This window comes from Kribbella sp. NPDC004875 (assembly GCF_042873375.1).
In the GTDB taxonomy this organism is placed as follows: domain Bacteria; phylum Actinomycetota; class Actinomycetes; order Propionibacteriales; family Kribbellaceae; genus Kribbella.
Window position 1 is genome coordinate 113458 of sequence record NZ_JBIALI010000008.1, and the last position, 226281, is coordinate 339738.

Genomic DNA, 226281 nt, shown 5'->3' on the forward strand with positions numbered 1-226281 from the left:
GGCGGCGACGAGCTTGCCCGCCTCCCGCAAGGACGCGAGGTACTCGCGGTGCGCCGGACGGACCTCCATCCGGCGGTCGGACTGGGTGACGTCGAAGCGCAACTGCACGACATATTGGGCCATGGCCAGAAGCCTACAACGGCCTTGGATACAAGGGGATTTGGTGCGGGAAAGGGAGTCACGAGCCGCCACAGCGGCTGGTTCAGGTCAGACCCGAAAGTCGACGAGTGATCTCCCTTCCCGCCCGGATATTCTCACCAGCTCACGCATCGCTACGCAAGGGGTTGGTTAAGGAAATTCCTACGGACAGTTGATTGAGGTAACGCTTCGTGATGGAACCCCCGGCGGCGTCGATCCGGGCGCCGATACAGTCGTACAGTCCGTCACGCCGGGGCGTTGTCAAGGCCCGATGACCCGAATACGACGACAGAAGTTCGAGGTACTCGGCCGTCGAGTAGTCCGCATCCCAGACGTACCTGCGGCACTCCACCGGCCCGAACACTCCCGCCGTCACGAGCCCGGCCGGATCCTCCGGTACATCGTCCACCGCAGGCAACCCACCCGCTGTGGCGTCGTCGGTAAACCGGTCGTAACAGTCCTGGACCTCGGCGAAGAACTGGTCGGAACCACCGGCCACGTGATGCGTCGACACGACCGCCAGCGCCCCGCCCGGCCGCAGCATCCGGGCGCAACGCTCGATCCGCGTCGCCGGGTCGAGCCAGTGAAAGGCAGTCGCGGACACGACCAGACCGAAGCCCGCCGCCGGCGGCTCCCAGGTGTCGAAGTCCGCGACGACAACCTCGACAGCTGGAAGCCTCCGCTGCAGGACCCGCGCGAGATCCGGACTGAGCTCGACCGCGGTGACCGACCACCCGCGCGCGACCATCGCGGCCGTCGCCTGGCCGGTCCCCGGGCCGATCTCGAGGACCTTCAGATCGTCCCCGACGATCCCGGCCAGGTCGTCGAACAGCTCGTCCGGGTACGTCGGCCGGACGCGGTCGTACAGCTCCGCGTCCTCGCCGAAGGTCTGCCGCAGTCGCTCCCTGGTCACGCCCCGCAGGCTAGCGGACCTGCAGCACTCATCAACGTCGCCGACCGGCCCGAATCCGATGCCGGCTGAGCGTGCGGCGCCTCCCCGACGCGCAGTTGATGAGTGCTGCGGATCCGCACCCGTCCGTCAGTCCAGCGCGGCGCGGCCGGCCTCGAGGCGGGCGACCGGGACCCGGAACGGCGAGCAGGACACGTAGTCGAGTCCGACCTCGTGGAAGAAGTGGATGCTGTCCGGGTCACCACCGTGTTCGCCGCAGACGCCGACCTTGAGGTCCGGCTTGGTCGCCCGCCCGCGCTCCACACCGGTGCGGACAAGCGCGCCGACGCCCTCGCGGTCGATCGACTCGAACGGCGACACCGCGAAGATCCCCTTCTCCAGGTACCGCGAGAAGAACGCGCCCTCGACGTCGTCCCGGCTGAAGCCCCACGTGGTCTGCGTCAGGTCGTTCGTGCCGAACGAGAAGAAGTCGGCCGCCTCGGCGATCTGGTCCGCGATCACCGCGGCCCGCGGCAGTTCGATCATCGTGCCGATCGGGATCTCCTGCTGGACGCCGACCTCCGCGAGCACCCGTTCCACCTCGTCGCGCGCCAGGTGCAGTTCCTGGACGGCGCCGACCAGGGGAATCATGATCTCCGGCCGCGGGTCCTTGCCCTGGGCCCGCAATTCCACGGCCGCCGACGCAATCGCCCGTACCTGCATCGCGAACAGTCCGGGGATCACCAGCCCGAGCCGTACGCCGCGCAGCCCGAGCATCGGGTTCTGCTCGTGCAACCGCTCGACCGCCGCGAGCAGCGCCGCCTCGTGCCCCGGGTCCTCGCCACGTTCGCGCGCGACGGCGACCTTCACCGCGAGCTCCTCCATCGACGGCAGGAACTCGTGCAGCGGCGGGTCGATCAGCCGGATCGTCACCGGCAGCCCGTCCTTCGCGGCCAGCAGTTCGAGGAAGTCACCGCGCTGCAGCGGCTCCAGCTCGGCCAGCGCCGCCTCGCGGTCGGTGTCGTTGTCCGCGAGGATCAACCGCTCGACGGACTCCCGCCGCTCCCCCAGGAACATGTGCTCGGTCCGGCACAGCCCGATCCCCTCGGCCCCGAACCGCCGCGCCCGCGCCGCGTCCTCCGCGGTATCCGCATTGGTCCGTACGCCGAGCCGCCGTACCTCGTCGGCATGCGTGATCAGGCGGTGCACCGACGCGACGAGCTCGTCCCCCGCGTCGGGAGCGAGCGAACCCTCGAAGTACCGCACGACCGGCGACGGGACGACCGGGACCTCGCCGCGGAACACCTCGCCGGTGGTGCCGTCGATCGAGATCAGCTCGCCGGCCTCGAGCACCGTGCCCTTCACCGTGATGGTGCCCTGGGCAACGTTCACGTCGAGTTCCTCGGCGCCGCAGACACAGGTCTTGCCCATGCCGCGCGCGACCACGGCCGCATGCGAGGTCTTGCCGCCGCGGCTGGTCAGGATGCCCTGCGCCGCGATCATGCCGTGCAGGTCGTCCGGGTTCGTCTCCTTGCGGACCAGGATCACCTGCTCGCCCCGCTCGGCCGCCTCGACCGCGGCCGCCGACGTGAACACGACCTTGCCCGACGCCGCCCCCGGCGACGCGCCGATAGCCTTGGTGATCAGGTCCGTCGACGCGTCCGCGTCGAACCGCGGGAACATCAACTGCGCGAGCTGCGCACCCTTCACCCGCTTCAACGCCTCGTCGGTGCCGATCACGCCTTCGTCGATCAGGCTGGTCGCGATCCGGAACGCCGCCGCCGCGGTCCGCTTGCCCACCCGCGTCTGAAGCATCCACAGCTTGCCGCGCTCGACCGTGAACTCGATGTCGCACAGGTCGCGGTAGTGCCCCTCGAGCGTGGCCATGATGTTCATCAGGTCGTCGTACGACGTCTTGTCGATCTGCTCGAGGTCGGCCAGCGGGACCGTGTTGCGGATCCCCGCGACGACGTCCTCGCCCTGCGCGTTCTGCAGGTAGTCGCCGTACACGCCGGGCTGGCCGGTCGACGGGTCGCGGGTGAACGCGACGCCGGTGCCGGAGTCCATGCCGAGGTTGCCGAACACCATCGAGCAGATGTTGACCGCCGTACCGAGGTCGGCCGGGATCCGCTCCTGGCGGCGGTAGAGGACCGCGCGGTCGGCGTTCCAGGACCGGAACACGGCCTCGGTCGCGAGGTCCATCTGGGTCCGCGGATCCTGCGGGAACTCGCGACCGGTGTGGTCGAGAACAGCCTGCTTGAACGTCCTGACAAGACCCTTCAGGTCGTCGGCGTCCAGGTCGAGGTCGTTGCGGGTGCCCTTGGCCTGCTTGGCGTTCTCGATCGCGTCCTCGAAGACGTCACCGTCCATGCCGAGCACGGTCTTGCCGAACATCTGGATCAGCCGGCGGTACGCGTCCCAGGCGAACCGCGGGTTCCCCGACTGGTGCACCAGCCCGTTCACCGAGTCGTCGTTGAGGCCGACGTTCAGCACCGTCTCCATCATCCCGGGCATCGACACGGCCGCGCCCGAACGCACCGAGACGAGCAGCGGATCGTCGGCCTGGCCGAGCTTCTTGCCCATCTTCTGCTGCAACAGCGCGACATGATGATCGATCTCGTCGGCGAGGTCCGTCGGCACCGCCCCGGTCGCCAGGTACGCGCGGCAGGCGTCGGCGGTGATCGTGAAGCCGGGTGGGACCGGCAGGCCGAGGTTGGTCATCTCGGCCAGGTTCGCCCCCTTCCCGCCGAGCAGCTGCTTCATGTCCTTGTTGCCTTCGGCGAAGTCGTAGACGAGTTTCGGCACGGTCACTCCCTGGGTTTCAGGTGGCGGCTGTCTTGCATTTGCACGCGGGACGGTGACCCGCTGGCCCATCGACTTCGGCGGCGGGGGCGTAATTTCAGAGTAAGCCCAGAAACCAGTCCAGTTGAACACTGGTCTCACCATGCCGACGTGACCCTGCCCACAGGTCGAAGGCCGGAAAACCCTTCCCCCATTGACAACGCGAGACAATCGCCACGCTGAACCACAATTCGCAAACCACCCACTCCAAGGCGTTTCCGCCAAGCCTCCTGTCCCCCGAAAACACCCCCTCCACCCCGCACAACAAGCCCCGCCCCGCCCTCCGAACGCCGCGCCACCGACACCGCCGACGAGCCCGCACAGCCCCGCTCGCGGGGCTTCAGACAAGAACTGGTGAGTCCGGACCTGCTATTACCTGTCCAAGGTCCCGACTCCAGGTCCCAGGTCTCAGCCACCGGCGCCCAAGTCGCGTCGAGGACCCGGCGACGAGCGCCCGCGGAGCTGCAACAGGCGAGTGCGGATACCAAACAGCACACGGACAGCTCGCGGACCTTCAGACAAGAACTGGTGAGTGCGGACCTGCTATTACCTGTCCAAGGTCCCGACTCCAGGTCACAGGTCCCAGCCGCCGGCGCCCAAGTCGCGTCGAGGACCCGGCGACGAGCGCCCGCGGAGCTGCAACAGGCGAGTGCGGATACCAAACAGCACACGGACAGCTCGCGGCACTTGAGACAAGAACTGGTGAGTGCGGACCTGTTATTACCTGTCCGAGGTCCCGACTCCAGGTCCCAGGTCCCGGCGACCGGCGACCGGCGACCGGCGACCAAGTCGCGTCGAGGACCCGGCGAGGAGCGCCCGCGGAGCTGCAACAGGCGAGTGCGGACACCCAACGCGCTGTGGCCTGCTCGGTAGCACCCGGTCACCACATGGTCTGCCCAACGCATCCTTCAGGCACACCGGACAGCTCGCGGAGCTTGAGACAGGAAGTGGTGAGTGCGGACCTGTTATTACCTGTCCGAGGTCCTGACTCCAGGTCCCAGGTCCCAGCCACCGGCGACCGGCGACCAAGTCGCGTCGAGGACCCGGCGACGAGTGCCCGCGGAGCTGCGACAGGCGAGTGCGGATACCCAACGCGCTGTGGCCTGCTCGGTGGTACCCGGTCACCACATGGTCTGCCCAACGCATCCTTCAGGCACGCCGGACAGCTCGCGGGACTTGAGACAGGAAGTGGTGAGTGCGGACCTGTTATTACCTGTGGGAGGTCCCCGTTGGGGGTCTCAGCATCCGGTGTGTGGCGGCCAAGGGCGGCGGGCGGTGAGGGTGGGGCTTGCTTGGGCGGGGGCAACCCGCGCCACATGCCCACCCGACCAACCCTCGCCACATGCCCACCCGACCGACCCTCGCCACAACTCGCTGCGCGTGATCACGGGACCGGCCCTCACCACAACCCGCGGCGCGTGATCACGGGACCGGCTCTCGTTGGAGTTTGCGGCGCGTGATCACGGGCCGGCTTGCGTTAGAGCTTGCGGCGGGTTCTTAGGTAGTCGCCGACGACGGCGGCGCCTAGGCCGTCGGCGTCGGGGGCCAGGACTCGGCCGCTGCTGCGGCGGGCCAGGAGGTCGACGAAGGCGTTCAGCCGCGGGTCGTCGCCCAAGCGGAAGACGGTCAGTGAGGCGCCGAGCTTGGCGAGCCGGTCGACCTCGAAGATCGTCTTGCGGAGGGTGGCGGGCTCTGGCGGATAGGAGAACTCGGCGGTTCCGTCGGGCTCCAGGTGCGCGGTCGGTTCGCCGTCCGTGACCATCAGGACGACCGGCTGCGCGTCCGGGTGGCGGCGGAGATGGCGGCCGGCGAGCAGCAGCGCGTGGTGCGCGTTGGTGCCCTGTTCCCAGGTGCCTTCCATGCCGATCAGCTGCGGTAGCTCGACAACTCCGGCGTACCGGCCGAAGGTGATGAGCTGGAGGGCGTCGTTGCGGTAGCGGGTCGAGATGAGTTGGTGCAGTGCGAGCGCCGTCCGCTTCATCGGGAGCCAGCGGCCCTCCTGGACCATCGACCACGACGTGTCGACGAGCAGCGCCACCGCGGCGCGCGCCCGGTGCTCGGTCTCGGCGATCTCCACGTCCGCGACGTCGAGCCGGACTCCGCCACCGCCGCGATGCGCGGTCCGCAGTACGGCGTTCCGCACCGTCCGCGGCACGTCCCACGGCTGGGTGTCGCCGAACTCCCACGGACGCGACGAGCCACTCAACTCACCGGCCGCACCCGCGTTCGCCGCATCCCGCTCACCGGAACCCCGGGCGGTCCGCAGTACGTCGGCCAACGCGGTCTGACCGAGTTGGCGAAGGGCCTTCGGCGACAGCTGCAACGAACCGTCCGGCGCCCGCTCGATCAGCCCCTGATCACGTAGCTGCCGTTCCAGCTCGCTCAACCGCCGCGCATCGACCGTTGCCTCGTCCCCCAATTGCCGGGTGAGCGCATCGAGATCGATGTCCTCCAGTCGGGCACCCGGATACGACTGCGCCAACTGCTCGGCGAGTGCGTCCAACTCGGCCAGATCCGACATCGCCCGCGCACCGTCGGCGAGTCCGAGCGGATCGTCACCACTCATCTGCTCCGACCCGTACCAGTCCTCCCCCGGCCGCAGGCCCTGCAACTGGGCATCCAGCTGTGCCAACTGCTGCGCGAGTTGCGGACTGCCGAACGCCTGCTGCGACAGCTCCATCAACTCGGCCCGCTGCTCGGGTGTCATCGAGTTCAGCATCCGTTGCGCGGCGGCTGCCCGCTGCGCGAGTACGTCGATCAGCTCATCGACGTTCTGTGGATTCTCCGGGAAGAACTCTCCGTGCGCGGCCATGAACTCGTCGAACAGCTGCGGTACGTCGGGACGTCCTTGCGCATGCGCCGCGAGCAACGCGTTGAGGTCCGTGAGCATCTCGTTGATCCGCTCGACGTCCTCCGGCGTGGTCTGCTGCAACGCCTCCTTCATGCCCTCGAACCGGGACCCGAGCAGCTCACGCCCGAGCAGCTCTCGGATCTCCTCGTACTTCGCCCGCGCCTCGGACGACTCCCACTGGTAGTTGGCGAGCTCGCGGACCGCTGCCGCCGTACCGGACGGGAGCGCGTCGAGCTCGGCCTCCTTGAAGCGGGCGTCGTCGGACGGGTTCGGGAAGAGCTCGCGCCGCTCGGCCGCCAGCGCCTCGTCGAGCAGCCGCTGGACGTCCTGCAACGTGCCGTCGAGGTTGTGCCGCCGCTGGATCTCGCGGCGGCGCTCCCACAGCCGGCGGGTCAGGTCGTCCAGGCCCTGGGTGTTCCGGGTCCCGCGCCGGAGCATCTCCTCCAGCGCGGACCGCGGCGACGACCCGTTCATCACGTCCCGGCCGATCTCGTCCAGTGCGTCCCGCAGGTCCACCGGTGGCTGCAACGGATCCGGCCCGTCGTGCCACGGCCCGTACGACCAGCCTTCAGGGATTGACGACATGGTCAGGCTCCGTAGACCGTCGTGTCGTCGTCGGCGTCCTTCGCGACCCGTTTGGACAGGTAGAGCATCTCCAGGGCGAGTTCGACGGCGGCCGCGATCCGGCCCGGCGAGTCGTCGGCGTCGACGCCGGCCCGAGCAGCGACGTCGTGCAGTACCGGCAGCTCGGGCAGCGCCGACAGCACCTCGCGACCGGGTACCCGCTCGCCGGTCGTCACGAGGTTGCCGTCGGCAACAGCGTGGGCCAGCGGGCTGAGGTCCAGACCGGCGAACCGTTCGCGCGCCGTGTCGGCCACCGAGCGACGCAGCAGGTACTCGAGCAGTTCGATCTCACGCCCCTCTTCACCGGGCTCGAACTCGAGCTTGCCGCGCAGTACGGCGGGCACCGCCTCGAGGTCGACCGGCCGCGCCACCGCCGGCTCCTCGCCGGTGATCGCGGACCGGCGCAGCGCGGCGGCGGCGATCGTCTCGGCCGCGGCGACCGCGAACCGGGCGGAGACACCCGACCGCTGGTCGATCGACGTCGACTCGCGCAGGTGCCGGACGAACCGGGCCAGCACCTCCAGCAACGGCTCGCCGACCTCGGCGGTGAACTCGGCCTCCTGCCGGATCACGTCGACCTCGGCGTCGATGTCGAGCGGGTAGTGGGTCCGGACCTCGGCGCCGAAGCGGTCCTTCAGCGGGGTGATGATCCGGCCGCGGTTGGTGTAGTCCTCCGGGTTGGCCGTTGCCACCAGCAACACGTCGAGCGGCAACCGCAGCGTGTAGCCGCGGACCTGGATGTCGCGCTCTTCCATCACGTTCAGCAACGCGACCTGGATGCGCTCGGCGAGGTCCGGCAGTTCGTTGATCGCGACGATGCCGCGGTGCGCCCGCGGGACGAGTCCGAAGTGGATGGTCTCGGGGTCGCCGAGACTGCGGCCCTCGGCGACCTTCACCGGGTCCACGTCGCCGATCAGGTCACCGACCGAGGTGTCGGGGGTCGCGAGCTTCTCGGCGTACCGCAACGAGCGGTGCAGCCAGGCGACCGGAAGCTCGTCCCCGAGCTCGGCGGCGCGGCGGCGCGAGGCCGGCGTGATCGGGTCGAGCGGGTGCTCGGGCAGCTCGGCGCCCTCGATCACCGGGGTCCACTCGTCGAGCAGACCGACCAGGGTGCGCAGCAGCCGGGTCTTGCCCTGGCCACGCTCACCGAGCAGTACGACGTCGTGCCCCGCGAGCAGGGCACGTTCGAGTTGCGGGATCACCGTCCGGGTGAAACCGACGATGCCCGGCCACGGGTCGCGCCCGGCACGGAGCTCTTTCAGCAGGTTGTCGCGAATTTCGGCCTTGATCGACCGGGGGAGGTATCCGGCGGCCCGGAGGTCACCGGCTTGACGAGGAAGATCAGCAGGTGCACTAGTCACCCTGACGACGTTAGCTCGGCCACCCCAACTCGCACCTCTGATATCTCAGATTCACCTCCTCGGAGTGAACCGTCCCGACGTGAACAGGTGCGAAGTCCGGAAGGTCAGCGGCACCCACGGATGCTCCGGGGAATACCGGGTGACGAAATGGTCGCCGTCCGCGGGTTCGGCCGGCCGCAGCTCGGACTCGTGCCCCGGTTCCTCGGCGAAGGCCAGCCGGTCCCCCGTCGCCTGCTCCACCAGGACCAGGCGGTCGTCCCGCCGTACGACGTCGAGGCGCACGCTCGTCCGTTCGTAGCGGCCGACGTGCCGGTCGTCGATCGGTGCGTCGATCGGCTGCGGCGGCGCCGGGTGACCGACGCCCACGTAGTGCTGGAAGACCTCGCTCGCCAGCGGCTCGAACAGACGGGTGCCGTTCCCGGAGTTCGTCAGCAGGCACATGATCAACCGGGCATCGGGATCGACCCGGAGGAACGCGAGCTGCGAGATCGTCGAGCCGTCGTGACCGAAGATCCGGCGGCCGTCCCAGTCGTAGATCCGCCAGGTCAGGCCCAGGTCGACGAACCCGCCGATCCCGCCGGCGGACGGGACCTGCGGCTCCTGCATCGCGGCGTACCGGTCGTCGGTCAGATGCATCCGGGCGAACTCGAGGAGATCGCCCGCACTCGCCGTGATCGTTCCGGCGGGTCCGATACTGCGCGGTAGCTGCCAGGTTTTCACCGGTGCGCCATCCGCCGCGACGTGACCGCGCGCGGCGCGGAACAGGATCGCTTCCTCGGGCAGCGTGACGGTGTGGGTGAGCCCGAGCGGTTCGACCAGGCGGGCTTTCAGGGACTCGTCCCAGGTCCGGCCGTCGAGTACCTCGATCAGCCGGCCGAGCAGCACGAATCCGGCGTTGCAATAGGAGTACGCCGTACCCGGTGCGAACAACTGGTCGACGCCGGTGAGCAGAGCGACGTACCGCTGCAGGCAGTCGTCGCCGCGGCCGGTGTCGGCGAACAGGTCGCCGTCGATCCCGCTGGTGTGCGTGAGCAGCTGACGGACCGTGATCCGGTCGTCGACAGGTGCCTCAGGCAACAGTTTGACCACCGGGTCGTCGAGCCGCAGCCGGCCCTCGGCGGCGAGCTGGACGATCATCGTCGCCGTCCACGGTTTGCTGATCGAGCCGATCTGGAACAGCGAGTCGGCAGTCGTCTCGACGCCAGTCGCGGTGTTCAGGACGCCGTACGGCGTGATCGTCGTCTCGCCGTCGTGCCAGACCCCGAGCACCGCGCCAGGGACCTCGGCCGCCACCGCCAAGTCGTTCAACCGCGCAGACCAGTCAGACCACTCACCCATGCGCCAAACCTACTTCGTGAACTCCTCCAACAGCACCCGGATGTCCTTCCAGGCAGCGGCTTCGTCGAGGCCCTGCTCGAGCAGGATCTTGGTCGCGACCCCGGCCGAGTCGCGGAAGAACGCCAGCAGCAGGTGCTCGGTGCCGACGTAGTTGTGCCCGAGGGTGAGCGCCTCGCCGACCGCACCTTGGAGGACATGCGCGGCACGCCGGGTGTACGGCGGGTTCTCGGCGTCGAGGTCCTTCGGTGCCGCCGCCGGATCGCCGGCCGGACTCTGCTCGTCGACGGCGCGCAGCGCCGACTCCTCGGTGATGCCGTGCTTGACCAGCACCTTCGTGGCGACGCTCTCCGGCTCCTTGTACAGACCGAGCAGGAGATGTTCGGTGCCGACGAAGCCGTGGTGGCGCGCGCGGGCGATGTCGGCCGCGGCCTGTACGACGACGCGAGCACGCCGCGTGTAGCGCTCGAAGGCCGGGCGGGCGGTCCAGGAGTCGGCGAAGCGCTTGTGCGCCGCCTGCTTGCTGACGCCGAGGACGCTGCTGATCTCGACCCACGACTTCCCCGCGCCGCGGGCCCGGTCGACGAAGAACCCGAGGGCGGCGTCGCCAGTGCTGGTCAGTTGACTGATCGTCGCCGCGGCGGTGGCGAGCTGCTCCAGCTCGTCGTCGCTGCCGGCGTCGGCCTTGATGGTGGTGATGAGCTGCTGTAGATCCGGTCCAGGAGTCATGCGTCAACCGTAGGTTGACGACGGGTCATCGTCAACCCTGGGTTGACAGATCGGGGAGATAGCCTGCTGCGCGTGCAGCCGCTCGGAGATGTGATCAAGCCTGGATTGAAGGTGCTGTTCTGCGGGATCAATCCGGGATTGATGTCGGCGGCGACCGGGGCACCACTTCGCCCGGCCCGGCAACCGGTTCTGGCCGGCCTTGCAGCTCAGCGGGTTCACGCCGCGACAGCTGCGGCCGGACGAGCAGCGGGAGTTGCTGGACTACGGACTGGGAATCACGAACGTGGTCGATCGACCGTCGGCGAAGGCGGCCGAATTGACCCGGGCGGAGCTCGTGGCGGGCGGCGAGAACCTGGTGCGGAAGGTCCTCGAATACGAGCCCGAGTGGCTGGCGGTACTCGGCGTCACGGCATACCGGGATGCCTTCACCGAACGTACGGCGGCAGTGGGCAAGCAGGACCGGACGATCGGCACGACCCGGGTGTGGGTGCTGCCGAATCCGAGCGGTCTGAATGCCCACTACACATTGCCGAAGCTCGGTGAGGCGTTCGCGGAGCTCCAGCGGGTCAGTTGAGCGCCTTACGCAGCGCCGAGATCGCGAGTTCGATCGCGGCGTTCGCGGCGTGGGTGTCGCGGAGCGCGTCCAGCATCACGAAGTCGTGGATGATCGCGGCGAACCGCACCGCGGTCGTCGGCACACCGGCCTCGATCAGCTTCGCGGCGTACGCCTCGCCCTCGTCACGCAGTACGTCGGCCTGCCCCGTGATGACCAGCGCCGGCGGCAGACCCTGGAGCTGCTCGGTCGTGGCGCGCAGCGGTGACGCGGTGATCTGGTTCCGCTCGTTCTCGTCGGTGGTGTATTGGTCCCAGAACCACTTCATCCCGTCGAGCTGCAGGAAATACCCCTCGGCGAACTCCCGGTACGACGCCGTGTCGAAGGACGCGTCCGTGACCGGGTAGAACAGCACCTGCTGGACGAACTTCACGTCGCCACGCTCCTTCGCGAGCAGCGTCACGGCGGCCGTCATGTTCCCGCCGACGGAGTCGCCGGCGATCGCGAGCCGCTCCGCGTCCAGACCATGGTCCTTGCCCGAGGCAATGATCCAGCGGGCGACCGCGTAGTTCTGCTCGAGCGCGTGCGGGTACCGCACCTCCGGCGAGAGGTCGTACTCCGGGAACACCACCGCGGCGCCGGCGCCGACCGCCAGCTCACGCACCAGCCGGTCGTGCGTGTGCGCGTTGCCGAACACCCACCCCGCGCCGTGGATGTAGAGGATCACCGGGAGTACGCCGGTGGCGCCCTGCGGCTTCACGATCCGGGCCTTGGTGCCGTCCGCGGCGGTCACCCACTCCTCGTCGACCGGCAGCTTCGGGTAGTCGGTGGTCTGCACCTCGTCGACGGCCTTGCGGCCCTCCTCCGGGGTCAGCTGGAACAGGAACGGCGGCTTGGCGGTCGCGTCGGCGAAGGCCTGCGCGGCGGGTTCGAGCACGGTCATCGGAATCACCTTCCGGGTCGCATCGGATCGGAGAACGGGCGTTCTCCGGATGTCGGGTACTCTAGAGAACGGTGGTTCTCCGCGCAAGCCGGCTGCGGTAGGGTGGCGCGGGTCACTTGGGAGGTGGGAGATGGCGCTGGACACGATGACGGCGCAGCAGCAGGTGCTCGACGCGGCCGACGCGCTGTTCTACGAGCGCGGCGTGCAGGCGGTCGGCATGGACGCGATCCGGGCGGCGTCCGGCGTGTCACTCAAGCGGCTGTACCAGCTCTTCACGTCCAAGGACGAGCTGATCGAGGCGTACCTGGACCGCCGCGAGATCCTCTGGCAGACGATGCTCGGCGACCACGTCGACGCGCAGACCGACCCGCGGCGCCGGATCCTCGCGGTCTTCGACTTCCTCTACTCCTGGTCCAGCCAGCGGGACTACCGGGGCTGCGCGTTCATCAACGCGTTCGGCGAGCTCGGCGCCGTGTCGCCGCGGGTCGCCGAGATGGCATCGCGGCACAAGGAAGGCTTCCGGCAGGTCCTCAGCCGGCTCGCCCGGGAGGCGGGTGCGGAGGACCCTGACCGGCTCGCCGACCACCTGATCCTGCTCAGCGAGGGCGCGATCACCCGCGCCGCGATCTCCGGCTCGGCGGACCCGGCGCTGCGGGCCCGGGAGGCCGCCACGCTGATCCTGGACGCGTCGCTGAAGAACTGACACCGATCGTTCGGCAGGATGGGCGCATGCGTCTGCCCGACCTGCTGCGTTCGATCGACGGCCTCTCGTACGGACAGCGCGTCCGCCTGCTCGCCGACCAGGCGCCAGAGCTCGCCGGACTGCTCGACGAGCTCGGCCGCGGCACCACCTTCGAACGCGTCCTCGGGCTCCAGATCGCCGAGGTCACGCGCGATCCGGCGTACGTCACCCGGATGCTGCGCGACCCCGACGCGGCCGTCCGGTCCCGCGCCCTCGCGGCCGTGGGGCGTGGGGTGCCGGTCACGGACGACGACCTGCGGATCCTGTACGACGACGCGCCGGCGACCCTGCGTTCGCGACTCGTCTCCTTGGTACGCCGGCAGCGGCGCGAGCATCTCGCCGTACGGCTGATCGACGAGCACCGCGCGCGATGGGGTGATGTCGCGGCGACCGGGCTGCTCGACGCGACGGACCACGCGACCGTGGCGCGGCTACTGCCCGAGCTGGCGTACTGCGTGTCGCCGAGCGGCTGGCGCGGACTCGCGAAGCATCACCCAGAGGTGGTGCTGGCGTTCGCGCGGGAGTCGTTGCCGGCCGATGACGAGTGGTGGCAGGGCGTCGGTCATGGGGTCACCGCGATGCTCGGCCACGACCCGGATGCGGTGCTCACGCTGATCAAGCAGGCGGTCCCGGCGCACGATCTGCCGGTCGCCGTACTCGACATCCTGGGGCCGCTGACCGATCGCGACCCGGGCGGCGTACTGGAACTGTTGCTCGCTCCCGACCGGCGCGGCGTGGTGCAGAAGGCGTTGACGCCGGCGCTCCGGCGTCGGCTGCACCGGTACTCCGACGACGAACTGATCGCACTCGGGCGGATCGTCTGGCCGGATCTCGCCGGACTGCTCCACGCGGTGGCGCCGGCGCGGCGGGCACGGATCTTCGCGGGCGTGACGACGGGCGTCGATCTGGGTCAGGCGCGGCTCGGTCACGCGTTGCTCGACGTACTGCCGCATGCTGTGCGCTTCGAGCAGACGCGCCGGATGCTTGCGCTGCCGGCGGTTCGGGAGGACGCGGCGTTGCGGCGCGGCATCGCCGGACACCTGCCGTACGACGAGGCATTCGCGGTGCTCGAACCGGACGCGGGCGACCCGGACGCGAGTGTTCGTACGGCGGTCCATCAGGCGATCGTCCGTTCGGCCGGGTCGGAGCGGCGCCCGGAGCAGGTTGCCCAGGCTGTGCGATGGGCCGCGGAGCGGGTTCGGAACGAGCAGGATCCGGTCCGTCTCAACGTCGTCAACGCGGTCGCGCGGCTGTCACCGACGCTGCTGACGAGTGATCTGGTGGCACCACTCGAGACCTTGCTCGACGATGCGCTGACCGCACGCGACACGTCCTGGTCGACACGGCGTGCTCTGGGCCGGCTCGCCGGACGCGCGGTCGTAGAAGGTGCTCTGAGCAACCGTCCTGGGGTGCTGGAGTGGGGTCTGCAGGCGCACGCGCGGCTCGCGGAGAACGTCGGGAGCCTCACGCTGGACGGACTCGTCGACAACCTCCCGCGGGGACGCGAGGCCGAGGTGTACGACGTCCTGCGGCCGGCGATCGAGGCGGCGGCGAAGCGGAACGAGTTCGGGCTGGCGCTCGCGGTGGCGGAGGCGTTCGGCCGGCGGGCATGGGGATTGGAACCGCTGCACGAAGTGCTCGAGCAGGCGGTCTGGTCGAACCAGGAGCACACCGTCCAGTCGGCCTGCCGGTACTGGCTGGACGCGCCCGCGACGCGCCGCGAACGGGTCGAACAGATCATCACGCGCGATGTCCGGATGGCGCGGTGGCATCCGGTCTGGTGGCTGGTCACCGAGTTGCGCACCGACCTGCTCGATCCGGTGTTCGCCGCGGCCGACCAGATCCGGCGGTTCGACCGGAACAGCCCGTCGTGGGAGGTGCCGAGCTACGCGCTGCGGCTGTGGCTGCCGCGCCAGCAGGCCCGGTATGCCGAGCTGCTGGTCGGCGTGGCCCGCGACGAGGAGATGCCGGACTGGTACCGGGCGTTCGCGGTGAAGACGCTCGGGCGGGTGCCGGGGGCGGGCCGACCCGCGCTGGACGAGTTCCTGGCGAGTGACGACGTACTGCTGCAGGAGGCTGCGCTGGCGGCGCTGGCGTGGACCGAGCGGCCGGATCTGGCGATGCCGTTGCTGCTCGCGCATGCGGGCGACGATCGGGCGCGGGTCGCCGTGTACGCCGCGGCGCGGGCGGCTCGGTTCGTTCGGCCGAGTTTGTTGCCGGGGCTGCTACAGCCGGTGCTCGCTCGTGAGGGCGTGAAGGTCACGTCGCGGAAGCAGGCGGTGCGGATGCTCGGCGAGCTGCGGGCTCCGGGCGCGGGCGCCGTACTGACCGAGACGTGGGCGGGTGCGCATCGGGACGTGCGGGCGGCGATTGCCCGGACGGTGTCGCAGTACCTGTTGTACGACGGCGCGGCGTGGGCTGTGTTGGAGCAGGCGGTGCACGATTCGCCGGCGACCGCGCTGGCGTTGACGGGGCGGCGAGCGTACGACGTACCGCTGGGGTATCGATCGCGGTACGCCGATCTGTTGATCGCGGTGACGACGCGGAGCGAGCCCGAGGTGGTGGGGCCGGCGTTGCTGGCGTTGCCCGGGTGGGCTCGGCACAATCCTGCCGCCGCACAGGTCTGCGCGGACTTCATCAGCGACTTGTCTCTGCGCAGCCGGATTTGGCGGGACGCGATCACCGCACTCGTCACCATTGCCGCGTCCCGTCCGCCGACGACCCCGGCGGGTTGGTCCGAGCTGGTCGAGGCTGTGCGTCTTCTGGTCCGTCTGGAAGCCGACCCGCTCCTTCCGAACGCCACCCCGGACCGCGACCACCCCGCCCGCCAGCGTCTGACCCAGCTGATCTCCGAGGTGACTGCTCAGTTCGGTGGCCGTTCGGCCGAGGACCGTCAGCTGCTGACCGAGGTCGCCGGCGAGCTGACCGCCGCGGAGTTCCTCGACCTCCGCCTGGAACTCCTGGTCCTGGCGTCCGTCGATCCCCTTGACCTGCGGGATTTGGTAGCCGACGACCCACTGGCCGCCACAACAGCAGCTGGTTTGCTGGCCGCCCGTCTCACCGCGACCCACGCCTCGTGGACACCCGACGATCTCTTCCCCGCCGCCGAGTCCCTGGCCAACTCCCCCGACCCGTCCGCAGCCCTCCTGGCCCACACCCTCGTCACCACCGCCGCCCCGCGCACCGGCTGGTCCCCCGAGTGGCGCACCCTACTAATTGCCCTCCGCAACCACCCCCACGCCCACATCCGCCGCTTGTCGCTGAACCTGACAACGGCTCAGGAATAGGCTCAGTCAGCCGATTTCTTCGCTTCCGCCTCGCGGGCGCGTTTGCGGCGTTTGCCTTCGTGCATCGCGGCGACTCGGGCGACCGGAATCGCGCGACCTTCCTCGAGCACGTCCGCGGGGACGGCCTGCGGCGCCGGCAACTGATCCGCCCACGGATCGCCGGAACCGAGGAGTTGAGCAGCATTGCGTACGGTGAAGTCGCGCGGGCTGACGTTCTCCAACTCGTCCCAGCCCACCGGGAACGAGACCGTCGTACCAGGCCGGACCCGCGGACTGTACGCCGCCACGACCGTCGCCCCACCACTGCGCGTGGAGTCGACGAACACCTTCCCGTGCCGGTCCTCCTTGATGTACGCCGTGGTCGCGACCGCCGGATCGATCTTCTCCGCCCGCGCCGCGATCGCCCGCGTCGCGGCCGCCGCGTCCTCGATCGACACCGTGTCGTCGATCGGCACGATCACGTGGACGCCCTTCGCGCCACTCGTCTTCACCGCGCCGGCCAGACCGGAGTCGCTCAGCGCCTGACGCACGAGCAACGCGGCCTGCACCGCCATCGCGAACGTCTGGCCCTCCGGCGGGTCGAGGTCGAGCACGAGATGCGTGACCCGATCCCACCGGTCGGCGCGCATCAGCGTCGGGTGGTACTCGACCGCGCGCTGGTTCGCGAACCACAGCAGCGTCCGCCGGTCGTTGCACAAGGCGTACGAGACCTGCCGCTTGGACGCCTCAGCCCAGACCTGCACGGTCTTCACCCAGTCCGGGGTGTATTTCGGAACGTTCTTCTGCATGAACTTCGGCTGCCCTGGCCGGATCCGCACCACCGAGAGCGGCCGGTCCCGCAATTCGGGAATCATCCGCTCGTGCACGGCGTCCAGGTAGTCGACCAGATCCCGCTTGGTCGCCTCAGCCCCGTCGAACAACGGCTGATCCAGGTTGGTCAGATCAACCCCGTCCCGCGTCTCATCCGGCTTGCTCGCCATCCCCCGAGAGTAGCCGCTGGCGGGTTGTTTGACCGCTGGCGCGATACAACCCGCCAGCGGTCAAACAACCCGCCGGTCCGGATCGGCTAGGACGTTGAGTAGTGCATCGAGGACGAGCTTGTCCTCGCCGGGTTGCAGGGTCTGCGGGTTCAGGGCGATCGCGTCGTCCGGCAGGCCGAAGGTTCCGACCGCGACTCGCGGCTCGCCGTCGAACAGTTGCCGAACCACTTCGTCGCGGTCCCTCGTCAACCGCAGTACGGCGCGGCTGTGCGGCTGGCCGGCCTCGCTCGGGTACCCACGCTCCACCACCACGCCCGGCAGACCTTGGAGCCCCGCGATCCAGCCGTCGACCACCCGCTCGTACCCGGCGAGCACCTCGGCCTCGTCCTGCTGCAGGGTCCACTCGACCGCCGCGAGCAGGCCCATCAGCTCCTCCTTCCCGACCTTCATCCCCCGCCCGATCTCGTGCAGGGGAGAACTGTGGGCCCGCACCCGCTCGATCAACCACGACTTCCCCAACACCAATCCGCTGGCTTGCGGCCCGCGCAACCCCTTCCCACCGCTCACGATCACCGCATCCGCGCCGATGTCCCGCGTGAACCGCCACAAGCTGGCCCTCGGCGGAATCTGCGCAGCCGCATCGACCAGCACGGGTACGCCGACCTCGCGCGCAACCCGCACCACGTCCTCGATCGGCAGCGCATCCTTGGCGTAATGCGCTCCCGCCATCCACAGAACGCAGGCGGGACGGCGAGCGAGCGCCGTACGCAACTCGTCCTCGGACGGGCCGACCTCGACGACCCGGGCGCCGATGAAGCGGGCCGAGTAGTCGTAGCCGTTGCGTTGGCTGGTGAACATGACGATCTCGGCGTCAACGGGAAACGCCTGCGACTCGGTCGTGACGCAGGCGGCAACTGTCAGCGTGATGGCGGCAGCTGCACCCGAGGTCACGTATCCCGCCTCGTTGTGCGTGAGCTCGGCCAACCGCTCACCAACCCGCCCGTTCAGCTCGGGCAGGTCGACGAACTGCGCCGCCGCGTCGGCCATCGCCTTCAGTACCGGCGGCGGCATCAGCGAGCCACCCAACACGGTGACCGTCGCGTTCGCGTTGATGACGGGCCGAACGCCCAGCGGACCAGTCATGCGACGAATTTCGACATTGCCGGTACGCCGGACCGCTCGGCCAGCCACGCGTCGAGGAAGTCGTTGTCGGTGCCATCCAAGTGAGTCACCTGGTAGAGCTCGCGATCCGGCAGCGCCGAGAGCAGGGCCGCGCCCCAGTCCTCGTCGTCCAGCGACACCAGCGTGCGACCCGCGACCGCCGGGGCGTGCCGCACAGGATCGAAGTACGAGAGGGTCGTCGACAGTGCCTCGATCGACGAGCCGGAGCGGAGATGGTCGTTCAGCTCCTCGAGCGGGTAGAGGCATGACTTCAGCCGCGCCTCCATCGCGCGATAGAACAGCAGGTCGGTGACCCGAACCGAGCCGAACCCGGGCCGCCGCGCCGCCGTCAGCACCGCCAGGTCGTCCCCGCTCACCGCGAGCCGTGCCGGATCCACCTCCGCCAGGCCCATCAGGAACTCCGCCGCGCGCAGACAGTCCGCCGCGATCCCGCGGTAGATGTACGTCGACGCGTCGTCGATGCCGATGGTCAACAACCCTGGGTACGCCGCCGAGAACCCTTCGTCCGCCAGCCGCTGACCGCGGTGCATCAGGCTCAGGACGATGTACCGGCTCCGGTCGTTCGGGTGCGGGATGTTGTTGACGCTGCCGTAGCGCGGGGTGATGAGCAGCCCGGGGAACGGGCCGTCCCCCTTCGGGATGCTGAGGTTGCCGTAAACGCGGTACGGGCCCGTGCTCGTCAGGCGGACGGTGTAGAAGGTCGCTTCGTCGGTCGTGCGCGCCGGCACCACGTCGAGGACCGGCCGAGCGGGGATCGCCGCGAGTTCGTCGTCCACCGCGGCCCAGTAGCTGTCGAAGGTCATGGGTTCACCGTCCCGGGGTCAGGTGCTCGGCAAGGAAGTTCTCGACGATCCGCATCACGTCCGGAAGTCCGGCGTGGTGCGCGCAGTGCGGGTACGTGTGCAACGTCGTCTCACACGTCAGCACCCGCTCCAACGCGAACCCCGTCTCGGGCGGGCACACGTCGTCCTCCATACCGAGATACAGCAGCGTCGGCGCCTGCACCTTCGGCGCGAAGTTCAGCCCGTCGTAGTAGGCGACCGTCTCCCGCACCCGATCGACGTCCTTCGGGTGAATCCGCAGGTACTCGTTGATCTCCTCGTACGGGTACGACCGGGTCAGCGTCGGCGCCGTCATGATCCCGCACAGGTACGGCGCTCCCGCCGCGACGCACCGAATCGCGTCTGGCATCAGCGCCGCCGTGGAGATCCCGAGTCCACCGCCTTGGCTCGACCCCTGCAGTCCGATCCGCTGATTGTCGACGTCTGGATGAGCCAGCAACACTTCGACCGCGCGGACCACGTCCAGGTAGAACCCGCGGTACCCGTAGGTGTTCGGGTCGACGATGTTGTGCGTCAGCAGGCCCGGATAGCCCGGGTTGAACACGTCGTTCGACCGCAGCTTGCCGCGCGGCGCGACCGCGAGCGCGACGTACCCGAGTTCCGACCACTCCTTCGGGATCGTCGGCTCGGAGATGTAGCCCGGGATCGTGACCAGCGCGGGGAACGGCGCGGGTCCCGAGCGCGGGACCGTCAACCAGCCGGCGATCCGCAGGCCGCCGTAGCTGGTGTAGCGCAGATCGTAGACAAGCACTGTCTCGGTGGAGAGGTTCGGCATCTCGGTGAGCACGGGGTCGAGCGGGTACGACGCGCAGTCGGCCAGGCCGGCCGCCCAGAAGTCGTCGAAATCGGCCGGGAGGTCGACCTCGACCGTCGCGTTCTCGGGGTCTCTCAAGAGCATTCCTTTCACTGGGCAGCAGGATCAGGCGGGTGCGTGCAGCGCGGTGCCGTCGGACGCCGTGAACAGGTGCAGGCGGTCCGGGTTGAAGCCGACGTACACCGAGCTGTCGTGGCCGAGCCGGAACGGGGTCGGGACGCGGGCCTTGATCAGCTCGCCTTCGATCCGCACCGTGACGAGGACGTCCGGGCCGAGCGGTTCGGAGACGAAGACCTTGCCGGGCCGGTAGCCGTCGACCGGGGTGGCCGACAACCGGATGTCCTCGGGCCGGACCCCGAGTACGACGGCACGGTCGTCCGGCGGTGTGAGGTCCGCCGTCGCCAGAGCGCCGGCCGCGAGGGGCTGGGTGAGGGCGGCGGAGCGGAAGCTGCGGACGCCGTGGACGTCCACGAGTTCGCCGGTCACGAAGTTCATCGGCGGTGAGCCCATGAACGACGCGACGAATCGGTTCGCGGGGCGCTCGTAGATCTCCTCGGGCGTCGCGCACTGCTGCACGACGCCGTCGCGCATCACCGCGATCCGGTCCGACATGGTCATCGCCTCGACCTGGTCGTGCGTGACGTAGATGAACGTCCGCGCCACGTCGACGTGCAGCCGTTTGATCTCGGCCCGCATCAGCACCCGCAGCTGGGCATCGAGGTTCGACAACGGTTCGTCGAGCAGGTAGGCACCGGCGTCCCGGACGATCGCCCGGCCGAGCGCGACCCGCTGCCGCTGCCCGCCGGACAGCTCCCGGGGTTTGCGGTCCAGGAGGTCCTCGATGTCCAGGGTCCGCGCGGCCCGCAGTACCTGCTCGTCGATCGTTGCCTTCGGCACGCGCATCATCTTGAGCGCGAATCCGATGTTCTGCCGGACCGTCTTGTGCGGGTAGAGCGCGTAGCTCTGGAACACCATCGACACGTCCCGCTTGTTCGCCGGCAGCCAGCTGACCGGCTTGCCGTCGAAGAAGATGTGCCCCTCGGTCGCGCGCTCGAGCCCGCAGATCATCCGTAGGGTTGTCGACTTCCCACAGCCGGACGGGCCGACCAGCGTGAGGAACTCCTGATCCTCCACGGTGAGGTTCAGATCGTCGACGGCGACCTTGCCGCCGAACGCCTTGCTGACACCTTCCAAACGCACTTCAGCCATCTCGTCAGCCCTTCACGGATCCGGCGGCCATACCCTGCACCAGCTTGCGCTGGAAGAGCAGGGCGAGCAGCAGCGGTGGGACGACCGCGAGCACACCGGCCGCGGCCATCACGGTGAACTGGGTGTTGAAGTCGGTGGCGAAGTTCGCGGCCACCACCGGGATCGTCTTCGCCGCCTTGGTACTGGTCAGGAACAGCGCGAACATGAACTCGTTCCAGGCCGTCATGAACGCGAACACCGCGGCCGCCACCAGCCCCGGCGCCGCGACCGGCAGGAACACCGTCCACATCGTCCGGAACCAGCCGCACCGGTCGACCCGCGCGGCCTCCTCGAGCTCCCGCGGTACGGACCGGAAGAAGTCCTTCAGGATCCAGATCGTGATCGGCAGCGCGAACGTCGTGTACGACAGGATCAGCGCCAGGTAGGTGTCCAGCAGCCCGAACGACCGCATCAGCAGGTAGAACGGGATGATGATCGCGATCCCGGGCACCATCCGGGTGAGCAGGTACAGCAACAGCAGCAGCTGACTCCCGCGGAACTTCAACCGCGAGAACGAGTACGCCGCGAACGTCGCCAGTACCAGGTTCAGGACGGCGGTCGACGATGCCACGATCAGGCTGTTCCGCAGCGAGTACGGTGTCTCCGACACGGCGCGTCCACCGACCAGCTGCTGCGCATCGTTCGGATCCACGAAGCCGAGGTAGTTCTGCAACGTCGGATGCACCGGCACCCAGTGCGGCGGCACCGAGATCGCGTCCACCTCGTGCATGAAACTCATCGCGACGATCCAGTAGAACGGCAACACCAGATACAACGCGAACGCGACCGCCAGCACGTAGAGGACGATCTTCTTCCAGGGAACCCGATACCTCAGGGGAACTTGTACGGTCATGTCTCGAAGTTCCCCTTCCGGTACAGGAGGCCGATGTAGGCCACCGAGATCAGCAGGGTGATGGCGGTGATCACCCACGCGTAGGCGCTGCCCAGACCGACGTCGGTGAGGGTGAGGACGGTCTGTACGTCGAGCAACGCGATCGTGGTCGTGGCATCACCCGGCCCGCCGCCGGTGAGGACGTAGATCGTGTCGAAGGCGCGGAACGCGTTCATCGTCTCGAGGATCAGGACGATCAGCAGCGGGTGCAGCAGCCAGGGCAGTGTGACCTGGGTGAAGCGGCGCCAGGCGCCGGCCCGGTCCACGGTCGCGGCGTCGTACAACTCCGAAGGGATCGTCGACAATCCGGCGAGCAGAATGATGACCGAGAACGGGAGGGTGTTCCAGACCTGCGCGAGCGCGGTGAAGAGGAACGCGCCGGTGCCGGACGTCAGCCAGGCGTGGTAGTTGTCGATCAGCCCGAGTTGCGAGAGCAGACCGTTCAGCGCACCGGTCTTCGCGTCGAAGATGGTGCGCCACATCAGGCCGTTCACCACGCCGGGCATTGCCCAGGGCAACAAAGCGAGACTGAGCAGCAGGCCGCGACCGCGGAACCGCTCGTTCAGCACCAGCGCCAGGATCAGCGCTAGGACGACGGTCAGCCCGAGCACCACGAGCACGAACAGCGCGGACACCTTCAGCGCGGACAGGAACGCGTGGTCCGTGAGCAGCGCCTTGTAGTTGTCGAAGCCGATGAACCTCTTGGCCCGTGGTCGTTTCAGGTTGTTCTTCTGCAGGCTGACATAGAAGGAGTACCCGATCGGATAGGCGACCAGCAGGGCGATCACGACCATCGCCGGGGCGTTCAGCGCCCAGGCTTTGGCGTTGTCGCCCAGCGGCCGGCGTTCGGCGAGGCTGTTGAGCGTCGCCATGCTCAGGAGTACTTCTTCTTCAGCGTGCCGACCGTCTGAGCGAGCGAGTCGACCGCCGCGCCCGGCTGGGTCTGGTTGCTCAGCACGCCCTGGACGACCTTGTGCATCTCGGTCTCGAACTCGGTGTACCAGGGCACACCGAGCACGTTGCGCGGCTTGGCGATCTCCGCGAGATGCGAGTACACGGCCGGGTCGGCGAACTTCTTCAGCGCCGCGGTGACGGCCGGATCGTCGACCATCGACTTGTAGGCGAAACCGAGCCCACGCTGCAGGAACCAGAACTTCGCGGTGTACGGCTGCTTCTTCGCGTCGTACCCGCCGAGGTACGTGAGCAGCTTGAACGCGTTGTCCTTCACCTCGGTGTCCTTGGCCAGGCCGTACATCCGGGTGTTGCTGACCGTGGCGTGCTCCTTGCCGTCCAGGCTCGGGACCAGCGCCATCCGGACCTTGCCCGCGGCCTTGGACTTCGCCGGGTCGTTGTAGTCCCGGCTCGCGTACCGCGCGCCGATCGTGTACGCGTACCGGTTCGCCTTCATCGCGTTGTCGACAGGCACCGGCAACAGTTGCAGTGACGCCGGATCGATCACCTTGGACTTGTTCGCAGCCTGCTGCAGCCAGGCGAACACGTCCTTCGTGACTGTGTCCGACGTGTTCATGATCGGGTTCTGCTGGTCGTCGAACAGGTTCCCGCCGCTGCCGAAGACGAGCGCCCACACCCAGGACCACCAGGTGTCGGACAGCTGCGCGGGCAGACCGATCGGGTACTCCAGCAGACCGGCGTTCTTGATCTTCAACGCCTGCGCCTCGAGCTCCTCGAGACTGGCCGGCGGTTTGGTGATGCCGGCCTTCGCGAGGATTCCGGAGTTGTACGTCAGGCAGTTCGCGTCGGTGTAGTACGGCAGTCCGTACCGCTTGCCGTCGTACGTCATCGCCTCGGCGTTGCCCGGGTAGATCGCGCTGTAGACCTCGTCGACGCCGGGCAGGCCGTCGAGCGGTTGGAGGTACTCGCCCTCGACCCAGGCGGCGAGCGAGTCGTCGTACACGTAGAGCGCGTCCGGTCCGCCGCCGCCGGTGAACTCGGCAACGACCTTCTGGACGTACTGCGCACTCGTGATCGGGGTGTAGTTGACCTTGATGCTGCTGGTCTTGGTGAAGTTGTCGAGATTCTGCTGAACCAGAGCGGCCTCGTAGTCCCAGCCTTCGAACTTCACACTGCCGTCGCCGGACCCTTGGGCGGAGTCGCCCTTCGAGCAGGCGGAAAGCAGCGCAGGCGGGACCAGTCCGAGACCGGTCAGCTTGAGGATGTGGCGGCGGGTGAGCTCCATGGTTGTGCCTCCAACGCTTGGGCGATGCGTAGTCGGTACAGACGCGTCGGGCGTCCTTTGGGATGGTGCTGGGCGGTGCCCTCGACGCTCACCAGGCCGCCTGCGTCGAGAGTGCGGATCAGCCGGCGTCCGCTCTGATCCGTGATGCCGAGATGACCGGCAAGCTCCCCAGGCGAGAGCGTGCGGCCTTGCAGTTCCTGGTCCAGCGCGGCCAGCCGCGAGACGGTGGTGGCGCTCAGACCGACGTACTTCGCGAGCTGTTCGACGCCGTCGCCGTGCTCGCGATACGAGAACCGGAGCGCCTCACCGGCCGGACCCATCGGGCCGATCACGACGCCGCTGTCCTCGAACAGGTACGCGCACGGTTCGTCGGAGAGCTCGGCCCGGGCCGCGGCCTGCTCCGCGAGCAGCACGCAGTTGCGCGCCGACACCCCGACCCCGAAACCCGCCGAGACCTGGGCACCGAGCGCCGCGGCAGCCTCGGCCAGCGCGGGTACGGCGACCCAGTTGCGGGTGATGCGTTCGAACAACGCCTTGTGGGCGAAGACGACCACACCGCGGCGCCCGCGGTTCTCGATCCAGGCGCCGGCGAACTCGGGGGTGTTCAGCAGGTGGTTCATCAGGCCGATCCGGGCGCGGTCGGAGTCCACGGTCTGCGAGATCAGGAACACGCCGGCGGCGAAGCGTTGCGCACTGGCCCGCTCGGACTCGATCCGGAGCGCGAGCTCGTGCAGCTCGGTGCGGATCGTGGCCGGCACCGGCATCCCGCTGATGATCGGGATCTGCCCGGCGAGCTGGTCCCGTACGGCGGCGCGCACGCTGATCACGTAGCTGCGCTCACCGAACCGCTGGAACGCCGCCCGGTGGAACTCGACGATCTCGTCGACACTCTGGGTCGGTGCGTAGGGCAAGCAGGCGATCTGGTCCTGATCGAGGTCCAGCGCGGTGGCTACCGCCTCGACCGCTTCGGCGGGGAACGTGTCGATGCTGACCGGCGTCCGGCCCCAGCCGCGTTCCTGGGCGCGGTAGAGCGCGAGCGTCAGGTCGAGCGCCGACGAGCGGATCACGCCGACCGGCAGCCCGGGCGGCAGCAGTTCGCGGCTCGCCGTGTACGGCACCGGACCGGCGAGGAAGCCGTCGAGCCGCGTCGTACTCAGGAACTCCGCGACCTTGTCGCGGACCTCGTCCTCGTGGTCGTAACTGACCCACTCGAGATCCACACCGCGGAGCGTCCGCGCGGCGTCGTGGAACAGCTCGTGGTGGGTCACGTGGGTGACGACCCCGATCACGATGTCCACGGGCACTCCTTTGACGAACCATGTTCGGCTGTATGCATTTACGAACTACGTTCGGAAGTGACGCGTAAATCCAATGCCGTCAAAGGTCCCCGAAAACAAGCGTTCGGGTCAAGGGATCGTGCGGGTTTTGTTCAAGAACCCGAGGGCCCGCCGCTCCTAGGGTCTGAGCCATGCCGGACAACGGAGCAGTTCTCGTCACCGGCGGCGTGGGTGCGATCGGCGCCCAGACCGCCAAGGCCCTCGCCGACCTCGGCCGCGCGGTCGTCGTCACCTCGCACCGCCGCGCCGACGTCCCGTCCTTCCTGGCCGGCCGCGTCACCGTCGAACCGCTCGACACCACCGACGCCGCCGCTTTCCTTGCGCTCGGCAATCGTCATCGGATCACCGACCTCGTGCACCTGGCCGGCAGCATCCCGGCCGACGACCCGGTCGCGTTCTTCCGCAACGACCTCGCCGGTCTCCTGAACGCGCTGGACGCCGCCCGAACGTGGGGCGTCCGCCGGTTCGCCGTCGCCAGCAGCATCGGCAACTACATCGGCCGGCCGGAGATCCCGTGGCACGAGGAGCTCGCGATCCCCGCCACCGACGTACCGATGGCGATCATCGCGCTGAATAAGGCTGTCGAACCGCTCACGACGCACAGCCTGCAGGGCACGGGCATCCAGCCGATCCTGCTGCGCATCGGCTCCGTGTGGGGCCCGCTGATGGACCCGGAATCCCCGTTCAACCAGATGCCGCCGTACATCAGCGCGGTACTGCGTGGTGAGACGCCGAAACCCTTGTACGCCGACGACGGTGGCGACTCGTGTTACGCGGCGGACGCAGGTCGCGCGATCGCGCTGCTGACCGTCGCGGAGGATCTCCCGCACACGATCTACAACGTGTCGAGCGGCCGCCCGGTCTACAACCACGAGTTGGTCGAGGCAGTCCGCGCACTCAGGCCCGACGCGCAGCTCGACCTCCTCCCTGGCCGCGCCGACGGCCCCGGCGAGGACCCGTACCTCGACATCACCCGCCTGACGAACGACACCGGCTTCACCCCGCAGTACGACCCGGCCAAGGCCGTCGCCGACTACGTCGCTTGGCGCGCAGACAACGCCCGCTGACGGTGTCGAAATTCGGGCAGCTCGTCCGACGCAGTGATGAGCAACCAACCCGAAGGAGACACACATCATGACCAGCACCGCCGACCGGTCCGGGCGCAAGGTGATCGCGGGGTACTTCGTCTCGCTCGACGGAGTCGCCGAGGCCGCCGACCATTTCATCACCGCGTGGGACGACGCGATGGATGCCGCCGGTGCCCGGCTGATCGCGAACCAGGACACGGTTATCCTCGGTCGCCGGACATACGACGAGTGGGCCGGCTACTGGCCGACGAGCGACGTCGAGCCGTTCGCGTCCTTCGTCAACGCCGCGCCGAAGTACGTCGCGACGTCGAAGCCGCTGGACGGCGCGTGGGCCAACTCGCACGTGATCGAGGGTGATCTCGTCGAGTTCGTCCGCGACCTCAAGGCCCGGCCGGGCGGCGACATCGGCGTCCACGGCAGCATCTCCATCACCCGCGCCCTGCTGACCGCCGGCCTCGTCGACGAACTGCACCTCGTCGTCGCGCCGACGATCGTCGGCAAGGGCAAACAACTCCTCGCCGACCTCCCCGCCATCCACCTCGAGTCCACCGGCGGCACCATCTCCCCCACCGGCCACCTCCTCGCCGCCTACCGCGTCTGTACTAGATAACGCGTCTCCGCTCCGGTTGGATGGTGGGGTGGAGCTTATTGTTCTGTGCGGGACGTCGTTCTCCGGCAAGAGCACGGTGGCGCGGGCACTGGCGCCGCTGGTGCCCGCGAGCATCGTCAGCCTCGATGAGATCAACGAACGCCGCGGTCTGTGGGGCGGCGACGGGATCCCGCTGGAGGAATGGCTGCGGACCCACCAGTTCGCGTCCGACGAGGTGCGCGCGCTGCTAGCCGGTGGTACGTCGGTGATCGTCGACGACACCAGCTCGCCGCGCTTCCTCCGCGATGGGTGGCGAGTGTTGGCTCAGCAGGCTGGGGCTCGGTTCACGCTCGTGTACGTCGACGTGGATCACGCGACTGTCCGTCGCCGACGCGCGGCCAATCAGGCGGATCCGCAGCGACGCGATGTCTCGGATGCCATCCTGAACCAGCATCTCGCCGACTTCGAAGCGCCTGCCCCGGACGAGTACGCCGTACGGATCGGGGCTGCTGACGACGTGCAGGATGCGCTCAGGGGTGCAGGGTGGGGCGGTAGGTGAGCTCTACGGTGTTGCCGTCGAGGATGTGGGACTCGAGGAGTTCCAGGTCGAAATCGGCGGCGTTGTGGAAGATCGGGTCGGCGCCGGTCTTCCCGCTGATCACCGGGAAGACGGTCACCTGGACGAGGTCGACCAGGCCGGCGGCCATCAGTGAGCGGTTGAGTGCGACGCTGCCGTGGGAGCGCAGCGGTACGTCGGACTCTTCCTTGAGCCGGGCAACGACCTCAACGGCGTCGCCGGGGACGAGGGTCGCGTTCTTCCACTGCAGCGGGCCTTCGAGCGTGTTCGACACCACGGTCGTGGGGACGGTGAACATCCGCCGGTTCACCGGATCGTCGACGGTGGACTCGTCCGCGTTCGGCCCGAGGATCTCGACGAACTGCCGGTAGGTGTTGGCGCCGAGCACGACCCGCTGCGCCGCGCTGACCTGCGCGAGCCGACGCTCCAGGAACTCGGGGCCTTGCTTGCCCCAGTACCCACCCCAGTCCCCGTTCTCGTCGTACGACCCGAAGCCGTCGAGCGTGCAGAAGATGTCGAACGTGTACGTCGCGGTCATGATGCTCTCCTCGGTACGTCGTGGTGTCCTAACACCCCTCCTACGAACGAGCCAAGCCCAATCCGACAAAGCCGAGCCGAGTACCCACCAGCTCTCCATCCCGCCACGATCGGCCGAGCGCACGCGCGACGGGTCATCCCCTGGCGTTAGGGGTTCTCTGCTCTCATATCAGCGAAGAACCCCCAACGCCGAGGGATAACCCCACCCGGCAGCCCAGGCAGCGCGACCCGACCCGACCCGACCCGAGCCGAGCCGAGCCGGCCGACCACCCCGGCGACGGAAGCCGGGCGGCGGAAGCGGCGGGGCGGCGACGGCCGGGGTGTGGACAGGTTGTGGTGGGTGGGGACCTGAAATAACAGGTGCCCAGGCACCGGTTGCTGTGCAAGGCCACGTGAACTGCACCGGCGGAGACCATCTGCGGTGCCGCGGCAGCCCGGGCCGGCCGACCACCCCGGCGACAGAAGCGGCGGGTCGATGGAAGCGGCGGGCAACGGAAGCGGCAGGGCGGCGGGGCGGCGGACGCGGCGGACGCGGCGGACGCGGCGGGGCGGGGACGGCCGGGGGCGTGGACAGGTTGTAGTGGGTGGGGACCTGAAATAGCAGGTGCCCGGGCACCGGTTGCTGTGCAAGGCCACGTGAACTGCACCGGCGGAGGCCATCTGCGGTGCCGCGGCAGCCCGGGCCGGCCGACCACCCCGGCGACCGAAGCGAAGGGTCGACGGAAGCGGCGGGCAACGGAAGCGGCGGAGCGGCGGACGCGGCGGGGCGACGGAAGCGGCGGGGCGACGGAAGCGGCGGGAGTGGCGGGAGTGGGGGCGGCGGGGTGGGTTAGCCGCCGGAGACGCCGATTTCGGCGTCGGCGAGGTCTGCGGTTAGGCCGTCGGTGTCGTCGAGCCAGCCGTGCGGCAGCACGATGTGATCGCGCGGGCTGCCCTGCCGGCCTCGCGGCGCGCCCAGCTCGGCGACCGGGAACGGCACCGACGGGTCGAGCTCGGACAGCAGCTCGTCCAAGCGGGCCAGCGAGTCGACCATGCCCAGCGCGGCGCGCAGCTCGCCACCGGCCGGGAAACCTTTCAGGTACCAAGGCACGTGCTTGCGGAAGTCGCGCAGCCCGCGCTGCTCCCCCATCAGGTCCGCGAGCAGCTCGCCGTGCCGCCGCATCACGACCGCGACCTCGCCCAGCGTCGGCAGGTTCAGCGCCTCGCCACCGGCGAACGCGACGGCCAGATCGCGGAACAGCCACGGCCGCCCGAGACACCCGCGGCCGACGATCACGCCCGCGCAGCCCGTCTCGGCGACCATCCGCAGCGCGTCGCCGGCCTCCCAGATGTCGCCGTTGCCGAGCACCGGGATGTTCACGTGCCGCACGAGTTCGGCGATCTTCGTCCAGTCTGCCTGACCCGAGTACGCCTGCGCCGCCGTACGCCCGTGCAAACCGATCGCGGCGGCACCGGACTCCTCCGCGATCCGGCCCGCGTCGAGGTACGTCTGGTGGTCGAGGTCGATCCCGATCCGGGTCTTCATCGTCACCGGGATGCCGTACGGCGTGGCCGCCTGCACCGCCGCGCGCAGGATCGCGCCGAGCAGGTTCCGCTTCCAGGGCAGTGCGGCGCCACCGCCCTTGCGGGTCACCTTCGGGACCGGGCAGCCGAAGTTCAGGTCGATGTGCGCGACGCCGTACTCGTCGCAGAGGATCTGCACCGCGCGCCCGATGTAGAAGGGATCAACGCCGTACAGCTGCACGGACCGCACGGTCTCGCGGGAGTCGAACGTCAGCATGTCGAGCGACTTCTGGTCACGCTCGACGATGCCTCGGGAGGTGATCATCTCGCAGACGTACAGCCCGGCGCCTTGCTCGGCGCAGAGCCGCCGGTACGCCGCGTTCGTGATGCCCGCCATCGGCGCCAGCACCACCGGCGTGTCGATCGTCAGGTTGCCGAGCTTCAGCATCGTCAGGCCTTCGCCACCAGGACCCGGCCGTCGCCGGAAACCTGTGCTTCGTAAGGCTGTACGGCGTTCCCGGTCGTCGTCACGTCACACGCGATCGGCTCGCCGGAATGCTTGACCACGGCAACATCGTCCATCGTGCACGTCACCTTCGCGGCGTCGTTGACGTTCCGCAGCACGGCGTCGACGACCTTCGCCTTCACGATCGCGACCGACTGCGAGGTGAACTTGTACGACGCCGAGTACTGCTTCGCGTCGACCGTCAGCGTGCCCGTGTAGGACTTCCCGGCGTACGTCACGGTGCAGGTCAGCTCGTGCTCGCCGGCAGTCTCGACCTTGTCCATACCCGGGCACTTCACGGTCGTGGTGGCCGCCTTGCCGGCCGCGATCTGCGCCTGCTTGGAGATCGCGAACGTGATCCGTTCGGCGAGCGGCGCGTCGTCGGCCGGCGCACCGGTGACCTTGGGCGTCGGCCACGGCGTGGACGGCGTCGGCAGCGCGGTGAGCGTCGGCGTGGACGCGGTCGGGATCGGCGCGCTCGACGGCGACGTGCTGGACGCCGGCGCCGAGGTGGCCGGCGAGGAACCGGCATCCGGCTTGGTGTCCGAGCAGGAGGACAACGCGAACACGGCCACGGCGGACAGCCCGAACACGACTGCCCCGAACCGGACCCGACCCCGCAGCAGCGTCATCGTCAGCAACCCACCAGGCGCTGGGCGAGATAGCCGGTGACCTCGGTCAGGGCGACCCGCTCCTGCTTCATCGAGTCCCGCTCCCGGATCGTCACGGCCTGGTCGTCGAGGCTGTCGAAGTCGACCGTGATGCAGTACGGCGTCCCGATCTCGTCCTGCCGGCGGTAGCGGCGGCCGATCGCACCGGCGTCGTCGAAGTCGACGTTCCAGCTCTGCCGCAGCTCGGCGGCGAGGTCACGGGCCTTGGGCGACAGGTCCGCGTTCCGCGACAACGGCAGTACGGCGGCCTTCACCGGCGCGAGCCGCGGGTCGAAGCGCAGTACCGTCCGCTTGTCGACACCGCCCTTCGCGTTCGGCGCCTCGTCCTCGGTGTACGCGTCCAACAGGAACGCGAGCACGTTGCGGGTCAGGCCGGCCGCGGGCTCGATGACGTACGGCGTCCAGCGCTCGCCCTTCTCCTGGTCGAAGTACGACAGGTCGGCGCCGGAGTGCTTGGAGTGCGTCGTCAGGTCGAAATCGGTGCGGTTCGCGATGCCCTCGAGCTCGTCGAACTCCTTGCCACCGAAGTTGAACCGGTACTCGATGTCGACGGTGCGCTTCGAATAGTGGCTGAGCTTCTCCTTCGGGTGCTCGTAGAAGCGCATGTTGTCGGGGTTCAGCCCGAGGCCGGTGTACCAGTCCCAGCGGGCCTTCAGCCAGTACTCGTGCCAGTCCTCGTCGGAGCCGGGCTCGACGAAGAACTCCATCTCCATCTGCTCGAACTCGCGGGTCCGGAAGATGAAGTTGCCCGGGGTGATCTCGTTGCGGAAGCTCTTGCCGACCTGGGCGATGCCGAACGGCGGCTTCTTCCGGGCGGTGCCCATCACGTTCGCGAAGTTGATGAAGATCCCCTGCGCGGTCTCCGGGCGGAGGTAGTGCAGACCCTCCTCGGACTCGACCGGGCCGAGGTAGGTCTTCAGCAGGCCGTTGAACATCTTCGGCTCGGTGAAGGTGCCCTTGTTACCGCAGTTCGGGCAGGCGATCTCGGCCAGCTTGACGTCGTCGGCGTCCTTGCCCTTGCGGCGCGCGAAGTCCTCGCGGAGGTGGTCGTCGCGGAACCGCTTGTGACAGGACTGGCACTCGGTCAGCGGGTCGACGAACTCGGCCAGGTGGCCGGAGGCCTCCCAGACCTGGGTCGGCAGGATCACCGAGGAGTCCAGGCCGACGATGTCGTCGCGACCGGTCACCATCGTCCGCCACCACTGGGTACGGACGTTGTTCTTCAGTTCGACACCGAGCGGTCCGTAGTCCCACGCCGACTTGGTACCGCCGTAGATCTCGCCGCACGGGTACACAAAGCCTCTCCGCTTACTGAGGCTGACGACGGCATCCACGGTTTCCACGGGCACTTTCGACTCCAGAACGGGCACAGTTGGCGTACAGAGAGGGTACGGACGGGATACGGACAGGTACGGAAGGGACCAGGCTATCGGTCCGGGGCTGCACCCATCGAATCCGTGCTAAGGAAGCAACTCTTCGTAGGCCGTCGGCTCGTCGAGCGCCTCCGACAGCAGCGGGACCGCCACCATCTTCACCTCGAACGGCGACAGCGCCCGCCGGTAGCTCCCGACGTTCTCGAACTCGAGGTTCAGCGCCAGCAACTCGGGGTCGTCGACGTTCCGGCCGACCCGCGCCGCCACGAACCCCTTCTGCTTCGCCAGTACCTCCACCGCGGCCCGGACCCGCTCCCCGAACTCACCTTGCCCGGCCACCCCGACACGAAACCTGATCACCACGAACACCCGGCTCACCTTACGGGACGCGCACGGCTCCCGATCAGCACTTCCCCCCGGAAGGACCGCCGCCGCACAGTGGCAGTAGGCCCGATCGGGGCGGGGCGTCTGGGGGTGCAGGGAATTCCGGCAAGGAGGGGCGAGATGACCACGACCGACATCGGCAAGGCCGACCCCGCGGCGGCAGAGGAACTGCTCGGACGGTTGTTCGGAGCGGCGCTCGGCGCGGCGGAGCTGTTCACGATCCACCTCGGCGACGCGCACGGGCTCTACCGCGCGATCGCCGAGAGCGGTCCGATCACGGCGAAGGACCTCGCGGAGCGGACCGGCGTCGATCATCGGTACCTCGTCGAATGGCTGCAGTCACAGGCGATCAGCGGCCTGCTGACGATCGACGGTACGGAGGTCTGGACGGACCGGTTCGACCTCGCGCCGGGTGTTCGCGAGGCGCTGCTCGAGCCCACGAGTCCGTTCTACGCGGGCGGTCTGGCGGCGATCGTCCCCGCGGTCGGCCGTGCGTTCCCCCAGATCGTCGACGCGTTCCGGACCGGCGCCGGCGTGGCGTATGCGGCGTACGGCGAGGAGGCGGTCGAGGCGCAGGAGGCCCTGAACCGGCCCGCCTACGTGAACTCGCTGGTGACCGAGTGGATCCCGAACGTGCCCGGACTGCACGAGCTGCTGAGCAAGGGCGCGCGGGTCGCTGACCTCGGTACCGGAGCGGGCTGGTCGGCGATCGAACTCGCCAAGGCGTACCAGGACGTGCGGGTGGACGGGTACGACAACGACGAGGACTCGATCAACAGGGCGCGGCGGAACGCAGCTGAACAAGGCGTCGCGGATCGGGTCGCCTTCGACGTCCGCGACATCACCGACGTCACGGCCGACGGGACGCGGTACGACCTGGTGACGTTCTTCGAGTGTCTGCACGACTTCGCGCACCCGGTCGAGGCACTGGTCGCCGCACGAACCGCACTGGCGCCAGGCGGTTCCGTGGTCGTGATGGACGAGCGCGCGGACGACGTACTCACCGCACCCGGTGACGAGGTGCAGCGGTTCCTCGGCGCGGCCAGTGCGATCTGGTGTACGCCGCAGGGCCGGGTGGACTCCGACTCGGACGTCGTCGGCGCGATCATGCGCCCGGACAAGCTCCGGCACCTGGCCGGTCACGCCGGGTTCGGACAGGTCGACGTACTGCCGATCGAGCATCCGTTCTGGCGCTTCTACCGGCTGGTCCCCTGACACCCCCTTGATCAGGGCGGCGCTGGGGGTTCGTGGCACCTGGAACAATGGGGCCATGAGTTCCCCCAGTGGTCAGCCGGTGAGTCCGTTGCGGCAGCGGATCACCAAGGTGAGTTACCCGTACGTCGCGAAGCTGCACGCCGCGCCGAAGCTGACGCTGCCGGGGATCACGTTGCTGCTGGCGCTGGTCGGGGCGTTCGCTCCGGTGACGGTCGGTGTGGTGGCGCTGGTGCTGCTCGCGCTGCTGCTCGGGTGGCTGGCGTTCCTGTCCTGGCCGGCGGTGACGACCGGTCCGCGGTTCCTGCGGATCTTCTCGATCGTGCTGATCCTGCTGTTCGCGGTGTCCCGGATCGCCAACGGCTGATCACGGCCGGCCGAGACTGTCGTACGCCGCTTCGACGGCGGCCTCGCGGAGTTCGGCGACCGGCTCGTGGTCGATCATCACAGCGCAGTCGGACAGCCCGCCGAGCGCAACCATGCACCGCACCACGTCGGACAGTGACGGCTGCGTGCCGATCAGCAGCGCGGCGAGCGTCCCGCGCCATTCCAGGAACCGGTCCGCGAGGTTCAGCTCGTGCAGCACCGAGAGGTCGCGGATCGCGAGCTGGATCAGCTTGCGGTGCCGGTAGGCGAGGTCGAAGTACGACCCGAGCAGGTCGCGTGCCTCGACCGGTGCGGCTGCCTGCTGCGCAGCGGCGTACGCCTCGAAATCGGTGATCATCGGCTCGACGAGGCTGTTCAGCAGGTCTTCGCGGGAGGCGAAGTGGTAGTACAGCGCGGGCTTCGTGACGCCGAGCCGGTCGGCGATGTCGCGCAGGCTGGTCTGTTGCAGGCCACGCTCCGCGAACAGCTCCAGCGCGGCCTGCTGGATCCGCGCCCGGGTGTCCCCGGTCCGTTGTCTCGGCATGCTCCGAAGATTAACTGACCTTCCGGTAAGTAAGCCATTGACAACGCCGCACCCGTTTACTTACCTTCCGATAAGTAAACAAATCTCAGGGGGTGTCATGAAGGTCCTGATCTCGGGCGCGAGCGTGGCCGGTCCGGTGCTCGCGCACTGGTTGCACCGCTACGGCTTCGAGCCGACCCTCGTCGAGCGCACGCCCGCCCTGCGGCACGGTCTCGGTGGGCATGCCGTCGACCTGTTCAGCTCAGCCGCCGACGTCACCCGCCGGATGGGCTGCTGGGAGGCGATCGCCGCGGCCCGCACGCGGCTCGACACGATGACCATCGAACGCTTCGGCAAGCCACCCGTCGAGGTCGACCTCAGCCGGATGTACGCCGGGATCTCCAGCCGGCACGTGGAGATCCTCCGCGGCGAACTGACCCGGATCCTGTACGACGCCACGCGCGGCACCGCCGAGTACCTGTTCGGCGACTCGATCGCGAGCCTGCACGACGACGGGAGCGGCGTCGACGTCACGTTCGACTCCGGCACCGAGCGGCGGTTCGACCTGGTCATCGGCGCCGACGGCCTGCACTCGAACGTCCGCCGGCTGACCTTCGGGCCGGAAGCTCCATTGCATCGGTCGCTCGGCGGCTACCTCGCGGTGTTCTCGATGCCGGACGTCTTCGACATCGGCAGCCACACGCTCACGCACTTCTCCGTCGACAAGCTGGTCGGGATCTACGGCGTACACCAGACCGGTCAGGTCCGTGGCGGTTTCCTGTTCCGGGCGCCGGAGCTGCAGTACGACTACCGCGACAAGGAGGAGCAAAAGGCCCTGCTGGTGAAGGAGTTCCGCGACTACGGCTGGCGGGTGCCGCAGCTGCTCGAGCACTTGGACGCTGCCGAGGACTTCTACTTCGACTCGATCGCACAGATCACGCTGGACACCTGGCATCGCGGCCGGATCGGCCTGGTCGGCGACGCGGGCTACTGCCCCGGTCCGGCAGTCGGCGGCGGTACGAGCCTCGCTGTCGTGGCGGCGTACATCCTGGCTGGCGAGCTGGCTGCGGCACGCAGCGATCTGCCGTCGGGACTGCGTAACTACGAGCGAATCATCCGTCCGCTGGTCAACCAGAGTCGACGGTTCGGTCCGAAGGTCATGGGCACGATCATCCCTGCCAGCCCACTCGCACTGCGGCTGATGCCGTTGGCCGCGGCGACGTTGCCGAAGCTGCCTACTGCGGTCCAGCGCTTCATCTGGTCGCAGAACGCGGTTGGCAAGGCTCTCAGCTCAGTCCGGCTTCCCGACTACTCCGACCTGACCAGAGTGGCCGTTTAGTGCACCTCGTCCAGCCCGAGGCCGGTCAGCCGATCACGCAGCCACGACAGCTCCTTGGTGAGCCGTTTCGCCAAGCCCTGCTGGCTTTTGGGTGCACGCGGCCACGCGTACACCTCTGACTCGAGGTGATGCGTCAGCGGATGACCGCCACCAACCAGTCTGGTCAAACAGTCGTCCAGTACGCCGATTGTCGCGCTCAGCGGATCTGGTGGCGCAGCGTGGGCCGGTAGATGCGCATGCATCCGCCACGCCGCGTGGCCAGACAGATCGTTGGCCCGGGCAACGTCGTCCACACCAGGCCCGCCCCACTCGCGCACTTGGCGGAGGTACTTCGCTGACCCGAGCTGGCTGAGCAGATAGCGGCCTGCGGCGTCGTACGGGTCCACCAGTGTCGGCGCGACCGACAATTGCGCTTTGACCACGTCCACACCCGCTCGCCACAACAGCTCGAAGGACTCAGCCGGCTCCTCGAACTGAACGGCGAGATGACACGTATCCAGTCCCACTCCGATCCGCGACGCCCCGCCGTACGGGCTGGCATAGCGGTCCAGCCAGCCGGCGGCTTGGCCGACCATCTCCAGCACGCAGCCCGGTTCGGTCTCGACAGCGATCCGGATCTTGCGGCCGGTCCTGGTCTCGGTCCGCGCGATGTGCTGCTCCACGCGGTCGAACGCCTCGCGCGCCGCCCGGTTGCGCACCTTCGACCATGGCACCCGCCAGGCGAGCGGCGTGGTCGAGATCGAGCCGTATGCCGCATCGGACGGCAGCAGGTCCGCGAGTACGTCGATCAGATCGAGGGTGTAGCGGAGCCGCTCAGGCTCGGTCCAGTCCGGGCAGTAGAGCTTGCTGCCGACAACCTTCTCGGTGAAGTACGCATGGGGTGTTCCGTTGAGCGTCACCACCTCCAGGTGATTGCGGTGCAGCGCCCGGCGCAGCTTGCTCAGCGACGCCGGCGAGTTCGCGAGCCGGTCAGCGAGCCGATGCGGGAACCACAGCCCGACCCCCAGCACGGGTACGCCGAGTGCGGACCGCACCGGACCGGCGCAGCGGTCGAGTCCCGCGATCAGCTCGTCCAGATCGGCCGCCGGATGGGCCGTCGCGCAGTACCCCAGATGGACGGTCGAACCATCCTGATGACGAAACCTCATCAGCACTCCTCACCCCGTGTAGCCACCGAAGGTAGTCGTAGGCGGACTCTCGGTGACCTACGAGCACTGTAAGAGGCTGACGGCCGGGGCGGAAGGGCTGATTTTCGCTTATCGGTTGTTACGTGGTCCTACGGGGTCTCCGGTGCGCCGACCAGATCACGGGAGCGGTCGGCGACCGCCATCGCCGCGAGCGCGGTGGTGAGCGGGACCGCGGCGATGATGCCGAGGCTGCCGACCAGGCCGCGGATGATCTCCATCGCGACCGCCTCGGTGGAGATCACCGACCGCACCGGAAGATCCTGGATCGCGAAGACGAGCAGCACCGGCATCGCCGCACCGGCGTACGCCAGCACCAGCGTGTTGACCACCGAGGCCACGTGCGTGCGGCCGATCCGCAGGCCGGCGGCCATGAGCTCGCGCCGGCTGGCCCCGGGATTCGCGGCGGACAGCTCCCAGACCGCGGCCGCCTGGGTGACCGTGACGTCGTCGAGCACTCCGAGCGCGCCGATCACCATGCCCGCGACGAGCAGTCCCGTCAGGTCGAGATCGGGGGCGAACGACTTGGCTGCCGACGCTCCTTCGGCCGCGAGTCCGCTGAGCTGCGAGAGCTTGGTGAAGAACCAGCCGAGCAGCACCGTCAGCCCGAGCGCGGCGATCGTGCCGGACAACGCGATCGACGACTCGGCGTTGATCCCATGGGTCAGGAACACCGCGATCGTCATGATCACCGCACCACCGACCACCGCGACGACCAGCGGGTTCGACCCGCTGAGGATGGCCGGCAGGATGAACCGGGTGAGCATCACCGCGGTCACCGCGAGCGCGATCAGCGCCGCGAACCCGCGCCACCGGGACAACGCCACGACGGCGATCGCGAAGACCACCGCGATGATCAGCAGCGGCTTGGTCCGGTCGTGGTCGACGTACTGGTACTTCTGATCCATCGGCGCCCCGTCCTGCACGCCCAGCATCACCGTCTGACCGGTCTTGACCGGGATCGAGGTCTGGCCGGCCTGCGGCACCTGGACCGGCACCACCGTGCCCTTGTCCGGCCCGTTGCCGAGCTTCACCGACGCGACGTCGCACTTGTCCTTCGGATCCGGGCACGCCTTGATCCCGAGCACCTCACCACGGGCAGTGCTCGTCTGGTACGACGTCACCTTCACGCCGCTCGGCCAGAGCACGATCATCAGCACGACGGCCGCGACGATCAGCGGGGCGAGGACGGCGGCGACCACGATCCGGACCCGGCGGGCGACGACGGCGTCGGAGTTCACCACCGAGGTGTCGACCACGTGGTCACCGTGACCGTGCCCATGACCGTGCCCATGCCCGTGCGGAATATCGAGCTTCCGGAGGCGGTTACCTCGACGGTCGGCACGTCGGCGCCCGACGTTGCGGCTGGCCATCCTGAACTCCCTGTTTTGACAATCAGTTCCATTTAAATGAAAATGATTGTCATGAGATCTGGTCTTCGAGCTGTCCTCGCCGGCGCCACCGCCCTGGCCGCCCTCACCCTGGCCGGGTGCGGCGGTTCCTCCTCGGGAGGCTCCGGGAACGGCAAGCTCGACGTCGTCGCATCGTTCTACCCGCTCGAGTTCATCGCCCGCACAGTGGGGGGCGACGCGGTGAACGTGACCACTCTGACAGCCCCCGGTGTGGAGCCGCACGATCTGGAGCTGACCCCCAAGCAGGTCGGCTCGATCGCCGAGGCGAAACTGGTCGTCTACGAGAAGGACCTGCAGCCGGCCGTCGACGAGGCCGTCGCGCAGAACGCGAAGGACGCCGGCTTCGACGTCGCCCCGGCCGCGCAACTGGAGGCCACCGGCGCCGACTTCGAGGAGCACGAGGACGGTGCCGCCGCGCCGGCCGCGCACAAGGACCAGGCGCTCGACCCGCACTTCTGGCTCGACCCGGTGCGGTATGCGCAGGTCGTCAAGGCCGTCGAGGAGAGGCTCGCGAGCGTCGACAGCGCGAACGCCGACGGGTACCACGCACGGGCCAAGACCCTGCTCGACCAGGTCGGCGCGCTCGACACCGAGTTCAGGACCGGTCTGGCGAACTGCAAGCTGACGACGTTCGTGACCAGCCACGAGGCGTTCGCCTACCTCGCGAAGCGATACGGTCTGACGATGGTCGGGATCGCCGGGTTCACCCCGGACGCCGAGCCGGCCCCGGCCCGGATCAAGGAGGTCCAGGACATCGTGAAGGCCCAGCACGTGACCACGATCTTCTACGAGGAGCTCGTCAGTCCGAAGGTGGCCGAGACGATCGCGAACGACGTCGGCGTCAAGACCGCCGTACTGAGCCCGATCGAGGGCCTGTCCGACGCGAACTCCAAGGAAACGTACCTGACCCTCATGCGGGAGAACCTGCAGGAGCTGAAGAAGGCGAACAGCTGCTCGTGACAGATCGCTCTACCCAGGCCGTCCAGGTCGACGATCTCTCCGTCGACCTGGGCGGTCGTCTCGTGCTTCGGGGGATCGACCTGGGGATCCGCCAGGGCGAGGTGCTGGCCGTGCTCGGCACGAACGGGTCCGGCAAGTCCACGCTGATCAAGACGATCGTCGGGCTGCTCCCCGCGGCCCGCGGCGGCGTCAAGCTGTTCGGCACCCCGGTCCCCCGGTTCCGCCAGTGGCGCCGGGTCGGGTATGTCCCGCAGCGCATCACCGCGGCCGGCGGCGTACCGGCGACCGTGTACGAGGTGGTCTCGTCCGGGCTGCTGTCGAAGCGGCGGCTGTTCACGCCGCTCGGTGCGGCCGGCAAGGAGGCGATCGAGGAGGCGCTCGCGGTCGTCGACATGGCGGACCGGCGCAAGGACGCGGTCGCCGAGCTGTCCGGCGGGCAGCAGCAGCGGGTGCTGATCGCCCGCGCGCTGGTGTCCGATCCGGAGCTGCTGATCCTCGACGAGCCGACGGCCGGGGTCGATCTGGCGAGCCAGCAGATCTTCGCCGACGCGATCCGCGAGCGGGTCGAGCGCGGCACCACGGTGGTGATGGTGAGCCACGACCTCGGTCCGATGGACGCCCTGATCGACCGCTCGGTGGTGCTCCGCCGCGGCCGGATCGTGTACGACGGCCCGCCACACGCCTCGCAGACCCATGCCCACGTCCACCACTCGCACAGCGAAGAAGAAGGCGGGTGGCTGACCTCATGACTGTGCTTTTGGCCGGGCCTTCGGCGCCGGTAGGCCGGGAGGCGCCGTGACCCTGTTCCAACTCGAATTTATGCAGCGGGCGCTGATTGCCGGGCTGCTGACCGGGCTGTCGGCGCCGGCCATCGGGACGTATCTGGTGCAGCGGCGGCTGTCGTTGATGGGTGACGGCATCGGCCACATCGCGATCACCGGTGTTGCGCTCGGTCTGCTCACCGGGAGCGCTCCGGTCCTGACCGCCATCATCGTGTCGATTGCCGGTGCGACCGCGATCGAGCTGGTCCGGGCCCGTGGCAAGGCCACTGGTGACGTAGCGCTCGCACTGCTCTTCTACGGCGGTATAGCGGGCGGCGTACTGCTCATCGGACTGGCAGGTCAGGGCGCAGCCACGCTGAACACCTATCTGTTCGGTTCACTCACCACCGTCTCGCAGAGCGACCTGTACGTCGTCGTCGGTCTGGCTGTCGCTGTCCTGGTCGTCGCGATCGGTCTGGGCCCCCAACTGTTCGCGGTGTGCCAGGACGAGGAGTTCGCCCGTACGACGGGCCTCCGCGTCCAACTGCTCAACCTGATGATCGCCGTGATGGCCGCGGTCACCGTCACAGTGGCGATGCGAACCGTCGGCTTGCTGCTGGTCAGTGCGCTGATGGTCGTCCCGGTGGCGACGGCGCAGCAGATCACCCGGTCGTTCCGCAGTACGTTCGTCACCGCCTGCATCATCGGTGTGGTCGCCTGCCTCGCGGGCATCATCACGTCGTACAACGCGAACGTGGCGCCGGGCGCGACCATCGTCGTCCTGGCGCTGGCCGGGTTCGTCGTGGCGGCAACGGTCGGGACGCTGCTGCGTCGGCGCGCCGGGCGGGCGCGTCCACTCGCGGACGAGGAGCCGGAGGTCGGCGTACCCGCGCCGGAACCGCATGTGGTCAGCGCCGGGCATCCGCATGCGCACAACCAGGCGTGCGGCCACCAGAAGGTCGAACACGGCGATCACGTCGACTACGTCCACGACGGCCACCTGCACGCGGCACACGGGGATCACTGGGATGAACACTGACTTGGAGAGTTCTGCGAGAATTGGGCGCGGTGAAGAAATGACAGGAGGAACGGTGGCTATCGGAACACGCTCGACCCGTCAGCGCGCGGCGGTCGCGCACGCGCTCGACAAGATCGACGACTTCCGGACCGCCCAGGAGATCCACCAGGAGCTCCGGTCCGCCGGAGAGGCCGTCGGCCTCACCACCGTCTACCGCACCCTGCAGGCGCTCGCGGACTCCCGCGAGGTCGACGTCCTGCGCACGGCCGATGGCGAGACGGCGTACCGGCGGTGTTCGCAGGGGCATCACCACCACCTGGTCTGCCGGGTCTGCGGCCGCACCGTCGAGGTCGAGGGCCCGGCCGTGGAGCGCTGGGCCGACAAGGTCGCTGCCGAGCACGGCTTCGCCGACATCAGCCACACGCTGGAGATCTTCGGCACCTGCCAGGAGTGCCAGAACGCCTCATGATTCAGGCAGTAGTTCAGGCCAGTGACCTAAGTCACCTTTGCCTTTGAGCGCGCTCTAAGGCGTACGGTCGGTGACATGAACGCGACCGACCTGCTCACCGCCCCGGACCGCCGCGCGGCCATCGCGGCCCACCACCCGGAGCTGGAGCCGGTCGATCCCGACCTGCTCTGCCTGCTGGAGCTGCCGGACGACCTCCCCGAGCGGCTGTCGATCGCCGAGGCCGCCGAGCTCACCGGCCTCACCGCGCACACTCTGCGGTACTACGAGCGGATCGGGCTGCTCGACGTACGCCGGGACTCCGCCGGGTACCGCAGCTACGACCCGCGGGCGATGGCGCGGATCGTGTTCATCAGCAGGCTGCGTGCCTCCGGGATGCCGATCGGCACGATCAGCCACTATCTGGAGCTGGTCCTCGCGGGCGACCACACCGCACCCGAGCGGCTCGCCCTGATGCAGGAGCACCGCGCGCGGATCCAGCAACAGCTACGCGACCTCCAGCTCGCCCTGGCGGTGACCGACTACAAGATCACCGTGTACGGCGGCACCGCCACTCCATAACGACCCGCCTCTGCTTCCGGCCGTGCACGCGGTCGGTGGGCGGAGCCATGCCTAGAACTGGGAGATTTCTGATGAAACTGGGTACTCAAGGCGCCGAGGTCAGCCGGCTCGGCCTCGGATGTATGGGAATGAGCTTCGCGTACGGCGAGGCCGACGACCACGAGTCGGTCGCGACCCTGCACCGCGCGCTCGACCTCGGTATCACGTTCCTCGACACCGCCGACATGTACGGGTTCGGCGCCAACGAGGAACTGGTCGGCCGGACCATCGCCGACCGCCGCGACGAGGTGTTCCTGGCGACGAAGTTCGGTATCACCGGCGATCCGCGGAAGTCGGAGCAGCGCGGCGTGAACGGTTCGCCGGAGTACGTCCGGTCCGCGATCGACGCGTCCCTCGGGCGGCTCGGCGTCGACCACGTGGACCTGTACTACCAGCACCGGATGGATCCCGACGTACCCGTCGAGGAGACCGTCGGGGCGATGGCGTCGCTGGTCGAGGCCGGGAAGGTGAAGTACCTCGGGCTGTCCGAGGCGTCGGCGGAGACGATCCGGCGGGCGCACGCCGTACACCCGATCACCGCGGTGCAGTCGGAGTGGTCGCTGTTCAGCCGGGACATCGAGGAGTCGGTGCTGCCGACCTGCCGCGAGCTCGGTATCGGGATCGTGCCGTACTCGCCGCTCGGTCGCGGGATGCTCACCGGCGCGCTGCCGACCGACCTCGCGGCCGACGACTTCCGCCGTACCCTGCCGCGCTTCTCCGGTGACAACCTGGACGCCAACCTGGCCCTGGTCGAGGAGATCCGCGCGGTGGCCGGCCGGTACGACGCGACGCCGGGGCAGGTCGCGATCGCCTGGGTGCTTGCACAGGGCAACGACGTGGCGCCGATCCCGGGCACCAAGCGGCGCAAGTACCTGGAGGAGAACTTCGGCGCGCTGTCGCTCGAGCTGTCCGCCGCCGACCTGGCCGGGCTGGCCAAGCTGGCGCCGGTCGGCGACCGCTACCCCGACATGAACTGGGTCGCCGGGCAGACCCCTGAGCAGGGTTGATAAACTGACCGCAGTAAGCCTTCCACCGGACTCTTCCGGCGGGAGGCTTTTCTGCGTTCTGATTCCGTCTGAGGAGACCCATGTCCGATCTCGCAGTACGCCGCGTCCAGCCGTCCGACCGACCGGTGATGGAGCGGTTGTGGTTGCTGTTCCGCCATGACATGTCCGAGTTCCAGGGCCAGCTGCCGCGCCCGGACGGCAGCTACCGCACCGAGTGGCTGGAGAAGGTCCTGACGGAGGACCCGGAGTGGGCCGGGTACCTGGTCTCGGTCGGCGAGAACCCGGTCGGTTTCTGCTTCATGCGCGCGCTGCAGCAGCCGGTCCACGTACTGAACGCGTTCTTCATGGTCCGTCCGGTACGCCGTAGCGGGCTCGGCCTTCGCGCCGTTCAGGAGGTGCTGGCGAACCACCCCGGGCCGTGCGAGGTCGCCTTCCAGGGCAACAACGAGAAGGCTGTCCGGTTCTGGCAGCGGGTCGCGACCGAGATCTCGGGTGACGTGTGGACCCAGGAGGCGCGCCCGGTCAAGGGCAAGCCCGAGGCGACGCCGGACCTGTGGATCTCATTCAAGGTGTAGCGGCAAGCCGAAGTAGCCGAACAGGCTCTGGTCGAAGAACGTGATGTTGTGCGTGATGCCGGTCTTGCCGACGGCGAACACCTGGAGGCTGTGGGCGCGGTACAGCCCGTCGTCGGCGCGTGCGTACGCGCCGACGGCCGGCTGGTCGTTCGCCCCGGTCACGAGCAGCCGCCAAGCAGGCCCGCGCATCGAGTAGACGCGTTCCATGAAGTCGCCGTACGTGTCCCGCCCGACCAGCCACAGCGGCGCCGGCGGCATCTCCAGCACCACCTGCTCGGCCAGCAGCCGCTTGAGCCCGTCGACGTCGGCCGCATCGAAGGCGCGCACGTAGTCGTCGATCAGCTGCCGGATCTCGCGATCGGTCGGCTCGTCGACGTCGTCCTCGGTGATCCCGATCTCGGCCAGCCGCGCCCGTGCCCGCTGCAACGCGCTGTTGACCGAGGCCGGCGTCGTCTCCAACGCCTCGGCGACGTCGGCCGCCGGCCAGTCCAGGACGTCGCGCAACACCAGCACCGCCCGCTGCCTGGCCGGTAGATACTGCATCGCGGCGACCAGCGCGAGCCGGAGACTCCCCCGCTCCGCGAGCGCGACCGCCGGGTCGTCCTTGGTCGGGAACGGTTGCAGCCACGGCACGTCCAGGGCGGGTTCGATCGCCGCGTACGCATCGTCGGCCGCGCCCACCAGCCCCGACGGCAGCGCGCGACGGGCCCGCCCCTTCATCGCGTTCAGGCAGGCGTTGGTGGCGATCCGGTACAGCCAGGTCCGCAGCGAGGCCCGCTCCGCGTCGTACGTGTCGATCGCCCGCCAGGCCCGGAGCAGCGTCTCCTGCACCAGGTCTTCCGCATCGTGCACGGACCCGAGCATCCGATAGCAATGCGCCAGCAGCTCCCGCCGGTACGGCGCCACGCGCTGCTCGAACTCGTCCCGCTCCATCGCGTCAGCCCTCCAACCGTCCACGCAGATACATACCGCGTGGCCCCCCGAGATTCATCGCTCCGGTCAGAAAACGACCACCGAACGCAGTACGTCGCCGTGGTGCATCTTCTCGAACGCGGCCTCGACCTCGTCCAGCGCGATGGTTTCCGAGACGAAGCGGTCCAGCGGCAGGCGGCCCTGGAGGTGCAGGTCGATGAGCATCGGGAAATCCCGGGTCGGCAGGCAGTCGCCGTACCAGCTGGACTTGAGCGAACCGCCGCGGCCGAAGAAGTCGAGGAGTGGCATGTCGAGGCGCATCTCCGGCGTGGGTACGCCGACGAGCACCACGGTCCCGGCCAGGTCGCGAGCATAGAACGCCTGCTTCCACGTCTCCGGCCGGCCGACCGCGTCGATGACGACGTCGGCGCCGAAGCCGCCGGTGAGGTCCTGGACGGCCGTCACCACGCCGTCGTGGTCGAGCGACTTCGAGTTGATCGTGTCCGTCGCCCCGAGCTCCGCCGCCGTGGTCAGCTTGCGCTCGTCGAGGTCGATCGCGATCACCTTCGCCGCACCCGCCAACCGGGCGCCGACGACTGCCGCCGTACCGACGCCGCCGGCTCCGATCACCGCGACGGAGTCCCCGCGGCCGACATTCCCGGTGTTGATCGCGGCGCCGAGACCGGCCATCACGCCGCATCCGAGCAGGCCGGCGACCTCGGGTTTCGCCGCCGGGTCCACCTTCGTGCACTGCCCCGCCGCGACCAGGGTCTTCTCCGCGAACGCACCGATCCCGAGCGCGGGGCTCAGCTCGGTCCCGTCCGCGAGCGTCATCTTCTGCTGCGCGTTGTGGGTGTTGAAGCAGCACCACGGCCGTCCGCGCCGGCAGGCGCGGCAGTTCCCGCAGACCGCCCGCCAGTTCAGTACGACGAAGTCGCCGGGGGCAACGTCCGTGACGCCCTCACCCACCGACTCGACCACGCCGGCCGCCTCGTGACCGAGCAGGAACGGGAACTCGTCGTTGATCCCGCCCTCCCGGTAGTGCAGGTCCGTGTGACAGACCCCGCAGGCCTGCACCTGCACGACCGCTTCACCAGGACCGGGGTCCGGGATCGTGATCTGCTCGATCGTCACCGGCGCACCCTTGCTCGCCGCCACCACACCACGCACCGTCTGAGCCATTCCCCGAACCTAACCGCCGTACCCCGGCCCCCGCCACCACCCGGCGCGCCGCCCCACCCCGCCGCGCCGCCCCGCGCCGCCCGCCGCCCCCTCGCGACTTTGTGCACCCGATCCGTGCCGCGACGCCCCGCCCGTACGGACCCCGTGCACAAAGTCGGCCTCCAGGGGTACGGCGGACTGCGGGTGTCCCCCGGTTGGGGGACAACCGGTCCGCCGAGTGGTGCTCCCGCGCCTCGCCACCCGGACGGGAAGGTTGAGGCATGGAGAACGACAACGCAGTGAGGGTGCGCGGCCTGGTCAAGCGGTACCCGGACAAGGTCGCGGTCGACGGTGTCGACCTGGACATCCATCGGGGCGAGGTCTTCGCCCTGCTCGGCCCGAACGGGGCCGGTAAGACGACGACCACGGAGATTCTGGAGGGGTATCGCCGGGCCGACGAGGGTGAGATCAGCGTGCTGGGCAGTGACCCGGCGCACGGCGACCGGGTCTGGCGGTCCCGGATCGGGATCGTCGCGCAGACGACCCGCGACGAGGCGGTGCTGTCCGTCTCCGAGATCGTGACGCACTTCGCCGGCTACTACCCGAACCCGCGCGACCCTGACCAGGTGATCGCCGCGGTCGGGCTGGAGGAGAAGCGCAAGACCCGGGTCCGCACTCTGTCCGGCGGTCAGCGCCGCCGGCTCGACGTCGCCCTCGGCGTGATCGGCAACCCCGAACTGCTGTTCCTGGACGAGCCGACGACCGGGTTCGACCCGGAGGCGCGCCGGCAGTTCTGGACCCTGATCGAGGAGCTCCGCACCGAGGGCACCACGATCCTGCTCACCACCCACTACCTCGACGAGGCCGAGCACCTGGCCGACCGGGTCGGCGTGATCGCCGACGGCCGGATGGTCGAGGTCGCGACCCCGGACACGCTCGGCGGCCGCGGCGCCCGCACCGCGCGGGTCTCCTGGCTGGCCGCCGACGGCATGCGCGAGCTGCGCACCGACCGGCCGACCGCCGAGGTCACCCGGCTGATGACCGAGTACGGCGGCGAGGTGCCCGAGCTGCAGGTCCGGCGGCCGAGCCTGGAAGACATCTACCTGGAACTCATCGGGTCGGTCACCGCCGCTCCCGAACTGGAAGGAGCCGCGCGATGAGCGCCGTACTGCCCTCGCCGCTGAAGGTCGGCCTGTCCCGGGCCGGGATCGAGGTCAAGGAGTTCTTCCGCGAACGCGAACAGCTGATCTTCACGTTCTTCTTCCCGATCATCTTCCTCGGCATCTTCTCCGCCGTGTTCAGCGGCACCGACTTCTCCGGCGGCGTCACCGCCGCGACCTACTTCACCCCCGGGATGATTGCCTCCGGCATCTTCCTGACCAGCTTCCAGTCACTGGCCATCGCGATCGCCATCGAGCGCGACCAGGACGTGCTGAAGCGGCTCCGCGGTACCCCGATGTCGCCGCAGTCGTACTTCATCGGCAAGATCGGCATGGTCCTGTTCACGTCGGTCCTGCAGTTCGCGCTGCTGCTCGCGATCGCCGGCCTGCTGCTCGGCGTCGCCATCCCGACGTCGCCGGGCAAGTGGCTGAACTTCCTGTGGATCTTCATCCTCGGTACGGCGTCCGGGTCGGTGCTGGGGATCGCCTTCTCGGTCGTCCCGAAGTCCGGCCGCGCCGCATCCGCGGTGGTCACCCCGGTCGTCCTGCTGCTCCAGTTCATCTCCGGCGTGTACTTCGTCTACTCCAGCCTCCCCGCGTGGATGCGGACCGTGGCCGAGTTCTTCCCGCTGAAGTGGCTCGCCCAGGGCATGCGGTCGGTGTTCCTGCCGGACGGGTTCCAGGTGAACGAGCCGGGCGGTTCCTGGCAGCTCGGCACCGGCGCGATCGTGCTCTCGATCTGGCTGATCGTCGGCCTGTTCCTGGCCCAGCGGGTGTTCCGCTGGACCCGCCGGGACGCGGGCTGATGAACGGGCTCCTCAGCCTTCCCGAGCGGCGTGGCGCCGAGGAGCCCGGGACACCCGCCTGGACCGGGCCGCGCTTGTGGATCCTGATGTGGAGGAAGATGGGGTCCGTGCAGAGTTCTCACGGTGCGGCCGGACAACCCGTCTGGACCCGGGCGTTGGTCGGATGGCACATCGTGTTCTGGGTGCTGCTCGGGATGACGCTGGCGTTGTCGTTCCTCGGGCACCTCGGCACGGTCCGGCAATCGGTGTTCGCCGGTACGGTCGTGGTGCTCGCAGCGGCGTACCAGTTCCTCGGGTTGCCCGCGATCCGGTCGCGGCGCGCGCTTCCGTCGTACCTCTATCGGCTGGTGCTGATCGCCAGCCTGATGGTGCTGATCGGGATCTATCCGCAGTCGGTGTTCCTGATGTTCATCGCGTCGGCGCAGATCTGGCTGCTCTGCGAGGACGTCCGCGAAGGGATCGGGCTCAGCCTGCTGCTGGTGCTCGGCGTCGGTACGGCGCAGTTGTGGAGCGCGGGGTGGGGCTGGACGGCGTTCTGGGACATCCTCCCGTGGATGCTGGTCAGCCTCGTGGTCAGTCTGCTGTTCGGGATCTGGATCGAGAAGGTGATCACGCAGAGCCAGCAGCGCGCCGAGCTGATCGAACAGCTCGAGTCCGCGCGGGACGAGCTCGCCGAGGCTCACCACAGCGCCGGCGTGATGGCCGAGCGGGAGCGGATGGCGCGGGAGATCCACGACACGCTCGCGCAGGGGATGACGAGCATCGTGATGCTGGCCCAGGCGGCGTCGGCCGAGCTCTCGCAGGGCGGGTCCTCCGGGGCGGCGGCCCGGCTGTCCGCGATCGAGGACACCGCGCGGGAGAACCTCGCCGAAGCGCGGGCGCTGGTCGCCGCCTTCACCCCGGTGGCGTTGTCGGAGGCAACACTGGCCGAGGTACTGCGTCGGCAGGCGGAACGTTTCGCCGCCGAGACGGGAGTCGACGTACAGGTCGAGCTGGACCTGCCCGACGAGGAGGTCGCGGCGTTGCCGCAGGCGCAGCAGGTGGTGCTGCTACGGTCCGCGCAGGAAGCGTTGGCGAATGTCCGCAAGCACGCCGCGGCGACGCAGGTGCTGATCACGCTCGGGCTGTCCGACGGCGGGGTGTGGATCGAGATCCGCGACGACGGGTCCGGGTTCACGCCGGGCTCGGTGTCCGGCGGGTTCGGGCTGAACGCGATGCGTGGGCGGGTCGAGGAATCCGGTGGCTCGGTCGAGGTCGAGAGCGCGCCGGGACGTGGTACGCGGGTGCAGGTGCTGATCCCGGCTGTGCAGGAGGGCGCGTGATTCGGGTTCTGGTGGTCGACGACCATCCGGTGGTGCGGTCCGGACTGACCGGGATGTTGTCGGTGACCGACGACATCTCCGTGGTCGGTGAGGCCGGCGACGGGGCGGAGGCCCTGGCAGTGGTGGAGTCGACGAGGCCCGACGTCGTACTGATGGATCTGCGGATGCCGCGGATGGACGGGGTGGCGGCGACCGGCGCGATCGTGTCCGGCTATCCGTCGACGCGGGTGCTGGTGCTGACGACGTACGACACCGACACCGACATCCTGCACGCGGTCGAGGCCGGTGCTGCCGGGTATCTGCTGAAGGACACGCCGCATGCCGAGCTGCTGAACGGCATCCGGGCCGCAGCTCGTGGTGAGACCGTTCTCGCTCCGCCGGTCGCGGCGCGGTTGATGTCCCGCCTGCGTACGCCGGCTCCCGCTGCTGCCGCGCAGCCCTCGCCCCGGGAACTCGAAGTACTCGCAGCTGTGGCTCGAGGACTGAGCAACGCCGAGATCGGCCGCGAACTGTTCATCGGCGAGGCCACCGTCAAGACCCACCTCCAGCGCCTGTTCGCCAAGCTAGACGTCGACGACCGCACCCGAGCCGTCACCGTCGCCATCGAACGCGGCCTGCTCCCCTCACCGGGGCGCTGACGCTACAGCTGTACGCCGGGGCTCTGCGACTGCCCGTCCGGGCGGTTGCGTACCTCGGGTTGGGCGCTTCCGGGCGCGTGTTGGGCCGACGTAGGCGTGGGGTTCGTGGCGGCCTCGGCGGTCTTCGCCAGGTCTCGCGCCTCGTTGGCCGTGGTGATCGCGAACTGCACCGAGACCCGAGCGGCGGCCATGCCTGGTCGCAGCCGGTCCCGGGTCTCGCGCAGAGCTGCCGGGTTCGCTGCAACTGCATCGACGCCCCGCTCGGTTTCCTTCGCCAGTCGCTCGACGCTCTCGACGTGGTGCTTCAGCTCGCCGTACGCCGGGATCTCGCGGAGCGCGTCGACGTGTCCGAGCGCGTCGCGGAGCTGCCGCCCGTTGCCCATGAGCCGGTCCCGCACTTCGATCAGCTCCGGGCGAGTCGGCGGCGAGTCCGCATCGAGCAGGCGCTCCGCCCGGCCGAGCTCCAGCCGCGTGTTGTGCATCGCCTGCGCGACCCGGCCGGTGCGGCCGGCGATCTCGCCCACGTCGAGAGTCAACGCTGGGCCCACCGACCGGTCGTCGGCCATTCGGGTTCGCCCGACTGGTCGTCCTGCACGGCCTGTTGATCCTGCGGCCATTCGGGTTTGTCCGACTGACCTGCCTGCGGCGCGGTCGGCGGCCACGCGGGGTTCTCCGACTGCGCTTCCTCGGGAGCGGGCGCCGGCTGTTCGTCGGTCGCCGTACGCTCGTCGGTCGCCGGACGCTCGTCCGCTTCCAGCCGGGCGCGCATCGTCTCGGCCATCTGCTGCACTTCCTCCCGCACAGCGAGCAGCTCCCGCTCGGCAACCTCGCGCGGCGTCTCGTTCATCGCCTGCTCCGGCACGCTTCTACTCCTGTCGTCGGGGTGTTCCTCCAACGACCGTAGACGCGACCAGGTCCTCCCCCGTTCCGCGACAGTTGCCCGCGGCCCGGTCATCCTTCGCTCAACACCTCGTTCGGTACCGCTCCGCCGTACCTCCGGTCACGCTGCGCATACATTTCGATGGCTCGCCACAGATCGCGGCGGTCGAAGTCCGGCCAGAGTGTGTCGAGGAACACCATCTCGGCGTACGCGAGCTGCCAGACCAGGAAGTTGCTCGTCCGCTGCTCACCCGACGACCGGACGAACAGGTCGACCTCGGGGATGTCCGGCGCGTACAGGTGCCGCGCGACCGTCTGCTCGGTGATCCGGTCCGGCCTGATCTTGCCGTCGGCAACGTCCCGCGCGATCGCCCGCATCGCGTCCGCGATCTCCGCGCGGCCGCCGTAGTTCACGCAGAACTGCAGCGTGATGGTGTCGTTGTCCTTGGTCCGCTCCTGCGCGTACTCGAGCTCGTCGATCACGCTCTTCCACAACCGCGGCCGGCGCCCCGACCACACCACCCGCACCCCCATAGCGTCCAGCTCGTCGCGGCGCCGGTGGATCACCTCCCGGTTGAACCCCATCAGGAACCGGACCTCCTCCGGCGACCGCGCCCAGTTCTCGGTCGAGAACGCGTACGCCGAGATGTACTTCACCCCGATCTCGATCCCTCCTTTGATCACGTCCAGCAGCGCCGCTTCCCCCGCCCGATGCCCCTCGGTCCGCGCCAGCCCCCGCTGCTTGGCCCACCGCCCGTTCCCGTCCATCACGATCGCCACATGCCTCGGCACCAGCTCCTTCGGCACCTCCGGCACCCGAGCCCCCGAAGGATGCCCCTCCGGCGCCACCACAACCTTCTTCTCCCCCGGGACCCCAGACCCCCGAATCCCAGCCCCCCGAGACTCCGACCCACGACCCCGACGACGACCAATAGGCGACATACCCGAAGTCTCCCACCCGCCCTTCCCGCGCCCCCGCACACCTACCGTCGAGCGCAGCCCACCCAAGCCGACCCGCTTCTCCTCCCTGCAGCAACCTGCAACCTGTGGATAACCCACCCCACGAACACCCTCCGTATGCAACCCTTACACCAAAAGCACCCAAGATCGGAGCCCCTCCCCATGCGCCGCCGACCCCTAGCAACCGCCGCAGCCACGCTCAGCGCCCTCACCGCCCTGACCGCCTGCAACGGCTCCCCAGAGGCCGGCCAACCCAACACCACCCCCACCACAACCTCAGCGACTCCCAAGTCCTCACCGACTCCGACTGCGCCGTCCACCCCAACCTGGAGCCCAGAGCAACAGACCGCCATCACCGCCGCCAAGGCGCGATACGTCACGGCGCGAGCCGGAGTCGAAGCCGCCCTCAGCCAGCCGACCAAGGCGACAAGCACCACATTGGCCGCCTCTGGAAACGGCGGCGCGTGGGCCAGGTCTGTTGGCGAAGAGATCAACTTTCGCGTCGAGAACGGTTGGTATCAGACAGGGGCCGCCAAGGTCGTGGCAATGACCGTTCGTTCGGTGAATCTCAAACTCGAGCAACCAGAGGTCAGGCTGACATCCTGCATCGACAGCGCAGGGGTCGTGCTGCGGTACCAGACAAACGGCGAGCCTATTCCGGTCGAGGGAGACAACGGCGACCGCCATCAGTTCCAGTCTCGCCTCGTCTTCGCACCTGGCGCGGGCACTGGGGCGAAAACATGGATCCTGGTTGACGAGAAGGATGGCGGTACATGTTGAACCGAATTTTTTCAACATTGGCTGCTGCCACGGCCGCGGCATTGATCGCGTGTTCGCTGTCCGGTACTGCACATGCCGATCCGCCAAAGCCCGTTCAGCCGACCGCGACCAAGACGATACCTCGCCTCGTGCGACATTGCAGTCCATCAGGACACTGTGTGTGGATTCCAGCCACGAAGATTGTTGCCCCGGGAAAGCCTGGAAAGCCCGGCACCAAGGGGACCGGGAAGCCACAGACCAAACAAATCTGCACCTTCAATGACGCACCACAGAAATGCACCAATGCGATGTACGGCAACTGGTCTAACACTGAACAGTGCTATATGCAGAAAGAGATGCCGCAGCCACCTCTAAGCGATCCTCGATGGCAAGGCCATACCGATGGGAGCATCTGGGCGTGCGTTCGAGAGCAAGGGTACGACGAAGGTAAACATCTCGTCACCAAGTGGGTCTGGCTACCCGGCAGGCCCGACACGGTGGTGGTCGATCCGGTGACTCTGGCCTATCAGGCCATCGCGGAAATGCAACTCGCGCCTCCGCTCATCAAGACGGCTCCGGATCAGGGGCAGATCGGACTGGTCAATATGCCGGTTTGGTTGTGGGTGGCCAAGACTGAGAACACTTGGGGTCCGATCGTGCGGAGCGCGAGTGTGCCCGGGTTGTCGGTTACGGCTACGGCGCAGGTTAAGGCGATCAACTGGTCGATGGGTGATGGCAAGACCGTTCGATGTGAGGGTCCGGGGACGCCGTACACCACAGCGATGGGCACGAAGGGCTCACCGACCTGTGGGCATCAGTACGCGAAGACCTCGAGCAAGCTGGCGAAGTGCAAGTACCCGGTGACGGCGACCGCGCAGTGGGACATCACCTGGCAGAGCACCCTTGGTGATACCGGACAGATCTCTATGACCCAGCAAGCGGCGACCCAACTGCGAATCGGTGAGGCTGTGCCGGTGCTGGTGGATCCTGAAGGTGGCGACGCGACGGTTGCACCAGCGGAGGCGGGCTGCTGAGGCCCGTTGAGCCGGATTTGCTGCGGGCGAGGTCGCCGGCATTGGCGGATCGGCAGGCAGTAGCTCGGGTTGCTTTCGAGATACGTCGTGCTGCCGGCCCCAAGCCTTGATGCAAGGAGGCTCGAGGGATCGAACAGGCCGACGCACGCTGCCCCCGCCGTCCGCGATTCTTCTCCGCTGCAGCCGTCGACCTGCTGACTCGCTACGACACCGTCGTACCACCAATTCGCGACGGCGCTGAAGATCGGAGCTCCACCAGATGCCGCGCCAACAACTCGCGACCGTCGCAGCAGCGGCCCTCGGTACCCTCGCCGCGCTGACTGCATGCGGAGGCTCTCCCGAAGCTAGTCAATCCAACTCCGGTCGAACGACCTCCGCAGTCGGCAGTATGCCGAGTCGCAGCACCCCGGCCGCCCCGAGCTGGACGCATGACCAGCAGGCCGCCATTACTGCGGCGAAGGCAAGGTACATAGCTGCGCTTGTGGCGATCGACAAGGCCATGAGCAACCCGACGCTGTCGAGTCGTACCGCGCTTGAAGCGGCAGGGCTGAGCGACAAGCGGATCCTCGACGCCCTTGGCGATGTCCGCGCCCTCCGCGACAGCCGCTGGTACCGGACAGGAGAAACTCGAGTCCGTTCGCTGACACCGACAGCAGTCGAACTCACTGCGACGCAGCCGAGAGTGATACTGCGCTCGTGCGTGGACTTCTCCGCGACCGTTCTGCATTTCCAGAAGGATCACCAAGTGGTCCCGATCGCAGCCAGCGGCAGCAAGCGCGTGGCTTTCTCTGCCGAACTCCGGTACACCGCGCGATCCGCGGATTCCACCAAGATGTGGTTTCTCACTGATGAGAAAGCAAATTCTTCATGCTGACAATGTGCCGAACCGTTTCAGCAAATCTCCCAGGACGGCCGGCGCGCCCAACAACACGTCCAACTCCCCCGCGTCGGTCACCCCCTCAGCCACTGCCACCTCGACCGCGATCGCGTCATCGACGCCAGTCTGGAGCCCCGCGGGAGCAGGTCGCAATCAGCGCAGCGAAAGCGCGCTCTTCAACCGCAAGAGCAGCTGCCAACGCGGCCTTCAAGCAACCTGTCAAGGCGACTATGGCGGATCTAGAGGCCGCCGGCAACGGAGGCTCCTGGGTTATATGGCTCGCAGGGTACCTCCAGTTCCAAGTGGACAACGGTTGGTACCAGACGGGCGATGCGACAATCACCTCGCTCGAAGTGCGGTCGGTGAATCTCAAAGTCGAGCAGCCAGAGGTCAGGCTCACGAGCTGCATCGACAGCTCGAAGGTCGTTTCGCGTTATCGGACAAATGGCAAGCCAGTCCCAGCGGAATCTGACAACGGCCCTCGCCATCGTTTCGAATCGCGCCTCATGTACGCGAAAAAGGAACGACGGGGCGACAGATGTGGATTCTCGTCCACGACAAACCGACGAGACATGCTGACTCGTCTCGCGTCGGGCGGTGAGGCTGGCGAGGTACGCCGTACCCCCTAGGTGCTCCCCAGGGCGACCTGTTGTGGAGGGCGGCGCCTTGTTTGGTGTGAGGGTTATTGGCGTTCGTTTCGGCTGGGGTTGCGGGTGGTGGGGTGGCGGTGTTGGGTGCGGTTGGGCGTTGCGGTGGCTTGGGGCGGGGTGGGGCTTGGTTTGGCGAGGCCTTCGGTGGTTAGGCGGAGGGAGTGTTCGGTGTCCTGCCTGGCCTCGGGGTCGGGGATGCGTTCGATGCACTCGGACAAAGCTTGACGGACAGGTTCGGGCCCGATGCCGAACGCCTCCGCCATCAGCTCGTTCTGGCGGTCGGCGATCCGGCTCCAGTCGATGCGATAACCGGCCGCTTCGGCAACGTGGTCGAGGAAGATCCGTTGCGTGCGGCCGTTTCCCTCGATGAACGGGTGGAGGACGTTCACGCCTGAGTAGGTTCGCGCCAATACGTCCACCACCTCGGACGTCGGGCGGTCGCGGAGCTCGGCCGGGTCGCCGAGTTGGGCGAAGACCATCGTGCCGAGGCGCTCGATGTCCTCCGGTTTGACGAACTCGTTGCCGGGCGCATCGGGGTTCTCGGACGGCCGAACCAGCTCGGTGACACGCAGCTCTCCGGCCCAGTCGTATACGTCCTGGAACAGATGGCGATGAATCGCGCGTAGGTGGTCGAGGTCGAAGGTTCGTGGAACGTCGGCCTCACCCGTGATGAATTCCGCGGCGCGCTCAGCTGACCGAATGCGCTCCTCGTTGTCCAGCCGAGTGGCGTCGTGGATGTTGAGTTTGTTGATCTTGCAGTCGTCGATCTGGCCGGGCCAGAAGTAGTCGCCCCAGTTGTCGAAGGCCGGCATCAGGAGAGTTCGTCCAGCAGGCGGCGGCGTTCGTCCGCGGTGATCTCGCCGTTGACGTAGCGAGCCAGGACGTCGATCTCCGGGGCAGTGAGGGGCATGTTCTCCATTTGCCAGGAGGCGATCAGGTTGTCGAGCTGGCGGCGCTTGTCCGGGCTCAGGCGGTCAATAGCGCGGTTCGACGGCATCAGGAACCCCCGGGGGTCAGGTCGAGGTGTGGGAGGGAGCGGAGTTGGTTTTCTTGGTGGTAGGTGAAGAAGGCGGCGGTTAGGCCGGTGGCTTCTCGGCGGGTTCTGGGGTCGGCTTGGAGGGCGATGGGCCAGTTGCCGGTGAGGAGGGCGGCCAGGTGGGCGACCGTGGCGGGGGACGGCATGGCTGAGGCGGGTGGGCGGCAGGTGGTGCAGACCATGCCGCCGGCGGCGGGGTTGAAGGCTCGGTGGGGACCTGGTTCGCCGCAGCGGGCACAGTCGTCGAAGGACGGGGCGTAGCCGGAGATCGCCAGTGAGCGGAGCAGGAAGGAATCCAGGACCAAGGAAGGTTCGCGTTCGCCGGTGGAGAGGACGCGGAGCGCGCCGGCCAGGAGCAGGTGCTGCTGGGTGGCGGGTTCCTTCTCCTCGACGACGAGGCGGTCGGCGGTCTCCAGCAGGACGGTGCCGGTGGTGTAGCGCGCGTAGTCGCCGACGATGCCCTCGCCGTACGCCGCGATCGACTCGGCCTGCGTGACGACGTCGAGCGTGCGGCCGGTGGCGAGCTGCAGGTCGACGTGGCTGAACGGCTCCAGGCGGGCGCCGAAGCGGGACGACGTACGCCGGACTCCCTTCGCGACCGCGCGGACCTTGCCGTTGGCGCGGGTCAGCAGCGTGGCGATCCGGTCCGCTTCACCCAGCTTCTGGGTGCGCAGCACGATCGCCTGATCCCGGTAGAGCGGCACGGCCTCAGTGTCTCACTCGCGACCGACAGATGCCTCGAGGCTGATCGGCTCGCGACCGGTGAGATCGGCGACGGCCGTGGAGACGTGACTGAGCTCGCCGCTCGCGATGGCGGCGTACGACGTGACCCAGCCGGCCACCTCCCACGCGGGAGCGCCGTAGCTCTCCCGCGAGCGGTACGCCTCGTCGAGCGTCTCCGGCTCGTACCGGATCTTCCGCCCCCACGCGTTGCTCAGCACCGCCGCGGCCTCGGCCAACGTGAACGCGGCGGGCCCGGTCAGGTCATAGGTGGCACCGGAATGATCGCCCGACGTCAGCACCCGCGTGGCGACCGCGGCCACGTCGTCCCGCGAGACCGCGGCGACCCTGCCGTCACCGGCCGGGCCGCGGATCACGCCGTCCTCGCCGACCCCGCCCGACACGAAATCGAGGTACAGGTTGTCGCGTAAGAAGGTGAAGTCGACACCCGACGCACGGATGTGTTCCTCGGTGTGCCAGTGGTCGCGCGCGAACGTGAACGTCGCCCCGGGCGAGGCCCCGACGAAGGACGTGTACACGATCCGCCGTACGCCGGCCGCGACCGCCGCGTCGACGGTTGCCTTGTGCAACTCCACGCGATCCGCCGACTCCGTTGCACTGAGCAACATCAGTACGTCGACCCCGTCCAGCGCGGACAGCAGCGCGGCGTGCTCGCCGTACGCCGCCTGCGCCACCGAGGCACCGGGGAACACGGGCGCCCGTCCCGGGTCGCGGACGATCAACCGCTGCGGTACGCCGTCCGCGGCCAACCGCGACGCGATCCGCGATCCGAGCTGCCCGGTCGACCCGGTGACGCCGATCACTTGCCCACCAGGTCCATTCCGCCCTGGGTGTACCGCTGCCCGGCCACCGCGTCCGCCGGGAACGCCGCGTCCAGCGAGGCGAGTTCCGCGGCCGACAGCGTCACGTCCAGCGCGCCGAGGTTCTCGGCCAGGTACTTGCGCCGCTTCGTGCCCGGGATCGGCGCCACGTCATTGCCCTGCGCAAGCAACCAGGCGAGCGCCAGCTGACCGGGCGTGACGCCCTTCGACGCAGCCATCGCCTGCACCTGCGCGACCAGGTCGAGGTTCCGCTGGAAGTTCTCGCCCTGGAACCGCGGCAGCCCGCGGCGCATGTCGTCCTCGCCGAAGTCGGCCTCGGACTTGATCTGCCCGGTCAGGAACCCGCGGCCGAGCGGGCTGAACGGCACGAACCCGACGCCGAGCTCCCGCAGCGTCGGCAGCACGACGGTCTCCGGGTCGCGGGTCCACAACGACCACTCGCTCTGCACGGCCGTGATCGGGTGTACGGCGTGTGCGGCGCGAACGGTCTCGCCGTTGACCTCGGACAGCCCGAGGTACCGCACCTTGCCGGCCTCGACCATCTCGGCCATCGCGCCGACCGTCTCCTCGATCGGCACCTGCGGGTCGCGACGGTGCAGGTACCACAGGTCGACGTGGTCGACCCCGAGCCGCCGCAGCGACGCGTCGAGCGCCTGCCGCGCGTACTCCGGGGATCCGTCGACGACTGTCGGCACCGCCGTGGCTCCGGCCGGCCGCTTGAAGCCGAACTTGGTCGCGAGCACGACCTGGTCGCGTCGGCCGGTCAGCGCCCGGCCGACGAGTTCCTCGTTCGCGCCGTCGCCGTACACGTCCGCTGTGTCGAGGAAGGTGCAGCCCGCGTCGATGGCCGCGTGCAGGGTTGCGATCGATTCGGTCTCGTCCGTGGTGTCGCCGTACGACTGGGACATGCCCATGCAGCCGAGGCCCAGGCTGGAAACGGTCAGGTCGCCGAGGTGGGATTCACGCATGCCCCGAACCTACCGCCGGGACCCGGTCGGCGGGACGAACGGGGTCCCGGACACCCGCAGGTTCCTGTCTGGACAACATTAATGTGACATTTTTCCGCCGCCCGGCCCGCTGTCCGCAACATTCCGTACATTCAGCGGGCGACACGACACTGGGGGTGGCATGTTCCTTCGACGGGCGCTGAGGTACCGCTGGGCACAGGCCCTGGTGCTGACCGGGATCAGCCTGCTGATCGGTACCTGTGCGGTGTTCGGGCCGTGGTTCGCCCGTGCGGTGGAACAGACCGTGATGACCGAGACACTCTCGGTGCAACAGCTGCCCGCGGCGTGGCGAATCGCGTCGACGGGAGGCGGCGATCTGGAGCCGGAGAAGCTCGACAAGCTTCTGCCGGACGACTTGCGCCCGCTGTTCACCCAGCCCGTGCACGGCATCTACAACGACGTCGCCTGGTCCAGCCCGAGAGCCGAGGCACCGCCGAGCGCGCGCCTGCGCTGGCGGGACGGGTACTGCGCCCAGCTCACCGTGACGGCGGGCCGCTGCCCGCAGGCCGCGAACGAGGTGATCGCGTCGGTCGTCGACCAGACGACGTGGGCCCTCAAACTCGGCACCACCTTCACGGCGACGCCGAGCGACGTCGGGAAAGGTGGCGGCCGCCTGACCGTCGTCGGCTTCTACAAGCCCATCGAGCCCCGCGGCGGCTATTGGTACGGCGACTACCCGACCGGCCACTCACATCAACCCGTCGACAAGGACCCCGGCAGCGCGGACCAGTTCTTCACCGACAGTACGACGTTCGGCGCCGGCGACTGGCAGCAGAAGCTCACGTCGGACGCTCGCCCACTGGCCGGAGTCGCGCGGCTCGACGACCTGCAGCGCCTGCAGGACGCCACCCAGACGGTCAACGGGAACGCCGGCGAGCTCGGCATCCCCGCGCAGAACACCTCGTCACTCGCCACGATCGTCGACCAGATCCAGGCGGAGCGGAAACAGGCCACCACGATCATCCCGCTGGTGATGGTGCAGGTCGCGCTGTTCGCGGTCGTCGTACTGGCGCTTGCGCTGGCGGCCGTGGTGGATCAACGCCGGCCGGAGATCGCACTGTCGCGGCTGCGTGGCGCGTCGGCTCGGCGTACCCATCGGGCACTCGCTGTCGAACTCGGTCTTCCCGTGCTGCTCGGAACGTTGCTCGGCGCAGTGGTGGGCTTCGGGGTGCTGCTCATCGTGCGCGCCACCTGGTTGCGTCACGGTGCGCCGGTCGAGTTCCCGTGGACGGTGCCCGCGGCGCTCGCCGTGGCAGCGGTCGTCGCGTTGGCCGTCGTGGTGCTGCAGGTTCGATCCGCGGTCCGGCAGCCGATCTCGAGCCTGCTGCGGCGGGTCGCGCCACGGCGCGGCGGGTGGCTGATCGGTGTCGCCGATCTCTGCATCATCGTGTTCGCGGTGGCCGGTCTGTTCGCGGCACTCACCGGCGACGGCCGCGGTCCGCTGCCGGTCCTCAGTCCCGCGCTGCTCGCACTCGCGGTTGGACTGACGTTTGCGCACCTGCTCCTGCCGGCCGCCGGCCTGATCAGCCGGCAGGCGCTTCGCCGCGGCCGCCTGGGTCTCGCGCTCGGCGCCCTGCAGATCTCCCGCCGCCCGGCGGTGACGCGGATCGTGGCGGCCGTCGCCGTCGCCGCCGCCCTGCTCACGTTCGCCGGCCAGGCCTCGTCCGTCGCTGCCCACAACCGCGAGACCCGCTCCGGCTACGAGACCGGCGCCGAGGGCGTCCTGCGGATGAATTCGCTGTACCTCGCCGACTTCCTGCGTACCGCCGATCAGATCGACCCGGACCGGCACTGGCTGACTCCCGTGGTGATCTCCCGCCCGGGCTCCCCCGACTCGTTGAAGTCGATGATGATCGAGCCGGACAGCTTCCGGCGGGTGGCGTTCCAGGGCGACCGGCTGACCGACGCCCAGGGCTGGCAGACGTTCCAGGCGCCGAGCGGCGTGGCGCCGATCGAGTTCCGCAGCTCGCAGCTGACCGCGACGGTCTCGGCCGCGGACGTCAAACGATTGATCGGCCACACCACGAACGGCGAGCAGATCGGCACGGATCCGCCGAAGTCCGTCGTACTGCGGGCGAATGTCGTCAGCCACCGGGACGGGTCGCGGTACCTGGTCTCGTTCCCACCGCTGAAGCTGCCGTCGGCCAAGCCTGTCGAGCTCCGTACCGCGGTGGAATGTCTGGGTGGCTGCGACCTGCTGCGGCTCGGCATCGGCCGCGAGACGCTCGATCCGGCCGGTCTGGAAGGCAATCTGGTGATCAGCAAGCTCGCAAGCGACGATCATCCGAGGATCGCGCTCGGGAAGCCGGGCGACTGGAAGCCGCTGGCGCAGAGCGAGTCCGACCAGGGCTCGGTCGCGGTCAAAACGAGCGGGCCGGGCGGCGCGCTGACGATCGCGATGAAGAGCTTCGGCAACGACGAGTTCCTGCAGTACGCGACGGTGCCGCCGGTGGTGCCGTCCTTCGTGACGCCCGATTACCGCTACGCCGACAACACCACGACCAGCCCGGCGGTCGACGGTACGCCGATCACACTGGCCCGGATCGACCGGCTCCGCGCGCCCGTGAACCGGTACGGCGACCGCACGGCCGTCGTCGATCTCGAGACGGTACGCCGGCTCGGCGGGGCCGTCGACGAGGGCGGGACCGATTTCGAGCTGTGGCTGAACAAGGACGGTCTCGCGAACGTCGACGCGATCACCGCGAAGCTGTCGAAGGCCGGATTCAGCGCCGACCTGGTGGACCGTCGCGACGACCGCATCGCGTCGTACGGGCGTTCCGCCAGCGCGCTCGCCCTGCAACTGACGCCGGTGGTCGGGATCGCGGCCTGGGTGCTCGCGATCGTCGTACTGCTGCTCACCGTGGTGACGTCCTGGCGCTCGCGGGCCCAGGACTACGCCAGCCTGAAGATCACCGGCGTACCGGCGAGCACCACCGGTCAGGCGGCGCGCTGGGAGCAGACCGGTCCGGTCGCGTTCGCGGTCCTGCTCGGGACCGTCTGCGGGTTGATCGGCGCCCAGGTCGCGCTGCCGCTGATCCCGCTGTTCGCCACCAACGACGGACCAGTGCCGCTCGACCTCGGCACCAGTTGGCTGGTCGCGATCGTGCTCTGGCTCGCGGGTACGGCGATCCTCGCCGCCGCGACCCTGCTCCTCGGCAGTGGGGTCAACAGACGCTCCAGCTACGGCCGGATCCGGGAGGAGCTGACATGAGCGGCCTCGCGATCAGTACGACGGGACTCGTGCACATCTACCGCGCGCACGGCCACGACGTCGCGGCGTTGTCCGGTATCGGCATCACCGTCCGCCCGGGCGAGCTCGTCGGACTGCTCGGGCCGTCCGGAGCGGGCAAGTCGACGCTGCTCCAGCTGTGCGGCGGTCTGCTCACCCCGAGCGCGGGCCGCCTGCAGATCGGCGAGCACAACGTCGCCACGATGACCGAGACCGAGCTGGACCGGATGCGATCCGGTGACGTCGGCATCGTGCTGCAGGGCGCCGGGCGCAACCTCGTCCCCTACCTGACACCGGCCGACAACATCCGGTACGCGCAACGGGCCGCCGTCCGCGGGCGCGATCTTCCGGCGCCGGCGGACATCCTCGATCTCGTTGGCCTGGGCAACCATTCCGATGCGCCGCTGACGCAGCTCACACCCGGTCAGGTCCAGCTCTGCGCCGTCGCCGTCGGCATCGCGACCATGCCCGGCCTGCTGCTGGCCGACGAACCGACCAGCCAGCTCGATCACCACGCCCGCGACGAGGTCCTCGCCGCGATCCGCACGGTCAATCGCGAGACCGGGATGACCGTGCTGCTGGTCACGCACGACCCCGAGGTCGCCGCGACCCTCCCCCGGACGATCACGATCCGGGACGGCCGGATCGCCTCCGAGGGACGGTCGGGCGAGGAGTACGCCGTGGTCGCGGTGGACGGATCGCTGCCACTGCCGCCGCACGTGGCCGAACTGCTGCCGGCCGGGACGCTCGTGCAGGTCACCACCGACAACGGCGAGATCCGGATCACCCCGGTGGAGCAGGAGACGAACCAGTGATCAACCTCAGCCAGGTGACGGTCCGGTACGGCGACCTGACCGCGGTGTCGGACGTGTCGTTCACGGTGCCGCCGGGATTCGTCCTCGCGGTCAGCGGACCGTCCGGGGCCGGCAAGAGCTCGTTGCTGTGGGCAATCGCCGGGGCGGTTCCGGTCGCCAAGGGGCAGGTCGAGGTCGACGGCCTGGTGATCACCGACCGGCCGGCCGCGGCGGCGCACGGCGTCGTACTGATCCCGCAGGGCAACGGGCTCGCCCGGGTGCTGACCGCGCGCGAGAACCTCTCCGTCCCGTTGCTGGCCACCCGTCACAAGGATGTCGAACGGACCGTCCAGCACGCGCTGGCGGGAGTCGGGCTCGAGGACAGCGGCGACCACCTGGTCGAGGAGCTGTCCGGTGGCGAGCAGCAGCGCGTCGCGGTGGCGCGCGGGATCGCCCAGCAGGGCCGGGTGATCCTCGCCGACGAGTCCACCAGCGAGCTAGACAGCACCAACCGCGAGCGGGTCCTCGGCCTGTTGCACGAGGAGGCCCGTCGCGGTGCCGCCGTCGTCATCGCCACCCACGACCCCAACGTCGCCGACAGCGCCGACGGCCACGCCGTGATGGACGAGGGCCACCTCAGCTGGCTACGGCGCCTCTGATCCCGCTCGTGTACGCCGCCGCAACCCCGTCAGCGTCCGGAACGCGAATCCCGCTCACAAACCCAGCTGAGTTGGTGTGCTTGGCGGGCCGGACTGCAGCGCTGAACGGACCAGCGCGGGTAGGTCGCGGGGGGCGAAGCGGCCGTCGTGGGTCTCCAGTTCGGCCTGCGACCACCAGCGCATGGCGTACACGTTCTCGGCGCGCATCTCTTCCGGGGTGAGGGTTCCGGCCGGCTCGAAGTGGTCAGTGCGGATCAGGAAGAAGTCGTGGAGTACGCCGTCGTAGCCGGTGGCGTGGTCCTCGGCAACGACTTCCTGGTGCCAGAGCTGCGGCGGGTCGGCGAAGTCCTTCAGGCCGACCTCCTCGACGAGTTCGCGGCGCAGGCCTTCGATCACCGTCTCGCCGGGCTCGAGGCCGCCGCCGGGCGTCGCCCACAACGGACCGTCGGCGAACTCGAAGCGGACCAGCAGGATGCGGTCCTCAGGATCGACGATCACCGCGCGGGCCGCGGGACGCAGACGCGGCAACCGCAGTTCGAGTTCGCGGTGCTGCTCGACGGCGCGGAAGCCGAAGCGCGCGTTGACCTTGCGCATCGGGACGTTCGAGAGCGCGGTCCAGGTGTGCAGGAAGCGTTGCGTCGTCCGGTGTTTCGCGAGCTGCTCGAGGTTCGCCAGCTTCAGGTGGGTGCCGACGTTGTGGCCGCGGTGCTCACGCAGTACCAGCGTGTCGTCCTGCTGAGCGTGTTCGGCGTCGGCCCGGGGCAGATAGATGAGCGTGTAGCCGGCCGGTTCGCCGGCGGCGGTGTGCGCCATCGTGACCAGCGCGAGGTAGTTGCGGTCGACCCGCGCCTCACTCGCCTCGAGCTTCTCGACCGTCCACGGCACGACCTCACGGGTCATCCCGCCGGTCGGCACGTCCTGATCCATGGCGGTGTGCAGGTCGGCGTACGCCTGCTGGTGCTCCGGCGGACACAGGCCGGCCCACGACGTCAGCCGGTACCCGTCGAGCCGCCCGGCCGCCTCCCGCAGCTCCTCGAGCCGCAGCTCGTCGTACGGCAGCGGTACGACGAGATGCTCCTCGACGTGCTCCGTCCGGAACCCGAGCCGCTCGGCGAACGCCGCGCCCGCCCAGGGCTCCCCCGGTACGCCGATCTCGGTCTGGACGATCGTCCGTCCGAGCTGCGCCGCCCGTGTCACCGCCCACTGCCACAGCGCCGTACCGATCCCACGCCGCCGGTGCCCCGGCGGTACGTCGATCTCGACCTCGACCGTGTCGAGATTGTCGGTCAGCCGGTACTCGAACAGCATGCCGCCGAGCACCCGGTCGTCCTCGAACGCGCCGACCGCGAGGCGCTGCTTCAACGGCCCCGGGTTCCGCAGCGAGTACCCGAGGGCTTCGCGCCCCACCACCAGCGCGGCCTCCCGGCCGGCCACCGCGCCGGCCCGGAAGGCGTCGTACCACTCGTCGAACAGGGCCAGGTCGGCCGGGTCGATCTCGCGAATGCTGATCACCCGGCCGACCCAACCAAACAAACGGGTCAGTCCGCCAGTTGTTAAACCGGTGCGACCGAGCCCTTGTACATGCCCATGATCACGAAGTTGTCCGCGTACGGAGCGTTCTTCAGGATCGGGTCGTCGTCGGCCGGGAACTTCGCGATCCGCTTGCCCTCGAGCGCCGGGTTGTTCCCGTAGCGCTCCCACAGCGGGATGATCGGCAGCAGTTCGTTGAAGGCCAGCGCCGCGGCGGTGACGTTCTTCTTCTGCTCGTCGAGGTTCAGGCCCTGCGCGGACTTGTCAACGACCGCCTTCAGGTCGATCGGACCGGCCGAGGTGGTCTGCTTGAGCGGGAAGTTCATCCCCTTGCCACCCTGGTTCGCGGCGACCACGTAGTTGAACGTGTACAGGTCCTGGACGAACGCGAAGTACGGGTGCGGGTGGTTCGACGCGCCCCAGGTCTGGATCGCGATGTCGAACTTGCCGGCCAGTACGTCGGGGTTCAGCTGGGTGAAGGTGATACCCCGCTTGGTGATGTTGAAGCCGAACTTGTTCAGCTGGTCGGCGGCGTTGGTGGCGGCCGGGTTCCAGTCCGCGAACTCGGTCGGGAACTTGATGTCGTACGCGGCCGGCTTGCCGTTCGGCAGCATCCACTTGCCCCCGGTCTTCTTCCAGCCGGCAGCCTGGAGGAGCGACGTCGCCTTCGCCTCGTCCTTCTCATACGCCTGCAGCTTCTTCTGGTCGGCGTCGGACACCCAGTCCGGCACCAGGATGTCGGAGAAGCCGGCCATGAACTTGCACGGCTTGCCGGAGTCGCCGAGCGCGACGGTTCCGTTCTCGGACCGGTCCAGAACGTACGCGATCGCCTGCCGGACGCGCGGGTCGGAGAGCTCCGGGTGCGCCGTGTAGTTGAACACCAGCGCGGGGCCCGAGTACACCGGCGGCCGCAGGATCCGGAAGCCGCTGCCGAGCAGGGTCTTCTCGGTGGCCACCGCGAAACCGTGGGTGGCGTAGTCGACGTCCTTGTTCAGCACGACCGGGGTGACATCCGAGGTCTCACCGTTGTAGAGGACGACCTTGTCGAAGCCGATCTTGTCGGCGAACAGGCCCTTGTCGTTCTTGACCAACGTCATCTGCGAGTTGGTCATGCTCTTCACGTCCCACTTGAAGGGACCCGAGACGACGGGGTTCTCCGGACGGAACTTCTGGAAGTCGGCGTTCAGCTGCTTGCCGTCGCCGCTGTCCAGGCTGCCCTTCGCCTTGCGGATCGCCTCGGCCTTGGTCGCCCATTCACCGTAGACCGAGTCCGGCAGGATCGGTGCCCGGAGGATGAAGCGCTCGAGCACAGTGGACGGCGTTGCGATGGCGAACACCACGGTGGTGTCGTCCTTCGCGGTGACGTCGGCCAGGAACGTCCACGGTGGCTGGCGCTGCAGCCACTGCAGGCTGAACGTCGACACGACGTCCTTCGCCGTCACCGGCTTGCCGTCGCTCCAGGTCAGACCGGAGCGGAGCTTCAGCGTGTAGGTCTTCGTCGCCTCGTCCATCGTCCCGGACTCGGCCATCATCCATTCCCACTTCTTGTCGGCCCAGTAGTACAGACCGGCGCTGGGATAGATCAGGTCGTTGTACGGGCTCGTCGCCATCTGGATGCCGTCAAGGACACCCGGGGCCAGGTTGAAGTGACCCTTGGGCGGCAGCTGGTACGGATACGCGCCGTGGAACTCCTTGCTTCCGCCGCCGTTGCTGCCGCCGCCGCTGGCGTTCGGCTTGCTCGGCGAGCACGCCTCCAGTGAGCCGATGCCGGCCACGCCGACACCGGCGATGCCGAAGATCTGGAGCACGTGCCGGCGGGAGATCGCGTTGCTGCGAGCGCTCGCGCCCATCCCGTTGGTGCCGGAATCGCCGGAATCGATGTTGCCGGTGGGACTCATCCTTCGTCCTTTCTGGACTGACCACACGCCCATGTGGGTCAGGTACTACTTACTGGTGGGGACTAACTACCGCCCTCGCGTTTCTCCCGCCGCCGGGTGATGACCACCCCGACGACGACCACCAGGCCCAGTAGCAGGCCCAAACACAAGGTGAACAGGGTGACGACGAACTCCGGGGTGCCCGGTGCCAGCGTGAGCAGCAGCACTCCGCTGGCCAGCACCAGGAACACCGCCCAACCGAGCGCCGCCCGGCCGATCTGGGGCCCCATCAGGCCCCCGGCTCATCCGGCCGTCCTTCGTCGGCGCCGTCGCGGGCCACGACGTGGCACGCGGCGGACTGGCCGGTTCGGATCTCGGTCAGTGCCGGCACCGCGCCGTCGCACAGCCCGTCCTCGAACTGCGGACAGCGCGGGTGGAACGAGCAGCCCGACGGCAGGTGCGCCAGGCTCGGAATCTCCAGGCTGCGCAGGGATTCCCGGCCCTTGGTCTTGGTCAGGTCCGGGTCCGGCTCGGGGATCGCGTCGATCAGCGCCCGGGTGTACGGGTGCGTCGGTGCGTTGATGATCTTCGGGGTCGGACCGAACTCGACGATCCGGCCCAGGTACATCACCGCGGTCTTGCCGTTCCAGCCGAAGTACTTCGCGATCGCCAGGTCGTGGGTGATGAACAGGAAACCGACGCCGAGGTCGTCGCGCAGCCGGCCGAGCATCGCCAGCACGCTGATCCGGATCGACACGTCCAGCATCGAGGTCGACTCGTCCGCGATGATCAGCTTCGGGTCCAGGGTCAGCGCCCGCGCGACCGCGACTCGTTGCCGCTGGCCACCGGACAGCTGGTGCGGATACTTCGGCAGGTAGTTCTCTGCCGGTGTGAGGTCGACCTTGGTGAGCAGCTCGGCGGCCTTCTCCGCGGCTTCCTTCTTGCTCTTCACGATGCCGTGTTTGAGCAGCGGCGCGGTGATCGTCTGCTGGATCGTCCGCGTCGGGTTGAGCGACGCGTAGGGGTCCTGGTGCACGTACTGCACGCTGCGCCGGAAGGTGGCGAAGTCGTTGCGCTTCATCGACCAGATGTCGGTCCCGTCGAACGCGACCTGCCCGCTGCTCGGGCGGGCCAGTCCGGCCGCCATCCGCGCCGCCGTGGTCTTGCCCGACCCGCTCTCGCCGACGAGGCAGAGCACCTCACCGGGGTTGACCGACAGGTCGACCCCGTCGACCGCCCGAATCGGCCCGGCCTTGGTGTCGAACACCTGGCTGACCCCACCGAGCGTGATCAGCGGCGCCGCGCTTGCGTTCGCCGACTCCGGAGCAGTCTCGATCGTGGTCATGCGGCCTCCCGGCCTGAACTGAGGAGCGCGGGGAGCGCAGCGACTGGAGCGACTGGAGCGACGGGGGAAGGCCGGGAGTCACCGCCGCATGACCCCGCCGGCGCCGGAGGCCCGGCCAGAAGCTTTGCGCTCATGATGCGTTCCCCAGGGTCTCGCTCGGCACCTCACGCTCGAGGCGTACGTCCTTCCAGTGGATACACGCCGCCTCGTGTGCGTCGCCTGGCTCGTCGGAGATCGGGACCAGCGGCGGATCGGCGGCGTTGCACTCCTCGGTCGCGTACTTGCAGCGCGGGCTGAACGTACAGCCCGCGGGCAGCGCCGCCAGGCTCGGCGGGCCGCCCGGGATCGACTCCATGTCCGGCAGGTCGCCGACGATCGGCGGTACCGCCTTGATCAGGCCGAGTGTGTACGGGTGCCGCGGCCGGTAGAACAGGTCCCGTACGCCGCCGGTCTCGATGATGCGCCCGGCGTACATGGTGGCGACCCGGTCCGCGAGCTCGGCGGCCAGCGACAGGTCGTGGGAGATGAAGATCATCGAGAACCCGAGCCGCTCGCGCACCTCGTGCAGGACGTCGACCACCGACCGCTGGGTGAGGATGTCGAGCGCGGTGGTCGGCTCGTCGAGGATCAGTACCTCGGGTTCGAGCAGCAGACTCATCGCGATCAGGACCCGCTGCCGCATACCGCCGGACAGTTCGTGTGGGTAGCTGTCCATCACCCGCGACGGCTCCAGCCGAACCAGCCGGAGCAGCTCGCCGGCGCGGTCCTCGATCTCCTGCCGGCTCGCCTTGGTGTGCGCGCGCATGGTGTCGTGCATGTGCGCGCGGATCTTCAGCACCGGGTTGAACGCGTTCATCGCGCCCTGGAAGACCATCGCCGCGTCCCGCCAGCGGAACTCCCGCAGGTCTCGGCCGTCCAGCCCGAGGACGTCGATCTCGGTGCCGTCGCCGCGGTTGAACAGCACCTTGCCGCTGGCGTGACCGAGCCGCGGCAGCAACCGCAGCAGGCCGAGGCCGAACGTCGTCTTGCCGCAGCCGCTCTCGCCGACCAGGGCCAGGCTCTCGCCCGGGTACAGGTCGAGGTCGACGCCGCGCACTGCCTGCACCGTCGCGCCGGCACCGGTCCGGTACTCGACCTTGAAGTCGCGGATCGACAGCAGCGGCTTGCCCTCGCCGCCGCGGGTGGCGCGCGGGCTCGAAGAGGTCGTCGTCGTCATCGCGCTCACCGGTCCCGGAGCCGCGGGTTGAGGATCTCTTCGAGGGTTCTCGTCATCATCACCAATCCGACCAGCAGCAGGACGATCGCGATGATCGGGCTGAGGATCCAGCCGAGGCTCGCGTCGTTGAAGATCGCGCCGGCAATCCAGGCGCGGTTGAGCATGATGCCCCAGTTCGAGCCGGTCAGCGGCGCGAGACCGAGCAGGTACAGGCCGACCAGCTGGTAGATCGCATTGGTCACGCCGATCATGAAGTTCATCAGGATGAAGCTGGCCATGTTCGGCAGGATCTCGACGAACACCACCCGGGCGGTGCCGAGGTCGAGCAGCCGGGCCGCCTCGACGAACTCGCGCTCCTTGAGCGAGAACACCTGGGCGCGGACCGCGCGGGTCAGCACCGGCCAGGACAGGCCGCCGACCAGCAACGCCAGCAGGAGCGGCGAGTCGAGCTTGAAGAACGCGCCGAGCACCGCGAGCAGCACGATCTGCGGCACGGTGAGCACGACGTCCGCGGCCGTCACGACCACCGAGTCGACCCATCCGCCCAGGTACGCGGCCAGCGAACCGAGGATGATCGCGAGGACGGTCGAGATCGCCGCCGCGACGAAGCCGACGAAGATCACCGTGCGGCCGCCGCCGATGATCTGGATCAGAACGTCCTTGCCCTCGTTGTCGGTGCCGAGCAGATGCCCCGGCGAACCCGCCGGGAGCAGGATCTCCTTGACGTTCGGGGACACGTCGGGGAGGAAGAACGGCACGATCGCGGTGATCAGCACCAGCAGCGCGACGATGACGAACCCGACGAACCCGGCGGGGCTGCGGCGCAGCGACTTCAGGATGCCGGCGAACCGGGAGACCCCCGGCGTACCGATCGAAGCGACGGGGATGGAAGCCTCGGTCATCTCGTCACCCCTTGCCCTTGCCCTGGACCCGGATCCGCGGATCCAGCTGGCTGTACAGCAGATCGGCCAGCAGGTTGGCCACCACCACCGAGATCGTCACGACCAGGAAGATGCCCTGCAGGACGGCGTAGTCGCGGCCGTTGACGGCGCCGTACAGGCTGAACCCGATGCCCTGGTAGCCGAAGATCCGCTCGACGAAGATCGAGCCGCCGACCACGAACCCGAGCGACACCGCGAGCTGGCTGAACAGCGGCAGTACGGCGTTCCGCCCGACGTACCCGGACCGGATCCGGTTGTCCGACAGGCCGCGCGCGCGGGCCACCGTCACGTAGTCCTCGCCGAGCGTCTCCACGGTCGACGACTTCATCACCAGCGCCCAGGAGCCGACCGTGGTCAGCGCATACGCCAGGATCGGCAGCGTCGCGTGGTAGAAGATGTCGTTCAGGAAGCTGAGGCTGAACGACGGCGTCACACCGGGCGTGTACGAACCCCGCGCCGCGGTCAGGTCGAACAGCTGCAGCTTCACGCCGAGGAAGACCACGATCAGGATCGCCAGGATGTAGTTCGGGATCGCGTGCAGGATCGAGCCGATCGACGTCAGCAGGTGGTCGATCCAGCTCTCCCGGCGGTAGGCCATCACCATGCCGGCGACGATGCCGATGACGAAGCTGAAGACCGTGGCGACACCGACCGAGAACAGCGTCCACGGCAGGTAGGTCTTGATCACCGAGACGACCGTGGTGCCCGGCGACAGCAGCGAGTTGCCGAAGTCGCCGTGCAGCATGTTGAGCATGTAGTGGAAGTACTGCGCGATCAACGGCTCGTTCGGGTCCAGCGAGAACAGGTTCTTCGCCTGCGCGGCCGCCGCCTCGTACGAGATACCGGTCTGGGCGATCTGCGTCTGGATGTAGGTGTCGACCGGGTTCCCCGGGAGCAGCCGGACCAGGAAAAAGGTCCCGGAGGTCACGATGAAGACCGTCAGGACCGCCTTGAACAGTCTTCGGACCAGCCAGGCGTTGAAAAACCGCCGGACAGCCGAGGGTCTCGGTTCGACAGCCGGTCCTTCGATCAGTTCAGACGCGGATGTCTCGACCGCACCGCTCACTGCTCACCTCCACGCGACTGCAGGGGAAAAGTCGGTGGCACAGACCCTTCAACAACAAGACTTAGTAACGCTGTCTTGCAAGGATCTGCGCATAGTGACGACAGTGTGCGCAACCTCGGTCACTGAGTCAACGACTTGAGGCAACGTTGAGACAACGTTGCAGCCTGTGACCCGACGGTACCGGGGAGTACAGGAATTGCCTGCCCCCGACACCGGGGACAGGCAATTCGACGTTAAGAATGCGGGTCCGTCAACGAGTGGCGCGGTTGACAGCCGAGACCACGGCCTTCAGCGAGGCAGTGAGAATGTTGGCGTCCCTCCCGACGCCCCAGAAGACCTCGTCGCCGACCTCGCACTCGACGTACGCCGCGGCCAGCGCGTCGCCACCGGCGGAGAGCGCGTGCTCGTGATAGTCCAGTACCCGGACGTCGTACTTCAGCGGCTGCAGCGCGTCGACGAAGGCCGACACCGGACCGTTGCCCTCACCAACCAACTCGTGGGGAACGCCATTGGCATAGACCTGTACCCGGAGCTGGTCGCCCTGCCCCTCGCCCGAGGTCGAGTTGACGCTCAGCAGCGACAAGGGGCCGGGGGCAAGGTACTCGCCCGCGAAGATGTCCCACATCACCTGCGGGCCGACCTCGCCGCCCTCGTCGTCGGTGTGCTGCTGGATCACCCGGCTGAACTCGATCTGCAGCCGGCGCGGCAGGTCGAGCCGGTGCTCGGACTTCATGATGTACGCGACGCCGCCCTTGCCGGACTGCGAGTTGACCCGGATCACGGCCTCGTAGCTGCGGCCGACGTCCTTCGGGTCGATCGGCAGGTACGGCGCCTCCCAGGCGATCTCGCCGACCGGCCGGCCCTCGGCCGCGGCCTGCTTGTCGAGCGCCTCCAGGCCCTTCTTGATCGCGTCCTGGTGGGATCCCGAGAAGGCGGTGTAGACCAGGTCACCGGCGTACGGCTGCCGCTCGGGAACGCGCATCTGCGTGCAGTACTCGACCGTGCGGCGGATCTCGTCGATGTCGGAGAAGTCGATCTGCGGGTCGATGCCCTGGCTGAACAGGTTCATCCCGAGCGTCACCAGGTCGACGTTGCCGGTGCGCTCGCCGTGCCCGAACAGGCAGCCCTCGACCCGGTCCGCGCCGGCCATCAGGGCCAGCTCGGTGGCGGCCACCGCCGTACCGCGGTCGTTGTGCGGGTGCAGGCTGATCGCGCTGTGCTCGCGGCGGGTCAGGTTCCGGCCGAACCACTCGATCTGGTCGGCGTACACGTTCGGGGTGCACATCTCGACGGTGGCCGGCAGGTTCAGGATGATCTCGCGGCCCTCGGCGGGCTGCCAGACGTCGCTGACCGCCTCGCACACCTCGAGCGCGAACTCCATCTCGGTGCCGGTGAAGATCTCCGGGCTGTACTGGTAGCCGAACTCGCAGTCGCCCAGCAGCTCGTCGGCGTACTTCATCACGGTCTCGGTGCCGCGGACGGCGATCGTGCGGCATTCGGCCTTGTCGACGTTGAACACGACCCGGCGGAACAGCGGCGCGGTCGCGTTGTACAGGTGGATGGTCGCCTTCGGCGAGCCCTGCAGCGACTGCACGGTGCGCTCGATCAGCTCCTCACGCGCCTGGGTCAGCACCGAGATCGTCACGTCGTCCGGGATCGCGTCGCCCTCGATCAGGCTGCGGACGAAGTCGAAGTCGTACTGGCTGGCGCTCGGGAAACCGACCTCGATCTCCTTGTAGCCCATCTTCACCAGCAGGTCGAACATCCGCCGTTTGCGGGCCGGCGACATCGGCTCGACCAGCGCCTGGTTGCCGTCGCGGAGGTCGGTGGACAGCCAGCGCGGGGTGTGGTCGACGGACTGCGCGGGCCAGGTGCGGTCCGGCAGGTCGATCGGCGGGAACGCGCGGTAGCGGTGGATCGGCATACCGGACGGCTGCTGGACGGGCTTGGGCTGGTTCTTCGGTGCCACGGGGGTTCTCCTCGGGATACGTCTTACTGCACAGGGTCGCTGGACGACCGGCGTACGACGAAACTCCGCGGCGAGGAAACCGGCCTTGTCAGGCCTCGCCGCGGCAGCGAAGGAGGAGAAGCTGGTGCCGCATAGTGCTTGGGAGTCTATGCACAACTCCCCCGGGGCGTCGAACCGGGGGTCTCACCGGGCGAGACACACAGAGTGACGGCGTCCTCGCTGAGGATGTGCTGAAGATTCCGTCCGGCTGTGACGGAGCCGCCTGATCGCGGTGCGAGGATGGCCGGCATGACGGCGCGGGTACTGGTGGTCGAGGACGCGGAACCGATCCGGACCGCCGTCGGGATCGCGCTGACCGAGGCGGGTCACGACGTGCGGACCCGGCCCGACGGCGACGGGTTCGAGCGCGAACTCGCGCAGTACCGGCCGGATCTGGTGCTGCTGGACGTGATGCTGCCGGGGCGGGACGGGTTCGAGCTGCTGACGGTCGCGCAGGAGACGTCGAACGCCGGCGTGATCCTGCTGACCGCGCGCGACGCGGTCGGCGACCGCCTGCACGGGCTACGGACCGGCGCGGACGACTACGTGGTCAAGCCGTTCGTGCTGGCCGAACTGATCGCCCGGGTGGAGGCGGTGCTACGCCGGATGGGCAGGCTCCGGACCGTGCTCGTGATCGGCGACCTCGAGGTGGACGTCGAGGCACGAGCGGTACGCCGGGGCGGTACGGAGATCGAACTGACGGCCACCGAGTTCAAGCTGCTCGCGTTCCTCGCCGGTCGCGCGGAGAAGGTCGTCGGCAAGACGCAGCTGCTGACCGCGGTCTGGGGGTACGACGACTACGCCGACAACCTCGTGGAGGTCTACGTCAGCGGTCTGCGCCGCAAACTCGAGGCCCACGGCCCGCGCCTGCTGCACACGGTGCGCGGCTCGGGATACGTGTTGCGCCCATGACCCGCTTGCGGACCGCGTCACTCCGGGTCCGGGTGACGCTGACTGCCATCGCCGTACTGCTGGTGGTGCTGCCGATCACCGGGCTGACGGTGAAGGCGGTGTTCGACGCGCAGGCCGAGCGCAGCCTCGACTCGCTGCTCACCGGGCGGGCTCAGCTGGCGCAACAGCTCGCGCGACAGAACGTTGCACCCGGCAACTTGGTACGGCGGGTCGACGCGGACGGGGTCCGGGTGACGCTGACGCTGCGGAACGGACGGCAGCTCGGCGCGCCTCCCGTCGACGCCGGTGGGACCGTCCGGCAGGTGCGAGCGACGTTGCAAGCCGGCCAACAGACGAAGGGCGCGACGCTCCTGCTGTCCGCGGACACCGGGTTGCTCGCCGATGCGAGTGCGCGGCTGCGGACCGTACTGCTGGTGTCCGGCGCGGCGGCGATCCTGATCACGGCACTCGCGCTGGTCATCGGTATGCGGTTCGCGCTGGCGCCGTTGGATGCGATGACCGGGCTGGCGCGATCGATCGCGGCCGGACGGCGAGGCGAGCGATTGCAGCCCGAGCGCGCCGACACCGAACTCGGCCGTACGGCGGCCGCGTTCGACGAGATGCTCGACGCGCTCGAGGGCGCGGAGAACGCCGCGCGACGGGCCGAGGGAACGGCACGACAGGCGGAAGGTACGGCGCGCCGCGCCGAGGGCGTAGCGCGGCGGTCCGAGGATCGGATGCGGGAGTTCGTGGCGGACGCGGCGCATGAGTTGCGTACGCCGGTGGCCGGCTTGCAGACCGCCGCGGAAACACTGATCCAGCTCGGGCCCGAGGCAACGGCCGAGCAGCGCGAAGAGCTGGAGTTGTTGCTGGTCCGCGAGTCCCGCCGAGCCGGGACGCTGGTCGGCGATCTGCTCGAACTGAGCCGCATCGACGCCGGCCTCCAGCTCCACCTGACGCAGGTCGATCTTCGCCATCTGGCTGATGCTCAGGTCGCTCGTCTTCGTCTGGTGGCCCCCGACGTGAAGGTCGAGGTCGACGGCACCGCGACTGTCAGCGCCGACCCCGAACGCCTCACCCAGGTCGTCGCCAACCTCGTCGACAACGCCCGCCAGGCGGGGGCCCACAGCATCCACATCACCGTCGCGCAGACCGGCGTACTGGTCGAGGACGACGGTCCTGGGGTCCCGCCCGAGGCCCGCGACCGCATCTTCGACCGCCTCGTCCACGGCCCGCACAGCAAAGGCGCCGGCCTCGGCCTCGCCATCGCCCGCGGCGTAGCTCGAGCCCACGGCGGCGACCTCACCGTAGAAGACCGAGACAACGGCGCCGCCTTCCACCTCCGCCTCCCCACCACCTAGGTTTGGGGAGTTCTGCGCACCGAAATCAGCCAGCAGAACTCCCCACATCGCTTCAGGTGTGGAGGAGGTTCGGGATGGTGGTGGTGTGGTTGGCGAGGATTCGGGCGGGGTCTGCGCCGAGGACGTGGTGGAGGACCGTGGCGTAGACGTCACGGAAGTCGGTGCCTGCCTTGAGATCTCCGTTGGAGAGGTCCGTCAGGCTCGGCTGTTCGCCGAAGAAGCCGCCCGACACCTTCTCGCCCAGCACGAACACCGGTCCGGCTGTTCCGTGGTCGGTACCGTCGCTGCCGTTCGCCTGCACGCGGCGACCGAACTCGGAGTACACCAGGACGACCGCGTTCTTCCCGCGGTCGGTCTTCCGCAGCCGCTGGACGAAAGGCGTCAGCCCACCGTCCAGCTCGGTCAGCAACCGCTGCTGCGTTCCGCGTTCATCGGCGTGGGTATCGAAGCCACCGAGCGAAGCGGAGTATGCGCGTGTCGGCACCCCGGCCTCGATCAGCCCGGCGATCAGCTCCAGTTGCGCGCCGAGCTGCGACGCACCGCCCGCAGACGCGTCCTTGGTCCGCTCCTCGTCATCCGGGTCCTCCTGCTCGTGACCACTCTTCACTGCCTTACCGAGTACGTCGGTCGCGTGCTGAAGATCCAGCACCGACTTCGCGGCCCGCGCCTGCCACGGCCCCTCCCCCGGACTCGGCTTGCCCAGCGCGGCGTACGCCGTACCCAAAGCCCCGCCCGGTAAGGCCAACCCCCGCAACGGCAACGACGCGGCGGCGGTGGTCGCGCCGGCGAGCAGCGGAGGAAGCGTCGGCTCGACCGACACCGCGCGCAGCGGGTCCGAGCCGGTCGAGTCCAGCCAGCGGCCGAGCCATCCAGTCGGGACCGGCGACTTCGGCGAGGCCGTCTGCCAGATCGCCATCGAGCGGAAGTGACTGCGATCCGGCTCCGGGTATCCGACCCCGCGCACGATCGCGAGCCTCTTGTCGTCCCACAGACCTTTGAGGCCCTTCAGCCCAGGGTTCAGCCCGAGGCCCTCGCCGAGATCCAGCACCTCGTCCTGCTGATACGCGAGGTCCGGCCGGGCCTTCTGGTACGCCGGGTCCGCCGCGGGCACGACCGTGTTGAGTCCGTCGTTGCCGCCGTACAAGGTGATGACGACGAGCACCGACTGGTCGCTCGGCAACGGATCGTCGACGGCCGCGGCCATCAGGTCCGACCAGTTCACCTGGGTCGCACCCGCCGCCAGCGCTCCGGCGGCGGTCACCCCGCTGAGCGTCAGGAACCGCCTTCTCGTCAAGTTGTCCATCGGTCCTCCACTCATCCGCTCACGACATATTCGGGGGCGCACGCGGCGACGGCCGTCAGCTGCGCCGGGTTCTTCACACCGGCCAACGCGTTCTTCGTTCGCTCCGACCAGCCATCCACACCAAGCAGGGCGGCGACCGCGGCCACCTTGTCGTGAGCGTCTTCAACCGCTGACAGATCGGCCTTCTTCGCCAACTGCTGCGCGAGCCGCAGCCGCGTCACTCCCGCCGACGTGGTCAGCCAACTCGCACCGGCCGGCCAACCACCCACACTGGGCGGCCGGTACGGCAGTTGCCCCATACCGCGCAGGCCGGCGAGCAACTTGGTCTGCTCCTTCTCCATCAGCTTCGCGGGCCGCAATCCCAGCGCCCGCATCAGGCCAACCGCCCACTCCACCGGCTGCTTCACGAGTCCCGACGCGGGATCCTTGAACCCCGGTTCGGCAACCATTGCCGTTAGCAACGACCGGATGTCGCGATCGGCGCCGTACGCCGCCGTCAGCCGGGCGACCGTGGCGGCATCAGGAGGAGTCGCCGACACCAGCCGGAACCACAACCGCCCGATCACGAATTCGGCCGAGGCGGGTTGCGCCAGCGCGAGCCCGGCGAAGCCCTTCGCGTCGAAGTCACCGGTCTTGCCGAGTACCGTCTTCGAGCCGGAGTCGAACCGCTTGCGCTGGAACGTCGCGGCCTTGCCGTCCTTGCGCAGCACCCACCCGGTCAGGCATCGGGCGCCCTGCGCGACGTCGGCCTCCTGGTAGTGGCCGATGCCGAGCGTGAACAGCTCCATGAACTCGCGGGCCAGGTTCTCGTTCGGCGCGCCCTTACGGTTCCGCTGACCGTCCAGCCAGCGGATCATCGCAGTGTCGACGATCATTGCCGGGGCGAGATCGCCGAACCGGCCGAGCGCGAGCCGGCGCTGGGTCTGGTTCTGCGCCAGCATCCAGGCCGCGTTCCGGACCTTCTGATTGCTGGTCGCGAAGTGGCCGTGCCAGAACCAGGTCAGCCGCTCCCCCGCGGTCCGGCTCACGACCATCCGGTCGAGCCACCAGATCGTCAGCTTGCGCTCCTGCGCGGCGCGCTGCCGGTTCGCGGCCTTCTTCGCGGCCTGGTCGTCCTTCTTCGGCTGCGCGGGCGGTTCGAGTCCGGTCGGCGGTGGTACCGCTGCGGCGGCCGCGTCCGTCGCCGGGCCGAGCAGGCGCCGTACGGTCGCGTCGATGGCGGCCTCCAGGTCACCCGGCGCCGGACCGAACCCCAACCGATCGTTCAGCCGCCGGAGCACGGCTCTCTCGCTGATCTCGGTCATGCTCCCGATGGTTTCCAGTGCGCGGCCGCCGGACCAGGATCCGGCGGCTTTCTTCAGGTGATCCACAGGTGTCGGGTAGACAGCGTCTATCTACATCCGGTAGACACTGTCTACGTGATTGCCCTGGGTCTGCTGATCGCCTCCGCCGGCTGCCACGCGGCATGGAACCTGCTGCTCAAACGAGGCAACTTGGGCGGCCCGGCGTTCGTCTGGCTGTGCGGTCTGCTGACCCTGCCGATCTCCGTCGTCCTGCTGCTCCGCGGATCCCTCGCCGCGACCTGGTGGGCCGCTCTCGTGAGCATGGCCCTGCACACGACGTACGCCGTTACGCTGCAGAAGGCGTACGGCGCGGGCGCGTTCTCGACCGTCTACTCGGTGAGTCGTGGCACCGGGCCGGCGTTGGTGGCGGTGGCGAGCGTGCCGTGGCTGGGCGGATCGGTCACGCGGGTGTTCGGTGGCGCGGCGTTGGTGCTGGCCGGGGTGATGGTCATGGACCGGCCGCACTCGCGAACTCCGGCGCGCGGGGTCGCCCTCGGATTGCTGGTCGGCGCGTGTACGGCGGCGTACACGCTCTGGGACGGGTACGCCGTCAGCTCGCTGCACGTCGACCTGTTGACCTATCTCGCGGTAGCGAACGTGGCGCAGGTTGCCGCATTGTCGGCGATCGTCCGCGATCACCGGGAGACAATGCGGAACTGGCGGCACGCGTTGCCGATCGCCGTACTCATGCCGGCCAGCTACGGGCTCGTGCTGCTCGCGCTGTCGGTCGCGTCCGTCGGAACCGTGGCGATCGGGCGGACGCTGAACGTCGTCCTCGGGGCGTTACTCGGAGCCGTCGTACTGGGTGAACGGCTGGACCGCGCACGAATCGTTGGCCTCGCCATCATCATCGGTGGCGTCCTGGTGGTGAGCGTTTGATGGGAGCGAGAGTGCGGAACCTGATCTGTCTGCATGCCGGTACCAGCGGGCCGTCGACGTGGGACCGCTTCGTGCCCTCGTTCGAGGAGCTCGGCTATCGGGTGTTTTGCCCGGCGCTGCTCGGCCACGGCACCGTGCCGCGCCGGCGTCCGTACCGTCTCGACGACTTCTGCGATCAAATACTGCGCGATCAGGTACTGCGTGAGCTCGACGGGCCGGTCACGTTCGTCGGGAACTCACTCGGGGCGTTCGTCGCGAGCGCGGTCGGCCACCGCATCCACAGCAGCCACCCGGACGAGTGGCTGGCGATTGTCCGGGAGTTCCTTGCCTTCAAGGGCGCTTGAATTCCTAGAGTTGTCGTATGACGGAAACCCTCCTCGACCGGATCGGGACGCACGGGCTCGGCGTCCTGGTCACCATCAAGCGCGACGGTCGCCCCCAGCTGTCGAATGTCACCTACGTCTTCGACGGCACCCGCCTGAACGTGTCGCTGACCGACGACCGGGCCAAGACCAAGAACCTCCGCCGCGACCCGCGCGCCAGCCTGTACGTCGACGGTCCCGGAGGACGCTCGTACGTAGTCCTCGAAGGCAAGGCCGAACTCAGCCCGGTCGCCACCGACCCGCATGACGCCACCGTCGAGAGCCTGGTCGACTACTACCGGACCGCATCCGGCGAGCACCCGGACTGGGACGAATACCGCGCGGTAATGGTGCAGGACAAGCGGTTGATGTTCACGATGACCGTCGACCACGCCTACGGAATGCCTAAGCCGTAGCGTCCACTACCCCGGAGTCCAGCCGCGCTGCCCGGGCCGCCTCGCGGTACCGGCGCGGCGCGACACCGTTCACGCGTTTGAAGGCGTTGCTGAACGCACTGTCCGACCTGTAGCCGAGCGAGCGAGCAAGCACCGACAGCGGCTGATCGTCGTCGCGCAACGCTCGCTCGGCAAGGCGCATCCGCCAGTTCAGCAGATACGTCAACGGCGGTACGCCGGCCGCCGAACGGAACCGTTCCGCGAACGTGGTCCGCGACATCGCGGCCGCCTCAGCCAACTCCTCGAGCTGCCAGACCCGACCGGGCTGGTCATGCATCAGGTGCAGCGCCGGCGCGATGCGGTCGTCGGCGATCGCGCGCAACCAACCGACCGGAAGCGCGTCCGCAGCGTCCAGGCAGGCCCGGAGCGCTTCGAGGAACAGCAGATGCGCGACGTCGTCCGCGGCCAGGCTCGCGCCGGGCTCGGTGCTCGATGCCTCGCGCAACAGCCGGTTGAGCAGCCAGCGGAACGTCGCGGCCCGCTCGTCCGTCGCGCGAAGGTGGATCATCGGCGGCAGGGCGCGGATCAGCAACTCCTCGCCGGTGCGGTTCAGCGAAACATGACCGCCGACGCCGACCACCCGGCGGCCGATCCCGGACCCGGCACCACTGCCGAAGCGCGCGATCGGACCATCAGTCGCACCGAAGGCAGCCACCGCGTCCTCGACCGGCACGGCGTCGGAGTTGCCCTTCACGAACTCGTGCCGCCCGTCGAACAGCACGACGTCCCCTGCCGCCAGCTCGATCCGCTCGCCGGTCAGCTCGTCGTCGAAGTCGATCCAGCACGTGCCCTCGACCGCGGCGGTGAATTTCAGCCGGTTCGTGGCCGGGTACCGCAGCCGCCACTCGCCGATCGCCTCGAACCCCCGCGAGACCTGGCAGTGCGCCTCGGTCAGGGTCAAGGTGTCAGTGAGCGGATCAGCCATACCTCGACTATATCCGTACTATCGCGCAAGTAATCAGCACTTTCACGCATTCAAAGTCCGAGCACGGCAACATACCGTCGAAGTATGCAAACACCAATGGGATCAGGATTCACCGCGGCATCGACGACGGACGACGTCCTCGAAGGGATCGACCTGCACGGGAAGGTCGCGATCGTCACCGGTGGGTACTCCGGCCTGGGCAAGGAGACCGTTCGCGCGTTCCGGTCGGCCGGCGCCGACGTCGTCGTACCTGCTCGTGATGTCGCCCGGGCGACCGCCGAGCTGGCCGATGTCGGCGAAGTCGCCGTGCAGGAGCTGGACCTGCTCGATCCGGCGAGTATCGACGCGTTCGCGGACCGCTTCCTCGCGAGCGGGCGGGCGCTGCACATCCTGGTGAACAGTGCCGGGATCATGGCGAACCCGCTGACCCGGGACGCCCGCGGGTACGAGTCGCAGTTCGCGACGAACCACCTCGGGCACTTCCAGCTCACGACGCGGTTGCTGCCCGCGCTGCGGATGGCCGGTGCGGCGCGGGTGGTGTCGGTGTCGTCGCGCGGGCACCGGTACAGCGACGTCGACTTCGACGACCCGAACTTCGAGCACCGCGAGTACGCGCCGTATGTGGGGTACGGGCAGTCGAAGACGGCGAACATCCTCTTCGCTGTCGAGCTGGACGAACGTGAGCGGGTCAACGGGATCCGGGCCTTCGCCGTCCACCCGGGGAGCATCATCACGAACCTCACGCGCTTCACCGATCGCGAGACGTTGCGGCAGGGCGGCTTCCTGGACGCGAACGACGAGCCGGTGATCGACCCCACCCGCGGCCTGAAGACGGTCGCGCAGGGCGCGGCGACGCAAGTCTGGTGCGCCGTCAGTCCCCAGCTCGAGGGGTACGGCGGGGTGTACTGCGAGGACGTCGACATCGCGAAGGTGCACACGTCGGACGAGCCGGACGCCGGCCTGCTCGCGGTGACTCCGGGCGCGTTCGGCGTACTGCCTTATGCGATCGGCCGGGAGCACGCACGGCGGCTGTGGAAGCTCAGCGGGGAACTTCTCGACCGCGGATAAACCGGTCGCGGTAAACCGGCGCTTCGTGGACGCTGAGGGCGTGGAGATCACGAAACTGTTGCCCGACAACGAAGCCGGGTGCGTCGAAGCCGTCGCGATCAGGAACGCCGCGTGGAAGCTGGACTGCCCGGAGATGGTCGAGACCACGCCCCGTGGGTTCGCGAACATGCTGCGCTACGGCTGGGACCTCGAGCCGCACGACGCCTATCTGGCGCGGGACGACGACGGAGTTGCCGTCGGACTGCTCGGGCTGTCGATGCCGACGTACGACAACACGAACCAGGCGTGGGTCGACGTCGACGTCCACCCGGCCCATCGCGGCCGGGGTGTCGGGTCGGCGCTCGTCGAGTACGCCGAGCAGGTGGCGCGCGACTTCGGCCGGGACACGGTCGGGTACGGCTGCATCGACCTGCCGAAGGCGGACGCGTTCGCCCGGCGGCACGGGTTCGAGCAGAAGGCGATCGAGGTGAACCGCCGGCAGGACCTGACGACGCTCGACTGGGACGCGGTGCGGAAGCTGTACGACGATGCGGTGGCCGTGTCCACGGAGTACGAGCTGACGATGCTGACCGGCGCGCTGCCGGAGGAGTTGCTGCCGGGGATGGTCGAGCTGACCGGCTCGATCAACGATGCGCCGAGGGACGACCTGGACATGGAGGACGACGTCTTCAGTCCGGAGCGGTTGCGCGCGTACGAGGAAGCGCAGGCGAAGAGCGACCACACGCTCTATCGCGTGATCGCCCGGGAGAAGAGCACCGGTGCGCTGGCCGGGCACACGATCATCGCGGTCGAGCGCGAGCGTCCGCACATCGGCGAACAGCACGACACCGCGGTCGACCGCGCCCACCGGGGCCATCGCCTGGGTGCCCTGGTCAAGTCCGCCATGCTTCTGTGGCTCCGCGACGCAGAGCCCGCCCTCACCCAGGTAGACACCTGGAACGCCGAGTCCAACAACCACATGATCGGCATCAACGAGCAACTCGACTACAAGATCGTCGCCAGAATCCTGGCCTACCAGAAGAAGCTCTGAAACGGACCGGGGGCGCCGCAACAGCGACGCCCCCGGCTTCTACTGCGGAAAGCTCACTCGCCCACGAGCTGGTTCCAGTGGCCGGTGATCGAGAAGATCCCGGTGCCCGGAATGGTCCCGCCGGTGACCCGGCCGTAGGACGTGACCGCCGTCGCCGAGCCGTTGAACTTGCTCATCGCGTACTGGTACGCCGAGTCGGTGTCGTTGTCGAAGCCGGTCACCAGCGTGCCACCCCTTTCACCACACTCCCGGGCGGCCAGCGACTCGTACGCCGCGAAGCCCGTGCTCCGGACCAGCTTCAGGATCGGCTTCGTCGAGGCGGCGGCCGGGATCCGGACGGTCCACAGCGCACCGGCCTTCGTGGTCATCAGCAGCGTGTCGTACGTCGGGGTCTCCGAGATCACGGTCATCGCCTTGAAACCCTGGAAACCCGGGAAGTGACCGAGCGCCCGGAAGGTGGCACCCGACGCCGCGTAGCGGTAGAGGCTGCCGTTGGTGCTCAGCCCGTACAGGTACGAGCGGTTCGGCGCGGTGATCGCGTAGTTCGACGTCACGAGCTGGGTGAAGCTGGTCCAGCCGGACCCGATCCGCGCGTACGTCGGCCGCGCGTTCGCCGTGTCGAAGTAGGTGACACCGCGGTACAGCGTGCCGTTCTGCACGAACAGGCTGTGGTAGTAGAAGTGCGCGTCGGTCTGCACGCCGTACCACGTCGTGTTGAGACGCGTGCCGACGTACCGGAACTCGCCGTAGAACTCACCGCGCGGCGGCTTGGCCGGCGTGATCAGGACGTCGTTGATGCCCGGCGTCGGGGTGTTGAAGCCGACATCCTGGAGGCAGCCCCCGGAGGCGAGCTTGGTGGTCGGCGTGGTCTTCAGGTTGCCCTTGGCCGGGCTGGCGATCGCGGGCGTCGGGTCGGACCGGACGGCGGCGGTGGCCGGAACAGCGGCGGCCGTGGCGGCGAGCATGCCGACCCCGGCCAGCGCGAGCGCGAAGCGCTGCAGTTTCATACTGGGACGTCCCCCTCAGGACATGAATGACCTCGATGAGCTCAAGATCGTGCGCGAGCATAACGCGCACGGGGGACGAAAGCTCCACAATTGCATCTTGCTGCAACGACTCCAGCCGCGCCGTCTCGTCGGCCAGCCGATCGGTGAACCCAGTCAGTAGACGTGAGCGAGGCGGTTCGCCTCCGTCATGCCGGCTCGATGAGTGTGACTTTCATGCGGTTGGAGATGGTGAAGCCCAGTGACGTGTAGAGGCTGATCGCGGTGGTGTTCGTGCCGCCGGTGTGCAGGAACGGGACCTTGCCGGACGCGGTGATGTGGGCGGCGACCGCCCGGATCAGGCGGGTCGCCAGGCCCTGGCCGCGCGCCGACTGGTGGGTGCAGACGGCACTGATCTCGGTGTGCCCGGGCAGGTTCATCCGGGTGCCGGCCATCGCGATCAGTTCGCCCTCGCGGCGGATACCCAGGTAGGTGCCGAGCTCGATCGTGCGGGTCCGGAACGGACCGGGATCGGTGAGCGCGACCAGCGCGAGCATGTCCGGTACGTCGTCCACGCCCAGCACCACCGCCTCGGGATCGTCGGTCGCGAGGTCCGCGGGCGCGGTGAACTGCACGAGGTCGAACACGCGGTCGAGCTTGAACCCGTCAGGCACTCCGAACTCGGGCCGCATCAACGCGCCGATCGTCCCCGGACCGAGGAGTTCGGCGGCGTCGGCCCAGTCCGCGGCCGTCGGCTGATCAGGAACACCGAGGAACGGCGCCACCGCCGACGGGTACCGGCGGGCGTTCCCACGGACCTCGGCGAACGATTCGTGCGGGCCGGTCAAGGCGCCGTACACGGGATTCTGCAGGCTCATCAGAAGCCCAGTTTGCGCAGGTGCTTGGCGTCCGTCTGCCAGTTCTTGGCGATCTTGACGTGCAGGTCGAGGTAGACCGGCGTACCGAGCAGGGCCTCGATCTGGCGGCGCGCGGCCGCGCCGACCTCGCGCAGCCGGGCGCCCTTGTGGCCGATCACGATGCCCTTCTGGCTCTCCCGCTCCAGGAAGATGTTCGCGTAGACGTCCAGCAGCGGCTTGTCCTCGGGCCGGTCCTCACGCAGGTTCATCTCGTCGATGGTGACCGCGATCGAGTGCGGCAGCTCGTCGCGCACACCCTCCAGCGCGGCCTCGCGGATCAGCTCCGCGACCAGCGTCTCCTCGGGCTCGTCGGTGATGTCGCCGTCCGGGTACAGCGGGAAGCCGTCCGGCAGCAGCTTCACCAGTTCGTCCGCGACCAGATCCACCTGGAAACCGGATGTCGCGGACACCGGGACGATCGACGCCCACTCGATCCCGGCCGACTCGCCGAGCGCCTGGATCTCGGCCAGGTGCTCGACCATCCGGTCCGGCTCGACCAGGTCGGCCTTCGTCGCCAGCGCGACCTTCGGGGTCTTCGCGACCTTCGCCGCCTCGCTCACCAGGAACCGGTCGCCAGGCCCGATCTTGTCGCTGGCCGGCAGGCAGACCGCGATCACGTCGACCTCGGCCCAGGTGGTCTTGACCAGGTCGTTCAGCCGCTCACCGAGCAGCGTCCGCGGCTTGTGCAGACCAGGGGTGTCGACCAGGATCAGCTGCGCGTCCGGCCGGTGCACGATGCCCCGGACGGCGTGCCGCGTGGTCTGCGGCTTCGACGAGGTGATCACGATCTTCTTCCCCACCAGGGCGTTGGTGAGGGTGGACTTGCCCGCGTTGGGCCGACCCACGAAGCAGGCGAACCCTGCCTTGAAGTTCTCAGGTGTGGACGACATCGCGAACCTCTCCACTTCCTTCGGCCAGCACGACCGGGACGTTCGCCCCGGCGAAGTGGCGTACGACGTTCACGTCGACGGAGTCCCCGTCGGCGACCCCATCAGCGACCACCGCGGCGGCCTCCAGGCCCTTCACGCCCGACGCCAGCGCCATCGCGACGGCCAGCTGCAACGCGGTCAGCTCGACCGTGTCGAGCGCGACGGTGCAGGCGGCGTACGTCCGCCCGTCGGAGTCCCGGACCGCGGCACCCTCGGCAGCGCGGGTCCGGGCCCGGGCAGCGCGGGCGAGCGTGACAAGTTTGGCGTCTTCCGCCGAAAGGTCCGACAACGAGTGCTCCTAGGCGTGCTGATGGTTCTGGTCCTGTGGCGCGGGCGCGGGCTCCTCGCGTCGTACCAGAACCGTACCTACCTGGTTGCGGCGACCGGACGGCCGCTCCGCCGTCAGCGACAGACCCTCGATCGACACCTCGGCACCGGGGATCGGTACCTTGCCGAGCAGCTTCGCCATCAGACCGCCGACCGTGTCGACGTCGTCGTCGTCCAGCGGTACGCCGAACAGCTCGCCCAGCTCGTCGATCGGCAGCCGGCTGGACACCCGGTAGCTCCCGTCCGACAGGTGCTGCACCGAGTCCGGGTCCTCGTCGTACTCGTCGGTGATCTCGCCGACGATCTCCTCGAGGATGTCCTCGATCGCCACCAGTCCCGCCGTACCGCCGTACTCGTCGACGACGATCGCCAGGTGCATCCGGGCCGCCTGCATCTCGCGCAGCAGCTGGTCGACCGGCTTCGAGTCCGGCACGTACATGCACGGGCGCATCACCGACTCGACCCGCTCGGTCGACTCGGCCTGGGCGTTGTCGTAGACGCGGCGCATCACGTCCTTGAGGTAGACGACGCCGAGGATGTCGTCCAGCGACTCGCCGATCACCGGGATCCGCGAGTAGCCCGAGCGCAGCGCCAGCGAGGTGAGCTGGCGGAGCTTCTTGTGCTTCTCGATGTAGACCATGTCGGTCCGCGGCACCATCACCTCGCGGACGATGGTGTCGCCGAGCTCGAACACCGAGTGGATCATCTGCCGCTCGCCGGACTCGATCACCGCGGACTTCTCCGCGTAGTCGACCAGCGCGCGCAACTCGGCCTCGGTCGCGAACGGGCCTTCGGCGAACCCCTTGCCCGGGGTCAGCGCGTTGCCGACCAGGATCAGCAGCTTCGGCACCGGACCGAGGATCCGAGTCACCGCCATCACCGGGCCGGCGGACAGGATCGCGAACCGGTCCGAGTGCTGCCGGCCGAGGGTCCGTGGCGCGACCCCGATGATCACGTACGAGACCAGCACCATCACCACGGCGGTGATCAGGATGTGCTCCCAGGTCACCTCGAAGACGCCGGACAGCGCCTGGGTGACCAGCACGATCGCGGTGATCTCGCAGATCAGCCGGAGCAGCAGCAGCGAGTTCAGGTACCGCGGGGCGTCGGAGAGCAGGTCGCGCAGCCGGACCGCGCGCAGGTTGCCCTGCTCGACCTGCTCGTTCGCCCGCACCTTCGAGTACGACGACAGCGCTGCCTCCGCGCCGGCGAACAACCCGGCCAGCAGCACGAGCACCGCAGCCACAACCAGCAGAACGAGGTCGTGGTAGGTCATGGGAACGTCACTCCTGACCGGTGGAGGAAGCCATCAGGCACCCTCCAGTCTGTTTCCAGGTGCGCGCCATGCTTCCAGCAGGCGGCCCTGGACGTCCCACATCTCCGCCTTCTCGGCGGGTTCCGCATGGTCGTACCCGAGCAGGTGCAGGATGCCGTGCACCGTCAGCAGCTCCAGCTCGGCCCAGGTGCCGTGGCCGGCCTTCGCGCCCTGCGCGGCCGCGACGGTCGGGCAGAGCGCGATGTCACCGAGGTGGCCGAGCGGCAGCTCGCCGTCGTCCTCCTCGGCCGGACCCGGCCGCAGCTCGTCCATCGGCCACGACATCACGTCGGTCGGACCCGGCAGGTCCAGGAACTCGACGTGGTACCGCGCCATGGTGTCCTCGTCGACCAGCTTGATCGACAGCTCACACTCCGGGTGCAGCCGCAGCGACGACATCACGAACCGGCTGAGCCGCATCAGTCCGTGGGCGTCGATCTCTACTCCGGACTCGTTGTTGACCTCGACGTTCATCGCTTGTGATCAACACTGCCTTCGTAGTTCTCGTACGCGGACACGATCCGGCCGACCAGCTTGTGCCGGACGACGTCGTGCGAGGTCAGCCGGCAGAACGCCAGGTCCTGCACACCGTCGAGGATGTTCTGCACGACCCGCAGGCCGGAGTTGGTACCGGTCGGCAGGTCGACCTGGGTGACGTCACCGGTGACCACCATCTTGGAGCCGAACCCGAGCCGGGTGAGGAACATCTTCATCTGCTCCGGCGAGGTGTTCTGCGCCTCGTCCAGGATGATGTAGGCGTCGTTCAGCGTCCGGCCGCGCATGTAGGCCAGCGGCGCGATCTCGATCGTGCCGGCGGTCATCAGCCGCGGGATCGACTCCGGGTCGAGCATGTCGTGCAAGGCGTCGTACAGCGGGCGCAGGTACGGGTCGATCTTCTCCGACAGGGTGCCGGGCAGGAACCCGAGCCGCTCGCCGGCCTCGACGGCCGGCCGGGTCAGGATGATCCGGTTGACCTCCTTGGCCTGCAGCGCCTGGACCGCCTTGGCGACCGCCAGGTAGGTCTTGCCGGTACCGGCCGGGCCGATGCCGAACACGATGGTGTTCTTGTCGATGGCGTCGACGTAGCGCTTCTGGTTCAGCGTCTTCGGCCGGATCGTCCGGCCGCGGCTGGACAGGATGTTCTGGGTGAGCACGTCGGCGGGGCTCTCGGCCGTGGCGGCCTTGATCATCGCGATGCTGCGCTCGACCGAGTCGGCGGTCAGCCCGTGCCCGGTACGGATCACCGCGATCAGCTCGTCGATCAGCCGCTCGGCCAGGGCCAGCTCGGCGGGCTCGCCGATCAGCGTGATCTCGTTGCCGCGGACCATGATGTCGGCGGCGAACTCCTTCTCGACGATGCGGAGGAACTCGTCCCGGGCTCCGAGCAGGGCCACCATGTCGATGCTGTTCGGCACGACGATCTTGTGCGACGCCTGCGTGCTGGTGGCAGCGTCACGAGCGGTGCCGTTCGCGCGCGCCTCCGGTTCGATACTGCGTGGCCTGGACAGGCTCTTCCTCCTGAGTACGGGTGATGTGACTTTCTCCATGCTAGCCGCCCCGTCCGACACCCTCACTCGCAATTCCCCGGGACACGCCTCGCCGGGGCTCCGGCCGGTCGTGACGGCCCGGCCACTCGCCGTCACCACGCTGCCTCATGACTTCGGAAATCGCACCTGACCGGGGCAAGCTTGTTGTCAACCTGGGACGCCATCTTCGCGTCGTCTTTTCGTGGCGCAACCGGCTGTGGTGTACGAAGAGTGCGTGACACCTGAGTCCTCGTGGAATGCCGACGAGGCGCTGACGGCTGTGTACACCGCGCACTACACCTCGCTCGTCCGCCTCGGCGCACTGCTGTTGCGCGACACCGGGTCGGCGGAGGAGATCGTCCAGGACGCGTTCGTCGCGATGCACGGCCGCTGGAACCGGCTCCGCGATCCCCACAAGGCGCTCGCGTACCTGCGAACGGCCGTCGTGAACCGCTGCCGGTCCCGGCAACGCCACCTGGTCGTGGTGGACAAACACACGCCGAAGTCGCTCCCCGACGAGCCCAGCGCCGAACAGGCGGTACTACGGAGCGCGGAGACGGACCGGGTGATCGAGGCGATGCGGACGCTGCCGGAGAAGCAGCGAACCGTGATGGTGCTGCGGTACTACGGTGACCTGTCGGAGGCCGAGATCGCCGACACGATGGGCATCAGCCGGGGGTCAGTGAAAAGCCATGCCGCGCGGGCGACCAAGTCGCTGCGCCAGCTCCTGGAGCAGAACGCATGAACGACCACGAGCGGAACGATCCGTTCGACGACCTGATGCGGCGGGCGTTGCACGACGAGGCCGACCGGATCGAGCCCGCCGACGCCCTGCCGGAGATCCGCGACCGCGCGCACGCCCAGCGCCGGTCCGGCGGCCGGCGGCCCTGGCTCCTGACCACCGGCGTGGCCGCGGTCGGCACCGCGGCGGCGATCGGAGCCTTCACCGTGTTCACCGGCGCCGGCCACACGGCCAACCCCGGCAACGACGGCGACGCGGTCGCCGGTTCCGGTACGACGGCCACCGCGACCGCCGTACCGCAGAGCCGGCCGCCGTCGGTCGCGCAACCCTCACCGGCCCCGTCGGTGGCGTCGACCGACGCGAGTACAGGTGCTACGAAGGCTTCCGGTGCGCCCGAACAGGCCGTCAGCAACGCGGTCGTCCCGGTGTACTGGATGGGTCAGCAGGTCGGCGCGCGGAAGAAGACCGCGACCCGCCTGTACCGCACCTGGGCCAAGGTCAGCGGCCGCCCGGCCGAGGAGGCGGTCCGGATCATGACCACGAAGCAGCCGGAGGACCCGGACTACTTCACGGTCTGGCGCGGCGCCGCGGTGAACACCGTGACCCGGTCGGACGGCGTGGTGACGGTCGACTTCAAGCAGCTGCCGAAGGCCAGGCTGGACGCTGACGTCGCGCAGGTCGCGACGCAGCAGCTGGTCTACACCGTGCAGGGCGCGTTGAAGGACGACCAGACGCCGATCCAGGTCACGCAGGGCGGCCGGTCGGTGCCGAAGCTCTTCGGTCAGGTCGACGCCACGACGCCGCTCGGGCGGGCGCAGGCGGCGGACGTGCAGGCGTTCGTCTGGATCGAGTCGCCCGCCGAGGCGCAGGTGCTCGGCGAGGACAAGGTCACCGTCGCCGGTGTGGCGAACACGTTCGAGGCGACGGTCAACTACCAGGCGACGAACCTGAAGACCCGCGAGACGAAGAAGAGCTTCACCAGCACGCAGGAAGGCATGAAGTTCTCGCCGTACGCGTTCCAGCTCACTCTCAGCCCGGGCCCGTGGCAGATCAGCGTCTACCTGGTGTCTCCCGCGGACGGCACGATCACCGACACGGACACCAAGTCGATCCTGGTGAAATAGCAGGGCGTGTCTCCCAATCCCGCGCAGTAGGCGGGGGATTGGGAGACACGCCCTAGTCCGCGCGGTCGATCGTCGCGGCGAGCAGGCCCGGGAACGCATCGTCGAACTCGGACCGGCGCAGGCGGTTCAGCCGGCGGGCACCCTCATCGCGCTGCTCGATGAGGCCGGCGGAGCGCAGTACGGCGAAGTGGTGGCTGGCGGTCGCCTTCTTCACGGGCAGGTCGAAGGTGCCGCAGGCGCGGGTCCAGTCCTCGTGGACGGCGAGGTCGCGCAGGATCGAGCGCCGCACCGGATCCGCGAGCGCGTCGAGAGCCGCTTGCAACGGCACGTCACCTGGTTCGACGTGCTGCAGGGTCCGCGCTCGTGCTGACTCGACCGCCATAGTGTTCGAAGTCTACCTAACAGCTCAACGCCAGCGGGAACGGGCGAGCAGCGCGGCCGCGGCGGCCACTCCGGCGGTCGAGGTGCGCAGCACGGTGTCGCCGAGGAGGACCGGGTCGACGTCGAACGCCTTCAGCTCGGCCGGGGCGATCCCGCCCTCGGGGCCGATCACGATCACCACGTCACCCGCGGCCGGAACCTCGAGGGACGCCAGCGCGACGGTCGCCTCCTCATGCAGTACGACGGGAAGCGCCGCGCCGGCCAGCAACTCGGCGACCTCGGCCGTCGATGCGAGCGGAGCGACCTCCGCGAACCAGGTACGTCGTGACTGCTTGCTCGCCTCGAACGCCCAGGCCCGCCATTTCGCGAGCATCTTCTCGACCCGCTCCGGGTTCGCCCGGAACTGACTGCGCTCCGCGTTCCACGGCACGATCACGTCGACGCCGACCTCGGTGAGCATCTCGACCGCGAGCTCGGCCCGCTCCCCCTTCGGCACCGCCTGCACCACGACCACCCGCGGCACGCCGGCCGGCACCGTCCCGCGCTCGTCCACGGCGACCGTCACACCGGCCTTCGACGCGGTCACCACAGGACCTTCGGCCCAGGCGCCGCGCCCGTCGGTCAACCGAAGGCGCTCGCCCGGCCCGATCCGCCGTACGACGGCCGCGTGCCGGCCCTCCGGTCCGTCGAGCGTCAGCTCCTCGCCGGCCAGATCGGCGCGGAAGAACACCGCCACACCCATCGTCCCAACACCTCCGCCATCCAAGGGTCACCGTCCGAGCGTCACCGTTTGAGGGGCCGGCCCCTCAACTGGTGGGTTCTCCCCCCGAAGTTCCAGGAGCCCACCCGCCGTTTGAGGAGCCGGCCCCACAAACGACACCGGGCACGGCACCGGGCCACGGCACCGGGCGACGGCACCGGGCGCGGCACCGGGCACGGAGCGGGGGGCGCCGGGGTGGGTGCCCGGGGGTGGGTCTAGTGCGCGCCGAAGGCGTCGCGGAGGCGGCCGAAGACGCCCTTGTGGGTGGCCTGGACCTGACCCTGCGGACGCTCCTCGTCGCGGGCGACGGCGAGCTGCCGGAGCAGCTCGGCCTGGGCGTCGTCGAGCTTGGTCGGCGTCTCCACGATCACCTGCACGATCAGGTCGCCGCGCCCCGCGTGCCGCAGCCGCGGTACGCCGCGGGCGGTCAGCGTGACCGCCATCCCGGACTGCGTACCCGGCCGGATCTCCAGCGGGGTCGTCTCGCCCTCGAGGGTCGGCAGGTCGATCGTCGTACCGAGCGCGGCCGCCGTCATCGGCAGCGTCACCGTGCAGTGCAGGTCGTCACCGTTGCGGGTGAAGATGTCGTGCGGCTCGACCTCGATCTCGACGTACAGGTCGCCGGCCGGACCGCCGCCGGGGCCGACCTCGCCCTGACCGGACAGCTGCACCCGGGTGCCGCTGTCGACGCCGCCGGGGATCTTGACCGTGACGGTACGCCGGGAGCGGACGCGACCGTCGCCGGAGCACTCGACGCACGGGTTCGGGATCGTGGTCCCGTAGCCGCGGCAGTTCGGGCACGGGCGCATCGTCCGGACCTCGCCGAGGAACGACCGCTGCGTATGCGTCACCTCGCCGCGCCCGTGACAGATCTCGCAGGTCACCGGCTCGGAGCCGGCCGCCGCGCCGGACCCGCTACAGGTCGGGCAGAGGACCGCGGTGTCGACCTTGAGCTCGCGGGTCGTCCCGAAGGCCGCCTCGGCGAGATCGATCCGGAGCGGGATCAGCGCGTCCTGGCCGCGCCGGGTCCGCGGCCGCGGCCCGCGGGTGGCCCCGCCGGTCTGGCCGAAGAACGCGTCCATGATGTCGGTGAACGTGAACGCCTGACCGAACCCCGCGCCGCCCGGCCCGCCGGCCCCGGCGGTCGCGAACGGATCGCCGCCGAGGTCGTGCATCTGCCGCTTCTGCGGGTCGCTGAGCACCTGGAAGGCGCGGCCGATCTCCTGGAACTTCTGGTGGGCGTCCTCGGAGTCGTTCACGTCCGGGTGGTACTGGCGTGCCAGTTTGCGGTACGCCTTCTTGATCTCGTCCGGTGAGGCGTCGCGGCTGACACCTAGGACGGCGTAGTAATCGGTGCTCATACTCCAGACCAGGGGTTGTGTTTAGGGGGTGTGTGATGGTCCATCGCCTACTCCCCCTCGATTAGGAGTCGGCCAGGATCTGGCTGACGTAGCGCGCGACGGCGCGCACGGCGCCCATCGTGCTCGGGTAGTCCATATGGGTCGGGCCGACGATGCCGAGGGTGGCCAGCGCCTCCGACTTCGACCCGTACCCGGTCGCGACCACCGAGGTGGTGGCCAGTTCCTCGAACGGGTTCTCGTGCCCGATCCGGACCGTCAGGGTCTGCGGGTTGGTGGCCTCGCCGAGCAGCTTCAGCAGGATGACGTGCTCTTCGAGCGCCTCCAGCACCGGCTTGACGTTCCGGTCGAAGTCGTCGCCGTACCGGGTCAGGTTGGCGGCGCCGCCGACCGCGATCCGCTGCTCGCCGACCTCGTCGGTGAACGCCTCGAGCAGCGTGGTGACGATCGACGCGACCAGCGACCGGTCGGCCGGCGCGAACAGCTCCGGGACACCGGCCAGGGACGTGGCCGCATCGGTCAGGCGCTGGCCGGCCAGCACTGTGTTCAGCCGGGATCGCAGGTCCGCGATCAGCTGTTCCTCGACGTCGTGCGGGTGCTCGACGAGCCGCTGCTCGACCCGGCCGTTGCTGGTGATCAGCACCAGCAGCAACCGGCGCGGGGTCATCGTGACGACCTCGATGTGCCGGACGCTCGACCGGTTCAGCGACGGGTACTGCACGACGGCGACCTGGCGGGTGATCTGCGCGAGCAGCCGGACCGTCCGCCGGACGACGTCGTCGAGGTCCACCGCGCCGGCCAGGAACGACGTGATCGCCCGCTTCTCGGCGGCCGACAGCGTCTTCACCGTACTCAGCTTGTCCACGAACAGCCGGTACCCGGCGTCGGTCGGGATCCGGCCCGCGCTGGTGTGTGGCTGGGTGATGTACCCCTCCTCCTCCAGCGCAGCCATGTCGTTACGCACGGTGGCCGGGGACACCCCGAGGTTGTGGCGATCCACGAGCGTCTTCGACCCGACCGGCTCGTGGGTCGCCACGTAGTCCTCGACGATGGCGCGGAGCACATCAAGCTTGCGTTCGTCCAGCACGCGCGCACACCCTCTCTCGATCGACACTGGCACTCGAAAGTTCCGAGTGCCAGTCTACCGAGCCGTAGGAGCTCGCACTGACGCGTGGCGGCGTGGGGCGGGTCTCAGGCGGTCTCGGGGGACGCTCCCAACGGTACGGCGGCCGGACGCTCGACCGTACTCGCGACGTCCACGGGCTGGTCCTGGACTGCCGCCTCGAGCAGCGACTCGAGGACGTCGAGCACGTGGTACGCCAACGCTCCGTCAGCGCGGTGTGGCTCGCCGCGACGCAGTGCGCGCGCCATGTCCGCGACGCCGACGCCGCGCCCCGCCCCGGCGTACCCACCGGCGACCGGGACCTCGGTCCACTCGCGCTGCGCGGCCGTCGCGATCTCGACGGTGCCGTCGAAGCCGTTCGGGTCCGGCACCGACAGGCTGCCTTCGGTCCCGTGGACCTCGATCCGCGGCAGCCGGGCCGCCCAGACGTCGAAGGACATCAGCACGGTCGTCAGCGCACCGGACTCGTGCTCCAGTACGCCGGTGACGTGCGTCGGCACCTCTACCGGGAACTTGGTACCCGCCCGCGGGCCCGAGTGGATCTCGCGTTCCTGCTTCGACTGGCCGGCGCGTGCGGTGACCCGACGTACCGGACCGAGCAGCGTGACCAGGCTGGTCACGTAGTACGGCCCCATGTCGAGCACCGGGCCACCACCGGGCTGGTAGTAGAACTCCGGCGCCGGGTGCCACAGCTCGTGACCCGGCGTGGTGAAGGCCGCGAAAGCAGCGTGCGGTACGCCGATGTCGCCACGGTCGATGACTGCTCGGGCGGTCTGGGTGCCCGTGCCGAGCACGGTGTCCGGTGCGCAGCCGACCCGGAGGTTGTTCGCGGCGGCGTACTTGAGCAACGGCTCGGCCTCGCTGCGGTCGACGGCGAGCGGCTTCTCGCCGTACACGTGCTTGCCGGCTTCCATCGCTGCCTGGTGCACGGGGGCGTGCGCGGCCGGGATGGTCAGGTTGAGGACGATCTCGACGTCGTCGGCGGCGTACAACTCGGCCGGGGACAACGCGCGGATGCTCGGGTGCTTCTCGGCGATCGCCTGCGCGCGGGAAACGTCCAGGTCGGCGACCGCGACCACGTCGACACCGGGGAGCTTGCCCAGGTGGTCGAGGTACGTGCCGGAGATGACGCCGGTGCCGACGATGCCGATGTTGGTCACTTGCTCGCCCACAGCAGCCCCCGTTCGATGATGGTGCGGACCTCGGGCGTCTCCAGGTCGTCCAGCTTGTGGCCGACGGTGCAGACGAAGACCTTGCCCTCGCCCCAGGTGCGGGTCCAGACGGCCGGCATCACGGCGCCCTCGATCCACGGGTAGTCCGGGTGCGACTCGAACGTCGTGGTGGCCAGCACCGTGTTGGTCGGGTCGTAGTGGATGTAGTACTGCTCGGTGTGCACGTCGAAGTGCTTGATGCCCTCGACGATCGGATGGTCGGCGACGATGTCGACCCGGTAGTCCGTGAAACCGTGCGGGTGCGAGATGAACTGCCCGCCGGTGATGAAGCTGTAGTCCACGTTCTTCCGGAACGAGTCGGCGATCCCGCCGTGCCAGCCCGCGAACCCGGTGCCGCGCCGGATCGCGGCCTCCAGACCCTTGAAATGCTCGGGCTCGATGTCGCTCATCGTCACGCACTGCAGCACCAGGTCGACGCCGTCCAGCTCCAGGTACGCCGCGGTGCTGTCGGAAACGGTCACCTCGTAACCGTTCTCCTTCAGGAAGGGGATGAACAGGTCGGTCGCCTCGACCGGGGAGTGACCTTCCCAGCCACCCCTGACCACCACCGCACGTCGTGTCGTCACACCGGCCACCCTTCGAAAGTTTCGGAATTCCGTTCGGAACACTTGCGACTCTAGGTCCGCCGAAGAGGCCTTGCCAAGAACTACTCTCAAGGGATGGGCTGGAAGTTCTGGAAGCGGTCGAATTCGATGGATCCGCAGGAGATGCTGGCCCGCGGGCACGCGCAGCCTGGGGCGTTCCCGCAGCCGCCGCGGCCGCAGGACACCTTGCCGGTGGGGTCGTTCGGGATGGCGGTCGAGGACGTGTTCTCGATCACCGGGCGCGGCACCGTAGTGACCGGGCGGGTGCAGGCCGGCACCGTGTCGGTCGGCGAGCAGGTGATGATCAGCCGGGCCGGGCAGCCGCTGCTGCAGGTCGAGGTGAGCGGCGTCGAGATGTTGCGCAAGACCGCGCGGACCGCGACGGCCGGCGACAACGTCGGGCTGCTGCTCCGCGGTGTCAAGCGGGACCAGGTCACGAGGGGCGACGTACTCAGCAAGTAGCGCCCAAGTAGTGTCGGGGGCATGAGTACGTGGACCGAGATCGGTGACCGCACGTGGGTCCGCCGGTACGACGAGTGGGACCTGAACATCGGCCTGGTCGCCGGATCCGACGGTGCCGTGGTGATCGACACCCGGGCCACCACCGAGGAGGCCGAGCAGCTCCGCGAGCACATCCGCGAGCTGACCGACGTACCGGTGAAGTGGGTCGTCAACACGCATGCCCATTTCGACCACGTGGCCGGCAACAGCGTGTTCATCGACGCCGAGGTCTACCTGCACGAGAACGCGGCCGCCGAGGAGAACCTCGCGGGTACGACGTTCGCGGCGGCGAAGGTGATCGACCTCGGCGACCGCCGCGTCGAGCTGCTGTACGTCGGTAACGCGCACACCTCCGGCGACGCCGTCGTCGCCGTGCCGGATGTGGACGTGTTCTTCGTCGGCGACCTGCTCGAGGAGTCGGCGCCCCCGTCGTACGGCGCGGACTCGTTCCCGCTGGAATGGCCGGACACCATCCAGGCCGTGGTCGGGATGATGCCGCAGGGCGCGCAGATCGTCCCCGGGCACGGCGCGGTCGTGGATGTCGAGTTCGCCACCGACCAGGCGATCGACCTCGGGAAGGTCGCGAACACGATCTCGACCCTGCACCACGCCGGCACCTCGCTCGACGACGCGCTCAAGCACACCGAGGACTGGCCCTGGCCGGTCGAGAAGCTCCAGGACGCGATCCGTCGCGGCTACCAGGCCCTCGGTACGCCGCAACGCCCGAGCCTCCCGCTCCTCGGCCCGAGCTGAGCCTGCCATTGCCTAGTTGTCCGTTGACACGGACAACTGTCGTCGCGCAACTTGTTCGGAACGGACTTCGCCCAACCGGATGAGGTGGGACCTGTGGTCACGACCGAGCAGACCGTGCACTCCGACGGACGCGTTGAGCTAACCGATCCCGAGGCCCTCGCCGGCAGTCCGTACGCCAACGCCGAGCTCGCGCCGACGCGGTTGCCGGAGCGGACCTGGACGACGTACAACTACGCGGCGCTGTGGATGGGGATGGCGCACAACATCCCCAGCTACCTGCTCGCGTCCGGGCTGGTCGCGCTCGGGATGAACTGGCTGCAGGCGTTCCTGACCATCACGCTCGGGAACCTGATCGTGCTGGTCCCGCTGCTGCTGAACAGTCACGCGGGGACGAAGTACGGCATCCCGTTCCCGGTGTTCGCGCGCGCCTTCTACGGCGTCCGCGGCGCGAACTTCCCGGCGTTGCTGAGGGCATTCATCGCCTGCGGCTGGTTCGGGATCCAGACCTGGATCGGCGGACAGGCGATCTACGTGATCGTCGGCGAGCTGTTCGGCAAGGGCTGGACCGACGCGGCCGCGATCGGCGGTCACCCGTGGACGATGTGGCTCAGCTTCTTGTTCTTCTGGGCGCTGCAGATGGTGCTGATCTTCCGCGGCATCGAGGGTCTGCGCCGGTTCGAGAACTGGGCGGCGCCGCTGGTGACGGTCGCGTTCGTGGCGCTGATGGTCGCGATCCTGGTGAAGGCCGGCGGGTTCGGGCCGATCCTGTCGCAGCCGTCCAAGCTCGGCTGGGACGCCGACTTCTGGAAGATCTTCGCGCCGTCGCTGATGGGCATGATCGCGTTCTGGGCGACGCTGTCGCTGAACATGCCGGACTTCACCCGGTTCGGGAAGGGCCAGCGCGCGCAGGTCTGGGGCCAGGTGATCGGCCTGCCGACCACGATGTCGTTCATCGCGCTGGTCTCGATCATCACCACCTCCGGGACCGTCGTGCTGTACGGCTCGGCGATCTGGGACCCGGTCGAGCTCACCCGCCGGTTCGAGAACCCGGTGGTGGTCACGATCGGGCTGGTGATGGCGATCCTCGCGACGATGTCCTGCAACGTGGCGGCCAACGTCGTGAGTCCGTCGTACGACTTCGCGAACGCGTTGCCGCGCTGGCTGAACTTCAAGACCGCGGGGCTGCTGACCGGCGTGATCGGCATCGTGATCCAGCCCTGGCGGTTGATCTCGGACCCGTCGATCTACATCTTCGTCTGGCTGTCGTTCTACGGCGGTCTGCTCGCGTCCGTGGCCGGCGTGCTGATCGCGGGCTACTGGCTGATCGACCGGACCAACCTGTTCCTGGCCGACCTGTACCAACCGAACGGCCGCTACTGGTACGCCGCCGGCTGGAACTGGCGCGGTGTCGTCGCGACCCTGTTGGGCTCGCTGCTCGCCGTCGGTGGCGCGTACTCGAACCCGGGCGCCGGCCCGTTCCCGCAGGACGGCCTGATCCCGTTCCTCAAGCCGCTGTACGACTACTCGTGGGCGGTCGGCCTGGTCGTCGGTTGCCTGGCGTACCTCGCGCTCACACTCACCGCGCCGAGCCGACAGTCAACGGCCACGCATGCGGCTCCCACTTATTAACATTGCCGGGTGGCTGACAGGTATGGGAACGACGTACTGGCGGGCGACTGGCGGAAGCCGAAGAACGGGCGCACCGTCGAGGTCGAGATCGAGAAGGGCATGGTCATCGAGGAACCCAGCTCCGGGTTCGTCGGCGCGATCGTGCGCTGGGAGCACGGCGTGGTCGATCTCGAGGACCGGCACGGCAAGATCCGCACCTACCCACTCGGACCCGGGTTCTGGCTGGACGGCAAACCGGTCAGCCTGAAGCCGCCGAAGAAGGCCGGTCCGGCGAAGAAGACCCGGACGGCGTCCGGCTCGGTCGCCGTCGACAACGTCCGCGCGAAGGTCGCCCGCGCCAGCCGGATCTACGTCGAGGGCCGGCACGACGCCGAACTGGTCGAGAAGGTCTGGGGCGACGACCTGCGGATCGAGGGCGTCGTGGTCGAGTACCTCGAAGGCGTCGACGACCTGGTCCCGATCGTGAACCGGTTCCAGCCCGGTCCCGGGCGGCGGCTCGGCGTCCTCGTGGACCACCTGGTCGAGGGCTCGAAGGAATCCAAGATCGCGGCACAGGTGAGCAACCCGTACGTGCTGGTGGTCGGCCACCCGTTCATCGACATCTGGGAAGCCGTCAAACCGTCGGCGGTCGGGATCAAGGCCTGGCCGCGGGTGCCGCACGGGCAGGACTGGAAGAAGGGGGTGCTGCAGGCGTTCGGCTGGCCGGCCACCGACCAGGCCGACGTGGCCGCGGCCTGGAAACACATCCTGTCCAAGGTGAACAGCTTCGCCGACCTCGACCCGGCGCTGCTCGGCCGGGTCGAGGAACTCATCGACTTCGTGACTCTGGACTGATCTCCGGCATCCGCGTCTCCAGCCACGCGCGGATCCGCCGGCGCGCCCGCCGTACGTACCAGGTGACCACGCCGAGTACGGCGCTCAGCGCGAGCACGGCCCCGGCGAGTACGGCGGCCAGGACGCGGACCGAGTCGACCAGACCGGACACGATCAGCAGCACCACGCCCACCGCAGCTGTTGCCGCAGGCAACCACGGCTCGAAGATCGGCGGCCGGTGCGCCGGACTCAGCTTCGCGTCGCGCACCAACCGCCCCCACAGCGTCTGCCGGGCCGGCTCGGTGAACCAGCGCGCGGTCCGCAGCAGCCACGACTTCGGCTGCTCCTTGCGGCCCGCGGTCGCCCTCACCCAGTTGCCGACCTGCGGACCGAGACCGCCGGAGACGTCGACCATCCGGTCCGCGATGCCCTTGGTGATCGCCCGGCCTTCCGGCGACGCGTTCAGTTCGTCCCGCATCGTCACCAGCGCGCCCATCCCGGCCTCGATCGGGAAGTCACGGGCCAGCCGTTCGATCCGCTCGGCGACCGCGCGCAGCTCCCAGCCCTCGGCCTGCAGCACGTGTCGCTGCGTGTCACGGATCCAGTCCACGTCCGCGCCGAGCATCGAGCCGAGGTGTGCGACGCAGTGCAGCCGGCCCATCAGCCAGTCCCACCGCCGCCAGTCGGCCGCGCCGAATGCGCCGAAGTGCCCGACCTGGCTGCCGTACAGGATCCGTTCGCTGAGCTGGTTCGCGATCGAGCCTTCCTGCAGTTCGTCGAGGACGGCGAGCGGGATGTCCGGCCCGAGCCGAAGGAACTGGAACGGTGCGCTGCGCTGCTGCGGCGTCCGGGCCGACGTACAGCGGGACACGATCTCCACCTCGAGCGCGATGTCGACGAGCTGCCGATCGATCACCGCGATCAGCTCGGTGAACGCGTCACCGAGGGCGCGCTGGATCTGCAACTGCTCGAAGATGTCGTTCAGTCCGACCGCGACCGCTTCAGCGCCACCGGCCGGCCGCAGATCGAGATGCGCCGCAGCCAGCTGTACGTCGAGAGCGTCGCGGACCGCCTGCACCTTCAGCAGGCAGTCACTCGCCGCGGACAGCTGTTTGTCCAGCTCGGCGCGATCTTCCGACGCGGCCGCGCTGATCCGGAACCGCAGCGAGCGCAGGATCAACCGCACGGTCCGCTCAGCCGCACCGGTCCCCCACAGCCAGCTCGGATTGCCGTCGGCATCATCGCGCACCGCGGCCGTCGAACCGTCCGGGTCCGGCACCCAGGGATGCTCGGTCGCGAGGATCTCGTCGATCTCCGGCTCCGACAACGCGGTCGCCGCGTCCAGCACCGTCGACTGGTCGTGGCTGGCGATGGTCACCGCCTCCCACACTCCACCCACCGCCCGGCCACGCGAGTAGGCCGGCTGCAGCGCCGTCGCAGCGGCCTGCAGCCGGGCCCGCTCATCAGGTTGCTTTAGGCAACGATCGAAGAGCCGCTGGGTGTCCGACCAGGATGCGTCCGCCTCGAGGAGCAACCGCTCCAGTTGCTCGACGTCGGAACGGAAGTCCACCTCGCGCGGGAACTGCACCGCGGACAACGCCGCGACCCGCCAGCTCGGCTCCTTCGCCCCCGCCAGCGCCGTCGACGCGCGACCGATTCCGGCCGACGGGACGACGTACAGCACGTAGCGGCTCGCCTTGCCGTTCACCGGCCGCCGGGCGACCACGTCGAGGACCGGGCCGAACGGCGCGTTGTCGAGCACGCCGCCGTCGACCAGCCAGGAGCCGGACTCCGCCGGACCCGGCTGGATCCGCGGCGGCTGCGCGGCGAGCTCCGGTGTCTCCAGCACCGGCCCGAACGCGGCCGGGAACGACGCCGACGCCCGCGCCGCGCGGGCGAGCAACTCGGTGTCCTTCAACCCGTTCTTGTCCTCGACGGTGAACGTCCGCGCCGCACCGTCGTACGTCGGCGCGTCCTCACTCGTGAAGCCGTACAGATACCGATGGTCGGGTACGACGAACGCCTGGCCCGCCGCGTCCTTCGCCTCGAACTGCTGCACCCCGAGACCGGACGCCGTCACGAACAGCGTCACCGGCTCCTCGGCCTTGCTCTCGCCCGCGTCGGCGACACCTTTGAGCAACTCCTCGAGCTGCCGCAGGAAGTACTTGCCGTCCAGCACCGACGTCGACTTCGCGCCCGCGGACGGCACCAGCTTGCCGACGTCGAGCGAGCCGAGGGCGACCCATTTCCGTCGCAGCCACGGGCCGTCGGCCTCCTCGCTCTTGCCGGCGCCGTCCGGGTCGAGGGTCGAGCCGTTCGCGATCGCGGTGGCCAGGAGCGAGCCGTTCAGACCGCCCGCGCTGGTGCCGGCGATCACGTCGACCACCACGCGCCGGCGCTCGTCACCGCGCCGGCACAATTCCCGCCAGCGGTCCGCGAGAACAGCGTCGTACGGCTGTGGGCCGGGCGCGTCCGAGTCACCGGAAGCCCGGCGGATCAGGTCCAGCTCGTGTGTCACTCCGCCCATCCAGACCGCCAGGCTGACGCCACCGTTCAGAACCAGCGCGATCCGGATCTCGTGGTCGGTCATGAAGCCCCCCTTTCCTTCAGAAATACCACGCGTGTGACCTGAATCGACAGTTGTCGCAGCGGAGCGTGAACAAAAGGTTGTCGCGGTCTGCGCGCGGGGCCATGCTGATCCTGGGGGTGGTCGTCATGCGCGCCTGGGCTGTGACGGTTTCCGTGCTCGTCCTGCTGGTCTCGGGATGCTCCGGCACGTCCGGTGGCTCGTCACCGCCCGACGCGACGAGCGCGCCGGACAGCACCAGCTCGGCCGACAACACCAGCGAGCCGGCGCCGGAGCCGACCGCCGCCGAGTCGACCCAGCAACAGCAGAACAAACCGTCGATCGAGATCGCGTCGCTCCCGATCGGCGGCGTCCCGGACGGCGGATCGAACTGCAACCCGATCAGCTGGCTCGCCGGCGACATTCCCGACGGCGTGACGATCACCCTCGGTACGCCGTCCTTCCAGCCCGAAGGCGTCTTCGAGGTCGACCAGTCCGGGTGCACCGGCAACGAGCAGTCCTGCGAAGGTGTGGAGTGGACGGCGCAGAACCTGCCGCAATGCTGGGTCGGCTTCAGGCAGGTCGCCGACGAAGGCAGCGTCACGCTCGTGATCCCGGCGGACGCGACCTGCCAGACCCAGCAGCAATGCGACGATCTGAAAGGCCTCGGCGGCAGCCAGATCGGCCTGACCGCGCAACCTCGTGAATCGCCCACACCGTCCGGCGAATCACCCACACCGTCCAGCGAATCACCCACCCCGTCCGGTGGATGACCGATGGCGGACGAGCGGTCGCAAGCCGAGCGCTGGGTCAGTTTCGCCGCGGGCATCATCACGCCGGTGACTCTGCTCAGCGCGCTCCTGTTCTACTTCGGCTACGTGTCCGCGCGTTCGCAGTACGAGTACTTCGGGATCGACGTCGACACGATCGGCCTGAGTACGCAGGACTACGTGATGCGCAGTCCACAACCGCTGCTCGTCCCGCTCCTCGCGATCACACTGCTCGCGGTGGCTGCCCTTCTGCTGCACAACGCGATCCACCCGACAGCAGTCGCCGTACGTCGTGCCGCGCGCGCCACCGTCGTCGTACTCGTCCTCGGCGTGGCCGCTCTGCTCGCGTTCCCGCTGCTACGGCACCTGCCGTACTACGCGCTGGTCGTTCCCGCCGTCATCGGCCTGTCCGCGGCGGTGCTCGCGTACCTCACCTACCTCCGCCGCAAGACCGACCCGGCAGCCGGCCCGCAACGGATTCTGATCGCACTGCTGGCGGTCGTCACCGTCACGTGCGCCTTCTGGGCGACCGCGACCACCGCCCAGTACTCCGGCCGCGGCCTCGCGAAGGCCGACGCCCGCGACCTGAACCAGTTCCCGGTCGTCATCCTCGACACCAAGGAGCGACTCGCACTCCGCTCCCCCGGCATCGAGGAAACCATGCTCCGCCCCGGCGCCGGCCAGTCCTTCAACTACCGCTACCGGGGCCTCCGCCTGCTGGTAGTGGGTCAGAACCGTCTGTTCCTCGTCCCCCAACACTGGAACGCCTCCGACACCACCCTCGTCCTCCCCCTGAACGACACCGTCCGAGTCCAGTTCCAATTCCAGAACGACCCGCCCTAGACGAGCTGTTATGCGCTGTCGCGGATGATCAGTTCGGTGGCGTAGATCTCGGGGCTGGTGAGGTGGGCGCCGGCGATCTTGGCGAGCAGGATCTCGGCGAGGCGGGCGCCCAGTTGTTCGACCGGCTGGCGGACCGTGGTGAGTTTCGGAGTGGTCGTGGTGGCCAGCACCGAGTCGTCGAAGCCGACGACCGCGACATCGGCGGGGACGCGGCGGCCGCGTTGGGACAGGACGCGGAGCGCGGCGGTCGCCATCAGGTCCGAGGCGACGAACAGTCCGTCGAGATCCGGGTTGTCGTCCAGCAACCGCAGGGTCGCCTGCTCACCACCGTCCGCCGTGAAGTCGCCGTACGCGACCAGCTCCGGCAGGCCGGCCTCCTTCATCACTTCCTGGTACCCGGTCAGCCGGTCGATGCCCGCCGTCATGTCGAGCGGCCCCGCGACCGTGCCGATCTTCCGCCGCCCGATGTCCAGCAGGTGCTGTACGCCGGTCCGCGCCCCGGCCACGTTGTCGACGTCCACGCTCGCCACCGCGACGTCGACCCCGAGCGGCCGCGCGCTGAACACGATCGGCAGTGGCAACTGCGCGAGCTCCTGCAGGATGTTGTCCCGCCCGTGGTGGCTGATGATGATCGCGCCGTCGACGTGCCCACCGCGCAGGTACCGCAGCAGCCGTTGGTCGTCGGCTCCGGTGGGCTCCGAGGCCGGCTCGATCAGCAGCACCAGCTGCGACGAGGTCTGCGCGAGCGTCCGGCTGACACCGCTTAGCATGCCCGCGAAGAACGGGTCGGAGAACACCCGGCTGTCCGGCTCCGGCACCACGATCGCGATCGAGTCCGTACGCCGGGTGACCAGCGCGCGGGCCGCGCGGTTCGGGACGTAGCCGAGCTCGCGGATCGCCTGTTCGACCGCGGCGACCGTGTCCGGAAGCACCTTCGGCGAACCGTTCACGACCCTGGAGACGGTGGCCCGCGACACCCCCGCGACGGCGGCGACCTGTTCCAGCGTCGGAGAACCAGACTCGTTCATCGGCCCTCCTCAGTTCTCGATTGGCTCGCGTTCACACCGTAGTACGTCCCCGGTCGATCGCGCGTCAGTCATTGGCCGCCTGGACGGGCGTGTTGGCAGTTTTCTTCGGCACGCCCAGGCTTCGGCGCACTCAGCTTCCGGCGCGGGTGTTGGCGACCTTGTCCGCCTGGTCGAGCGCCTGCTCCCACGCGGCGTCCGCGGACTGCTTGCCGTTGTCGACCCGGGCGAGCGCCGCGCTGAAGATCTGGTTGATCTCGCCGTCGCGCGGACCCTTGTGCTGCTTGAGGATCACGTTCCGGGCCCGGTCGATGAAGATCTTCCCGACCGGCGCGTTGTTGAAGTACGCGTTGACCTGCGCCTTGACCTGCGGGTCGTCGTACGCGTCCAGCGTGGACGGGAACGAGCCGACCTTCTTGAACACCTTGACCTGCTGCTCCGGCGCGGTCAGCCAGGCGGCGAGCTTCGCGGCCTCCTCGGGCTCGGGCGACTGCACCGGCACGGTCAGGTACGAGCCGCCCCAGTTCCCGCCGCCGCCGGGGAACACGTCCGCGACGTCCCACTTGCCCTTGCCGTAGTTGCCCGCGTTGTCCTGGATGACACCGAGCAGCCAGCCCGGGCAGGCCATGGTCGCGAACTTGTCGGTCCGGAAGGCGGCGTTCCAGGCGTCGCTCCAGGCCGGCAGCCGCGCCGACAGGCCGTCCTTGCTGCCCGCCACCACCTGGTCCCAGGTCTTCCTGAGCAGCGGGTTCTCGTCGCCGAGGAAGCGGTCCTGGTTCGAGTAGTACGCCTGGATCAGCTGGTTGCGCATCGCTTCCCAGGTCAGCACCGCGGAGTCGTACCACGCCGAGCCGGGCACCTTCTGCTTGAACTTCCGCCCGGCGGCGAAGTAGGACGGCCAGTCCTGGAAGAGCTTCGCCACCGCGGCCCGGTCGGTCGGCAGCCCGGCCTTCGCGAACAGGTCGCGCCGGTAGCAGATCGCTTCCGGCCCGATGTCCGTCCCGTAGCCGATGATCTTTCCGTCCGCCGTGGTCGCGCCGGCGACCTTCCAGTCCAGCCAGCGGCTCTGCAGGTCGTCCCCGCCGTACTGACGCAGGTCGACGAACTTGTCGGCCTTGGCCAGGTACTTGTAGATCCAGCTGACCTCCATCGCCTCGATGTCGGCCAGACCGGCCCCGGACGCGAGGTTTGCGTCCAGGTTCTTGACGTGGTCGTCGACGGTGTTGGCGTGGTGCTCCACGATCTTGATGTTCGGGTGCTGGGCCTCGTACTCCGCGTACAGGTCGTCGTACCCGAACTCGTTGAAGGTGGCGATGGTCAGCTCGATCTGCGGCTGGTCGCCGGCTCTACCGGCACCGCTGGCACCGTCGGCGCCGGAACCGCCGCAGGCAGTGGCGAGCAGGATCGCGGCACAGCCGAGCAGTCCGGCTACGGGGCGATAGCGGACGCTGGGCCGCATGGTTCAGGCTCCCTGGAGACGTGAGGGGTTGAGAGCGCTCTCGGATCGCGAAAGTGAGCTGAGTCTCAGACGTCCCCACTGGGTATGTCAAGCACTCTGCCGTCACGCTGAGACACCAGACCCAGATGGTCCTGACATAGTGTCACCGCTGATCACGCTGTGAATCGCCCCGATCACCGAGGGCGGTAGATCCTGGGAGTTAGCTGTGAGTGATCACCGCGAGGCCGGCGGCCCGACGGAGTCCCGGACCACGACGACGGTCCCGAGCGTCGTCATCGGCTGCTGGTGCGCGAACGGGTCCGCGCTCGGCTCCTGCCCGGCCAGCCCGGCCCGTACGGCGGCCCGCCCGAGCTCCTCGAGCGGTACCCGGACGGTGGTCAGCGCCGGCTGCAGTTCGGTCGCCACGGGTACGTCGTCGTACCCGGCGACCGAGATGTCCTCGGGGATCCGCAGGCCGCGCTCGCGCAGGGCGACGTACGCGCCGGCGGCGACGATGTCGTTGGCGGCGAAGATGGCGGTGAAGTCGAGCCCGTCGTCGAGCGCCCGCAGCGTCTGCTCGTACCCCCACTGGCGACCGAACGCGCCGGTGCGGACCAGGGCCGGGTCGTGCTCGAGCTTGCGGGCGGCGAAGGCCTGCCGGAACCCCTGCAACCGGGCGGTCGTGGTGGAGAGCAAGGTCGGGCCGCCGAGGTACAGGATCTTGGTGTGCCCGGCGCTCAGCAGCAGATCGGTGATCGCCGCGGCACCGCCGATGTTGTCGTACTCCACCGCGTACGCCGGGACGCCGGTCTCCAGCCCCGGCCGGCCGCAGAGGACCAGGCTCGAACCGCTGCTCGCGAGCTGGCGGGCACGCTGGCCGACCGCGGCGAAGTACTCCTTGTCCTCGACCGCGCCGCCGACCAGGATCACCGCGTCGGCGCGCTGCTCGAGCAGCAGGTCGACGAACCGCAGCTCGGCGGACTCGCCGCCCTGGGTCGAGCAGACCAGGCAGAGCCGGCCGGAGGCGAGTGCCTCGGCCTGCACGCCGCGCGCGATGTAGGCGAAGAACGGGTCGACGATCTCGCTGACCACGATGCCGACCACGCGGGTGGTGGAGCCGGCCAGCGCGCGGGCGTGCGCGTTGGCGACGTACCCGAGGTCCCGCATGGCGCGTTCGACCGCCGCACGGGTCGAGGCGGCGACCGGATAGTTGCCGTTGACAACGCGGGAGACGGTCGCGGTGGAGACACCGGCCCGGGCGGCGACGTCGCGGATCGTCCGCGCGGCCTCGGGATCACGCCGGCGCGCTCGCGACCGGGGCGGATCCGCCATCACCCACCTCCTCACCCAGCTGTACGTCGGCCGTCGTACCGTCGGCGAACCGGAGGGTGACGCGCGGCCCGTCCACCGTCACGACGATGCTCTCGGCCAGCGCCTTCGGCCAGACCGTGTCGCCGGACAGTACCACCGCGGAGACCAGCACCTGCGGACCTTCTCCGTGGTGCTGAGCCTCGAGGTACGGCGTGGCGGAGTGCGGACCGAACGCGTTCGTGTCGAGCCCACGGCGTACGTCGGCCCGGTGATACCCGTGCAGGCCGACCATCACACTCGTCAGGCGATCGACGCGGGTCGCCTGCGCCCAGACGTCGTCCACCACCGCTTCCGGCAGGTCCTCACCCGCCACCGCATACCCGCCGTGCCGCACGATTCCTTCCGCACCGTCGACGAGCACACACCGGACCTCGATCCTGCCGTGCACGACACCAGCCACCTCGATCCGCGCATCCCCCGCCTCCCACCACGAGGCCGCCGACCGGTCCGTGACGGCAATCCGCTGGATACTCCTTCGCTCGCCGGTCGTGATGGTGTTGTCGATTGCGTCGTCGGTGAGTTCAGGGCCGGTGCGGGTCGAGTACGCCAGGCGGCTGTAGTGGGCGTCGCCTTCGGCGTTGTGGTCGCTTCCGTGGTTGAGGAGGCGAACCAGACCGTCGTGCTGGGTGGATTGGATGAGGAAACCCGGCGCCGGCATCGGGCGGACCTGGTCGTGGTCGTCCAGCGGGAGCGCCGCCTCGCGATCGGTCCAGATCGCGTGATCGGCGGGGAGGAGCAGTCCGAGGAAACCTTTCGAGGCCCAGTACGGCGAACCCGGGCCGGAGTACGGCTGCGTCGTCGGCAGGAAATGGTGATGCCAGCCGAGTGTCAGCAGACCACGCTCGTCGGGGACGCCGTGGTCGATGAAGTGGCGGAGAGTGCCGGAGCACAGCCGTCGGGTCTGCCCCGGGGTCAGCGGGGTGGCGTCGAGGAGCGCGCCCATCCAGTACGGCGCCGCGGTGGCCATCCGGTAGCAGAGTGAACGACCGAAGTGGATCGGCGCGCCATCCGTACCGGTGAGGTGGACCGCGTCTTCGAGGAATCGGTGCAGGCGCTCGCGATAGATCGCGAGCCGTCCGTCGGCCGACGGACCGGCCATGCGGGTCCACAGGCCCGGGTAGAGGTGCATCGCCCAACCGATGTAGTGGTCGAAGTTCTGGCCGGGGCCGTCGGAGTACCACCCGTCGCCGACATACCAGTCCTCGATGCGGTCGAGACCGGCGTCGATGTCATCTTGGGAGTACGGCGCTCCGACCGACGCGAGGAACTGCTCGCCGACCACCTGGAACAGCCGCCAGTTGTTGTCCCACGTCCGCGATCCGACGAACCCGCTCAGCCAGTCGACCACGTGCGTCTGCTCGCGATCGTCCAACCGGTCCCACAGCCACGCGCGGGACTCGTGCAGCCCGACCGCGATCGCCGCCGCCTCGACCATCTGCTGCGAGCACGGCGTCAACCGCGGCCAGTCCCCCGCCGCACCGGCCACGAGTCCCCGCGCGTACCGCTCGATCAATCGCTCCTCGGCATCGCCGGCAGCGATCCGGAACGCAGCCAGCAGGAACGACCGCGCGAACCCCTCCAACCCGTCACAGTCCGCGCCCGACCAACTCCCGCGCCCCGGCAAGCGCACCTGCGCGCCGTTGTCGGTGAACCAGGGCACCAACGAGCCGAGCAGCTGATCAGCCACCGCCAGCCAGGTCTCCCGCGTGTACCCCGTCCGCGAAGACAACACCCGATCCGGCGCCGGCAACCGCAACCCGCCACTCATACGTCCCCCCTCCACACCCAAACCACCCAAACCACCCAAACCACCCAAACCACCCGATCCACCCGATCCCCCAGGCCACCCTGCCTTCCCGCCTGCGCCGCGCGAGGGGTTATCCCCTCCAATTGGGGGTTGTCCGCTGGTATACGACGGCAGAACCCCCGACACGAGGGGATAACCCCTCCTCGTGCGGCGACGAACCGCGCGCCACACGGACGGTGAGCGCCACACGGACGACCAGCGCCACACGGACGACCAGCGCCACACGGACGACCAGCGCCACACGGACGACCAGCGCCACACGGACGGCCAGCGCCGCGCGGGTGATGAGTGCCGCGCGGGTGGTGGGTGCGGGCCGGGGCAGGCGGGTGCTCGGTCGGCGGACGGTTCATGTGATGCGGGTGGTTCGTGCTCCGCGGGCGGTTCGTGCACCGCGGGCGATTCGTGCACCGCGGGCGGTTCGTGCACCGCGGGCGGTTCGTGCACCGCGGGTGGTTCGTGCACCGCGGGTGGTTGGTGCGACGTCGGCGGTTCACGACGTGCAGGCGGCTCACTCCATGCAGGCGGGTCACGCCATGTAGGTGGGTCACGCCATGTAGGTGGGTCACGCCGTGCAGGTGGGTCACGCCATGCAAGTGGTTCACGCCATGCAGGTGGGTCATGCGATGCGGCCGAGGTCGTCGCGGGTGATGCCGTGGGACAGCGGGTGGCCGGCGGCGAGGCGCTCGACCTCGGCGACGGCGGCATCGCCGAGGCGCGTGGTTTCGTTGCCCATGGCACCTGCTATGTGCGGGGTGACGAAGACGTTCGGCGCGTGCAGCAACGGCGAGTCCAGCGGCAGCGGCTCCGGATCGGTGACATCGAGTACGGCGTCCAGCCGGCCGGACACGCATTCACGCTCCAGCGCGACGTGATCCACCAACCCACCCCGGGCCGTGTTGATCAGCACGCCACCGTCGGGCATCGACGCGAGCAACTCCGCCGACACCAAACCTTCGGTCTCGGGCAGCAACGGCGCGTGCACAGTGACGACGTTGCTCGAGGCGAAGAGAGTCGGCAGATCGCACCACTCGGCGCCGAGGGCGGCCGCCTCCGAGGGGCTCAGGTACGGGTCACTCACCAGCACCGTGACGTCGAGGTCCCGCAACCGCTCGAGCACCAGGCGGCCGATCCGCGATGCGCCGAGCACGCCGACCGTCGTACCGAGTGATCCGAGGATCGGGGCTCCGGGCAACGGCCGTTTCGCGCCGGACGTCCGGAACCAGTCGCGGTGCCGGAAGGCGCGCTTGCCCGCCAGCACGATCGCCGCCAGCGTGAACTCGGCGACCGGGATCGCGTTCGCCGCGGCCGCCGACGAGACCTCGATCCCGCGGTCGAACACGGTGGGGTCGACGAACGTCTTGATCGTCCCGGCCGCGTGCACGATCGCCCGCAGCTTCGGGGCCGCGTCGAGTACGTCGGGGGTGATCCGCGGGCAGCCCCACCCGGTCAGCAACACCTCGGCCGCGGCCAACTCGCCGGCCACGTCCGCGAACGACGACACCAACCGCGGCCGACCGCCGCCGCGCCTGTCGCCGACCGCATCGCCATCCGCCCCACCCCCACCGGTCGCATCCCCGCCGGTCGCATCCCCGCCGCTCGCGTCCCCACCGCTCGCGTCCCCACCGGTCGCGTCCCCGCCGCTCGCGTCCCCGCCGGTCCCGTCCCCGCCGCTCGCGTCCCTGTCAGCCACGTCGCCGTCGGCCGGGTCGCCGCCTGTCCTGTCGCTGTCGAGGCCGAGCAGGTCTGCGACTGCCGCCAGGCGATCCCGGGCTGCCGGGGTGAACACCTCCGACCAGGTCTCCGCGGGCATCGCCACGAGCGTGCGCAACCGCGGACTGCTGCCCGGGTCGGTGTCAGGATTCGGCACGGATCACTCCTAGTAAACGGTTACTAGAAACCGTAGGCAGCTCGACGGCCAACGGTCAAGACATCTTCCCCAAGTCCTTGACAGCAAGGCAGTGAACGTTTCATGGTTACTGCCACCCGGGATAGCAACCGTTTACTATCAGGAGGTGCACCATGCACCGCGTCAGCCGCCCCGCCGGCCGCGCACCGAACCGCGCCGCGAGCCGCTCCGGCCGCCGAGCCGCCCGTCCGGCCAAGCCCGGCGGCGGGCTGTTGGCGAGGCTGCGGCGGGACCGCGTGATGCTGCTGCTGGTGCTGCCCGGCTTCCTGTTCTTCGTGGTGTTCCACTACGTGCCACTGCTGGGCAACGTGATCGTCTTCCAGGACTACCAGCCGTACCTCGGGTTCAAGGAGAGTCCGTGGGTCGGCTTCGGCAACTTCTCCGTGTTCGCCGAGCCGGACTTCTACCGCGCACTGCTCAACACGTTGAAGTTCGCCGTACTCCAGCTCGTGCTGTTCTTTCCCGCGCCGATCGGACTGGCCCTGTTGCTGAACAGCATCGTCAGCCCGAAGATCAGGCGGTTCGTGCAGAGCGTCGTCTACCTCCCGCACTTCATCGGCTGGGTGATCCTGATCTCGATCAGCCAGCAGCTGATCGGCGGCACCGGCCTCCTCCCCCAACTCCTCGGCGACCTCGGCCTGCCCCGCGTCGACCTGATGACGAGCTCGGGTTTCTTCCCGTGGCTGGTCACGTTGCAGCTGATCTGGAAGGACGCCGGCTGGGGCACGATCATCTATCTCGCCGCGCTCCTGAACATCGAGACCGAGCACTACGAAGCAGCGGCGATCGACGGCGCGGACCGCTGGCGGCGCCTGTGGCACGTCACCCTGCCGGGCATCGTGCCGGTCACCTTGCTGCTGCTCATTCTCAACCTGGGCAGCATTCTCTCGGTCGGCTTCGAGCAGATCCTGCTGCAGCGCGACGCCGTCGGCGCCGACGCGGCCGAGGTCCTCGACACCTATGTCTACTTCCACGGCGTCCTCGACGGCCAGTGGGGTCCGGCGGCCGCGGTCGGTCTGGTCAAGGGCGTGATCGGCCTGGTGCTCATCCTCGGCGCGAACAAGCTCGCCCACCGCTTCGGCCACGAAGGGATCTACAGCAGATGAAGTCCTCGCAGCGGCCGCCGTGGATGGAGGCGCCGACCAAGGCCGGACTCGCACTCAAGGGTGTGGTGATCGCGGTCGTCTGCCTGCTGGTGCTCTATCCGTTCGTCAACATCCTGGCGACCAGCCTGGCCGGCGAGTCCGAGATCACCCGGCGCGGCGGCATCATCCCCCTGTTCCCGAGCGAGCCGACGCTGGCGGCGTACCGGACGATCTTCGCCGGTGGTGTGGTCAGTCACGCGCTGCTGGTCAGCGCGGTCATCACCGTCGTCGGTACGGCGCTCAACCTGGTCGTCACGATCGCGCTCGCGTACGGGCTGAGCCGCCCGATCGTCGGCGGACGCTTCGTGCTGACGGCGGTCCTGTTCACCATGTTGTTCGGCGCCGGGATCATCCCGAACTTCCTGCTGGTCAAGGCGCTCGGGATGTACAACTCGTACGCGTCGCTGATCGTCCCGGGCCTGGTCAGCGCCTTCAACTTCCTGGTCCTGCGCAACTTCTTCCAGAACATCCCGGCGGAACTGCTGGACAGCGCCCGGATCGACGGCGCCGGCGACTTCGCGATCCTGATCCGGGTCGTGCTGCCGCTGTCGAAGGCAGTGCTCGCGGTCGTCGCACTGTTCTACGCCGTCAGCCACTGGAACGCGTTCTTCAACGCACTGCTCTACCTGAGCGACACCGGCAAGTGGCCGCTGCCGCTCGTCCTTCGCCTCTACGTCCTGCAGGGCCAGCCGGTCGGCGGCGGCACCGAGTCGCCCGGCGAGGCGGTGGCGTCGATCCAGGCCGTGCAGATGGCGGTCGTCGTCGTGGCGCTCGTGCCGATCCTCTGCGTCTACCCGTTCCTGCAGCGCTACTTCACCAAGGGCGTACTCACCGGCGCCATCAAGGGTTAGGAGAAAGACCGTGACCACCCCACCACTCAGTCGCCGCAGCTTCCTGCGGAGCGCCGTAGGTGTCGCCGTGATGAGCGCCACCGGTGTCCCGGCGCTGGTTGCCTGCAGCAACGGCAGTACGGCGTCCGGCCCCGCGCGCGCCTCTTCGGTGACGCTGCCGACGTACGTCGCCTTCGAGGGCCCGAAACCGGATCTGGCCGGCACCGCGGACGGCGTACCGCCGGGGTACCGGACGTACCCGAAGGATCTCGTCACCACGGTGAAGTCGCCGCCACTGTCCGGCGGCACGGTGAGCGTGATGACCGACATCTTCGACCCGCTGCCGCCGGCCAAGGAGAAGAACGCTGCCTGGCAGGCGGTCGAGAAGCAGCTCGGCGGCACGCTGAACCTGACGATCGTGCCGGACAGCGACTGGGCGACGAAGTTCCAGACGGTGCTGGCCGCCAACGAGCTGCCGGACCTCGTCCTGTTGTCCGATTCGAGCCTTGTCAACAATCTCCCGGCCTTCTTGTCGGCGAAGTGCACCGACCTGACGCCGTACCTGTCCGGTGACAAGGTGAAGGACTACCCGAACCTGGCGAACATCCCGCAGGTGATCTGGCAGGCCTGCGTGGTCCAGGACAAGATCTACGGGCTGCCGATCCCGCGCAGCATCACCGGCGGCGCCGGCTTCTACAACAAGCGGCTGTTCGATGCCGCCGGTATCGAGTACCCGGCCACCGCGGAGGATTTCCTGGCAGCCTGCAAGGAGCTGACCAAGCCGCAGCAGGGCCAGTGGGCGATCGTGAACTCCAAGGGCAACACGTTCTTCACGATGGTCCAGCAGATGTTCGGCGTCCCGTACGGCTGGAAGCAGGACAACGGCAAGCTGGTGAAGAGCTTCGAGACCGAGGAGTACAAGGCCGCCCTCGAGTACGCCGTGAACCTGGTCAAGGCCGGCGTACTCGTTCCCGGCTCGGACGGCATCGACGGCACCGCCCGGAAGAACGCGTTCCGCTCCGGCAAGGGCGCTCTCGTGTACGACGGCTTCCCGGCGTACTCCGGCTACGTCAAGGACATGTCCCGCCTGGACCCGAAGAACGACCCGCGGGCGTTCGTGCCGATGGCGCCGAAGGGTGGCAAGGCGAACACCTGGTCGGACAACATCCTGTTCGCCTACACGCTGATGAAGAAGTCCGGCGACGCACGGGCGAAGGAACTGCTCAACGTCGCGAACTTCTTCGCCGCCCCGTTCGGCAGCACCGAGAACCTGCTGCTCAGCTACGGCGTCGAAGGCGTCGACTTCACCCGCGACGCGCAGGGCAACCCGACGCTGACCAGCAAGGGCGAGGCCGAGATGACCGTGCCGTGGAAGTACATCACCGCCCCGCCGCAGGCGCTCTACAACGCCCAGTCCCCGACGTACGTCGACCGCGCGCACGAGGATCTCACCAAGCTGATCGGTATGGTCGTGAAGGACCCGACCGCCTCGCTGATCTCGCCGACGAACGACAAGTCCGGGAGTGACATCGGGCAGGCGCTGAGCGACGTACGTAACGATGTGATCGCCGGGCGGAAGCCGATCAGCGCCTTCGACGCGGCGCTGGCGAAGTGGAAGAAGGACGGCGGCGACAAGATCCGTGGCGAGTTCGAGTCGGCGCTGGGTGGTGCGACGCCGCGATGAGCTGGCTGACCGAGGCGCGGTTCGGGCTGTTCGTGCACTGGGGCATCTACGCGGCCGCGGCGCGGCACGAGTGGGTGAAGTCGTACGAGCAGCTCACCGACGCCGACTACCAGCCGTACTTCGACCACTTCTCGCCGGACCTGTACGACCCGGTGCGCTGGGCCGACGACGCCTGGAACGCCGGGATGCGCTACCTGGTGATCACCACGAAGCACCACGACGGGTTCTGCCTGTGGGACACCAAGCTGACCGACTACTCCGCGCCGCACACACCGTGGGGCAAGGACCTGCTCGCGCCGATGGTCGACGCGTTCCGGGAGCGTGGTTTCCGGATCGGGCTCTATCACTCGCTGCTCGACTGGCACCATCCGGAGTTCCCGGTCGACCTGTACCACCCGCAGCGCAAGGACGTCGACTTCATCGACCGTACGGCGGACCGCGACGTCTCGAAGTACGCGGACTACCTGCACGGACAGGTCCGTGAGCTGCTCACGGAGTACGGGAAGATCGACGTGATGTGGTTCGACTTCTCGTACGCCGACCGCGGGTTCAACGCGAAGGGTCCGGACGAGTGGCGGTCGGCCGAGCTGCTGGCCATGGTCCGCGAGCTGCAGCCGGGGATCCTGGTCAACAATCGACTGGGGCTCGGCTCGGGCGACTTCACCACGCCCGAGCAGGTGCAGCCGCCGGGGAACGAAGTTGCGGCCGGCAACGGTACGCAGGTGCCGTGGGAAGCCTGCCACACGCTCAACGGCAGCTGGGGCTACCACCGTGACAACCACGACTGGAAGTCGCCGGCGCTGCTGATCCGGATGCTCGTCGACGCGGTCTCGAAGGGCGGCAACATGCTGCTGAACGTCGGCCCGAACGGCCGCGGTGCCTGGGAGCCGAGGGCCCTCGACGTGCTCGCCGGCATCGGCGACTGGATGCGCCTGCACGAACGGTCGGTGCGCGAGTGCGGCCCCAGTTCCTACGTTCCGCCGGCCGACTGCCGCTACACGCAGAACGGACGGCGGCTGTACCTGCACATCTTCGCCTGGCCGATGGGACATCTGCATCTGCCGGGGCTCGGTGACCGGGTCGAGTACGCGCAGTTCCTGCATGACGCGTCGGAGGTCAAGCGGGTCACCGTCGATCCGTCGGCGCCTGGGCACACCTACCTGGCGGGCCTGCCGGACAACACGCTGACCCTCAAGCTGCCGAACCGCGCGCCCGAGGTCGACAGCTGCGTGATCGAGCTCTTCCTTCGCGACTGAGCTCACCCCGTACGACGAAGGCACCCACCTCGACCCGGTGGGTGCCTTCGTCTTGTTGTCCTACTCGCGGATTGTCGACGGGTCGACAGTCGGCGGCGTCAGCTGCAACGCCGCGAGCTCAGCGATCGCCTCGGCGTCGACGGGCACACCCCAGGCGCGGAAGAAGTCGCTCAGGTCGTGCCCGGCTGTCCGGCTGCACAGTACGACGAGGTTGCGTAGCCGGAGTACCTCGTCGGTGTAGTCGCTCGCGTACGGGCGTTCGACGCGGACGAGCTTGTGCAGGTTCGGCCAGAAGGAATCGCCGAACGCCAGCCGGAGCTGCTCGAACATCACCAGCTTCTCGTACGCGTCGAACGACGTACCGTAGGTGACGCCCGGCGAGCGCAGCTTGCCGGGCGCGCTCTGCCACGGGGTGAGACCGGTCTTCGCGTCCGGCGCGTGCAGCCGCGGCTGCTGGCCGTACTTCGTCGCGAAGACGGCGTTGACCGCGAGCGAGTAGATGTTGACCGTCACCTCGGTCAACGAGCTGGGTTTGTAGGTGATCTGCTGATGCTGGTGCCCAAGCTCGTGGTAGACACCCCAGCCGCGCATCCGCAGCCCTTCGACGGTGAGCAACCGGTCCTGGATCGGCGGCGGGAACGACATGTGGCCGTGGGTCGCGTACGCACCGACCCCGGTGATCGCGGACGGGTACCCGACGAAGTGGTACCGGTGCACCAACCGGGCATGCTCCGGCGCCGACCCGTCGTACCCGCTGGTGGCGTCCTCGATCCGGATGACGTCCTCGTAGGTGGACAGCAGGTCGGTGTGGTTCTCGTTCCGGTACGCCAGGGCCGACGCCCGCTCGACGGTGATCATCGCGTGCGGCGAGACGAACTCGACGTACGGCGTGGTGCGCTCGTCGAGCTGGCGCTGGAAATCGGCGTCACCGGTGTAACCGAGGACGAAGTACGGCATCGGCTGTGCCTGCTCGCCGATTGTCACCTTCGCCTGGCCGGAATCGCCGATCAGCTTGAGGTAGACGACGCCACCGCCGGCGTCCGTGATCGTGTTGCGGCCGAGTTGGAGCGGGTACTCGCGGGACGACTTGAACTCCGCGCGCGCGTCGGCGTCCGGTGCGCCGATCACGAGCGTCGGGAGCAGACTGCCCTGGTGAACGACGACGGTGAGCGCCGTCGCGGCGGGTAGGTAGAAGCCGGTCGACCGCAGCTCGCTGGCGCTCAGCGAGTTCTGCGTGCGATCGAGCTCGGTTGTGCGCGCGGACGGTAGCGCGGGAATCGTGAGGGTGTTGGCCCCGAGTGCCTGTGTACTGGCCATCGCGGGTACGGCGGGTACGGCGGCCAGCGCGAGACCGGCACCGGTGATCTGAAGGACACTGCGTCGGGTGAACCGCCTTGGGAACTCTGTGGGGCGGGCGTGCGGCATCATCGAACAACCTCCTGGTTGAACTGCCAGCACCCGGCGACCCGGCCGGCGCTGCTCGCCGGCCCCGGTTGCTTGCGGAAATCTATGGGCGGAACTCAGTGGAAAGACGCGGTGTGCGTCGCTCCTCGAGTACCACCGACGGCGAAGTCGAGCACCAACTGCTTGCCGGTGGCGACCACCGTCACGCTGTCGTCCTTGGAGACAACCTCACGGATCGGATTGTCGACGACCAGCCTCAGCGTCTGGACCGTGCGGCTCGGATCCGACACCGCGACAGTCGTCGTTCGGCCGTCCCTGCCCACCACGACGGACGCCGGGCCGTCGACGGTGAGCTCTCCGACCTGTCCCGCGGTCCAGAAGTTCGCCAGCGTCAGCTGGTCGCGATGCGAGCGAATCGCCTGCACAGCCGCGGTATTCGCGAGGATGCTCATCCCCGGGTCCGCAGCGCGCTCGGCGGTCTCCCGACTGGTTGCTCCAGGCAACAGGACGTAGGCGTAGCCGCCGGTCGCGGTGCCATGCTCGACGATCAGCTTCGCGTATCGCCGCGTGTACGGCGTCGTCGAACCGGCCGTGTCGTTACCGATGTTGATCTCCGACCAGGACCCGGTGCGGTCTTCCCTCTCGGTCCGAACGCGCCCGCCCTGCGGGAACACGTAGCCCGCGACACCCTCCAGATGGGCCCACCGCGGATCGTCGTACGTCCCACTCGCCGTCCGGCCGTCGACGAGCAGTGCCGCGGCGCCGTTCTCGTGCAGGTTCCGGTTGTCGACAATTGTCTCCACCGGATAGCCGTCGGTGCCGACGATCCCGGCGCCGAGGGCAACGACCGAGTCACGCAAGCAGAACCAGGACTTCCGCGCCTGCAAGGTCTTGTCGTAGTTGATCAGGTGCATGCCGACGGCACCGGCGATCGTGTTGTACGACGCTCCGCCGACCCACTCGGCGTACGCCGCGACGGTGCCGGTGCCCGCGCCATTGCCACCGGGGTCGCGTGGTTTCGTGCTCACCGTCGTACCAGGCAGGCGTTGGGCGTCGACCGTCGGCCAGTACGCGTCGTAGAACTGGTCCTGGTCGTCCGAGTACAGGTAGGTCATGCCGTCGCCGACGTACCAGCCGCGCAGGTTCTCGCCGTTGCCCCACTCGTACCGCGCCATCCGCTTCGACGACATCGCGATCGCGAACGTCCAGCCCGGGCGGCGGTGCACGACGCGGTCCTGGTTGTAGAACTGGAAGTGCTGCGGCGTCGCGGGCGCCGGGCTGACGGCCGCGTCGGCGAGGAGCGCCTTCGCACGCGAGATCTCCGGAATCGACGCGCCGGGCAGGTAGTCGTTCAGACGGTCGCGCGTGATCCAGCCCTTGGCCAGCGCCTTGTACCACGAGGCGTACGGCTCGGCGACTCCGCCGGCGAGCAACAGTACGGTCGAGGTAGTGCCGTGCCCGTTGCGGTGGTCGCCCGCCTTCTCGCGGGAGATCGCCCGGCCGGAGACGCAGTCCATCATCAGACCGTCGGTCATGAACGGCGCGAAGCTCGCCTCGACCGCATCCAGCAGTACGGCGCGTCTCGGGTCGGTGATCTCCCAGGTCGAGCCACCGAGCAGCGCGATCAGGTTCGCGACCCCGCCGAGCGCGACGTTGCCGTACGTCCCGACGTACGCGAGGTTGCCGTGCTGGATGAAGGAGCCGTCCCGGTAGAAGCCGTCGCCGCTCGTGACATAGGTGAAGACGCTGTTCTTGCCGGCCTCGGCGACATCACTGAGCGCGTCGCGGGCGGTGGCGAGTCTGTCGGCGGACTTTCCGACGATCCCGCGGAGCGCGACGATCAGGGCCTTGTCGACCCGGTTCGCTCCGGTCTCGCGCAGCGACGGCGAGTTGGTCCGGCGGTTCGGGTTCGGCACGAAGTGGTCGACGGCCTTCAGGTACGCCGTGATCTGATCGGCGGAGAGTACGTCGTACGCGAGGATGCACGTATCGAGGAGGGCGCGCGGTGCGCCGATCTCCCAGAACCACCAGTTCCCGGTCTCCTTGAGCGTCTCGTTGAAGCTCTTGGCATTCAGGAAGTCGAGCGCGCTGCCCAGCTCGTCGCCGACGTCGGTCAGCGTGGTACCGCTGGTCGCGCGGGCCAGCGCGATCGTCTTCAACCGCGTGTAGCTGATCGAGAAGTTGCCGCTCGCCGCGCTGAGTGGGAGATCCGGCCAGAGCGCGGTCCGGTCCGCCGCCGTGATCAGCGTGTCGGCGAAGCCCTGCGCCTGCTCACTGAGCGCGCTGAGCGCAGCGGCGTACGCGCTGTCCGTGGCGTCGATCGCGCCGCCGGTGTTCAGCTCGGCCCAGCGCGCCCGGAGGACGTCGAACTCGTCCTCGGCGAAGGCTCTGGCCGGCAGGCCGATCGCACTGAGCGCACCGGCGGCGAGCCCGGCCTGAAGCACCAGTCGACGACGAATGAAGGGCGGCATCGCGACTCCTCGAGAAGGATAGTAAACGCTTACCGCACAGCCTGCCGTCTGCTCGCAACCGTCGTCAACAGGTCACTGTGATCAGTTCTGATCAATTACGGCAGCAGGTCGCGGACTACCGCATCCGCCAGCAAGCGCCCGCGATCGGTCAGCACCAACCGCTCCCCGACCAGCACCGCCAACCCCTGCGCCACGACCTCGGCGACCGCCGCTCGACCCGCCTCGTCCAGCACCTCGAGCGGGAGGCCGGCTGACAGTCGCACCTCGAGCAGCACTCGCTCGATCCGGCGCGTCTCCTCGTCGAGGGTCTCGCGGGCGTACGCCGGACTCTCGCCGGCGCCGATGCGCTCGGCGTACGCGCTCGGGTGCTTCACGTTCCACCAGCGGATCCCGCCGACGTGGCTGTGCGCGCCCGGCCCGATCCCCCACCAGGTGTCGCCGCGCCAGTACAGCTCGTTGTGCCGGCAGCGCGCCGCGTCGGTCCGCGCCCAGTTGGACACCTCGTACCACCGCAGCCCCTCGGCCGTCAGCAGTTCGTCGGCCAGCACGTACTTGTCCGCGAGATCGTCGTCGTCCGGCATCGGCAGCTCGCCACGCCGGATCCGCCGCGCGAGCTGCGTCCCGTCCTCGACGATCAGTGCGTACGCGCTGACGTGATCCGGCTGCACCGACAACGCCGACTCGAGCGACGCCCGCCAGTCGTCGAGCGTCTCGCCCGGGGTTCCGTAGATCAGGTCGAGGTTCACGTGCTCGAAGCCGGCCGCGGCCGCCTCCTTCACCGCCTGCAACGCGCGCCCCGGAGTGTGCTGCCGATCGAGGATCTTCAGTACGTGCGACGACGCGCTCTGCATCCCGAAACTCACCCGTGTGAACCCCGCCGCCAGCAACGCCTCGAGGTACGCCGGGTCCACCGACTCGGGATTCGCCTCGGTCGTCACCTCCGCGCCGGGCGCGAGACCGAACTCGTCGCGCACGGCGGCGAGCATCTTCCCGAGATCCGCCGCCGGCAGGAGGGTCGGCGTACCGCCACCGAAGAACACCGTGTCGACCGGCCGATCCAGATCTCCGAGCACACGGCGCGCCTGACGGACCTCGGCGACCGCGGTGTCGGCGTACGACGCCTGCGAACCGCCGCCGCCCAGCTCCTTGGCGGTGTAAGTGTTGAAGTCGCAGTACCCGCACCGCGACGCGCAGAACGGGACATGCAGATAGAAGCCCAACGGCCGCGACCCGGCCTCGCGAACAGCGGTCTCCGGCAACGCCCCGTCCCGGGGCGCAACCTCCCCCTCGGGCAATGTCGACGGCACCCACCCATCCTACGGACCCCCACCACCGCCGCGCCCCAAGCGCACCTTGTGCACCCAGTCCGTACGTCGGCGCGGTCCGCGCACGGATCTCGTGCACAAGGTCGGGCAGAGCGGGTCTGGCCCGGGCGGTTGGGGGTTCTTGATCGGATTGGCGGGGTTTTGGGGTGGCGGAACGTGGCCGGACGATTACATTCGGCTCATGGACACCGAGGCTCAGCCAGTCGGACGCGGCACCCGGAACGCGGTCGTCGTCGCGATCATGCTCGGAATGCTGCTCGCGGCCCTCGACCAGACCATCGTCGCGACCGCGCTGCCGACCATCGTCAGCGACCTGGGTGGCGCCAACCACCTGTCCTGGGTGGTCACGTCATATCTGCTCGCCGAGACGATCATGACCGCGCTGATCGGGAAGTTCGGCGACCTGTACGGGCGCAAGCCGATGTTCCTGCTCAGTGTCGTGCTGTTCCTGGCCGGCTCCGCGCTCTGCGGAATGGCCGACTCGATGCTGTGGCTGGTCGGTTCCCGCGCGATCCAGGGTCTCGGCGCCGGCGGTCTGATGGTGACCGCGATGGCGGTGATCGCGGACGTCGTACCGCTGGCCGAACGCGGCCGGTACCAGGGCGTGATGGGGTCCGTGTTCGGGGTGTCGACGGTCGCCGGCCCGCTGCTCGGTGGGCTGTTCGTCGACCACCTGAGCTGGCGGTGGGCGTTCTACGTCAACCTGCCGCTCGGCATCCTGGTCCTGATCGTTGCCTCGATCACCCTTCCGTCGGTGAAGGCCGCGGTCGGACCGAAAATCGACTATCTCGGGATCCTGTTCATCGGTCTCGCGGCGACCGGATTGACGCTGGTGACCACGTGGGGCGGGAACGAGTACGCCTGGACGTCCACGGTGATCATCGCGATGGCGGTCGGGTCGATCGTCGCACTGGTCGCCTTCGTGCTCGTCGAGCAACGCGCCGCCGAGCCGTTGCTGCCGCTGCGGTTGTTCCGGTCCGGGGTGTTCACGGTGTGCTCGGTGATGAGCTTCATCATCGGGTTCGCGATGCTCGGCGGGGTCACGTATCTGCCGACGTACCTGCAATTCGTGCACGGCGCGTCGGCGACCGAGTCCGGGTTGCAGATGCTGCCGCTGGTGTGTGGATTGCTGGTCGCGTCCGTGGTGGTCGGCCAGATCATCAGCAAGACGGGCCGGTACCGGCTGTTCCCGATCGTCGGCACCGTGTTGATCGGGGTCGGGCTGTTCTTGCTCTCGCTCCTCGACAACTCCACGCCGTACGTCGTGACCGCGGCGTACATGATCGTCCTGGGTCTGGGCGTCGGGCTCTGCATGCCGGTCCCGACCGTCGTCGTCCAGAGCACCGTCGACTACGCCGACCTCGGGGTCGCGACCTCCGGGGTGAGCTTCCTGCGCACAATGGGCAGTTCGTTCGGCGTGGCGGTCTTCGGCTCGATCTACGCTCACCAGTTGCCGGAGAAGCTTGGCGTCGCGGTCCAGACCGCCCAGGTCGATCCGAAAGTGGCGTCGACCGTCGCGGGTGTGCGCTCGCTCCCCGACGCGGCACGGTCCGTCGTCACCGCGGCGTACGCCGACTCTCTGCACGTCGTGTTCCTCTGGGCAGTGCCGGTCGCGGCCCTGGGTTTCCTGACCGCGTTGCTGCTGAAAGAGGTCCCGCTGCGCGACACCGCCCGGATGGCGGCCGCCGACGTCGGCGAGAACTTCGCGGCGCCGTCGTCGTTCGACTCCGAGCACGAACTGCAGAAGCTCGCGGCTCTCGTTGTCCGGCATCACAAGCGGAACCCCGCTCCCGAAGTACTGGCGGAATCCGGGCTCCCGCTCAGCGCCGCCGAGGCGTGGATGATCATGCGCGTCTTCCGCGGCGGCGCCGAGTCCGGCTCCGCCACCCTCGCCGAGATCACCGGCGACCTGCGCGTCCCACCCGGCGCCTTCGAACCGCTCGCCACCCAGTTGGTTGCCGACGGCTACCTCTCCGAGACGCTCGGCCATTACCGCTTCACCACCCTCGGCCTCGAGATGTTCCAGCGCTTCGTCGGCGCCTTCCGCGTCTGGATCCTCAACCACCTGTCCGACTGGGACCCCGAGAACTCCGACTCCTTCTCCCAAGCCGTAGACCGCCTCGCCGAACAAATGATCGACCAAGGCCAGTCCCTGACCACCGGCAAACACGCCGCCCTCGTGAACAGCTGAGGTCGCCCCCGCACGAGTGAGCCCGCGAGCAAACGTCGCACGCGCAACGGACCTCGCGAACGTGCGCGCGGGACGGGGCGAGCGCGGGTTGGTTGCACAGGAAGTGGTGGCTGGGGACCCCTTATTACCTGTTCAACGTCACGCCTTCCCCTGCTCGGCCCCGGACTCGGGCGCGGACTGGGCTGGCGTGCTGGGGGTCGAGTCGTGGCGGGTGGTTGTGGGGGTGGACCGCGAATCGTGGGGTGTGGTTGGGGAGCGGCAGCCGCGGTTCACGACTCGGCGACAGACTGCCGGGCCATCGACAGGACGACGGGGTCAGCGAGGGCCGGTGAGGCCTCCCGGTAGTTGAGAGGGGGTGGGTGGGGGTTGTGGATGGCTGCGCGGGGGTGCGCAGAGTGAGCTTCGGGTGGGTGCGGGGCGAGCGAGTTGCGCACGGCGTGGTGAGAAGTTGCGCGAGATGAGCAGGAATTGGGATTCTGGCTGCGCGGAACGCTAGACAGCGCGCGGTTCGCGCAGTAGCGTGCTCCGCACAGTCTTCAGCGAGCTGCAGGTGATCGGGGTACGGCAGGAATGCCGTCGGGTGCCGGGGTCGGGTGACCTCCGCCGCCGCGTGCCCGCCTGCCTTTGAAACGTTCCCAGCGTGTTCCCAGCATGAAGGAGTACCCACATGAGGAAGATCCGGTTCGCCCGTGTTCTCGCCTCGGTCGCAGCCATCGGTCTGGTCGCCGGCGCCTGTTCCGGTCAGAGTGACGAGGGGTCGGGCGGCGGCTCCGACACCCAGTTCAGCTATCGGCTGCCGGACCGCTTCAAGGCCTGGCTCGACGACCTGAACTGGCTGCCGGAGCTGGAGAAACAGTCCGGTGTGAAGGTCGAGACGATCGACGGCGGGCCGGAGGACGGCTACTACCAGCAGCTCGACCTGGCGCTCAGTTCGGGCAAGATGCAGGACGCGGTGATCGCGAACATCTCGCAGACCGAGGTGTACGGCGAGCAGGGCGCGTTCCAGGACCTCGCGCCGCTGATCTCCAAGGAAGCGCCGAACCTGCAGAAGTACATCGACGCGCACCCGAAGTACAAGCAGCTGATCACCGCCAAGGACGGGAAGATCTACGGGCTGCCGGCCGAGTCGCCGCGGATCTCGCCGGTGACGTTCTACCGGTCCGACATGCTGAAGGCCGCCGGGATCGCCACGGCGCCGACCACGACCGCGGAGCTCACCGACGCGCTGCGGGCGCTGAAGAAGAAGTACGCGAGCACCAAGAACTACTTCCCGCTGACCGGCCGGGACGCCTTCCTGCGCTGGGCGTACGCGTACGACGCGACGTTCCACTCCGACGAGAGCGGCACGATCCACGGCATCTACGACGACAAGCTCGGCAACACCGACCTGCTGGCGCCGGGCTTCAAGGACATGATCACCTGGTACCACCAGCTGTACGCCGAGGGCCTGGTGGACCCCGAGTGGATCGCCGGCGCGAACACCGAGGACAGCTGGCAGACCAAGATGCTGACCGGTCGCGGCACCGTGTCGGACGACTTCTTCACCCGGCCGAGCTGGTTCCTGGAGAACGGCGGCCCGAAGAACGACCCGAAGTACGCGATCGACGTGATGCCGGCCTTCAAGACCCAGACCGGTGCCCAGGGCAAGGTCCCGGCGAACCAGCAGTGGAACCTGAACCGCGTCTTCGCGATCAGCTCGTCGGCCAAGAACGCCGACGCGATCATGAAGTTCGTCGACAACCTGTACTCCGAGAAGGGCGAGACCGCGATGCACTTCGGCGTCGAGGGTACGTCGTACAAGGTGGTCGGCGGGAAGCCGCAATACACGCTGGACTTCGCGGTCGAGGGCAACAAGCCGGCCGGCACCAAGGCGTGGAACTTCCTGCAGGACCGGCTCACGTTCCCGGCGCCGGTGGACAACCAGGCGTACTACCAGTGGATGGACAAGAAGACGAAGTCCTTCGCCGGTGACTACTTCAACACCTCTCTGACCGACACTCCGGTGATCAAGTACGACTCCGATCAGCTGAAGAAGCGGACCGACCTGCTGGCCGCGGTGGAGCCGTACGTGCTCGCCGAGCTGACGAAGTTCGTCAACGGCAAGCGCCCGATGAGCGAGTGGGACCAGTTCGTCGCCGACGCGAAGGCGAAGGGCTACCAGCAGCTGAACGACATCGAGAACGCCGCCTGGTCCGCGACGAGCAAGTGAGTCGATGATGGCGACGACTGAACTGACCCGCCCGTCCACCCGGCCGGCCGCTTCCCGGCGGCCGGCCGGTGGCCGCGGCCGACTCGCCCGGCTCGGGCGGTCGCTGCGCCGCGACAAATTGCTGTACCTGATCCTGGTTCCGGGCCTGATCCACCTGGTGGTGTTCAAGTTCGCGCCGGTCGGTGCACTGGTGATCGCGTTCCAGCAGTACAGCCCGTTCCAGGGAATCAGTGGGAGCACCTGGGTCGGGTTCGACCAGTTCCACCGGTTCCTCACCGATCCCGCCGTCCTCAAGCTGGTGAAGAACACGGTGCTGTTGGCCTTCGGCACCTTGCTGTTCGCGTTCCCGATCCCGATCGTGTTCGCGCTGTTCCTGAACGAAGTCCGCAACAAGTGGCTGAAGAAGTCGGTGCAGACGCTCAGCTTCGTGCCGTACTTCATCTCGTCCGCGGTGCTGGTGAGCATCCTCTACACCTTGCTGTCGCCGCAGGGCGGCCTGGTGAACAAGGTGATCGAGGGGTTCGGCGGGCATCCGATCTTCTTCTTCGCCGAACCCGGCTGGTTCCGGCCGCTGTACATCGGGATGAACGTCTGGCAGACCTTCGGCTACGGGACGATCATCTACATCGCGGCGATGGCCTCGATCTCGCCGGCGCTGTACGAGGCGGCCGAGATCGACGGCGCCGGCCGCTGGAAGCAGATGTGGCACGTCACGCTGCCGTCGATCCGGCCGATGATGATCGTGATGCTGATCCTGGCGATCGGGCAGGTACTGACGGTCGACCTGGACAAGATCCTGCTGATGTACAACCCGAGCGTGTACGAGACCGCGGACGTGATCCAGACCTACGTCTACCGGCAGGCGTTCGCGTCCCGCGGCTTCCCCAACTACAGCTACGGCGCGGCGGTCGGACTGATCCAGGGCGTGATCGCGCTCGTGATGGTCGTGACGGCCAACCGGGCCGCCAAAAAGGTCAACGATTCGGGGTTGTTCTGATGGCTGTCTCTTCCCAGCGATCCCGATTCAGCGCGTTCGGCGCGGTCAACACGACGATCCTGGTCGTCATCGCGCTGCTGTGCATCTACCCGTTCCTCTACATCATCTCGGTGTCGCTGTCCGACGGCCGGTTCGTTGCCGCCGGCCATGTGTTCGGCTGGCCGAAGGGCCTGAACATCGAGACCTACCGCTACGTCCTGAGTACGCCGCGGCTCGGCATCCTGCGCGGCGTGCTCAACTCCGCCTGGTACACGGCCGCGGGTACGGCGTTCTCGGTCGTGATCACGTTCCTCACCGGGTACGCGCTGTCGAAGAAGCGGCTGGCCGGTGCCGGTGTGATCCTGATGGGGTTCATCGTCACGTGGATCTTCGACGCGGGCATCGTCCCGGCGTACATCGTCAACCAGAAGCTCGGTTTCGTCGACAACTGGCTGGTGATGGTGATCCCGTGGGGGTTCAGCACGTTCCTGCTGATCGTCACGATCTCGTTCCTGCGTACCATCCCGGACGAGCTGGAGGAGTCGGCATTCGTTGACGGCGCCAACGACCTGCAGGTGATGTGGCGGATCTACGTGCCACTGTCCCGGCCGGTGATCGCCACCATCGCGATCTTCTACGCGGTGCAGATCTGGAACTCGTTCCTTGTCCCGCTGATCTACTTCCGGGACCGGTCGCTGGCCCCGATCCAGCTGGTGCTGTACAACCTGCTGATCGCCGGCGACGCGGACTCGGCCTCGTTCCAGCAGATCCAGTCGCACGGACACCAGATCTACCCGGTGAACATCCAGGCGGCCACGATGGTGTTCGCGATCGTGCCGATCCTGTGCTTCTACCCGTGGGCCCAGCGCTACTTCAGCAAGGGCATCCTGACCGGTGCGGTGAAGGGGTGACTCGATGATCCGGGTGAACTCGAGTGTCGCGGTGGCCTGTGACTGGGTCGCGCGGCTGGCCTGGCTGAACCTGCTCTGGCTCGTCACGACGCTGGCCGGCGGCATAGTCCTCGGCGCCTTCCCGGCCACGGCCGCGATGTACGCCGTACTGCGCCGCTGGCAGACCGATCCGGTGAGCCGGGAACAGCGCACCGCCCGCCTGTTCTGGGCCGAGGTCCGCGCCGACCTGCTGCGCGCGAACCTCCTCGGGTACGCCGTGGTGCTGGTCGGGCTGCTCCTGGTCGCGGACGCGATGATCGCCCGCGGTCAGGGCGGCCCGCTCGGGCAGGTGCTGTTCGCGCTCGCGGTGGCCGCCGGGGCGATGGTGGTCGTCACCGTCGTCCACCTCCCCTACTTCTACGTGCGCGACCGCGGACCAGCCCGGGATACGATCCGGACGGCGTGGTGGTACGCGCTGTCGCACCCGGCGGCGACGTTCCTGATCGTCGCGGTCGCGGTGGTGCTGTCGTTCGTGATGGGCCGCTACCCCGCGCTGGCCGTATTCTTCGGTGTCAGCGTGGTGGGTGGATTGACGGTGTTCCTCGACGAACGGGGGTTCAGGTCCGCGTGAGGAGACTGCCTGGAGACGAACGCCGGGCGGACATCGTCCGGCGGGCGAAGAGTGTCGGCATCGGGACCGTTGCCGAGTTGGCCGCTGCCTACCAGGTGGCGGCCTCGACGATTCGCCGGGACCTGGCCGAGCTGACCCGCGCGGGCGAACTGGCCCGCACGTACGGCGGCGCGATCCCCGTCCTCACCTCGCACGAGGCGTCGATGAAGCAGCGGCTCGGCGAGGCCTTCGAAGCCAAGCGTGCGATCGCGCACCGGGCCGCGGCCGACATTCAGCCCGGCGAGACCGTGCTCCTCGACGCCGGCTCGACGGTCAGCGCGCTCGCGCACGAGCTGCGGTCGACCGAGGGCGTCACGGTGGTGACCGCCAGCCTCGACGCGATGATGATCCTGGCGGACGCCCCGCAGGTGCACGTGGAGTGTCTGGGTGGGACGCTGCGGCATCTCAGCCACGGACTGGTCGGTCCGTTGACCGAGATCGCGCTCGAGCGGATGACGTTCGACCGGGTGTTCCTGGGCGGAGACGGTGTCTCGGCCGCTGACGGGATCAACGAGGCCGATCTGCGGCAGACCCGGGTCAAGGAAGTGATGGCCGCGCAGTCGGCGAAGACCTACGTGCTGGCGCATGCCGCGAAGCTCGGACATCGCCCGTTCCACGCCTGGGCGCCGCTTCCGAACGGCTGGACCTTGATCACGGACGAGGCTGCCGACCCCGTGGCCGTTGCGGAGTTCCGCAGCCACGGGGTCGACGTACAGATCGCCTCGGCGTCACGCGACTGAGTCGCTGACCACAGCTCGGGACATCTCGGCCGCCTGGCGAAGGGCCTCGATCATGCTGTCCACCGTGACCGTTCCGGTGCCGGCGATGTCGAAGGCCGTGCCGTGGTCGACCGACGTCCGGATCACCGGCAGGCCGACCGTGATGTTCACGCCGGTCTCGATGCCGAGCACCTTCACCGGGCCGTGGCCCTGGTCGTGGTACATCGCGACGATCAGGTCGTAGTCACCCCGGCCGGCCAGGAAGAACGCGGTGTCGGCAGGCAGCGGTCCGCGGGCGTCGATCCCGTCGGCGCGGACCGCGGTGATGGCGGGCTCGATCTTCTCCGCCTCCTCGCCGTACCCGAACAGGCCGTTCTCGCCGGCGTGCGGGTTGATCGCGCAGACGCCGATCTTCGGTTCGGGGATCCCGGCGCTCTGCATCGCGGCGTACCCACGGCGGATCGTCCGCTCGACCAGACCCGGCTCGATCCGCGCGACGGCGTCGATCAGGCCGATATGCGTGGTCACGTGGATCACCTTCACCTTTGGCGTCGACAGCATCATCGACACCTCCTCGGTGCCGGTGAGGTCGGCAAGCAGCTCTGTGTGACCCGGGTACAGGTGGCCGCCGGCGTGCAGGGCTTCCTTGTTCAACGGCGCCGTACAGATCGCCGAGACCTCGTGCTGCTGAGCGAGCTCGGCCGCGACCCGGACATAGTGGTACGCCGCGTCGCCGGCGACCGCGCTGACCTCGCCCCACGGGAGATCGGCGGGCAGCAGCGCGAGGTCGAGCACGTTGACCCGGCCGGGGGCGAACCGCGCGTCCTCGACCTTCTCAACGGTGACGACCTCGGCGGTGACGCCAAGGATCTTCGCGGCCTGGCGGAGGCGCTCCGCGTCGCCGATCACGACCGGGCGGCAGAACTCGGCGACGTCGGGCGCGACCAGCGCGCCGACGCAGACTTCCGGACCGACACCGGAGCCGTCGCCCATGGTGACGGCGATCCGGGGCAGTTCCTGAGGGGCTGGAGTTGTCACGATGTGGTGGCCTTCCGGACGGAGTACGGGCGGAGTACGGCGTGGATGGCGGCGAACGAGTCGCGTTCGCCGAAGCTCCCGGGACGGGTGACCACTGGCCGTCCGTCCCGGGTGTGGGACAGGACCGCGCCGTGGTGGATCTCGTCGACGACTGTGAGGTGGTCGATGCCGAGGGCGTCCAGGACGGTGCGGGCGGTGTGCCCGCCGGTCAGCACGAGGGCCGGCTGACCGTTGCTGTGGGCAAGCAGCTCGTAGGTGGCGGCGGCGAGGGTGTTGGCGACGACCGCGGCGTCGGACAGCTCGACCGGGGCCTTCAGGATCACACCGGCGCCGGAGTTCAGCCCTTCGGCGAGTCGCTCCATGGGGAGCAGTTCGTCGAGTGTGACGGTTGCGCAGTCGATGCCGGCGTACTCGTGCAGCGCCCGGATCTGGTCGTGAACGACGGGTTCGGCGGTGCCGACGACGTACAGGACGCCGGTCGCAGCGGTGGGCGACGGCTTCGGTGGAGCGCCGGTCGCCAAGCGGCGGGCGAGCGCGGCAGCCAGCCCGCCGGCGCCGACGTACCGGATGCCGGGGACCTGCCAGGTGGCGTCGACCAGACGGTCGAGGTCCTCGTCAGTCGTGGCGTCGGCGACCGCGATCCCGCTGCTCGCGAGCTCGTAGGACGGGCCGATCGCGGAGCTAGGGAGGTCTTTCAGTACGCCGAACACGTCGATCGGCTCGCGGTCCGGAAGGAGGAGGCGACCGTCCACGACGCGACGCCCGGCGACCGGGAGCGCCGGCGCCAGGACGACGGGATGCTCGGTCGGGTCGAGGGCGCGCAGATGGGCCGCGTAGTTGCCGCGGAGCATCGAGTCGAGCTTGGTGAAGACGGGTGTGCCGTCGGTGAGCGCCCGACGGGCAGCTCGCTCGGCCTCGTCGGACGACAGGTTCCGGGTGTCCAGGTCGATCACGGTCAGCCCGGGACCCCGTGCCCCGGAGCGCAGTTGCAGGGACGTGCCGTGCGGGCTGACGTGGCGGAACAGCGCGGCGGTCTCGGCGGCCCCGGTCAGGTCGTCGGCATGAATGACCAGGGCTGTCATCGGGAGGACTCGCGAGGCACGACGACCAGCTCCCGCCCGGCGCGGCGGAACTCGGCGACCACGTCGGCGGGCGCCTCGTCGTCGGTGACGATGGTGAACGGACCGTCCAGCCGCGCCCAGGAGCGGAACGGGCGGTGGTTCAGTTTGGAGGCGTGCACCAGCACGTACACCGTGTTGGCCCGGCGGGCCATCAGTTCCTTCAGCCGGGTCTGCTCGAGCTCAGCCTCGCAGATCCCGCCGTCGCTGGTCACTCCGTCGGCGCCGAGGAACGCGGCGTCGAAGCTCATCCGGTCCAGCGCGGCTTCGGTCAGGGGGCCGACGAACGCGTCGCTCATCGCACGCAACCGGCCACCGAGACAATGCGTGGTGATGTCGTCACGCCCTTGCACGTGACCGAGCACCGGGATGCTCGCCGTGGTGACCGTCAGGTTCGCATCGGTCGGCAGCTCGCGGGCGACCAGCGCGACGGTCGTCCCGGCGTCCAGCAAGACAGAGCTTCCCGGCTCGATCTGCGCGGCGGCCCAGCGGGCGATCGCACGCTTCGCCGCATGCGCCTCGGTGTCCCGCTGCGACAGCGACAGCTCGGTCCAGCTCGGGACGGCGATGGCGCCGCCGTACGTCCGCGCCAGCCGGCCGCTCTCGCTGAGTCGCGCGAGATCCCGCCGGATCGTCGAGGCGGTCACACCGAACCACTCGGCCAGCTGCTCGACACTGGCCAGCCCGCTCTCGGTCGCCAGCCGGAGGATCTCCTCCCGCCGGTCCCGGGAACGCAGCGGCCGGACGACCTCTGTCGCGGTGTGGTCTGTCGTGGCGTCGACCATGGGTGACTCCTCTCCTGCGGTCAAGGTCCAGCGTACCAAAGACTTGCGCGAAAGACGCTGCTAGAGTTGCGCGAAGAGCGCGACTTTCCGCCGATTCGAGGAGCTGACGTGACCACTCCGAGTGTCCGGGCCGACGGTGCCGTCCGGCCGAACGCCACCGATCCCGACCTGTCCGAAGCCCTGATCCCGACCCCGTGCGCCGAGAACCACGCCTCGTTCCTGGCTTGGCTTCCCGACGGATCACTGGGCTGTGCCTGGTTCGGCGGATCCACCGAGGGCCGGCCGGACATCTACATCTACTTCTCGCGGCTGCCGGCCGGTGCGGACACCTGGACGGAGCCGGTGCGCGTTTCGCGCGACGATGCGCGTTCCGAGCAGAACCCGGTCCTCGCCACCCTGCCGAACGGCGACCTCTGGGCGCTCTACACCGCACAGGAGTACGGCGCACAGGACACCGCCGTCGTGCTGCACCAGCGGTCCACCGATCTCGGTGCGACCTGGAGTGAGCCGGAGACCCTGTTCGCCACGGTGGGGACCTTCATCCGGCAGGGCGTCGTGCAGCTCGGTGACAAGCACTGGCTGCTGCCGATCTTCCACTGCCACCAGCTGCCCGGGCGGCAGTGGCGAGGTGACGCGGACACCAGCGCCGTTGCGATCACCGAGAACGGAGGCGCCTCCTGGTCCGAGGTCGAGGTCCCGAACAGTACTGGCGCCGTACATATGTGCATCGTTGCTCTGGACAACGGTGAGCTGGCCGGGTTCTTCCGCAGCCGGTGGGCGGACGCGGTCTATCGGTCGACGTCCGCGGACGAGGGCAAGACCTGGACGGTGCCCGCGGCTCTCGACGTACCGAACAACAACTCGTCGATCCAAGTCGCGAACGCCGGCGGCGGGGTGCTGCTGATGGTCGCGAACCCGGTGTCTGCGCCGGCCGAGGCTCCGCTCGGAGACGGTCCGGTCGTCGGCGACAAGCACAAGATCACCGCGCCCGGTGAGGCGGTGCCGTTGCAGAAGCATGCGGTCTGGGGGCAGCCGCGGATTCCGCTCAGTCTGTTCAGCTCGCGCGACGCAGGCCTGACCTGGACGAAGGTGCTCGACCTGGAGAACGAGGGCACCCTCGGCCAGGAGAAGGACCTGCCCCGCAAGCGCCCGGGCGCCGAGATGTCCTACCCGACGGTCGTGGTCGACACCGCCGGTGACGCGCACATCTCGTACTCCTACTACCGGGACGCGATCAAGTACGTCCGTGTTCCGCGCGGGAAGTTCGCATGACGCTGCCGCCGATCGTGCTCGGCACGATGACCTTCGGCGACACCGTGGACGAGCGAGTCGCGGGCGAGATGCTCGACATCGCGTTCGAGCTCGGCGTCACCGCGATCGACACCGCGAACGGGTACGCCGGTGGCGCCAGCGAATCGATGCTCGGTGAGCTGCTGCGGACGCGCCGCGACCAGGTCGTGCTCGCGACCAAGGCCGGCATCCCGCATCCCGACGCCGGCGATGCGGCACCGCTGTCGAAGGACGGGGTACGACGGTGTGTCGAGGCGAGCCTGCGACGCCTGCAGACGTCGTACGTCGACCTGTTCTACCTGCATCAGCCGGATCGGGCGACGCCGATGGTGGAGACGGTCGGCGTGGTCGGCGAACTGCTTGCTGAGGGCAAGATCGCGGCCTGGGGGGTGTCGAACTTCGCTGCCTGGCAGATCGTCGAACTGCGCAGGCTCGCCGCCGAGGCCGGCGTCCCCGACCCGGTAGTCGCGCAGCAGCTGTACAACCTGCTGGCTCGGCGGATCGAGGAGGAGTACGTCGAGTCCGCGCTCGTCGGTGGACTGGAGACAGTGGTCTACAACCCCCTCGGCGGCGGACTGCTGACCGGCCGGCACCGGTTCGAGCAGCGGCCCGAGCACGGTCGGTTCGGGGATTCCCGGCTGGCCTCGATGTACACCGATCGCTATTGGAACGCGGAACTCTTCGAAGCCGTCGACGAACTCGGCAAGCTCGCGGAATCCGAGGGGCTCACGCTCGCCGAACTGTCACTGCGTTGGGTGGCCCAACGACCGGGTGTCAACACGGTGCTGATCGGTGGTTCGCGGACCGAGCACCTGCGCAGCAACATCGCCGCCCTGCGCGCCGGTGCCCTGTCCCCCGCCGCGATCGAGGTCTGCAAGGCGGTCGGAGTCCGGCTGCGCGGTCCGATGCCGTCGTACAACCGATGAAGGAGAAGCCATGAACGCCAACAACTTCGCCGAGCGACTGCGGGCCCGCGAGCAGCTGATCGGGTACTGGGTAGTGCTCGACGCGCCGGTCGCGACCGAACGGATCGCGCGGATCGGGTACGACTACGTGGCGCTCGACGGGCAGCACGGCCTGCTCGGGTACCAAGGTTTACTGTCGGGACTGATGGCCGTCGACGCAGGCGCCACCCTGAGCACCCGAGCGGCCGGCACGGGCGCGGTCGGCCTGGTCCGCGTGGAAGCCAACGACGCGACCCCGATCGGCCGGGCGCTGGATGCCGGCGCCGCCGGTGTCATCGTGCCGCTGGTCGACACCGCGGAGGACGCCGCTCGCGCCGTGGCGGCCGCGAGGTATCCGGGAGCGAGTGGGGGCATCCGGTCGTACGGTCCGATGCGGTCCGGGCTGCGGTTCGGTCCGGTTCCGGCGGAGGCCGACGCGGCAACCGTCGTCCTCGCGATGATCGAGACACCGCAGGGCCTGGCCAACGTCGCCGAGATCTGCGCGACCCCCGGCCTCGACGGCATCTACGTCGGCCCGTCGGACCTGTGCCTCGCCGTCGGCGGACGCTACCCCAACGACCCCGAGGTCGCGGACGAGTTCGACAACGCCCTGGAAATCATCGCCAAGACCGCCGCCGAGGCGGGCGTCGCCGCCGGCATCCACACCCCTGACGGCCAAACCGCCAACCTCCGCCTCACCCAGGGCTACACCTTCGCGACCGTGGCCTCCGACCTGACCCACCTCGAAGCCATTGCCACCGACCATCTGAAGGCCGCCCGGCAATGAGCTAGCCGATCGGGCGGTTCGACAGTTCGGCCAGCTCGGCGAAGAACGCGCGGAACAGCGGCTCGTCGGTTACCGGGATCTCGATGGTGGCCAACGAGCTCACGCTGCTCATCAGGTGCGCGTAGATGGGTTCGTCGAGATCCACGACGTACGAGAAGTGCAGCATGACCGTGCCGCGTTTGCGCAGCTGGGCCCGGACGCGGACCCAGCTCAGCGGTGTCCGGTAGGTCCTGATCACGTTGGAGCGCTCGAACAGCTCGAAGATCCCGTGAGCGACGCGCAGTTGCACGCGATCGTGCTCGAAGACCAGGGGCTCGGTCATTTGAGCCCCGAGTGGGCCAGGCCCTCGACGAAGTGCCGTTGAGCGACGACGAACACGATCAGGACCGGGAGCACGGTCATCGTGGCGGCGGCGAGTTGCGTGTTCCACATCTCGCCGCCGTAGGCGTCGGTGAAGCGGGTCAAGGCTTGCGGCAGCGTGAACAGCTCCGGCGAGGTCAAGTACACGGTCGGCTCCAGGTAGAGGTTCCACGAAGCGAGGAAGGTCAGGATCGCGACCGCCGACAGCGCCGGCCGGGCCAGCGGCAGGCAGATCCGCCACCACAGGCCCGGACGGCCGAGGCCGTCCAGGCGCCCGGCTTCCTCCAGCTCGACCGGCAGCGCGATGAAGAACTGCCGCATGATGAACGTCGCGAGCACACACGGCGCGGCGAGTGCGGTCACCAGGATCAGCGGCCAATGGGTGTTGATCATCCCGGCCTGCTTGAAGAGCTGGAACAGCGGCACGATCGTCACCTCGCTCGGCACCAGCAGCCCGGTCAGCACCACCAGGAACAGGGCGTTCGCGCCAGGGAACCTGATCCGGGCGAAGGCGTAGCCGGCGAGACTCGACACCAGCAACGTGATCAGCGTGACGAGGACGGCGATGTACAGGCTGTTCACGTACTGCCGCGCGAACGGCTGGAAGCTGAACGCCTCGCCGTACGCGGACAGCGTCGGGTGATCGGTCCACAGCGACGGTGGCGACCTGAAGATCTCCGGCAACGGCTTCACCGACGCGGCCACCATCCAGACGGTGGGCACCACGAACGGAATCGCGAGTACGGCGAGTGCTGTCACCAGGAGCGCCCGCCGGAGCACCGATGATCTACTGCTCATGGAACACCCATCTCTTGCGCAGCTGCCATTGCAGCAGGGTCAGCACCATCACGAAGCTCAGCAGCATCAGGGCGAGAGTGGACCCGTACCCGATGTCGTTGAACTTGAAGGCCTGCTGGAAGACGTAGTACACGAGCACCGTGGTGCTCAGCTCCGGTCCACCAGCCGTCAGTACGGCGATCTGCGCGAACGACTGCAGCGCCCCGACCACCGTGATGATCGCGGTCAGCAGCAGCGTCGGTGAGATCATCGGAAGCGTGATCCGGGCGAACACCGCCCGGCCGCGCGCACCATCGATCCGCGCGGCCTCGTACAGCTCGGACGGCACGCCTTGGAGGGCCGCCAGGAACAGCACCATGTTCACTCCGACACTGCGGACCACCTGGCTGACGATCACCGACACCATCGCGGTGTCACCGTGCTGCAACCAGTTCGGCCCGTCGAGCCCGATCGCGCCGAGCAGCCCGTTGATCCCGCCGTTGTCCTGGAGCAGGAATCCCCAGACCAACGTCCAGGCCACCACCGAGACCACGACCGGGGAGAAGAACAGCGTGCGGAAGAAGGTCGCGCCGCGGAACCTCCGGTTCAGCAGGACCGCGATCAGCAACCCGAGACCGATGTTCAGGCCGACGACACCGGCGGAGAACAGGACCGTTGCCAGCAGCACCGAAGGCAGCTGTGGGTCCGACGCCAACGCGGCCCAGTTGCCGCCGCCGGCGAACGTCTGACGGCCGGTGAAGACGTTCCACTTGTGCAGGCTGTACCAGATCGCCATCGCGACCGGCACCAGCACGAACACCGTCACACCGAGCAGCTGCGGCGCGATGAACACGTACCCGGTCAGGACGTCCCGGCGGCGCGTCGTCCAGTACGCCATCACTTCGCCAGGGTCGGTTCAATGGCGGCGCAGACCGAGTTCAGCACGGCAGGAATGTCGGCGTCCGGTTTCCACAGGGCGTCCAGCGCCGTCTTTCCCTTCTGGGCGATCTCGGCCGGCTTGGTGTGGTTGGGCAGGGTGACCGCGTTCGGCAGCTGGTCGACCACGACCGCCTGGAGCTGCGCCGCGGACAGCACCTTGTTGTTCGCGGCCAGCTTGGCGCCGGTCAGCAGCGACTTGCGGGGCGGCGGGAAGAACTGCGCCAGCTTCGCCGCGTTCTCAGGATTCGTCAGATAGGCGAGGAAGTCCGTGGCCTGCTCAGCATGCTTGCTTGCCGCAAGAACGCCAACACCGGCTTGGCCGAGTACGGCGTACCGTCCCGCCGGACCGGCCGGCAGCGGAGACAGACCGAACTTGAACGATCCGGTGAGCAGCGACGCCCGGGACACCTGGGCCACCGTGAAGGCCGCGTCACCGGCGAAGAAGTCCGCCTTCGCGCCGGGACCGGGCATCGCCTTGGTCTTGAACGCGGCGTCGTGCAGGAAGGTGAAGGCCTGCTGCATCTGCGGGCTGCCGAACGTGCAGGTCTTGCCGTCCGCGCTCCAGGCCGCCGCGCCGAAGCCCGTCCAGACTGTGGCCAGCATGTTCCAGGCGTTGTAGTCGAAGTCGCGGATCACGAATCCGGCCTTGCCGGTCTTGGCGTGGACGGCGGCGCCCGCAGCGGCGACCTGGTCCCAGGTCAGCGTCTTCGGGTCGATCTTCTGGCCGGCCTTGGCGAGCAGGTCGGTGTTCACGTAGAGGGCGAACGGCGAGTTCGAGAACGGGTACGCGTACAGCGTGCCGTCGCGGCTGAACTCCTTGGTCGCACTGTCCTCCAGGTCGTCGTACTTCCAGCCGTCGGTGGCCTTCAGCTTGCCGGTCAGACCGACCAGGGCGTCGGCCGCGATCAGGTCCTTCGACAGGTCGCCCATCCAGGCCAGGTCGGGCGCGTTACCGCCCGCGATCTGGGTGGTGAGGGTGGTGTTGTAGTCCGCGAACGGGAGACTCTCGAACGTGATCGAGGAGACCTCCGGGTGTTCCGCACGGTAAGCGTCGCCGATGGCGTCGAAGAGCTTGAGCTGATCCTCGTTCGAGGTCCACACCGTCATTCGGAGCTTGACGTCCGTACTACTGCCCGCCGACGAGCTGGCGTCGGACGCACCGCACGCAGCCGTGACCGCTAGTGCCGTCGTCAGCGCCAGGACGCCGAGCGCCTTCCTTGCTGTGATCATGAGCTGGTCCTTCGTACTCGCGGCGCGACAGCGCCTCGGGGCTAGTAGCCGGCGATCTCGGGCCAGTGGAGCTCGACCCCGGCCTCGGTCAGCCGGCTCTGGAATCGCTCGACCAGGCCGTCGTCGGTCGCGATTTGCTGCGGGCTCAGGCCACGCTCGAGGCAGAACGCCACGAGTTCGCCGGCCGACTCGCCGATGTTCCACTCGACCGGATGCAGCCGGTAGGCGCCGTTCGTGATGTGGGTGGTGCCAATGTTCTTGGCGGCCGGCACCAGGTTCTGGGTGGCCACCGGAACCAGTGCGCCGAGCGGGATCTCGAACGGCGCGCACTCGACGTCGATGTAGTTGTCGCCGCCGGTCGACGGATGCAGGTCGATCCGGTACATCCCCACGCCGACCGAGCCGTCGAACCGGGCCGGGCCGTCGTACCCCCGCGCCTTGATGGACACGTCCTGCTCGCGCACCGTCGTGAGTGCCTTGATCCGGCGCGATTCCCGGATGTACGGCGCTTGCGCGAACCCGTCGGCAGTACCGACCAGGTCCCCCCGCAGCCGCAGCCCGGGCCAGCCGCGACCGCCGTCCGGGCGTGGTGCCTCGGTCTGCAGCCAGTACACGTACGCCCGGGACTGCGCCTTGGCGGCCTGGAGGTGCAGCTCCCGGTCGTCGGTGTCGATGATCGAGCCGCCCACGTAATCGAGCTGCGGCCAGTTCGCCAGCACGATGTCGCTGTCGTAGAAGCCGTCGGCGAAGTTCTGCCGGGCGGCGATCCGCCGGAACTGCCACAAGTCACGGTCGCCCGCGTCGAAGCGCGGATCCCCGGTGACATCACTGACCGGGTTGACGTTCATGGTCCGCTCTTCGGGCACGAGTGTCCGCGGGTTCGGAGCGGTGAAGGACAACATCGGCGCGCCCCAGAACGGCAGTTCGAACGAGCGCCAGTACTCGTAGTCGTCCGGCCGCGGGATGGTGTGGTTGCCGGCGACGTGGTCGAAGACGAAACACCACGCGATCGACTGCACGTTGGCCGGATCCGCAACCGAGGCCGCGCTCGGCTCGCCGGTGTCCGCGGCCGCTTCCGCGCCGACGACGTACGCCGTCCCCGTGAGCGGAAGCAGGTCGCCGGTCTCGGTCCCGTCCAGGACGAACTCGGCGGCGATCTCGGTCTCGTCACCGGTCCGCGGATCCGCCACGGTCACGCTGCGCACGACGCCGTCCTGCACCTCGGCCGCAATCGGCACCCGTGGCTGCAGGACGGTCAGCCGCCCGGTCGACCGGTACGGCGCCAGCAGCGCGGTGATGACCGCGTCGGCCACCCGCGGCTCGTGGCACAGCCGGCTGACCCGGCCACGCCCAGGATTGAGCTCCCGGTCGGCGCGGGCCGCGGTGGTCAGCGGGTAGTGGTCGCGGTAGTAGCCGCGAATCCGGTCCCGCAGCGCGCGGTACCGGGCGGTGACGCCGAACTGCTCGACCCAGATGTGCTCGTCGGGTGGCACTGCCTGCGAGGTCAGCTGCCCACCGAGCCACGCGTACTCCTCGGTCAGGACCACGCGCCGGCCACGCTGCAGCAACGCCAGCGCGGCAGCGACGGAACCCAGACCGCCTCCGATGATCGCCACGTCGGTCCTGATCACGGCCCGGCCCGCCATCACGCTTCCGCCGTCCGCGCGACGATCGTGTCACCAGGCTCGACGTCAGCGACCAGGAACCGCTGGGTGTCCAGACCGGGCCACTCCTGCGGATCGGTCGTGATCAGCAACTGCAGAAGCTCGAGCGCTTCGGCCGCCAACTGCTCCCGGGGAACGTGGAAACCGGCCAGCCGGCGCCCGTCGATGCGGTGGCCACGCACCTCACCGAGCGCGGCCACCGAGATCTCCTCCGGTACGGCGACCTCCGCGGCCGTCAGCGCATGCACGACATCCTCGGTGAGGAACGCGTCCTCCGCGAGGATCAGCGTGGCACCGGTCGCGCGGGCCAGCCGCGGCAGCTCGGCAATCCGCTCCTCACCGACCAGCAGGAAGGCCAGGCGGCCGTCGGCAGAGGCCGCCTCGACGGCGCCGCGACGGTCGCGGGCAGTCGGACTGTCCCGGCCGCGATGCACGTACAGCGCCTGCTGATGCCCAGCAGCCGCTGCCTGATCGATGAGAGCGGTGGTCGGAGTGACGTAGTCGATCGCGACATACGGCACCGCGGCGGCCGTCTCGTCCCGGCGGCCGATCGCGACGAACGGGAACTGCTCGGCGACCAGACGCTCCAGCTCGGACGCGACCATCTGCTGACCGAGCAGGACGCAGCCGTCGGTCAGCCGCAGCCGGGTCTTGCGGTGGAAGAGACTCCGGGTGCCCTCCTCGACCGGGGAGGAGGTGAAGAAGAGCAGGTCCCAGCCGATCCGCTCGGCGGCACGCTCGATCCCGTTCAGCAGCGGGCCGTAGAAGTCCATACTCTCGGGCGACAGCGCAGCCTCGTAGGTGAAGACACCGATGATCTCGTTGTCCAGGCCGGCCAGCCGGCGCGCGGCGGGATCAGCGACGTATGTCAGCTTCTCGATGGCCTGCTTGACCCGCGCCCGGGTCGCGTCCGGGATCCGCACGTTCGTGCCGTCGCGGTCGTTCAGCACCACCGACACGGTGGTCTGGCTGACGCCGGCGAGCTCGGCGATCTCGCGCTGGGTGACCCGGCGAGGTTTCGGTGCCATCGTTCCTCCGTGGTGATAATGCCTATCTTCAACGATTGCCGGAGACCTTAGTACAGTCAACCTCGTTAACGCAATGAGCTCTTGACGCCCGAGGTTGGCTCTGACAACGTTCCGCTCATCCCGCTGAAGATAGGCATTATCAACTCGGACGAGGAGCACGCCGATGACACTCCCCCACCCCGACGGCCCCCGGCTCGGCAGGCGCGGCTTCCTCGGCGCGGCGCTGGCCGCGGGCGTCGTCCTGGCCGCCGAGGCGACCCCGATCGGCGCGTTCGCCGCGGCCGGTGAGGTCACGCTGACCGCCGGTGGTCTCAGCCTGCTGGCCGGGCCTGGCGGCCGGCTGGCGATCCGTGACGCCGGCGGCGTCACCCGATCGGCCGGTTCGAAGTTCCAGGTCAAGGACAGCGTCACCGGCACCCACCTGTCGACCGGCGGTACGCCGACGCTGAGCGCACTCGCGGACGGGACGCCGGCGATCCGGATGGACTACACGTTCGACGCCGCGGCCGGCGCGACGACCGTCACCGGCTGGTTCAGCGTCAGCACCAACCACGCGCGGCTGGAGTGGCGAATCACCGGAGCCGGCACACTCGTTCCGGACGGGTTCCTGTTCAGCCGCGCGATCCAGGCGCCGACCGCGCCCGACGACTACATCCCGGTCACCGAATGGGTCCGCGACGCGGGCGGTGGCATCCCGTACGAGGACACTGCCGGCGTCGCGCACACGTCCACGTGGGGCAGCCTGCACGGTCTGTTCCTGCTGGAACGGTCGAGGCAGTCCTGGACCAACGCGACCTGGGTGCACGCCCCCGGCGTACCGGAACCGAGCGGTGGCTGGATCAGCGAGGCCGACTTCTACTTCTCGGGCACGCGTCCGTCGGCCACTGCCACGATCGGCCGGGGCCAGGAGCTCGGCCTCGAACTCAGCACCGACCGGGATTTCAATCTGTACGAGTCAGCCGGCGAGACGATGCGGCTGACCGCGTTGGTGGCGAACGGCGGTGCGGCGAAGACGGTGCAACTCGAGGCAGTGCTGCGGAGCTTCGACGGCGTACAACTCGCCGCTTCGACAGTCACGGGCAGCGTCGGGGCAGGCGGCACGTGGCAGTACACCTTCGACCTGACGGCCCCGCAGAGTGGGATCGCGCTGGCCGAGGTCACCGCTCGATCTGGAGCTGACGAGGCCTTCGCGCGCACCAATCTCGCCGTACTCCCGCCGTACGGCTACCAGGCCGGTGCCGAGAGCATGTTCGGCATCGCGAACTACCCGTGGTTGCAACGCCCGAGCGCTGGTGCCGTGCTGGATCTGTGGCAGCGGGTCGGCATCAGCCTGGTCCGGATCGCGTACGACGGTGGTCCGGGGCTGCCGCCCGCCGACTTCGACGCCCGCGGGATGCGCCACAACGTCGAGCTGCAGCCGTCGCTCGACGCAACCGCGGCGGAGGCAGCCGCTTGGGCCGCGGACAAGCTCGCGGTGGCGGCGACCGCCGGGGCCGGGTACTTCGAGGTGGGCAACGAACTGAACCGGCCGTTCAACACCGGCACCGCGGCGCAGGCCTACCTCGACAAGGCGCTGCGACCGGTGTTCGACCGCAGGGCCGCCACCGGCGATACCGTCAAACTGATGAACAACGGATTGGCCGGGATGGACAGGCCGTGGGTCGAGAACTTCATCGCGGCCGGCGGCTGGGACCTGATCGACGCCTTCGCCTACCACCCGGGGCGTGGCAACTTCACCCCTGACTACGTACCGCCGGGCGACGACTGGACCACCGACGGGGCCGGCACGTACTGGAACTTCTACGGCGGTCTGCAGCAGCTCAAGGCCCTGATGGCCGTGCACGGCGAGAAGGAGATCTGGCTGACCGAAGCGTACGCGCCGACCAAGCCGAACAGCTGGTGGCACGATACGTATCGGCATGCGGCCGAGAACGTCGTACTCACGCTGGCACTGGCCAAGGCGGAGGGCGTGAAGTGCGTCTGCTGGTATCAGTTCCACGACAGTGTGCTGGGCATGCCGCAGGTCGCCGATCCGGACAACGTCGAGTACCACTACGGGCTGATGAACCGGGACCTCAGCCCGAAGCCCTCGCTGCTCGCGTACGCGACCGCCGCTCGGGTGTTCGACCAGGCAACCTTCAGGGGCCGGCTGACGTTCGCTGACCCACTCACTTTCGGCCTCTGGTTCGACACACCGGCCGGTCCGCAGATCGTGCTGTGGAACCGGGCCGACGGGTACCTGCTGAACACCGACGGTCCGCGCACCGACTGGCACTTCCCGGCGCCCGAGGCCTGGGTCGATCCGTGGCCGACGAAGACCGCGATCACGGTCGCCGCGGGTGCCGCCGTACAAGAGCTGGATGTGGTGGGGCAGGTCCGCGAACTGCCGGTTGCCAACGGCACCGTGACGCTCACTCTCGACGGCGCGCCGCGGATCTACTCCGGTCTGATCCCCCACCCGACCGGCCAGGGCACCCAAACGCTGGCAGGCTGCCGCCCTGCCCGGCGCCGCGGATGAATCCGAGACGGGGCGGCGTATCCTCGCACGCATGCTGAGCGACGGAGTGCGGACGGTTTCCCTTGGTGGGGTGGAGCACTGGGTGCGGGTGGCCGGGGCCGGGAACGGCGGGGTGCCGTTGGTGTTGTTGCACGGTGGGCCGGGTGAGAGCTCGTACTCGATCGAGCAGTCCGTTGGTGACGCGATGGCGAAGGCCGCGACGGTGGTGTTCTACGACCAGCGTGGGTGCGGCCGGTCCGCGCGGCCGACGGACACGGGGACGTACACGATGCCGCAGCTCGTCGCGGACCTCGAGGAGTTACGAACGGCATTGGGCCTGGAGCGGATCGTCCCGTGGGGCGTGTCGTTCGGGTGCCTGCTCGCCGCGGAGTACGCCGTTGCTCATCGCAACCAGGTCGATCGGCTGATCCTGCACGCGCCGCCGATCGTCGATCCGCTCCACCCCGGCCTGTGGACGATGCGCCCGGGTGCCGTCGACCCGTTCCTCACGACGGCTGAGCGGGTCGCCCTGCGTGGTCAGTTGGACGAGCTCACCGACCCGATCGAGCGGACGATCGCCGCCATCGGCGCGATCGCGCAGAGCGAGAACGCCGCGCAGTTCTTCTACTACGACCCGGCGAACATCCCGGCCGCCCTCGACGACGCGCCGGAGTCGAACCTCGAGGTGGCGATGGCACTGGTCGGCAAGGAACGCCGCGGCCTTGCCGACGACCTCGCCGCCGCGGATCTCCCCACCCTGATCCTCGCCGGCCTCTGGGACCGCCACATCGGCTTCGACATCCCCCGCGACCTGGCCGCCCGCCTCCCCCGCGCGGAACTCGAGATCTTCCCGCGCGCCGCCCACTCCATCGACGAGGAACAACCCGCGGAGTACGTCGCCGCGGTCCACGCCTTCCTGGGCCGGTAGACGATGCGCGACCTTCAGGAGACCGTCGGCGAGTACCCCGGTCGTGGACTCGAACGGCTGGCCCGAGTCGGTCGCTGTCTCGCTGTCGTTCGCGGCCATCAGCCAGGCGTTGTGGGACGACCTCGCGCCGACCCTCCGCGTCGCGATCGTGACAGTCCGGCTCGACGAGGACACCTTCGCGAACGCGGATGTCCGGTCGCGGTGAGTGGTGTCGGTCGGGCTACTCGTACATCTTGTCGAGTACGTCGGCGTACTGCGTCTCGACGTACTTGCGTTTGAGTTTGAGGCTCGGGGTCATCTCGCCGGACTCGATGGTGAGGTCGCGGTCGAGGATGGTGAACTTCTTGATCGTCTCCCAGCGGTTCAGGCCGGCGTTGAGCTCGTCGACGTACCCCTGGACCATCGCGCGCGCGGCGTCGGAGGTGACGATCTCCGCGTAGGGCCTGCCGGCCAGGCCGTTGGCGGCCGCCCAGCCCTCGATCGCGTCCGGGTCCAGCGTGACGAGGGCGGAGACGAAGTTGCGCAGGTTGCCGTGCACGATGAACTGGCTCGCGTACGGGCAGATCGTCTTGAAACGGCCCTCGATCACCTGCGGCGCGACGTACTTGCCGCCGGAGGTCTTGAACAGGTCCTTCTTCCGGTCGGTGATGAAGAGGAACTCGTCCTCGAAGTGCCCGATGTCGCCGGTGTGGAACCACCCGTCGGCGTCCAGCACCTCGGCGGTCTGCTCCGGCTGGTTGTGGTACCCGCTCATCACACCGTCGCCCTTGATCAGGATCTCCCCGTCCTCGGCGATCTTGAACTGGGTGCCGGGGAAGGCCGGACCGACACTGCCGAGCCGGTAGTGCGTCGGCCGGTTGAGCGTCGACCCCGCCGCCGTCTCGGACAACCCGTACCCCTCGAGGATCAGCAACCCGGCCGCGTGGAACCACTCGGCCAGCGTCTTGTCCAGCGCCGCCGACCCGGACACGAAGAACCGGATCCGCCCGCCGAACCGCGCCCGGATCTTCGACAGCACCAGCCGATCCGCCGCCGCGAACTGCGCACCCAGCAAGCCACTCGGCTCCCGGCCCTGCTGCCGTACCGCGGACACCTTCGCGCCCACGCCGAACGCCCAGTCGAACAGTCGCGCCTTCGCCCCGCCCTCGGACTGGATCATCGTCCGGATCCGCGCGTGCGCCTTCTCGAAGATCCGCGGTGCGGCCGCCATGAAGGTCGGCTGGACGACCGCCGCGTTGTCGACGATCTTGTCGATCCGCCCGTCGACCGCGGTCGCGAACCCGATCTGGAACTGGACCGCGAGCAGCACCTGCCCGAACACGTGCGACAACGGCAACCAGAGGAACTGCAGGTCGTCGGGCGACAGCACCCGCATGCCTTCGACGGCGGCGCCCTCGTACGTCCACACCGGGTGCGGCAACCGCACGCCCTTCGGGCGTCCCGTCGTACCGGAGGTGTAGATCAGCGTGCAGAGATCGTCCGGCTTGATCGCGGCCAGGCGGTCGTCGACCGCGGCCTCGTGCTCGGCCAGATACGTGTCGCCCAGGATGTCGAGGTCGCCGAGCCCGATCACCCAGTCGCCGTCGCTCTCCTCCGGCAGCCCGTCGATCAGCACGACCTTGCGCAGCGACGGCGTCTCGGACCGGTGCGCGCGGAGCTTGTCCACCTGCTCGGCGTCCTCGGCGAACACCACCTGTACGTCGGCATCCGCGACGATGAACGCCACGTCGGACGAGATCGTCGACGGGTAGATCGTGGTGGTCGCGGCAGCCGCGAGGACGACCGCCAGGTAGCACTCGATCCACTCGATCCGGGTACCGGCCGCGATCGCGACCCGCTGCTCGGGTTCGACCCCGAGCGCGATCAGTCCCGCGGCGCGCCGCCGGGTCAGTTCCTCGGTCTCCCGCCAGGTCACCGACTTCCACTGCTCCCCGCGCGGGAACCGGAACGCCTCCCGCGCAGGCGTCGCCGCCACCCGGTCCAGGAACATCTGGGCCATGGTGTCCTTGCGGTTGCTGAGGAGCGCGAGCTGGCCGGAATCGGCGACAGACTTCATAACTGGCCTCCATCGGGGGTCAAGTGACTGGAGGGTAATCGCTGGCGCACGGTCCTGACCATGGCACTCGCTTACCCAGCTGCACCTTCTCCATTACGTTTCCGCAACATGCGCGCACGGTCGGTGTCCCATGTCTCACTGTCCGTCCAGCGCACGACGGGCCACCTCGGCGTCGGGATGGTCCAACTCGTCAAGGATCTCGAGCGCCGCTGCCCAACTGTCACGCGCCGCTTCGGCCTGTCCGGCCCGCTCCTGCGTCTCGGCCAGTGACATCAGGCAGTCCGCCGTATCGCCGCGCCGGCCGAGACCGCGCATGATGTCGGCCGCGGCCGCATAGCTGGCGATCGCCTCCTCGAGACGTCCCAGTCCGGCGAGCGCATAGCCGGCGGTGTCGCTGACGACGCCGCGCCCGAAGTCGGAGTCCTGCTCCGAGTACAGTTTCAACGCCTGCTGCGCATAATCCAGGCCCGTCTGGTACTCGCCCAGCTTCGCGTGGTACCAGCCGAGGTTGTTCAGCGCGTTCGCCCGCGCCGAGCCGTGCCCTGTGCGCTCGTAGATGCGCAACGCTCGCGAGGTCTTCTCGATCGCCTGCCGGTGATCACCGGTCCGGGTCAGCACCCTGGCCAGACTGAGCGAGCCGTGTGCGATCGCCGCCTCGTCGCCGATCTCCTCCGCGATCCCGAGCGCGAGCTCGTGCTGCCGGATCGCCTCGTCCCACTCGCGTAACGCCATGTGCCCCCGCGCGAGGTCGCGTCGCGTCTGCGCCTGCTTCGACAGGTCGCCGATCCGCACCGCCGCCTCGAGCGCGAGCCGCTGCGACTGCATGTACCCGGACCGCCCGCGGAAATCGAGATAGTCCGCGATCGTCCACACATAAAGCCACAGCAGTACGTCGTCCCGCCCAGCGGCCGCCCGCAGTACGGCGAGACTGTTCGCCTGCTCGGCATCGAACCAGGCGAACGCCTCGTCCCGCGTCGTCGGCGCGGCGAGATCGACCCCGTCAGTACGCTCCGGCAACTCCACCGGCACCCGCCCGGGCGCCAGCAACATCGCCGCCGCATGACCGGTGTGGACCAGGTACCCGAGCAACCGCTCGAAGGCCGCGCCCGCCTCCTCGGCCGCACACAGCTCCTGCCCGTAGGCGCGCAGCAGATCGTGCAGAACCCAACAGTCCGGTGCGATCTCGATCAACTGGTGATTCGCCACCAGGACCGTGATCATCCGGCGAGCCTCAGGCAGCGGTACGCCGGCCAGCGCGGCCGCCGCTCCGAGGGTGATCTCCGCGCCGGGGTGCTGTGACAGCAGGCGGAACATCCGCGCGAGTTCCGGCCGCAACTGCCGATACGACCAGGAGAAGATCGTCCGGACGTCGACACCGTCGCTGGTCGCGAGCGCGTCGAGCGGACCGTCGCCGAGCGCTGTGACGAAGGACTGCAGCGAACGCCGCGGCCGGAGCGCGATCTGCGCGGCGAGCAGGGAGAGCGCCAGCGGCAACCCGGCGCAGCGTTCGACGAGGGCCTCGATACTCGCCGGGTCCGAGTCGCAGCGCTCCGCGCCGATTCTTGCCATCAGCAACTGCTTCGACTGCGCCGCATCGAGGACGTCGAGCCGGACGGGTTCGGCCTGCTCGGTGGCGACCAGACCGGCGAGCTCGTTGCGGCTGGTGACGACTGTGCAGCACCGGACCCCGGTGGTCGCGAGCGGGCGGACCTGCTCGACGGTGCGCGCGTTGTCGAGGACGACCAGCACGGATCGGTCGGCGAGCACACTGCGGTACAGCGCGATCTGTTCGTCGACGGTGGACGGTAGTCGTTCGGGCGGGGTGCCGAGTGCACCGAGGAAGCGGGTCAGGACGGCGTGCGGATCGGCGGTCTCCGCCGCGGGCGAGAAGCCGAGCAGGTCGGCGTACAGGATGCCGTCGGGGAAGCGGTCCGCGACGCGTCGGGCCCAGTGCAGCGCGAGGGAGGTCTTGCCGACGCCGGCCGGGCCGATGAGGAGGGCCAGACTCGCGGTCGGTAGCAGTTCGTCGAGGCGGCGCAGGTGTTCGGTCCGGCCGGTGAAGGAGCGGACGCCGGACGGCAGTTGCCGGGGTACGACGCCTGCCTCGGTGTCGGCGGCGGTGAGGAGCTCCGCGTGCAGGCGCTGGAGTTCACGACCGGGGTCGGCGCCCAGGAGATCACGCAAGCGGTCGGCGACGACGCCGTACGTCGACAACGCGAGCGCCGGGCGACCGGAGGCTCGGTGGGCGCGGATGAGCTGTGCCCAGAAGCGTTCTCGGGTCGGGTGGCGCTCGGTGAGCTCGGTGAGTTCGGGAACGAGTTCGCTGGACTCGCCGACGGCCAGGCGCGCGTCGAAGGACAACTCACGAGCCTGGAGGTGCTCCTCGTCGAGGCGCGGGATCACCTCGCGGGTAAGCGTGGTGTCGAGCCCTGCGAGCGGTTGACCTCGCCAGAGGGCCAGCGCGCGGGTCAGCGGCTCGATCCGAGCAGCCGGTTCGTCGAGGTCGGTCGCGCGCCGGACGAGCGACCGGAACACCTCGAGATCGACCTGCGCCGGATCGACATGCAACGAATAGCCGCCGGAGTCGGTCCGGATGACCGTGCGCTCGGTGTCGCCGAGGGCGGTCCGCAGGCGGGAGACGTAGATCTGCAGCGCCGCCCGCGGGTTGCTCGGCAGGTCGTCGGCAGCCCAGATCAGGTCGACCAGTTCGTCGATCCACACGGTCCGATTGACCCGCAGGACGAGCGCGGCCAGCAAGACGACGGCCCGATGCGACGGCAGCGGTACGACGTCACCGTCGGCGGACCGCACCTCCACAGCCCCCAACACCCGAAACTCCAGCCCGGCCACCTCCCTCGCCAGAGCGCATCACACTACCGGCAAGGCAGGCCGGGAGGTCAGCGGTTTGCGAGGAGTTCGGCGATCTGGACCGCGTTCAGCGCGGCGCCCTTGCGGAGGTTGTCGTTGGATACGAACAGCACCAGGCCGCGGTTGCCCGGGACCGACTGGTCCTGGCGGATCCGGCCGACGTACGACGGGTCCTGGCCGGCCGCGAGCAGCGGGGTCGGGAGGTCCGTGACGGCGACCCCCGGCGCGGAGCCGAGGATCTCGGTGGCCTGTTCGGGGGTGATGTCCTCGGCGAACTCCGCGTGGATGCTCAGCGAGTGGCCGGTGAAGACCGGGACGCGGACGCAGGTACCGGCCACCGGCAGGTCCGGGATGTGCAGGATCTTCCGGCTCTCGTTCCGCAGCTTCTGCTCCTCGTCGGTCTCACCGGTGCCGTCGGCAACGATCGAGCCGGCCAGTGCGAGCACGTTGAAGGCGATCGGCCCGGCGTACACCTTGGGCTCGGGGAGGGTGATGCCGTCGGTCCCCCGGGCGAGCTTGCCGCCCACCGGGGCCAGCTCGCGCGCCTGGTCCTCGAGCTCGCTCACGCCGACGCCGCCGGAACCCGAGACGGCCTGGTACGTCGAGACCACCAGCCGGGTCAGCGTGGCCGCCCGGTGCAGCGGGGCGAGGACCGGCATCGCGGCCATCGTGGTGCAGTTCGGGTTGGCGACGATGCCCTTCGGGATCGTGTCGAGATCCTCGGGGTTCACCTCGGAGACGACCAGCGGTACGTCGGGGTCCATCCGCCAGCCGGACGAGTTGTCGACGACGACCGCGCCGGCCGCGGCGACCTTCGGGGCGAGCTCCTTGGAGGCCGTCTTCCCGTTGGAGAACAGCGCCAGCTCGAGCCCGGAGAAGTCAGCCGTCGCGGAGTCCTCGACGACGATCTCCCGGTCCCCGAACGGCAGCTTCGTTCCCGCGGAGCGCGCCGAGGCGAAGAACCGTACCTCGTCGACCGGGAAGGAGCGCTCGACGAGCAACTCCCGCATGACCCCACCGACCTGACCCGTGGCACCGAAAACACCTACTCGCATGCGCCCGAGGGTAGTGGGTGGGCACGCCCGGTGCCCGCAAGTTTCAGGGAGCGGACCGCCAGCACTCACCAATGGGCCCCGACCGAGCTGTCGCACGCTCAGGATCGCCCGACGGGCGGGTTTGATGAGTGCTGGAGATCCGGCTCCTCCGGCGGGAACTGCCGGCGGCGCGGGTCAGGCGTCGGCGACGAGGGTGCCGCCGTTGGCCACGTCGGTGGTCTCGATCTCGGTGAAGACGATCCGGACGGCTTCGCGCTTGGCGCCGAGGATGGCGATCGCTGACTCGGTGACGGCGGCGACGAACTCGCGGCGCTGGTCGAGGGTCCGGCCGGAGAGGAGTTCGACGGTGATGTTCGGCATGAGGCGGTTCTCCTGTGGTAGTCGGTTCCGTGACGTGGGACAGTGTTTCATCCGCGGCCGGTGTCGCGGCCGACGTTTCAACTGACGGCCGCAGCCCATCGCGTGCTCCCGCCGGCGTTCAGCGAGTCGACCAGCTCATCGACGTCGTCCTCCCAGAGGCGTGGGGGTGAGTGCTTGAGAGGTTCCATTGAACAGAACGAGGTGTCAAGAAACGGAACTGGAACCTTCGCCGGATGTGTTCTCGCGTTGACAGCGTGTTCTGCTGAGTAGAACCTAGTTCCGTGACTCTGCAGATCAGGCATGCCACCCATCCCGAGCAGCTGCCCGGCCTCGACACCGCCGCGCTGCGCCGCCACTACCTGGTGGACGACCTCTTCGTCCCGGACACCATCACCGCGGTGCTCACCCACCACGACCGGATCGTGCTCGCCGGCGCCCGCCCGGTGAACGGCCCGCTGACGCTGGACACCTACCCCGAGCTGCGCAGCGAGTACTTCCTCGAGCGCCGCGAGGCCGGCATCGTCAACGTCGGCGGACCCGGCACGGTCACGGCCGACGGCACGAAGTACGAACTCACCACGGGAGCCTGCCTGTACGTCGGACGCGGTGTTCGCGAGGTCGTTTTCGAGGGTCCTGAGTCGGCGTTCTACCTGTTCTCGGCGCCCGCGCACACGACGTACCCGACGGCGCAGGTCAACCCGGGTGAGGGCAACCGGCTCGAGCTCGGCGACCAAAGGACCGCGAACCGGCGGACCATCGACCAGTTCATCCACGCGGACGGAGTGCAGAGCTGTCAGGTCGTGCTCGGGGTCACCACGCTGCACGCGGGCAGCACCTGGAACACCATGCCCGCCCACACCCACGATCGCCGCACCGAGTGCTATCTGTACTTCGGCCTCCCGGAGACCGAGCGCATCGTGCACCTGCTCGGCGAGCCCGAGGAGACGCGGCACCTGATCGTCGCGGACCGGCAGGCGATCATCTCCCCCAGCTGGTCGATCCACTCCGGCTGCGGTACGTCGTCGTACAGCTTCGTCTGGGCGATGGCCGGCGAGAACCAGGCGTTCGGCGACATGGACGGTGTCGACGTACAGGATCTGCGGTGACGTCCTTCAGCCTCGAAGGACGCACGGCACTGGTCACCGGACCCCGGCGCGGCATCGGCGCGGCGATCGCGGCGGGGTACGCCGCGGCCGGTGCCGAGCTGATCCTGATGGCCCGGGACGCGGCGCTCGACGACACGCTCGAAGCGATCAAGCGGAACGGGGGCGGCGACGTGACGGTGGTGATCGCCGACTTCGCCGATCCGGCCGCGGTCGGGGCGGCGGCCACCGAGCTCGTGCGGTCCCGGCGGATCGACATCCTGGTCAACAACGCCGGCACGATCCGGCGCGCGCCCGCGGCAGAGACGACGACCGCGGACTGGCAGCACGTCGTCGACGTGAACCTCAACTCGACGTGGGCGGTGACCCAACCGGTCGGCGCCGCGATGGCGGAGCGCGGTTCCGGGAAGATCGTCACGATCGCGTCGCTGCTCAGCTTCCAGGGCGGGATCAACGTCCCCGCTTACACTGCGAGCAAGCATGCGGTGGCGGGACTGACCCGGGCGCTGGCCAACGAGTGGGGCCCTGCCGGTGTGCAGGTGAACGCGATCGCGCCCGGATACATCAGCACCGACAACACCACCGAACTGCGCGCGGACCCGGTCCGCGAGGCCGCGATCCGGCAGCGGATCCCGGCCGGCCGCTGGGGGCGCGCCGAGGATGTGGTCGGCGCGGCGGTCTTCCTGGCGTCGACGGCGGCGGACTACGTGAACGGGCATGTGCTGGCGGTCGACGGTGGCTGGCTGGCGAGATAAGGAGTGGCAGGATGTCCGACATGAGTTCGCCCTCGGCCATCGACAAGACGTTGATGGTGTTGGACGCCGTACTGGAGCATTCGCGGTTCACCGACGTGGTGAACGCGACCGGCCTGGCCAAGTCGACCGTGCACCGGATCATGGCGTCGCTGGTCGAGCACGAGTTCGTCACCCAGGCCGAGGACGGGTCGTACCACCCAGGCCCGAAGGCGCTGCGGCTGGCTGGTCACGCGCTCACCAACGTCGACCTCGCCACGGTCGCGCGCCCGGTGCTCGCGGACCTGGTCGCCCAGACCCGCTGCACGGTGCACGTCGGTCTGCTGAACGGTGACGAGGCGATCTACGTCGCACGTCTCGACGGCCCCAAGCCGTACCGGATGCCGTCACGGGTCGGTAAGGCCATCTGGTTGCATTGCACGGGCATCGGCAAGGCGCTGCTCGCGGAGAAGGACGAAGAGGCCCTCGACGTCCACATCACCCGGACCGGCCTGCCTGCCCGTACGCCGCTCACACATACGACGGCCGCCGCGCTCAAGACCGATCTCGCGCAGGTCCGTGCCCGTGGGTACGCGCTCGACGACGAGGAGAACGAGCCCGGCATCCGCTGTGTCGCCGCGGTCATCCACGACCACACCGGCGCGGCGATCGCCGCCGTCAGTATCTCCACGTTGTCGCTCGAGCAGTCGATCGCGCAGGTCGCGCTGATGGCGCCGGCCGCGATCGAGGCGGCCCGCAAGATCTCAGCTGCTCTGGGCTACCGCGAGCCGGTCGGCTGACCGAGCCGCCGCCCAGCGCACGACCGGGACGAACAGGAGGCCGATCACCGCGAACCAGACGCCGAGGATGATCCACCCGGGAACGCCGAGCCCGAGCGGCAGGAGGGCGAGGACGGTCGGCGCGAGCATGGTGCTGATCGACATGCTGGTGTTCCACACGCCCTGGTACTGACCCTGCGCATGATCCGCGGCCAGGTCGAAGCTCAGCAGGAACGAGCCCGACGACTGCAGGAGCTCACCGATCACCTGGACGAACGCCCCCACCGCGAGCAGCCCGATGGCGATCGCCGCGTTGCCCCAGGTGGCGCCGGCCATCAAGACCATTGCGGCGAGCAACAACAACCCCGCCGTCCGCGTGGCGCGCGCCGCCGTCGCCGGGTCGGCGATGCCGCGGGACGAGCGGACCTGGAAGAGCGAGACGACCACGGTGTTGATGATCAGCAACAGCGCGACCGTCCAGCGCGGGGCGTCGGTGTGGTCGACGACCCAGAGCGGGATCGCCACGTCGAGGACGGCGTAGTGGATGCTCATCCCCGCATTGAGCGCCGCCACCGCGAGGTACCCGCGATCGCGCAGCGCGACCCAGACCGGTCCCTCGTCGTCGTGCGGCTGCGGCGCCACCCGCGGGATCGCCAGGACGACGAACGCCGCGATGCTGCTCAGCAGCGCGTCGAGCACGAACATCGAGCGGTACGCCGTACCGGTGTCGAAATGCAGCGCGAACGCACCGACGGCCGCGCCGACCGTGATGCCGATGTTCGTGATCGCCCGGAGATAGGCCCGCGCCGCGACCCGGCCCGCACCGGTCGTGAGGGCCGCGATCAGCGCGGCCCGGACCGCACCCGCGCCGCGGTCGATCATCGTCAGCACGATGCTCACGACGAGGAACTGCCAGAAGTTCTGCACGAACAGGTAGACCAGCGACAGGGCGCACACCGTCAGGCTCAGGACGACGAACAGGCCCCGCGGCCCGCGCCGGTCCGCCAAATGGCCGAGCGGCACCGCGGACAGCAGCCCGAACAGACCGGCGATGGTCAGACCGAGCCCGACCTGGGCGATCGACAGTCCGACGATGCGGTTGAAGTACAAGACGCTGACCGTCATCAGCAGGCCGTTGCCGATCCGGCTCAGCAGGGTCGCCAGGGCAAGCGGGCGCAACGGTCCCGGGGCCGGCAGAATCCCCTTGCCGGCAGGGGCCTGCGCCGGTGCGGGCGCGCTCACCCGCGCGCCACGACGCGCTGCGCGATCTCGCGGAGCTCCTCCATCAGGTCGACCTCCGAGTCGAGCATCCGTTGCAGTTTGACCGGGTCCTGCGCACCGAACATCTCCGCGATCGTCACCTCGTGATCGGGGCGGCTGACGATCTCGATCGGGTCGCCGGCGCCGATCGCTCCCGCCCGGAGCACCTTCAGGTAGGCGCCGGGGCGGCCGGCCTGGTGGAAGCGCTTGACCCAGCGCGGTTCCTGCATGCGGTGCTGGAACGTGATGCACGGGATGCGCGGCGCACGCACCATCACCTCGACCTCGTCGCCGATCCGCCAGACCTCACCGAGCAACGCGCCGTTCAGGTCGAGTCCTTCGGTCCGGAGGTTCTCGCCGAACAGTCCGGTCGGGATGTCACGGCCGAGCTCGCTGGACCACCAGCTCGCGTCCTCGTCGGCGTACGCGTAGAGAGCCTGGTCGGGGCCGCCGTGGTTCTCGGTGTCGCAGACCCGGTCACCGGCGAGTCCGAGTTCGCCGACCTGGACGCGGCCGGGCCGCGGACGCTTGTCGATGGAGGTGAACCCCGTCTCCTTCGGGCCCGGGATCAGCTCCTCCACCACATTGACCGTCAGCAACCGCATAGCGGCATCCTCTCCCCGCGCACCCCGGCGGTTCCACCGGTTTATCGGTGCTTGAGCGGCAGTATGGCGATGATCACCAGGGTCATGGCCGTCGCCACCACGCCGATCCAGGCCGCAGCGGCGTACCCGGACTCGCTGGGAAAGACGCCGGTCGTGTGCGCGGCGAGGATCAGGCCGCCGAGGGCGCTTCCGGTGGAGAAGCCGACGCTGCGGACGACCGCGTTCACACTCATCGCGCTGGCGGTCTCGGCGGCCGGCGTCACCGCGAGGATGACGGCGGGCATCGCGGCGGAGAACGCACCGACGCCGAAGCCCAGAACACCGATCGCGATAATTGGTAGCACCAAGGGTGAGCGGGCGACCGCGAAGAGTACGAACGCGGCGAGCACCACCGCTGTACTTGCCCCGAGCAACAACCGCGCGCCGAGCCGTTCGCGCCAGGCCGGGACGAGTCGGCCGGCGACGAAGCCGAGCACCGAGAACGGAACCAGGACGAGCCCCGACTCGAAGGTGTTCAGACCGAAGCCGTATCCGGCGGTCGCGGGCGTCTGCACGTAGCGGGTGATCAGGCTGAACAGCAGGTACATGCCGACGCCACCGGTCAGCATCACCAGGTTGGCCGCCGCAACGGCCGGGTGCTTGAGGAGGCGTACGTCGACCAGCGGCTGTTCGGTGTGCGCCTCCAGGTAGATCCAGCCGATGAGGACCAGGACGGCGGCCGCGAGGATCGTGATCGCGAGCGGAGCCTGGTGGCGCCAGAGGCTGGTTTCGCCGATGACGAGGAGGAGCGACGGGAGAGCGATCGCGAGCAGGACGGCGCCGCGGAGGTCCAGACGGGTCGACGGGCGGTCCGGCGCGTGCGGGAGGGCGAAGACGGCGGCGAGGAAGGCGGCCATGGTGATGGCGAGGCCGAATCCGTAGGCAGCGCGGACACCGGCCAGATCCGTGAGCAGGCCGGACAGCGGGTACCCGATCCCGATGCCGGCGGTCGACGCGACCGACAGCAAGGCGATCGTCCGCGCCGCGCGCTGCTCGTCGAGGTGATCCCGCGCGACCGCCATCATCAGCACAACGAGGCCGATCCCCATCCCCTGCAGCGCCCGGCCGACGAGCAGCAGCGCGAATGGCAACGGAAGCACGGTCAGCAGACTGCCGACGACCTCCACACCCAGCATCACGAGTACGACGGTCCGCCGGCGCGGGCCCGATCCGAGCCGGCCGAGTACCGGCGTCGCCACGGCACCCGCGAGGAGCGCGATCGTGAGCGTCCACTGCGAGGCGGCGAGCGAGACGTCGTACGCCTCGGCGACCGCGGTGATGAGCGGGGCGCCGAGGCTCCCGATGACCGCGGTGATCAACCCGACGAAGACCAGGAACCCGACGAGCAGGCGGGGCGACCGGACGGCGTTCCTTTCCTTACTCACCTTCATTGGTTGGTCTCGGTGGTGATGTGGTTGAAGAGGCCGGGCTTGATCCGGGTCCGGACCTGATGGGACCACGGCTCGTCGACCTGCGGCAGGTCGAGGGCGGCGTTGGTGTTCAACAGCATGCCGAAGGCAAGGAACGACTTGATCGTCACCGGGTCCAGGTCCGCGGTCTCGGCGACTGCCTGCCAGAGCCGCGCGAAGCTGCCCCGGACGGCGTCGCGGACCTCGCCGTCACCGGCGGCGGCCGCGGCGACGCCCTGCAGCTGGAGCAGCAGCGTGGTGCGATCGGCCAGCATGTCGTTGTACTCCTGCCCCATCGCGGTCAGCGCCTCGACCCCGCGCGCCCCGCCGGCGGCCGCGAGCATCGCGATCCGCATCCGCTCGAACGCCGCGTCGACACACTCCAGGAACAGCTGCTTCTTGGTCCCGAACAGGCGGAAGACGTACGCCTGCGTGATCTCCGCGCGACGGGCGATCGTCTCCGTCGAGGCGCCGTACAGCCCCGCCGTGGCGAACTCCTGCTCGGCGATCCCGAGAATCTGCGCCCGCCGCTGCTCCTGCGTCATCCTCATGGCATCGAAGTTAGTAGGTAGTAACTACTAACTACAACAGGTTGTCCGCCACCTCACACCACCCCAAGGCGCGGCTCAGCGAGCGTCATTCCAGGGCCCGAAGACAGGAACCGAGGGGTGGAGACCTGTTATTGCCTGTGCTCACCCACGAGAACCTGTGTTCACTCACCACGCCGGCCCCGGGCCAATTGGCCTGTTGGCGGCGGCGATGCAATGGCGGAGTGCGGTCAGTCCTGAATGGCTTTGACGATGGCGATGTTGCGGGTGAGCCAGTCCTGGGGCAGGGACTCGTCGGTGGTGGCGCTCTCCAGGGTCCACAGGACGTTCAGCATCTGGCGGACGATCACCCAGTCGCGGGCGCGGTCCTCGTCGAAGCCGGCGGCGTCGACGGCGGTGTAGAAGCGCTGCCGGACGCCGAATCGCAGGTCGCCGGTGATCTCGTCCCAGCGGTTCCACACCAGTGGCGCGACCTCGAAGTGCGGATCACCGGACAGCGGCTTCGGGTCGATCACCAGCCACGGTTCGCGGTCGGCGGCGAGCATGTTCTCGTAGTGCAGGTCGGTGTGGATCAGCGTGCCGTCGGTGGCCGGGTCGGCGATGAAGTCCTCGGACAGCGAGATCGCCTGCTCGACGTACCGATGCGGGACCGGGGCGGACGCCGGCAGTTGGCGCATCCGATCGGTCCAGCGCTGGAGTTCGCCGGACAGGGTGCGGAACTGCGGTCCCGCCGGGACGTGCAGTCGTTTGTAGGTGTTGCCAACGAGCTCACAAGCGTCCAGCGCGTCGATCGTGGTCGCGTCGCGCGGGTGCAGCCGCTCGAGCAGCATCGCGAACCGGCGCGGATCCGCCCGCAGCAGCTGGACCGCACCGTTGCCGGCCCAGGTCCGGAGCGCGAGGTGCTCGGTCTCCGCCTCCCAGTGCGGGAACTGCACCTTGAGCACCGCCCGCTCGCCGTCCCGCGTCAGCACCGGCACGACCAGCGCACAGTTCCCGTACGCCGACGCGCCGTCGACCCGCAGCTCCCACTCGCCGAGCAGGTCACGCGTCACCCGCGGCAACCGGTCCAGCCAGTCTGCCCAGTCCTGGCCGCGGAACCCGACGACCAGCAGGCCCTCGGGGATGTCGACGGCGGACACCTATTTCTTGCCGGCCTTCTCGGGCGAGTCGGACGTCCGGAGGGCAGCGATGAAGGCCTCCTGCGGGACCTCGACGCGGCCGACCATCTTCATCCGCTTCTTGCCTTCCTTCTGCTTCTCGAGCAGCTTGCGCTTCCGGGTGATGTCACCGCCGTAGCACTTGGCCAGCACGTCCTTGCGGATCGCGCGGATCGTCTCGCGGGCGATCACCCGGGACCCGATCGCGGCCTGGATCGGCACCTCGAACTGCTGCCGCGGGATCAGTTCCTTCAGCTTGCCGGCCAGCGCCACGCCGTAGGAGTAGGCGCTGTCGCGGTGCACGATCGCGGAGAAGGCGTCGACGGTCTCGCCGTGCAGCAGGATGTCGACCTTCACCAGCTGCGCGGACTGCTCGCCGGTCGGCTCGTAATCGAGCGACGCATAGCCCTTGGTCTTCGACTTCAGCTGGTCGAAGAAGTCGAACACGATCTCGGCGAGCGGCAGCGTGTACCGCAGCTCGACCCGGTCCTCGGACAGGTAGTCCATGCCGTTCAGCGCGCCGCGCTTCTGCTGGCAGAGCTCCATGATCGCGCCGATGTAGTCGCTCGGGCTCAGGATGGTCGCCTTCACCACCGGCTCGTAGACCTCGTCGACCTTGCCCTCGGGGAACTCGCTCGGGTTGGTGACGACGTGCTCGGTACCGTCTTCCATCACCACCCGGTAGACCACGTTCGGCGCGGTCGAGATCAGGTCCAGGTTGAACTCGCGCTCGAGCCGCTCGCGGACGATCTCCATGTGCAGCAGACCGAGGAAGCCACAGCGGAAGCCGAAGCCGAGCGCACCGGAGGTCTCCGGCTCGTACTGCAGGGCGGCGTCGTTCAGCTGGAGCTTGTCGAGCGCGTCGCGCAGCGTGGGATAGTCGTCGCCGTCGATCGGGTACAGACCGGCGTACACCATCGGCTGCGGGTGCTTGTAGCCGCCGAGCGCCTCGGTCGCGCCGTTCACGTTCGAGGTGACGGTGTCACCGACGCGGGACTGGCGGACGTCCTTCACGCCGGTGATCAGGTAACCGACCTCACCCACGCCGATACTCTGCGTCTTCAGCGGCTCCGGGGAGATCACGCCGACCTCGAGCATCTCGTGCACCGCGCCGGTCGACATCATCTTGATCCGGTCCCGGTGGTTCAGCTCGCCGTCGACCACCCGGACGTAGGTCACGACGCCGCGGTAGGTGTCGTAGACCGAGTCGAAGATCAGCGCCCGCGGCGGAGCGTCCTTGACGCCCTTCGGTGGCTCGATCTGGGCGACGATCTCGCTGAGCAGGTCCTCGACGCCCTCGCCGGTCTTCGCCGAGACCTTCAGTACGTCGGACGGGCTGCAGCCGATGATGTTCGCGAGCTCCTCGGAGTACTTCTCCGGTTGCGCGCTCGGCAGGTCGATCTTGTTCAGCACCGGGATGATGTGCAGGTCCGCGTTCAGCGCGAGGTACAGGTTCGCCAGCGTCTGCGCCTCGATCCCCTGCGCGGCGTCCACCAGCAGGACGGCACCCTCACACGCCTCCAGCGACCGCGAGACCTCGTACGTGAAGTCCACGTGCCCCGGCGTGTCGATCATGTTCAGGATGTACGTCGTACCGTCCGGGGCGAGCAGGCCGCCCGGGGTGTCGGGCCTGGGCGTGAACGGGAGCCGGACCGCCTGCGACTTGATCGTGATCCCGCGCTCACGCTCGATGTCCATCCGGTCCAGGTACTGCGCCCGCATCGAGCGGTCGTCGACCACACCGGTGATCTGCAGCATCCGGTCGGCCAGCGTCGACTTGCCGTGGTCGATGTGGGCGATGATGCAGAAGTTCCGGATCAGCGACGGGTCGGTACGACCCGGCTGCGGCACTTTCGTGGGGCCAACGGGCACGGAGGGATCCAAATCTGGTCTGGTACGTGGGTATCTGACCAATCATCCCATGGGGGTCCAGCGGATTCGAAAATCAGTGGCGGGAGGCCGCTAGCGTGGTGACGCATGGCGCATGCTGCTGGGGTCCGGTTGCCCTACGGGGAGTTGCCCGCCGCTGTGCGGGCCTGGGTGGAACGCACGCTCGGTTCGGTCGTGATCTCGGCCGACACCCAGCAAGGCGGCTTCTCCCCCGGCACCGCCGCCCGCCTGGTCACCGCCTCCGGCCGCCGGGCCTTCGTGAAAGCGGTCGGTACGTCGCTGAACCCGAAGACGCCGGTGTTGTTCCGCCAGGAGATCACCGCGACGCGCGCGATCGGACCGCTCCCGATGGTCCCGCTGATGTACGACGTGTACGACGACGGCGACTGGGTCGGGATGCTGTTCGAGGACATCTCCGGCCAGCTGCCCCGCCACCCGTGGACGCAGGAGGAGGCGGACCGGGTACTCGGCGCGCTGGACGAGCTCACCGACGCGCTGGACCCGTCGCCGTGGCCGGAGGCGCCGGTGATCGCCGTACGGAGTCGGGACTTCCTCAGCCGGTGGGAGAACGTCCTGGCCGACGGTCTCGCCGTACCGTCCTGGGTGGATCCCGAGGAGTTCGCCGAGATGGCCCGGACGGGACTGCGGGCACTGGCTGAGGGCAAGGCACTCGCGCACTACGACCTGCGGGCGGACAACATCATCCTGACCGACGACCGGGTGGTGTTCATCGACTGGGCGCACCCGGGGCTGGCACCACGCTGGACGGACTCGGTGATCCTGCAGGCGGAGATGCGGGGGTCGGTGACGCTGCCGGAACTGCCCGACGATTCCGGGATCACTGGACTGATCGCGGCGATCGCAGGCGGGATGTGGTGGGGCTCGGCGCAGCCGTCTCCGCCTGGGCTGCCGACGGTCCGGCAGTGGCAGCGGCAGAATGCGCTGGCCCACCTGGACTGGGTGCGCGAGCGGATGCAGCGTTTCTGAACGCCGCGCGTCTGTAGAGGTGTGACGAATCCCTTGGTGAGCATCAGACCCCCTGCGCAAGTGGATGCACATGCGGCGGTGTCGGCGCTGTACCAGCAGCACTGGGTCGGGCTGGTTCGGCTGGCGGTGCTGATGGTGGACGACCGGCAGGCGGCAGAGGACGTCGTACAGGAGGCCTTTGCCGAGTTGTACCGGCGCTGGCCGTTGCGGGGGTCCGATGCGGCGCTGGCCTACCTGCGGACCGCCGTGGTGAACCGGGGCCGGTCGGTACTGCGCCGGCGCAAGGTGGCGCGGCTGTACATCCCACCGCATCAGGCGCCGAACGACTCCGCCGAGAGCGACGTCGTGCTCGGCGAGGCGCGGTCCGAGGTCCAGCAGGCGCTCCAGACGCTCCCCCGGCGGACCCGCGAGGTGCTCGTGCTCCGGTACTACCTCGATCTCGCCTACGCCGAGATCGCCCAGATTCTCGGGATCAGCGAATCCTCCGCGCGTGCCACCTCGTCACGCGGTATCGCGGTCCTGACCGAACGCCTGAAGGAACTGCGATGACCGACACCGAGACGCGTCTGCGCGACTACCTGACCTCCCAGGCCGCCACCGTTCCCGACGACGCCCAGGGGCCGGGCCTCGACTCGACCCGCCGGCGCCGGCACTGGCCGGTCGTCGCGGCCGCCGCCGCGATCGCCGTGGTCGCCGTCCTCGCCGCTTCGTTCCTGAGCCGGTCGTCCGGCAACGACACCGCTCCGGCCCGCACGCCTGCCCCGCCGGTGTCCGGGGCCGCGCCCGAGCTCCCGTACATGAACCCCGAGACCTCGACGCTGCACGACGGCAAGCAGACGGTGAAGCTGCCGAAGGGTTTCGCCAACTCGTACTTCGAGCGCGTGGCCGGTGGCTGGATGGGGATCCGGATGGCCAAGCCCGGCGAGTTCCGGACCGGCGTCCTGCAGCCGAACGGCACCTTCCGGCCGCTCGGGCCGGAGCGTTCCGACCAGAGCACCCTGTCCCCCGACCGCAAGCTGGTCGCCCTGTGGCACTACCTGTCCAACACCAAGGGTCAGGTCATCGTCGTCGACGTCCGGTCCGGGCGGCAGGTCGCTCAGCTGCCCGCCGGGTCCTTGCACCCCGACATCGTCGGCTGGAACCAGGACGGGCTCTGGATGACCACCGGCAAGGCCGAGCTGATCGTCTGGAAGCCGTCGACCGGCGCGAAGCGCACGGTGTCGATTCCAGGCTTCGACGGCAGCGCATCGGTTCCCAAGGCCGCCGCGACCATCGCCGTGTCGGCCAAGGCCGGCGGCAAGCAGTGCGTCAGGGCCGGCGTCCTGCGGGAGGACGGCTTCAAGGTGCTCCGGGAGTATTGCGCCGAGGGGCAACCGCATCTGTACCCGGTGCTGTCCCCCGACGGCCGGACGATGGTCCAGAGCTTTGCTGGTGTGGCGATCGACGTGAACACCGGTCAGGTCACGAAACTCCAAGTGCCGAACCACATGCTCGACGTGCTGCCGGAGCCCGCTTTCGAGAACGGGACACAGCTCCTGACGCTCAACGAGAGCCAGGACGGCAACAGACTCAGCTACGACCTCTGGCGCTGCGACGTCACGTCCGGGGCGTGCAAGCAGCTGATCAAGAAGGCTGATGGCTTCTCGTTCGTCCAGCACTGATTGACGATGAGGGCGGCCCGGTGGTGTGCCGGGCCGCCCTCGCCGTTCAGCTGTCTACCCGGATGACAGTCGAGCCGGAGCCGTCCGCGCCGTCGGAGAAGTGCAGCTGGCCCAGGTACTTGGTGCCTGCGGTCAGACCGGTCCAGGAGGCAGTCACGCCGGCCTGTCCGGCGACCGTCACCGGCTGGCTGGCCGGTGTGACGGTCAGGTTGCCCTCAGCCTTCTGCAGCTCCCAGTGGTCGAGCTTGACCGCCTGCTCGCTCGCTCCGGCGTACAGGTCGACGTACACGTCCACTTGGCCGCCTGCGGGCTGGGCGAGGTTCACCTCTTCCTCTGCCGAGCCGCCGGTGCTGCTGCCGAGCAGAGTCGTCGTACCGGCCTTGTAGACGAAGACGTCCAGGTCGGTGCCGGTCGGGTAGTCCGTGTCGAACGTGGAGAACCGGGCGTACGTCGTCCCGGCCGGGACGTTCACGGTGAACTTCGCGACGTGGTCGTTGGCCTTCGGGCTGGTCGTCGGGAACGAGACACCGCCCGGGTTCTTCAGCGTGGCCTCGCCGACGGTGGCGGGCGTCAGGCCGAGTGCGGTGGTGGTGAGCGTCCCGGCGTACCCGGAGGTGATCGGGACGTCGACGGAGCCGGCCGTTCCGGTGCCGTTGACCTGGACCGGGGCCTTCACCGTCAGCGGCTTGATCGCGAGCGTGCTGGCGACCGAATGCTGCGCCGACTTCCAGACCAGGCGACCGAACGAGTACTGCTCGAGCGGGGCGCCGTTGTTCTCGACGGTGACCTTGTACGTCGTGCTGTGGCCCGGCAGCGTGATCAGGATCCGCGGCGAGACCGTCACCTTGAGGCCCTTCAGGCCCTCGACCTTCGGGAAGTAGACCTCGGGGGTCTTGCCCACATTCGTCACGGTCCGGGTCACGGTCTGCTTGCCGGCCAGGTCACCGATCGCGATCGTCGGGTAGTTCAGGTCGCTCAGGTCGATCTTGCCGTTGGCGCACAGCTCGTGCGTGCTCGGCACCTGACCGGAGCCGCAGACGAACTTCGTCCAGTCCGTGTACGTCGAGTCGTAGACCAGGCCCGGGTCCATCCCGAGCTTCGGCTGCACCAGGCCGGCGCCGTACCCGAACGGGTTGGCGGGCGAACCGGAGTCGTTCTGGATCGGCTTGCCGCTGGTGTCCTTGTCGGTGGCGGTCGTCATCATCGCGGACTTGATCGCCATCGGGGACCACGTCGGGTGCTTGCTCTTCAGGACCGCCGCGATCCCGGAGATGTGCGGCGTGGACATCGACGTACCGCTCATGAACGCGTACTCACCGCCGGCCGCGCTGAACGCGGTCGTCGCGGCCAGCACGTTCGTGCCCGGCGCCATGATGTCCGGCTTCAGCAGGTCGCCGTTGCCGGCCGGGGACGGCCCACGGCTCGACGAGGCCGCGACCTTCGGCGCGGTGACGCGGACCGGCGTACCGGGGCTGATGGTCGCGGTCGGCTTCGCGGTGCCGCCGACATACGCCTTGACCTCCGGCGCGGCCTTCTCGTCGAGGTGGACGGTCGGGACCGAGTGCAGGTCGGAGTCGAGGGTGCCCGGCGTGATGTTGAGCAGGATCATGCCGACGCCGCCGGCGTTCTTCACCTGCAGGCTCTTGTCGACGCGGGCGTTGACGCCGCGGTCGCAGACCACGATCTTGCCCTTGACCTTCGCCGGGTCCAGCGTGTTCGCCTGACAGAGCACCAGGTTGGCCGGGTCGGCTCCGGCGAGCCCCGCGTCCTTGGCGAGGATCACCGGCGCCTCCGGCGTACCGGCGCCGATGCCCGCGCCCGTGTAGGACTTGCCGTTGCCGAGTGTGACCGTGGTCTGGATGTCGCGGTCATGAGTGCCGTTGGCAACCGACGTGACCCAGGGGTACGTCTTGCCGACCGTGGCATCGCCCGGGCCGGTGTTGCCGGCGCTGGTCGCGACGAACACACCCGCCTTCGCCGCCCGCAGGAACGCGAGACCGGTGGCGTTCACGTACGTCGACCCGCTGCCGGAGATCGAGTAGTTGATGACATCGACACCATCGGAGACCGCGGCGTCGATCGCGGCCACGATGTCGGCGTCGGTCCCGCTGCCGCCGCCCGTCGCGTCGACCGCCCACAGCGCCTTGTAGATCGCGAGGCGGGCGTGCGGCGCCATCCCGGAGCCCTTGCCGTAGTCGCGGCCCATGACGCTCATGTCGACGCCGTAGTTGCCGGCCGCGGTGCTCGCGGTGTGCGTGCCGTGGCCGCCGTAGTCGCGCGGCGACTTGAACTCCTCCGGGATCGGGCGGGTGCCGATGCCCTTGTCGAAGTACCGGGCGCCGATCACCTTGTTGTTGCAGGTGACGGGCGCCTCCTCGCCGGCCTGGCAGGTGCCCTTCCACTTCTTCGCGATCAGCGCGTCGGACTGCTTGGTGGTCTTCATCGGCGCGAAGCTCGCCCGCTCCGGGACGTACCCGGAGTCGATCATCCCGATGATCACGCCGTCACCGGCCTTGTCGACGCCACCCGCCTGCTGCCAGGCGCCACCCTTGCCGGACAGACCGAGGAAGCGCGGCGTGTCGACGGTGTCGGCGTGCTCGATCTCGCTCGGCTCGACGCTCTTCACTCCCGAGGACTTGGCGAGCTTGACCGCGTCGTCGTACGACATCTCGGCGGAGAAGCCGGCGTACGTGTAGTTGTAGTCGTACAGCTTCTTGACGGCCGGGACCTTGGCGAGGACGTCGTCGCGCTCGGTGGCGAGGTGCTTGACGTAGTCGACGACCGGCGCGGCGGTCTTCAGCAGCTTGCCGCCGGGCAGGACCTTGGTGGCGGCCAGGCCGGCGATGTCACCGTCGTACTCCGCGACCGGGGAGTCGTCGAGCTGGACGATGTACGAACCGGTCTCGGAGCGCTTCACCGCCGGGTCGGCCGGCGTCGGCTGGTCGGCATGGGCGGCATTGACCATGACCGGGACGCCGGCCATGGCGGCGATCAGCGCGGCGACGACGATCGCCTGACGTTTGCGGGTCAACGGAGGTCCTCCAGGGCTTGGACGGAGCGATGGTGGAGCTTGGCTCGCGGACATCCCGGCACCGTGGTGATCGGCGTCACGGGGCCCCGAGTATGCCGTCAGCGGGTGCCGGTGTCACGCTCGGCATCCACAGGCTCACGCCGAACAAGGGAAAACCCGATGCCCGATCTGACCGAGACCATCTCCGTCGAGGCACCGGCCGAGACGCTCTATGTCCTGGTGAGCGACCTGCCCCGCATGGGCGAGTGGAGCCCGGAGTGCACCCGCGTCACCTGGTCGTCGGCCGGCGGACCGGAGGTGGGCGCGCGGTTCGTCGGTCACAACCGGGCCGGCGCTGTGCGCTGGTTCACGTTCGGCCGGGTGGTCGCCGCGGAGCCGGGGCGGCGGTTCGCGTTCACGATCCACTTCGGACCGGTGCCGATCTCACTGTGGGACTACCGCTTCGAGCCGACCGACGCCGGATGCGCGGTCACCGAGTCGTGGACCGACCACCGGCCCGCGGCGTTGAGACTGCTGTTCCGGCCGATCTTCGGCAACCGGGTCCCACGCAACGCGCACGGCATCCGCACTACGCTGACGCGGCTGAAGTCCGCCGCAGAGACCCCTGCGCCCGCGTGATCCGGCAGCTTCCGGCGGGAGCTGGTTTGGTGATGGCTGACGGTTGTTGGTAATCTGGCTCTTCGCGCGCCCACGGGTGGTGTTCAGCCGTGCGCGCAACACCATCCTGTATTGACCGTACAAACCTGATCGAGGCACTGCTCCGTGGCGAACATCAAGTCCCAGATCAAGCGCAACCGCCAGAACGAGGCTGCGCGACTTCGCAACAAGTCGGTGAAGTCGACCCTCAAGACGGCGGTTCGTCGCTTCCACGAGGCCGTCGAGGCCGGTGAGGCCGACAAGGCTCAGGAGACCGCGCGTACTGCCGGCCGCCTGCTCGACAAGGCCGTCAGCAAGGGCGTCATCCACGCCAACCAGGCTGCCAACCGGAAGTCGGCCCTCTTCAAGAAGGCCGCCTCTCTCTGACGCCTGGGGCGCGTCTCTGACGCGACCCACAACGATCGGCCCGTCCGCAGGACGCGGCCGATCGTCTTGCGTAATGCAACGGTTCACTCCGCCGATGCACCGTTCCCCGGCCCCGCCGGCCAACCGAGGTGCTGGGCCGGGCTGCTGGGCCGGGCTGCTGGGCCGAGGTGCTGGGCCGAGGTGCTGGACCGAGGTCCTGGGCACCGCGCCGCTGGCCGCTGAGCCGACAGCCGGGCTGGCAGCTGGACTCGAGAGGCTGGACTTCGGGTGCTGGACCGCGAGCCAGCCGCTGAGCTGACGCCTCGAGCTCATCCGGGTCACCCGGGTGGCCTTCGCCCGAGCACCCTGACATCCACGGCGCCCTCACCCGAAAGGCTGCCCGCTGATCCCGAGGGTTGCCCCCTCGAATTTCCACGGGGCAACCCTCCAGCTCGATGGGCAACCCTTCAAACGGCGCCAGTCAGCCGGCGGCCGGGCTCGAAGGGCGGGCCTGCGGCCGGGCTCCGGTGGCGCGGCGGGCGTGAGGGGTGGGGATCGGGCTTGAGGCTGGGGTTAGCGGCGGCCGTGGGCTCGGGTGACGGTGAGGACCATGCGTTCCAGGGCGTAGCCGGCGTCGCCTGAGGCGCCTTTGACGTCGGCGTCGGCCTGGGCGACTGCTTTGATCGCCGTCGCCAGTCCGCCCGGGGTCCAGCCGCGGACCTGCTGCTTGAGCTGCTTCAGCTTCCACGGTGGCACCCCGACCTCCCGCGCCAGGTCCGCGTCCCGCATCCCACTCGAAGCACTCGCGTACTTCGCCAGCCCGCGCAACCCACCCGCCATCGCGCTCGTCACCAGCACCGGTGCGACGCCGCAGTCCAGCGCCCAGCGCAGCTGCTCCAGCGCCGGCTCGGTCCGGCCGGCGATCGCCGCGTCCGCGACCGCGAAACTCGTGACCTCCGCGCGGCCACCGAAGTACTGCCCGATCAGGTCGGTCGTCACCGCCTGACCGCCGGAGTCGGACACCAGCTGCGAGCACGCGCCGGCCAGCGCCCGGAGATCGTGACCGACCGCGTCCACCAGCGCGGACGCCGCTCCTTCGTCGACGGTCCCGCCGTGCAGCCGGATCTCCCCGGCCACGAACTGCGGCAGCTCCCACGTCTTCGGCGCCGTCGCGACGACCTCGTTGACCGATGCCTTCCGCAACTTGTCGAGGACGCCCTTGCCCTTCTGCCCACCCGAGTGCACCAGCACGACCAGTACGTCGTCGGCCGGGGACCCGGCGTACTCGATCAGGTGCGGGGCCATCTCGCTCGGGAGGTTCTCCAGGGCGCGCAGCACCAGGACCCGCTCGCTCGCGAACAGCGACGGGCCGGTCAGCTCCGCGAAGACGCCGACGTCCAGCGTGACCGCTTCGAGGTCGGTCACCTCGACCTCGGAACTGTTCTTCGACACCGCCGCGATCGCCGACCGCACCGCTCGATCCGCGAGGAACGACTCGGATCCGGTCACCAGCAGTACGTCACCGAGCTTCGGTGCAGAACCCCTACGAGCAGCCACCCGGTCAGCATCCCACGCCGGACGGACAATCCCGGTGCGGGCCCTCGGCAAACCCGCGAGGATGGCGCCATGACGTCATCCCCTGCGCCGACCGACGCACTGATCGTGGTGGACATGCAGACTGCCTTCGTCGCGGGCACCGACGCGGTTCCGGGCGCGGCTCAGCTTCTGGACCGGGTCGGTCTCCTGCTGGACCGAGCGCGGGAGGCGGGCGCGGTGGTCGTACACCTGCAGAACGACGGCCCTCCCGCCGCGGACGACGAGCCGGAGACACCGGGCTGGGAGCTGTACCTGCCCGTGAAGCCCGGGCCGCGTGAGCACGTGATCCGGAAGCCTCGGGACGACGGTTTCGACGCGACTCCACTCGGCGAGGTCCTGGTGTCGGCGGGCGTGCGGTCGCTGGCGATCTGCGGTGTGATGTCGGAGATGTGCGTGCACGCGACAGCGAAGACTGCCCTCGCACGGGGCTACCGCGTCGTCCTCCCGTACGACGCGCACGGCACCTACGACGCACCCGCTGTCGAGGGCGTCGCCGCCGGCATTCCGGCTCATGTGGTCTCGCGGGTCGCCGCGTGGTCGCTCGGTGATCAGCCCGAGAACACGGTCCCGGCCGAGGTCGTGCGGTTCGCCTCGTCACGGTGACGGGTCGGTGGTGAGCGCCAGGTGGTTGCGCTCGTTGGTGACGACGAGCGGGCCGCTGACGTTGGTAGTGGCAGTACGGATCGCGTCGTGGGACAGCAGCTCCAGGGTTCTCGGGGCCGGGTGGCCGTAGTCGTTGTCGCGACCGGCCGAGATCAAGGCCAGCCGCGCGTTGGTCGCCGCGATGAAGCCGGGGTCCTGCTGCGCCGACCCGTGGTGCGGGACCTTCAGTACGTCGGCGCGCAGGTCGGCGCCGGTGGCGAGGACGGCTCGCTGCGACTCGGGTTCGAGATCGCCGGTGAGCAGGATCCGGAGACCGGCGAGCTCGACCATCATCGCGATGCTGGCGTTGTTCTCCGGCGAGCCCTCGTCGGACGAGGTCGCGGACGACGTACCGGGTGGTGGCAGCGCCGGGACCTTGGCGGGCCAAAGCGTTGTCCAGGTCACCGCGCCGACCGTTCGCGTCTCTCGGAACGCGACCGTCCGGACCGGAACCTGATGGTGAGCCGCGAGGTCCGTCACCCGGTCGTACTCGGCTCGTGGCGAGAAGTACGGCGTCACCTCGATCTCGTCGACCCGGCGACCGTCCAGCACTCCGGCCAGGCCACCGACGTGGTCGGCGTGGAAATGGCTGAGCACGACGACCGGGACGTGCTTGACGCCGAGGTCCTTCAGACAGCGGTCCATCGGCGCCGGGTCCGGGCCTGTGTCGACGACTACCGCCGTACCCTCGCCGGCTCGCAGGACCAGGCCGTCTCCTTGCCCGACGTCGCAGACCACGAAGAGCCAGTCGTCCGGTGGCCAGCCCAAGCGGCCGACCGGCCGCAGAATCACGACGGCCAGCACGACCACCGCGAGGACCATCGCGATCGGCCGGGCGAGGATCCGGTGCAGGCCGAGAACGAGTGCGGCGCAGAGCAGGGTCAGGACCACGATGCCGACGACGGTCGCCGGCCAGGTGCTCGCGGCACCCGGTAGGTCGGCGCCCTGCTCGGCGACCAGGATGATCCAGCGTGCCGGCCAGCCGGCTGCCCAGCCGACGAGGTGCGCTGCTCCGCTGCTGATCAAGGCGACCGCGGCCGCGACGAATCCGATGATCGTCGTCGGCCCGACTGCAGGGCCCGCCAGCAGGTTGGCCGCGACGGCCACCAGCGAGACCTGACCGGAAAGCCACGCGACGACCGGCGTACACGCAATCTGCGCGGCGAGCGGACACGAGATCGCCTCCGCCAACCACCTGGGCAGCCACTTCGCCAGCGCTTCCCGCCATCCCGGCCCGAGTAGGACGATGCCGGCGGTCGCGAGCACCGACAGCGCGAACCCGGCCGAGCGCGCGAGCGACGTGTCCAGCAGAAGCAGCACGATCACGGCCGCCGAGAGACTCCGTACCGCGCGGCGCTGTGCTCCCCCGCCAGTCATCGCCGCGAGGGCGATCAGTCCCATGGCGGCCGCGCGGAGAACGCTCGGTTGTGGTCTCGCAAGGACGATGAACACGACGACCGTCAGCACGCCGACCACGGTCAGCCCGCGCGCTCGCACGCCCGACACCCGGGCCAGTGGGAGGAGGAAGGCGAGCAGCAGCGTCAGGTTGGTGCCGGAGACAGCGGACAGGTGGGTGAGCCCGGTTGTGCGGAAGTCGGCGTCCAGGTCGGGTGACACCCGGGAGACGTCGCCCATCACGAGGGCAGGCACGAGCCCACGGACGTCCTCCGGCTCGCCGGCTACCGCGTCGCGCAGCCCGGCGCGTACTTTCTCCGCTGCTCGTAGCCACCACGGTGGCGCGTCGACGACCCGAGGCGGTGATCGGGTCGAGAGCATCGCGGCTACGTCGGATCCGTTGTCGACGGCTTCGAGTCTGCCGGTCGCGTCGACGTGTTCGCCGTACCTGATCGTCTGCCATTTGGTGCTCCCTACGACGAGGACTGGGGTGCGGACTCGAAGGGTCCGCAGGTGGTCGGAGCCAGCTCGGGTGCGGATCTCCTCGATGGTTGCTTTGAGCACGACATACGGCGGGCGGCGGCTCGTGGTGCTCTGACGGACGGATGGATCGCTGTCGATCTTCAGGCGGACGGTGACGGTGGCCGAGTCATCTGCCAGGTCGTGCACTGGACCGGCGCGAAGGGTCGCTGCTTGCAGGCCGGCGGCGAGAGCCAGGCCGCCGACGACCACCAGAACTCCTGTTGTGGTCCACCCGAGGCTTTGCGGGAGGTGCCGCCGTCGGACGAGCAGTCCGAGGGTGATTGCCGCAGCCAGCGCGAGCGTTCCGACGAGTATTCCGGCCAGTGGCGGTCGTCCGATCAGCAGCACCGCAGCCTGCCACCCAGCAGCAGCCGGAACGAGCAGCCGAGCATCCAAACCCCGCACGGCAGCCCCATCCAGAGCGGGTGATTCGGGGTCAGAGGTGGACATGGGGTTTGAGGGAGTCGAACTTCTTGGGGCCTACGCCGGGGACCTCCTGGAGTTGATCGACAGTGGTGAAGGGGCCGTTCTGGGTGCGGAAGTCGAGGATTCGTTGGGCCAGGACGGGACCGACTCCGGGGAGGGCGTCCAACTGGTCGAGGGTCGCGGTGTTGAGGTTGACGGAGACGTTCGCGGCTGCGGATGGCGTGGATGAGGTCGCGGCTGACGGGTTGCTGGGTGGGGGTTGGTTGGGTTGGCCGACGAGGATTTGTTCGCCGTCGGTGACCTGGCGGGCGAGGTTGAGCGTGGTCAGGTCGACGCCGCGGAGTGCGCCGCCTGCGAGAGTCAGTACGTCGGCGACGCGCGAGCCTGCGGGAGCGCGGATCAGGCCGGGGTGACGCACCTTGCCGGCGACGTGCACGACGACGAGCGCTTGACCCGGAGTGGCGGCGGCACCAGGCGACTGGTTGGTGCCCGACGGGCCACCAGGTGATTGGTTGGCGCCCGCGGTCTGGCCGGGTTCAGGTGAGTTGCCCTCCTGAGGGTTGACGGGTGAGCCGGTGATCGCGATGCTCGGGCGGGTGTCGGGCAGGGTTTCAGGGCGGGCTCGGAACAAGGACCAGCCGGCCCAGGTGAGACCGGCTGCCAGGATGACGACGAGAACGACGACATGTCGTGGGGTGATGGTCCAGCGCGCGTCGCGTAGTCGCTCGGGCCGGACCTGTTCGGGAATCCATCCGCCTCGCACCTGTTCATCACGCTCCTCCAGTTCGTCCTCCTGATGTCGGGCGTGAAGGTAGTCGTCGGCGGCAGGCGGGCCCGGCCGCACGCCGAGGCGGGACAGAGCACGTGCCCGGGCGTCATCGGGGCTGGGGTCGGGGTCGCGACGGAGAACCTTCACGCCCGGAGAAGGTACGAGTCCGCGGGCCTCGCGAACCGGCGAATCGAAATCTGTGGAGAACTACCTACCGCGGGCTGACCACGACGGCCAGCAAACCGGGACCGACATGGGCACCGATGACGGCGCCGACCTCGCGGAGGACGATCTCGTCGGCCGCGGGCAGGCGGTTGGACAGGTCGTCGGCGAGGATCTGGGCCTTCTCCAGGTTGGCCAGGTGATGGACGGCCAACTGGACAGCGGTGTCACCGGCCCGCTGGACCGCGATGTCGGCCAGTCGGGCGATCGCCCGGCTCGAAGTGCGGACCTTCTCGAGCGGGACGATCCGGCCGCCGCTGATCGTCAGCAGTGGTTTGACCGCGAGCGCCGTACCGAGGAGGGCCTGGGCGGCGCCGATGCGGCCGCCGCGGCGGAGGTACTCGAGGGTGTCGACGTAGAAGTACGCCGAGGTGGACTTCATCCGGGCCCGGGCGGCGGCCTCGACGCCGGCCGCGTCGGCACCGGCGGCGGCCGCGGTCGCCGCCGCGAGCACCGGGAAGCCCAGGCCCATTCCGAGGGACCGTGAGTCGACCACGCGAACCGGGATCGGGGACTCCTTGGCGCCGATCATCGCGGCCTCGAACGTGCCCGACATGTCGCCGGAGAGGTGGATCGAGACCACCGCTTCCGCCCCGCCCGCGGCGCAGGCGGCGTACGTGTCGGCGAACGTCTGCGGCGCGGGCCGGCTGGTCGAGACCGGGGTGAATGTCTTCAGCGCCTCCGCGACCGCATCGGCCGACGTGGCGCCGTCGTCGTACGACGTTCCGCCGATCACGACCTGCAGCGGCACGACGGTCAGCGGGTGGCGGAGCACCTCGTGCGTGGACAGACCGGCCGTGGAGTCGGTGACGACCTGCACGCGGGCTGACATGCAGCGAGGTTACCGGACAGTCATATGTCGGCGCTCGGTGCCAGAGTGCTGAAGATGAGGGAAACAGCAGCGGAAGTCACCGAGTTGCAGGCGCTCATGGACGCCGTCTATCCGCGGACGACCTCGCATCTGCGCAGCATCATCAAGGACCAGCGGCAGCTCAGCGCCGAGGTGCTGGTCCAGGTCCTGACCGGGATGTGCACGCTGACACTGGCGACGGTCACCGCGCACGGCGAGCCGCGGATCAGCGCGGTCGACGGCCACTTCCTGCACGCGAGATGGGTGTTCACCACGTCGGGATCGGCGGCGAAGGCGCGGCACCTGAGAGCGCGACCGGCGGCGAGCGCGGCGTACGTCGACGGCGAGCGGATCGGCGTGTTCACCCATGGGCAGGTCGAGTTCCTCGCGCCCGAGCACCCGGACTTCGCGGAGATCGAGGAGTACATGGTGGGTCATTACGGCAACTCGCCGTCGACCTGGGGCCCCGACATCGTCTACTGCCGTCTCCAACCGACCTGGGTCGTCGGGTACGGCGACGCGCGCCAACTGCTCGCCCCGTGAAGGAGGACCGCGCGGCGGGGGCGGTGGGAGGGGGGCGCCGCGCGGTGGCTTCTGAAACACCGTCGACAAAGTCAGCGAGGTGAAGGCCACCCCTCCCGGGACCTTCACCTCGCTTCGGACCTCGGCCAGGCCAGTGGCGTCCCCTCGTGCGCCAGTGACCCGGCTAGGTCGTGTCTGGCAATTCCGCGCCGAGTGCCGCGCAGTAGGCGGGGAATTGCCAGACACGACCTAGTCCCGCTGACTCCCCCTGGCTGTCAGCTGAAGTAGGTGGGTCCTCGGCGAGCTACTCCCCGTATCCGGTTCCGTGGGAACCGGCCTGACCGCGAGCTCGACGAGGTCCCGGGAGGTCCCAGCGGCCGGACCGCCGGTGAGTGACCAAACCCACCGGTTGATCGGCGCCAGCCGGGTCGTGACACTCGTCCCCTGTGTCGTGTGCCTGACCCTGTGCTGGGACCCCGCCCCGGAAGCAGTGCCCTGACGGCGCACCGCGTCCGGTTCAGGCAGGACAGCTCCGCACTGCACAGCACTCCGGAGCTCTCGGCAGCCGCTCGGCGCCCCCACCAACCAGCCGCCGGATGCCCTCCGCGTCGCCGCCACCGCGCTCGCCGGCAGGTCGACGGTGTGCCATGGCCTCTTCATGGTCACCGCTCCTTTCGCTGCCGCTGCCGCCCGGTGCCGGGCTCTGCTTCGTGGAACCTGCCCTACGGCTGTAATTCTTCGTCCGGCGCGTATGTCCGGACGAGGCAGAACAACCGGCAGTTACCCGGCAGCTTCAGCGGACCTGCGTCACGAAAGCGCGGTGAGGACGTCGTTGGCCAGCCGCTGCACCGCGGCCGCCGGATCCGGCTCGGGCCACCCGTCGGCGACCGAGGCGCTCGCGCAGGACTCCTGCAGCACCGCCCACGCGGTCGGCAGCATCGGCGGGTCCATCGACTGTTGCCACGCCAGCAGCTCACCGCACAGCCGGTCGCCCGCCTCGGAGCGACCCAGCGCATGCAGCACCGCCACGGCCTCCGGCAGTACTTCGAGCAGGTATACGACCCGCCCCTCGAGCAGCAGCCGGTTCAGCGCGTCCAGCACCGCTGTGCGGGCCTGCTCGACCTCACCAGCAGCCCGAGCCAGCCGGGACCGGTACAGCATCACCAGGTAGTCGAAGTACCCGCGGTGACCGCGGATGTCCGCGTCGGCCTGGTCGAGCAGTGTCCGAGCTTCTTCGTACCGGCCGTCGTGGTATTCGACCATCGCCAGACAGCCGGCCACCTTGGTCCGCTCCGGGTCGTCCGATGCCTGACTGTCGCGGGCGAGCAACGCCCAATGACGTGCGCCGGCGAGGTTGCCCAGCTCAAGGTCGACGCGGCTGAGTGCCATGTACGCGATCTCGTCCGGGTAGACGCCCGGATTGACCAGCGCGGCCTCCCAGGCGAGCAGGAGCTCCTTTGCCTCCACCAACCGGCCCCACCGCAGCAGAGCGAGCCCGCAGGTCGCCTGCACCGTCGCAGACCGCTGTACGTCGCCATGCTTGCGCGCATCCTCCACCAGAGCCGGCACCTCGGCCAGGCTCTGGGTGTCGAGCAAGTGCGACCCTGAGGAGACCCAGCCGCCACGCGCGACCAGGCCCATCTCGGTCTCTCCCGGGATCAGCGTGCGCGCTTCTTCGTAGTGGCGACGCGCACCGCGGATGTCACCGGTCAGACTGGACAGCCGCCCCGCGATGGCGAGCAGCCGGCCGCTGGTCTCCTTGTTCGCCACGTTCGCGGCGCACAACGTCGCCCAACGGATCCCGCTCTCGGCCACGCTCGCCTGGTATTGCCAGGCGATCCGGAACCCCAGAACGATCCGCGACGCGATGTCCCACTCCCCCAGCTCGGCCGCCCGCTCCAGCGCGACCTCGAAGAGCGCCGAGTTCGCATGCGCCGCCCGGTACCGCCGGTCGCGGTCCGGCGACGACCACGCGCCTTCGAGCCCCGAGACGTACGTCGAGCACCACGCGACCGCTCGATCCCGGAACTCGGTCAGATCGTCCCCCTGCGACGACAGACCGGCGTACGCGTGCTCCCGGATCGTCTCCAGCAGCTTGTACCGCGCGCCGTACAGCTGCTCGAACTCGTGCACCGGCTGCAGCAGTGACTTCTCCACCAGCTCGGCGAGCAGCATCGGTACGTCGATCTCGTCGATCGGCGTACCTGTGCAGACTCCGGCCACCGCTTCGAGCGTGAACGGCGAGCCGAGCACCGATGCGCGGTACAGCAACTGCCGCGCCGCGTCCGACAGCGCGTCGACGCTCCACGTGATCGTGTCGGCCAGCGTCCGCTGATGCGGTGCGCCGAACCGCCGCGGCCCGGACAGCAACCGGAACCGGTCGTCCAGCGCGGCCAGGATCGCGTCCACCGTCAGCGACCCGGCCCGCGCGGCCGCCAGCTCCAGAGCGAGCGGCAGACCGTCCAGCCGACGGCACAGCCGGGCGACGGTGGGCGCGTTCTCGGGCGTCAGCGCGAAACCCGGGCGGACCCGCGCCACGCGCCGGGTGAACATCTCGACCGCCGGGCTCGCCGCGATCTCCTCGAAGTTCTCGTCGTTCGCCGGTACGCCGAGCACCTGCACTCGACGTACCACTTCGTCCGGCAGACCCAGCGGGATCCGCGACGTGACCAGCACGCCGACGCCCGGGAAGCTCCGGACCATCCGGTTCGCCACCGTCGCCACCCCGTCGAGCACATGCTCGGCGTTGTCCTCGACGATGACCAGATCACCGGGTCGCCGACCGGACAGTACGGCGTCGAGGTCCGACGTACCCGGTGCGGTGCCGAAGGCGTCGAGGATGGCCGACGGTACGGCGGCGTCGCGCTGCACCGTGGTGAGGTCGACGACCACGACGGTCGTGTCGGCGCCGGAGAACCGGTCCGCCGCGGCCAGAGCCAGCTCGGTCTTGCCGACGCCACCGGGACCGACAAGCGTGACGAGCCGGTTCTGCCGGAGCAGCCCTTCGAGCTCGAACAGTTCCTGCTCGCGGCCGACCAGGCCGTCCGGGATCGGCCGGGTGCCTCGCCAGCGCAGACCGGTCGGCGCGGGGTCCGCGACCGAGACGACCTCCGGCGCGGCGGCAACCGTACGCACGACCGGACGCGCGGAGCCGTGGCCCGCGGTCGCGAGGAAGTGCTCGGTGTCGCCGTCCCGCAGCCCGAGCGCGGACGCGAGCAGCCGGACGGAGTCCTTCCGCGGCCGCGCGACCCGCCCGGCCTCCATCTCCCGGATCGACCGGACGCTGAGCCCGGCGCGATCCGCCAGCTCTTCCTGGGACAGGCCGGCCTGGACCCTCAAGTCGAGCAACAGGTCGGCGAAACCTCGCCGGCCGCCGGCCCGCCCATCCGTGTCCGACACTGCCCGTCACCCCTCTGGAGGCCCCACGTTCCTGTCACAACATAGCGTGACGAGCGTGTCCGTGCCGCGCCGATCCGGCGCGCGGGATGCGGCCTGGGTCACACAATTCGCCGGCCACGGCAATGGTTTTCCGGCTCGAGGGAAATGCTGCGAGATCAGAAATGCGCGTTTCAAGCAGTTGCGCGAACCGAGCGGGATTCATTGTCGACGGCGTACAGAGAAAGGACTCCGTGCCAGTCGTCGATCCGGGCCCGGGTGTCCGCGCGGCCGGAATCGGCATTCAGCAGGCTGCCGTCGGAAATCCCCCGGGTCGCACGAACCAGGAGCTCAACGGTGACGTCGCGGAGCGTGTCCAGGGCAGCCATGTGGCAATTCAAGCGGAGTCGTGTTTCGCGAACGTAACGCAGTCGGCAACATCACGATAAGTCACCAAGAAACGCTCGGCGACAGTTACCCGGTAGTCCGCTAACCGGCCAGGAACGACAATCTGACATGCCGGTCGGGATTGTCGCGATTGGTGTCGACCAGGCAGATCGATTGCCAGGTGCCGAGCGTCAACCGGCCACCCAGGACCGGCACCGTCGCGAACGGCGGAACCAGCGCCGGCAGCACGTGGTCCCGGCCGTGGCCGGGCGAACCGTGCCGGTGCCGCCAGCCGAAGTCCCTGGGCAGCAGGTCCTCGAGCACGCTGAGCAGATCGTCGTCGCTGCCGGCACCGGTCTCCAGGACCGCGATACCGGCGGTCGCATGCGGCACGAACACGTGCAGCAGACCGTCGCCACGCCCCGAGACGAACTGCTCGCACCGGCCCGTGAGGTCGAGGACGACCTCACGGGCACCGGTATGAATATCGAGGAGGACCGAGTCCATCAGGCGGGGACGATGTTGACCAGCTTGGGCGCCCGGACGATCACCTTCCGGGTACCGCGGCCGTCCAGCGCCTTCTCGATCGCCTCGGACGACAGCGCCAGCTTCTCCAGGTCGGCGTCGGAGATGTCCGGCGAGACCTCCAGCCGGTCCTTCACCTTGCCGGCCACCTGGACCACACACGTCACGGTCTCCTGCACCAGCAGCGCCGCGTCGACCTTCGGCCAGCCGGCCTTGGCGACGGTCGGCTGGTGGCCCAGCTCCTCCCACATCTCCTCGGCCGTGTACGGCGCGACCAGGCTCAGCAGGATCGCCACCGTCTCGACCGCTTCCCGGACCGCCGGGTCGGCCGCGCCGGGACCGGAGTCGATCGCCTTCCGGGTGGCGTTCACCAGCTCCATGATCCGGGCGACCATGACGTTGAACCGGTGCGAGTCGATCAGCTCGGCCGCGTCGGCCACCGTCCGGTGGGTCAGCTTGCGCAGCTCGACGTCACCGGCGGCCGGGTCCGCGCCGACCGGCGCCTCGACCGCTCCGGCCAGCCGCCACGCGCGCTGCAGGAACTTCAGCGAACCACCCGGCGACATGTCGGCCCAGTCGATGTCGTCCGCGGGCGGACCGGCGAAGACCATGGTCAGCCGGACCGCGTCCACGCCGTACTCGTCGATCTGGTCGCCCAGGTTCACGCCGTTGCCCAGGGACTTGCTCATCGCCTTGCCCTGGTTGATGACCTGACCCTGGTTCAGCAGCCGGGTGAACGGCTCGACCGCGTTCAGCAGGCCCATGTCGTGCAGCGCCTTGACGAAGAACCGCGCGTACAGCAGGTGCAGTACGGCGTGCTCCTTGCCGCCGACGTACTGGTACACCGACATCCAGCGGTCCGCGGTCTCCCGGTCGAACGGGCCGTCGGTGTACTCCGGCGACAGGTAGCGCAGGAAGTACCAGGACGAGTCCACGAAGGTGTCCATCGTGTCGGTGTCCCGCTCGGCCTTGCCGCCGCACTTCGGGCAGTCGACCTCGACCCACTCGCGGGCGGCCGCCAGCGGCGAGACACCCTTCGGCTGCAGGTCGGCGCCGCGCAGGTCCGGCAGCTCCATCGGCAGCTGGTCGTCCGGGACCGGCACCTCGCCACACGACGGGCAGTGGATGATCGGGATCGGGCAGCCCCAGTAGCGCTGACGGCTCAGCAGCCAGTCGCGCAGCCGGTAGTTGATCGTCCGCTCGCCCAGGCCCTTGTCCTGCAGCCAGTCGATGATCCGCGACTTCGCCTCGGCGACGTCCAGCCCGTCCAGGCTGATCTCGTCGTTGGCGCTGTTGATCGCCGGTCCGTCACCGGTGAACGCCTTGCCGTCGAAGTCCGGCGTCGGCTGCACGGTGCGGACGATCGGCAGGCCGAACTTCTCCGCGAACTCCCAGTCCCGGGTGTCCTGGCCGGGGACCGCCATGATCGCGCCGGTGCCGTAGTCGGCCAGCACGTAGTCGGCGGCCCAGATCGGGATCCGCTGCCCGGTCACCGGGTTGACGGCGTACGAGCCCAGGAAGACACCGGTCTTCTCCCGCTCGGTGCTCTGCCGCTCGATCTCGGTGGTCGCCTTCACCTTCGTCAGGTACTCGTCGAAGGCGGCCTGTTGCTCCGGCGTGACCAGCTCGGCGGCCAGCTTCGCGTCCGGCGCGACCACCATGAAGGTGGCGCCGAACAGCGTGTCCGGACGGGTGGTGAAGACCCGGATCGGCTCCTCGCGACCCTCCACCTGGAAGTCCGCGAACGCACCCTCGGAGCGGCCGATCCAGTTGCGCTGCATCAGCAGGATCTCTTCGGGCCACTGCAGCAGTTCCATGTCGTCCAGCAGCCGCTGGGCGTACTCCGTGGTCTTGAAGTACCACTGCGTCAGCTCGCGCTTGGTGACCTCGTGGCCGCAGCGCTCACAGCGGCCCTGGATCACCTGCTCGTTCGCCAGCACGGTCTGGTCGTGCGGGCACCAGTTCACGTACGACGCCTTGCGGTACGCCAGACCGCGCTCGTACAGCCGCAGGAACAGCCACTGCGTCCACCGGTAGTACTCCGGGTCCGACGTGTGCAGGCGACGGGACCAGTCGAAGCTGATCGCGTACCGGCGGATCGACTCCGCCTGCGTCTCGATGTTGGCGTAGGTGAACGTCGCCGGGTGCTCGTTGCGCTTGATCGCGGCGTTCTCGGCCGGCAGCCCGAACGAGTCCCAGCCGATCGGGTTCAGGACGTCGTACCCCTGCTGGAACCAGTAGCGGGCCAGGACGTCGTGCAGCGCGAACACCTCGGCGTGGCCCATGTGCAGGTCGCCGGAGGGGTAGGAGAACATCGTGAGCGCGTAGCGCCGCTCGGCCGAGCCGTCGTCCTTGGCCTTGAAGGGGTCCAGCTTCTCCCACACCGGACGCCACTTGGCCTGCATGGCGTTGAAGTCGTAGCCACCCCGGTCGATGGGGGTGTCCTCCACCTGCTCGCTCACGGTCCTACTCCATACTTCGTGTCTTTGGTTGAGCCTAAATGTGCCAGACGGCACTCCCTGGACATAAAAAAGCCCCTCACACAGGAGGGGTCGCCGTACTGACCGGCGCTCGGCGCCTGGATGCCAGTACGGCTAACTAAGGAGCAGGCTCACTCGCATACGTCAAGACTACCACTGCCCGTCACTAGAGGAACTCGGTGCCGCCGGTGCGGCGGTGGTCGCCTGGGGTTCGGCCGTACTTGCGTTTGAAGGCGGTCGAGAACGGGCGTACGTCGGAGTACCCGCAAGCTCGTGCCACCTCGGTGACGGAGAGCGTGTGATCCAGGAGCAACTGTGCGGCCAGCTCGAGACGCAGGCGCCACAGCGTCGACATGATCGACGCCCCGGTCTGCTGCGTGAACAGTCGCTCCGCGTGCCGTTCCGACAGGTGTACGACGGCCGCGACGTCCCTGACGGTGATCGGCCGGGAGAGGTTGTCGCGCAGGTGACGCTGCATCGCCTCGACCACCACCGGACCGCGGTCCCGGCGTACCGGGTCCACCGCGAGGTCGTCGTCGAGGGCGAACGCACGCGCCGTTTCGACGACGAGTGTGCCGCCGAGCGCCGCGAGGGTCGTGGTGTAGCCCGAGACCGGCGCCGCGGCTTCGGCTGCGAGTGCGCTGATCAGTGCGGGCAGCGAGCCGACCCGGTCGGACAGAACCGGTCCGCTGCTCCGCGTGAGACCGGACCACCAGCCCAGCTCGTCAGGCGCGGGCGAGCCGCCCGGGCGGAAGGTGAAGCCCCAGAAAGCGATGCCCAGCGGAGACGTCTCGCTGGACTCGATCTCGTGGATGTCCCCCGGCCGCGCGAGGAACACCGACCCCGGTACGACGTCGTACTGCACGGAACCGTTGTTGAAACGGCCCTCGCCCGAGTACGCGAGGCAGACCTCGTGGAAGGAGTGGGTGTGCCAGTAGTTCCGCCAGTACTCCGGCCGGTAGTGCCCCCAGCTGAGGAAGTCCGCGTGGAAGCCGTCGACCTCGCAGGACTCGAGCAGTCCCGCGAGGTCGACGAACCGATCCGCCGTGGCGACGGACTCCAGGCTCAAACAGCGCTCCTGCCGGTGGGGTCGACTCCTCGCAGCATCATGCCCTGGCCGAGCGACCACTCGTGCGTCTTCACCGTCGGCGGGTCCGACGGGTCGCGGTACTGGATCAGCCAGGTCGTCCGCGCCTCGTCGCTGACGTTCACGCCCGACCCGTGCACCGTCAGGTAGGTGAAGAACAGCACGTCACCGGCCTCGGCCGGCTGCGGGGTCGCCGCGTCGAAGGACGGCTCGAGCAGGTGGTACGAGCCCTCCGGGCTGTGCTCGCGCGGCCCCTCCTTGTGGCTGCCCGGGATGACCCGCACGCAGCCCTTCTCCTCGGGCGCGTCGTCGAAGTGGAAGATCGCCGCGCCGACCCGGTGGTAGGTGTGCGGGAAGAACGGGTGGTCCTGGTGCAGCGGGAACGGCGAACCGTTCTCCGGCGGCTTCACGAACAGCTTGGTGTGGTGCAGCTGGACGTCCTCGACACCCATCACCGCGGCGGCCACGTCGGTGAACCGCGGGTCCACCAGCAGCTTCGAGAACGCGGCGTCGTAGAACTGCGCGTCGTGCAGGTGCTGCAGCTTGGTCGGCGCCTCGGTCATGCCCCGGGCGGCGCCCCAGGTCGGGTCGTCGGAGCGGTTCAGCCGCGCCAGCAGGTCGTGGCTGCGCTGCCGGTAGTACGCCGCTTCTTCCTTGCTGAGCAGGCCTTTCACCAGGACGAAGCCGTCCTCGGCGTACTGCTGCGCGAGCGTCGAGAGCTCGGGCTTGTCAGAGGTGATCGTCATCTCGGAGTTCCTCCTGATCGGGTACTTCGAGACTACGAACGCCGGCGCCCGGACGGGAGGACCCGACCGGACGCCGATGTTCGTCAGACGGACATGCCTAGAACCCCGGCGGTCCAGTCACGCACCTTCCGACGGCCCTGGTAGTAGCCGATGAAGTCGTCCCGGCCCCCGGCCGTTCGCGAGACCTGGTCGTAGACCGCCGACTCGCCGTACGCACCGAACGTGGCGAACTCGATCAACGCGCCGCCGACGAACCTGAGCAGCCCGGACACCGGCTCCTTCAGCGGCTTCGGGAACTGCACCTCGAGCAGCGCGACCAGGTCGGCGTCGGTCCGCTCGATGAGTTCGAACGCGCGCGCCTTCTCGGCGTACGACAGCCGGGCGAACGGCGACAGGTGCGGGCCGTTCACCGCGAGCGGGTTCACCTGGGTCGCCATCAGGTTCAGCAGGCCGGCGATCGGGAACGACAGCGGCAGCGCTTCGGCACCGCGCAGGTACGCCGCGAGCGCCCCGTCGAGCGCGCGCAGGCGGACCGGGGGCACGTCGAGACCGGGCAGCTCGATCCCCGAGTCGGCGAGGCCGGTCACCAGGGCGGCCCCGATCGGCTGGGCGAGCTCGTCCGGGAACGGGACGAAGTTGTCGAGCGAGTTGATGATGAGGTCGGTCGCGCCGGCCTCGATCGCGCCGGGCGTCGAACTCGGCGTGCCCTGGGTCCGCGAGTACGCGTCCGGGCCGGGCATCGCGAACACCGTGAGCCCGTTCAGCGTGTCCCGCGCGAGCTCGGCGAGCAGCGGCCGGACGACGTCCACCGCGGGCGTCGGCACCGGCTTGGTGGCGGCGCCGACGGGGGCGAGCAGGCTGCGCGCAAGGAACCCACCGCCCCCGGCCGCCGCGCCCAGGATGCCGACCCGAGCCAGGAAGGCCCGTCTGGAAAGCATTCCCGGTCTGACCATGCGACGTCCTTCGTTGTGGGACCAGTAGGGCGTGGCCGGCGGTCCCTATGTCTATTGGTCCCACAACGAAGTGTGCACGGTCTGGGTTACTGCTCGTCCTCGGCGGGGACGGCGATCGGGCGCAGCCGGGTCCACGCGACGAACAGGGCGGCGAACACCAGCATCCCGATGCCGCCCCAGAGGTTGATGTTGATCCCGGCGGCCTTGTCGATCTCGGCCTGCTTCTCGACGATGCCGAGGATCGTCAGCACCAGGCCGTAGATGCCGACCAGGGCCGCGATCACGATCCGGATGTCGAACGCTCCGGCCTTCTTGTTCTCTGCCATCTCGAATACTCCCTCAGCCGAAGATGATGTTGAGGACGACGGTCAGCGCCAGCGAGATCCCGGCCAGCAGCACCGGTTTGCGGTACCAGCCCCCGTCGCCGGCGACGGCCACCTCGGTGCGCTGCTCCTTCGGCGTCAGCGACCACACCAACCCGACCAGCTCGGTGTCCCGTTTCGGGATCGTCACCAGGCTGACCAGCACACTCACCAGGATGTCGACCACGAACGCGGCGCCGGCGCCGACGAAGCTCGCGCCCTGACCCGGCAGGTTGATGGCGCCGTTCTCGGACAGGATGAAGACCAGAATCGCGGTCGCCGTACCGCTGACCAGGCCGATCCAGCCGGCCGTCGCGGTCATCCGCTTCCAGAACATACCGAGGATGAACGTGGCGAACAGCGGTGCGTTGAAGAACGAGAACAGCTGCTGCAGGTAGTCCATCAGGTTGCTGTAGCCGGACGCGATCGCCGCGGTGCCGATCGCGATCAGCGTGCCGGCCACGGTCACCCAGCGCCCGGTCCGCAGGTAGAAGTCGTCCGGCCGGTCCTTGATGATGTACCGCTCGATGACGTCGTACGACATGACCGTGTTGAACGAGCTCAGGTTCGCCGCCATACCGGCCATGAACGACGCCAGCAGACCGGTGATCGCCAGGCCCAGCATGCCGTTCGGCAGCAGGTCGCGCATCAGCAGCAGCAGCGCGTCGTTGTAGTCGACCTCACCGGTCCCGTTGGCCTTGAACTGCGCCAGCTCCGGTACGACGACCGCGGCGATGATGCCCGGGATGATCACGATGAACGGGATGAACATCTTCGGGAACGACCCGATGATCGGCGTCCGCCGGGCCGCGGACATGTTCTTCGACGCCATCGCCCGCTGGACCTCGACGAAGTTCGTCGTCCAGTACCCGAACGAGAGCACGAAACCGAGACCGAAGACCAGACCGATCACCGACAGGAAGCTGTTGTTGAAGCCGCTCAGCGCGTTGCCCGGCCAGGCCGACATCTGCTCGCCGCCGCCCGGCGACGCGGTCACCTTGTCGACCAGGCCCTGCCAGCCGCCGACCTTGTGCAGGCCGACCAGGGTCAGCGGCAGCAGCGCGGCGACGATCACGAAGAACTGCAGCACCTCGTTGTAGATGGCCGCGGACAGGCCGCCGAGCGTGATGTAGCTGAGCACGATGGCCGCGGCGACGATCACCGACACCCAGATCGGCCAGCCGAGCAGCACGTTCACGATGGTGGCCAGCAGGAACAGGTTCACGCCGGCGATCAGCACCTGGGCGAGCGCGAAGCTGACCGCGTTCACCAGGTGCGCGGGCTTCCCGAACCGGCGCAGCATGAATTCCGGCACGCTGCGGACCTTGGAGCCGTAGTAGAACGGCATCATCACGACGCCGAGGAACAGCATCGCCGGGATCGCGCCGATCCAGAAGTAGTGCACGGTCGGCATGCCGTACTGCGCGCCGTTCGCCGACATGCCCATGATCTCGATCGCGCCGAGGTTGGCCGAGATGAACGCCAGCCCGGTGACCCAGGCCGGCAGCGACCGGCCGGACAGGAAGAAGTCCAGGCTGCTCGACACCGCTCGTCTGGCCAGGTACCCGATGCCGAGGACGAAGACGAAGTACAAGGCGATGATGATGTAGTCGATCGCCGTCGCATCCAGTCTGAGGATGGATTCTTGCGGAAGCATGCGCCCTCCGGATCGCCCGATCACTGTGACAGGTCGTGTTGTTACCGGTCAGGAACGTTACTCCTACTTTCAACCAGACGAGCGGCGACCCGGCGGACGCCCCGTCTCCACCCCGATCTCCACCCGTGGTCGGTCCTCACCGAGGGTGCGCCGGACCTACCGTCCGTGACATGAGCTTCGGAACCGTACCCAACGCACTCGTCGTGATCGCCGTCGTGGTCGTGGTCCTCGCCCGGCGGCTGTCCTGGTCCGAGCTGGAGAACTCCGACACCGACGTCTGGCGCGGCCCGGTCGTGCTGATCGGCGTCGGGGTCTACCAGCTGTACGACCGGCACACCGGCCTCGGCGTGGTCGACGTGACCCTGCTGGTGATCGGCGCCGCGCTCGCCCTGGTCGCCGGGGTCGCCTCCGGCCGGGTCGCCCAGGTCGAGCGGCGCGCCGGGAAGGTGTTCTTCCGGCTCGGGATGCCCGGACTCGGCATCATGGTGGCCTACCTGGTCGTCCGGCTCGGACTGGCCGGCGTCGGCCACCTGCTCGGGGCCTCGGTCTCCGGCGGCGGCGCACTGCTGGTCTCGATGGGTGCGAACCTGTTGACGCAGTCACTGATCATCCAGAGCAAGGCGCATCGCGACGCAGAGGAGTACAGCACCCAGTGAGCCTGCTGACGAGGCTGGCGGCGGTTCTCCCCTCCCGGCCGCACGGAGAGAGCGGTTGGGTCGGCCGGGTGCTGACGGCTGGTGTGGCGGTCGCGGTCCTGGCGACCGCCCGGCCGGCCGACGCCTGGGTGTGGGTCGCGCTGTGCACCGGGTTCGTGGTCTTCGCCATTGGGTCGGTACTGATGGCGGAGCGCCCGTACCTCGCGCTGGTGCTGCTCACGGCCGTCGCGACCGGCAGCGCGGTGATCGCCGGGTACCCGCAGTCGAACGCATTGGTGCTGGTGCTGGTCGCGATCACCGATGTCGCCGTCCTGGACCTCCGGCGGCACGGCAATCGGCCGATCATCGCGGCCGGCGTGTGCGTGGCAGCTGCTTATGCGGTGTCAGCCTGGCTGTTCGACCAGTCCGACACCTGGTACTTCACCCAGCTGTTGTGGACCGCAGTCCTGGTTGCTTTCGGGTTGAACCGGCGGCAGTACGAGGTGCAGGCGCGGCAGACCGAGCAGTTGCTGGAGCAGACCAGACTGGCGCAAAGCGAGCATGCCCGAGCCGCGGCGCTGGAAGAGCGTGGCCGGATCGCGCGCGACCTCCACGACGTACTGGCGCACTCGCTGGGCGCACTGAGCGTTCAGCTCGAAGTAGCCGAGGCGCTGCTGGAGGAGCGTGCTGACAAGGCAGGTGCGCTCGAGCGGGTACGCCGTTCGCGCAAACTCGCCGTACAGGGTCTGGCGGAGGCGCGGAACGCCGTCGCCGCGCTGCGGGCGGATGTGGTGCCGGACTTGCCCGAGGCGATCGCTGCGCTCGCGGAGCAGCACGAGACGGACCACAGCACGCCTGTCCGGCTGACCGTCACCGGTGCGGCCGTGAAGCTCGAGTCCGGTGTCACAGTCGCGCTACTCGGCGCAGCGCGAGAGGCGCTGACCAATGCGGCCAAGCACGCGCCCGGTCAGGCAGTGGAGATGCAGTTGGCATATCAGAACGGAGTACGAGTGTCGGTCCGGAACAAGGGTGTGACCGATGGAGCCGGGTTCGGGCTGGCCGGGATGCGGGAGCGACTGGCTCTCGTCGACGGGACATTGACGGCCGGGCCGGACGGGGACGACTGGCTGGTGGTGGCGGAGGTGCGTGATGAGTGAAGCGATCCGGGTGATCGTGGCGGACGACCAGCAGGTCGTCCGCGAGGGACTGGTCGCGCTGCTCGAACTGATCGACGGCGTCCAGGTCACCGGCGCGGCCGCGAACGGTGTCGAGGCCGTCGACCTGGTGGCCCGGGGCAACGTGGATGTCGTCCTGATGGACCTGCGGATGCCGGTCCTCGACGGCACCCAGGCGACCGCGAAGATCACCGCCGACTTCCCCGAGGTCGCGGTGCTGGTGCTGACGACGTACGCCGACGACGCCTCGATCGCGAACGCGCTCCGTGCCGGGGCCCGCGGTTACCTCACCAAGGACGCCGGCCGCGCCGAGATCGGCGCTGCGCTGCGGTCCACCGCGGCCGGGCAGTCAACGTTCGATCTCGAGGTGTCAAGACGGCTGGTGGCGGGTCTGACCACGCCCGAGCAGGAGACCGCCGGCCTGACCGCCCGGGAGACCGAGGTACTGCGCCTGATCGCGCGCGGACTGAGCAACCAGGAGATCGCCGAGCAGCTGTTCATCGGGGAGGCGACCGTCAAGACGCACATCAACAACACGTTCGCGAAGATCGGCGCCCGGCACCGCGCGGAGGCGGTCCGGTACGCCTACCGCAAGGGGATCGCGTCAGATCCGTAGCTCGGCGACGACCGGGCGATGGTCGCTGCCGGTCGGGCTCATCACCCACGCCTTCGTCGGGGTGACGCCGCGCACCAGGATGTGGTCGATCCGAGCCATCGGGAACTTCGCCGGCCAGGTGAACCCGAACCCGGTGCCGGCCGCGCCCTGCGCCGACCGGAGGCCGGCGGTCAGCGGGGCGAGACTGCGGTCGTTCGCCGTCCCGTTGAAGTCGCCCATCACGATCACGCCGGCCAGCCGCTCGTCCGCGATCTGCCGGCCGAGCGCCTTGATCGTGTCGTTGCGCTGGTCCGAGGTGAAGCCGCTGGTGCCGACCCGGACCGAGGCGAGATGCGCGACGTACACGGCCACCTTGCCTTCCGGCGTACTGACCTCGGCGCGCAGCGCCCGGGTCCACTTGAACCCGACGTCGACCGACTTCGTCTCCACCACCGGGTACTTCGACCACAGAGCGACCGTGTCGCGGGACACCTCGTACGGGTACTTCTTCGCGAAGGCGGTCTTGTAGATCTTCAGATCGCCGGTGGTGAGTTCCTCCAGCGCCATCACATCCGCGTTCGCGGCGAGCAGGTCCTGCGCGGTGGCCTTCGGGTCCGGGTTGGCGGCGTCGACGTTGTGGGTCAGCACCCGCAGGTCGTACGCGCCACCGCCGCCCTTGCCCGGGATCAGGAGGTCGCCGAACATCAGGCCCCAGACCAGCAACGGGACCAGCAGCGCGACGCCGGCGATCGCGGACCGCCGTACCAGCGCTGCGATGCCGAGGACCGGCACCGCGAGACCGACCCAGGGCAGGAACGTGTCCAGCAGGCTGCCCAGGTTGCCGACCGAGTTCGGAACGTGACGATGGAAGATCAGCGGCAGCACCGACAGGATCGCCAGCACCGCGATCACCCGCCCGCGCCGCCACGCACCGCCCTTCTTGCGGCGTCGCGAATCCGTCCGCGACGGCGCGGCTCTACGGGTGGCGACAGCGGTCTGGCGGTCCGGCATGCAGCGATTGTTGCGGACACCGGGCTCGGACCAAAGTCCATGCCGGGTCGGGTTCGGTGATTTCATCCGTACGGACGACCGGGCCGGACCGGAATGATGAGGATGGCGTGAGAGGGCTGGTGCCTTCGGTGGACACCAACCACAATGCGGGTATGGCGTCCGCGCGGATCACCGAGCCCTTCGTCGTCAAGCGCCACGGCCTCGGCACGACGAGGACCGCACTCGCGCTCGGCACGGTGATCTTCGCGCTGATGGTGGCGCTCACGCTCGGCATCGTGATCGTTCAGACAGTGCGCGGCGCATCGATCCGGCAACCGCTCGAAGCGGTCTGGCTGGCCTGGGGCGGTACGCCGCTGATCTTCGCCGTCGGGTTGCCGATCCTGCTCCTGGTCGGGGCGATCACGGCACTCGAGGAGCGGCGTGAGGAGGACACTGACGACGTACTGCTGACTGTCGACGACGACGGGATCTATCTGGGCGGCGAGCAACCGCGCACGATCCCCTGGGGCGAGATCCGCGGTGTCTGCCGGCTGGAGCGCCAGGCGGTCAACGGCGAGGGCGAGGAGACGTGGGAGCCGCGTCTGGTGGTGATGCTGCTCGACGAGGAGGCGCTGCCCCGCAGTACCAAGGCCTGGGGCCCGTCCTGTCCGTGGCCCGGCACCCACGAGGTCCTCGGCCGCACCCTTCCGTACGACGACCTCGTCACCGCCGTCACGCAGCACGCCCCGCACGTCCCCGTCACCAACCGCGGCCGGGTCGCAGACTGATCACTGGCTGATCGCTGGCTAGCCTCGGGGCATGACGGCTCCCGATATCAACAGCCCCGAAGAACAGGCCCGCTACCGGCGCGGGCACGAGGTCCTGTCGAGCATCGACGGCGGCGGCGCGCCGGCCGTGATGGCCGGCCTCGCCGACATCGCCCCGGCCCTCGCCCACCACATCGTGGCCTTCGGCTTCGGCGACCTGTACTCCCGCCCGGCCCTCGAACCGAGGCAACGCCAGCTCGTCACCCTCGGCATCCTCGCCACCCTCGGCGGCTGCGAACCCGAACTCGAAGTACACGTCCGGACCTCCCTCAACGTCGGCCTGACGCCACAGGAGATCGTCGAGACCTTCATCCACACCGCGGGGTACGCCGGTTTCCCGCGCGCGATCAACGCCATCACGGTCGCCAAGAAGGTCTTCGCCGAGCGCGGGCTGCTCCCGGTGGCCGACCTCTAGCCCTTGGCCGTGAGCAGCTTCTCCAGGTCGTCGAGCACCGCCATCGCGCCGATCGGCCCGAGTCCGAGGAACCAGACCTCGTCGTCCACGCGGGCGGACTTGCCGGCCTTCACAGCGGGCAGCGTCTTCCACAGGTTGCCGTTGACGACCTTGTTCTCGTCGGTGGTGTCCGGCTTGCCGTAGCTGGAGTAGAAGATCCAGTCGCCGACAGCCTGGCCGATGTTCTCCTGCGAGACCTCGACGGCGAGGTCCTGGACGTCCTGGACCTTCGGCCGCGGCAGCCCGATGTCCTTCAGGATCACGCCGATGAAGGACAGGTTGCCGTACAGCCGGATCTCGCCCGGACGGAACCGGACCAGCGAGATCGTCGGCGATCCCTGGACCTTCGACTTCACCTCGTCGGCGCGCTTCTGGTAGTCGTTCAGCAGCCCGGTGGCCTTGTCCTCCTCGCCCACCGAGTCCGCGACCAGCAGGAAGTTCTCCTTCCACGGGAACCCGGGCCGGATGCTGAACACCGTCGGCGCGATCGCGCTGAGCTTGTCGTACAGGTCGTTGGCACGCAGCTTGCTGCCGAGGATCAGGTCCGGCTTCAGCGCCGCGATCGCCTCGAGGTTCAGCTCACTGATCCCGCCGACGGTCTTGATCCCCTGCGCCTTGTCCGCGAGGTACGACGGCACGCCGCTCTGTCCCGCGGTCGTCGCCATCCCGACCGGCGTGATGCCGAGCGCGAGCACGTCGTCCAGCTCGCCGCTGTCCAGCACGACCACCCGGGACGGCTTCTTCTCCAGCTTGGTCTCGCCGAGCGCGTGCTTCACGGTCCGCGGGAACGCGCCCGCGGCGGCGTCCGAGCCGAGTTTCGCGGTCGCCGTGTCGGCGGTGGAGAACAGCCGCCCGCCGGTCGCGACCTCCTTGTCCCCCACTCCGGTGTCCGCGCTCTTGGCGTCTCCGCCACCACACCCGGCCAGCGCCAGGACGGCGGCCGAGACGACGATCCCGATCAGCTTCTTCACGGAGGTTGACCCTACAACAACTTTGGTTAGGCAGGCCTAACCAGGTCCAGTTGCCGGCCGGGCGTGAGCTCGACGGTCCGCTCCCCGGACGGCAGCGCGATCCGGTACGTCCCCGCGACCGACGCCCGTACGGCGGCCTCCGTCACGACACCGTCACGCCAGGACACGTCGAACTCCAGCCCGCCACGGGCCCGCAACCCGCGGAACGAGCCGGCCGGCCATTCCGCCGGCAGCGCGGGGAGCACCCGGATCACGTCAGTGTGGCTTTGGAGGAGCAGCTCCGGGATGCACCCGGTGATCCCGAAGTTCGCGTCGATCTGGAAGATGTCGCCGTCGCGCGACATCAGGTTGTCCGACACCAGCCGGCTCAGGTAGTCCTGGATCACCGCGACCGCGCGCGAAGGCTCGAACAGCCGCGCCCACAACGCGACCAACCACGCGGCAGTCCACCCGCCGTTCACGGCGCCGTCGGTGCGCACTTCCAGCGATCGACGAGCAGCCGCGGCCAACTCCGGCGTACGGAACGGGTCGATCTCCGCGCCCGGGTACAGACCGTACAGATGCGACTGGTGACGATGGTGAATCTCGGACGGCTCCCAGTCCGTCGGCCACTCGTGCAGCCGCCCGTCCGAGGTCACGCGAATCTCCGGCAGCCGAGCTGCCGCCGTACGCTCGGCCAGCGACGACGAGAGCCCCAACACCCGCTCGGCCTCCGCCAGGTTCGCGAACAGCTCGCGGATCAACCAGATGTCGTACGTCGACGTGAGATCGACCGATGCCTCCTCGCCGGAAGGTAGTACGAAGTGATGCTCCGGCGCGGTTGACGGGATGAACTGCAGGACGCCGTCCTCGTCCGCCACCAGCATCGCCAGCACGAACTCGGCCGCACCCACGATCACCGGATAGGCCCGCTCCCGCAGGAAATCCGCGTCCAGCGTGAAGCGGTAGTGCTCCATCAGATGCGCCGTCAGCCACACCCCACACGTCGCACACATCGACCACACCGGATCGTCGCCGCCGTCACCGACCGGCCACGTCGCCATCCAGAGGTCCGAGTTGTGGTGCGAGACCCAGCCCGGTGCGTCGTACAGGATCCGTGCCGTCTCGGTGCCCGACTCGGCCAGGCCCTCGAGCAGGTCGGTCAGCGGTTCGAAGCATTCGCTCAACCCGGTCAGGTCGGCGAGCCAGTAGTTCATCTGGGTATTGATGTTGTTCGTCCAGTCGCTGGCCCACATCGGCCGGCGGTCCTGGTTCCAGATGCCCTGCAGGTTGGCCGCCTGCGTCCCCGAGCGGGAGGACGCGATCAACAGATAGCGACCGAGGTTGAACGCCAGCGCGACGAGATCCGGATCGTTGCCACCGGCAGCGACCGCCTTGATCCGCTCGCCGGTCGGAAGATCCACGGGTACGCCGAGTTCGAGCGTGGCGCGCCCGTACAACGAGGCGTGGTCCTCGATGTGCCGCTCACGAAGCTTGTCCACGGCAACCGCATCCAGGATCGCGACCGCCTCGCCGAGCGCCACCAGCGGGTCCCGGCCGGGCGGCACGGACCACCCGGCGAAGGTGCTCGCCGCCGCCAGCGTCACGGTGACCCGCGAAGCCCCGCGGACCGCGACACCGGCGGCGGACGTCGTGACCGACCCGCCGTCGGCGACCGCTCGGAGCGCGACACCGAAGCCGATGCCGTGTCCCTGTTCGTACCGAATCGGATCCGGACTCTCCCGGTACTCGATCGTCAGGCCGGACGGTGCGTGCCCGACGACCCCATAGATGCCATCGGCAACTTCTGTGCTGATCGGGTGCTGACTCTCCAGCCCGAGATCGAGGTCGATCGCACCGGGCCGGTCGGCAGTGATCGTCCACACCAGCACCTGGTCCGGCGCGGACACGAAGGTCTCGCGCCGGAACCGGGTGCCGTCCACTGTGTATTCCACACCGGCGATGCCGGTCGTCAGGTCGAGCCCGCGACGGTACGCCGTCGCCGTACCCGCCGACCGGATCACCAGATCCGCCAGCGGTTGGTACGACTCGACCAGCGGCCCCTGCAACGCCCGGGTCCGGTCGGTCGCCGCCAGCTGATCCCGGTCCGTCAGCAGCAACCGGCGTACGTCGGCCAGCACCGCCGGACCATCTGGCACGGTCAGCTGACGCGGACCGTCACCCGACCAGACGTCGTCGAGGTTGAGCGCGATCCGCTCGTCGGCGACCCGGCCGTACACCTTCGCGCCGAGGTGCCCGTTGCCCAGCGGCAACGCCTCGAACCAGTCCGGTGCCGGAGTGCGGAACCACAACTCGTCGGTCATGGGGCCTCCCGGCCTGGACTGAGGAGCGGAGGCAGCGCAGCGACTGGAGCGACGAGGGAAGGCCGGGAGTTACGGCCCCATGACCCGCCGCGCCGGAGGCGTGGCATCGGTACAGACATGGAGAGTTACTTGCTCCCGCTCTTGTACTTGTCGTAGGCCTGCTGGTTGATCTCCAGGTACCGCGGCATACCCGTGCTCTCCAGACCCTTCACGTACGCGTCCCACTCGGTGTCGATGTTCTTCGACCCGGTGATGAACGCCAACTGGTTCTGGTTCACGTAGGTGCTCAGGTTGGTCTGCAGCGTGGCGAGCTCACCGCTCAGGGCCGGGTCCGGCCAGACCGAGGTCTGCGGGAACCACTGCGCCTTGTCCTCGTGGCCCTCGTACTGCTTGGTGGCCTCGAACAGCCGCCGCTCCAGGCCGGCGCCGGTGTAGATGTCCTTCGGCACGACCTGCGCGTTCCGGTACGCCAGCGTGTTGTTGTACTGACCGAGAGCGCCCCAGCTGATGTTCTTCGGCGCGTCCTGCTTCGGCTTGTACAGCGGCTTGGTGTTCGCGTCCAGCGCGATGTCACCGGACGCGGGCTTGGTCCAGCCGACGTTCTCCGGGCCCATGTTGGTGATCATCTGGCCCTCGTCGCTGAAGATCCAGTCCAGCATCTTGATCGCCGCGACCTGGGCCTCCTTGCTGGCCTTGTTGGTCAGCATGAACGTGTACCCGGTCGAGGTCGGGTGGTTGTACCCGGTGTAGCTCTTGCCCTCCGGACCGGTCAGCGGCGGCACCGAGTCGTACTGCTTGTCCCGGCCGTCCTTCGAGTCCAGCTGGACGAAGATGCCCGGCCACAGCACCGGCACCGAGCCCAGTACGACGGCCTTCGGGTTGTTGCCCTGGGCCTGCAACGCCTGCGCGTTCTGGGTGAACGCCGCCTGGTCGATCAGCCCGTCCTTGTACAGGCCGTGGATGTACTTCAGGCCTTCCTTCCACGCCTCCGAGGTGACCGGCGTGACGACCTTGTCGCCGTTCAGCGTGATCAGCGACCGGACGCCGTTGTTCGCACCGACCGGGTCATAGGCGAACGCGTTCATCAGGTACGCGATCAGGCTGCTGTCCTGGACGTCGGTGGTCATCGGGATCTCGTCGGCCTTGCCGTTCCCGTTCGGGTCCTTGGTCTTGAACGCCTCGAGCACCTTGCGCAGGTCGTCGGTGGTCTTCGGCACCTGCAGGCCAAGCTTCTTCAGCCAGGTGCTGTTGATCCACAGCTTGTCCGGGTAGGTGCAGTGGAAGCAGTCCGCCCACTGCGGCAGCGCGTAGATGTGACCGTCGGGCGCGGTCGACATCTCCTTGTACTCCTTGTTGGAGTCCAGCGCCTTCTGGATGTTCGGCGCGTTCTCCTTGATCAGGTCCTCGAGCGGCACCGCGACGCCCTGCTGACCGAGTTTCAGCACCTCCGCCTGGGTGAACGCGTCCACCCACGGGATCAGGAAGAACAGGTCCGGATAGTCGCCACTGGCCAGCGAGATCTGCCGCTTCTCCTTGGCCGGACCCGCGTCGTACGTCGTGGTCTGCCAGCGGAACTGGATCTTGAACTTGTCGCTGATGATCTTGGTCACCTGGTTGGTGTCCATGTTCGTGCTCTGGTCGGACGGCGTGAAGGTGTCGATGACGACCTTGCCGTCGGCCGAGGTCTCGTTCGCCGCTCCCTTGGACGATTTGTCCGAGCTGCACGCCGCCAGGGCGAGCGCACCGGCGGCCGCCAGCGCGACGACCTTGCTCACGGATGAGCGCATTGCTGTGTTCCTCTCTGAAGTGGGCCGAGTTCAGCCCTTGACCGCGCCGACCATCACGCCCTTGGTGAAGTGGCGGGCGACGAACGGGTAGATGACCAGTACGGGCAGGCTCGAGATCACGATCAGCGCGTACTTGAGGACGTTGGCCAGCTGTTGCTGTTCGAGCTGCTGCGCCAGGCTCGTCGTGGTGGTGGACCCGGTGAGGGTGTTCAGGATCAGCACGTTCCGCAGCACGATCTGCAGCGGGTACAGACCCGGGTCCTTGAGGTAGATGAGGGCGTCGAAGTAGCTGTTCCACTGGAAGATCGCGTACATCAGCGCGATCACCGCGATCACCGGCTTGGACAACGGCAGCACGATCGACCACAGGAACCGCAGGTCGCTCGCACCGTCGATGGTCGCGGCCTCGTAGAGCTCGTCCGGGATCGTCGAGCGGAAGAACGTCCGCGCGATGATCACCTGCCAGACCCCGATCGCGCTCGGGATCACCATCGCCCAGCGGGTGTTCAGCATCCCCAGGTCCTGGACCACCAGGTAGGTCGGGATCAGGCCGCCGGAGAACAGCATCGTGAAGATCAGGACGCTCATGATCACGTTCCGGCCGAAGAACGTCCGGCGCGACAACGGGTACGCGATCGCGATCGTCAGCGTGACGCTGATCAGGGTCCCGCCGATCGCGTAGATGAACGAGTTCAGGTAGCCCTTCATGATCAGCGGATCGCTGAAGGCCTCTTTGTACGCGCGGACACTCGGCTCGATCGGCCAGAGCAGCACCCGTCCGGCGCTCACCGCGGACGGGCTGCTGAACGAGTTCGCGACGATGTAGATCAGTGGGACGGCGACCACGATCAGCGCCAGCCAGAGCATGATCTTCACGCCGACGAGGAAGATCTTGTCGGCCCGCGTCTCCTCGATCGTCGTGCGCTGCGACTCGTGCCGGCGCGCCGACGTACGCCGGAATCCTTGCAACGTGATGCTCATGACCAGAGTCCGTTTCCGGTGATGCGCTTGGCGGCGAAGTTCACGCCCAGCAGCAGGAAGAGGTTGATCACCGAGTTGAAGAGCCCGATAGCGGTCGCCATGCTGAAGTCGGCGTTCAGCAGACCGGTCTTGTAGACGTAGGTGGCGATGATCTCGGACTGCGCGGTGTTCAGCGGGTTCTGCAGCAGGAACGCCTTCTCGAACCCGATCGACATGATGTTGCCGACGCCGAGCACCAAGATGATCACCGCGGTCGGCATGATGCCGGGCAGGTCGACGTGCCGGATCCGCTGCAGCCGGCTGGCGCCGTCGATCCGCGCCGACTCGTGCAGCGCCGGGTCGATCCCGGCCAGCGCGGCGAGATAGATCACCGCGGAGTACCCGGTGGTCTGCCAGACGTCGGACCAGACGTAGATGTGCCGGAAGTAGTCCGGCCGGCCGAGAAAGTCGATCTGCGGTACGCCGAACAGCCCGATCGCGTCGTTGACGAACCCGAGCCGCGGCGACAGCACCAGGATCGTCATCGACACCACGACCACGGTGGAGATGAAGTACGGCGCGTACGTCACCAGCTGGACGATCTTCTTGAACCGCCCGTTCCGGATCTCGTTCAGCGCGATCGCCAGGATGATCGGGATCGGGAAGCTCGCCAGCACGGTGTAGACCGACAACAGGAAGGTGTTCTTCACCAGGGTCCAGAACACCGGGTTGGCGAAGAACAGCTCGAAGTTGCGGAACCCGACCCACTCACTGCCCCACGGGCCCTTGACCGGGCTGTAGTTCTTGAACGCGATCACCGCGTTCGCGATCGGGATGTACTTGAAGATCACGAAGTACGCGAGCGGCACGACGACCAGCAGGTAGAGCTGCCAGTGCCGTCGCAGACTGCGCCGGGCCTGGGTCCGGCGACTCGTTCGCGGTGGTTTCCGGACGGCCTTGTCCGCCGCCCGCGGCGCCGGTGCCGACGGCGCTTGTTTCACCTCGAAGGTTGCGCTCACTCCGCATCCTTTCCCTCACGCGCTGGAGTGGAACCGATATCCGATAGGATCTCGGGTTTCGCTATCCCGGAGAATGACACAGATCCCAGGACAGCGGAAGAGTTACCGGGCCGGTCGATACCGGACGGTGACCGAGACGCCCAGATCCCTTGCAGACAAGGGTTTTCCGGAGTTGCCAAGAGCAACTAAAGGCTCTGCGAACGCCGAATGATCCGATGGCGAACCACCGGATCCGGGCATACCTCGACCAAGCCCGGAGTCGCTCTGAGCCACCGGCACCGGACCGATCCACAATTTATTTCTGCCGTTAACTATATGGCAGTCAACCCGCCCACAACGCCTCATGTCAAGACCTGAACCCGGCCGGGCGAATCACGTGACGGCCCCCGAACGCCCGCCGTACGACACCGGCCCGGCAACCTTCGCCGGCACCCACCCAGGCCCCGTCAGATGCTCCAGCACCCGCGTCTCGAACGGTCGGCGTCGCAGATCGCGCGGACCGGAGGCGGTGTGGGTCAGAGAAGAACCTGACCCGACCATCACGGGGGAACGGCCGGGCCAGGCATTCTCGATACTACCCCTGATCAGCAAGGACAGGGGTGTAATTCGGGGGCGGACGCGCCGGGGTCTCACCTAGTCTGAGCGCCATGCGAACTCGCTCCTGAATGCGCACCCCGCGGCACCGGCACCGCCGTGCACCGGCCCGTGCGCCACGTCAAGCGTTTGACCGCGCTCGTACACCTGGTCACGCTTCGTCATGCCCGCACACCCTTTCGGGAGCACCCCACGATGCCTGCCTTCCGGTCCGCCGAGCCCGTCCGGACGTACTACGTCTACAACGCGGCCTGGTCGTACCTCTTCGCCCTGTCCTTCACGCTCAGCGCGGTGTACTACGTCCGCGACGCCGGCCTGAACCCGCTCCAGATGGTCCTGGTCGGGACCACGCTCGAGCTCGCCTGCTTCGTGTTCGAGATCCCGACGGGGATCGTCGCCGACCTGTACAGCCGCCGGCTGTCCATCGTGATCGGCTTCGTGCTGATCGGTGCCGGGCTCCTGCTCCAGGGGCTGGCGCCGGCGTTCGCCGCGATCCTCGCCGCCCAGGTGCTGTGGGGTGTCGGATTCACGTTCACCTCCGGCGCCGACCAGGCCTGGATCACCGACGAGATCGGCACCGAACGGGCCGGCCCCGTCTTCGTCCGGGCGCAGCAGTTCGAGCTCGGCGGGACGATCGCCGGAACGGTCACGGCCGGCGCTCTCGGCCTGATCAGCCTGCCGCTGCCGATGGTGCTGTCGGGCGCCGGCATGATCGTGCTCGGACTGCTGCTCGCGGTGTTCATGCGCGAGCAGAACTTCCACCGGACACCGCGCGAGGAGCGCGAGACGTTCCGGCACCTCGCCGAGACGTTCCGGAGCGGTCTCGACGCGGCCCGGCGGCGACCGGTGGTCCGTAGCCTGGTGATCATCAGCCTGATCGCCGGCCTGTCGAGCGAGGCATTCGACCGGCTGTGGTCGGTGAAGATCCTGACCTTCTCGTTCCCGACCGTGTTCGGCACGTCGGACCCGGCGTTCTGGTTCACCGTCCTGGCGCTGGCAGGCACGATCCTCTCGCTCGCCACGTCGGTCGTGCTCAACCGGTTCTCCCCCGAGCGGCTGCAGGCGACCCATCCGACCGGGATCCTCGCCGCGCTCGCGCTCGTGCAGGTGGTCGGGGTGATCACGTTCGCGCTCGTCGGCAACCTCTGGCTCGCCCTGGCGGCGATGTGGCTGCGGACCATCGGCGACACGCTCACACACCCGATCCAGTCCGCCTGGCTGAACCGCCACGTCGACTCCCGCTCGCGGGCGACGGTGATCTCGATGGTGTCCCAGGCGAACGCGATCGGTCAGGTCGCCGGCGGCCTGCCTCTGGGCGCACTCGGCCGTACGTCGCTGCGCGGCGCGCTGCTCGCGTCCGGCCTGATCCTGACCCCGATCCCCGCGCTGTTCCTGCGCCTCACGTCCGCGCGCGCGGCGAGGGCGGACCGCCAGCACTCACCAACCGCGTCCGGCGTCGACTCGACCGACTAGGCGCAGCCTCAGCCGCGGCGGATCGGCGGGGTTGGTGAGTGGTGCAGGTCCGGGTCAGTCGTCGACCTCGACCCGGACCTCGGCGCGGCGGTTGTCGTACGACGACTTGATCAGGCTCGCGACCGTGGTGACGAACAGCGTGCCGATGATGAATCCGAGCGAGGTCAGGATCCCGATGTGCGGCAGGTGGATCGCGCCGATGTCGTCGATGTGCGAGCCGTGCAGTGCCTCGATGATCAGCTTCACGCCGATGAAGGCGAGGATCACCGACAGGCCGACGTTCAGGTAGACGATCCGCTCCAGCAGACCGCCGATCAGGAAGTACAGCTGACGCAGGCCCATCAGCGCGAACGCGTTCGCGGTCAGCACGATGTAGGCGTCCTGGGTGAGCCCGAAGATCGCCGGGATCGAGTCGAGGGCGAAGATCACGTTCGCCATCCCGATCGCGGAGATCACGATCACCAGCGGGGTCAGCATCCGTTTCCCGTTGTCCCCGCGCGTCGTCAGGTTGGCGCCGTCGTAGTCGTGCGAGAGCGGCAGCAGCTTGCGGAGCCCGCGCAGTACGGCGTTCTCCTGGAAGTCGGCCTCGTCGTTGTCGCCCTCCAGCGCCAGCCGGATCGCGGTGTACACGAGAAACGCGCCGAAGATGTAGAACACCCAGCTCGCCGCCGAGATCGCCGCCGCGCCGGCCAGGATGAAGATCGCCCGGAGCAGCATCGAGACCACGATGCCGATGTACAGCACCTTGTCCTGGGCCAGGCTCGGCACCGCGAACCGCGCCATGATGATCACGAACACGAAGAGGTTGTCGACGCTCAGGCTGTACTCCGTGATGTAGCCGGCGACGAACTCGCTGCCCGACTGTCCCGGGCTGAACAGGAACAGCCCGAGCGCGAACAGCCCGGCCAGGCCGACGTAGAACAGCACCCAGCGGGTCGCGTCCTTGATCGTCACGGTGTGGTTCCGGCGTGCGATGACGACCAGGTCGAACGCCACGATCGCGAGCAACCCGACGATCGTCAGCACCCAGACAACGGGTGGCATGACTGAGACCATGACGAACCTCCGGACGTCGGCGTACCGCTAGCGTGGTCCGGAGGTCTCTCCCACCCGATCGGTCTTTCGACCGGATTGGGCCGGCAGCACCGGTTCGGCCGTCCAGGCCTCCCGTGATGACGACACTGCCGTGTCGGACCCGCGCCGCTGGGGCGGGGTCCGAGAGGAATACTCCCCTCCTCAAACGCGCCAAGTGTATCCGGTGCCGATCGATACCACCGTTCAGCAGGTCACATCCCGGAGCGTTCTCCAGATCGTATACCGCATACTGCCTTCACGGCTAGCCCGCAGTCGCGCGCAGACGGTTGTGGAGATAAAGGTCGCGGAGCAGGCAGATTTCCGCGCCATGATGAACGATCTCGACGTTGCAGTACAGGATCTTCTTCGCCATCGGCGCGTCGGCGAACGCGGGCGGATACCCCTGCGGTTCGCCGAGTCCCGCCGTACCGAGCCGGCGGACGCCGTCGACGAAGGCGGCGTACTCGGTGTCGAACTGCTGCAGCGCCTCCCCCGCGGTCCCGGCATACCGGTAGTTGTCGATGATCGTCTCCTCACCCCCGAAGTACCGCCCGTTCAACGCAGCCAGCCCGCCGGTCAGATGAGCCATCCGCCAGGCGATCGTCGTCACCGGCTCCGGGTCGTGCGGCGGTTCGGCGTAATCCATCGTGAAGTCGCCCGACCCGAAGGAGATCGGCGCCGCACTCTCGCCGCACCGACTGAGCGTCCAGCACCCGGGCACCGGCTGCCAGAAGTACTCGTCGTCGGTCAGCCCCTCCAACCGCGGACGGAGGCGCTCCCGCCAGTGCGTGTCGAGTTGGTCGGCCACCTCTGCGCCCCAGTCCACGTCCATCCGCAGGCCGTAGCTGTCGCGAAGATCATGAGACATGAGTGTCTCAAGTGAGGTATAGTTGACTCATGGCTGTTGATCGAGATCAGGTACTGCGCTCCGCCGCGAGCCTGCTGATGCGCAAGGCGACCGCGACCATGGACGAGGTCGCACGGTCCGCCGGCATCAGCCGCGCCACGCTGAACCGGCAGTTCGCCGGGCGGGACGCGCTGGTGCGCGCGCTCGAAGGGCTCGCGATCACCGAGTGTGAGGACGCGCTGACCCAGGCCGCGATCGACGACGGACCGGTCACCGACGCCGTACGGCGCCTGGTGCGCGCGCTCGAGCCCGCCGCCGGACTGCTCGCGTTCCTGTACTCCGAGAACCAGCTCTTCGAGGGCGACGAGCAGAACGAGGGCTGGGCCCGGATCGACGCCCGCCTCGTCGCACTGTTCCGCCGCGGCCAGGAAACCGGCGAGTTCCGGATCGACCTCAGCCCGGTCTGGCTCACCGAGGCGCTGTACGGCCTGCTGGTCTCCGGCGCCTGGGCGGTCGTCGAGGGCCGGGTCGCCCGCAACGACTTCACACCGAATATCGCCGAGCTGCTGCTCGGCGGCGCTGTCCGGAGAAACGAATGACGCAACAACTCTCACCCAAGCTTTCCTCTGGAGCCGACACGCTGTCGCGCTCAGGGCGCTGGATGGCGCTCTCGGTGCTCGTGCTCGCCGTGCTCCTGGTCGCCGTGGACGCGACCGTGCTCGGCCTGGCGACGCCGTTCCTGACCGAGGATCTGCAACCGTCGGGCACCCAACTGCTGTGGATCGGCGACGCGTACTCGTTCGTGCTCGCCGGACTGCTCGTCTCGATGGGCAGCCTCGGCGACCGGATCGGCCGCAAGCGCATCCTGCTGATCGGCGCGACGGCGTTCGGCGCCCTGTCCGTGCTGAACGCGTACGCCGGCTCGGCGGAGCTGATGATCGTCGCTCGCGCCCTGCTCGGTGTCGCGGGCGCGACGCTGATGCCCGCCACGCTCGCCCTGATCCGCAACCTGTTCATCGACGCTCGCGAGCGCAGTTTCGCGATCGGCATCTGGGGCGCCGCCGCCTCGGCGGGGATGGCCGTCGGACCGATCGTCGGCGGGGTCCTGCTGGAGCATTTCTGGTGGGGTTCGGTGTTCCTCATCAATCTGCCGGTGATGGCTGTCCTGGTCGTCATCGGCGCCAACCTGCTGCCCGAATCGCGGAATCCCGAGCCGGGACCGTGGGACCTGATCAGTGTCGTGCTGTCGATGGCCGGAATGATCGGCGTCGTCTATGCGATCAAGGAATTCGCGGCGCACGGATTTGCCTGGACCCCGGTCGGTTCCGCGCTGATCGGCCTGCTCGCGTTGTACGGATTTGTCCGGCGTCAGCGCCGGTTGCCGATTCCGCTGCTGGATCTGCGATTGTTCCGCAGCCGTGGATTCAGCAGTGCGGTGCTGGCCGATCTGCTGACCATTCTCGGACTGTCGGGTCTGATTTTCTTCCTCTCGCAGTACCTGCAGCTCGTGCGGGATTTGCGGCCGATCGAGGCCGGGCTCGCGGAGCTGCCGGCCGCGATCGGATCGGTGGTCGCCGGTCTGCTCGCCGGCCGCGCGGCCCGGCGCTTCTCGGTGCGTGCTGTCGTGGCCGGTGGCCTGGCAGCGATCGGGCTGGCGCTCGCCTCGCTGACGACAATCAGTCACACGACCGGGTACCCCTTGCTCGGTACGGCGTTGCTCGTGGTCGGCGCCGGTGCCGGGTTCTCGTTCACCGTTACGTCCGACGTGATCCTCGCCGCCGTACCGAAGGAGGAGGCGGGCGCCGCGGGCGCGGTGTCCGAGACGGCGTACGAGCTCGGTACGGCGCTCGGGATCGCGCTGCTGGGATCGATTGTCACCGGCATCTACCGCAACTTCCCGAGCCCGGCGGGCACGCCCGAGGCCGCGCACGAGTCGCTGGGCGGAGCGGTCGAGGCCGCCGCACACCTTCCGCCGGGTGCCGCGGCTGCCCTGCTCGACGCTGCCCGGCAGTCGTTCGCGGCCGGTGTGGCGACCGCTGCGGGGGTCGGCGCTGTGGTCCTGCTGGCCACCGCGGTCGCCGCCTGGTTCCTGCTCCGCGGCCAAACGCTGGGCACCGGACAAGCGACCGACTGAGGCGCATCGCAGGCAAAAAGTTTCCGTTTCTTTGCTAACCACTGGGAGATAGCGCCGAATCGGAGTACAAAGAACTTCTGTAGGTCTTGTCCGCCCCTAGGCCTAGGAGGATTTGTCATGGCCGGATTCAACGGCGCAGCATCATGGTTCTGTTGCGGAAACGCGTGGGGACCCTGTGGGAGCGCGGGCCACGGCGCCTGCGGAACCTGTAACTCGGGAAGTCTCCAGCACGCCTGGCCGAACACGTCCGACGCGTGTTACGCCATTACCCGTCCGGACTCGTGCGGGTTCACCGGGATGTCCCGGCGGACCTGCGGTTACCGGCACGCCATCACCAATTTGTGCACCGGAAAGCGGGTCACGTCGTCGATCGCGGACTGCGGTCCGCAGACCGACCTGTTCTGCGGGCAGCGCGGCTGCTGCGGCGGGACCTGCGCGACCAACCGGCTCGTCGACCTCACCCCGGCCGCGTTCACCGCGATCGGCGGGAATCTCGACGCCGGCCTGCTCCCTGCCAACATCAACGTCGGATGAGGGGGGAACCGAGATGACCACCACCATGGATCGCCGCTCGCTCCTCACCCGCGCCGCCCTCGGCGCGACCGGGCTGGTCGCCGCCAGTGCCATGGGTTCACTCGCCCCGGAGGCCGCGTTCGCCACCAGCGCGCAGTCCTTCGAAGCGGGCCAGCCGGACCCGAACTTCGCCGAAGGCCTGGTCACCGGCCGGAACCAGGATCTCCTGCAGGTACAGGGCTCCGACGGCCGGCTGCACCGGATCCAGTTGACCAATGCGACCAGTGTCTGGAAGGTCCGTCCGACCACGATCGACCAGGCCAAGATCGGCGACGGCCTGTATGCCCGCGGCGTACTGCTCCCGACCGGGATCCTGGCCGCGGAAGCGGTCTGGGTGAACATCGTCAACCTGACCGTCGCGATCACGTCGCTCAGCCGTACCTCCATGCAGCTCGATCACCACGGCCAGAAGGTCGTCGGGCACGTCCAGCCGGGTACCACCGCGGCGGCGTACAACGGCACGCCGGCGGTGTCCGACCTGTCGATGCTCAAGGTCGGGCGGCACGCGCAGGTGATCGGCGCCTGGCGACCGGGCACCAACGAGATCGACGTCGCGACCATCTACACGTCGAACTGACATGGGTAGCGCACAGATAGCGGCCGCACAGCCGCTCCTGATCGGGCTGCTCCTGCTCTGGTCGTCGTACGGCAAGTTCGCCGATCCGAAGCAGGCTGAGCGTACGGCGCTACCGCGCCTGGTCGGCGAGGCGCGCGCGATCACGGCGTACCGGACCGTCGCCGGGGTCGAGGCTTTGGTTGCCTTGGCCCTCCTGCTGCCACCGGTGTGGACCGTCGAGGCGATCGCCGCGGTGGTCCTCGCGGCGGGCTTCACCGGCTTCCTGATCTACTCGAAGGTCGTCGTCCCCGAAGCCTCGTGCGGCTGCATGAAGGCGTCGGCGAAACCCGTCGGCGGTCGGGCGGTCGCGCGTGCGGTGTTGCTACTGGCAACCGCCGTACTCGCGACGACCGCGTCGACCGGGTGGTGGTCGGCGGGCGCCGGCGTGCTGGTGCTCGTTGCCGAGGCGGTGGCGTTCGCCGTGTTGTCCGCCGAGCTCGACCAGTACTGGTTGCTACCGATCCGCCGCTTCCGGATCCGTCTCAGTCACCCGTACGCCGGTACGGCGTCCAGCACCGCTCCACTCGCCGCGACCCAGCAACGGGTGATGCTCAGCCCGGCGTACCGCGCGGTCGACGGGCTGCTGCGTTCGGGGATCCACGACTACTGGGACGACGAGGACTGGCGTTTCGTGAGTTACAGCGCCAGGTACGACGGCCGCCAGGCGACCGCCGTCTTCGCCGTACCGCACCACGACGACAGCCCGGAGTCCATCCGGGTCGCCGTCGTCGACGAGGAATCGGGGGCAACAGTCTACCGTCCGACGATGCTCGCCACCTCGGGCTGAATCTGCACGCCATCACCATCGCCCCTCAGCCGCTCCCGTCACGCGCAGCGCGACGGGAGCGGTCACGTTGTGATGGCCCACAGGTCCGCGCTGTTCACAGCCGACACGACGACCTGATCGTGCGCCTGAAGTTCTCCTGATCCTGCCTGGCGATCAGCGGAGCTCGAGGCGGTCGAGCCAGCCGGAGATCTCGGTCGCGATCTCCTTCGGCCGGTCCTCGGCCGCGTGGTGGCCGGCCGGGCCGAGGTGCGCGACCTCCAGCGCGGCGAAGGCGGCCGCGCACCACGCCTCGAGCTCCGGCCCGATCAGCAACGTCGGCGACCCTTCGAAGGTGAGCAACAACTTGGGTACGTCGGGACTCGCAGCGAGCCACGCGTCGTACGCCTCGATGCGCGCCACCAGCTCGGCCGGATCGCCACCGAGCGGCAACTGCCGCGCCCAGGCAAGGACCGGCTTGCGGGACTCGGGGGTCGGGTAGGGCGCGAGGTACGTCTGCAGGTCTTCGTCGGCGACGGGAGTCAGGACGCCGCCGGTGAAGGCCTGCCGGACGAAAAGGTTCTGTTCCAGGACCATCTCCTCGCCGCGTCCCGGCGTACGGATCAGGCGGGAGCGGTCGGCGGCCTGTGGCGAGAGGTCCTCCCAGGCCATCGGCTTCACGATGGTCTCGAAGAACGCCAGGCCGCGGACGCGTTCAGGGTGTCGCGTGGCCCAGTCGAAGGCGAGAGCGCCACCCCAGTCGTGACCGACGAGGATCACGTCACCGAGATCGAGGGCGTCGAACCAGGCGTCCAGGTAACGGGCGTGGTCGGCGAAGGTGTAGTCGAGATCGGGTTTGCCGGAGCGGCCCATGCCGATCAGGTCGGGGGCGAGCAGCCGGCCGCCGCCGACGTACGGCAGGACGTTCCGCCAGACGTGCGAGGAGGCGGGGTTGCCGTGCAGGAAGACGATCGGCGTACCTGAACCGGTGTCTTCGTAGTGGATCGTGGAGTCGAGGATGTCGATCTCGGGCATGCGGAGTACCTCACAGTGGGGTGTTGAGAAGGTCGGTGAGATCGCGGACGAAATCCTTTGTCCGCGATCCGCGGGGCCCGCCGAGCGGCGCCAGCAGTTTGTCGAGCAGGGCGGCGACGTCCCCGATCGCGGGCTCGATCGTGTCGCGGCCCTTCGCGGTCAGCTCCAGTCGCATCGTGCGGGTGTCGACGGCGTCGCGGGTCCGCTGGATCAGGCCGTCCGCGTCCAGGCTGCGGGCCAGCTTGGAGACGTACAGCGCCTCCAGACCGGTGTGATCGGCCAGCTCCCGCTGACTCGGCGCCTGCCCGTCACGCTCCAGCCCGTACAGGGAAGCCAGCATCACGTACTGCGCGTGCGTCAGCCCCCGCGGCTCCAGCGCCCGATCGACCGCCACCCGCCACTTCATCGACAACCGCCACACCAAATGCCCAGGAGTCGCACTCATGAAAAATACTGTACATGGCTACTATGTACATGGCTACTACCTCACCTGAACTGCTCGCACTCGCTGCCGTCAGCGGCGGCTCATCGGGATCATCGGGGGCGGCCGAAGTCGGCGTACGTCGGGATTCCGGTGGTGAGGGAGTGCTGGGCCAGGGACAGGCGGCGGGTCATGGAGGGGCGTAGGCGGGAGGCCGCGGCGTCGAGGGAAAGGAAGTGGTGGGCGCGGACCTCGGTCGGGTCGAGGGTGAGTGGCGCGTCGTCGAGGACGCCGCCGTCGAAGACGAACGCGAGCGAGTCGGACCACGGGCCGTGCGCGGGAACCCAGTCGACGACCAGCAGCCGGCCGATCGCGAGGTCGAGCCCGATCTCCTCCTGGACCTCGCGCCGACAGGCGTCGTACGGCGACTCGTTCGGCTCGACGATGCCGCCCGGGATGTCGAGGGTCGGTTTGTAGGTGGGCTCGAGAAAGAGAATCCGACCGCCCCGATCGCGGATCAGCGCCCCGCCGGCGGCAGTCTTTCGCGGCATCCGAGCAGCGATCCCCGGATTGAACTCCTTCTCCGGAGCACCTTCAGCCGCAAGATCATCCTGTCGGTTCACCCCTCTAGTGTCGTCCACCAAGGAGGTACTGCGATGTTACGAGGACGATCCACGAAGGGGCACTGGTTCGGGACGGTGATCGACGCGCCGGACCCGCAGGCGCTCGGGCTCTTCTACCACGAGGTGCTCGGCTGGGAGATCACCAAGAACGAGCCCAACGAGTTCACCCTCGGCGTGCCGGGCAATTCCGAGACGTATCTGACGTTCCAGCCGCAGACGTCCGCGCCCTGGGCCCGTCCGGTCTGGCCGGCGGCTGAAGGCCACCAGCAGATGATGATGCATCTCGACATCGAGGTCGGCGACCTCGAAGCAGCCGTCGAACACGCCATCGAGCTCGGCGCCACCCTCGCCGGCTTCCAGCCACAGGCCGACGTCCGAGTCCTCCTGGACCCAGCCGGCCACCCGTTCTGTCTCTACACCGACGGCTGAGTGAGGGTTCGGGTCATCCAGACGGCGTCGCCACGTTCTGGGTCCTTGTCGACCCGGCCGCTGTTCTCGAAGCCGAGTTTCCCGAGGACGCGGAACGACGGCGCGTTCCACTCCCGAACGGTTGCCCACAACCGCTTCCGCCCGGTTCGCGCCGCCGCGTCGACCACGGCGCGACCCGCCTCGGTCGCGTACCCGTGCCCGTGCGCCCGGCGCGCCAACTCGTACGCGATCTCCGGCTCGTCGTACGTCGCCTGCCCGACCGTCAGCCCGCAGTACCCGAGGAACTCCCCCGTGGACCGCAGCTCGATCACCAGCAGCCCGAGCCCGGGATCGGAGCCGAGTGGGTTCGCGACCTGCCGCGCGCGGAACTCGTCCACCGTCGGGTGCCCGTCGGCGTCGATCCGGCGCAGTGCGCGGTGGTCGCGCTCGAGCCACAACCCGCGCTGCGCCTCGGCGTCCGACACCCGCCAGCACCGCAGCTCGAGACGTTCGGTGGACAGCTCGCTCGGGAAGTCGTCGTACACGTCGTCAACCTAGTTGACCGCGCAGGTGAGCGAGCTTGTCGGGGTTGAGTACGGCGCGGATCGTGGTGATCGCTCCGTCGTGGATCTCCGGGACGAGTACGCCGGTGAGTTCGCCGGACTCGTGGACGAGGATCGCCGGAGCGTTGTTGACCTCGGCAACGGACAGCCGGGCGGTCAGCGCGCGCGGGCCGGCCGCCAGGCCGGCCAGGTACTGCGCGGCGCTGGAGCGGCCGAAGATCGGTTCGCGGGCCGCGATCGCCTTGCCGCCGCCGTCCGCCCAGATCGCGGCGTCCTCGTGCAGGATCGCCTCCAGGCCCTCCACGTCCCCGTCGACGGCGGCCGCGATGAACCGCTCCACCAGTCTGGTGCCGTCGATGGGCTCCGCCGCGAACCGCCGATGCGCCTCGCCGACCCGGGCGAGCGCGCGGTGGTACAGCTGCCGCGCGTTCCCCTCGTCAACACCGAGCACCTCGGCGCTGTCCCGATGCGAGTAGCCGAACGCCTCCCGCAGTACGAAGACCGCGCGCTCCGGCGGGGTGAGCTTCTCGAGCAGCACCAGGAAGCCCATCGACACCGAGTCCTTCAGCTCCACGGCGTCCTGCGGGTCGTTGCCGGTGGCAATCGGCTCCGGGAGCCACGGGCCGACGTACCGCTCGCGGCGGGCGCGGGCCGACGTCAGCCGGTTGATGCACAGGTTGGTGACGACCGTGGTCAGCCAGGCGGCCGGTGTCTGCACCGGGTCGTGCCCGGACCGCCACCGCAGGTACGCGTCCTGGACCACGTCCTCCGCCTCGGTCGCCTCACCGAGCATCCGGTACGCGACCGCGAACATTCGGGTTCGCTGCTGCTCGAACTCGGCAACGTCGTCCACCACCCCGATTGTGCCCGCCGCCATCAGAGCTCGGGCAGCGGGACCATCTGCTTCCGCTCCCCCACCCGTACGGCGAGTTCCGCCCGCCAGACCGGGTTGTCGACGAAGTGGTTGTCGAACCGCTCCGCCGTCGCCAGTACCTCGGCCGGTGCGGCGGCACCGCGGCGGATCCGGTCACCGAGCCGGAAGTACTCGAAGCGGTTGTTGCCGGGCGCCTTCACGATCAGCACGTCCGCGCCGGTGTCCATCGGCGTACCCCAGGCGTGGTGCATGAGCGGCGGGACCAGCAGGTAGTCGCCCTTGCCGACGGTCAGCACCTGGTCGCCGGCGAGGATCCGGAGCGCGCCGTCGAGCAGGTAGAACATCTCCGGCGACTCCTTGTGGAAGTGCGGCGGCGGGCCGTCGACGCCGGGGCCGAGCGTCGTCCGGACGACGTTCATGATCCCGTCGGTGTGCTCGGCGTCGGCGAGCAACCAGGTCTGGTTCGGCGCCTCGCCGAGCCGTTCGGCGTCGGCGCCGCGGGTCAGGACCGATTCCATGTCTGCCTCCTTGGTGTCGACCCCCTGACCGGGCAGCACCCTCACTTCGTGACGTGACCGTCGTCACATCGCAGGGTGTCCGCGGTATCGATCAGTTTTCGAGAAGCGGGCGGCTCGGTGTGGCTCCTAATGTTTGGGGTGTTCAGGGCAGACCGACACAGACAGCCGCAGACAGACCGAGAGGACCCTCCGATGGCCACCACGAAGAAGACCGCCGCCACGAAGACCGCTGCGAAGAAGACCACCGCGAAGAAGGCGTCGTACGACGGTTTCACCGACGCCGAGCGGGACGCGATGAAGGAGCACGCGAAGGAGCTGAAGAGCACCGACGACCCGGCGGACGTGCAGGCGGCGAAGATCGCGTCGATGGCGGATCCGGACCGGGTGATGGCGGAGCGGCTGAACGAGCTGATCCCGCAGATCGCGCCGGAGCTGACGCCGAAGACCTGGTACGGGATGCCGGGCTGGGCGAAGGACGGGAAGATCGTCTGCTACTTCCAGGACGCGGCCAAGTTCAAGGCGCCGTACGCCACGTTCGGGTTCAACCCGCCGGCCAACCTGACCGACGGCGATTTCTGGCCGGTCGCGTTCGCCCTCCTCGACCTCACTCCGGCGGTCGAGAAGCAGATCATCGCCCTGGTGAAGAAGGCCGTGAGCTGACCGCGCTCGTGACTGACCGAGTACTCCGCGCGTTCGACGCGCTCGCCGGCGGTGGGGTCACCAGACAGGAACTCGACCGCGGCGGGCGGAAGCTCCGGTGGATCGAAGGCGGCAGCGGTACGCCGGTGGTTCTCGAGGCCGGCGCGATGTCGCCGGTGGCCGGCTTCGCGGCGGTGTTCCAGGGCCTGGTCCGCGATCATCGCGTGATCGCCTACGACCGGGCCGGGTACGGCATGAGCGATCCGGCTCCGCTCACGCTGGATCTCCAAGTCGGCGACTTGGTCGCCGTACTGGAGGAGGTCGGACCGGCGGCGGTTGTAGGGCACAGCTGGGGCGGCCCGCGGAGTTCACGCCGTTGGTGCTCGCGGTGCAGGGTCAGGTGGCCACCGAAAGTGGTGGGCGGCATCAGGTGGTGCCGGATTCGGGGCACTATCTGCACATCGACCGGCCCGACCTGGTGATTGCCTGCGTTGGCGAAGTCTGCGGGTGAAGCGGGCCGCTCCCGTGCGCGTGGCAAAATCTGGCGGGTGCAGATTGGGATGCTGGGGCCATTCGAGGTTCGTGCGGACGACGGCAGCATCGTTGACGTACCGGGCGCGCGGTTGCGCGGGTTGCTGATCGCGCTCGCGCTCGAAGCTGGTCGCGTGGTCCCGAAGGCCACGCTGGTCGACTGGATCTGGGGCGAGCAGCCGCCCGCTGACGCCGCGAACGCCCTGCAACGGCTGGTCTCGCGGCTCCGGAAGGTGCTCCCCGAAGGCTCCGTTGAGGGCCACACGGACGGTTACCGGCTGCGCGTGGATCCCGACGCGGTGGACGCCGTACGGTTCGAGAGCCTGTTGACCCGCGCCCGCACCGACCAGGACCCGCAGAGCGTCCGGCTGCTGCGTGAGGCGCTCGCGTTGTGGCGGGGTCCGGCGATGCAGGACGTCGGCCTGACCGAGAGCGGCGCGTTCGACGCGGCGGTGACCCGGCTCGACGGGCTCCGGCTGGCCGCCATGGAGGACCGGTACGACGCCGAGATCACCCTCGGCCACGGCGCGGACGTCGTCACCGAACTGACCGACCTGGTCGCCGCGCACCCGGTTCGGGAACGTCTCGTGGCCGCCCTGATGCGCGCCCTGGTCGCTTCCGGCCGGGACACCGAGGCGCTCCGGGTCTACGAGCGCACGCGGGAGACGCTCGCCGACGAGCTGGGCGTCGACCCGTCGCCCGAACTCTCCGCGCTGCATGTCGCCCTGCTCCGCGGCGAGCTGTCCCGCAAGGAGGAGAAGCGCAACACCAACCTCCGCGAGGAACTCACGACGTACGTCGGGAAGGACGCGGACGTTGCCGCCGTTCGCGACCTGATCGCCGGACACCGGCTGACGACCCTGATCGGCCCGGGCGGCTCGGGAAAGACGAGACTCTCCGCGGAGACCGCGCGAACCCTGCTCGGCGATCTGCCGGACGGCGCGTGGATGGTCGAGCTCGCGGCGATCGGCCCGGACGGCGACGTGGCGCAGGCGACGCTCGGTGCCCTGGCGCTGCGGGACGCGCTGCTCGGCGACATCCCGGACGCGGATCAGACCGATCGGGTGATCGCCGCGATCCGGGAGCGGGCGATGCTGCTGATCCTGGACAACTGCGAGCACGTGATCGAGTCGGCGGCGACCTTCGCGCACCGGGTGCTCGGCGAGTGCAAGCGGGTACGCATCCTCGCGACCAGCCGGGAGCCGCTCGGCATCACCGGCGAGGCGCTGTGGCCGGTCGCACCACTCGCGCTGCCCGCGGAGTCAGCCGACTCCAACGAGATCGGGGCATCGCCTGCCGTCCGTCTGCTGCAGGACCGGGCCAGCGCGGTCGGCAAGGACATGTCGGCGGACCTGCAGACGATCGCGCGGATCTGCCGGGCGCTCGACGGCATGCCGCTGGCGATCGAGCTGGCCGCGGCCAGGCTGCGCACCATGTCGCTGGAACAGCTCGCCACCCGGCTCGACGACCGCTTCCGCATCCTGACCGGCGGCAGCCGTACGGCGCTCCCCCGGCACCGCACGCTGCGCGCTGTCGTCGACTGGAGCTGGGAGCTGCTTTCGGACGCCGAGAAGTCGGTACTGCGCAGGCTCGCGGTGTTCGCCGGTGGCGCGAGCCTCGAAGCAGCCGAACAGGTCTGCGCCGGTGGTGAGGTCGAGTCCTGGGAGGTACTCGACCTGCTGACCTCGCTGACCGAGAAGTCGCTGGTCGTCACCAAGGACGACGCGCGCTACCGGTTGCTCGGGACGATCAAGGAGTACGCCGAGCAGCGGCTCGCGGAAGCGGGCGAGTCCGAGCTGACCCGGCGTACCCACCTCGCGTACTTCACCGAGTTGGTCGAGACGGCGGACCCGCATCTGCGGCGCGTCGAGCAGCTGGAGTGGCTGGCGAAGCTCGAAGCGGAGCACGACAACATCGCCGCGGCGATGCGCGGGGCGCTCGCGGCCGGCGAGGCCGAAGGGTCGATGCGGCTCGCCGCGGCCGCCGGGTGGTACTGGTGGTTCGCGGGACACAAGGTCGAAGGCAACGACTTCTTGATGGCCGCACCAACGGTTCCGGGCGAGGTGCCGGACGAGACGCTGGCCGTCGTGTACGCGTTCGTCACCGGGTTCATGACGTCGGGGCGCGGGCGCGACCAGTACAACGCGGAGGAGTGGATCCGGAAGGCCGCCGAGATCAGCCGCCGGATCGACGACCTGCACCCCGCCGTGACGATGTCGTCCGCGCTGGAACGCCTGCTGGACGGACCGTCCGCGTTCGTCACCGCGTTCGAGCCGCTGCTGGACGCCGACGATCCGTGGGTACGGGCGTTGGCGCGGTTGCAGGTCGGCAAGATGCGGATCATGCTCGGCGACGGCGACGAGGAAGCGGACGACCTGCTCGCCACGGCGCTGTCCGAGTTCCGCGCGATCGGCGAACGCTGGGGTATCTCGTTCGCGCTCACCGAGCTGGCCGACCGGCTCGCGGTCCGAGGCGATTTCGCCGCCGCGTGCGAGTACTACGAGCAGGCGATCGCGGTCGCCGAGGAGGTCGGAGCCACCGAGGACGTCGTACGGATGCGGTCGCGGCAGGCGCAGCTGTACTACCTGGTGGGTGACCAGGACGCCAGCGCCACGGCGTTGACCGAGGCGCAGCGGCGCGCGGAGCGGGTCGCCTGGCCGGAGGCGCTCGTCGAACTGGCGCTGAGCAAGGCCGAACTCGCACGCTGGCGAGGCGACAACGCGGAATCGCGCCGGCAACTCGACGCCGCCACGGCCATGCTGGGCCACGAGGCCGAGAACGCCAACCTGCGCACGACGATCGAGGACCTCCTCGGTTATCTGGCCGAGGATCTCGACGAAGTCTGGCAGCACCGGAGCGCGGCGGTGCAGGCAGCGACCGAAGGAGGGCATGTCCCCGGCATCGCGCAGGTGCTGGTCGGCATCGCGGACCTGGCGTTGCGGACCGATCAGGACGAGCAGGCCGCGCGCTTGCTGGCTGCGAGCGCCGCCGTACGGGGACTGCCGGACAAGTCCAATCCGGACCTGAGCCGGATCGAGGACGAAACGCGTCGCCGCCTCGGTGACACGAGGTTCACCGAGGCGACGGACGAGGGACGAACGGCCGGCTGGCAGGAACTGGTCGCGGTCACGCTCGCTTCTTGAACGTCGAGGTCGCCCAGATGTAGCCGACCACGGCGATCCCGACCAGCCAGGCCAGCGCGGCGACCAGGTCACCGGTGGCGGCCGATCCGTTGAGCAGCCCGCGCAGGCTCTCGATGATCGGCGTGAACGGCTGGTACTCCGCGAACTGCTTCACGCCCGGACCCATCTTGTCCGCCGGCACGATCGCGCTGCTGAAGAACGGCAGCATCACCAGCGGAACGGAGGCCAGACCGGCGGTCTCCGGCGTCTTCGCCGACAGCCCGAGGGCGACGGTCAGCCAGCCACAGGCGAGCCCGAGCAGGACGACGAGACCGATCACCCCGAGCCACTCGGTGAAGCTCGCCGACGGGTTGAACCCGAGCGCGAACGCGACACCGATGATCGCCGCGATCGCGATCAGGTTGGTCAGCAGGCTGGCGATCACGTGCCCGGTGAGGACCGCACCACGCGGTACGTCCATCACCTTGAAGCGGTTGATGATGCCCTTGGTCATGTCGGAGTTCACCGAGGTCGCCACCGAGCCGAGGCCGTAGCAGACCGCGAGGAGGAGCATGCCGGGCGTCGCGTAGTCGACGTACGGGACACCGACGCTGAAGGCGTCGCCGAGCATGTAGACGAACATCAGCATCACCACGACCGGCATCAGGACGGCATTGAAGACCGAGGTGGGGTTGCGGGCGATGTGCTTGAAGTTGCGGCGCAGCATCACCATCGAGGGATTCTTCATTGCGCGACTACCTCCGCGGTGTCAGTGGTGCCGTGGCCCGTGAGGGTCAGGAAAACGTCATCGAGATCAGGGGTGTGCACGGAGAACTCCTCGGCCTCGAGGGAGGCCTCGTCGAGCCGGTCGAGCAACGCACGGACCGACTTGGTGCCGGCGTCGCTGGGGACACGCAGGGACAGCGCGTCGTCGTCCTTGGTGGCGTTGGGGAACAACCGCGCAGCCTCGTCGAGGTCCGCGGCGGAGCCGAACCGGAACCGGACGTGTGTGCCGGGGATCAGCCGTTTCAGCTCGTCCGGGGCGCCGTGGGCAACCAACCGGCCCTTGTCCAGGACGGCGATCTGGTCGGCCAGCTCGTCGGCCTCGTCGAGGTACTGCGTGGTGAGGAAGATCGTCACGCCGCCGGCCACCAGTTCGCGGACGATCGTCCACATCGTGCGCCGGCTGCGCGGGTCCAGACCCGTGGTCGGCTCGTCGAGGAAGATGATCCGCGGGTCGCCGACCAGCGTCATCGCCAGGTCGAGCTTGCGGCGCATGCCGCCGGAGTACGTCGACGCCGCCTTGTCCGCCGCCTCGACCAGATCGAAACGCTCCAGCAGCTCGGCGACGGCCCCCTTACTCGCGGCCGGGGTCAGGTCGACCATCAGCTGCAGGTTCTCGCGGCCGGTGAGCAGCTCGTCGACGGCCGCGAACTGACCGGTGACCCCGATCGCCGAGCGGACCGCCTTGGCCTGGGTCGCGATGTCGTGCCCGGCCACCTGGACCGTGCCGCCGTCCGCCTTCGTCAGCGTGGTGAGCACGTTGACGGTCGTCGTCTTGCCGGCCCCGTTCGGGCCGAGCAGTGAGAAGACGGTGCCCGCGGGGACCTCGAGGTCGATTCCGTCGAGCACGGTCTTGTCGCCGAATGCCTTGCGCAGTCCGTGGACCGCGATCGCCGAAGTTGTCATGGGAACACTGTCGGCAGCAGCCCTGACACGCACCTGACACGCCGCCTACACGGTGTCAGGCGATGTCAGGGGTGGTGTCCGGACCGCGTGGCGGTGCGGTGTCAGGGCGTCGTACCAGAGTTGGCGGCATCAACCAGACGCACCGTCAGGAGCACACGATGTCCACCTTCAGCACCCCCGCACCGATCTCCGCGACCATCGACATCATCTTCGGCAACATCACCGTCCGGGCCGCCGAGCGCGCCGACACGGTCGTCGCCATCCGCCCGACCGACCCGGCCTGGGACCTGGACGTGAAGGCCGCCGAGCAGGTCGTCGTCGAGTTCACCGACGGGAAACTGCAGGTCAGGCACCCGAAGCTGCGGTCGATCTTCAGCAAGCGGTACGGCTCGGTCGAGATCGAGATCGACCTGCCGACCGGGTCGGACCTCCAGGGCTACACCGCCAAGGGCGAGTACGTCGTCACCGGCGAGGCCGGCGCCTGTGAGCTGAAGACCGCGAACGGCGACATCCGCGTCGACCGGGTCGGCACGCTCCGGGCCAAGTCGGCCACCGGCAACATCTCGGTACAGGCGGCAGTCGCCGAGGTGCACGCGCGGACCGCGAACGGCGACATCCGGGTCGGCACCTTCGGCACCGGCACCGTGGACGTCTACACCGCCACCGGCGAGGTCACCCTCGGCGTCCCCGAAGGCACCGCCACCGCCCTCGACGCCCACACCTCGATCGGCCGCGTCTTCAACACCGTCGAGCCCCCGGCCGCCCCCACCCACACCGTCGCCGTCCGCGCCCGCACCCACGGCGGCAACATCACCCTCACCCCCGCGTGACGCGGGGGAGCTCCGGGCTCCCGGGTGCACCGGCATCATCACGACGACGGCCGGCTCCGGAGAATCAGGGCTGCAACAGCCACGCTCAGGATCAGGCAGACGGCGCTGATGCCGAGCTGTGTCACCTGCCAGGACCAGGTGAAGGCATCCAGTTCAGCTGCTGCCTGTTCGCTGAGGCGGCCGGAGCTGACGGCTGCCGCCTGGGTACGGCCGGCGTCGAGCTTCGTACCGAGCAGGCCGAGAAGGGAGGCGCTGAAACCCGCGATGACCAGGGCTTCCGCGGCACCGCGGAGAGTGTTGAGAAAGCCTGCCGCCGTCCCCACGGCCGCGGCCGGCACCAGGCTCATCGCCTGCCCATCGGTGATGCCGAACGATGCGCCCATGCCGATGCCGATCAGGAGCAGCGGCACCGCCACGACAGCGACGGTGTTGCCGGGCCGCAACACGGTCAGCGACAAGTTGCCGCAGACAACTGATGCCAGCGCGATCAGGATCACTGTACGGGCCGGGATCCCCCTGTTCACCAGGCCGACAGCGATCATCGGTACCAAGAGGACCGGCGCGGTCAGGAGCAGCATCGCCAGGCCCGCGGCAGCTGGACTCAGACCGGCGGCGGCCTGGAGGTAGGTCGGCAGGAACACCAGGACCCCGAGGAACCCGATCGAGGTCGTCAACGTGGCGAGGCTCCACCCCAGGAAGCGGCGGTTCGCCATCAACGCGGGAGCCAGGACCGGCGACTTGCTGCGCCGCTGGACGATCGCGAAGGCCGACAGCGCCAGCAGGGCGACGACGAAGGCGGAGACGATCCGGGGCGATCCCCAGCCGGCGCCGGGTGCTTCGAGGACGGCGTACATCAGGACCGACAACGCCGCGACGAACAGCAGACTGCCGAGCCAGTCGGTGGAGCCATCGGGCGAGCGCGACTCGTGCCCGCGGATCGCGGTGCCTGCGATGAGCAGGCCGGCGGCCGCGAAGACGGCGAAGCTGCCGCGCCAGCCGACGGCCGTGACCAGCAGACCGGACAGCGTCGGCCCGATCGCGATCCCGACGCCGGCCATGGTGCCCATCAGAGCGAAGGCACGATGACGCGCGACGCCTTCGTACGCCGAGGCGAGCAGCGCTCCGCCCGCAGCCATGATGCCCGCACCCCCCGCGCCCGAGACGATCCGTGCCGCATCGACCACCACGATGGACCGGCCGACCGCGGTGAGCAGGAAGCCGACCGCGAAGACGGTCGCGGCGACGACGAACACCCGGCGGCGACCGATCCGGTCCGCGGCCGACCCCGCCACCAGGGTCATCGCGGCGAAGGCCAGGTTGTAGCCCGCGACCACCCAGTTCAACGGCGATCCCGCGGTGCCTAGATCGTTCCCGATACTCGAAAGGGCCACCGCTGTGCCGGAAATCGACATCGCGACCAGCACGACGCCGGCCAGCACCACACACAGGGTCAGCGCCGCGGCTCTGACGGTCGGACCGGGGCTCGTAGTCGTTGTGCTCATGGCGCCAGCTCAATGCCTCAACCTGGGTTGAGGGCAAGTCATTGACCTCAACCATGGTTGAGGCCATACCGTCGTGCCACGATGGACAAGCGCGTGGACACCAACGTTCCCTTGGCGATCGGCGAAGTGATCCGGCGAACCGGCGTACCGGCGTCCACGCTGCACTTCTACGAGCGCAAAGGCTTGATCCACTCCTCGCGCAACGCCTGCAACCAGCGCATCTACGCCCGCCACATGCTGCGCCGGATCTCGCTGATCATCGTCGCCAGGCGCCTCGGCGTACCCCTGTCCGACCTGAGCGTCGTCTTCGCCGGCCTCCCGCAGGATCACGCGCCGACCCACGCCGACTGGCAGCGCATGTCCCGCGCCTGGAAACGCCAACTCGAGGCGCGTCGCCGAATCCTCGAAGACCTGGAGCACGAACTGACCGGCTGCATCGGCTGCGGCTGCCTGTCGATGAGAGCCTGCGCGCTCCTGAATCCTGATGACACGTTGCGGGTGCAGGGCCCGGGCCCCGTGCGCTTGCAGCAATCGCCGCGGCGCGAGGGCTGATCCCCAGCCTCTCCGGACCCAGGCCTGTCCTCGGACTACGGGAACAGGAGCAGCTTGCCGGTGGTACGGCGGGATTCGAGGTCGCGGTGCGCCTGTGCGGCGTCCGCGAGGCGATACCGGCCACCGATCCGCGGCGTCAGCCGGCCCGACCGGACGAAGTCGAAGACCTCGTTCGTCCGGCGGACCAGCGCCGCGCGGGTCGGCACGTGGTCCGCGACCGCCGGATACGACAGCAGGATGCTGTTCGGCAGCTCGGCCGGATTGAACGTCGGGTTGCCGATCAGTACGCCGTAGTACACATGGACGCCGTGACGCCGCAGCGCGAGCTGCGACGAGTGGAAGGTCGACGCACCCGCACCGTCGTACACGACCTCGGCTCCCGCTCCCCCGGTCAGCTCCCGGACGCGATCCTCGAAGCCACCACCGCTCGACACCAGTACCTGATCGGCGCCCGCCTGCTTCGCCGCCGCGACCTTCTCCGCGCGCGACACCAGGCCGATCACGGTGCCGCCACGCGCCTTGATCATCTGGGTCAGCATCGATCCGACGCCACCCGCGGCAGCGTGCACGACGGCAGTGTCACCAGGCCGGATCGCATACGTCTCGGTGGTGAAGTGGTTGGCGGTCAGGCCCTGCATCAGCACCGCCGCAGCCGTCTCGTCGTCGATCTCGTCGGGCACCCGCACCAGCGAGTCCGCCGGAATCGCGACCTGTTCGGCGTAGCTGCCACGGTGGTAGTACCAGGCCACCCGATCGCCGACGGTCAACCCGTCCACCCCGGCACCCAGCGCGGTGACGACGCCCATGCCCTCCACGCCGAGCACAGCCGGAATCGACCAGGTGCGCACCGGCATCCTCCGGACACCGGTGTCCATGTAGTTCACCCCGGCCACCCGCACCCCCACCACGACCTCACCAGGTCCCGGCACCGGATCAGGCAACTCCGTCCAGGCCATCACTTCCGGACCGCCGTACTCGCGGACGAACATCCCGTGCATCAAAGCCTTCTCTCGTTCGGATCTCCGCGATCGAACGTAGGCCGCAGAAAATGGACCGGCAAGTACAGAACGGTCGTCGGGTCAGAACCACGGAGTCGTCTCCTTCGCTCCGCGCTCCAGCACGAGGACGGAGGCGCCGGCGAGCCCCACCTCACACGCGAGGAACACCCCGACAGGTCCGGCACCGGATTGCGTCAGGGTTCGGCAGAATCCCGAAAGTTTTTTGTCGGACTGTTGACGGAAAAATTCCGGGTTCTTAGCGTCACGGGCGTGCAGACGCAGCCAGGAGTTCAGGCACTCGTGCGGAGGACCCACGAAGAACGGGTCCTCCAGGTGCTGCGTGCGCAAGGCGCGCTCAGCCGGAACCAGATCGCCCGCGCGGTCGGCCTGTCCCGTACGACGCTGTCCGAGATCACCGGGAGCCTGCTGCAGCGCGGCGCGATCGTCGTGATCGACACCGACGCCGCGGATCGGGAGGGCAGTGGCCGCCCGGCGGAACGGCTCGCACTGGACCCGGCGTCCGGCCAGTTCATGGGCGTGGACTTCGGTCACCGCCGGGTCCACGTCGTCGTCGCGGACGCCTCGCACGAGATCGTCGCGTCTGGATCGGACCGGTACGAGGATCGCGTCGACTGGCCCACCCGGCTCGAGGTCGCGTTCGAGCTGCTCGAACGACTCAGCACGCAGTACGGCGTCCACTACGGCGCACTGCAAGGTGTCGGCATCGGGATCCCGGGACCGTACTCGGGCAAGCCGGACGTCCGCGGCTTCCCGTCGCACCGCGCGGCGGCGGACGGGTTCCACGAGGCCTCGGTCGACGAGGCGTTCTGCGAGCGGTTCGGTGCGGCCGTGATCGTGGACAACAACACCCGGCTGGCGGCGTTGGCCGAGGCGATCTTCGGCGAGAAGGCGATCGAGAACCTGCTGTACGTGCGGCTGTCCGACGGCGTCGGCGGCGGACTGGTGGTGGGCGGCCGCCTGGTCTCCGGTTCTGCCGGTCTCGCGGGCGAACTCGGGCACGTGACCGTGCACGCCGACGGCGAGCGGTGCCGGTGTGGCAAGACCGGCTGTCTCGAAACCGTCGCGTCGGCCCCGGCGATCCTCGCCGCCTGCCGAACCGCGGGCCTCGCCGTCGACACCCTCGACGACCTGGCGACCGCCGTGGCCCGCTCGCACCCGATCGCCGACCGCGTACTGCGTGACGCCGCCACCGCGGTCGGCAAGGTGCTGGCTGCGGTCGGGATGGCGCTGAACCCGTCCGAGATCGTCATCGGCGGCGAGATCACCCGGATCGCGCCGGTGATCGTCCAGCAGGCCGCGGCGACCGTCACCTACGAACTCTTCCCGGGCGCCCCCTCCCCCGGCGTCCGGGCGGCGTACCTCTCCGACGACGACGGCGCCCTCGGTGCGCTGGCCGCCGTCTTCCACAGCTCGCCGCTGCTGGCGGGCTACCCCGAAACGCCGGCACCGGCCGGCACAGGTTCGCGGACGGTGGTCCGTCCGCGCACCGCGACCCAAGGAGTGGCCGATGGCCGTCGTCAGTGATCAGACAGCCCGCGGCGCCAAGCCGCGCGACCGGGCCGGCGGCAGAGCCCGGGCCCGAGCCGGCGGCCTTCCGCTGCTGCTGAACGCGATCTCCATCGGCCTCGGCATCGCGGTCTGGTGGATCCTCGCGCTCGCCGGGCTGAAGCTGCCGACACCGCCCGAGGTGGTCTCGCAGGCCGCGACCCTGATCGGCAACGGCACCCTGGGCAAGGACGTCCTGGCCAGCCTGACCCGCGTCCTGATCGGCTTCGCGCTCGGCACCGCGGTCGCCGTACCCGTCGGCTTCCTGATGGGCTGGTACGCCGTCCTGCGCGGGCTGGTCGAGCCGTGGATCCAGTTCTTCCGGACCGTCCCGCCGCTGGCGATCATCCCGCTGGCCATCGTGCTGATGGGGATCGGCGAGGCACCGAAGATCTTCGTGATCTTCCTGGCCGCGTTCCTCGCCTGCGTGATCTCGACGTTCCAAGGGGTCGTCAACGTCGACAAGACGCTGATCAACGCGGCCCGGGTCCTCGGTTCGAGGGACGCCGGCATCTTCGCCCGGGTGGTGGTCCCGGCGTCCACGCCGTTCATCCTGGTCGGCATGCGGGTCGGGCTCGGGTCGGCCTGGGCCACCCTGGTCGCCGCCGAACTGATCGCCGCCCAGCAGGGCCTCGGGTTCCGGATGCAGAACGCGCAGCTGTACTACGACCTGCCGACGATCTTCGTCGGCCTGATCTCGATCGGCATCCTCGGCCTGCTGATGGACCGGCTGCTGCTGATGGCCGAACGCCGACTCACCGGATGGCAGGAGCGCCGATGAAGATCTCTGTGCAGTCGGTCACCAAGACCTTTGCCCTTGGCAAAGACACCTTCACCGCGCTCGACCAGGTCTCGCTGGACATCGCCGGCAACGAGTTCATCACCGTGGTCGGCCCGTCGGGCTGTGGCAAGAGCACGCTGATGAACATCCTCGCCGGGCTCGAGGAACCGACCGCGGGACGCGCGCTCGTGGACGGCGTACCGGTGTCCGGGCCGGGTCCGGAGCGCGGCGTGATCTTCCAGCAATACGCGCTCTTCCCGTGGCTGACGGTCCGCAAGAACGTCGAGTTCGGGCTCAAGACCGCCGGTGTCCGCAAGAACGAGCGGCGGGAGCGGGCGCAACACTTCATCGACATGGTCGGGCTCAGCGACTTCGCCGACGCACTCCCGAAGATGCTGTCCGGCGGGATGCGGCAGCGGTGCGCGATCGCCCGCGCGTACGCCGTGAACCCGTCGATCCTGTTGATGGACGAACCGTTCGGGGCGCTGGACGCCCTGACCCGCGTCACGTTGCAGGAGCAGCTGCTGCAGACGTGGAGCCAGGAGCAGCGCACGGTCATGTTCATCACCCATGACGTCGACGAGGCGGTCTTCCTGGCGAACCGCGTCGTCGTGATGGCCGCGCGGCCGGGGCGGATCTACGACGTGATCGACGTCGACCTGCCCTATCCCCGGTCGGAGGAGTTCCGGCTCAGTCCCGAGTTCGCCGATCTGCGCAACCGCGTCTGGCACTCCGTCTATCACCAGGACGGCCGCACCGCGGCCGACTCCGCAACGATCCAAAGGACCCCCTGATGACCTTCTCGCACAAGCTGACGGCGCTCGCCGCCGGAGCAGTTGCCCTCACGCTCGCTCTCGCCGGTTGCGGCGGATCCGATGACAAAGCGGCGGACGGCGGACCGCTGCAGGAGGTGAACTTCGGCTACATCGCGGACTACAACGGCACCAGCCTGCTGGCGATCGCGAACGACCAGAAGCTCTGGCAGAAACACGGCCTGAAGGCGAGCACCAAGGTGTTCACCAACGGCCCGCTGCAGATCCAGGCGCTCGGCACCGGCGACCTCGACTTCGGCTACATCGGTCCGGGCGCGTTCTGGCTGCCCGCGTCCGGCCAGGCGAAGGTGATCGCGATCAACACCCTCGGCAACGCGGATCGGGTGATCGCCCGCTCCGGCACCGACTCGATCGACCAGCTCCGCGGCAAGACCGTCGGCGTGCCGGAGGGAACGTCGGGTGACATGATCCTGACGCTCGCGCTGAAGAAGGCCGGGATGACCAAGCAGGACGTCAAGGTGGTCAACATGGACGCCTCGACGATCGTGTCGGCGTTCGCGTCCAAGAAGATCGACGCGGCCGGCTTCTGGTACCCGGCGATCGGCACCATCAAGAAGCAGGTCCCGGACCTGACCGAGCTCGCGAAGAACTCCGACTTCGAGTCCCAGGTCTCCTTCCCGACCGCGTTCGTGGCCGGCAACAAGGTGGTCACCGACCAGAAGGACAAGACCGAGAAGACGATCGCCGTACTCCGGGAGGCGATGGCCTACCGTTCCGCGAACATGGACAAGTCGATCGAGCTGACCGCGAAGATGCTGAACGTGCCGGTGGACCAGGTGAAGGCCGACGCGGGCAACGTCAAGGTGCTGTCGGTCGACGAACTGGACGCCAAGACCAAGGACGGTACGATCGACAAGTGGCTGAACGGCATGGCCGACTACTTCGTCCAGGCCGGCAAACTGAAGACCAAGGTCGACCCGAAGACGTACTACACCGGCGACCTGTTCACCGCGGCGGGGGCCAAGTGACCGACCGGAAGAACATCCTGTTCCTGATGACCGACCAGCACCGGGCGGACACGCTCGGTGCCTACGGCAACAACCTCGGCACCACCCCGCACCTGGACGAACTCGCCCGCACCGGGACCCGCTTCGACCGCTGGTACACCCCGACGGCGATCTGTACGCCGGCCCGTGCCAGCCTGCTCACCGGGCAGGCCCCGTTCCGGCACAAACTGCTGGCGAACTACGAGCGCAACGTCGGCTACCTGGAGGACCTGGGCGAGGGGACGTTCACGTTCTCGCAGGCGTTGCGCGACGCCGGCTACAACTGCGGCCTGATCGGCAAGTGGCATGTCGGGACCAACAAGTCGGCCGGTGACTTCGGCTTCGACGGTCCCGACCTGCCAGGCTGGCACAACCCAGTCGATCATCCGGACTACCTCGCGTATCTCGAGGAGCGGGGACTCCCGCCGTACGAGATCTCGGACCGGATCCGCGGGACGCTGCCGAACGGCGGGCCGGGCAACCTGCTCGCCGCCCGGCTGCACCAGCCCGTGGAGGCGACGTTCGAGCATTACCTCGCGACGCGGGCGATCGAGACGCTCGAGCGGTACGCCGCCGACGGTGCGCAGCCGTTCTTCCTGGCACTGCACTTCTTCGGCCCGCACCTGCCGTACATCCTGCCCGACGAGTACTTCGACCTGATCGACCCCGCGCAGGTCGAGCTGCCGCGGTCGGTGGCCGAGACGTTCCAGGGCAAGCCGCCGGTGCAGAAGAACTACAGCGCGCACTGGACATTCGACACGATGCCGATCGAGACCACCCGCAAGCTGATCGCGATCTACCAGGGGTACGTCGCGCTGATCGACTTCGAGATCGGCCGCGTGCTGGCGAAGATGCAGGAGCTCGGTCTCGTCGACGACACCGCCGTGTTCTTCACCTGCGACCACGGGGAGTTCACCGGTTCGCACCGGCTGCACGACAAGGGCCCGGCGATGTACGAGGACATCTACCGGACGCCCGGTCTGCTGCGCGTCCCGGGTCAGCCGGAGGGCGTCGTACGGGACGAGTTCGTCAGCCTGCTCGACTGTACGGCGACGATTCTCGAGCTGGCCGGGGTCGACCCGAAGCCCGCGACGGACTCGCGCAGCCTGCTCCCGCTGATGGGTGACGAGCCGGCCGAGTGGGACGACGACATCGTGTGCGAGTTCCACGGGCACCACTTCCCGTATCCCCAGCGGATGCTGCGCACGGACCGGTACAAGCTGGTGGTGAACCCGGACTCGGTGAACGAGCTCTACGATCTCGAGCTCGATCCGGACGAGTTGCTGAACGTGTACGAGCACCCGGAGCAGACGGCGGTCCGGTCACGGATGATGCGTCGGCTCTACACGGTACTGCGGGATCGTGGCGACAACTTCTACCACTGGATGACGTCGATGTACGACGTGGGCGAGGTAGGTTACGACCCGACCATGAGCGGGCTGGACGAGACGACGTACAACGCCTGAAGTACCCGTGGGCCCCTGCACAGGGGCCCACGGGTTCGTTCACTGCAGGGCGCGGAAGTCGTTGATCCAGGCGTAGCCCGGCGCCAGCCCGTTGCCGCCCGGTTGCACGGTCAGCGGCGCGTAGACGCAGTTCAGCAGC

The 226281-nt window shown here is 68.8% G+C and carries 209 protein-coding genes (2 of these 209 cut by a window edge); 89 read left to right on the forward strand and 120 right to left on the reverse strand.

Features of this window, described 5'->3' with window-relative positions; genetic code table 11:
• The 7 genes from ACFYRH_RS36650 to ACFYRH_RS36680 all read right to left on the reverse strand — a co-directional run.
• A protein-coding gene (locus ACFYRH_RS36650; protein WP_387784727.1) for a YciI family protein crosses the window boundary here: on the reverse strand, positions 1-123 show its start. The gene continues 159 nt to the left of window position 1, outside the view; only the first 123 of its 282 coding nucleotides appear in the window; the start codon lies at positions 121-123; its stop codon lies beyond the left edge, outside the window.
• A gap of 139 nt (positions 124-262) precedes the next feature.
• A complete protein-coding gene (locus ACFYRH_RS36655; protein ID WP_387784728.1) occupies positions 263-1051 on the reverse strand; it encodes a class I SAM-dependent methyltransferase in 789 nt (262 codons plus the stop codon).
• A 126-nt stretch (positions 1052-1177) separates the two neighbouring features.
• The gene (ppdK, locus tag ACFYRH_RS36660; protein WP_387784730.1) at positions 1178-3832 is read right to left on the reverse strand and encodes a pyruvate, phosphate dikinase; all 2655 of its coding nucleotides are present in this window, start codon (positions 3830-3832) and stop codon (positions 1178-1180) included.
• Positions 3833-5345: 1513 nt separating this feature from the next.
• Complete coding sequence (locus ACFYRH_RS36665) at positions 5346-7304, reverse strand: VWA domain-containing protein (protein WP_387784732.1); 1959 nt, start codon at positions 7302-7304, stop codon at positions 5346-5348.
• A 2-nt stretch (positions 7305-7306) separates the two neighbouring features.
• The gene (locus tag ACFYRH_RS36670; RefSeq protein ID WP_387784734.1) at positions 7307-8704 is read right to left on the reverse strand and encodes an ATP-binding protein; all 1398 of its coding nucleotides are present in this window, start codon (positions 8702-8704) and stop codon (positions 7307-7309) included.
• Positions 8705-8755: 51 nt separating this feature from the next.
• Entirely contained in the window at positions 8756-10042 is a 1287-nt protein-coding gene (locus ACFYRH_RS36675) for a serine hydrolase domain-containing protein (RefSeq protein WP_387784736.1), read from the reverse strand.
• Between the two features lie 9 nt (positions 10043-10051).
• On the reverse strand, positions 10052-10768 hold the full coding sequence (locus ACFYRH_RS36680) for a Clp protease N-terminal domain-containing protein (protein ID WP_387784738.1): 717 nt from the start codon (positions 10766-10768) through the stop codon (positions 10052-10054).
• A 199-nt stretch (positions 10769-10967) separates the two neighbouring features.
• Between ACFYRH_RS36680 and ACFYRH_RS36685 the strand changes: the two genes are divergently transcribed.
• Positions 10968-11342 carry a mismatch-specific DNA-glycosylase gene (locus tag ACFYRH_RS36685; protein WP_387784740.1) on the forward strand — a complete coding sequence of 125 codons (375 nt, stop codon included), beginning with the start codon at positions 10968-10970 and terminating at the stop codon, positions 11340-11342.
• Here the strand turns inward: ACFYRH_RS36685 and ACFYRH_RS36690 are convergent.
• Positions 11335-12264, reverse strand: coding sequence for an alpha/beta hydrolase (locus tag ACFYRH_RS36690; RefSeq protein ID WP_387784742.1), 930 nt, complete (start codon positions 12262-12264; stop codon positions 11335-11337). The two genes, ACFYRH_RS36685 and ACFYRH_RS36690, sit on opposite strands and share 8 nt — an antisense overlap.
• A gap of 130 nt (positions 12265-12394) precedes the next feature.
• On the opposite strand from ACFYRH_RS36690, the gene ACFYRH_RS36695 reads away from it, so the two are divergent.
• The gene (locus ACFYRH_RS36695) at positions 12395-12967 is read left to right on the forward strand and encodes a TetR/AcrR family transcriptional regulator (RefSeq protein WP_387784743.1); all 573 of its coding nucleotides are present in this window, start codon (positions 12395-12397) and stop codon (positions 12965-12967) included.
• Between the two features lie 26 nt (positions 12968-12993).
• On the forward strand, positions 12994-16293 hold the full coding sequence (locus ACFYRH_RS36700; protein ID WP_387784745.1) for a hypothetical protein: 3300 nt from the start codon (positions 12994-12996) through the stop codon (positions 16291-16293).
• Positions 16294-16295: 2 nt separating this feature from the next.
• On the opposite strand, the gene ligD is transcribed toward ACFYRH_RS36700, so the two are convergent.
• The 9 genes from ligD to ACFYRH_RS36745 are packed head-to-tail and all read right to left on the reverse strand — an operon-like array spanning position 16296 to position 25746.
• A complete protein-coding gene (gene ligD, locus ACFYRH_RS36705; protein WP_387784746.1) occupies positions 16296-17273 on the reverse strand; it encodes a non-homologous end-joining DNA ligase in 978 nt (325 codons plus the stop codon).
• A gap of 60 nt (positions 17274-17333) precedes the next feature.
• Positions 17334-18416: an aminotransferase class V-fold PLP-dependent enzyme gene (locus ACFYRH_RS36710; protein ID WP_387784748.1), complete on the reverse strand. Its 1083-nt coding sequence runs from the start codon at positions 18414-18416 to the stop codon at positions 17334-17336.
• Positions 18413-19258, reverse strand: a complete 846-nt coding sequence (locus ACFYRH_RS36715) for an acetylxylan esterase (RefSeq protein ID WP_387784750.1) — start codon at positions 19256-19258, stop codon at positions 18413-18415. Before ACFYRH_RS36715 ends, ACFYRH_RS36710 begins: the two co-directional genes overlap by 4 nt.
• Positions 19259-19262: 4 nt before the next feature.
• On the reverse strand, positions 19263-20189 hold the full coding sequence (locus ACFYRH_RS36720; RefSeq protein ID WP_387784752.1) for an acetylxylan esterase: 927 nt from the start codon (positions 20187-20189) through the stop codon (positions 19263-19265).
• A 27-nt stretch (positions 20190-20216) separates the two neighbouring features.
• Entirely contained in the window at positions 20217-21320 is a 1104-nt protein-coding gene (locus ACFYRH_RS36725; RefSeq protein WP_387784753.1) for an ABC transporter ATP-binding protein, read from the reverse strand.
• 4 nt (positions 21321-21324) lie between these two features.
• Positions 21325-22212, reverse strand: coding sequence for a carbohydrate ABC transporter permease (locus tag ACFYRH_RS36730; protein ID WP_387784754.1), 888 nt, complete (start codon positions 22210-22212; stop codon positions 21325-21327).
• Positions 22209-23123, reverse strand: a complete 915-nt coding sequence (locus ACFYRH_RS36735; protein ID WP_387784756.1) for a carbohydrate ABC transporter permease — start codon at positions 23121-23123, stop codon at positions 22209-22211. Before ACFYRH_RS36735 ends, ACFYRH_RS36730 begins: the two co-directional genes overlap by 4 nt.
• Positions 23124-23125: 2 nt before the next feature.
• Positions 23126-24448 carry an extracellular solute-binding protein gene (locus ACFYRH_RS36740; RefSeq protein ID WP_387784758.1) on the reverse strand — a complete coding sequence of 441 codons (1323 nt, stop codon included), beginning with the start codon at positions 24446-24448 and terminating at the stop codon, positions 23126-23128.
• Positions 24415-25746: a hypothetical protein gene (locus ACFYRH_RS36745; protein ID WP_387784759.1), complete on the reverse strand. Its 1332-nt coding sequence runs from the start codon at positions 25744-25746 to the stop codon at positions 24415-24417. The genes ACFYRH_RS36740 and ACFYRH_RS36745 overlap by 34 nt, the downstream gene beginning before the upstream one ends.
• 170 nt (positions 25747-25916) lie before the next feature.
• On the opposite strand from ACFYRH_RS36745, the gene ACFYRH_RS36750 reads away from it, so the two are divergent.
• The 3 genes from ACFYRH_RS36750 to ACFYRH_RS36760 all read left to right on the forward strand — a co-directional run bounded on the left by ACFYRH_RS36750 (position 25917) and on the right by ACFYRH_RS36760 (position 28021).
• Entirely contained in the window at positions 25917-26852 is a 936-nt protein-coding gene (locus ACFYRH_RS36750) for an NAD-dependent epimerase/dehydratase family protein (protein ID WP_387784761.1), read from the forward strand.
• 67 nt (positions 26853-26919) lie between these two features.
• Complete coding sequence (locus ACFYRH_RS36755) at positions 26920-27483, forward strand: dihydrofolate reductase family protein (RefSeq protein ID WP_387784763.1); 564 nt, start codon at positions 26920-26922, stop codon at positions 27481-27483.
• Between the two features lie 28 nt (positions 27484-27511).
• Positions 27512-28021 carry an AAA family ATPase gene (locus ACFYRH_RS36760; RefSeq protein ID WP_387784765.1) on the forward strand — a complete coding sequence of 170 codons (510 nt, stop codon included), beginning with the start codon at positions 27512-27514 and terminating at the stop codon, positions 28019-28021.
• Here ACFYRH_RS36760 and ACFYRH_RS36765 read toward each other — a convergent pair.
• The 5 genes from ACFYRH_RS36765 to ACFYRH_RS36785 form a co-directional block, all read right to left on the reverse strand.
• On the reverse strand, positions 27993-28577 hold the full coding sequence (locus ACFYRH_RS36765; RefSeq protein WP_387784767.1) for a dihydrofolate reductase family protein: 585 nt from the start codon (positions 28575-28577) through the stop codon (positions 27993-27995). The genes ACFYRH_RS36760 and ACFYRH_RS36765 overlap by 29 nt on opposite strands.
• A gap of 828 nt (positions 28578-29405) precedes the next feature.
• Positions 29406-30527: a tRNA dihydrouridine synthase DusB gene (gene dusB / locus ACFYRH_RS36770; RefSeq protein ID WP_387784769.1), complete on the reverse strand. Its 1122-nt coding sequence runs from the start codon at positions 30525-30527 to the stop codon at positions 29406-29408.
• Between the two features lie 2 nt (positions 30528-30529).
• Positions 30530-31216: a hypothetical protein gene (locus ACFYRH_RS36775; RefSeq protein ID WP_387784771.1), complete on the reverse strand. Its 687-nt coding sequence runs from the start codon at positions 31214-31216 to the stop codon at positions 30530-30532.
• Between the two features lie 2 nt (positions 31217-31218).
• Positions 31219-32604 carry a glycine--tRNA ligase gene (locus tag ACFYRH_RS36780; protein ID WP_387784772.1) on the reverse strand — a complete coding sequence of 462 codons (1386 nt, stop codon included), beginning with the start codon at positions 32602-32604 and terminating at the stop codon, positions 31219-31221.
• Between the two features lie 111 nt (positions 32605-32715).
• The gene (locus tag ACFYRH_RS36785) at positions 32716-32988 is read right to left on the reverse strand and encodes an antibiotic biosynthesis monooxygenase family protein (protein ID WP_387784774.1); all 273 of its coding nucleotides are present in this window, start codon (positions 32986-32988) and stop codon (positions 32716-32718) included.
• A 144-nt stretch (positions 32989-33132) separates the two neighbouring features.
• On the opposite strand from ACFYRH_RS36785, the gene ACFYRH_RS36790 reads away from it, so the two are divergent.
• Together ACFYRH_RS36790 and ACFYRH_RS36795 are read left to right on the forward strand one after the other, a co-directional pair.
• The gene (locus ACFYRH_RS36790) at positions 33133-34227 is read left to right on the forward strand and encodes a class I SAM-dependent methyltransferase (protein ID WP_387784776.1); all 1095 of its coding nucleotides are present in this window, start codon (positions 33133-33135) and stop codon (positions 34225-34227) included.
• 55 nt (positions 34228-34282) lie between these two features.
• On the forward strand, positions 34283-34591 hold the full coding sequence (locus ACFYRH_RS36795) for a DUF6703 family protein (protein WP_387784778.1): 309 nt from the start codon (positions 34283-34285) through the stop codon (positions 34589-34591).
• On the opposite strand, the gene ACFYRH_RS36800 is transcribed toward ACFYRH_RS36795, so the two are convergent.
• Positions 34592-35134, reverse strand: a complete 543-nt coding sequence (locus ACFYRH_RS36800; RefSeq protein ID WP_387784780.1) for a TetR/AcrR family transcriptional regulator — start codon at positions 35132-35134, stop codon at positions 34592-34594.
• A 97-nt stretch (positions 35135-35231) separates the two neighbouring features.
• On the opposite strand from ACFYRH_RS36800, the gene ACFYRH_RS36805 reads away from it, so the two are divergent.
• Positions 35232-36452: an FAD-dependent monooxygenase gene (locus ACFYRH_RS36805; protein WP_387784782.1), complete on the forward strand. Its 1221-nt coding sequence runs from the start codon at positions 35232-35234 to the stop codon at positions 36450-36452.
• On the opposite strand, the gene eboE is transcribed toward ACFYRH_RS36805, so the two are convergent.
• On the reverse strand, positions 36449-37600 hold the full coding sequence (eboE, locus tag ACFYRH_RS36810; protein ID WP_387784784.1) for a metabolite traffic protein EboE: 1152 nt from the start codon (positions 37598-37600) through the stop codon (positions 36449-36451). The two genes, ACFYRH_RS36805 and eboE, sit on opposite strands and share 4 nt — an antisense overlap.
• A 128-nt stretch (positions 37601-37728) precedes the next feature.
• Positions 37729-39009, reverse strand: a complete 1281-nt coding sequence (locus tag ACFYRH_RS36815) for a YibE/F family protein (protein WP_387784786.1) — start codon at positions 39007-39009, stop codon at positions 37729-37731.
• Positions 39010-39060: 51 nt separating this feature from the next.
• On the opposite strand from ACFYRH_RS36815, the gene ACFYRH_RS36820 reads away from it, so the two are divergent.
• The 7 genes from ACFYRH_RS36820 (at position 39061) to ACFYRH_RS36850 (ending at position 44435) form a co-directional block, all read left to right on the forward strand.
• Positions 39061-40008, forward strand: a complete 948-nt coding sequence (locus tag ACFYRH_RS36820; protein ID WP_387784788.1) for a metal ABC transporter substrate-binding protein — start codon at positions 39061-39063, stop codon at positions 40006-40008.
• Complete coding sequence (locus ACFYRH_RS36825) at positions 40005-40757, forward strand: metal ABC transporter ATP-binding protein (RefSeq protein ID WP_387784790.1); 753 nt, start codon at positions 40005-40007, stop codon at positions 40755-40757. The genes ACFYRH_RS36820 and ACFYRH_RS36825 overlap by 4 nt, the downstream gene beginning before the upstream one ends.
• A 46-nt stretch (positions 40758-40803) precedes the next feature.
• Positions 40804-41808 carry a metal ABC transporter permease gene (locus ACFYRH_RS36830; protein ID WP_387784792.1) on the forward strand — a complete coding sequence of 335 codons (1005 nt, stop codon included), beginning with the start codon at positions 40804-40806 and terminating at the stop codon, positions 41806-41808.
• 52 nt (positions 41809-41860) lie between these two features.
• Complete coding sequence (locus ACFYRH_RS36835) at positions 41861-42256, forward strand: Fur family transcriptional regulator (protein ID WP_387784794.1); 396 nt, start codon at positions 41861-41863, stop codon at positions 42254-42256.
• Positions 42257-42331: 75 nt separating this feature from the next.
• The gene (locus ACFYRH_RS36840; RefSeq protein ID WP_387784796.1) at positions 42332-42814 is read left to right on the forward strand and encodes a MerR family transcriptional regulator; all 483 of its coding nucleotides are present in this window, start codon (positions 42332-42334) and stop codon (positions 42812-42814) included.
• 71 nt (positions 42815-42885) lie between these two features.
• The gene (locus tag ACFYRH_RS36845; RefSeq protein WP_387784798.1) at positions 42886-43860 is read left to right on the forward strand and encodes an aldo/keto reductase; all 975 of its coding nucleotides are present in this window, start codon (positions 42886-42888) and stop codon (positions 43858-43860) included.
• Between the two features lie 80 nt (positions 43861-43940).
• Positions 43941-44435: a GNAT family N-acetyltransferase gene (locus tag ACFYRH_RS36850; protein WP_387784800.1), complete on the forward strand. Its 495-nt coding sequence runs from the start codon at positions 43941-43943 to the stop codon at positions 44433-44435.
• Here ACFYRH_RS36850 and ACFYRH_RS36855 read toward each other — a convergent pair.
• On the reverse strand, positions 44421-45368 hold the full coding sequence (locus tag ACFYRH_RS36855) for a sigma-70 family RNA polymerase sigma factor (RefSeq protein ID WP_387784802.1): 948 nt from the start codon (positions 45366-45368) through the stop codon (positions 44421-44423). The genes ACFYRH_RS36850 and ACFYRH_RS36855 overlap by 15 nt on opposite strands.
• 66 nt (positions 45369-45434) lie before the next feature.
• Positions 45435-46529: an S-(hydroxymethyl)mycothiol dehydrogenase gene (locus ACFYRH_RS36860; RefSeq protein ID WP_387784803.1), complete on the reverse strand. Its 1095-nt coding sequence runs from the start codon at positions 46527-46529 to the stop codon at positions 45435-45437.
• A gap of 260 nt (positions 46530-46789) precedes the next feature.
• Between ACFYRH_RS36860 and ACFYRH_RS36865 the strand changes: the two genes are divergently transcribed.
• The 4 genes from ACFYRH_RS36865 to ACFYRH_RS36880 all read left to right on the forward strand — a co-directional run bounded on the left by ACFYRH_RS36865 (position 46790) and on the right by ACFYRH_RS36880 (position 50434).
• A complete protein-coding gene (locus tag ACFYRH_RS36865; protein ID WP_387784804.1) occupies positions 46790-47668 on the forward strand; it encodes an ABC transporter ATP-binding protein in 879 nt (292 codons plus the stop codon).
• Positions 47665-48474: an ABC transporter permease gene (locus ACFYRH_RS36870; RefSeq protein ID WP_387784806.1), complete on the forward strand. Its 810-nt coding sequence runs from the start codon at positions 47665-47667 to the stop codon at positions 48472-48474. The genes ACFYRH_RS36865 and ACFYRH_RS36870 overlap by 4 nt, the downstream gene beginning before the upstream one ends.
• A gap of 107 nt (positions 48475-48581) precedes the next feature.
• Positions 48582-49796 (forward strand): sensor histidine kinase, encoded by a 1215-nt coding sequence (locus ACFYRH_RS36875; RefSeq protein WP_387784808.1) that lies wholly within the window; start codon positions 48582-48584, stop codon positions 49794-49796.
• A complete protein-coding gene (locus tag ACFYRH_RS36880) occupies positions 49793-50434 on the forward strand; it encodes a response regulator (protein WP_387784810.1) in 642 nt (213 codons plus the stop codon). The genes ACFYRH_RS36875 and ACFYRH_RS36880 overlap by 4 nt, the downstream gene beginning before the upstream one ends.
• A gap of 2 nt (positions 50435-50436) precedes the next feature.
• Here ACFYRH_RS36880 and ACFYRH_RS36885 read toward each other — a convergent pair whose 3' ends face one another.
• From ACFYRH_RS36885 to ACFYRH_RS36895, 3 genes are all read right to left on the reverse strand, one after another.
• Positions 50437-50958: a hypothetical protein gene (locus ACFYRH_RS36885; RefSeq protein WP_387784815.1), complete on the reverse strand. Its 522-nt coding sequence runs from the start codon at positions 50956-50958 to the stop codon at positions 50437-50439.
• Positions 50959-50966: 8 nt separating this feature from the next.
• Entirely contained in the window at positions 50967-51296 is a 330-nt protein-coding gene (locus ACFYRH_RS36890; protein WP_387784817.1) for a hypothetical protein, read from the reverse strand.
• An 89-nt stretch (positions 51297-51385) separates the two neighbouring features.
• Entirely contained in the window at positions 51386-52255 is an 870-nt protein-coding gene (locus ACFYRH_RS36895) for an isoprenyl transferase (protein WP_387784818.1), read from the reverse strand.
• Between the two features lie 180 nt (positions 52256-52435).
• Between ACFYRH_RS36895 and ACFYRH_RS36900 the strand changes: the two genes are divergently transcribed.
• From ACFYRH_RS36900 to ACFYRH_RS36910, 3 genes are all read left to right on the forward strand, one after another.
• Positions 52436-53053, forward strand: a complete 618-nt coding sequence (locus tag ACFYRH_RS36900) for a hypothetical protein (protein WP_387784820.1) — start codon at positions 52436-52438, stop codon at positions 53051-53053.
• Entirely contained in the window at positions 53047-54066 is a 1020-nt protein-coding gene (locus ACFYRH_RS36905) for a hypothetical protein (protein ID WP_387784822.1), read from the forward strand. Before ACFYRH_RS36900 ends, ACFYRH_RS36905 begins: the two co-directional genes overlap by 7 nt.
• A gap of 481 nt (positions 54067-54547) precedes the next feature.
• Positions 54548-54940, forward strand: coding sequence for a hypothetical protein (locus tag ACFYRH_RS36910; RefSeq protein WP_387784823.1), 393 nt, complete (start codon positions 54548-54550; stop codon positions 54938-54940).
• Positions 54941-55625: 685 nt separating this feature from the next.
• On the opposite strand, the gene ACFYRH_RS36915 is transcribed toward ACFYRH_RS36910, so the two are convergent.
• From ACFYRH_RS36915 to ACFYRH_RS36935, 5 genes are read right to left on the reverse strand one after another with little or no spacing between them, the layout of a single operon-like run.
• Positions 55626-56405: a Fic/DOC family protein gene (locus ACFYRH_RS36915; protein WP_387784825.1), complete on the reverse strand. Its 780-nt coding sequence runs from the start codon at positions 56403-56405 to the stop codon at positions 55626-55628.
• Positions 56405-56590: an antitoxin VbhA family protein gene (locus tag ACFYRH_RS36920; protein WP_387784826.1), complete on the reverse strand. Its 186-nt coding sequence runs from the start codon at positions 56588-56590 to the stop codon at positions 56405-56407. Before ACFYRH_RS36920 ends, ACFYRH_RS36915 begins: the two co-directional genes overlap by 1 nt.
• A complete protein-coding gene (recO, locus tag ACFYRH_RS36925) occupies positions 56590-57333 on the reverse strand; it encodes a DNA repair protein RecO (RefSeq protein ID WP_387784828.1) in 744 nt (247 codons plus the stop codon). The genes ACFYRH_RS36920 and recO overlap by 1 nt, the downstream gene beginning before the upstream one ends.
• 12 nt (positions 57334-57345) lie before the next feature.
• Positions 57346-58173, reverse strand: a complete 828-nt coding sequence (locus ACFYRH_RS36930) for an SDR family oxidoreductase (RefSeq protein ID WP_387784830.1) — start codon at positions 58171-58173, stop codon at positions 57346-57348.
• Positions 58170-59159 (reverse strand): aldo/keto reductase, encoded by a 990-nt coding sequence (locus ACFYRH_RS36935; protein ID WP_387784832.1) that lies wholly within the window; start codon positions 59157-59159, stop codon positions 58170-58172. The genes ACFYRH_RS36930 and ACFYRH_RS36935 overlap by 4 nt, the downstream gene beginning before the upstream one ends.
• Positions 59160-59319: 160 nt before the next feature.
• Here ACFYRH_RS36935 and ACFYRH_RS36940 point away from each other — a divergent pair, with 160 nt between their 5' ends.
• Genes ACFYRH_RS36940 through ACFYRH_RS36950 form a run of 3 tightly spaced genes read left to right on the forward strand, consistent with a single transcriptional unit; the run spans position 59320 to position 63880 of the window.
• Positions 59320-62409 carry an FtsX-like permease family protein gene (locus ACFYRH_RS36940; protein WP_387784834.1) on the forward strand — a complete coding sequence of 1030 codons (3090 nt, stop codon included), beginning with the start codon at positions 59320-59322 and terminating at the stop codon, positions 62407-62409.
• Entirely contained in the window at positions 62406-63242 is an 837-nt protein-coding gene (locus tag ACFYRH_RS36945; protein WP_387784835.1) for an ABC transporter ATP-binding protein, read from the forward strand. Before ACFYRH_RS36940 ends, ACFYRH_RS36945 begins: the two co-directional genes overlap by 4 nt.
• The gene (locus tag ACFYRH_RS36950; protein ID WP_387784837.1) at positions 63239-63880 is read left to right on the forward strand and encodes an ABC transporter ATP-binding protein; all 642 of its coding nucleotides are present in this window, start codon (positions 63239-63241) and stop codon (positions 63878-63880) included. The genes ACFYRH_RS36945 and ACFYRH_RS36950 overlap by 4 nt, the downstream gene beginning before the upstream one ends.
• Positions 63881-63934: 54 nt before the next feature.
• Here the strand turns inward: ACFYRH_RS36950 and ACFYRH_RS36955 are convergent, their stop codons facing one another.
• From ACFYRH_RS36955 to leuA, 8 genes are all read right to left on the reverse strand, one after another.
• A complete protein-coding gene (locus tag ACFYRH_RS36955) occupies positions 63935-65392 on the reverse strand; it encodes a GNAT family N-acetyltransferase (RefSeq protein WP_387784839.1) in 1458 nt (485 codons plus the stop codon).
• 41 nt (positions 65393-65433) lie between these two features.
• Entirely contained in the window at positions 65434-67308 is a 1875-nt protein-coding gene (locus tag ACFYRH_RS36960; protein ID WP_387784840.1) for an ABC transporter substrate-binding protein, read from the reverse strand.
• Between the two features lie 62 nt (positions 67309-67370).
• Positions 67371-67577: a hypothetical protein gene (locus ACFYRH_RS36965; protein ID WP_387784841.1), complete on the reverse strand. Its 207-nt coding sequence runs from the start codon at positions 67575-67577 to the stop codon at positions 67371-67373.
• The gene (locus ACFYRH_RS36970) at positions 67577-68632 is read right to left on the reverse strand and encodes an ABC transporter ATP-binding protein (protein WP_387784843.1); all 1056 of its coding nucleotides are present in this window, start codon (positions 68630-68632) and stop codon (positions 67577-67579) included. The genes ACFYRH_RS36965 and ACFYRH_RS36970 overlap by 1 nt, the downstream gene beginning before the upstream one ends.
• A 130-nt stretch (positions 68633-68762) precedes the next feature.
• Positions 68763-69848 (reverse strand): ABC transporter ATP-binding protein, encoded by a 1086-nt coding sequence (locus tag ACFYRH_RS36975; RefSeq protein WP_387784844.1) that lies wholly within the window; start codon positions 69846-69848, stop codon positions 68763-68765.
• A gap of 5 nt (positions 69849-69853) precedes the next feature.
• Positions 69854-70750, reverse strand: a complete 897-nt coding sequence (locus ACFYRH_RS36980; protein ID WP_387784846.1) for an ABC transporter permease — start codon at positions 70748-70750, stop codon at positions 69854-69856.
• A 4-nt stretch (positions 70751-70754) separates the two neighbouring features.
• Positions 70755-71717 (reverse strand): ABC transporter permease, encoded by a 963-nt coding sequence (locus ACFYRH_RS36985; RefSeq protein WP_387784847.1) that lies wholly within the window; start codon positions 71715-71717, stop codon positions 70755-70757.
• 388 nt (positions 71718-72105) lie between these two features.
• Positions 72106-73779, reverse strand: a complete 1674-nt coding sequence (gene leuA / locus ACFYRH_RS36990; protein ID WP_387785112.1) for a 2-isopropylmalate synthase — start codon at positions 73777-73779, stop codon at positions 72106-72108.
• A gap of 333 nt (positions 73780-74112) precedes the next feature.
• Between leuA and ACFYRH_RS36995 the strand changes: the two genes are divergently transcribed.
• Complete coding sequence (locus tag ACFYRH_RS36995; protein ID WP_387784849.1) at positions 74113-74775, forward strand: response regulator transcription factor; 663 nt, start codon at positions 74113-74115, stop codon at positions 74773-74775.
• A complete protein-coding gene (locus tag ACFYRH_RS37000; protein ID WP_387784850.1) occupies positions 74772-76115 on the forward strand; it encodes a sensor histidine kinase in 1344 nt (447 codons plus the stop codon). The genes ACFYRH_RS36995 and ACFYRH_RS37000 overlap by 4 nt, the downstream gene beginning before the upstream one ends.
• 52 nt (positions 76116-76167) lie before the next feature.
• On the opposite strand, the gene ACFYRH_RS37005 is transcribed toward ACFYRH_RS37000, so the two are convergent.
• Positions 76168-77418: a DUF1501 domain-containing protein gene (locus ACFYRH_RS37005; protein ID WP_387784852.1), complete on the reverse strand. Its 1251-nt coding sequence runs from the start codon at positions 77416-77418 to the stop codon at positions 76168-76170.
• Positions 77419-77429: 11 nt separating this feature from the next.
• Complete coding sequence (locus ACFYRH_RS37010) at positions 77430-78722, reverse strand: DUF1800 family protein (protein WP_387784853.1); 1293 nt, start codon at positions 78720-78722, stop codon at positions 77430-77432.
• A 114-nt stretch (positions 78723-78836) separates the two neighbouring features.
• On the opposite strand from ACFYRH_RS37010, the gene ACFYRH_RS37015 reads away from it, so the two are divergent.
• The 3 genes from ACFYRH_RS37015 to ACFYRH_RS37025 are packed head-to-tail and all read left to right on the forward strand — an operon-like array spanning position 78837 to position 80418.
• Positions 78837-79640: an EamA family transporter gene (locus tag ACFYRH_RS37015; protein ID WP_387784855.1), complete on the forward strand. Its 804-nt coding sequence runs from the start codon at positions 78837-78839 to the stop codon at positions 79638-79640.
• Entirely contained in the window at positions 79640-79984 is a 345-nt protein-coding gene (locus ACFYRH_RS37020; RefSeq protein ID WP_387784857.1) for an alpha/beta fold hydrolase, read from the forward strand. Before ACFYRH_RS37015 ends, ACFYRH_RS37020 begins: the two co-directional genes overlap by 1 nt.
• A 17-nt stretch (positions 79985-80001) precedes the next feature.
• Positions 80002-80418, forward strand: coding sequence for a PPOX class F420-dependent oxidoreductase (locus ACFYRH_RS37025; RefSeq protein WP_387784858.1), 417 nt, complete (start codon positions 80002-80004; stop codon positions 80416-80418).
• Here the strand turns inward: ACFYRH_RS37025 and ACFYRH_RS37030 are convergent.
• Positions 80408-81382, reverse strand: coding sequence for an AraC family transcriptional regulator (locus ACFYRH_RS37030; RefSeq protein ID WP_387784860.1), 975 nt, complete (start codon positions 81380-81382; stop codon positions 80408-80410). The genes ACFYRH_RS37025 and ACFYRH_RS37030 overlap by 11 nt on opposite strands.
• A gap of 84 nt (positions 81383-81466) precedes the next feature.
• Between ACFYRH_RS37030 and ACFYRH_RS37035 the strand changes: the two genes are divergently transcribed.
• Together ACFYRH_RS37035 and ACFYRH_RS37040 are read left to right on the forward strand one after the other, a co-directional pair.
• The gene (locus ACFYRH_RS37035; protein ID WP_387784862.1) at positions 81467-82450 is read left to right on the forward strand and encodes an oxidoreductase; all 984 of its coding nucleotides are present in this window, start codon (positions 81467-81469) and stop codon (positions 82448-82450) included.
• A gap of 40 nt (positions 82451-82490) precedes the next feature.
• The gene (locus ACFYRH_RS37040) at positions 82491-83480 is read left to right on the forward strand and encodes a GNAT family N-acetyltransferase (protein ID WP_387784864.1); all 990 of its coding nucleotides are present in this window, start codon (positions 82491-82493) and stop codon (positions 83478-83480) included.
• A gap of 53 nt (positions 83481-83533) precedes the next feature.
• Here ACFYRH_RS37040 and ACFYRH_RS37045 read toward each other — a convergent pair whose 3' ends face one another.
• The 7 genes from ACFYRH_RS37045 to ACFYRH_RS37075 form a co-directional block, all read right to left on the reverse strand.
• Positions 83534-84487, reverse strand: a complete 954-nt coding sequence (locus ACFYRH_RS37045) for a hypothetical protein (protein ID WP_387784865.1) — start codon at positions 84485-84487, stop codon at positions 83534-83536.
• 185 nt (positions 84488-84672) lie between these two features.
• Positions 84673-85341, reverse strand: coding sequence for a GNAT family N-acetyltransferase (locus ACFYRH_RS37050; protein ID WP_387784867.1), 669 nt, complete (start codon positions 85339-85341; stop codon positions 84673-84675).
• Positions 85341-86270, reverse strand: a complete 930-nt coding sequence (gene era / locus ACFYRH_RS37055) for a GTPase Era (protein ID WP_387784868.1) — start codon at positions 86268-86270, stop codon at positions 85341-85343. The genes ACFYRH_RS37050 and era overlap by 1 nt, the downstream gene beginning before the upstream one ends.
• Positions 86254-86598, reverse strand: coding sequence for a cytidine deaminase (locus ACFYRH_RS37060; protein WP_387784869.1), 345 nt, complete (start codon positions 86596-86598; stop codon positions 86254-86256). Before ACFYRH_RS37060 ends, era begins: the two co-directional genes overlap by 17 nt.
• Before the next feature lie 9 nt (positions 86599-86607).
• A complete protein-coding gene (locus tag ACFYRH_RS37065; protein WP_387784870.1) occupies positions 86608-87912 on the reverse strand; it encodes a hemolysin family protein in 1305 nt (434 codons plus the stop codon).
• Positions 87913-87945: 33 nt separating this feature from the next.
• Positions 87946-88425 (reverse strand): rRNA maturation RNase YbeY, encoded by a 480-nt coding sequence (gene ybeY / locus ACFYRH_RS37070; RefSeq protein WP_387784872.1) that lies wholly within the window; start codon positions 88423-88425, stop codon positions 87946-87948.
• Positions 88422-89348 carry a PhoH family protein gene (locus ACFYRH_RS37075; RefSeq protein WP_387785114.1) on the reverse strand — a complete coding sequence of 309 codons (927 nt, stop codon included), beginning with the start codon at positions 89346-89348 and terminating at the stop codon, positions 88422-88424. The genes ybeY and ACFYRH_RS37075 overlap by 4 nt, the downstream gene beginning before the upstream one ends.
• Before the next feature lie 364 nt (positions 89349-89712).
• On the opposite strand from ACFYRH_RS37075, the gene ACFYRH_RS37080 reads away from it, so the two are divergent.
• Together ACFYRH_RS37080 and ACFYRH_RS37085 are read left to right on the forward strand one after the other, a co-directional pair.
• Positions 89713-90222, forward strand: coding sequence for a SigE family RNA polymerase sigma factor (locus ACFYRH_RS37080; RefSeq protein WP_387784873.1), 510 nt, complete (start codon positions 89713-89715; stop codon positions 90220-90222).
• Positions 90219-91343 carry a Gmad2 immunoglobulin-like domain-containing protein gene (locus ACFYRH_RS37085; RefSeq protein ID WP_387784875.1) on the forward strand — a complete coding sequence of 375 codons (1125 nt, stop codon included), beginning with the start codon at positions 90219-90221 and terminating at the stop codon, positions 91341-91343. Before ACFYRH_RS37080 ends, ACFYRH_RS37085 begins: the two co-directional genes overlap by 4 nt.
• A gap of 52 nt (positions 91344-91395) precedes the next feature.
• On the opposite strand, the gene ACFYRH_RS37090 is transcribed toward ACFYRH_RS37085, so the two are convergent.
• From ACFYRH_RS37090 to ACFYRH_RS37115, 6 genes are all read right to left on the reverse strand, one after another.
• On the reverse strand, positions 91396-91725 hold the full coding sequence (locus ACFYRH_RS37090) for an ArsR/SmtB family transcription factor (protein WP_387784877.1): 330 nt from the start codon (positions 91723-91725) through the stop codon (positions 91396-91398).
• 24 nt (positions 91726-91749) lie between these two features.
• On the reverse strand, positions 91750-92466 hold the full coding sequence (locus ACFYRH_RS37095; RefSeq protein ID WP_387784879.1) for a 16S rRNA (uracil(1498)-N(3))-methyltransferase: 717 nt from the start codon (positions 92464-92466) through the stop codon (positions 91750-91752).
• Between the two features lie 233 nt (positions 92467-92699).
• On the reverse strand, positions 92700-93845 hold the full coding sequence (gene dnaJ, locus ACFYRH_RS37100) for a molecular chaperone DnaJ (protein WP_387784880.1): 1146 nt from the start codon (positions 93843-93845) through the stop codon (positions 92700-92702).
• Between the two features lie 61 nt (positions 93846-93906).
• Entirely contained in the window at positions 93907-94929 is a 1023-nt protein-coding gene (gene hrcA, locus ACFYRH_RS37105) for a heat-inducible transcriptional repressor HrcA (RefSeq protein ID WP_387784881.1), read from the reverse strand.
• Positions 94930-95033: 104 nt separating this feature from the next.
• A complete protein-coding gene (locus ACFYRH_RS37110; protein ID WP_387784882.1) occupies positions 95034-96137 on the reverse strand; it encodes a Gfo/Idh/MocA family protein in 1104 nt (367 codons plus the stop codon).
• Entirely contained in the window at positions 96122-96763 is a 642-nt protein-coding gene (locus tag ACFYRH_RS37115) for a ThuA domain-containing protein (RefSeq protein WP_387784883.1), read from the reverse strand. The genes ACFYRH_RS37110 and ACFYRH_RS37115 overlap by 16 nt, the downstream gene beginning before the upstream one ends.
• A 93-nt stretch (positions 96764-96856) precedes the next feature.
• On the opposite strand from ACFYRH_RS37115, the gene ACFYRH_RS37120 reads away from it, so the two are divergent.
• From ACFYRH_RS37120 to ACFYRH_RS37135, 4 genes are all read left to right on the forward strand, one after another.
• Positions 96857-97243, forward strand: coding sequence for an EF-Tu/IF-2/RF-3 family GTPase (locus tag ACFYRH_RS37120; RefSeq protein WP_387784885.1), 387 nt, complete (start codon positions 96857-96859; stop codon positions 97241-97243).
• A gap of 21 nt (positions 97244-97264) precedes the next feature.
• The gene (locus tag ACFYRH_RS37125) at positions 97265-98035 is read left to right on the forward strand and encodes an MBL fold metallo-hydrolase (RefSeq protein WP_387784887.1); all 771 of its coding nucleotides are present in this window, start codon (positions 97265-97267) and stop codon (positions 98033-98035) included.
• Between the two features lie 93 nt (positions 98036-98128).
• The gene (locus ACFYRH_RS37130) at positions 98129-99664 is read left to right on the forward strand and encodes an NCS1 family nucleobase:cation symporter-1 (protein ID WP_387784888.1); all 1536 of its coding nucleotides are present in this window, start codon (positions 98129-98131) and stop codon (positions 99662-99664) included.
• A gap of 9 nt (positions 99665-99673) precedes the next feature.
• Positions 99674-100498: a DUF3097 domain-containing protein gene (locus ACFYRH_RS37135; RefSeq protein ID WP_387784890.1), complete on the forward strand. Its 825-nt coding sequence runs from the start codon at positions 99674-99676 to the stop codon at positions 100496-100498.
• On the opposite strand, the gene ACFYRH_RS37140 is transcribed toward ACFYRH_RS37135, so the two are convergent.
• Positions 100473-103067: a DUF3376 domain-containing protein gene (locus ACFYRH_RS37140; RefSeq protein WP_387784892.1), complete on the reverse strand. Its 2595-nt coding sequence runs from the start codon at positions 103065-103067 to the stop codon at positions 100473-100475. The genes ACFYRH_RS37135 and ACFYRH_RS37140 overlap by 26 nt on opposite strands.
• Positions 103068-103192: 125 nt before the next feature.
• Here ACFYRH_RS37140 and ACFYRH_RS37145 point away from each other — a divergent pair, with 125 nt between their 5' ends.
• Together ACFYRH_RS37145 and ACFYRH_RS37150 are read left to right on the forward strand one after the other, a co-directional pair.
• On the forward strand, positions 103193-103816 hold the full coding sequence (locus ACFYRH_RS37145; protein WP_387784894.1) for a hypothetical protein: 624 nt from the start codon (positions 103193-103195) through the stop codon (positions 103814-103816).
• Positions 103817-103819: 3 nt separating this feature from the next.
• Positions 103820-104656, forward strand: coding sequence for a hypothetical protein (locus ACFYRH_RS37150; protein ID WP_387784895.1), 837 nt, complete (start codon positions 103820-103822; stop codon positions 104654-104656).
• An 8-nt stretch (positions 104657-104664) separates the two neighbouring features.
• Here ACFYRH_RS37150 and ACFYRH_RS37155 read toward each other — a convergent pair whose 3' ends face one another.
• The 5 genes from ACFYRH_RS37155 to ACFYRH_RS37175 all read right to left on the reverse strand — a co-directional run bounded on the left by ACFYRH_RS37155 (position 104665) and on the right by ACFYRH_RS37175 (position 112164).
• Entirely contained in the window at positions 104665-105684 is a 1020-nt protein-coding gene (locus ACFYRH_RS37155) for a LacI family DNA-binding transcriptional regulator (protein ID WP_387784896.1), read from the reverse strand.
• A gap of 130 nt (positions 105685-105814) precedes the next feature.
• Positions 105815-107140 (reverse strand): extracellular solute-binding protein, encoded by a 1326-nt coding sequence (locus tag ACFYRH_RS37160; protein ID WP_387784897.1) that lies wholly within the window; start codon positions 107138-107140, stop codon positions 105815-105817.
• A gap of 213 nt (positions 107141-107353) precedes the next feature.
• On the reverse strand, positions 107354-108451 hold the full coding sequence (locus ACFYRH_RS37165; RefSeq protein WP_387784899.1) for a LacI family DNA-binding transcriptional regulator: 1098 nt from the start codon (positions 108449-108451) through the stop codon (positions 107354-107356).
• Complete coding sequence (locus ACFYRH_RS37170) at positions 108414-110258, reverse strand: DUF2264 domain-containing protein (RefSeq protein ID WP_387784900.1); 1845 nt, start codon at positions 110256-110258, stop codon at positions 108414-108416. The genes ACFYRH_RS37165 and ACFYRH_RS37170 overlap by 38 nt, the downstream gene beginning before the upstream one ends.
• Before the next feature lie 655 nt (positions 110259-110913).
• Positions 110914-112164 (reverse strand): hydroxyacid dehydrogenase, encoded by a 1251-nt coding sequence (locus ACFYRH_RS37175; protein ID WP_387784902.1) that lies wholly within the window; start codon positions 112162-112164, stop codon positions 110914-110916.
• A gap of 152 nt (positions 112165-112316) precedes the next feature.
• Here ACFYRH_RS37175 and ACFYRH_RS37180 point away from each other — a divergent pair, with 152 nt between their 5' ends.
• The 4 genes from ACFYRH_RS37180 to ACFYRH_RS37195 are packed head-to-tail and all read left to right on the forward strand — an operon-like array spanning position 112317 to position 117118.
• Positions 112317-113309 (forward strand): ABC transporter permease, encoded by a 993-nt coding sequence (locus tag ACFYRH_RS37180; protein ID WP_387784904.1) that lies wholly within the window; start codon positions 112317-112319, stop codon positions 113307-113309.
• Positions 113306-114199 (forward strand): carbohydrate ABC transporter permease, encoded by an 894-nt coding sequence (locus ACFYRH_RS37185; RefSeq protein WP_387784905.1) that lies wholly within the window; start codon positions 113306-113308, stop codon positions 114197-114199. The genes ACFYRH_RS37180 and ACFYRH_RS37185 overlap by 4 nt, the downstream gene beginning before the upstream one ends.
• A 10-nt stretch (positions 114200-114209) precedes the next feature.
• Positions 114210-115862, forward strand: a complete 1653-nt coding sequence (locus tag ACFYRH_RS37190) for an extracellular solute-binding protein (protein WP_387784907.1) — start codon at positions 114210-114212, stop codon at positions 115860-115862.
• Complete coding sequence (locus ACFYRH_RS37195) at positions 115859-117118, forward strand: alpha-L-fucosidase (protein ID WP_387784908.1); 1260 nt, start codon at positions 115859-115861, stop codon at positions 117116-117118. Before ACFYRH_RS37190 ends, ACFYRH_RS37195 begins: the two co-directional genes overlap by 4 nt.
• A gap of 60 nt (positions 117119-117178) precedes the next feature.
• Here the strand turns inward: ACFYRH_RS37195 and ACFYRH_RS37200 are convergent, their stop codons facing one another.
• The 3 genes from ACFYRH_RS37200 to hemW all read right to left on the reverse strand — a co-directional run bounded on the left by ACFYRH_RS37200 (position 117179) and on the right by hemW (position 122300).
• The gene (locus ACFYRH_RS37200; RefSeq protein ID WP_387784910.1) at positions 117179-118546 is read right to left on the reverse strand and encodes a M60 family metallopeptidase; all 1368 of its coding nucleotides are present in this window, start codon (positions 118544-118546) and stop codon (positions 117179-117181) included.
• A gap of 92 nt (positions 118547-118638) precedes the next feature.
• Positions 118639-120993: a polysaccharide lyase 8 family protein gene (locus tag ACFYRH_RS37205; RefSeq protein WP_387784912.1), complete on the reverse strand. Its 2355-nt coding sequence runs from the start codon at positions 120991-120993 to the stop codon at positions 118639-118641.
• A 95-nt stretch (positions 120994-121088) separates the two neighbouring features.
• A complete protein-coding gene (gene hemW, locus ACFYRH_RS37210; RefSeq protein ID WP_387784914.1) occupies positions 121089-122300 on the reverse strand; it encodes a radical SAM family heme chaperone HemW in 1212 nt (403 codons plus the stop codon).
• A 199-nt stretch (positions 122301-122499) separates the two neighbouring features.
• Between hemW and ACFYRH_RS37215 the strand changes: the two genes are divergently transcribed.
• From ACFYRH_RS37215 to ACFYRH_RS37240, 6 genes are all read left to right on the forward strand, one after another.
• Positions 122500-124509, forward strand: a complete 2010-nt coding sequence (locus tag ACFYRH_RS37215) for a DHA2 family efflux MFS transporter permease subunit (protein ID WP_387784916.1) — start codon at positions 122500-122502, stop codon at positions 124507-124509.
• Between the two features lie 667 nt (positions 124510-125176).
• Positions 125177-126718 (forward strand): hypothetical protein, encoded by a 1542-nt coding sequence (locus ACFYRH_RS37220; protein WP_387784917.1) that lies wholly within the window; start codon positions 125177-125179, stop codon positions 126716-126718.
• Between the two features lie 7 nt (positions 126719-126725).
• On the forward strand, positions 126726-127715 hold the full coding sequence (locus ACFYRH_RS37225; RefSeq protein ID WP_387784919.1) for an ABC transporter permease: 990 nt from the start codon (positions 126726-126728) through the stop codon (positions 127713-127715).
• Positions 127715-128605, forward strand: a complete 891-nt coding sequence (locus ACFYRH_RS37230) for a carbohydrate ABC transporter permease (protein WP_387784920.1) — start codon at positions 127715-127717, stop codon at positions 128603-128605. The genes ACFYRH_RS37225 and ACFYRH_RS37230 overlap by 1 nt, the downstream gene beginning before the upstream one ends.
• 4 nt (positions 128606-128609) lie before the next feature.
• Positions 128610-129215 (forward strand): YesL family protein, encoded by a 606-nt coding sequence (locus ACFYRH_RS37235; RefSeq protein WP_387784922.1) that lies wholly within the window; start codon positions 128610-128612, stop codon positions 129213-129215.
• On the forward strand, positions 129212-129994 hold the full coding sequence (locus ACFYRH_RS37240; RefSeq protein ID WP_387784924.1) for a DeoR/GlpR family DNA-binding transcription regulator: 783 nt from the start codon (positions 129212-129214) through the stop codon (positions 129992-129994). Before ACFYRH_RS37235 ends, ACFYRH_RS37240 begins: the two co-directional genes overlap by 4 nt.
• On the opposite strand, the gene pdxA is transcribed toward ACFYRH_RS37240, so the two are convergent.
• From pdxA to ACFYRH_RS37255, 3 genes are read right to left on the reverse strand one after another with little or no spacing between them, the layout of a single operon-like run.
• Entirely contained in the window at positions 129983-131011 is a 1029-nt protein-coding gene (pdxA, locus tag ACFYRH_RS37245; protein ID WP_387784925.1) for a 4-hydroxythreonine-4-phosphate dehydrogenase PdxA, read from the reverse strand. The genes ACFYRH_RS37240 and pdxA overlap by 12 nt on opposite strands.
• The gene (locus tag ACFYRH_RS37250; protein ID WP_387784926.1) at positions 131008-132093 is read right to left on the reverse strand and encodes a four-carbon acid sugar kinase family protein; all 1086 of its coding nucleotides are present in this window, start codon (positions 132091-132093) and stop codon (positions 131008-131010) included. Before ACFYRH_RS37250 ends, pdxA begins: the two co-directional genes overlap by 4 nt.
• Positions 132090-132914, reverse strand: a complete 825-nt coding sequence (locus tag ACFYRH_RS37255; RefSeq protein WP_387784928.1) for a DeoR/GlpR family DNA-binding transcription regulator — start codon at positions 132912-132914, stop codon at positions 132090-132092. Before ACFYRH_RS37255 ends, ACFYRH_RS37250 begins: the two co-directional genes overlap by 4 nt.
• Before the next feature lie 108 nt (positions 132915-133022).
• On the opposite strand from ACFYRH_RS37255, the gene ACFYRH_RS37260 reads away from it, so the two are divergent.
• Genes ACFYRH_RS37260 through ACFYRH_RS37270 form a run of 3 tightly spaced genes read left to right on the forward strand, consistent with a single transcriptional unit; the run spans position 133023 to position 135935 of the window.
• Positions 133023-134186, forward strand: a complete 1164-nt coding sequence (locus tag ACFYRH_RS37260) for an exo-alpha-sialidase (protein ID WP_387784930.1) — start codon at positions 133023-133025, stop codon at positions 134184-134186.
• Positions 134183-135130 carry an aldo/keto reductase gene (locus ACFYRH_RS37265; protein WP_387784931.1) on the forward strand — a complete coding sequence of 316 codons (948 nt, stop codon included), beginning with the start codon at positions 134183-134185 and terminating at the stop codon, positions 135128-135130. Before ACFYRH_RS37260 ends, ACFYRH_RS37265 begins: the two co-directional genes overlap by 4 nt.
• Positions 135131-135140: 10 nt before the next feature.
• Positions 135141-135935 carry an HpcH/HpaI aldolase/citrate lyase family protein gene (locus tag ACFYRH_RS37270; protein ID WP_387784933.1) on the forward strand — a complete coding sequence of 265 codons (795 nt, stop codon included), beginning with the start codon at positions 135141-135143 and terminating at the stop codon, positions 135933-135935.
• Position 135936: 1 nt separating this feature from the next.
• Here the strand turns inward: ACFYRH_RS37270 and ACFYRH_RS37275 are convergent, their stop codons facing one another.
• The 6 genes from ACFYRH_RS37275 to ACFYRH_RS37300 are packed head-to-tail and all read right to left on the reverse strand — an operon-like array spanning position 135937 to position 141933.
• Complete coding sequence (locus ACFYRH_RS37275; protein ID WP_387784934.1) at positions 135937-136257, reverse strand: hypothetical protein; 321 nt, start codon at positions 136255-136257, stop codon at positions 135937-135939.
• Positions 136254-137093: a carbohydrate ABC transporter permease gene (locus tag ACFYRH_RS37280; RefSeq protein WP_387784935.1), complete on the reverse strand. Its 840-nt coding sequence runs from the start codon at positions 137091-137093 to the stop codon at positions 136254-136256. The genes ACFYRH_RS37275 and ACFYRH_RS37280 overlap by 4 nt, the downstream gene beginning before the upstream one ends.
• Entirely contained in the window at positions 137083-137970 is an 888-nt protein-coding gene (locus ACFYRH_RS37285; protein WP_387785116.1) for a carbohydrate ABC transporter permease, read from the reverse strand. Before ACFYRH_RS37285 ends, ACFYRH_RS37280 begins: the two co-directional genes overlap by 11 nt.
• Entirely contained in the window at positions 137970-139241 is a 1272-nt protein-coding gene (locus tag ACFYRH_RS37290) for an ABC transporter substrate-binding protein (protein ID WP_387784936.1), read from the reverse strand. Before ACFYRH_RS37290 ends, ACFYRH_RS37285 begins: the two co-directional genes overlap by 1 nt.
• Before the next feature lie 41 nt (positions 139242-139282).
• Complete coding sequence (locus tag ACFYRH_RS37295) at positions 139283-140857, reverse strand: FAD-dependent oxidoreductase (protein ID WP_387784937.1); 1575 nt, start codon at positions 140855-140857, stop codon at positions 139283-139285.
• Positions 140858-140886: 29 nt separating this feature from the next.
• Positions 140887-141933 carry a LacI family DNA-binding transcriptional regulator gene (locus ACFYRH_RS37300; RefSeq protein WP_387784939.1) on the reverse strand — a complete coding sequence of 349 codons (1047 nt, stop codon included), beginning with the start codon at positions 141931-141933 and terminating at the stop codon, positions 140887-140889.
• 163 nt (positions 141934-142096) lie between these two features.
• On the opposite strand from ACFYRH_RS37300, the gene ACFYRH_RS37305 reads away from it, so the two are divergent.
• The 3 genes from ACFYRH_RS37305 to ACFYRH_RS37315 are packed head-to-tail and all read left to right on the forward strand — an operon-like array spanning position 142097 to position 145563.
• Positions 142097-144451, forward strand: coding sequence for a hypothetical protein (locus ACFYRH_RS37305; protein WP_387784941.1), 2355 nt, complete (start codon positions 142097-142099; stop codon positions 144449-144451).
• A 31-nt stretch (positions 144452-144482) separates the two neighbouring features.
• A complete protein-coding gene (locus ACFYRH_RS37310) occupies positions 144483-145358 on the forward strand; it encodes an alpha/beta fold hydrolase (RefSeq protein WP_387784943.1) in 876 nt (291 codons plus the stop codon).
• A 43-nt stretch (positions 145359-145401) separates the two neighbouring features.
• Positions 145402-145563 (forward strand): hypothetical protein, encoded by a 162-nt coding sequence (locus tag ACFYRH_RS37315; RefSeq protein ID WP_387784944.1) that lies wholly within the window; start codon positions 145402-145404, stop codon positions 145561-145563.
• A 15-nt stretch (positions 145564-145578) separates the two neighbouring features.
• Here the strand turns inward: ACFYRH_RS37315 and ACFYRH_RS37320 are convergent, their stop codons facing one another.
• From ACFYRH_RS37320 to ACFYRH_RS37335, 4 genes are all read right to left on the reverse strand, one after another.
• Positions 145579-147414, reverse strand: a complete 1836-nt coding sequence (locus tag ACFYRH_RS37320; protein WP_387784945.1) for an AMP-dependent synthetase/ligase — start codon at positions 147412-147414, stop codon at positions 145579-145581.
• Between the two features lie 135 nt (positions 147415-147549).
• Positions 147550-150243 (reverse strand): BTAD domain-containing putative transcriptional regulator, encoded by a 2694-nt coding sequence (locus tag ACFYRH_RS37325; protein WP_387784947.1) that lies wholly within the window; start codon positions 150241-150243, stop codon positions 147550-147552.
• A 68-nt stretch (positions 150244-150311) separates the two neighbouring features.
• Positions 150312-151337, reverse strand: coding sequence for an aspartate-semialdehyde dehydrogenase (locus tag ACFYRH_RS37330; protein WP_387784949.1), 1026 nt, complete (start codon positions 151335-151337; stop codon positions 150312-150314).
• A 174-nt stretch (positions 151338-151511) separates the two neighbouring features.
• Complete coding sequence (locus ACFYRH_RS37335; protein ID WP_387784951.1) at positions 151512-151697, reverse strand: tautomerase family protein; 186 nt, start codon at positions 151695-151697, stop codon at positions 151512-151514.
• Positions 151698-151978: 281 nt separating this feature from the next.
• On the opposite strand from ACFYRH_RS37335, the gene kduI reads away from it, so the two are divergent.
• The 3 genes from kduI to ACFYRH_RS37350 are packed head-to-tail and all read left to right on the forward strand — an operon-like array spanning position 151979 to position 154331.
• On the forward strand, positions 151979-152803 hold the full coding sequence (gene kduI, locus ACFYRH_RS37340; protein WP_387784953.1) for a 5-dehydro-4-deoxy-D-glucuronate isomerase: 825 nt from the start codon (positions 151979-151981) through the stop codon (positions 152801-152803).
• Positions 152800-153555, forward strand: coding sequence for an SDR family oxidoreductase (locus tag ACFYRH_RS37345; protein ID WP_387784955.1), 756 nt, complete (start codon positions 152800-152802; stop codon positions 153553-153555). Before kduI ends, ACFYRH_RS37345 begins: the two co-directional genes overlap by 4 nt.
• A 20-nt stretch (positions 153556-153575) precedes the next feature.
• Positions 153576-154331 carry an IclR family transcriptional regulator gene (locus ACFYRH_RS37350; protein WP_387784957.1) on the forward strand — a complete coding sequence of 252 codons (756 nt, stop codon included), beginning with the start codon at positions 153576-153578 and terminating at the stop codon, positions 154329-154331.
• Here ACFYRH_RS37350 and ACFYRH_RS37355 read toward each other — a convergent pair.
• The 6 genes from ACFYRH_RS37355 to lepA form a co-directional block, all read right to left on the reverse strand.
• Positions 154296-155552 carry an MFS transporter gene (locus ACFYRH_RS37355; protein WP_387784959.1) on the reverse strand — a complete coding sequence of 419 codons (1257 nt, stop codon included), beginning with the start codon at positions 155550-155552 and terminating at the stop codon, positions 154296-154298. The genes ACFYRH_RS37350 and ACFYRH_RS37355 overlap by 36 nt on opposite strands.
• Complete coding sequence (locus tag ACFYRH_RS37360; protein ID WP_387784960.1) at positions 155549-156175, reverse strand: MOSC domain-containing protein; 627 nt, start codon at positions 156173-156175, stop codon at positions 155549-155551. Before ACFYRH_RS37360 ends, ACFYRH_RS37355 begins: the two co-directional genes overlap by 4 nt.
• A gap of 41 nt (positions 156176-156216) precedes the next feature.
• Complete coding sequence (locus ACFYRH_RS37365) at positions 156217-157599, reverse strand: MFS transporter (protein WP_387784962.1); 1383 nt, start codon at positions 157597-157599, stop codon at positions 156217-156219.
• A gap of 2 nt (positions 157600-157601) precedes the next feature.
• Positions 157602-158174 (reverse strand): TetR/AcrR family transcriptional regulator, encoded by a 573-nt coding sequence (locus tag ACFYRH_RS37370; RefSeq protein WP_387784964.1) that lies wholly within the window; start codon positions 158172-158174, stop codon positions 157602-157604.
• A gap of 227 nt (positions 158175-158401) precedes the next feature.
• Positions 158402-159310: an aminoglycoside phosphotransferase family protein gene (locus tag ACFYRH_RS37375; protein ID WP_387784966.1), complete on the reverse strand. Its 909-nt coding sequence runs from the start codon at positions 159308-159310 to the stop codon at positions 158402-158404.
• Positions 159311-161200 carry a translation elongation factor 4 gene (gene lepA, locus ACFYRH_RS37380; RefSeq protein WP_387784968.1) on the reverse strand — a complete coding sequence of 630 codons (1890 nt, stop codon included), beginning with the start codon at positions 161198-161200 and terminating at the stop codon, positions 159311-159313.
• 105 nt (positions 161201-161305) lie between these two features.
• Here lepA and ACFYRH_RS37385 point away from each other — a divergent pair, with 105 nt between their 5' ends.
• From ACFYRH_RS37385 to ACFYRH_RS37395, 3 genes are read left to right on the forward strand one after another with little or no spacing between them, the layout of a single operon-like run.
• Positions 161306-162205 (forward strand): hypothetical protein, encoded by a 900-nt coding sequence (locus ACFYRH_RS37385; protein WP_387784970.1) that lies wholly within the window; start codon positions 161306-161308, stop codon positions 162203-162205.
• Between the two features lie 60 nt (positions 162206-162265).
• A complete protein-coding gene (locus ACFYRH_RS37390) occupies positions 162266-162754 on the forward strand; it encodes an RNA polymerase sigma factor (RefSeq protein ID WP_387784972.1) in 489 nt (162 codons plus the stop codon).
• Positions 162751-163866, forward strand: a complete 1116-nt coding sequence (locus ACFYRH_RS37395; RefSeq protein WP_387784974.1) for a hypothetical protein — start codon at positions 162751-162753, stop codon at positions 163864-163866. Before ACFYRH_RS37390 ends, ACFYRH_RS37395 begins: the two co-directional genes overlap by 4 nt.
• 46 nt (positions 163867-163912) lie before the next feature.
• Here ACFYRH_RS37395 and ACFYRH_RS37400 read toward each other — a convergent pair whose 3' ends face one another.
• A complete protein-coding gene (locus ACFYRH_RS37400; protein ID WP_387784976.1) occupies positions 163913-166897 on the reverse strand; it encodes a S8 family serine peptidase in 2985 nt (994 codons plus the stop codon).
• Between the two features lie 159 nt (positions 166898-167056).
• Here ACFYRH_RS37400 and ACFYRH_RS37405 point away from each other — a divergent pair, with 159 nt between their 5' ends.
• Positions 167057-167515 (forward strand): SRPBCC family protein, encoded by a 459-nt coding sequence (locus ACFYRH_RS37405; RefSeq protein ID WP_387784977.1) that lies wholly within the window; start codon positions 167057-167059, stop codon positions 167513-167515.
• Between the two features lie 144 nt (positions 167516-167659).
• On the forward strand, positions 167660-167920 hold the full coding sequence (rpsT, locus tag ACFYRH_RS37410; protein ID WP_387784979.1) for a 30S ribosomal protein S20: 261 nt from the start codon (positions 167660-167662) through the stop codon (positions 167918-167920).
• Between the two features lie 552 nt (positions 167921-168472).
• Here rpsT and holA read toward each other — a convergent pair.
• A complete protein-coding gene (gene holA / locus ACFYRH_RS37415; RefSeq protein WP_387784981.1) occupies positions 168473-169456 on the reverse strand; it encodes a DNA polymerase III subunit delta in 984 nt (327 codons plus the stop codon).
• Positions 169457-169525: 69 nt separating this feature from the next.
• Here holA and ACFYRH_RS37420 point away from each other — a divergent pair, with 69 nt between their 5' ends.
• Positions 169526-170098 (forward strand): isochorismatase family protein, encoded by a 573-nt coding sequence (locus ACFYRH_RS37420; RefSeq protein WP_387784983.1) that lies wholly within the window; start codon positions 169526-169528, stop codon positions 170096-170098.
• Here ACFYRH_RS37420 and ACFYRH_RS37425 read toward each other — a convergent pair.
• From ACFYRH_RS37425 to ACFYRH_RS37435, 3 genes are all read right to left on the reverse strand, one after another.
• Positions 170090-172459 carry a ComEC/Rec2 family competence protein gene (locus tag ACFYRH_RS37425; protein WP_387784984.1) on the reverse strand — a complete coding sequence of 790 codons (2370 nt, stop codon included), beginning with the start codon at positions 172457-172459 and terminating at the stop codon, positions 170090-170092. The genes ACFYRH_RS37420 and ACFYRH_RS37425 overlap by 9 nt on opposite strands.
• A 31-nt stretch (positions 172460-172490) precedes the next feature.
• The gene (locus ACFYRH_RS37430; protein WP_387784985.1) at positions 172491-173396 is read right to left on the reverse strand and encodes a helix-hairpin-helix domain-containing protein; all 906 of its coding nucleotides are present in this window, start codon (positions 173394-173396) and stop codon (positions 172491-172493) included.
• 64 nt (positions 173397-173460) lie between these two features.
• Positions 173461-174303 (reverse strand): DegV family protein, encoded by an 843-nt coding sequence (locus ACFYRH_RS37435; protein WP_387784986.1) that lies wholly within the window; start codon positions 174301-174303, stop codon positions 173461-173463.
• Between the two features lie 54 nt (positions 174304-174357).
• On the opposite strand from ACFYRH_RS37435, the gene ACFYRH_RS37440 reads away from it, so the two are divergent.
• Positions 174358-174864 carry a pyridoxamine 5'-phosphate oxidase family protein gene (locus ACFYRH_RS37440; RefSeq protein ID WP_387784987.1) on the forward strand — a complete coding sequence of 169 codons (507 nt, stop codon included), beginning with the start codon at positions 174358-174360 and terminating at the stop codon, positions 174862-174864.
• A 786-nt stretch (positions 174865-175650) separates the two neighbouring features.
• Here the strand turns inward: ACFYRH_RS37440 and ACFYRH_RS37445 are convergent.
• From ACFYRH_RS37445 to ACFYRH_RS37485, 9 genes are all read right to left on the reverse strand, one after another.
• Positions 175651-178242: an ATP-binding protein gene (locus tag ACFYRH_RS37445; protein ID WP_387784989.1), complete on the reverse strand. Its 2592-nt coding sequence runs from the start codon at positions 178240-178242 to the stop codon at positions 175651-175653.
• A gap of 170 nt (positions 178243-178412) precedes the next feature.
• The gene (locus ACFYRH_RS37450) at positions 178413-178607 is read right to left on the reverse strand and encodes a hypothetical protein (RefSeq protein WP_387784991.1); all 195 of its coding nucleotides are present in this window, start codon (positions 178605-178607) and stop codon (positions 178413-178415) included.
• 100 nt (positions 178608-178707) lie between these two features.
• Positions 178708-179112: a YjbQ family protein gene (locus ACFYRH_RS37455; protein WP_387784993.1), complete on the reverse strand. Its 405-nt coding sequence runs from the start codon at positions 179110-179112 to the stop codon at positions 178708-178710.
• Entirely contained in the window at positions 179112-181592 is a 2481-nt protein-coding gene (gene leuS, locus ACFYRH_RS37460; RefSeq protein ID WP_387784995.1) for a leucine--tRNA ligase, read from the reverse strand. The genes ACFYRH_RS37455 and leuS overlap by 1 nt, the downstream gene beginning before the upstream one ends.
• Before the next feature lie 184 nt (positions 181593-181776).
• The gene (locus tag ACFYRH_RS37465; RefSeq protein ID WP_387784997.1) at positions 181777-182679 is read right to left on the reverse strand and encodes a helix-turn-helix domain-containing protein; all 903 of its coding nucleotides are present in this window, start codon (positions 182677-182679) and stop codon (positions 181777-181779) included.
• Positions 182676-183443 (reverse strand): phytanoyl-CoA dioxygenase family protein, encoded by a 768-nt coding sequence (locus ACFYRH_RS37470; protein WP_387784999.1) that lies wholly within the window; start codon positions 183441-183443, stop codon positions 182676-182678. Before ACFYRH_RS37470 ends, ACFYRH_RS37465 begins: the two co-directional genes overlap by 4 nt.
• Positions 183444-183526: 83 nt before the next feature.
• Positions 183527-184396, reverse strand: coding sequence for a hypothetical protein (locus tag ACFYRH_RS37475; RefSeq protein WP_387785001.1), 870 nt, complete (start codon positions 184394-184396; stop codon positions 183527-183529).
• Positions 184397-184482: 86 nt separating this feature from the next.
• Complete coding sequence (locus ACFYRH_RS37480) at positions 184483-184722, reverse strand: hypothetical protein (RefSeq protein WP_387785002.1); 240 nt, start codon at positions 184720-184722, stop codon at positions 184483-184485.
• 13 nt (positions 184723-184735) lie between these two features.
• Entirely contained in the window at positions 184736-186415 is a 1680-nt protein-coding gene (locus ACFYRH_RS37485; protein ID WP_387785004.1) for a sodium:solute symporter family protein, read from the reverse strand.
• A gap of 170 nt (positions 186416-186585) precedes the next feature.
• Here ACFYRH_RS37485 and ACFYRH_RS37490 point away from each other — a divergent pair, with 170 nt between their 5' ends.
• From ACFYRH_RS37490 to ACFYRH_RS37500, 3 genes are read left to right on the forward strand one after another with little or no spacing between them, the layout of a single operon-like run.
• Positions 186586-187071 carry a hypothetical protein gene (locus tag ACFYRH_RS37490; RefSeq protein WP_387785006.1) on the forward strand — a complete coding sequence of 162 codons (486 nt, stop codon included), beginning with the start codon at positions 186586-186588 and terminating at the stop codon, positions 187069-187071.
• A complete protein-coding gene (locus tag ACFYRH_RS37495) occupies positions 187068-188207 on the forward strand; it encodes a sensor histidine kinase (RefSeq protein WP_387785008.1) in 1140 nt (379 codons plus the stop codon). The genes ACFYRH_RS37490 and ACFYRH_RS37495 overlap by 4 nt, the downstream gene beginning before the upstream one ends.
• Positions 188200-188841 carry a response regulator gene (locus ACFYRH_RS37500; protein WP_387785009.1) on the forward strand — a complete coding sequence of 214 codons (642 nt, stop codon included), beginning with the start codon at positions 188200-188202 and terminating at the stop codon, positions 188839-188841. The genes ACFYRH_RS37495 and ACFYRH_RS37500 overlap by 8 nt, the downstream gene beginning before the upstream one ends.
• Here the strand turns inward: ACFYRH_RS37500 and ACFYRH_RS37505 are convergent.
• A complete protein-coding gene (locus ACFYRH_RS37505) occupies positions 188830-189831 on the reverse strand; it encodes an endonuclease/exonuclease/phosphatase family protein (RefSeq protein ID WP_387785011.1) in 1002 nt (333 codons plus the stop codon). The two genes, ACFYRH_RS37500 and ACFYRH_RS37505, sit on opposite strands and share 12 nt — an antisense overlap.
• Before the next feature lie 152 nt (positions 189832-189983).
• Here ACFYRH_RS37505 and ACFYRH_RS37510 point away from each other — a divergent pair, with 152 nt between their 5' ends.
• On the forward strand, positions 189984-190598 hold the full coding sequence (locus ACFYRH_RS37510) for a hypothetical protein (RefSeq protein WP_387785013.1): 615 nt from the start codon (positions 189984-189986) through the stop codon (positions 190596-190598).
• A 31-nt stretch (positions 190599-190629) separates the two neighbouring features.
• Entirely contained in the window at positions 190630-191052 is a 423-nt protein-coding gene (locus ACFYRH_RS37515; RefSeq protein ID WP_387785015.1) for a carboxymuconolactone decarboxylase family protein, read from the forward strand.
• Here the strand turns inward: ACFYRH_RS37515 and ACFYRH_RS37520 are convergent.
• The 5 genes from ACFYRH_RS37520 to ACFYRH_RS37540 form a co-directional block, all read right to left on the reverse strand.
• Positions 191049-192062: an ABC transporter substrate-binding protein gene (locus tag ACFYRH_RS37520; protein WP_387785016.1), complete on the reverse strand. Its 1014-nt coding sequence runs from the start codon at positions 192060-192062 to the stop codon at positions 191049-191051. The genes ACFYRH_RS37515 and ACFYRH_RS37520 overlap by 4 nt on opposite strands.
• 26 nt (positions 192063-192088) lie before the next feature.
• A complete protein-coding gene (locus tag ACFYRH_RS37525; RefSeq protein WP_387785018.1) occupies positions 192089-194365 on the reverse strand; it encodes a glycoside hydrolase N-terminal domain-containing protein in 2277 nt (758 codons plus the stop codon).
• Positions 194366-194490: 125 nt separating this feature from the next.
• Positions 194491-196152 carry an ABC transporter substrate-binding protein gene (locus tag ACFYRH_RS37530; protein ID WP_387785019.1) on the reverse strand — a complete coding sequence of 554 codons (1662 nt, stop codon included), beginning with the start codon at positions 196150-196152 and terminating at the stop codon, positions 194491-194493.
• A gap of 30 nt (positions 196153-196182) precedes the next feature.
• Entirely contained in the window at positions 196183-197133 is a 951-nt protein-coding gene (locus tag ACFYRH_RS37535; protein ID WP_387785020.1) for a carbohydrate ABC transporter permease, read from the reverse strand.
• Complete coding sequence (locus tag ACFYRH_RS37540; RefSeq protein ID WP_387785021.1) at positions 197130-198131, reverse strand: ABC transporter permease; 1002 nt, start codon at positions 198129-198131, stop codon at positions 197130-197132. The genes ACFYRH_RS37535 and ACFYRH_RS37540 overlap by 4 nt, the downstream gene beginning before the upstream one ends.
• 789 nt (positions 198132-198920) lie before the next feature.
• Here ACFYRH_RS37540 and ACFYRH_RS37545 point away from each other — a divergent pair.
• Positions 198921-200198 carry an MFS transporter gene (locus ACFYRH_RS37545; RefSeq protein WP_387785022.1) on the forward strand — a complete coding sequence of 426 codons (1278 nt, stop codon included), beginning with the start codon at positions 198921-198923 and terminating at the stop codon, positions 200196-200198.
• Between the two features lie 54 nt (positions 200199-200252).
• On the opposite strand, the gene ACFYRH_RS37550 is transcribed toward ACFYRH_RS37545, so the two are convergent.
• Entirely contained in the window at positions 200253-201242 is a 990-nt protein-coding gene (locus ACFYRH_RS37550; protein ID WP_387785023.1) for a TerC/Alx family metal homeostasis membrane protein, read from the reverse strand.
• Between the two features lie 292 nt (positions 201243-201534).
• Positions 201535-202140 (reverse strand): DinB family protein, encoded by a 606-nt coding sequence (locus tag ACFYRH_RS37555; protein ID WP_387785024.1) that lies wholly within the window; start codon positions 202138-202140, stop codon positions 201535-201537.
• 29 nt (positions 202141-202169) lie between these two features.
• Here ACFYRH_RS37555 and ACFYRH_RS37560 point away from each other — a divergent pair, with 29 nt between their 5' ends.
• The 5 genes from ACFYRH_RS37560 (at position 202170) to ACFYRH_RS37580 (ending at position 206229) form a co-directional block, all read left to right on the forward strand.
• Positions 202170-202718, forward strand: a complete 549-nt coding sequence (locus ACFYRH_RS37560) for a TetR/AcrR family transcriptional regulator (RefSeq protein WP_387785025.1) — start codon at positions 202170-202172, stop codon at positions 202716-202718.
• Positions 202715-204253, forward strand: coding sequence for an MFS transporter (locus ACFYRH_RS37565; RefSeq protein ID WP_387785027.1), 1539 nt, complete (start codon positions 202715-202717; stop codon positions 204251-204253). The genes ACFYRH_RS37560 and ACFYRH_RS37565 overlap by 4 nt, the downstream gene beginning before the upstream one ends.
• Before the next feature lie 297 nt (positions 204254-204550).
• Positions 204551-204787 (forward strand): hypothetical protein, encoded by a 237-nt coding sequence (locus ACFYRH_RS37570; protein WP_387785029.1) that lies wholly within the window; start codon positions 204551-204553, stop codon positions 204785-204787.
• 13 nt (positions 204788-204800) lie between these two features.
• Positions 204801-205403 (forward strand): cell wall protein, encoded by a 603-nt coding sequence (locus tag ACFYRH_RS37575; RefSeq protein ID WP_387785030.1) that lies wholly within the window; start codon positions 204801-204803, stop codon positions 205401-205403.
• Position 205404: 1 nt separating this feature from the next.
• Positions 205405-206229, forward strand: coding sequence for a MauE/DoxX family redox-associated membrane protein (locus ACFYRH_RS37580; protein WP_387785031.1), 825 nt, complete (start codon positions 205405-205407; stop codon positions 206227-206229).
• A 153-nt stretch (positions 206230-206382) separates the two neighbouring features.
• Here the strand turns inward: ACFYRH_RS37580 and ACFYRH_RS37585 are convergent, their stop codons facing one another.
• The 3 genes from ACFYRH_RS37585 to ACFYRH_RS37595 all read right to left on the reverse strand — a co-directional run bounded on the left by ACFYRH_RS37585 (position 206383) and on the right by ACFYRH_RS37595 (position 208212).
• A complete protein-coding gene (locus tag ACFYRH_RS37585) occupies positions 206383-207240 on the reverse strand; it encodes a haloalkane dehalogenase (RefSeq protein WP_387785033.1) in 858 nt (285 codons plus the stop codon).
• A gap of 10 nt (positions 207241-207250) precedes the next feature.
• Positions 207251-207685 carry a MarR family winged helix-turn-helix transcriptional regulator gene (locus tag ACFYRH_RS37590; RefSeq protein WP_387785034.1) on the reverse strand — a complete coding sequence of 145 codons (435 nt, stop codon included), beginning with the start codon at positions 207683-207685 and terminating at the stop codon, positions 207251-207253.
• Positions 207686-207774: 89 nt separating this feature from the next.
• The gene (locus tag ACFYRH_RS37595; protein ID WP_387785035.1) at positions 207775-208212 is read right to left on the reverse strand and encodes an NUDIX domain-containing protein; all 438 of its coding nucleotides are present in this window, start codon (positions 208210-208212) and stop codon (positions 207775-207777) included.
• A 105-nt stretch (positions 208213-208317) separates the two neighbouring features.
• Between ACFYRH_RS37595 and ACFYRH_RS37600 the strand changes: the two genes are divergently transcribed.
• The gene (locus tag ACFYRH_RS37600; RefSeq protein ID WP_387785037.1) at positions 208318-208713 is read left to right on the forward strand and encodes a VOC family protein; all 396 of its coding nucleotides are present in this window, start codon (positions 208318-208320) and stop codon (positions 208711-208713) included.
• Here ACFYRH_RS37600 and ACFYRH_RS37605 read toward each other — a convergent pair.
• Genes ACFYRH_RS37605 through ACFYRH_RS37615 form a run of 3 tightly spaced genes read right to left on the reverse strand, consistent with a single transcriptional unit; the run spans position 208698 to position 210647 of the window.
• Positions 208698-209237 (reverse strand): GNAT family N-acetyltransferase, encoded by a 540-nt coding sequence (locus ACFYRH_RS37605; protein WP_387785039.1) that lies wholly within the window; start codon positions 209235-209237, stop codon positions 208698-208700. The genes ACFYRH_RS37600 and ACFYRH_RS37605 overlap by 16 nt on opposite strands.
• 4 nt (positions 209238-209241) lie before the next feature.
• Complete coding sequence (gene sigJ / locus ACFYRH_RS37610; protein WP_387785041.1) at positions 209242-210108, reverse strand: RNA polymerase sigma factor SigJ; 867 nt, start codon at positions 210106-210108, stop codon at positions 209242-209244.
• A 23-nt stretch (positions 210109-210131) separates the two neighbouring features.
• Positions 210132-210647, reverse strand: coding sequence for a cupin domain-containing protein (locus tag ACFYRH_RS37615; RefSeq protein ID WP_387785042.1), 516 nt, complete (start codon positions 210645-210647; stop codon positions 210132-210134).
• A gap of 192 nt (positions 210648-210839) precedes the next feature.
• Between ACFYRH_RS37615 and ACFYRH_RS37620 the strand changes: the two genes are divergently transcribed.
• The 3 genes from ACFYRH_RS37620 (at position 210840) to ACFYRH_RS37630 (ending at position 214960) form a co-directional block, all read left to right on the forward strand.
• Complete coding sequence (locus ACFYRH_RS37620) at positions 210840-211307, forward strand: iron chaperone (RefSeq protein WP_387785044.1); 468 nt, start codon at positions 210840-210842, stop codon at positions 211305-211307.
• Between the two features lie 8 nt (positions 211308-211315).
• Positions 211316-211768: an alpha/beta fold hydrolase gene (locus tag ACFYRH_RS37625; RefSeq protein WP_387785046.1), complete on the forward strand. Its 453-nt coding sequence runs from the start codon at positions 211316-211318 to the stop codon at positions 211766-211768.
• 78 nt (positions 211769-211846) lie between these two features.
• The gene (locus ACFYRH_RS37630) at positions 211847-214960 is read left to right on the forward strand and encodes a BTAD domain-containing putative transcriptional regulator (RefSeq protein WP_387785048.1); all 3114 of its coding nucleotides are present in this window, start codon (positions 211847-211849) and stop codon (positions 214958-214960) included.
• Here ACFYRH_RS37630 and ACFYRH_RS37635 read toward each other — a convergent pair.
• Together ACFYRH_RS37635 and ACFYRH_RS37640 are read right to left on the reverse strand one after the other, a co-directional pair.
• On the reverse strand, positions 214944-215687 hold the full coding sequence (locus ACFYRH_RS37635; RefSeq protein WP_387785049.1) for an ABC transporter permease: 744 nt from the start codon (positions 215685-215687) through the stop codon (positions 214944-214946). The two genes, ACFYRH_RS37630 and ACFYRH_RS37635, sit on opposite strands and share 17 nt — an antisense overlap.
• Positions 215684-216628, reverse strand: coding sequence for an ATP-binding cassette domain-containing protein (locus tag ACFYRH_RS37640; RefSeq protein WP_387785050.1), 945 nt, complete (start codon positions 216626-216628; stop codon positions 215684-215686). The genes ACFYRH_RS37635 and ACFYRH_RS37640 overlap by 4 nt, the downstream gene beginning before the upstream one ends.
• 158 nt (positions 216629-216786) lie before the next feature.
• On the opposite strand from ACFYRH_RS37640, the gene ACFYRH_RS37645 reads away from it, so the two are divergent.
• Positions 216787-217458 carry a DUF4097 domain-containing protein gene (locus ACFYRH_RS37645; RefSeq protein WP_387785051.1) on the forward strand — a complete coding sequence of 224 codons (672 nt, stop codon included), beginning with the start codon at positions 216787-216789 and terminating at the stop codon, positions 217456-217458.
• 38 nt (positions 217459-217496) lie between these two features.
• On the opposite strand, the gene ACFYRH_RS37650 is transcribed toward ACFYRH_RS37645, so the two are convergent.
• Positions 217497-218960 carry an MFS transporter gene (locus ACFYRH_RS37650; protein ID WP_387785052.1) on the reverse strand — a complete coding sequence of 488 codons (1464 nt, stop codon included), beginning with the start codon at positions 218958-218960 and terminating at the stop codon, positions 217497-217499.
• Positions 218961-219041: 81 nt separating this feature from the next.
• On the opposite strand from ACFYRH_RS37650, the gene soxR reads away from it, so the two are divergent.
• Positions 219042-219512, forward strand: coding sequence for a redox-sensitive transcriptional activator SoxR (soxR, locus tag ACFYRH_RS37655; protein ID WP_387785054.1), 471 nt, complete (start codon positions 219042-219044; stop codon positions 219510-219512).
• Positions 219513-219547: 35 nt separating this feature from the next.
• Here soxR and ACFYRH_RS37660 read toward each other — a convergent pair whose 3' ends face one another.
• Positions 219548-220510 carry a quinone oxidoreductase family protein gene (locus ACFYRH_RS37660; protein ID WP_387785055.1) on the reverse strand — a complete coding sequence of 321 codons (963 nt, stop codon included), beginning with the start codon at positions 220508-220510 and terminating at the stop codon, positions 219548-219550.
• Between the two features lie 270 nt (positions 220511-220780).
• Between ACFYRH_RS37660 and ACFYRH_RS37665 the strand changes: the two genes are divergently transcribed.
• Genes ACFYRH_RS37665 through ACFYRH_RS37685 form a run of 5 tightly spaced genes read left to right on the forward strand, consistent with a single transcriptional unit; the run spans position 220781 to position 226142 of the window.
• Positions 220781-222055 carry an ROK family transcriptional regulator gene (locus ACFYRH_RS37665; RefSeq protein ID WP_387785056.1) on the forward strand — a complete coding sequence of 425 codons (1275 nt, stop codon included), beginning with the start codon at positions 220781-220783 and terminating at the stop codon, positions 222053-222055.
• Positions 222039-222857, forward strand: coding sequence for an ABC transporter permease (locus ACFYRH_RS37670; protein ID WP_387785058.1), 819 nt, complete (start codon positions 222039-222041; stop codon positions 222855-222857). The genes ACFYRH_RS37665 and ACFYRH_RS37670 overlap by 17 nt, the downstream gene beginning before the upstream one ends.
• Positions 222854-223651 (forward strand): ABC transporter ATP-binding protein, encoded by a 798-nt coding sequence (locus ACFYRH_RS37675; RefSeq protein WP_387785060.1) that lies wholly within the window; start codon positions 222854-222856, stop codon positions 223649-223651. Before ACFYRH_RS37670 ends, ACFYRH_RS37675 begins: the two co-directional genes overlap by 4 nt.
• The gene (locus ACFYRH_RS37680; protein ID WP_387785061.1) at positions 223651-224658 is read left to right on the forward strand and encodes an aliphatic sulfonate ABC transporter substrate-binding protein; all 1008 of its coding nucleotides are present in this window, start codon (positions 223651-223653) and stop codon (positions 224656-224658) included. Before ACFYRH_RS37675 ends, ACFYRH_RS37680 begins: the two co-directional genes overlap by 1 nt.
• Positions 224655-226142 (forward strand): sulfatase-like hydrolase/transferase, encoded by a 1488-nt coding sequence (locus ACFYRH_RS37685; RefSeq protein ID WP_387785062.1) that lies wholly within the window; start codon positions 224655-224657, stop codon positions 226140-226142. The genes ACFYRH_RS37680 and ACFYRH_RS37685 overlap by 4 nt, the downstream gene beginning before the upstream one ends.
• A 39-nt stretch (positions 226143-226181) precedes the next feature.
• Here ACFYRH_RS37685 and ACFYRH_RS37690 read toward each other — a convergent pair whose 3' ends face one another.
• Positions 226182-226281 carry the end of a hypothetical protein gene (locus ACFYRH_RS37690; RefSeq protein ID WP_387785064.1) on the reverse strand. 1022 nt of this gene lie beyond the right edge of the window, so 100 of the gene's 1122 nt are visible here — the last part of the coding sequence; its start codon lies off the right edge, out of view; the stop codon is at positions 226182-226184.

Excerpts from the sequence above, each read along its gene's own strand:
- ACFYRH_RS36665 (WP_387784732.1), bottom strand. The coding sequence starts at position 7,304 with ATGTCGTCAATCCCTGAAGGCTGGTCGTACGGGCCGTGGCACGACGGG.
- ACFYRH_RS36675 (WP_387784736.1), bottom strand. The coding sequence starts at position 10,042 with ATGGGTGAGTGGTCTGACTGGTCTGCGCGGTTGAACGACTTGGCGGTG.
- ACFYRH_RS36680 (WP_387784738.1), bottom strand. The coding sequence starts at position 10,768 with ATGACTCCTGGACCGGATCTACAGCAGCTCATCACCACCATCAAGGCC.
- ACFYRH_RS36690 (WP_387784742.1), bottom strand. The coding sequence starts at position 12,264 with ATGACCGTGCTCGAACCCGCCGCGCAGGCCTTCGCCGACGCGACCGCC.
- ACFYRH_RS36695 (WP_387784743.1), top strand. The coding sequence starts at position 12,395 with ATGGCGCTGGACACGATGACGGCGCAGCAGCAGGTGCTCGACGCGGCC.
- ACFYRH_RS36700 (WP_387784745.1), top strand. The coding sequence starts at position 12,994 with ATGCGTCTGCCCGACCTGCTGCGTTCGATCGACGGCCTCTCGTACGGA.
- ligD (WP_387784746.1), bottom strand. The coding sequence starts at position 17,273 with ATGGCGAGCAAGCCGGATGAGACGCGGGACGGGGTTGATCTGACCAAC.
- ACFYRH_RS36710 (WP_387784748.1), bottom strand. The coding sequence starts at position 18,416 with ATGACTGGTCCGCTGGGCGTTCGGCCCGTCATCAACGCGAACGCGACG.
- ACFYRH_RS36715 (WP_387784750.1), bottom strand. The coding sequence starts at position 19,258 with ATGACCTTCGACAGCTACTGGGCCGCGGTGGACGACGAACTCGCGGCG.
- ACFYRH_RS36725 (WP_387784753.1), bottom strand. The coding sequence starts at position 21,320 with ATGGCTGAAGTGCGTTTGGAAGGTGTCAGCAAGGCGTTCGGCGGCAAG.
- ACFYRH_RS36730 (WP_387784754.1), bottom strand. The coding sequence starts at position 22,212 with ATGACCGTACAAGTTCCCCTGAGGTATCGGGTTCCCTGGAAGAAGATC.
- ACFYRH_RS36735 (WP_387784756.1), bottom strand. The coding sequence starts at position 23,123 with ATGGCGACGCTCAACAGCCTCGCCGAACGCCGGCCGCTGGGCGACAAC.
- ACFYRH_RS36740 (WP_387784758.1), bottom strand. The coding sequence starts at position 24,448 with ATGGAGCTCACCCGCCGCCACATCCTCAAGCTGACCGGTCTCGGACTG.
- ACFYRH_RS36750 (WP_387784761.1), top strand. The coding sequence starts at position 25,917 with ATGCCGGACAACGGAGCAGTTCTCGTCACCGGCGGCGTGGGTGCGATC.
- ACFYRH_RS36755 (WP_387784763.1), top strand. The coding sequence starts at position 26,920 with ATGACCAGCACCGCCGACCGGTCCGGGCGCAAGGTGATCGCGGGGTAC.
- ACFYRH_RS36765 (WP_387784767.1), bottom strand. The coding sequence starts at position 28,577 with ATGACCGCGACGTACACGTTCGACATCTTCTGCACGCTCGACGGCTTC.
- dusB (WP_387784769.1), bottom strand. The coding sequence starts at position 30,527 with ATGCTGAAGCTCGGCAACCTGACGATCGACACGCCGGTGGTGCTGGCG.
- ACFYRH_RS36775 (WP_387784771.1), bottom strand. The coding sequence starts at position 31,216 with ATGACGCTGCTGCGGGGTCGGGTCCGGTTCGGGGCAGTCGTGTTCGGG.
- ACFYRH_RS36790 (WP_387784776.1), top strand. The coding sequence starts at position 33,133 with ATGACCACGACCGACATCGGCAAGGCCGACCCCGCGGCGGCAGAGGAA.
- ACFYRH_RS36795 (WP_387784778.1), top strand. The coding sequence starts at position 34,283 with ATGAGTTCCCCCAGTGGTCAGCCGGTGAGTCCGTTGCGGCAGCGGATC.
- ACFYRH_RS36800 (WP_387784780.1), bottom strand. The coding sequence starts at position 35,134 with ATGCCGAGACAACGGACCGGGGACACCCGGGCGCGGATCCAGCAGGCC.
- ACFYRH_RS36805 (WP_387784782.1), top strand. The coding sequence starts at position 35,232 with ATGAAGGTCCTGATCTCGGGCGCGAGCGTGGCCGGTCCGGTGCTCGCG.
- eboE (WP_387784784.1), bottom strand. The coding sequence starts at position 37,600 with ATGAGGTTTCGTCATCAGGATGGTTCGACCGTCCATCTGGGGTACTGC.
- ACFYRH_RS36815 (WP_387784786.1), bottom strand. The coding sequence starts at position 39,009 with ATGGCCAGCCGCAACGTCGGGCGCCGACGTGCCGACCGTCGAGGTAAC.
- ACFYRH_RS36820 (WP_387784788.1), top strand. The coding sequence starts at position 39,061 with ATGAGATCTGGTCTTCGAGCTGTCCTCGCCGGCGCCACCGCCCTGGCC.
- ACFYRH_RS36840 (WP_387784796.1), top strand. The coding sequence starts at position 42,332 with ATGAACGCGACCGACCTGCTCACCGCCCCGGACCGCCGCGCGGCCATC.
- ACFYRH_RS36845 (WP_387784798.1), top strand. The coding sequence starts at position 42,886 with ATGAAACTGGGTACTCAAGGCGCCGAGGTCAGCCGGCTCGGCCTCGGA.
- ACFYRH_RS36850 (WP_387784800.1), top strand. The coding sequence starts at position 43,941 with ATGTCCGATCTCGCAGTACGCCGCGTCCAGCCGTCCGACCGACCGGTG.
- ACFYRH_RS36855 (WP_387784802.1), bottom strand. The coding sequence starts at position 45,368 with ATGGAGCGGGACGAGTTCGAGCAGCGCGTGGCGCCGTACCGGCGGGAG.
- ACFYRH_RS36860 (WP_387784803.1), bottom strand. The coding sequence starts at position 46,529 with ATGGCTCAGACGGTGCGTGGTGTGGTGGCGGCGAGCAAGGGTGCGCCG.
- ACFYRH_RS36865 (WP_387784804.1), top strand. The coding sequence starts at position 46,790 with ATGGAGAACGACAACGCAGTGAGGGTGCGCGGCCTGGTCAAGCGGTAC.
- ACFYRH_RS36870 (WP_387784806.1), top strand. The coding sequence starts at position 47,665 with ATGAGCGCCGTACTGCCCTCGCCGCTGAAGGTCGGCCTGTCCCGGGCC.
- ACFYRH_RS36895 (WP_387784818.1), bottom strand. The coding sequence starts at position 52,255 with ATGTCGCCTATTGGTCGTCGTCGGGGTCGTGGGTCGGAGTCTCGGGGG.
- ACFYRH_RS36900 (WP_387784820.1), top strand. The coding sequence starts at position 52,436 with ATGCGCCGCCGACCCCTAGCAACCGCCGCAGCCACGCTCAGCGCCCTC.
- ACFYRH_RS36905 (WP_387784822.1), top strand. The coding sequence starts at position 53,047 with ATGTTGAACCGAATTTTTTCAACATTGGCTGCTGCCACGGCCGCGGCA.
- ACFYRH_RS36915 (WP_387784825.1), bottom strand. The coding sequence starts at position 56,405 with ATGCCGGCCTTCGACAACTGGGGCGACTACTTCTGGCCCGGCCAGATC.
- ACFYRH_RS36920 (WP_387784826.1), bottom strand. The coding sequence starts at position 56,590 with ATGCCGTCGAACCGCGCTATTGACCGCCTGAGCCCGGACAAGCGCCGC.
- ACFYRH_RS36935 (WP_387784832.1), bottom strand. The coding sequence starts at position 59,159 with ATGCGTGAATCCCACCTCGGCGACCTGACCGTTTCCAGCCTGGGCCTC.
- ACFYRH_RS36940 (WP_387784834.1), top strand. The coding sequence starts at position 59,320 with ATGTTCCTTCGACGGGCGCTGAGGTACCGCTGGGCACAGGCCCTGGTG.
- ACFYRH_RS36945 (WP_387784835.1), top strand. The coding sequence starts at position 62,406 with ATGAGCGGCCTCGCGATCAGTACGACGGGACTCGTGCACATCTACCGC.
- ACFYRH_RS36960 (WP_387784840.1), bottom strand. The coding sequence starts at position 67,308 with ATGAGTCCCACCGGCAACATCGATTCCGGCGATTCCGGCACCAACGGG.
- ACFYRH_RS36965 (WP_387784841.1), bottom strand. The coding sequence starts at position 67,577 with ATGGGGCCCCAGATCGGCCGGGCGGCGCTCGGTTGGGCGGTGTTCCTG.
- ACFYRH_RS36970 (WP_387784843.1), bottom strand. The coding sequence starts at position 68,632 with ATGACCACGATCGAGACTGCTCCGGAGTCGGCGAACGCAAGCGCGGCG.
- ACFYRH_RS36975 (WP_387784844.1), bottom strand. The coding sequence starts at position 69,848 with ATGACGACGACGACCTCTTCGAGCCCGCGCGCCACCCGCGGCGGCGAG.
- ACFYRH_RS36980 (WP_387784846.1), bottom strand. The coding sequence starts at position 70,750 with ATGACCGAGGCTTCCATCCCCGTCGCTTCGATCGGTACGCCGGGGGTC.
- leuA (WP_387785112.1), bottom strand. The coding sequence starts at position 73,779 with ATGCCGATCCACCGCTACCGCGCGTTCCCGCCGATCGACCTGCCGGAC.
- ACFYRH_RS36995 (WP_387784849.1), top strand. The coding sequence starts at position 74,113 with ATGACGGCGCGGGTACTGGTGGTCGAGGACGCGGAACCGATCCGGACC.
- ACFYRH_RS37000 (WP_387784850.1), top strand. The coding sequence starts at position 74,772 with ATGACCCGCTTGCGGACCGCGTCACTCCGGGTCCGGGTGACGCTGACT.
- ACFYRH_RS37005 (WP_387784852.1), bottom strand. The coding sequence starts at position 77,418 with ATGGACAACTTGACGAGAAGGCGGTTCCTGACGCTCAGCGGGGTGACC.
- ACFYRH_RS37010 (WP_387784853.1), bottom strand. The coding sequence starts at position 78,722 with ATGACCGAGATCAGCGAGAGAGCCGTGCTCCGGCGGCTGAACGATCGG.
- ACFYRH_RS37020 (WP_387784857.1), top strand. The coding sequence starts at position 79,640 with ATGGGAGCGAGAGTGCGGAACCTGATCTGTCTGCATGCCGGTACCAGC.
- ACFYRH_RS37025 (WP_387784858.1), top strand. The coding sequence starts at position 80,002 with ATGACGGAAACCCTCCTCGACCGGATCGGGACGCACGGGCTCGGCGTC.
- ACFYRH_RS37030 (WP_387784860.1), bottom strand. The coding sequence starts at position 81,382 with ATGGCTGATCCGCTCACTGACACCTTGACCCTGACCGAGGCGCACTGC.
- ACFYRH_RS37035 (WP_387784862.1), top strand. The coding sequence starts at position 81,467 with ATGCAAACACCAATGGGATCAGGATTCACCGCGGCATCGACGACGGAC.
- ACFYRH_RS37045 (WP_387784865.1), bottom strand. The coding sequence starts at position 84,487 with ATGAAACTGCAGCGCTTCGCGCTCGCGCTGGCCGGGGTCGGCATGCTC.
- ACFYRH_RS37050 (WP_387784867.1), bottom strand. The coding sequence starts at position 85,341 with ATGAGCCTGCAGAATCCCGTGTACGGCGCCTTGACCGGCCCGCACGAA.
- era (WP_387784868.1), bottom strand. The coding sequence starts at position 86,270 with ATGTCGTCCACACCTGAGAACTTCAAGGCAGGGTTCGCCTGCTTCGTG.
- ACFYRH_RS37065 (WP_387784870.1), bottom strand. The coding sequence starts at position 87,912 with ATGACCTACCACGACCTCGTTCTGCTGGTTGTGGCTGCGGTGCTCGTG.
- ybeY (WP_387784872.1), bottom strand. The coding sequence starts at position 88,425 with ATGAACGTCGAGGTCAACAACGAGTCCGGAGTAGAGATCGACGCCCAC.
- ACFYRH_RS37075 (WP_387785114.1), bottom strand. The coding sequence starts at position 89,348 with ATGGTGGCCCTGCTCGGAGCCCGGGACGAGTTCCTCCGCATCGTCGAG.
- ACFYRH_RS37085 (WP_387784875.1), top strand. The coding sequence starts at position 90,219 with ATGAACGACCACGAGCGGAACGATCCGTTCGACGACCTGATGCGGCGG.
- ACFYRH_RS37090 (WP_387784877.1), bottom strand. The coding sequence starts at position 91,725 with ATGGCGGTCGAGTCAGCACGAGCGCGGACCCTGCAGCACGTCGAACCA.
- ACFYRH_RS37095 (WP_387784879.1), bottom strand. The coding sequence starts at position 92,466 with ATGGGTGTGGCGGTGTTCTTCCGCGCCGATCTGGCCGGCGAGGAGCTG.
- dnaJ (WP_387784880.1), bottom strand. The coding sequence starts at position 93,845 with ATGAGCACCGATTACTACGCCGTCCTAGGTGTCAGCCGCGACGCCTCA.
- ACFYRH_RS37120 (WP_387784885.1), top strand. The coding sequence starts at position 96,857 with ATGGGCTGGAAGTTCTGGAAGCGGTCGAATTCGATGGATCCGCAGGAG.
- ACFYRH_RS37125 (WP_387784887.1), top strand. The coding sequence starts at position 97,265 with ATGAGTACGTGGACCGAGATCGGTGACCGCACGTGGGTCCGCCGGTAC.
- ACFYRH_RS37140 (WP_387784892.1), bottom strand. The coding sequence starts at position 103,067 with ATGACCGACCACGAGATCCGGATCGCGCTGGTTCTGAACGGTGGCGTC.
- ACFYRH_RS37145 (WP_387784894.1), top strand. The coding sequence starts at position 103,193 with ATGCGCGCCTGGGCTGTGACGGTTTCCGTGCTCGTCCTGCTGGTCTCG.
- ACFYRH_RS37150 (WP_387784895.1), top strand. The coding sequence starts at position 103,820 with ATGGCGGACGAGCGGTCGCAAGCCGAGCGCTGGGTCAGTTTCGCCGCG.
- ACFYRH_RS37155 (WP_387784896.1), bottom strand. The coding sequence starts at position 105,684 with ATGAACGAGTCTGGTTCTCCGACGCTGGAACAGGTCGCCGCCGTCGCG.
- ACFYRH_RS37160 (WP_387784897.1), bottom strand. The coding sequence starts at position 107,140 with ATGCGGCCCAGCGTCCGCTATCGCCCCGTAGCCGGACTGCTCGGCTGT.
- ACFYRH_RS37165 (WP_387784899.1), bottom strand. The coding sequence starts at position 108,451 with ATGGCGGATCCGCCCCGGTCGCGAGCGCGCCGGCGTGATCCCGAGGCC.
- ACFYRH_RS37170 (WP_387784900.1), bottom strand. The coding sequence starts at position 110,258 with ATGAGTGGCGGGTTGCGGTTGCCGGCGCCGGATCGGGTGTTGTCTTCG.
- ACFYRH_RS37180 (WP_387784904.1), top strand. The coding sequence starts at position 112,317 with ATGCACCGCGTCAGCCGCCCCGCCGGCCGCGCACCGAACCGCGCCGCG.
- ACFYRH_RS37185 (WP_387784905.1), top strand. The coding sequence starts at position 113,306 with ATGAAGTCCTCGCAGCGGCCGCCGTGGATGGAGGCGCCGACCAAGGCC.
- ACFYRH_RS37195 (WP_387784908.1), top strand. The coding sequence starts at position 115,859 with ATGAGCTGGCTGACCGAGGCGCGGTTCGGGCTGTTCGTGCACTGGGGC.
- ACFYRH_RS37200 (WP_387784910.1), bottom strand. The coding sequence starts at position 118,546 with ATGATGCCGCACGCCCGCCCCACAGAGTTCCCAAGGCGGTTCACCCGA.
- ACFYRH_RS37205 (WP_387784912.1), bottom strand. The coding sequence starts at position 120,993 with ATGCCGCCCTTCATTCGTCGTCGACTGGTGCTTCAGGCCGGGCTCGCC.
- ACFYRH_RS37215 (WP_387784916.1), top strand. The coding sequence starts at position 122,500 with ATGGACACCGAGGCTCAGCCAGTCGGACGCGGCACCCGGAACGCGGTC.
- ACFYRH_RS37220 (WP_387784917.1), top strand. The coding sequence starts at position 125,177 with ATGAGGAAGATCCGGTTCGCCCGTGTTCTCGCCTCGGTCGCAGCCATC.
- ACFYRH_RS37225 (WP_387784919.1), top strand. The coding sequence starts at position 126,726 with ATGGCGACGACTGAACTGACCCGCCCGTCCACCCGGCCGGCCGCTTCC.
- ACFYRH_RS37230 (WP_387784920.1), top strand. The coding sequence starts at position 127,715 with ATGGCTGTCTCTTCCCAGCGATCCCGATTCAGCGCGTTCGGCGCGGTC.
- ACFYRH_RS37235 (WP_387784922.1), top strand. The coding sequence starts at position 128,610 with ATGATCCGGGTGAACTCGAGTGTCGCGGTGGCCTGTGACTGGGTCGCG.
- ACFYRH_RS37250 (WP_387784926.1), bottom strand. The coding sequence starts at position 132,093 with ATGACAGCCCTGGTCATTCATGCCGACGACCTGACCGGGGCCGCCGAG.
- ACFYRH_RS37255 (WP_387784928.1), bottom strand. The coding sequence starts at position 132,914 with ATGGTCGACGCCACGACAGACCACACCGCGACAGAGGTCGTCCGGCCG.
- ACFYRH_RS37265 (WP_387784931.1), top strand. The coding sequence starts at position 134,183 with ATGACGCTGCCGCCGATCGTGCTCGGCACGATGACCTTCGGCGACACC.
- ACFYRH_RS37270 (WP_387784933.1), top strand. The coding sequence starts at position 135,141 with ATGAACGCCAACAACTTCGCCGAGCGACTGCGGGCCCGCGAGCAGCTG.
- ACFYRH_RS37275 (WP_387784934.1), bottom strand. The coding sequence starts at position 136,257 with ATGACCGAGCCCCTGGTCTTCGAGCACGATCGCGTGCAACTGCGCGTC.
- ACFYRH_RS37280 (WP_387784935.1), bottom strand. The coding sequence starts at position 137,093 with ATGAGCAGTAGATCATCGGTGCTCCGGCGGGCGCTCCTGGTGACAGCA.
- ACFYRH_RS37285 (WP_387785116.1), bottom strand. The coding sequence starts at position 137,970 with ATGGCGTACTGGACGACGCGCCGCCGGGACGTCCTGACCGGGTACGTG.
- ACFYRH_RS37290 (WP_387784936.1), bottom strand. The coding sequence starts at position 139,241 with ATGATCACAGCAAGGAAGGCGCTCGGCGTCCTGGCGCTGACGACGGCA.
- ACFYRH_RS37300 (WP_387784939.1), bottom strand. The coding sequence starts at position 141,933 with ATGGCACCGAAACCTCGCCGGGTCACCCAGCGCGAGATCGCCGAGCTC.
- ACFYRH_RS37305 (WP_387784941.1), top strand. The coding sequence starts at position 142,097 with ATGACACTCCCCCACCCCGACGGCCCCCGGCTCGGCAGGCGCGGCTTC.
- ACFYRH_RS37310 (WP_387784943.1), top strand. The coding sequence starts at position 144,483 with ATGCTGAGCGACGGAGTGCGGACGGTTTCCCTTGGTGGGGTGGAGCAC.
- ACFYRH_RS37320 (WP_387784945.1), bottom strand. The coding sequence starts at position 147,414 with ATGAAGTCTGTCGCCGATTCCGGCCAGCTCGCGCTCCTCAGCAACCGC.
- ACFYRH_RS37330 (WP_387784949.1), bottom strand. The coding sequence starts at position 151,337 with ATGCGAGTAGGTGTTTTCGGTGCCACGGGTCAGGTCGGTGGGGTCATG.
- ACFYRH_RS37335 (WP_387784951.1), bottom strand. The coding sequence starts at position 151,697 with ATGCCGAACATCACCGTCGAACTCCTCTCCGGCCGGACCCTCGACCAG.
- ACFYRH_RS37350 (WP_387784957.1), top strand. The coding sequence starts at position 153,576 with ATGAGTTCGCCCTCGGCCATCGACAAGACGTTGATGGTGTTGGACGCC.
- ACFYRH_RS37360 (WP_387784960.1), bottom strand. The coding sequence starts at position 156,175 with ATGCGGTTGCTGACGGTCAATGTGGTGGAGGAGCTGATCCCGGGCCCG.
- ACFYRH_RS37370 (WP_387784964.1), bottom strand. The coding sequence starts at position 158,174 with ATGAGGATGACGCAGGAGCAGCGGCGGGCGCAGATTCTCGGGATCGCC.
- ACFYRH_RS37385 (WP_387784970.1), top strand. The coding sequence starts at position 161,306 with ATGGCGCATGCTGCTGGGGTCCGGTTGCCCTACGGGGAGTTGCCCGCC.
- ACFYRH_RS37395 (WP_387784974.1), top strand. The coding sequence starts at position 162,751 with ATGACCGACACCGAGACGCGTCTGCGCGACTACCTGACCTCCCAGGCC.
- ACFYRH_RS37405 (WP_387784977.1), top strand. The coding sequence starts at position 167,057 with ATGCCCGATCTGACCGAGACCATCTCCGTCGAGGCACCGGCCGAGACG.
- ACFYRH_RS37420 (WP_387784983.1), top strand. The coding sequence starts at position 169,526 with ATGACGTCATCCCCTGCGCCGACCGACGCACTGATCGTGGTGGACATG.
- ACFYRH_RS37435 (WP_387784986.1), bottom strand. The coding sequence starts at position 174,303 with ATGTCAGCCCGCGTGCAGGTCGTCACCGACTCCACGGCCGGTCTGTCC.
- ACFYRH_RS37440 (WP_387784987.1), top strand. The coding sequence starts at position 174,358 with ATGAGGGAAACAGCAGCGGAAGTCACCGAGTTGCAGGCGCTCATGGAC.
- ACFYRH_RS37450 (WP_387784991.1), bottom strand. The coding sequence starts at position 178,607 with ATGGCTGCCCTGGACACGCTCCGCGACGTCACCGTTGAGCTCCTGGTT.
- ACFYRH_RS37455 (WP_387784993.1), bottom strand. The coding sequence starts at position 179,112 with ATGGACTCGGTCCTCCTCGATATTCATACCGGTGCCCGTGAGGTCGTC.
- ACFYRH_RS37470 (WP_387784999.1), bottom strand. The coding sequence starts at position 183,443 with ATGACGATCACCTCTGACAAGCCCGAGCTCTCGACGCTCGCGCAGCAG.
- ACFYRH_RS37475 (WP_387785001.1), bottom strand. The coding sequence starts at position 184,396 with ATGGTCAGACCGGGAATGCTTTCCAGACGGGCCTTCCTGGCTCGGGTC.
- ACFYRH_RS37480 (WP_387785002.1), bottom strand. The coding sequence starts at position 184,722 with ATGGCAGAGAACAAGAAGGCCGGAGCGTTCGACATCCGGATCGTGATC.
- ACFYRH_RS37485 (WP_387785004.1), bottom strand. The coding sequence starts at position 186,415 with ATGCTTCCGCAAGAATCCATCCTCAGACTGGATGCGACGGCGATCGAC.
- ACFYRH_RS37490 (WP_387785006.1), top strand. The coding sequence starts at position 186,586 with ATGAGCTTCGGAACCGTACCCAACGCACTCGTCGTGATCGCCGTCGTG.
- ACFYRH_RS37500 (WP_387785009.1), top strand. The coding sequence starts at position 188,200 with ATGAGTGAAGCGATCCGGGTGATCGTGGCGGACGACCAGCAGGTCGTC.
- ACFYRH_RS37505 (WP_387785011.1), bottom strand. The coding sequence starts at position 189,831 with ATGCCGGACCGCCAGACCGCTGTCGCCACCCGTAGAGCCGCGCCGTCG.
- ACFYRH_RS37510 (WP_387785013.1), top strand. The coding sequence starts at position 189,984 with ATGGCGTCCGCGCGGATCACCGAGCCCTTCGTCGTCAAGCGCCACGGC.
- ACFYRH_RS37515 (WP_387785015.1), top strand. The coding sequence starts at position 190,630 with ATGACGGCTCCCGATATCAACAGCCCCGAAGAACAGGCCCGCTACCGG.
- ACFYRH_RS37525 (WP_387785018.1), bottom strand. The coding sequence starts at position 194,365 with ATGACCGACGAGTTGTGGTTCCGCACTCCGGCACCGGACTGGTTCGAG.
- ACFYRH_RS37530 (WP_387785019.1), bottom strand. The coding sequence starts at position 196,152 with ATGCGCTCATCCGTGAGCAAGGTCGTCGCGCTGGCGGCCGCCGGTGCG.
- ACFYRH_RS37535 (WP_387785020.1), bottom strand. The coding sequence starts at position 197,133 with ATGAGCATCACGTTGCAAGGATTCCGGCGTACGTCGGCGCGCCGGCAC.
- ACFYRH_RS37545 (WP_387785022.1), top strand. The coding sequence starts at position 198,921 with ATGCCTGCCTTCCGGTCCGCCGAGCCCGTCCGGACGTACTACGTCTAC.
- ACFYRH_RS37550 (WP_387785023.1), bottom strand. The coding sequence starts at position 201,242 with ATGCCACCCGTTGTCTGGGTGCTGACGATCGTCGGGTTGCTCGCGATC.
- ACFYRH_RS37555 (WP_387785024.1), bottom strand. The coding sequence starts at position 202,140 with ATGTCTCATGATCTTCGCGACAGCTACGGCCTGCGGATGGACGTGGAC.
- ACFYRH_RS37560 (WP_387785025.1), top strand. The coding sequence starts at position 202,170 with ATGGCTGTTGATCGAGATCAGGTACTGCGCTCCGCCGCGAGCCTGCTG.
- ACFYRH_RS37565 (WP_387785027.1), top strand. The coding sequence starts at position 202,715 with ATGACGCAACAACTCTCACCCAAGCTTTCCTCTGGAGCCGACACGCTG.
- ACFYRH_RS37570 (WP_387785029.1), top strand. The coding sequence starts at position 204,551 with ATGTCCCGGCGGACCTGCGGTTACCGGCACGCCATCACCAATTTGTGC.
- ACFYRH_RS37575 (WP_387785030.1), top strand. The coding sequence starts at position 204,801 with ATGACCACCACCATGGATCGCCGCTCGCTCCTCACCCGCGCCGCCCTC.
- ACFYRH_RS37580 (WP_387785031.1), top strand. The coding sequence starts at position 205,405 with ATGGGTAGCGCACAGATAGCGGCCGCACAGCCGCTCCTGATCGGGCTG.
- ACFYRH_RS37585 (WP_387785033.1), bottom strand. The coding sequence starts at position 207,240 with ATGCCCGAGATCGACATCCTCGACTCCACGATCCACTACGAAGACACC.
- ACFYRH_RS37590 (WP_387785034.1), bottom strand. The coding sequence starts at position 207,685 with ATGAGTGCGACTCCTGGGCATTTGGTGTGGCGGTTGTCGATGAAGTGG.
- ACFYRH_RS37595 (WP_387785035.1), bottom strand. The coding sequence starts at position 208,212 with ATGCCGCGAAAGACTGCCGCCGGCGGGGCGCTGATCCGCGATCGGGGC.
- ACFYRH_RS37600 (WP_387785037.1), top strand. The coding sequence starts at position 208,318 with ATGTTACGAGGACGATCCACGAAGGGGCACTGGTTCGGGACGGTGATC.
- ACFYRH_RS37615 (WP_387785042.1), bottom strand. The coding sequence starts at position 210,647 with ATGGAATCGGTCCTGACCCGCGGCGCCGACGCCGAACGGCTCGGCGAG.
- ACFYRH_RS37620 (WP_387785044.1), top strand. The coding sequence starts at position 210,840 with ATGGCCACCACGAAGAAGACCGCCGCCACGAAGACCGCTGCGAAGAAG.
- ACFYRH_RS37630 (WP_387785048.1), top strand. The coding sequence starts at position 211,847 with ATGCTGGGGCCATTCGAGGTTCGTGCGGACGACGGCAGCATCGTTGAC.
- ACFYRH_RS37635 (WP_387785049.1), bottom strand. The coding sequence starts at position 215,687 with ATGAAGAATCCCTCGATGGTGATGCTGCGCCGCAACTTCAAGCACATC.
- ACFYRH_RS37640 (WP_387785050.1), bottom strand. The coding sequence starts at position 216,628 with ATGACAACTTCGGCGATCGCGGTCCACGGACTGCGCAAGGCATTCGGC.
- ACFYRH_RS37645 (WP_387785051.1), top strand. The coding sequence starts at position 216,787 with ATGTCCACCTTCAGCACCCCCGCACCGATCTCCGCGACCATCGACATC.
- ACFYRH_RS37650 (WP_387785052.1), bottom strand. The coding sequence starts at position 218,960 with ATGAGCACAACGACTACGAGCCCCGGTCCGACCGTCAGAGCCGCGGCG.
- soxR (WP_387785054.1), top strand. The coding sequence starts at position 219,042 with ATGGACAAGCGCGTGGACACCAACGTTCCCTTGGCGATCGGCGAAGTG.
- ACFYRH_RS37660 (WP_387785055.1), bottom strand. The coding sequence starts at position 220,510 with ATGCACGGGATGTTCGTCCGCGAGTACGGCGGTCCGGAAGTGATGGCC.
- ACFYRH_RS37670 (WP_387785058.1), top strand. The coding sequence starts at position 222,039 with ATGGCCGTCGTCAGTGATCAGACAGCCCGCGGCGCCAAGCCGCGCGAC.
- ACFYRH_RS37675 (WP_387785060.1), top strand. The coding sequence starts at position 222,854 with ATGAAGATCTCTGTGCAGTCGGTCACCAAGACCTTTGCCCTTGGCAAA.
- ACFYRH_RS37680 (WP_387785061.1), top strand. The coding sequence starts at position 223,651 with ATGACCTTCTCGCACAAGCTGACGGCGCTCGCCGCCGGAGCAGTTGCC.